Below are 230,686 nucleotides of genomic sequence, written 5' to 3' on the forward strand. Positions count from 1 at the left end.
TCGTGAGGGGCGCGCATTATAGCGAACCGCCTCTCCGCAGCAAGCCTTTTTTGCAGGCTTTTTTCAGTGCCGAAACCACTGCCCGAAGGCACCCAGTTCCGAACTGAAGGACTCGCGGGAGCCCTGTGCGGAGCCGCTTGTGGCTCCGTCGAAGTGGCGCGCATTATAGCGAGCCCCTCCCCCTCCGCAAGCGCTTTTTGTAAATTTTTTACCAAGCGTTTTCAGAGGGCTGGCCAACCGGATATCACCGGTTTCAGGCCAAAAAAAACACCCTCTCATCGAGAGGGTGTTTCTATATGGCGGTGAGAGAGGGATTCGAACCCTCGATGAGTGTTAACCCATACGCCCTTAGCAGGGGCGCGCCTTCAGCCACTCGGCCATCTCACCTTGTAAACTTTTCAGGCTTCTTTGGGAGCCCGAACCTTTCTGAAAGAAGCCAGATGGCTGCCCTCCGAAAGAGAGCGGCATCATACCAACGGCGAGGCAAAAATCAATGGGGAATCAATAACTTTTTGCGTTTTCATGGGCGGCCGATCAAATCTTGAACGACCCGGTTTGGCGCCCCTTTCATCCGCGGTAAGGGAAAGCCAGAAACAGAAAAGGCCGGATTGACCGGCCTTTTCATCCACTGCAGAACCCAGGGGCAATTACTCGCCGTCTCCGCCCTCCGCAGACTGCTTTTCACGCTGGATGCGCTGGTAGATCTCCTCCCGGTGCACCGCAACTTCCTTGGGCGCGTTTACGCCGATCCGTACCTGATTCCCCTTGACGCCGAGAACGGTCACGGTGACGTTGTCACCTACCATCAGCGTCTCGCCAATTCGGCGGGTCAAAATCAACATTGGCTACTTCTCCTTGGTCATCCTGTGAGAGCGCAGCGGAACAATCCCATGGCTGCGCTATTGGTCATCATAACCGGATGGCGGCGCGAAAAGGTCGAAACTGCCCATCTCCTATTCATTATTGACCAGCGGATCAAAATCTCAATAGGTCGGACTCTACGCCAAATGACCAAATCGCTATGGTCAGGACACGCTCGCCTTCGTTCTGGTTATAGGGTTTTCCTGCGCCTATTGTGCTTTCCTGGGCTCAGAGAGCTCGAATTCGCTGTGCAGGGCCCGCACCGCAAGCTCCAGGTAGCGCTCATCGATGATCACCGAGATCTTGATTTCAGAGGTGGTGATCATCTGAATGTTGATGTTGTCCTCACCCAGCGCACTGAACATACGGCTCGCCACATTGGCGTGAGAGCGCATGCCAACACCGACGATTGAGACCTTGGCGATCTTGTCATCAGTCACCACCTCCCTGGCACCCAGCTCGGCGGCCACCCGCTCCAGCACCTCCCGCGCCTTCTTCAGGTCGTTGCGGTGCACCGTGAAGGTGAAGTCGGTGGTGCCATCGACAGCACTGATATTCTGGACGATCACGTCCACTTCGATATTTTCGGCACCAATCGGCGCGAGAATGCGACAGGCCACCCCCGGGTTGTCCGGCACACCACGAATCGTCAGCTTTGCCTCGTCGCGGTTGAACGCGATTCCGGAAACGACTGGTTGCTCCATCTCGTTATCTTCCTCATCCAGACTGATCAGCGTGCCCTCACCTTCCTCAAAGGTGGAGAGCACCCGCAGGGGTACTTTGTACTTGCCGGCAAATTCAACCGCGCGAATCTGCAGCACCTTGGAACCGAGGCTGGCCATCTCCAGCATCTCTTCGAACGTAATGCGATCCAGGCGGCGCGCACTGTCCACTACCCTCGGATCGGTGGTGTAGACACCATCAACGTCGGTATAGATCTGGCACTCGGTCGCATCGAGAGCGGCAGCCAGGGCCACCCCGGTAGTGTCGGAGCCACCACGACCGAGCGTGGTGATGTTGCCGTCGCCATCCACCCCCTGGAAACCAGCCACGACCACCACCCGTCCGGCATCGAGGTCACGGCGCATGCGCTCCACGTCGATTTGCTGGATACGGGCCTTGGTATGGGCGTTGTCGGTAAGAATCTTGACCTGGCCGCCGGTGTAGGAACAGGCATCATAACCGCGCTTTTTCAGCGCCATGCTGAGGAGGGCGATGGTGACCTGCTCGCCAGTAGACACCAGCACATCCAGCTCCCGCGGATCGGGCCGCTCCTGGATCTGGTAGGCGAGATCGATCAGGCGGTTGGTCTCGCCGCTCATCGCGGAGAGCACGACCACCATCTCATGTCCCTGGGCGCGAAAAGCTGCGACCTTGTCAGCGACTGCCTCAATACGCTCAATGGAGCCAACCGAGGTACCGCCGTATTTCTGGACAAACAAACTCATGGATTTTTGTGTTTCCTTACTACCAACACGGCCAGGTGCCGCGTCGCTTGAGGTCCCGATCGGGATCCGAAGGAGACAATCGGATCCTGACGCCCGCCTGGGCTTCGCTATTTCAGGCCACCGACCGAAACCGGGACCTTGCGGGCGCAGGGGTCCGCCGTAATGGCAGCTCCTGCAACACCCAATCAGCGCAAGTCGCGCACTAAATCACCAAAACATGGGGAAATCAACTTGGCAAATAGCATTATTTGCCAAGTTGGCCCAATTTAACTAGTTGAGCTGCCCTTCGAGCCAGGCCGGCACCTCCTGGAGCATTCCCGGCAGGGCCGCCACATCGGTGCCTCCTCCCTGGGCCATGTCCGCACGGCCGCCGCCCTTGCCGCCAAGCTTGCCGGCAGCGAAACGCATCAGATCTCCCGCCGCCACCCGATCGGTAAGATCCTTGGTGACTGCAGCGACCAGCGCCACCTTCTCATCCGCCGGAGCCGCCAGCAGCACCACGCCGGAACCCAACTTGTTCTTCATCTGATCGGCGAGATCCCGCAGTGACTTGGGATCGGCCCCTTCCACGGACACCGCCAGCAGCTTCACGCCGGTCACGTCCACCGCCTGGGAAGAAAGGTCACCACCAGCACCGCTGGCCAGCTTGGTCTTGAGCTGGGCAATCTCCTTTTCCAGCTTGCGGTTGTTGGCAAGCAGCTGCTCGACTTTGTCCGCCAGGGTATCCGGGCGGGTCTTCAGTAGCGTTGCCGCGTGCTCGAGGCGCTGCTGTGCTTCGTCAAACAGAGCCAATGCATGCGCACCGGTAACAGCCTCGATTCGGCGCTGGCCGGAAGCAATGCCGCTCTCTGATACGATGCGAAGCAGTCCGATATCACCGGTGCGTGCAACGTGGGTCCCACCGCAGAGCTCAACCGAGAAGGCATCGCCGCCCTCTTCACGACCCATGGACAGCACCCGGACCGTGTCGCCGTATTTCTCACCGAACAGCGCCATGGCGCCCTTGCGCTTGGCGGTCTCGATATCGGTTTCCTCGGTTTGCACCGGGGTGTTGGCACGGATCTGGGCGTTGACCAGCGCTTCGATCGCGTGCAGTTGCTTCGCGGTCACCGCTTCGGGGTTGGAAAAGTCGAAACGCAGACGCTCGGAATCCACCAGTGAGCCTTTCTGGGTCACATGCTCGCCCAGCACCTTGCGCAGCGCCGCGTGCAGCAGGTGGGTAGCCGAGTGGTTCAGCGCTGTGGATTGACGGACATCCGCGGAGACCTCCGCCTCCACCGCATCGCCCACTGACAGCGCCCCCTGCAGCATCCTGCCGGTATGCAGGTGGTGCCCTGCCTGCTTGGTGCAATCCGCCACTTCGAAACGACCGATCTCCTGCTTCAGGTAGCCGCAGTCACCGACCTGGCCACCGGACTCAGCATAAAAGGGGGTCCGGTCCAGCACGATCGCGCCTTCTTCACCCTCTTCGAGTCGCTCCACCTGCTCTCCGTCTTTGACGATCGCCAGGACTTTGCCGCTGCCTCGGGTGGCTTCATAGCCCAGGAATTCGGTGCTTCCTTCCAGCTCGAGAGCACCGGTGTAATCCTGTTTGAACTTGCCGGCTGCCCGGGCACGCTCGCGCTGGGCCTCCATGGCTTCCTCGTACCCGGCCATGTCCAGGGAAAGGCCCCGCTCGCGGGCAATGTCCTGAGTCAGGTCGGTGGGAAACCCGTAGGTGTCATGCAGGGTGAATACCAGCTCACCGGGAATCTCACTGCCTTCCAGGCTCTCGAGCGCCTCCTCGAGCAAGGCCATGCCTTTGTCCAGGGTCTTGGCAAACTGCTCCTCCTCCTTGCGCAGGGCATTCTCGATAATGGACTGCTTCTCCCGCAGCTCCGGGTAAGCGTCACCCATCTGCTGTGCCAGCGCATTGACGAGACGGAAGAAGAAGATCTCCTTGTGGCCAAGCTTGTGGCCGTGGCGAACCGCGCGGCGAATGATCCGGCGCAGCACGAAACCGCGGCCCTCATTGGAAGGCATCACGCCGTCGGCGATCAGGAAAGAGCAGGAACGGATATGGTCCGCGATTACCCGCAGGGATTTGTTCTCCAGGTCATCGCAGCCGACGATCTCACCGGCAGCTTTCAGCAGGGCCTGGAACAGGTCGATCTCATAATTGGAGTGGACCCCCTGCATCACTGCAGCAATACGCTCGAGGCCCATGCCGGTATCGACTGACGGCTTCGGCAGCGGGTGCAGTTCACCATCAGCAGAGCGCTCGAACTGCATGAACACCAGGTTCCAGATCTCGATGTAGCGATCGAGATCGTCGTTGTCGGAGCCGGGCGGGCCACCGGGTACATCTTCCCCGTGATCGTAGAAAATCTCGGAGCTGGGACCACAGGGGCCGGTGTCGCCCATCTGCCAGAAGTTGTCTTCATCCAGACGGGAGAAACGCTCGGCACTTACGCCCACTTCCTTGAGCCAGATGTCCGCGGCTTCATCATCGCTGATATGCACCGTTACCCAGAGGCGCTCCTCGGGTAGCTGCAGTACTTTGGTCAGGAAGTTCCAGGCAAACTGAATGGCCTCGCGTTTGAAATAGTCCCCGAAGCTGAAGTTGCCCAGCATTTCAAAGAAAGTGTGATGACGCGCGGTATAGCCAACGTTCTCGAGATCGTTGTGCTTGCCACCGGCCCGCACACAGCGCTGGGAGCTGGCGGCGCGGCTGTAGGGGCGCTGCTCCTGGCCGAGGAAAACATCCTTGAACTGCACCATACCCGCGTTGGTAAACAGCAGGGTCGGATCATTGCCGGGCACCAGTGAGCTTGAAGGCACGACGGTGTGACCCTGCTCGGCAAAGTATTTCAGAAAGGCTTCGCGTATCTCTGCGCTTTTCATCCAGCGTAATTCCAGCTCGTTAATAGAAAAATTTGAATGGGAATGGCCACCAGAATGGATCCTAGTCAGCCAGGTCCTGCTCACGCATCTTGCGGTTGGCGAGCAGGTGAATATGCATGTGGAAAACTGTCTGCCCGGCATCACGACCGTTGTTCATGACCAGGCGGTAACCCTCCAGCCCCAGCCTGCGCCCCATTTCCGAGGCTACCCAGAGCAGGTGCCCCAGCAGCGGCCTGTCGTCGGCACTGGCATCGATCAGGCTGACCAGGGGCTTGCGGGGAATGATCAGCAGGTGTGTCGGGGCCTTGGGGGCCCGGTCCCGGATCACGATGCAATGCTCGTCCTCGAAGACCCGGTCAGCCTCTATCTCTCCGGCGATGATACGGCTGAAGACACTGGGCTCGGACACGGACTATTTCTCCAGTTTTTCCTCGGTAGTCAGCGGACGGGCCTCGGACTCCAGCATGACGGGAATCCCGTCCCGGATCGGGTAGGCGAGCCCGCTGGCTTTGCAGACCAGCTCCTGGGTCTCTTCCTTATATTCCAACGGCGCCTTGCTGACCGGACAGACCAGCAGGCTGAGCAGTTTCTTGTCCATCTACCCCAACTCCACAAAGCGGCCACAGCGGCCGAAAATGACCGCGTATAGTACAACGGATATGCGCCGGTTTCACGACGGCCGGCTGTGGCTGGGCTTCAGGCTTCCCGGACAGTCTCCGAGACCGGTGCATGCGCGCGCAGGTGCTCCAGGATCCGGGTCATGGCCTCCCGGCCCTCAGCGGGCTCGTTCAGGAGCTCGTGGTAGGCATCGGCATAGCGCAGAAGTTGCTTATCAGAACTGCCAAGATCGGTGAAAAATTGCTCGGAAGCGGCGCTATCCACGATCCGGTCCGCCAGCGGCAACAACATCAGACAGGGAAGCTCGATCTGGCCCGCCGACGCCAGCACTGCCGTCCGCTCACGCCGGAAAGCTAGGAACCAGCCCGGGGTTATTCGCCGATGCACCAGGGGATCCCGCAGATACTCGTCGATGACTGACGGATCATGGCTCAGCCAGCGGGGATTCACGCGGTTGGGCAGAGGGAGCGAGGGCAACCAGCGCCCCAACAACCGGGTTGCCGCCAACTCGACCCCAGCCGGCTCTGCACCGCCACGAAAAGCCGGTGCCGACAAGAGCAGACTTTCCACCCCGCCAAACCGCTGTACACAGCCACAGGCAATAAGCCCGCCCATGCTGTGACCGAGGAGGTGGATGGGGCGACCGGGGTTGTCCCGACGCACCAGGCGGATAAAGTCGTGAAGATGGGTGCTGTAACGGGCGAAGTCATCGATATGCCCTCGCCTGCCCGGTGACAGGCCGTGGCCGATATGGTCCAGCGCGTAAACACTGAAGCCGTTGCGATTGAGTTCTGACGCAAACTGCCGATAACGGCCGCTGTGCTCACCCAGGCCATGAGCGACAACCACGACCCCCAGGGCACCCTCCACCCACCAGCGGCGGAAGTGCAACTGATCTCCTCGGGAAAGAAACTGCATCCCTACCCCCTCTCTTTTCGCTGTTGTAATTCCTGGGGTGACGGCGCTCTCTCTGAACCGCGTCACCCCATCGACCGCTGGTTACCAGGGCCTTTCGTTATTGTTCTTTTATCCGGCTGCGGCGGACTCCAACCCCTCACTGTAATCCCCCTGCATCGCCAGGTGATTCAGGCGCGCCCGCTTCAGGAGCGCCTCCTGCGCCTGATGGCGCTGCCCTGTATCCCCGGACCAGGCATGTAGCGCGGGCTCCTGCAGCGCGCGACCATAGGAGAAACTGAGCTGCCATGGGGCCTGCCACATCTGGTTGAGGGCATTGAGGTTGGCTGTTGCCTCCTCCGGGCCCTGCCCTCCCGAGAGGAAGTTGATACTGGGTACCGCCGCTGGAACGGCCCGGCGTAGGGCCCGCATGGTGTACTCGGCCACCTGCTGTGGGGGCGCCTTGGCGCACTCGCTGCCGGGCGTGACCATGCTCGGCTTGAGGAGCATCAATTCCAGCACCACCCCGTGGTGATGGAGCGCATGGAAGACGGTTTCCCAGACCTGCTCATTGACCTCCGCACTGCGTTCGATGCTGTGGTCACCGTCCATCAAAACCTCGGGTTCCACGATTGGCACCACCCCGCAGGACTGGCAAACCGCAGCGTAGCGCGCCAGCATTTCCGCATTGGCGGTCACCCCTAGCGGTGTGGGGTTGGCGGGGCTGATGGGGTAGACCTCGCGCCATTTGGCAAACCGGGCGCCCTGCTCTTTATAACCCCGGAGTCGCTCCGCCAGGCCGTCCAGCCCGTATGTGATCATATCCCCGGGGGCGCCGGGGAGCGGCCCCTTCCCCTTGTCCACCTTGATACCGGGAACGATACCCGCGTTTGCCGCCACCTCGGGCAGCGGTGTGCCGCTGTCATCCTTCTGGCCCAGGGTCTCTTCGAACAGGATCACGCCACTGACGTACTGGCCCAAACCCTCCGCAGACAGCAACAGGCTGCGGTAGAAACGCCGGTGTTCCTCGGTGGACTCGACGCCGACCGACTGGAAACGCTTGGCAATGGTGCCGCTGCTCTCATCCGCCGCCAGTACCCCGCGTCGGCCATCGACCATGTCCGCGATCGTCGCCTGCAATTCTTCATTTACCGACATCTTCGTCCCTCCTGTTCAAGCCTGAACAGAGGATAGGCCTTCCAGTTCAAAAGGTGCGGCAGGCCCTGACAGCGCGCTGCCAGCCGCTGACCAGCGTCTCCCTGCGTCCGGCGCTCATCTGTGGCACGAAATCCCGCTCGATCTCCTGCAGCGACGGGGGCCTCTTCCCCGGCCCCCAGAGTCCGGCACCGATTCCGGCCAGCAGGGCCGCACCCACGGCCGTCGATTCGACCTGCTGCGGGCGCTCGACGCGGACGTCAGAGATATCGGACTGGAACTGCATCAGGAAGTTATTGGCGCTGGCGCCGCCATCCACACGGAGACAGGCGATGGGCACGCCAAGGGCCTGGGACATCAATCCCGCCAGCTCATTACTCTGGTAGGCAATAGACTCCAGCGTGGCGCGCACCAGCTCCGCCTTGCCCGAGCCGCGACTGAGTCCGCAAATGGTCCCCCGCGCGGCCGAATCCCAGTGGGGCGCACCGAGCCCGCTGAACGCGGGCACCAGATAGACGCCGCCGGTATCTGCCACGCGCTGGGCGATGGCTTCCGTCTCCTCCGCAGAGCGGATCAGCCCCAGCTCGTCCCGCAGCCACTGTACCGCCGACCCGGCGTTGAAGACCGCGCCCTCAAGGGCATAGGCCGGTGATCCATCGGGGCTGCAGGCCACCGTGGTGAGCAGGCCCGCCGGGGCCTCCGGACGCTCATCACCGGCATAGGCCAGCATGAAGCAACCAGTGCCATAGGTGTTCTTGAGCAGCCCCGGCCGGGTACACCCCTGCCCGAACAAGGCCGCCTGCTGATCGCCGGCCACCCCCGTGATCGGGGCCGAACAGCCAAGGAAGGCCTCCGGGTCTGCATCGGCAAAGAAGCCAGCGGAAGGCCGGATTCCGGGCAGGATCTCCGCCGGACAGCCAAAAAGCTTCAGCAGTTCACTGTCCCAGTCACGGCGGTCTAGATCGTACAGGAGGGTACGGCTGGCATTAGTGTGGTCGGTGAGATGGGCCCGCCCGCCGCTGATCTTCCAGATCAGCCAGCTGTCGATGGTACCGAAGCAAAGCTCCCCCGCCCGGGCTCTGGCCGCGAGTTCGGGGGCTTGTTCGAACAGCCACTGGAGCTTGCTGGCTGAAAAGTAGGCATCGAGGACCAGGCCGGACTTCTGTCGCAGCCAGTCGGACCGGCCAGTGCGTTCATGGGCCTTGCAGACTTCCGCGGATCGCCGGCACTGCCAGACAATGGCCCGGTGCACCGGCTCACCGGTCTGGCGATCCCAGAGCACCGTCGTTTCACGCTGGTTGGTAATGCCGATGGCGGAGAGCTCTCCGGCCGACACGCCGGCACGCTCCAGCGCTGCGCCGCATACCCGCTGGGTTACCGCCCAGATTTCCTCGGCGTCATGCTCGACCCATCCGGGCTGGGGATAGTACTGGGGAAATTCGGAGTAACTGCGACCCAGCAGGTTGCCCTCACGATCGAAGACAAAGGCCGTGGTACCAGTAGTGCCCTGGTCGATAGACAGGATCATAGGGGGCCTCGCGCTGCTCGTGCTTGCTGTTATTACGCTGCGCCGCCAGCGCACCCCACATCCCGCATGGCGGCACTTCCGCTCCAAGGGCGGAAAGCGTCAGAACCCAGAGTATAAGTCGGAGGCAGCGGCGTCCAGCGCCCAGTGAATGGCATCAGAGGGGAAGCCGCGATAGGCGAGATAGCGCTGACGGCGGGCACGCTCCTTCAGTTGCTGATCCCTTGGCAGGACCTCACTGACCGGGCTGCGGAACTTGCGCTGCAGAACCTCCGCGGCAAGCTGATACCAGTCTGCTTCGAGGCTTTCCAGGGCGCCCTCGCCCAGCTGGCTGCTGACACCACGCTGCTGTAGCTCGCGGCGAATGCGAATTGGCCCCTGCCCACGCTGGACACGGGAGCGCGCGAACACTTCCGCAAAACGCTGGTCGGACTGGTAGTTGAGTTCCTGCAGGCGCAGGAACAACGCATCGAAGTCGGCGCCGGGGAATTTGCCGGCAAGCTTGTCCTTCAGCTCCCGCTGGGAATGCTCGCGGCGGGAGAGCAGCTCAAGCGCCGCGCTGAAAAGCGCCTGAGCCGCATCCTGCGGTGAATCCACTTATTCTTCCGGGGATTCAGCCACTTCTTCGAGCGGGGCCGCCGGGACGACATCGCCCAGCAGCTGGGCGCGCAGCTGGCCCTCGATCTCGTCGCGGATATCCTGGTTCTCTTTCAGGAACTTCACCGCGTTGGCCTTGCCCTGGCCGATCTTGTCGCCCTTGTAGCTGTACCAGGCACCGGCCTTGTCGATCAGGCCCAGCTTGACACCGTAATCGATGATCTCGCCCAGCAGGTTGATGCCCTGGCCGTACATGATCTGGAACTCGGTCTGCTTGAATGGCGGCGCCACCTTGTTCTTGACCACCTTTACGCGGGTCTCGTTGCCCACCACTTCATCGCCCTCTTTTACGGAGCCGATGCGGCGGATATCCAGGCGCACGGAAGAGTAGAACTTGAGCGCGTTACCGCCAGTGGTGGTTTCGGGAGAACCGAACATCACACCGATCTTCATACGGATCTGATTAATAAACACACACAGGGTGTTGGTGTTCTTGATGTTACCGGTCAGCTTGCGCAGCGCCTGGGACATCAGGCGGGCCTGCAAACCCACATGGGAGTCTCCCATCTCGCCCTCGATCTCGGCACGGGGCGTCAGGGCAGCCACGGAGTCCACGATCAGGACGTCCACCGCTCCGGAGCGGACCAGCATGTCCGCCACTTCGAGCGCCTGCTCACCGGTATCCGGCTGGGAAACGATCAGCTCGTCCACGTTCACCCCGAGCTTTTCGGCGTAAATCGGGTCGAGCGCGTGCTCGGCATCGACGAAGGCGCAGGTGCCGCCCTTGCGCTGGGCTTCGGCAATGACCTGCAGGGTCAGGGTGGTCTTACCGGAAGATTCCGGACCGTAGATCTCCACGATCCGGCCGCGGGGCAGGCCGCCAATACCCAGGGCCACATCGAGACCCAGGGAACCGGTGGAGATGGCGGGGATACGCTCGCGCCCCTTTTCCCCCATGCGCATCACAGTGCCTTTGCCGAACTGGCGCTCGATCTGTGACAGCGCCGCTTGCAGTGCCTTGTCTTTATTGGAATCCATGACCCTTCCCGTGTACTTGATCGTTGTTGGTTGCGGGCAAGCTTAACGAAGGATTACTGTATAAGCAACCAGTAACCGGGTAGTCATCCCGCGAGCTACGGGCTGCCAGGTCGGCATGCACTCAGGCCGGATGCTCCCGCACCAGCGCCAGCATCATATCCAGCGCCTCGGCAATGGTCTGCCCCTGGATTTGCGCCCGGTCACCCTCAAAGTGAAACAGGCGGGCATCGATATCCACGGGTTCCTGCCCTTCTGAATGTGCCAGCGCAATCCAGACAGTCCCCACCGGCTTCTCGTCGCTGCCGCCATCCGGCCCGGCGATACCGCTCACGGCCACAGCGACATTGGCATCCATCAGGCCGAGCACCCCACTGGCCATCTGCCGGACAACCTCCTCACTGACTGCGCCCAGTTCGTCCAGGTCTTCCCTGGACACGGACAGCAGGTTGCGCTTGATGCGGTTGGCATAGCTGACCACTGAACCATCGAACCACTGCGAGGCCCCCGCCACTGCCGTGATTGCGGCCGCAATACCGCCACCGGTACAGGATTCTGCGGCCGTGACCTTCCAACGCCGCTTCTCGAGCTCCTCTCCCAAAGCCCGCGCCCGCCCCTCGATCTGCGCTGCCAGGTTCGCGTCTGTGCTCATCGCCTTAATCTCTCCCTTAAGAGTCGCTAGAATAGCGCCTTCACGGAGACCGCAGCAAAGCTCCTCTCTACCGACAACAAGAAGTAACTCCATGCCGCAGACCGCGACACCCAGTGCCAACGCCCAACACACCCCCATGATGCAGCAGTACCTGCGCATCAAGGCCCAGCACCCGCAGGAGCTGGTCTTCTACCGCATGGGGGACTTCTATGAGCTGTTCTACGACGATGCCAAGCGCGCGGCCGAGCTGCTGGACGTGACGCTGACGGCGCGGGGCAAGTCCGGCGGAGAGCCGATCCCCATGGCGGGCATCCCCTACCATGCCGCCGAGGGCTACCTGGCCCGCCTGATCCGGGCCGGCGTCTCGGTGGCCATCTGCGAACAGATCGGCGATCCGGCCACCAGCAAAGGCCCGGTGGAGCGCAAGGTCGTCCGCATCGTGACCCCTGGCACGGTCACCGATGAGGCGCTTCTCAACGAGCGCCGCGACAACCTGCTGGCTGCCACCGCCCGGCTCGCGGATCACTTTGGCCTGGCGTTGCTGGACCTGGCCACCGGCCGCTTTGTAGTTCAGGAAGTCGCCACCATCGAGGCTCTGGCCGAGCAGATCCAGCGCCACGCGCCCACCGAGCTGCTGGTAGCCGAGGACCTTGAACTGCCGGCCGAGATCAACAGGCACCCGGGACTACGCCGCCGCGCGCCCTGGGAGTTCGACTTCGAATCCGCCAACAGCCTGCTCAACCGCCAGTTCGGCACACTCAATCTGGAGGCCTTCGGCTGCAGCCACATGCACTCGGCCATCATCGCCGCCGGCTGCCTGCTGCAATACGCCCGTGACACCCAGCGCACGGAACTGCCTCATATCCGCAGCCTGCAGGCAGAGAGCGGTGAGGAAACGGTGGCCCTGGATGGTGCCAGCCGACGCAACCTCGAGATCGACACCAATCTGGGCGGCGGGGATGACAACACCCTGCTGTCGGTCCTCGACAGCTGCAAGACCGCCATGGGTAGCCGACTGCTGCGCCGCTGGCTCAACAATCCCCTGCGCAAGCTCTCTACCCTGCAGAAACGCCAAGATGCCATCTCCGCCCTGATCGAGGGTTACCAGTTCGAGCCCCTGCGCGAGAGTCTCAAACCGGTGGGTGATATGGAGCGGATTCTGGGCCGACTGGCTCTGCGCTCCGCCCGCCCCCGTGACCTGGCCCGGCTGGGCCAGTCGCTGGCACAGTTTCCGCAGATTCAACAGCAGCTGCACGCCTGCGATGCGGTACTGCTGGGCGAACTGGGTGAGCTGATCGGGGAGTGGCCGGAAACCGTCGAACTGCTGGAGCGCGCCCTGGTGGACAACCCGCCTGTCGTCATTCGCGATGGAGGAGTCATCGCCGAGGGCTACGACAGCGAGTTGGACGAGCTACGCTCCATCAGCGAAAACGCCGGCGATTTTCTCGTGCAGCTGGAACTGCGGGAGAAAGAGCGCACCGGCATCCCCACTCTGAAGGTCGGCTACAACCGCGTACACGGTTATTTCATCGAGATCAGCCGCGGCCAGAGTGACAAGGCGCCGGCCGAATATATCCGCCGACAGACCCTGAAGAACGCCGAGCGCTTCATCACACCGGAACTGAAGGAATTTGAGGACAAGGCACTGTCGGCAAAAAGCCGCGCCCTCGCCCGGGAGAAGGCGCTGTACGAGGATCTGATCGACCGCCTGAATGAATCCCTGGCCCAGCTGCAAGGCGCCGCTGTCGGCATCTCCGAACTGGATGTGCTGGCCTGCCTGGCGGAACGTGCCGACAACCTGCGCCTGTGCCGCCCGATCCTCAGTAAAGAACCGGGCCTCGATATCAATGCGGGGCGCCATCCGGTCGTCGAGCAGGTACTGGATGAACCTTTCGTGGCGAATGATGTGGCATTGCGGGACGACCGCCGCATGCTGGTGATCACCGGCCCAAACATGGGCGGTAAATCTACCTATATGCGCCAGACGGCGCTGATCGCACTCCTTGCCCACGTAGGCAGCTATGTCCCCGCCGACAGCGCACGCATCGGCCTGCTGGATCGAATCTTTACCCGTATTGGCAGTGCCGATGACCTGGCCGGTGGCCGCTCCACCTTTATGGTGGAAATGACCGAAACCGCGAATATTCTCCGCAACGCCAGCGCCCACAGCCTGGTGCTGATGGACGAGATCGGGCGCGGTACCAGCACCTACGACGGCCTCTCCCTGGCCTGGGCCTGTGCCCATTACCTCGCGGAACAGGTGCGGGCATTTACCCTGTTTGCCACCCACTATTTCGAGCTCACCGACCTGCCGAATCGCTGCCCGGAAGCCGCCAATATCCACCTCAACGCCACCGAGCACGGCGACGACATCGTCTTCCTGCACCGCATCGAAGAGGGGCCCGCTTCCAAGAGCTACGGTCTGCAGGTGGCGAAACTCGCCGGCATCCCCCGGGAAGTGCTGGACGAAGCCCGCCAGCGGCTGCAGGCCCTGGAATCCGGTGCGCGGGACTCCGCTGAGGCGAAGCTGGAGATGAGCGAGCCCGTGTCGTCAACGCCTGCGAACGTGGCCAGACCTCACAGAGAGCCACCGGTGCCGGCCCCGGCGGCCGTGGGCAATGGGGGATCGCCAATGCAGGTAGACCTGTTTGGCAGCGGCCCCCACCCTGCCGTCGAGGCACTGACGGAACTGGATCCGGACGACCTGACACCGCGGCAGGCCCTGGAACAGTTATACGCTCTGCGCAAATTGTTATAACAACCGGGCCGAATTCCCCCAAAAGCCACTACAATTCGCGCCAGTAGTTGCTAAAATCCGCAGCTTGGTAAATTGGGCCGGCGCACGGTGCGCCGCTCTGTAGAGCAGCACTGAGGGATAGTCATGACATTCGTAATTGGGGAAAACTGCATCAAGTGCAAGTACACCGACTGTGTGGAAGTCTGCCCGGTGGACTGCTTCTACGAGGGCCCCAACTTCCTGGTGATCCACCCGGACGAATGCATCGACTGCGCCCTGTGTGAGCCCGAGTGCCCTGCCAATGCCATTTTCTCTGAAGACGAAGTGCCGGAAGACCAGCAGGAGTTCATCGAGCTGAACGCCGAGCTGGCAGAGATCTGGCCGAACATCACCGAGAAAAAGGACCCGCTCCCGGACGCCGAAGAATGGGACGGCAAAAAAGGCAAGCTGGACCAACTGGAACGCTGAACCCCGCTCCCCTCATCATCACCCCACAGGCCGTCAATGACGGCCTGTTTCGTTTCCGCCTAGAAAAACGGCTTCGCCTGATCCGCAAAAGTGGTAAACGGTATTCTCCCAGACTACAAATAGGCGCATGGAGTTCCCGCAATCCCTCAGATTTCCAGCGGGACAGTTCGGGACGAACCACGCCCTTCACCAACAAGCGGAGGTGTTTCTATGTTGCGCTGGGCAATCATATTTCTCGTCGTCGCCCTGGTGGCCGCCTTCTTTGGATTCGGCGGTATTGCCGGAGCCGCAGCGGATATCGCCAAGATCCTGTTCTTCGTGTTCCTGGTGCTGTTCGTACTGGCACTGATCTTTGGTCGCAAGCGACCGTGACGCTTTACAGCAACTGGAACAGCTAGAACATCCTAAATGAAGAAAGCCGGCCACGCTTCAGTGGCTGGCTTTTGTGTGACGACGGTGAAAAATAAATCGTCGCAGCCGTAAGAACGAGGGAAGCGACCAACATCGCAAAGGTCAAAACTTTGCCACTCACTTCCAAATCATTTGAAATTGATGTTCTTCCCCACCAACCTGCACCAGGATTATTGTTTTATCATTTGAAGAGAATCCTGCATGATTCGCATCAAGCACCATTACCCCCTTTTGCCCCTCTCCGGGCTGAAGATTCCTCTCTGCGAATAAATTCTCCAAGATTGAGATTTCAGCAACTTGCGACAATAGCTGAGCAGTCATAATCTGCCCATCAGCAGTATCCCTTTTAGGCTGATTCATTTGGAAATCCAGATACTGATACAACCTGTTATTCAGTCTCACAAAATTTTTTCTTTCCTCTGCATCTTTAAAGTTGATATTCAGGAGCGCATCCACGGTTAAAGGGGTTAAGGGGTGACGGGAATCGCCGGAGTCAAGAAAAAATCGAACGTCAGATGGACCAACGACCAGCGGCAAACCTGTAGTATTTTTAACCACCAAAAGATAAGTCGTGTAGGGATAACCTACCCCTTCACTACCATATGGGGAAACTGCAACCAGGTTATTTTTTTGCGATATTACTACGGGTCTACCATCAAGGTACCCACCATACTGATCGCTAGTTAGAAGAGGTTTCTCTACATGTACCGAAGGCTGTGCACAGCCCAGCACCAATAGCAAATTACTCACTATTGGGAATAAAAATTTTTTCATAATCAAAAGCTTACTCTGCACCTGTAAACAAACCAGTCTCGACCTGCTGCCTGCTGCCTGCTGCAAACTTCACCTCAACACGCCTGATAGCGCCAACTCGCACCACAGCCCATGATCAAAAACCAGCTTTCAAGGCTAACCCAGCATTAAGCAGGAAAGCACCGCTATTAGCAACCAGGTAGAGCCAATCCTGCAGCCTCTTCACCACATGAGGCAAACCTAAAGCTGACAAAAGGGGAAATCAAAGCCATGGATTACCAAAATCATGCGTCGCACTCCAGTCCAGTCCTCTAGCAATTCACTGGGGAGTCCAAGCTACCAAATAAGTGCTAGTGGCAGGGAAACTGCAGTTTTTTGATGCTCAATCAACCAATAACAATGAATATATGAGATGCATCAAAATAAATCAGAACACAAAACGCTCACGATACACGTGCGAAGACCCCTTATCCTTGAGGTAATCGCGAGCAAGCAATTTCACGCATCTCTTCATTGTTATAAGCGATTATCAATAGAGGAGAATACTGACAACCCAGTAAAATTCAAAATGACTTCATCCCAGGCTGAAAAAATCAGTGCTCATAGTACGCAACAAAGCTCAAAGAATTAACAAGCGCACAGAAGCACCTCTCATATAGGCACTGGGCAACCGATATTATCCGATACTCCTAGCTGTACTCGATAACGCGAGTACTATCTTGGGGAAGCTTTCGTTCAGATCTTAAAGGCTGGCAACCTGATTGAATCCTCGAGTCTTGCAGCTTTTTTTGAGGACTATTTCGAGCCAGGAATTCTGATTAATGGCAACTGGTATCCGCTTAGATTTTTCTGGATGCCAGATCGAGTCAATACATCTCTGTCCTGGAAATCCAACCCCCTTTTTAATCGAGGATTCGACATGCTACTGCCAAAATCCTCTGGTTAGCGATGGAGAACAGAACCAGCTCTGTTAGACTACCGCGGCAAGATCTGCATGAGTATTGAGGACGTATGTCCTGTTGGGCACCGCAGTAAAGTAGAGCGCTTAACCCCGATTGCACTTCACTACTGTGGGTACCAATGGAAAGACTGGTATCAGTCCTGCGGTACCGCCATCACTTCGATGAACTTATTGAAGCCCGTGATCATCTCCATCACACCGATCGCTTCCAGCATTTCATCGTCTTTAACCCCCTGCTCCCTGGCCGCGGCTACCAGGCGCTCCGCGTGGTTATAAGGATCCAGGTTGGCATGGCGGGCGAGTTCCAGGATCGCATGTTCCTTTGGACCAAAATGGGCGTGATCCGGGTTTGTGCGTATCAGCAACACCTCCTTTGGATCCACGCCCATCTCCTGCAACAACGTGCTATGTCGGGCGATACTGTAGTCACAGTGGTTGTCGGCGGCGACCATCAGAGCAATCGCCTGCTTCAGGCGCGGTGAGAGGCATCCGTGCACCATCAGGGCCTTGTACTTCTCCCAGTTTGCCCTGAGCAATCCTGGATGATTGGCGTAGGCACGGAAGAAATTGGGCACATCGCCCAGCTCCTGCTCTATCTCTGCAAAGACCGCCTCGGACATGTCGTCGGTGGGGCTCTCCACCAGTGAGATCCGGCTCATAAGTCACCTGTCTTTCCCTGTGGTGCCCAGGAGGCGGGTAAAAGCGGTTCCCGCACCACCAGACACTGTATATAATCCCAGCATGAGGAAGATCATCCACTGCGATTGCGACTGTTTCTACGCATCGGTCGAAATGCGTGACGACCCGAATTTGCGCGGTCGGCCGCTGGCAGTGGGAGGCAGCAGTGACCGGCGTGGCGTCATCTCTACCTGTAACTATGAAGCGCGTAGCTACGGTGTACGCTCCGCCATGCCGACAGCACATGCGAAGAGACTCTGCCCTGACCTGATTGTAGTACCCGGTAACATGAAGAAATACCGGGAGGTCAGCACAGAGATACGCCAGATCTTCCTCGAGTACAGCGACAGGATAGAACCCCTGTCACTGGACGAGGCCTATCTCGATGTCACTGACAGCGGCCATTGCCACGGCAGTGCCACTCTGATCGCCGAAGAGATCCGTGCAAAGGTTCGGGAAAGGCTCGGCATCACCATTTCCGCCGGCGTGGCACCCAACAAGTTCCTGGCCAAGATCGCCAGCGACTGGCGCAAGCCAGACGGCCTGACGGTCATCACTCCCGAAGCGGTAGAGGAATTCGTCCTGCGACTGCCGGTCGCCAAAATCCATGGCGTGGGCCGGGTGACGGCGGAAAAGATGCACCGGGAGGGCATCCGCACCTGCGCCGACCTGCGCAACTTTTCTCAGATCGAGCTGATCCGGCGCTATGGCAAGTTCGGCAGCCGGCTGTACCAGTTGTGCCGCGGCGAAGATGAACGACCGGTCAATGGCGATGGCTCCCGCAAGAGTGTCAGCGTCGAGCGGACATTCAGTGAGGACCTCGTGGATATTGCCGACTGGGAAGAACAGCTACCCTTGCTCTACAGCCGCTTGCAGGAACGGCTGGAAGGTCTCAGTGACCGCTACCTGATCAGCGGTGCTTCAATAAAGGTCAAGTACGCGGACTTCTCCACCAGTACCCAAGAACGAGCGAGCCAGTCCAGCCGTATTTCGGAGTTCAAGCAGCTGCTCCGCCAGAGTTGGGAGCGACGTCAGGGGCCTATCCGCCTGCTGGGGTTGGGTGTCAGACTCAGGGATCTGCGCGCCGAAGAGGGACCGGAGCAGCTGCCCTTACCCCTCGAGCTGAAACGCCCGCAAGCCGCCACCCAGCGCAATGACGACTGCGACCGGAAACAAGAAATACGTACCGGTCAGTAAATCTGGCGTCGGCGCGCACTTGCTGTCCCGGGGCAACGCCGAGCCGCAACTATACTCCTCAAACCAGAGAAAAGAGCCATTCGATGAAAAGAGTGCTACCCAGTGCACTGGTTGGCTGGTTCCTCAGCTACGCAGAAAAACTGGAAAGGCCACGTCTCTTCAGGTGGATTTGTGCGCTGTTTCTCATCAATCTGTTCATTATTGACCCGGTACCTTTCGTCGACGAAATTCTCCTGGGCCTGTTCACAGTTTATCTGGCTCGCCAAAAGGCCAATCCGGAAAACGCAGAAGAGAAGGTGGTCAGGGGTGAGACGGTCAAGGATGGCCGTGACGACGAATCAGAACGCTGAACATTCGGGGTCAGTAGCGCGTGACTGGATCATCACCCTCCACGGGTGATCTATCCGACTCTGGTAGAGGTAGAGGTAAAGAAAGCACTGTGAAGTGAGAGGACCATTGGAGGTGGGTCCGGTTGCAACGCAGTTCGAGCCGTAAACCTTTGCGCACGGAGGCGCGATAGTTTGACCAGAAATGCCTTTCAGAATCTCTCTGACGAAGCTCTGCTCGATTATTACCATTCGACACGTAACCTTCGTGCTTTCCGGCAGCTCTACAGCCGCCACAAGGACAGCCTGTACCGTTACTGTGCACAGATGCACTTCCCGTCGGCAGCTTCAGTAGTGGAACAGCTCTGGGACAGCCTGCTGGAGCGTCCACCGGAACTCTGTGGCCGCCTGTTGAGGAATTGGTTGTTTATCCGCGCCAGCCAGATGCTGGGGATCAGCGAGACCGCGACAGACGGCGAGGAAAACTCTGCGCCGCGAGAGTCGACCTACGCAGAACCGGCGGCTGCAGCCGAATCGGACCGCCTGCTCTCGGCCGTGCAAAAACTGCCACGGATAGAGCGCAATATCCTCCTGCTGCACATGGAGTGCCGGCTGCCGCTCGCGACCGTTGCCGATATCGAGCGAATCTCGCTCAGTAAATGCAGGGCGCTATACCAGAACGGAAAGGAAAGGTTACGGGAGATTTTACATGGGCCAGAGCGTCAGCCCTGGCAGGTCAAAGAGGTGACGCTATGAGTGTCTGCGAGCGAGACTATCAGCTGGCAGCGGCGGTCATTCAATCACCAGCCGCCCTGGATGAAAAAATCCTGAAGCGGGCGCGATCCTTCAAACCCACCCGCAGGAATCGGCCGTGGGTATCCAGGGCGGCCAGTGGTTTCGCGGCAGTGGCAATCGCCGTGCTGTTAATCCATCCGGCCCAATACCTTGGAGCATTGACACCGCCAGGCCATGCGACAACACCGTCGGCGGCTGTCGAGGAGACGTCACTGGCCAACTGGCAGGAGTATGCCGAAGAAGCCTTGGCCAAAGCTGATCCCTGGTATGAACTTCGACAAACCGTCGAATCTGGCGATCACGTGGCACTCTGCTCCCAGTGGCGGGAACAACAACGGGATATCAGCGCGGAGAAACTGCCACGGGATCTGGTGCGGGAGGCCCGTAGCCACTGCCGCCTCCTCAAAGCCCAGTAGCGATGATCGCACTGCTTCAGCCGCAATCTGCTCCCGCCACGGGTTCAGACAAACTGCATGATCAACCACTCTGCGATCAGGGCGGGCTTATGACCGCCCTCGATTTCCATGGTCATCTGTAAGGTGACCAGGTACTGATCGGGGCTTTTTTCCAATATATCCAGCACCCTTGCCACCACCCGAACACGGCTATTGACCTTGACCGGCGAAACAAAGCGGACCCGGTCGAGGCCGTAATTCATGGCCATGTGGGTCCCCTCAATAGCAATCCCCAGTTGCTCCGCGAAATGAGAAAGCAGCGACAGGGTCAGAAACCCGTGTGCCACCGTGCTGCCCAGGGGAGTCTGGCTCGCCGCCCTCGGATCCACGTGAATGAATTGATGGTCGAGCGTGCAATCCGCAAAAGCATCAATGCGCGCCTGGTCGATTTCGAACCATTCGGTCGGTTCCAACTCGGCACCGATATAGTCCGCCACTTTATCCCGTGGAATCAGCATCGACATATTCCATCCTCTTTCCGTGGATTCTCCTGATCGTTCCTGTTTATAGCCCTTTTTCCGGCTATACGAGTCTCGGACCAATGAGATCAGGCGAGACTGTCAATAAGCGGACACGCCGCCATCTACCGCCAGGGCCTGACCGGTGACATAGGTCATCGCTGGCGACAGCAACATCAGCATCGCAGCAACCACCTCGTTCGGTTCAGCCAGCCGTTTCATGGGACAGCCCGCCGCCAGAAAAGCCTGAAATTCCCTGGCACTCACCCCCTCCGGGGTTTCAATACCGGTCACCATCGGGGTCAGGGTAAAGAAGGGGCAGATGGCATTGACCCGGACCCCATATCCCGCCGACTCGATGGCTGCCGTCTTCGTCAGCCCGATGACCGCATGCTTGGCAGCCGCATAGGAGGCAATTTTGGGAGCACCACCAAGACCGGCCATGGAGGACACATTGAGGATGACGCCGCTCCTGGCCGCCTTCATGACTGGCAACTGGTGACGGAGACCGAAGAAGACGCCTTTCTGGTTGATGCTGTATTGCCGGTCCAGTTCCGCTTCGTCGGTTTCCTCCAGCGACATCATCGGCGGAGCGACACCGGCATTGTTGACCGCGATATCGAGGTGGCCAAACTGCTTCCGGGCCAGCTCCACCAGCTCGCGGCTATCCTTCTCCGAGGCAACGTCACAGTACCGCGTTACCACCTCGACACCTTCTCCCCCCAGCTCGTCTGCCAGCTGGTCCAGTGCCGTCGTATTCACATCCCCGAGCACCAGCCGCGCGCCGCGCTTGCCGAGTTCCCGTGCCAGTGCGGCGCCAAGTCCGCTGGCGGCACCGGTGAGCAGGGCCACCCTGCCGCTGAAGTCGAGCATCGGATCCATGGTCATCTCAGATTCCTCCGCAGGCCGTCATGCCACCATCCACCACCACGCACTCACCGGTGGTGTAGCTGGAGGCATCCGACACCAGGTAAAGCACGGTTCCGGCCATTTCTTCCGGCTCGGCGTGACGATGCATGGGAATATGATCGATCGCCGTCTTGTAAATCCCTTCGTCCGCAAACAGTGCTCCGGCAAAGTTGGTGCGGGTCAATCCCGGCAACAACGCGTTGACGCGAATATTGAACGGCGCACACTCCTTGGCAAACGCCTTGGTCATATTGACCACGGCGGCTTTGGTAATGGAGTAGATACCCTGTCCCACGCCCGGCTGCAGTGCGTTGATAGACGCGGTATTAACGATGCAGCCACCGCCCTGCTCGCGCATCAGTTTGCCGGCCTCCACGGACATGTAAAAGTAACCACGGATATTCACATCCACGGTTTTTTCGAAAGCGCCGAGATCGGTATCGAGGATGTGGCCGAAATAGGGGTTGGTGGCCGCGTTGTTGACGAGGATATCGAGACGACCGTAGTGCTCACGGATATGGCCGAACGCTTTACCGATATCCTCCATGTTGCCAATATGGCAGGCCAGTGGCTCGGCCTTGCCCCCGGCGTCCACGATGGTATCGGCTACCGCCTTGCATCCCTCGAGCTTGCGGCTGGACACGATGACCTGTGCCCCCTGCTCGGCCAGCAATCGCGCGATGCCTGCACCAATGCCGCGGCTGGCACCGGTAACCAGTGCCACCTTTCCTGTCAGGTTAAAAAGTTCTGTCGCCATGAATTCCTCTCATTATTTCAATTATTTTTGCAGCGTGGATATGAACAGCGCCGTCAGTATTCTTTTTCAATCACATCCAGGGCGAAACGGGCCACCGGGTCCACCAGCGCACCCAGCTTGGCCGCACTGCGGCTGGAGGCATTGCCATCCCGCGCCCGCTTGGCCACGCCCTGGATAATGGCCGCAAGCCGGAAGAAACTGAAAGCCAGGTAAAAGGCCCAGTTATCGATTCTTTCAATTCCGGACCGGGCACAGTAGCGGGCGATGTATTCCCTCTCAGACGGAATACACAGGCTCTTCCTGTCCACCCCCATCAGGCCCGCCATCTTGTCGCCACTCTTCGGCATCCGCAGTTGCATACACTGATAGGCGAGATCCGCAAACGGGTGCCCCAGCGTCGACAACTCCCAGTCCAGCAGGGCAATGGCCCGTGGTTCTTCAGGATGGAATACCATGTTATCGAGTCGGTAATCGCCATGGACCAGGGCGACGCGACCGTCGTCCTCCGGCAGGTGCTGGCCGAGCCAGTGGATCAGCTCGTCCATCGGTGCGATCGTCTCCAGCTCGCTGGCCCGGTACTGTCCGCTCCAGCGCTCATACTGACGCTCGAAATAGTTGCCCGGCTTGCCGTAATCAGAGAGCCCAATACGATCCACATCGACACTGTGTAGCGCGGCCAGCACCCGGTTCATCTCATCGTAGATGGCGGCGCGCTGCTGGTTGCCCACCTCCGGCAGCGAGGCATCCCAGAAAATACGTCCTTCGCAGTACTCCATCACATAGAACAGGGATCCAAGCACGTCGCGGTCTTCACACAGGTGTATTACTCCCGGTACCGGGACCTCGGAATCGGCGAGCGCACGCATTACACGGAATTCCCGGTCAACCGCATGCGCAGACTTGAGCAATTTACCCGGTGGTTGCCGACGCAACACATAAATACCGGAAGCAGTCTCCAGCCTGAAAGTGGGATTGGACTGGCCACCGGAAAACTTGCTGACATTAAGCGGACCACGGAACCCGGGTATCGCCTGTTCCAAATAGGGCACCAGTCTGTCCAGGGGCAACTGTTCCACCGTTTCACCCTGAGCCCTGATCACGTCAGTCGTCATTGCTCCTCCTTGGCCTGTGCGCTATAGCGGGCCGCCAGGTTGCGACCCAGCTGCATCATATGTACCTGGTCCGGACCATCGGCCAGGCGGATCGTGCGGGCATAAGCATATTGCTGGGCGAGACCGAAATCCTGTCCCAGCCCCGCCGCACCGTGGATCTGGATCGCCCGGTCGATCACGTTACAGGCCATCTGCGGAGCGACGATCTTGATCATGCCGATCAGATCTTTGGCTGCCTTGTTACCCAGGCGATCCATCTGGTCAGCGGCTTTCAGCGTCAGCAGGCGGGCCTGTTCGATCTCGCAGGCAGATTTCGCAATATCCTCACGCACGGAGCCCTGCTTACTCAACGGACGCCCGAACGCAATTCGTTCCTCTGAACGGCATGCCATCATTTCCAGTGCGCGCTGGGCCTGGCCAATCAGGCGCATGCAGTGATGGATGCGGCCCGGTCCGAGGCGGCCCTGGGCAATTTCAAATCCACGGCCTTCACCAAGGATCAGGTTCGCTGCCGGCACGCGGACATTGTCGAAAATAATTTCCGCATGGCCCTCCGGCGCATCGTCGTAACCGAACACGGTCATGGGCCGGATGATTTTTACCCCGGGAGTGTCGGTAGGAACGAGTATCTGTGACTGCTGGCGATAGCGGTCCGGGTTGTCTGCATCCGTCTTGCCCATCACGATCAGAACCTTGCAGCGACGGTTCAGGGCACCACTGATATAGAACTTGTGCCCGTTGATGACATAGTCATCCCCATCCCGCGTGATAGAGGTTTCAATGTTGGTGGCGTCCGAGGAGGCCACTCTGGGTTCGGTCATGGCAAAGGCGGAGCGGATCTCGCCGGCAAGCAGCGGCTTCAACCACCGCGCCTGCTGCTCGGGGCTTCCATACTGCACGAGCACTTCCATATTGCCGGTATCCGGCGCACTGCAATTGAATATCTCGGAGGCAAACAGCACACGCCCCATCTCTTCCGCCAGCGGTGCATATTCCAGGTTGGTCAGGCCGGCGCCATAGCGGGCATCCGGCAGGAACAGATTCCAGAGTTCGGCCTCCCGTGCCTTTTCTTTCAACTCCCGCATGATTGTTGGCTCGCCCCAGCGATCCTCCTGCAACTGCTGATGAAAGGTTGCCTCCGCGGGATACACGTGCTCTGCCATAAAGACGCGCAGCTGTTCCAGCAGCTGCCTGACCCTATCTGAGTATTCGAAATCCACTCCAGTCTCCCTCTCTGACGGTTATACAGCCATGCCAACTCAAACGGGCAATCTGTTCCTGGGCAGCTTGTCGGCTAGCTGTAGGTAATAAATTCCCGCCGCTCTGCGGTATCGAGATGCGGCAGGTGATTGAAGCTGTGCAGGCTGAACTCGCCAGCACTGCCGAAGAAATGGCTCACCGCTGTGTTGCGGATCTGCATATTGAGCCTGGTGACCGTTTCCGCCTCGGCACCCAGAATCTGGCGGATCATCATGGCGATGGCGCCCCCGGAACTCACCACCAAGGTCTTGCTGCCCCGGTTCGTATCAGACATGACGGACAGGGCTTCAGCGATACGCTGCTCGAAAGCCTGCCAGCTCTCCTCCGGGGCAATTTCCCCCCGCGACCAGGCCAGCATGGCGCCCTTCAGAAAGCGGTAGTAATGGGCCCGGGGGCTGCCGGCGGCGGGCACCGACTGCGGTTTGTACTGGCCAAACAGGCGGGTCAGGCCACGGAAATCAAATTCATTCAGCTGCGGGACCAGTTGCGGCGAGACTCCATCGAGTCCCATGCCCTCGCAGATCCCTTGTGCGGTCTCCCGGTGGCGGCGCAGGTCGCCGCACAGGATGCGGTCAAACTGGATTCCCTCAGCCTGCCAGTGCTCTCCCAGCCAGCGGGCCTGGCACCAGCCCACTTCCGAGAGCCGATCGTAGTCGTCCGCCCCGAACGAGGCCTGACCGTGGCGGACGGTAAAGAATTGCGTCACGCTGATTCCTCCATTGCTGACCTCAACCCTACCGATCGGCGATAGATCATCAAAGTTTATTGTGCGAATATCCAATCATTCACAGCAGTGATGTACAGCGAACTGGAAGAAGCGGTCCCGGGGCGATACCGGAGCCCCCAGAGAGCTGGTCTTTCGAGCCGGTTTCCGGGGAAATTTTTACAGCGGGGGAGGCAGCCGTTTGGCCGCGACACTACTGCAGCAGATAGACATGAACCTGTTCCTGGTGATTGATGCCATCTATCGCCAGCGCAACCTGACCCGTGCCGCCGAACAACTGCATATCACCCAGCCCGCCGTAAGTAATGCCCTCGCCAGGTTGCGGCGCACGCTCGATGACCCGCTGTTCATCCGCACCCCGACGGGGATGAGCCCCACTCCCCTGACCGAAAGCATCATGCCCCGCATCCAGCAGGCGCTGGCTCTGCTCGATGGCAGCCTGAGCACGCAGGCGTCCTTCGATCCGCTCACTGCCACCAGGACCCTGCGGCTGTCCATGAACGATATGGCGGAAACCTTGCTGTTGCCGCGCCTGCTGGAAGCACTGGAGCAGCGGGCGCCCGGCATCAGTGTTGAATCCTATTACGTGCCCCGGGATCAGCTGGCGCGGGAGCTGGCCGCAAATACGCTGGACTTCGGCCTCGACGTTCCCCTGACCACCGCCACTCAGCTGCAGCAGCAGCGGCTGCTCAACGACCGCTACCTGTGCATGGTGCGCGCCGATCACCCGCTGGCGGAGCAAGAGCGACTGACCCTCGAGCAGTACCTCGCCCTCGGCCATGTCCATGTTTCCAGCCGCCGCACCGGCCCGGGCATTGTCGATATCGCCCTCAATAAACTGGGCCGGCGCCGTTCAATCAGGCTGCGGGTGCAGCACTACCGGGTGGCGCCTCTGGTCGTCCTGCGCACCGACCTGGCCCTGACTGTGCCGGCGAGCCTCGCAAGCCAGTACTCCGCGCGCCTGTTTGAACTCCCCTTCCAGATTCCGCAGATGGACTGGCACCTGCTCTGGCACCGCAATCAGGACGGGGATCCGGCCAACCGGTGGCTTCGCGAGCTGCTACTGGAGTTGTTTGCCCGCTGAAGAGACGCGAATCGAGGCCAAAGAATTCGACCGGTATGGTCACTGCCTGCCCTTTGCGGCCCCTGCTATTCTGCGGGGCTATCGATTGCCGTTGGCCGTATAGGCCGCGGCAGGTGAACAGCGAGCAGAAGAAGAGAGACAGCCGCCATGTCCCAGCCCTACCCGAACCTCCTGGCCCCCCTGGACCTGGGTTTCACCCAGCTCAAGAACCGCGTCCTGATGGGCTCGATGCACACCAACCTGGAAGAGCATCCCGGCGGTTTCACCCGGCTGGCAGCTTTCTATGCCGAGCGCGCCCGCGGTGGGGTCGGCCTGATCGTCACCGGTGGTATCGGTCCGAATGAGGAGGGTGGTGTCTTCATGGGCTCCGCCAAAATGACGACGCCGGAGGAGGCACAGCAGCACCGGGAAATCACCGATGCCGTACACGCCGAGGGCGGCAAGATCTGTATGCAGATCCTGCATGCCGGCCGTTACGCCTACAACCCCAACCTGGTTGCACCCTCCCCCATCCAGGCGCCCATCAACCCGTTTACCCCCCGTGAACTGACCGGTGAGGAAATCGAGGGTCAGATCGACGACTACGTCCGTTGCGCAACCCTGGCCCGCGAGGCCGGCTACGACGGCGTCGAGATCATGGGTTCCGAGGGCTACTTCATCAACCAGTTCATCGTATCGCGCACCAACAAGCGCACCGATGAGTGGGGCGGCAGCTACGAGAACCGCATCCGTCTGCCTATCGAGATCGTGCGCCGTGTGCGCGAAGCTGTGGGGCCGGATTTCATCATCATCTACCGGCTGTCCATGCTCGATCTGGTCGAGGACGGCAGTACTTTTGAAGAGGTGGTTACGCTGGGCAAGGCCATCGAGAGTGCCGGCGCCAGCATCATCAATACCGGTATCGGCTGGCACGAGGCCAGAGTTCCGACCATTGCCACCAGTGTTCCGCGGGCCGCGTTCACCGCCATCACCGCAAAAGTCAGGAAACATCTCCGTGTGCCCGTTGTGACCAGTAACCGCATCAACATGCCGGAGGTGGGCGAGGAAGTGCTGGCTGCGGGACACGCGGATATGGTGTCCATGGCGCGCCCCTTCCTCGCCGATGCGGAATTCGTCAACAAGGCAGCGGAAAACCGTGCCGATGAAATCAACACCTGCATCGGCTGCAACCAGGCCTGCCTCGATCACACCTTCGAGATGAAGCTGACCTCCTGCCTGGTAAATCCACGCGCCTGTCACGAGACAGAACTGAATTACACGCCGGCTGAGGTGAAGAAGACCATTGCCGTCGTCGGCGCCGGCCCGGCGGGCCTGGCCGCCGCTACCGTCGCTGCAGAACGCGGCCACAAGGTGACCCTGTTCGAGGGTGCAGACCGGGTCGGAGGGCAGTTCAACATCGCCAAGCAAATCCCCGGCAAAGCAGAGTTCGAGGAAACCCTGCGCTACTTCCAGCGCAGACTGGAGCTCACTGCAGTCACCGTCAAGCTGAACCACCGTGTCTCGGCTGAAGAGCTGCAGGGCTTCGATGAAGTGATCCTCGCCACCGGCATCACGCCCCGTGTTCCCCCTATTCCCGGAATCGAGAATGAAAAAGTGCTGGGTTACCTGGATGTCCTGAAACACAAAAAAACGGTGGGTCAGCGCGTCGCGATCATTGGCGCCGGTGGTATCGGCTTCGATGTGGCCGAGTACCTGACCCATCACCATGAGCACCGCGGCCAGCTGCTCGCCAGTGACCGGGATGAATTTTTCCGTGAATGGGGCGTGGATATTGCACTGGAGCAACGGGCGGGGCTGCAAAAACCAGAGACAGTTTCTTCACCGCGTCAGGTCTACCTGTTGCAGCGTAAGAACAGCAAGGTGGGCGCCAGGCTCGGCAAGACCACCGGCTGGATCCACCGCACCAGCCTCAAGCACCGCCAGGTAGAGATGATCGCCGGCGTCCAGTACCAGAAGATCGACGATCGCGGCCTGCACCTGCAGGATGGTGAGGAGTCACGCCTGCTGGAAGTGGACAACATCATCATCTGTGCCGGGCAGGAGCCCGAACGCACTCTGCATGCCGAGCTGGAGAAACTCGGCATCCACTCCCACCTGATCGGTGGTGCCGACGAGGCAGCAGAACTCGACGCCAAGCGCGCCATCGACCAGGGTTCACGGCTGGCTGCCGGCCTGTAACCGGTTATCTTTCAAGACTGCCCGGGATTATCCCGGGCAGAATTTTCAGTTCCTCTCCCGTCACTCCCCTCACGTTTATCCAGGTTCCATAGGTCAAATCCCTGGGGTCTGTGCCCACTGAACTCTGGGACTTCCGCGAGGAAGAACCCGCTTTTACGCCCGGCTATACTGGTTCGGCTGCTGAAAAGCGGTTTTGCCGTTCCCACAGGCGAGATCGAGATCTTTGGCACGAGGTTCAAAGGAATAACGTGACGGAGCGAGAAAACATTACAAGCGCTCAGCACCCCGTAGGAAATTGAGGCCGGAGCCTCCCACAGGAAGTGGGCCCTGTGACAGGGCCTCTGAAAATATTTCAGTCCTGTATGCTGACAGTCTCGTGCCGGCGGAAGATCTCAACCTGGCTGTCACGGGTAGTGAAGGCCCAGACTACACAGGAAAATCGCCATGCCCCGTATTCTGTTGATTCGCCACGGCGAAGCGCTGAAGAAGCCCTCGATCAGCGATCCGGTACTGACTCCACTCGGGGAGGAACAGTCGCGCCAGTTGGCAGCGGACATGGCTGACGAAGCACCACTATCCCTGGTCAGCAGCCCCATGCAACGCGCACGGCAGACGGCAAAACCCCTGGCCGAGAGCTGGCAGCAGCAGGTGATCATCGAACCGCTGGTGACCGAGATCCCCTCGCCCCTGGACCTGCCGCTGTCCGAGCGTGGACCGTGGATCCGCGGGTTGCTGGAAAAAGAGTGGCATGAACTGGCCCCGCACCAGTTGGAGTGGCGTGCGGGGATCATGGATTTTCTCCATGAGTTGGAGGCGGACACAGCCATCTTCTGTCACTTCATGGTGATCAACTCGGTGGTTGCGTCGATCCGCCGGGACAGCCGTATCCGCCAGTTCCGGCCGGACTATACCTCGGTCACCGAACTCTCCCTCGAGGACAGTGAATTACGGCTGGTTCAGCTGGGGCGCTGCCGGGACAGCATACTCCGATAGTCCCGACCGCAAGAGCAAGCGCAATCCGCCTGCCCGCCTACTCAGTCCGTTTTGAGGCTCTTGCTGACCACCTCGTAGAGATCGGCAGATAGCTGACCGGCATCCATCACCGACTGCAGTGCGGCATGCATTTTCTCACGCGGTCCCTCGGTGTATTTCTTCCAGCGGGTAATCGGAGTGACCAGGCGTGCGGCAATCTGCGGGTTCAGCTTGTCCAGAGCAATCACCTGCTCCGCCAGGAAACGGAAGCCACTGCCATCCGCCTGGTGGAATTGTTCAAAGTTGCGATTGGCAAAAGCGCCGATCACCGAACGCACGCGGTTGGGATTGGTCAGCTCGAATGCCGGGTGCGCCATCAATGCGCGAACCGCTTCCAGTGTGCCGCGCCTCGGGCTGCTGCTCTGAACGGAGAGCCACAGCTCCACCACCTGGTCGTCCTCTTTCCAGCGCTCATAGAAATCGTGCAGGACAGTTGATGCACGCTGGTCATCACCACGGTTGACCAGCGCTGCCAGGGCAGCCGCGCTATCGGTCATGTTGGTCGCTGAGGCGAACTGGCTATCCGCGAGCTGCAGCGCCTCTTCCCGCTCGGTAATACAGAGATAGGCCAATGCCGTGTTCTTGAGGCGGCGCTCGGCAATATCGTCGGCAACCGGGCGGTAGGGCTTGTCATGATCCAGTCTCTGGTACGTTTGCAACAGCTCCTCATACAGTGCTTCGGCCAATGCACGCTCTGTAAACTTGCGCGCTGCGATGATGGCTTCCGCGTCGATGATGTCGGCCTCCTCTGCCAGCGTCTGGGCACTCGGCAATGTGAGCATCTCGGCCACCAGTGCCGGATCCAGATCTTCCTGTTGCAGAACGCTCCGATACGCTTCCAGCAGTTCCGGCTGCAACTGCAGCTCTGTTCCCGCGCGATAATCCCGCTGCAGTTGCGCCAGTGCGCCAAATGCCAGCCGCTGGCCGGCATCCCAGCGGTTAAAGGCATCGGTGTCTGCGCGCATTAGCAGCCGGAGCTGGGCCGGTGTGTAGCCGTAACGCACCTTCACAGGCGCGGAGAATCCGCGCAACAGGGACGGCAGTGGCCGCTCGGGAATATTTTCGAAGACGAATACCTGTTCTGCCGCCGTCACTTCCAGCACGGTTTCCTTCGTTCCCTCACTGTCCAGTGCCAGTTCGCTGCCATCCGCCGCCAGAAGGCCGAGCTTTAAAGGAATGTGGAACGGCAGCTTTTCTGATTGGCCTGGTGTTGCCGGGCAGGACTGGCGCACGGTGAGGGTATAGCGCTTGCCAGCGGAGTCGTAGTCGTCGTCGATCTCCAGCACCGGGGTACCCGCCTGGCTGTACCAGCGGCGGAACTGTTTCAGGTCCACGCCATTGGCGTCCTCCATGGCGGCGACGAAATCCTCACAGGTCACCGCACAGCCATCGTGGCGTTCGAAATACAGGTCACTGCCGCGCCGGAAACCCTCGCTCCCCAGCAGGGTGTGAATCATGCGCACCACCTCTGCGCCCTTTTCATAGACCGTCAGGGTATAGAAGTTGGAAATCTCCATGTAAGAATCCGGGCGCACCGGATGGGACATTGGCCCGGCATCTTCGGCGAACTGTGAAGTGCGCAGCATGGAGACATCTTCGATACGCTTCACCGCGCGGGAATTCATATCTGCGGAGAACTCCGCATCGCGGAACACGGTAAAGCCCTCTTTCAGGCTCAGCTGAAACCAGTCCCGGCAGGTCACGCGGTTACCGGACCAGTTGTGGAAATACTCGTGGGCGACGATGGACTCGATACGCTGGAATGCCGCATCGGTAGCCGTTTCCGGGCTGGCCAGCACACAGGCGGAATTGAAGATATTCAGCCCTTTGTTTTCCATTGCCCCCATATTGAAGTGGTCGACGGCAACGATCATGAAAATATCCAGGTCGTATTCCCGACCATATACCTCCTCGTCCCAGCGCATGGCGGCTTTCAGGGAGCGCATGGCATGGGCGCATTTGCCGATGTTCTTGGCTTCGGTGAAGATCTGCAGCGTCACCTCGCGCCCGCTCATGGTGGTGAAGTGATCCTCGACTTTTTCCAGCTTCCCCGCCACCAGGGCAAACAGGTAGGCGGGCTTGGCGAATGGATCCTCCCAGGTGACGAAGTGTCGATCGGCATCGACCTCACCGCGTTCGATCTCATTGCCATTGGAGAGCAGTACCGGGTAATCCTTCGACGCGACGATAGTCGTGGTAAACCGGGACATGACATCAGGCCTGTCCGGGTAGTAGGTGATCTTGCGGAATCCCTCGGCCTCGCACTGGGTGCAGTACATACCATTGGACAGGTACAGGCCTTCCAGGGAAGTGTTGCGCTCCGGATCGATCCGGTTGTGAATCTCCAGGGTGAACTCCGCGCGGTGCACAGGGATGATCAATCCCTCGGCGTGGCAGGTGTACTCTTCCTTGGAGAGGGGAACGCCGTCCATCGCCACTGAGATCAGTTCCAGATCGACTCCATCGAGCCGCAGGGGTGGCAGCCCCTCACCGGCAGCGGGATTGCGGCGAACCGCCAGGCGGGACTCCACCAGCGTGCTATTGGGTTCCAGCTCAAAGCGCAGCCGGGTGCTGTCCACCAGGTAATCGGGTTGGCGATAGTCCTTCAGGTAGACCGTACTGGGCTGGGCATCTCTCATGATTCTGACTCGCTTGCTGCAATGAACACTGCCCCGCCGGTCAGGCGGGGCCACCACTATAACGATCTGGCCGGCGCTGCCAAGGGGACTCAATAACCGGCGGCGTGTCCATCCTTGCGACTCTCGGAAGCCCCGTGATAAACACCATCGTCGGTCCGCAGGATTCCCTGGTAACCGCCGTAAGGCCCACTTTCAAACCGCACCTGGTGCCCCATCTGCACCAGTTTGCGGCGGGTTTCCATGGGAAAGCCGTCTTCCAGGCTGAGGTAACCACCCTCTGCCATGACCTCATCCGTGGGCTGGCTGGAACCGCTGTGGAGAATCCGCGGGGCATCGCCCGCCTCCTGCACATTCATGCCGAAGTCCACCATGTTGATCACGATCTGTGCATGCATCTGCGGCTGCGTAGCGCCGCCCATGACGCCGAAGCTCATGTAAGGCTGGTCATTGCGGGTGATGAACGCGGGAATGATCGTATGGAATGGTCGCTTGCCGGGCTGGTACTGGTTGAAGTGCCCTTCCCTGAGACTGAACATCTCGCCGCGATCCTGCAGGATGAAGCCAAGATCACCCGGCGTCATACCGGAGCCCATACCGCGGTAATTGCTCTGGATCAGGGAGACCATGTTGCCTTCGGCATCGGCCACGGTCAGGTAGATGGTATCGCCATGGCGCAGCGCCGGGTTGCCGGCGTCATAGCGCTTGCTGGCCCGGTCCGGGTTGATCAGTTTGCGCCGCTCGGCGGCATACTGTTTGGAAATCAGCTTCTGGACAGGAATCTCGTTGAAAGCAGGGTCGGCGTACCATTTTGCCCGGTCCTCAAAGGCCAGCTTTTTGGCCTCGGCAAACAGGTGCACATATTCGGGACTGGTACGCCCCATCGCAGCCAGATCATAACTCTCGAGGATATTGAGAATCTGCAGCGCGGCGATTCCCTGACCGTTTGGCGGCAGCTCCCACACATCATAACCCCGGTAATTGGTCGACACCGGCTCCACCCATTCGGATTGGTGGGATGCCATGTCTTCATAGGAGAGGAATCCGCCATTGGCTTTCATATAGTTGGCGATTTCCCGAGCGATATCGCCCTTGTAGAAAGCCTCCCGGCCTCCTTCGGCAATACGCTGGTAGGTTTTAGCCAGTCGCGGATTACGGAATAGTTCGCCCTCTCGCGGTGCGCGCCCCCCGGGCATGAAGGTCTCCGTAAAGCCTGGAAACTCCTGCAACCGCGGTACGGAGCGGTTCCAGTAATAGGCCACAAGCTGGGTGACCGGAAACCCAGTCTCCGCGTAGTCGATGGCGGGCTGGAGGATTTCCGACATGGGCAGCCGGCCGAATTCGCCGTGCAACTCAAACCACCCGTCGACAGCCCCGGGCACTGATACCGGCAGGGGTCCGTGGGAGGGAATGCGCTCCAGGCCATTGTCGGCAAAATAAGAGAACGGGAGCGACTTGGGTGAGCGGCCACTGGCGTTCAAGCCAAAAAGCTTCTTCTCCCTGGCATCCCAGACGATGGCAAACAGGTCGCCACCGATGCCGCAACCGGTTGGCTCCATCAGCCCCTGTGCTGCGTTGGCAGCAATTGCCGCATCCACCGCCGAGCCACCCCGCTTCAGGATATCCAGCGCGATCTGCGTCGCCAGGGGCTGACTGGTGGCGGCCATGCCATTGGTGGCAAGGACCGGTGAGCGACTGGCAAAGCCTTCGCCCACCACCCGATCGTATGCCTCGGTACCGGTAGCGAACAGCGCCAGCGGGAAAACCAGTGCCGCAACCAGTCGATTCAGGCTTCTTTTCCCATCAAAGCTTCTTATCAAGCACTCCATTAAGATTTCCTCTGTGGCCGGTTACACTGAACCGGTAACTATCACGCTGCCGGACTGCCAGGTAAATGATCGGAAGTCGGCAGGAAAAGCATTCCAGTCTCCACATATCGATGCTGGCCGCAAGCCTGACCGGAGAACTCTATGCCGAAACCGCCCCGCGCCACCATTGTCATTTTGCTGCTCATACTCGTAGCAGCATGGTGGCTGTGGCGTGACCGGGACAGGGCCGCACTGGCCCTGCTCAATGCAGCCCAGGATGCAGTCCGTGTTAAAGCATTGAGCGGTCTCAGCTTGTACGGCGGGGATATCCACATAGATCGAATCAGTCTCGTCACGCCTTCCGGCACACCTGCAGAGCTGCAGCGTCTCGTGCTGTCCCATCCACTGGGGTTCTTTGGTGCTACGAATGACAGTGAGTTGACGATCGGGGAGGCAAAACTGGAATTAGCGGAGCAGCCATCCGACACCGCTCCCGTTGCAACCCCCGACACCGGAGAAAAATCCAGCAGGACAACACCAGACAGCGACAGACGTACCCGGGATGGGGAAAGCAAGTCTGCCGAGACCGCTGATTCCCGAAGACTGCTTCTGAGTGAACTGGGTGATCAACTGGTCCGGTTGCCCGCCCGCATCGAGATTCGACAGTTGGCGTGGACCGTTGGCTCAGGCAACCGTCACGGAGCAGCGGCAAAGCTCTCAATCGAGCGAATCCCGGACACCTCCACCATCCACGGCACCTACGAGTCCATTGCATTGCGCGCTGAGGTCACAGCCATCCCGTCAACCGAACAGTGGCAGTTGCGTGGCAAGCTGAACCTGGGAGATGCACCCGCCTCGCAGGTGCTCGTAGCCTCTGCTGAAAGGAAATCCGACGACCGCTGGGAAATGGCCATTGCCACCACCGCCCAGCTGAAATGGCTGCAACGGGAAGAAACACTGCTGCCGGTCAAAGGTGCAGAGGGCGAACTGCTGTTGAAAGCCCGTGGACTCCTGCCTGACAACCTGCTGGCTTTGCCGGACTATGAGAACCTGTGGCTCGAGGTGTCCAGCCAACAGGCGATGATCGTACTCGATGACAGCTTCCTGCCACTGGCTATCAATCTGCAGACAGACACTCCGTTGGAGATGCAGGTGGCTTCACTGCGCCCGTTGCAGCTGGCACAGCTATCCGGGCAGGCTACCATCCAAGCGTCCACCACCGGCAATGGCGGCGGGCCACTGCTTTCATCCGAAATGCGCGCACAGGACACCGACGGGGAGCCGATACTGAACGCCACCGGTACCCTGCTCCCGCAACAACTCCTGCCCCTGCTGAAAGAAAAGCTGCCGGCCGCCGGTGCATTGCTCACCTCGTTCGAGAAAGCCGGAGGGGCACTCCTGTTTGAATTGAACGCGACGTTACCCTCCCCCACGCAAAAGCGGGATTCGGTCGGGACCGACACGCGGTTGATCCAGAAGGGCAACCTGACCATCAAGCCCGGCAGCATAATGACTTTCAGTATCCTGCCCGAGAAACCGGATCAGTCCTTTCTGAAAAGACTCGGCTGGCAACGGCTTGAGAGCGAGATGAAAGTGGAAGCACCGATCACTCTCTCTACCGATGGCTGGCCGCGAGACCTGAGCGTGTCTGCAAAAAAGCTAAAGGGCAGACTGCGCGACGGAAAAAAGGAAACAGAGGTCAGTTTTCATTTGATGAACAGCTCCTGCAGCCTTGCAAAGACTACCAGCTGCAGTGGATCAATCAGTGCGGTATCTCCCGCCCTGTCTGTCCGCGAACCGGCCTTCGAGGCTAAAGGACTAGAATTTTCGACCTCTCTGCAGTTGACCAGCGGAGAAGACCGGCTCCAGGCCATTGTCTCGGAGTTCGAGGCGGCAGTGCAGGAATTGAGCAGTGACACTGTCAGTGCCAGCGGGCTGCAGATCGCAGCACCAACGATACAGTGCCAGCAGATATTTACCCGGACCCACTGTGAGGCCTCACCAGAATTGACGGCCGACTCAGCAAGAATCGCTGAACCCGACATTGAAATTCACGGCAGCCTGTCCCTGGAATCTCTGAAAACTGTGATTCAGGACGGCAGGCTGGATATGCATACTCCCTATCGGGTTTCCGGAGCGCGGTTACGCTGGCAGGAGGATACTGTTGTGGAGTTCGATGGGCTGGGGACCCTGTCCATCGAGGACAGACGACTTCATGGGAAAAGCGAGCTTTCTGTCGGGGATATGCAGCTGCAGGCAGAGTGGTCTCACGACCTTGAAGCTGAGGCTGGTAGCGCTGCGCTGAAAACCGCCTCTGTCAACTTCAGTAAGGAAAAGCCCCTGAGCCACTCTGTAACCGGGCTACCCTTCGACCTGGTTGCCGGCACCCTTGCTGGCACCGCTCGACTGTCCTGGCCGACGGCCAGTAAAGATCGCATCCAGGTCACTCTCGATGGTATCGCCGGCGTTTACGACAAGAGTTTCGCAACAGGCATCGATACGACCCTGAGCCTCCGCCGCACGGACACTTTCTGGGCCACCTCTTCACCCCAACCGGTATCTGTGGCGGCTTTGGACGTTGGCATGGGCATTGCGGATCTCCGCTTCGATCTCTCTGTGACCGAGCAGCGGGATATCATCCTCTCCTCCCTGTCCGCCAGGCTACTGGGAGGCGAGGTCAGCTCGGACTCGCTGGCCTGGAACCTGGACAGCGAACCGAGACGCAGCTTGCTGACTGCCTCGGGCATTTCCCTGCGTGCCCTGGAAAAGGAAATGGAGGCAGAAAACTTTGCCGCCTCCGGTACGCTCGACCTGCAGATACCGCTTGTCACCGGCCCTGACGGAGTCACTGTGGAGGCGGGCACGGTAGAGGCGCGACCGCCGGGCGGACGGCTGCGCTACTACGGTGCCTTCTCACCACAGATGCTGGCAGGCAATCCGCAGCTCAAGATGTTATCCGGGGCACTGGAGGACTATAGTTTCCGTACGCTGGGCGGCACCCTGAACTATCCCCCGAGCGGGGACATGCGGCTGCAGTTGAAGCTGGTGGGGCGTAGCGACTCTGTGGCAAAAGATCGGGATCTCATCATCAACCTGAACCTGGAAAACAACATCCCCTCCATGCTCCGCTCACTGCAAGCGAGCAGGGACCTGAGCGAAGCACTGCAGAAAAAGCTCGAGTGACGATACGAACGCATCGGGTTCAGTTTGGGTTAAGCTAGGCCCGATAATATTGCATGACGCTGACATCCAGGAGTGACTCATGACCGGCACCAGACTGCTTATCCCTCTGCTGATGGCCGCACTGTTTACCGCGGCCTGTACGCCGACGGTGGCAGTACAGGCCCCAAGCGAGCCAATCACTGTGAACCTCAACGTAAAGATTGAACACGAGATCCGCGTCAAGGTAGACCGGGAGCTGGACAATCTGTTCGAGGATAAAGAGGGAATTTTCTAAGGAGCCATGATGAAAATGCTGACCAAACAATTACTGCTGATTATCGGCCTGGTCATTGCCTTCCCCGCCCTGGCCATTTCTCTGGACGAGGCCCGGTCACAGGGACTTGTCGGCGAGGCCAACAGCGGTTATATCGCGGTTGTAGACCAGTCCTCCCCGGAACTGGAGCGCCTGGTCACGGAGGTCAACAGCAAGCGCAAGCGCGAATATGCCGCGATCGCCAAACGCAATGGCATCGACATTGCCCAGGTAGCGGCCCGTGCGGCGGAAAAACTGGAAGCCCGGCTCAGGCCCGGCGAGTTCTACCAGGACAACCTCGGCAGGTGGGTACAGAAATAGTTGCTACGTTACCGGGCACGGGCATCGACCCAACAAAAAAGGCCGTGGGAGTTATCCCACGGCCCTTTGTTTTCTGTTCGCTGAATCAGGCCAGGCTGGTATCGGATTTGCTGTTACAGGTTGGCAAACAGTGAGAGCCCATCCAGCCCCTGCTTCTCCATGACTTCGCGCAGGCGCTTGAGAGCATCCACCTGTATCTGGCGCACCCGTTCCCGGGTCAATCCAATTTCCCTGCCAACCTCCTCCAGAGTACTGGCTTCATAGCCGCGCAACCCAAATCGGCGTGACACTACCTCGCACTGCTTGTCCGGCAGCTCGCCCAGCCAGCGGTTGATACTTTCAAACAGGTCCGAGTCCTGCAGCAGCTCAGCTGGATCCGACTCCTGCTGGTCCGGGATCGTGTCCACCAGGGTCTTCTCTGAAGAGGGGCCGATCGGTGTATCCACCGAAGTTACCCGCTCGTTCAGCCCCAGCATGCGCTCCACGTCCTCAACGGGCTTTTCCAGCAGGTTCGCGATTTCCTCGGCCGAGGGCTCATGGTCGAGCTTCTGCGCAAGTTCGCGGGATGCCCGCAGGTAGACATTGAGTTCCTTCACTACATGGATTGGCAGGCGAATCGTGCGGGTCTGGTTCATGATCGCCCGCTCGATGGTCTGGCGGATCCACCAGGTGGCGTAGGTAGAGAAGCGGAAGCCACGTTCCGGGTCAAATTTCTCCACAGCGCGAATCAGGCCGAGGTTTCCCTCCTCGATCAGGTCCAGCAGAGCCAGGCCACGGCTGACATAACGCCGCGCAATTTTGACCACCAGACGGAGGTTGCTCTCGATCATCCGCTTGCGGGCCGCCGCGTCACCACGGAGGGCCTTACGGGCGTAATAGACCTCTTCCTCGGCGGTAAGGAGCGGGGAGAAACCGATTTCGTTCAGGTAAAGCTGTGTGGCATCGAGGTTCTTCTGCAGGTAGTTTTCACCATCTGACCTGCGTGCCCGAGCCTTGAGCGGGGTAGGTTCCGAGTTTTTCTTGGCTGCGGTCTTTCGGGATCGACCGCTGGGTTTTTCCTGTGTCTGTGATTTTGCTGATTTCTTTCCGCGAGTAGTGCCTTCGTTGGCTGCTAGCTCTGGAGGAAGGTCTGCCTGTCCAGCTGCCAGCTGGTCGCGACGATGTGCTTCCATTTCCCCAACTCCTTGTAAGTTTGCCAGTCTCAGTCGCACCACAGCAATACCGCTGCGTGGGCCGCTGTGAGCGCGACAGTCGCCGGTTTCGGGGACAGCAAGGAGCGGCGGAGAAAAGGACAAACTGCTGGGGCAATTTGTTACAGGGAGGGGACATCGAGCCAGTCGCAATGCGCCTGGCTGGAGGCTCTAGCCCTGCTCTGCCGACCTTGGGCAGGTCACGAATCCGGTGACTACCTCAAGTGGTACAAAATAAAAATCCATTTTTATTTACAGGGCCGTCGGCGCCTCACGGATTGCGCGGCAGATAGGCTAACGGGTCAACTGGCTGACCGTTTCTACGAATTTCGAAGTGGAGCTTGTTGCGGTCTGTACCACTTGAACCCAGTTCCGCGATCCTCTGCCCCGCCTTCACTTCGCTGCCCTCTTCCACAAGCAACTTGTGGTTGTGGGCGTAAGCACTGAGGAACTCCTCATTGTGCTTAACGATCAGCAGCTTCCCGTAACCTCTCAGCGCACTTCCCGCGTAGATCACGGTGCCATTGGCTGCTGCGAGTACAGAGTCCCCCTTTTGCCCGGCGATATCAACTCCCTTCCTGAGCGGGTCTCTGGGGCGGAAAGTGCTGATCAGCGGACCCCGTGCAGGCCAGCGCCAGGCGACTTGACCAGCGGGAGCCGGTTTTACAGGCTTCCGGGCCGCCGTCGATGGTGAAGATCTTTCTATTTTCGGGGGGGCTTTCTGCGTAACCGGCTTGGGGGCCGGTGCTGCTTTCCGCACCGGGACGGGAGCTGGCTTGGGCGCGGATACCAGTGCCTGCCCCTCGAGCCGCAACTGCTGGCCCGGAAAGATATTGTATGGCGGCGCGATGCCATTGATGGCTGCCAGATACTTGAAATCCTGGCCATAACGCCACGCAATGGAATACAGCGTCTCCCCGCGGCTTACGGTGTGATGACTGATCCGGTCACTCGGCGGCTGTCCGAGCGAGTGGGTCGGCGCTGGGTGGCTGGCGCAGGATGCCACCAGAAGGCTTAGCAGTGCTATGGTTAAAATTTTTAACACAGAGTGAAAAACCTGACCCGACAAGGGACTAAAGTCCCGCCAGTGGAAACCGCACAAATGTTGAATGACACGACATTTCATTATTCTCTTTTTACATCAAGGGGGCGCATTTATGGAAAAAGTGTCTAAAAAAATTCGCTTAGCCTCGGGCGATTCACGACCACTGATATCCCGGATCCGAACTTCTGCAGCCAGAAATGTGGCGAGAATGTTTTAGGCGCCCCTTATTGGTGCGCATCGTGCTTCTGTCCCCAGAGATCCACCACCAGAACGATCGCACCGGCCACCAGCGCCGCGATCCCGGCTGATAACAGGTAACTGCTCTCGCCGGTGACATCCGCATAGGTCCATGGCGTGGTGTTGGACATCAGCGGAGTCATTTTGTCTCCAAGCGCCGCCACCTCTTCACTGGGCAATTTCCACGGCCAGATGATCTTCAAGCTGCCCAGAAGGATGCCACCCAGGAAAGCCAGAGTCCTGGCCACATAATGGTGCATCAACCAGGAGAGCAGTCGGCTGAACAGCATCAGACCGGTCACCGCCCCCCCGGCAAAGGACAGCAGTTTCACCAGCTGGAATTCGTGGACAGCTGTCAGCACATGGGGATAGATGCCGATCATTAGCAGAATGAAGGAGCCGGAAATGCCGGGCAGGATCATGGCGCAGATCGCCAGGGCACCCGAGAGAAACAGGGTCAGGGGCGTTGCCGGAATCTGGGCGGGTCGCAGCTCACTGACACCGACCGCTACGAGCACCCCCAGGATCAGATAGACCAGGGCACCGGTATTCCAGCGGGGCACCCGTCGCAGGATGGGGATCACGGAGGCGAGTACCAGGCCGAAGAAGAAACCCCAGACCGCAATGGGGTAGGTATCCAGCAGGTAGCCGATCAGGCGCGCGAGGCTCACCACACTGATCAGGATTCCGGAAAACAGCGCCAGCAGGAAGCTGCCGTTGATGTACTGCCAGGCGACCAGCGGGCCGTGGCGACGCAACACGGTCAACGCATGGGGGCCAACCCGGCTGATGGAATCCAACAGTTCCTGGTAGATGCCGGTAATAAAGGCGATGGTGCCACCGGAGACGCCAGGGACGACGTCAGCTGCGCCCATGGCCATCCCCCGCGCGGCCACCCCCCAAAGGCGACTCTTGCCCCCGCTCATCGGACCACACCGCCAAGCAAAGGCACGAAACGAACCGGCTCCAGCCGTTCGACATCAAACTGCTCGCTGTCACCTCGCCTTGAAACAATGGTAAGGAACTGGCGCTCGTTGCCGACCGGCATCACCAGTACACCGTCCGGACCGAGCTGCTCCTTGAGCTCGGCGGGGATGGAGGCGGGAGCGGCAGCAGCCAGGATCGCGTCGAACGGTCCCTCCTCGGCCCATCCGAAGCCACCGTTGCTGAGACTTGTCTCCACATTGTAGAGCCCGAGCTCCCGGAAACGGCGCCGGGCCTTTTCCAGTAGTGGCCCGATACGCTCAACCGAATACAGCTTGTCCACAAGCCGCGCGAGAATTGCCGTCTGGTAGCCGGAGCCCGTCCCCACTTCCAGCACCCGGTGCAGGGACTTCGCCCGGCTGAGCAACAGCTCTGTCATCCGGGCGACGATGTAAGGCTGAGAGATGGTCTGGCCGTAGCCTATGGGCAGGGAAGTATCTTCATAGGCGCGAATGGCCAAGGCTTCATCCAGGAACAAATGTCGCGGGGTCGAGGCCATCACATCAAGTACGGCCTCATTGCTGATTCCCTCTTCCCGCAGCCGCTGAATGAGCCGATTGCGGGTTCGCTGGGAGGTCATCCCCAGCCCCTCACGTTTCAAGCGATCCATAATACCCCTATCAAGTCCCGATAGCCGCCCATGGCTAACGCAGTGCCGGCGCAACGGCCGGTTATTTTTGTTGCTCTATTTTATGTTGGCGCCGCTCTCATTGACCAGCGCCGACAGCTCCCTCAATACTGCGGTCGCAAAGGCACCCGGCGGGAGCGCAAAAGCCAGCTGCAGGTTATCAGCCTGCCACTCGAAGCTGTAGCCCTCGGGCTGGAGTAACAGGCCGCGCCGCTCCTGCTGCAGGCCGCAGTGCTCCAGCCAGTCACATAGGCCCGACCACCTCTCGAGTACGGACGCCTCGAGCTTTTCGAGTTCGGCTGTTGCCGGGTTGCGGCCCCGCCCCCACAGCGGCCCGGTCGGCTCCTCCCCGGGCTCGCCGGCCATGCTTTCCCGCCAGGTGCCTTCGGTGACGCGCTTTGCCAGAACCTGGTTGAACAGCCAGCTGCGCGCTGCCGACATGGCGAAAGCACGATCACTGCGCTTGACCCGGGCACCGTCGGCAATCCGCAACGCCAGGTCCAGATTGCCACCCTCGCGCCCGAATCGCTGCTCGCCAAAGTAGTTGGGGACTCCGTCGGCGAGGCGCTCCAGTATTATCCCGGCACGCTCGCGGTCACCGCGCACATCGCGCAGGGTGATGACGAAACGGTTGCCCGCGTGTTCTCCTCGACGCAGCTTGCGCGAGCCGCGGAATACGTCGAGGATAGTCAGCTCATCAGAATTCAGTTGCGCCCAGTCCGGCGCGCTTTTCTGGCCCAGCCAGACGCTGAACCACTGGGTGGTGACCGCGTGGCGGTCCTTCAACCCGTAAAAGCCGATATCACCGACACGAACACTGGCTGCCCTGGCCAGTTGCTGCGCGACCCAATTGGTGTTGGCACCGCGCTTGCGGATCTTCAGGTAAACGTGCTCGCCACCATCCTGTGCCGGAGGCGCCGCCAGTTCATCGACAATGAAATCCTCGGGCGTACGGCGAAAATCTGCCTCAATCGCCACGCCGCCCAGTCCCCGGGGCCAGTCGAGATCCCACTGTCGGGAATCAGATGAGGTCACGAGTCCTGTTTCCCATGCCGGGCCAGCAGTATGGCCGCCTGTGCCGCGATGCCCTCACCGCGGCCGGTGAAACCGAGCCGCTCGGTGGTGGTGGCTTTGACACTGACGGCTGCGACATCGACATCGCAGTCAGCGGCAATGTTGCTGCGCATATTTTCGATATGCGGGGCCATCTTTGGCGTCTGTGCGATCAGCGTGCAATCGGCATTGACCAGGGAGTAACCGTGCTCGCGGATCAGTCCGATGACATGGCGCAGCAGCTGGCGACTGTCCGCACCGGAATAAGCCGGGTCGGTATCCGGGAAGTGATGGCCGATATCCCCCAGCGCCAGTGCACCGAGGAGCGCATCGGCCAGGGCGTGCAATAGAACATCACCATCAGAGTGGGCCCTGAGGCCGCGATCGTGGGGGATGCGTACCCCACCGAGCATGACATGGTCACCCTCACAAAATGCATGGACATCAAAACCCTGCCCAATTCGCATGGTCATCAGCGAGTGCCCTCTACAGCTGCAAACCTGAGACGCAGAACCGCCTCCGCCAACGGAATATCCTCGGGGTGGGTCACCTTGAGGTTGTCACTGCGCCCGGCGACCAACCGCGGCGACTCTCCCGCAAACTCGAGCGCGCTCGCCTCATCGGTGACCGGGTCACCGCGCTCCAGCGCTTCGCGCAGGGCACTGTGCAACTGGCCGAGCGGCGCCCGCTGGGGAGTCTGCGCGAGCCAGATGCGTGAGCGGTCCAGTGTCCTCTCCACAGTAGTACCATTGTCACCGAGGGGCCGCCCCAGCTTGACCGTGTCGCTGGCCGGGCGAGCCAGCAGCGCCGACGGCGCGCCAGAGGCTAACAGGGCCTCGATGTCCTCCACGGCAACACATGGGCGCGCGGCGTCGTGTACCAGAACCTGGGTGTCAGGGGAAACTTTCGGCGCGAGGAAGTTGAGTGCTGCCAGTACAGAATCAGCGCGCTCACTGCCCCCGTGCACCTGATACACGCGACTGTCCCGGGACTCGGGAAGATATTCGAAATCATTGTCGTCCGGCGCGATGGCCACCACCACACCAGCGACCCCGGGCCAGGTAAGCACATTGCGCAGGGTCAGGGAGAGTATCGGGCGACCGAGGAGCGGCAGGTATTGTTTGGGGCGATCGGCGCCCATACGACTGCCGGCCCCGGCGGCGGGAACGATCACCCAGTAGCCGGCAATCACTCGGATTTTTCCTCTTCCGGTTGCATGAAAATGAACAGCGTTTCTCCCTCGCGGATCAGCCCGAGGTCGTAGCGTGCCTTGGCCTCCACACCGTCGGTACCTTCCTTGAGGCTGCGCACTTCCCGCAACAGTTGCCGGTTGGCCCTGGTCAGCACCGCATTCTTTTCACGCTGCTCGGAAAGTTCGCGCTTCAGCCGGGAGACTTCCGCCAGACTGCCTTCCCCCACCCACAGACGGTATTGGAATATCACAAACAGGACAGTCAGTATTGCCAGCAGCCATCTCATTGGCGTAATCCGCTTAGCGTGCAGCGCGGGAAATCCGGCGGAGTGGATAGACCCGCGCTACGCAGGCCTTCCCACTCCGCCCCGCACTTACTTGAATTCAGCGCGGCCGCGGTACGGCGCAGCGCCGTCCAGCTCCGCTTCGATACGCAGCAGGCGGTTGTATTTGGCTACACGGTCGGAGCGACACAGGGAGCCGGTCTTGATCTGGCCTGCGGCAGTGGCCACAGCGAGGTCGGCAATGGTGGTGTCTTCGGTTTCACCGGAACGGTGGGAGATCACCGCGGTGTAGCCGGCGTCCTTGGCCATCTTGATGGCTTCCAGCGTCTCGGTCAGGGAACCGATCTGGTTGAACTTGATCAGGATGGAGTTGCCAACGCCCTTTTCGATGCCCTCTTTCAGGATCTTGGTGTTGGTCACGAACAGGTCATCACCCACCAGCTGCACCTTGTCACCAATCTTGTCGGTCAGAATTTTCCAGCCGTCCCAGTCGCTCTCGTCCATACCGTCCTCGATGGACAGGATCGGGTAATTGGCGGACAGCTCGGCCAGGTAATCCGCGAAACCTTCGCTATCGAATTGCTTGCCCTCACCGGACAGGTCGTACTTGCCACCTTTGTAGAACTCTGAAGACGCACAGTCCAGCGCCAGAGTGATGTCCTCACCCAGCTTGTAACCGGCTTTTTCCACAGCCTCGGCAATGACCTGCAGGGCAGCTTCATTGGACGGCAGGTTGGGAGCGAAACCACCTTCATCACCAACGGCGGTATTCAGGCCCTGGGAAGACAGCACTTTTTTCAGGGCGTGAAAAATCTCGGCACCCTGGCGCAGCGCTTCCGCGAAAGTTGCCGCTTTCACCGGCTGAACCATGAACTCCTGAATATCCACGTTGTTGTCGGCGTGCTCGCCACCATTCAGGATATTCATCATGGGCACCGGCATGGTGTATTCACCGGCAGTGCCGTTCACCTCAGCAATGTGCTGGTATAACGGGATTTTTTTCGAAACCGCAGCTGCCTTGGCCGCAGCCAGGGAGACCGCCAGGATCGCATTCGCACCCAGCTTGGATTTGTTTTCAGTGCCATCGGCATCGATCATCGCCTTGTCGAGCGCGCGCTGGTCGGTAGCATCCATCCCCTTGAGCAGGTCGGCGATGGTGGTATTGATGTTCTCAACAGCCTTCAGGACACCCTTGCCCAGGTAACGGCTCTTGTCACCGTCGCGAAGTTCCAGCGCCTCGCGGGAGCCGGTGGAAGCACCAGACGGTGCACAGGCGGAGCCAACCGCACCACACTCGAGAATCACATCGGCCTCTACCGTAGGGTTTCCGCGGGAATCCAGCACTTCGTAAGCTTTTACGGCAACAATCTTGCTCATTAACGGGGCTCCATGTTGATCATTTTTGTAAGTTGGCTAATTGAAATCTTTATTTAAATGAGAAACCGGTTCCGGCGATGCTGCCGCCGGTGACAATCTTCGCATCAGGCCGCGGGGCCTGATGCGCAGCCGGTTTTACTCGGTGTCCAGCGGTTCCAGGCCCTTGACCAGGTCATCCACCGCCTTCATCTGTGCCAGGAAAGGCTCCAGCTTTTCCAGTGGCAATGCGCTGGGGCCATCGCAGAGGGCCTTGTCCGGGTTCGGGTGGGCCTCGAGGAACAGGCCGGCGAGGCCAATGGCGAGACCTGAGCGGCCCAGCTCGGTAACCTGGCCACGGCGGCCCCCGGAGGCGGCACCGGAAGGATCGCGCATCTGCAGGGAATGGGTCACATCGAAAATCACCGGTGCGCCACCGGAGGCGTTGATCATGGTGCGAAAGCCCAGCATATCGACCACCAGGTTGTCGTAACCGAAGCAGCTGCCGCGCTCACACAGGATGATCTTGTCATTGCCGCCCTCGGCAAATTTTTCCACCACATTTTTTACCTGCGGCGGACTCATGAACTGGGGCTTTTTGACGTTGATCACGGCATTGGTGGCTGCCATGGCCTTGACCAGGTCGGTCTGGCGAGCGAGGAAAGCCGGCAGCTGGATAACATCCACCACCTCGGCGACCGGAGCGGCCTGGTGGGACTCGTGCACGTCGGTAATCAGCGGCACGCCAAAGGTCTTCTTGACCTCCTCGAAGATCCTCAATCCCTCTTCCATACCGGGGCCACGGTATGAATGGATCGAGGAGCGATTGGCCTTGTCGAAGGAGGCCTTGAATACGTAGGGGATTCCGAGCTTTTCCGTCACTTTCACGTAATGCTCGGCCACCTGCATGGCCAGGTCGCGGGACTCCAGCACATTCATGCCACCAAACAGCACAAACGGCTTGTCGTTGGCGACCTGGAGTTTTCCGACTTCAATGGTTTTCATCATTCGCTTTCCCTTAACCCGGCCCACTCCACCAGAGGAGGCCGGGTATGAATTCACCTGTTGGCAGGCTCCTGTAATCGGGTTGCCCTGCTCTTACTTTTTATTCTGCTTATTCTGCTCGTGCTGCTTCATGGCCGCTGAGATAAAGCTTTCAAACAGCGGGTGGCCGTCACGTGGAGTGGATGTGAACTCCGGGTGGAACTGACAGGCCACAAACCAGGGGTGTTCCGGCAGCTCTACCATTTCCACCAGCGTGTCGTCCGCAGACCAGCCACCGATCTTGAGACCGGCCTTCTGCAGCCGGTCGACGTAGTTGTTGTTCACTTCGTAGCGGTGACGGTGACGCTCGACAATCACATCGGCACCGTATATGTCGCGTGCCTTGCTGTCCTTGGCCAGGCGACACTCCTGGCCGCCAAGGCGCATGGTACCGCCGAGATCAGAGTGCTCGTCACGGGTCTCGACCTTGCCCTCACTGTCGATCCACTCGGTAATGAGTCCGATCACCGGGTTGGAGGTGTTGATATCGAACTCGGTGCTGTTCGCATCCTTGAGGCCCAGTACATTGCGCGCGTACTCGATCACCACGGACTGCAGGCCGAGGCAGATGCCGAGGAACGGGATATTGTTTTCGCGGGCGTAGCGAACCGATTCCAGTTTGCCCTCCAGGCCCCGCTCGCCAAATCCGCCGGGTACCAGTATCGCGTCGGCATTCTTGATCAGCTCCAGCCCACCTTCGCCCTCGACATCTTCGGCGTTGATAAAGTTGATATCCACTCTGCAGCGGTGCTTGATACCGGCGTGGGTCAGGGACTCGATCAGGGATTTGTAGGCATCGAGCAGTTCCATGTACTTGCCGACCATGGCAATTTTCACTTCGTGCTCGGGGTTGAGCTTGCCGTCCACAACCGCATCCCACTCGGACAGGTCCGGTGCCGGGCAGTCCAGCTGCAGCTTTTCCACCACGATGTCGTCGAGGCCGTAGGTGTGCAGAAGGCGCGGTACGCTGTAGATGGTCTTGGCATCCGGCAGCGGCACCACCGCACGCTCTTCCACGTTGGTGAACAGGGCGATCTTGCGGCGGGAATCCTCGTCGATCTCGCGCTCGGAGCGGCACAGCAGGATATCCGGCTGCAGACCGATGGACCGCAGCTCCTTGACGGAGTGCTGGGTCGGCTTGGTCTTGGTTTCACCGGCAGTGGCCAGGTACGGCACATAGCTCAGGTGAATCAGCAGGGCGCGGTTCAGACCCAGATCCACACGCAACTGGCGCACGGATTCCAGGAACGGCTGGGACTCGATATCGCCCACGGTACCGCCGATCTCGACGATGGCCACATCCATATCGCGGCCGCCCTCGATGACACGGCGTTTGATCTCATCGGTGATGTGCGGAATGACCTGCACGGTACCACCCAGGTAGTCCCCGCGGCGCTCCTTGCGCAACACGGTTTCGTACACCCGGCCGGTGGTGAAGTTGTTGCGCTTGGACATGCGCGTGCGGATGAAGCGCTCATAGTGGCCCAGATCCAGATCCGTCTCGGCGCCATCTTCGGTCACATAGACCTCGCCGTGCTGGAAGGGGCTCATGGTGCCCGGATCCACGTTGATATACGGATCCAGTTTCAGGATGGTGACCTTGAGGCCACGGGCCTCCAGGATGGCGGCCAGGGAAGCGGAGGCGATACCTTTCCCCAACGAGGAAACCACGCCACCAGTGACAAAAATATAGCGCGTCATGCAAAACCTTGGTCAGTTGAATGCCCGATGAGATCGGGTTTGCGGGGCCGGCGCGGCCAGACGCTGGAGGCGTCTCCCGCTGCCTTGAGATGGGACGCCAGACTACCAGAACCGGGCTTTTGCCTCAATCGAAAAAGGCCAGTGGCCGCCAATCCGGAAGCGCCTCTGGAGCCTCGCTGCCCCAACCCTCACAGAGGAACAGGTCGCCCACCGCGAGCAGCCGTTCCCCCTCAAAGATTAGCGGAACCCGCTCCCGCAGCCATGGCTCCAGCCCGTATTCCTGCAGAAGCTTCTTGAGCGTCTGGGAGTGCTGGCGCTCCAGGGGGCGGGCACGCTCCCCGCCACGACGAAACCTGACCGAGTATTCCGTGGCGGGCCAGCCGGGGAGAGGCCCCAGGCATCCTTCACCGGGCAACAGAAGCGGATGGCGGCCATCCCAAGAGACAGAGAAGTCCTCTGGTACCTCCGGCAGGACGGGCGTCAGAAAAAGCCGGTCGCGGAACCTTCTCGCCACAAGGCGACCCAACGGTACCGCCGGCAGGCGGTCGGCCTCGGCGCTGGCCAGCTGCTGTTCCAGCTCCGCCAGCTGCTGGGCATTCGGCCAGGCACCCCCAAGAGATTCAGTCCAGCCGCGCAGCACGTTGCGCCGGCGCCCGGCGCTGAAGGTATGGAACGGGTCGAGGGCGATGGATTCGCCGAGCCGTTCAGCCCGGTGGCGACAGGCCTGCAGGTCCGAGTCCGCCAGCTCACGCAACAGAGACGCACTCTCATTGAGGTTTTGCGTGGCCCTCCGGATCCGCTGGCGCAGCGGCCAGCGCTCGTGCAGCAGGGGCAGCACCCTTGCGCGCAGGTAATTGCGGTCGAATCGGACGTCGAGGTTGCTCTCGTCTTCGATCCAGGTGAGCTCGTGTTCGCGAGCGTAGCTTTCCAGGTCACGGCGCGCGACGTCGAGCAGGGGCCGGAGCAATTGCCCCTGCCCCAGCGGCCGGTTGCTCCGCATCCCGCTCAGCCCCTGGGGACCGGCGCCACGCAGCAGGCGCAGAAAGAAGGTCTCCACCTGGTCATCGCCGTGGTGGGCCAGCAACAACTGGTCACCGGGCTGCAGCAGCTGTTCGAAAACCCGGTAGCGGGCATCCCGGGCACCTGCTTCCACTCCGCCACTGGCGTCCACTGCCACCGGCTTTGTCAGCAGGGGAACACCGAGGGAGTCGGTCAGTTCGGCGCAGTGTTCGGCCCAGTCATCCGCGTTGGGCGAAAGCCCGTGGTGCACGTGCACCGCTGAGACCGGCTCGCCGTCCGCAGAAAGCAGGTGTAACAGCACCGTGGAATCGAGGCCACCGCTCAACGCCACCCAGCGGCGCCCGCGACAGGGATAGCGGGCGAGAAATGCCCGCAGCGATTCCTGGAGAGTGAGGGTGTCGTCGCCCAAAGTTGCCATGCCCCGCCCGAACGTGGAGGTTGGAAAAGCCGGCGCGGGAGACCACTCCGGCAAGGAGGCACAGTGTACCGCAGAGTGCCGGCTCGACCATGAGCCGGCACACGCGCATAAAAGAGGGAAGCCAGAAAGCGCAGGGAATCAGAGCCCTCTCACTGGCCCTTGACCGCCTCTGCCACCGCCTTGCCGAGGGCCCTGGCGGAGGCCGGGTTCTGACCGGTGATCAGGCGGCCATCCACCACCACATTGCTCTCCCAGTCCGGAGCACCCTGGAAGCGCGCACCGGCCTTGCCGAGGGCGTCTTCCAGCATGAAGGGCACCACGTCCTCGAGGCCAACCGCCCGCTCCTCACTGTTGGTGAATCCGGTCACCCGGCGCCCGGCTATCAATTTTGTGCCGTCGCCGAGGGTCACCCCCACCAGTGCCGCCGGGCCGTGGCAGACCGCTGCCACCACACCATTGGCCTGATAGATGCCGGCGGCAACCCGGTTTACATCCGCATGATCGGGGAAATCCCACATGGTGCCGTGGCCGCCGACAAAGATGACCGCAGCGTAGTTGGCCGGGTCAACATCACTCAGGGGGCGGGTATCCTCGATCAGGCCGCGGGTCTGGGGGTCACGGAGGAAACGCTGGTTGTCCTCGTCATCTTCCTTCAGGCTGCGGGGATCTACCGGTGCTTTACCGCCGCTGATACTGACGATTTCCACCGGAATTCCCGCTTTGCGGAGGGCGAAATAGGGATGGGTCAATTCCGCCATCCAGAAACCGGTCTTTTCGCCGGAATCGCCCAACTCGCTGTGGCTGGTCAACACCATCAGCACCCGGGGACCCTCCTCCCGAGCAAAGGAGGGAACTGCCGACAGCAGTGCCGCCAGCATCAGTATCGCGCCCAAAATCTTTTTCATGTTCAACTCATCCTCTTGCAAAAGTGGCAAAGAGCGTATCCCGGCACCTGCGACAAAAGAATTGCGGAGCTTGGATCCACGCAATCGAATTTCTCCATAACACCCGAGCTACCGCAAAATTGGGCCGCCGTGGCGCGAGCAAACCTGCCAGGAGCGTTCGGCCCGGAAAAGAATGCGACAATCCCGCAAAACAATAACGAGAGATTAGCGTGATGGAAGCAACCCATGACCGCCTGCTAAGCGAGACGGACCACCCACGGCTCCTCGTCGTACTGATCTGCAGCATCGCCACTATCGGCGGCTTTCTGTTCGGCTTCGACAGCGGCGTGATCAACGGCACGGTCGATGGCCTGCAACAGGCCTTCAACTCCAATAGTGCCGGCACCGGATTCAACGTAGCTTCCATGCTGCTGGGCTGTGCTGTCGGTGCGTTCTTCGCCGGCCGCGTCGCCGACTTCTGGGGCCGCAAGCCCATCCTGCTGCTTACCGCGGCCTGTTTCCTGGTCAGCGCCTGGGGTTCTGGTATTGCCACCACCTCAATGGAGTTCGTCAGCTACCGGATTCTGGGTGGCCTTGCCGTGGGCGCCGCCAGCGTGCTGTCTCCAGCCTACATCAGCGAAGTGGCGCCGGCAGCCTGGCGGGGACGACTGGCAACCATCCAGCAGATTGCCATCATCTCCGGTCTCTTTGCGGCTTTCGTGAGCAACTACCTGCTGGCCAAGACCGCCGGCTCGGCGACCAGTGTATGGTGGCTGGGGCTCAGCGCCTGGCGCTGGATGTTCTGGATGGAGATGATCCCTGCGGGTCTGTTTCTCCTGACCCTTTTGTGGATCCCCGAGAGTCCCCGCTATCTCGCACTCTCCGGGCAACTCGAGAAATCCCGCGCGGTGCTGTCGCGCCTGCTCCGGGACCAGCAGGAGGTTGCCAACAAGCTGGCTGAACTCGAGTCCACCACATTGCGGGATCGGCGCCCCCACCTGGGGGATCTGCTCGATGGCGCAGGCAAGATCCGTCGCATCGTCTGGATCGGCCTGGGGCTGGCCGTGCTGCAGCAGCTTGTCGGTATCAACGTGGTCTTCTACTACGGGGCCGTTCTCTGGCAATCCGTCGGTTTTTCCGAGTCGGACGCCCTGATGATCAACATCATCTCCGGCGGCATCAGTATCGCCGCCTGCCTGATCACCATTGGCCTGATCGACAGGATCGGTCGCAAACCCCTGCTATTGGCAGGTTCGATCGGCATGGCGGCAGCCCTGGCAATGGTTTCCCTGTCATTCACCACAGCCCAGCTCGACGCCAGCGGCCGCCTGGTGCTCTCCGACACCATGGGCCTGGTTGCCCTGGTTTCAGCCAACATCTACGTTTTCTTCTTCAATGCCTCATGGGGCCCGGTAATGTGGGTCATGCTCGGCGAGATGTTCCCCAACCGCATGCGCGGCTCCGGCCTCGCTGTCGCGGGCCTTGCCCAGTGGGGGGCCAACTTCGCCATCACCATGAGCTTCCCGCTGATGCTGCACGCCATCGGTCTCGCCGCGGCCTACGGCATCTACATGCTGTTTGCCTGCCTGTCGGTGATCTTTGTAATCCGGATGGTGCATGAGACCAACGGCCGGGAGCTGGAACAGATGCACGGCTGATCCCGTTTAAACACGTTGTGCCGGTGACCCGCGCTTGTTTCACGGGTTGCCACGCACTGCTGAAAACAATCCGCGATCGTGCGCACAGGGTGCGACTGCACAAGCCGCACTACGGTACCACCTTATCTATCACTCCCTGTCCGCAAGTGATAAATTGTGCGCCAAATCTCAAAATAATAGTTGTACAGAGTTACCCATGGTCCAGCTCGTTGTGGATTCCGGATGCGATCTTCCGGATGAATTCCTGCGCAAATTCTCCATCCCCGTATTGCCCCACACCGTCAGCGTTGGCAAGGACACCTTCGGTGACCAGCGCAACCCGGCCCAGATGGCCCATTTCTACACACTGTCGCTGGTTGACCGCTCCCACCAGATCGTGACCGGGCCGGCGCCCACGGGAGAGATCGAGAGCATCCTCAAGAATCTGGTCAGGAAAGGACGCAAGGACATCATCGTCCAGACCATCAATGGCACCAACAGCCCCACATTTGCCAATACCGAGATCGCCCTGAAGAATCTCACCGTAACCAGCGCCAACGACGAGGTGAACATCCACGCAGTGGACTCCTACACCCTGTTCAGCGGCCAGGGGCTACTGGCACTGTATACGCTTTCACTGATTCAGCGGGGGCTCGAGGCTGCCGAGATCAGAAAGCGGGCCGAGGAATTCCGCCGCAATATCCATGGTTATGCGGCGATCAAGGACGTGTACTACGTGCGCGAGCGGGCGCGCAACAAGAATGAGAACAGCATCAGCTGGTTCAAGGCCATGGCGGCAAGACTGCTGAAGCTTCATCCTATTCTCTCCATCCACCATTCCGGCTCCACGGTAACGGACACGGTGCGGGGCTTCGAGAACTGCACCCAGTCGCTGTTCCAGCTGGCGGTCGACAAAATTCGCGCGGGAGAACTACTGATGCCTTCCATCGTGGTCAGCATCGCCGGCAAGCTGCAGGACCTGGACGGGGTTCCGGGCTTTGCGACGCTGGAAAAGGTGGCCCGTGAGCACAATGTCAGGATCTACAAGACCGTGATGAGCCTGTCCGGCGGTATCAACCTCGGGCCCGACACGGTTGCCCTGGCACTGGCCTCCGAGAAATCCTGATCGCCTTTACCCAACCCGGATTCAGGACACAAAAAAGGCCGCAACACCATGAGTTGCGACCTTTTTGCTTTTACGGCGTTCTGCTGCGGTAATCAGGAGGTGATGTTGCCGTAGCTCATCAGGCGCTGGTAGCGCTTCTCCAGCAGTTCGTCGATCGGTACGCGGCGCAGCTGGTCCAGCTGCTCGCCGAGGCGCTCCTGCAGGCGCGCAGCCATTGCCTCCGGATCCCGGTGGGCGCCGCCGAGCGGCTCTTCGATGGTCTCATCCACAATGCCCAGCTCCTCGAGTACCGTGGAGGTCACGCCCATGGCCTCGGCCGCCAGCGGCGCTTTCTCCACGGTCTTCCAGATGATGTTGGCACAACCTTCCGGGGAGATCACAAAGTAGGTGGAATACTGCAGCATATTGAGCTGGTCGCCGACACCGATGGCCAGTGCACCGCCAGAAGAGCCCTCACCGATCACGGTACAGATGATGGGCGTGCGCAGGCGCGACATCACTGCCAAATTCTGGGCGATGGCCTCACTGATGCCGCGCTCCTCACTGTCGATACCGGGATAGGCTCCGGGGGTATCGATCAGGGTCAGTACCGGCAGACCGAAACGCTCGGCCATCTCCATGATCCGCAGGGCCTTGCGGTAGCCCTCCGGTTTCGGCATCCCGAAGTTGCGCGCCACCTTGTCGTTGACACTGCGCCCCTTCTCCTCACCGATCACAGCCACCGGCTTGCCGTCCAGGCGGGCGATACCCGAGATAATGGCCTTATCGTCACCGAAGTGGCGATCTCCATGGAGCTCGTCCCAGTCGGTGAACATGCGCTGGATATAGTCCCTGGCATAGGGGCGCTGCGGGTGGCGCGCCACCTGCACCACCTGCCAGGGCGTCAGGTCGCTGTAGATGGACTGGGTGAGGTTCTTGCTCTTTTCCCGCAGCCGGGCAACTTCATCCGCGATATTCAGCTCGTTGTCATCACCGACATGCTGAAGCTCTTTGATCTTGCTCTCCAGCTCGGCGATCGGCTGTTCAAATTCGAGAAAATTGAAATTCATGCAATACGCGCCTTTTCACCCTGTTAACTCTGGTCACGGTCATCCCGGAGGCCATCAATGGCGGCATAGCTTACTCTTCGAGAACCAGCCAGTCGACCCTGGGGGTAATTATCGCCGCTCCTTGTAGTCCAAAATGACCCGGTCGCGACCGATCAGCTCGCGCAGGGACTGCACCAACTGGTCATTTGGCTCCACCTGCCAGTCCGCCGGCAGGCGGTAGAGGCCGCGGGCATCGCTGCGTGCCACTTCCATGCACACGCCACAATTGCTCGCCGGACCATTAGTGTAGGGCTTGAGGCAGGCGGCCAGCCGCTTGCCAAGGCCGGCGGGGGCGCTGGCACTGTCGAGCCGCAGACGAACACCCGCCACACTGCCCTGACGCAGTTCATCCAGCGTCGAGACTCCGTTGACGGTCATCTTCAAGCCACCACTGTAATCGTCGTGGGAGATGGGCCCGTCCAGCACTAGCAGGGCATCCTTGACCAGCTTCTCGCGATGTTCACCAAACGCCTCACTGAAGACCGCCGCCTCGATACGGCCGCTGCGGTCGTCCAGGGTCACGATGGCCATGGAATCGCCTCGTTTGGTCTTCATCACCCGCATGGCGACTACCAGCCCGGCTACTTTCTGGCCCTCGCGACCGGGCTTCAGGTCAGCGATGCGCGCCTTGACCAGGTGCTGCAGCTCGTCCTCGTACTCGTCGATCGGGTGCCCGGTGAGATACAGGCCCAGGGTGTTTTTCTCTCCCTCGAGACGCTCGCGGATACTCCAGGGGCGTGCGCGGCGGAAATCCGCGTAGACATCGCCATCGGAAGCCGAGGGCACCACCTCGCCGAACAGATCCATCATCCCGGCACTGGCGTTGCGGGATTGCTGCTCGGCGGCCTTCACCGCCTCGTCCAGCGCGTTGAACATCACTGCCCGCGAATAGTTGAGGCCGTCCATGCCCTCCGCTGAAGGACCGATGCTGTCCAGGGCGCCGGAGCGCACCAGGGCTTCCAGGGCGCGCTTGTTGACCTTGCGCGGATCCACACGGGAGCAGAAGTCGAACAGATCAGTGAACGGCCCGCCTTCGCTGCGCACCGCAATGATGTTCTCGATCGGGCCCTCGCCCAGGCCCTTGATGGCGCCCAGGCCGTAGATGATGCGGTTGTCCTTGTCGACCGAGAACTGGTAGGTGCCGAGATTCACATCCGGTGGCACCAGCACCAGATCCATGGCCCGGCACTCCTCAATGAATGTCACCACCTTGTCGGTCTTGTCCATGTCCGAGGACATGGTGGCGGCCATGAACTGTGCCGGATAGTGCGCCTTCAGCCACGCGGTCTGGTAGGAAACCAGGGCATAGGCGGCGGAGTGGGACTTGTTGAAGCCGTAGCCGGCAAACTTTTCCACCAGGTCAAAGATCTTCATCGCCAGGTCGGGGTCGACGCCCTGCTCTTTCGCACCGCTGGCGAAGATCTCCCGCTGCTTGGCCATCTCCTCGGGCTTTTTCTTACCCATGGCCCGGCGCAGCATGTCGGCGCCGCCGAGGGTGTAGCCGGCGAGTTCCTGGGCGATCTGCATCACCTGCTCCTGGTAGACGATCACCCCGTAGGTGGGCTCCAGGATCGGCTTGAGCTTCTCGTGCTGGTACTTGGCGTCCGGGTAGGCCACCTGGGCGCGACCGTGCTTCCGGTTGATGAAGTCGTCCACCATGCCCGACTGCAGCGGACCCGGGCGGAACAGGGCCACCAGGGCGATCATATCCTCGAGGTTATCCGGCTGCAGGCGCTTGATCAGGTCCTTCATACCGCGGGATTCCAGCTGGAACACCGCCGTGGTCTCGGCCCGCTTGATCATCTGGTAGGTTTCGGGGTCATCCAGTGGCAAGGCCTCGATGACCAGCGGCTCCTTGCCTTCGCGGGCACGCTGTTCGTCCACCATCACCTTGGCCCAGTCGATGATGGTCAGGGTGCGCAGGCCGAGGAAGTCGAACTTCACCAGGCCCGCGTCTTCCACGTCGTTCTTGTCGAACTGGGTGACCAGACCCGCGCCAGTCTCGTCACAGTAGAGCGGCGCAAAATCTGTCAGCTTGGTGGGGGCGATGACCACGCCACCGGCATGCTTGCCCACGTTCCGGGCCACACCCTCCAGCTGCTGGGCCATCTCCCAGATTTCCTGCCCTTCCTCGTCGGTCTCGAGGAATTCCCGCAGGACCTCCTCCTGTTCGAAGGCCTTCTGCAGGGTCATGCCCGGGTCCGGCGGGATCATTTTGGACAGCTTGTCGGCCAGGCCGTAAGACTTGCCCTGTACCCGCGCCACATCCCGCACCACCGCCTTGGCGGCCATGGTGCCGAAGGTGATGATCTGGCTCACCGCGTTGCGGCCATAGTGATCCGCCACATAGCCGATCACCCGGTCGCGCTTCTCCATACAGAAGTCGACGTCGAAATCGGGCATGGAGACCCGCTCCGGGTTCAGGAACCGCTCGAACAGCAGGTCGTACTGCAGCGGGTCCAGATCGGTAATATCCAGCGAGTAGGCCACCAGGGAGCCGGCACCGGAACCCCGCCCCGGCCCCACCGGGATGTCGTGGTCCTTAGCCCACTGGATAAAGTCCATCACGATCAGGAAGTAACCCGGGAAACCCATCTGGATGATGATATCCAGCTCGAAGCGCAGCCGGTCTTCATACACTTTGCGCTGCTGGGCATAATCGGGCGCCGACGGGTCAAGGATCTTTTCCAGGCGCCGGTCCAGCCCTTCGAACGAAACCTTCTCGAAGAACTGGTTCTCGGTCATACCGTCGGGGATCGGGAACTCCGGCAGGAAGTATTTGCCCAGCTGTATCGGTGCAGTGCAGCGGCGGGCAATCTCAACCGTATTCTGCAATGCCTCGGGAATATCACTGAACAGCTCCTGCATTTCCTCAGGGCTGCGCAGGAACTGCTCCGGGGAGTACCGGCGCTCACGGCGGGGATCGTCCAGGGTGCGGCCATCGTGGATACAGACCCGCACCTCGTGAGCCTCAAACTCGCTCTCTTCGAGGAAGCGTACATCATTGGTAGCCACGACCGGCAGCTGCAGCTGTTCCGCCAGCGCCACCGCTGCATGCAGGTAGTCCTCGTCGCCCGGGCGGCCGGTGCGCTGCAGCTCCAGGTAGTAGCGGCCGGGGAAGATCCGCGCCCACTCGGCGGCCAACTCCTGTGCCTGGGCCTTGCGGCCAGCGACCAGTGCCCTGCCCACATCGCCGTACTTGGCACCGGACAGCGCCAGCACCCCCTCCGCATACTCGGGCAGCCACTCACGGCGGATATACGCATTGCCGTGGTACTGGCCGTCCATCCAGGCGCGGGAAATCAGCTCGGTGACGTTGCGGTACCCCTCCTTGTTCATGGCATAGAGGGTGATGAGCGTGGGGTTCTCCTCGCCTCCCTCACTGAGCCAGAAATCCGCACCGGTGATGGGCTTGATACCAGCGCCGAGACACGCCTTGTAGAACTTCACCTGGCCGTAGAAGTTGGTCTGGTCGGTGATTGCCAAGGCCGGCATTTCCAGCTCGGCTGCACGGGCCACCAGCGGCTTGATGCGTACCAGGCCGTCGATCAGGGAATATTCGGAATGGACTCTTAAATGAACAAACGGTTGGGTCATAGTTCTTATTACGTTGATGTCACCCGTGCTGTTGCGGGTGCGCTGCGCGGGGCGTAGCCCGCGCAGCCTGAATGCAGTGGGTTTTCTGGGTTTGCCAGCAGCCGGGCTACCAGAGCCGGCCCATGGCGCGGGCCCGCTCGGTGCAAGTCTTCAATATCTGCCGGCGCTCATCGTTGCTCATGGTGCCCCAGCGGCTGATTTCCATCCCGGAGCGGAAACAGCCCTCGCAGATATCCTGCTCGTTCAGGGCACAGACGGAAATACAGGGGGAGCGCACCGGCCGCTCGGCCGTCACAACTTCGGGCAAAACTTTCTCGGCCATCAGGATTCCGCAATCGCCACCAGTTCTTCGGCAAAGCGCTTGCCATTGCCGGCGTAGTGATCGCTGCTCGCCTTGAGCAGCTCGAACATGGATTCGTCCAGGGTCTTCACCACTTTACCCGGGCTGCCCAGTACCATCGAGTAATCGGGTATCTCGGCGTTTTCCGTCACCAAAGCATTGGCACCGATTACGCAGCACTTGCCGATCTTCGCTCCATTGAGCACTACGGCATTAATACCGATCAGGCTGTAATCGCCAATGGTGCAGCCGTGCAACATCACCTTGTGGCCGATGGTCACACCGGTGCCGATCGTCAGCGGCACGCCGGGGTCAGTATGCAGGACGGCACCGTCCTGAACATTGCTGTACTCGCCGATGGTGATCTCATCGCAATCTCCCCGCACCACGGCGTTAAACCAGACGGAGCTGTGACTGAGCATCCGCACATTGCCGATCACGTGGGCCCCGGGTGCAATGTAGTGCCCCTCACCCTCCAGCTTTGGCTCTTCTTTCCCCAGTCTGTACAGCATCTGACCTCCGGATCCGTTGCGCGGCACAAGCGCCCTATTATCCCGGTCGCGGGCAGTGATGACCAGCGCCACCCGGGCTGCTGTTGCCAACGGCGATCAGACCAGGCGGGGCTGGTCCACGAACCGTGCGCCCTCCAGGGTCAGCAGGCGCGCTTTCATGTCCAGCCCACCGGCATAGCCGGTCAGGGAGCCGTCAGCGCCGATGACCCGGTGGCAGGGAATCACGATGGCGATGGGGTTGGCCCCGTTAGCCCGGGCCACCGCGCGGATGGCTTTCACATTGCCCAGTGCCTCCGCCTGCTCGCGGTAGCTGCGGGTCTCACCGTAGGGGATGGCCTGTAACAGAGCCCACACACGGCGCTGGAACTCCGTGCCCCGGGGATTCAGGGGCAGGTCAAATTGGCGGCGGTCACCGGCCAGGTATTCGGCCAGTTCCCTCGCGGCACGATCCGTGAGGGCAGATGCGGAGTTTGCCCATTCGGCCGGCGCCTCCCAACGGGAGGCGCCGGCAAGGAGCTGCACCGCGACGATCCCCGCCTCATCCGCTGCGATGGCAACCGGTCCCACAGCCGTCTCATAAACCTTGTAGTGCGTCATGCCTGATTCTCCGGGCTCAGTGATTGCCATAACAACAGGGCGGCGTAAGCCCGCCAGGGCCGCCAGGCTTCGGCGCGGGCTTCTGCCTCTTTTGGTCGCGCCTTCTCCTGCCCCTTCCCGAGCGCCTTCAGGATGCCGAGGTCCGACGCGGGAAAGGCATCGGGCATCGACAGACCGCGCATGGCGATGTAGTGGGCCGTCCAGTCACCGATGCCGGGCAGTGCGGTGACCTGAGCACACCATTGTTCCAGATCCGGTGTGTCGAAATCGACATGGCCAGCCAGCGTCGCCTCCACGAAACCGCGCAGGGTTTCCGCCCGCTTACGGGTCAGCCCGAGACCGCTGAAATCCGCTCCCGCCAGCTGGGCGGCGGAGGGAAACAGCCTGTGCACATTGCCGGCGTCATCGTGGAAGGCACTCCCGTACCGGTCCACCACGCGACCGGCGATGGTCGTGGCCGCAGCCACGGAAATCTGCTGGCCGAGAATCGCTCGCAGGGCGTACTCGAACGGATCCCAGGCGCCCGGCAAGCGGGTACCCGGGCACCGGCGCACCTGCTGCGCCAGCAGGGGATCCCGGCTCAGCACCCGGTCGATCTCGTCCGTGTCCGCGTCGAGGTCGAACAGGCGACGCAATTTCTGGCTGATCGGGTACAGGGCGGTGCCCACCTGCCCCTGTATCTCGACCGCCAGTCGACGGCTTGCCGGCTCATGCCGGACGCGCACAAGCCCGCAGCTGCCCTCGAGTGTGAAGCTTCGCTGGTAGATACCGTCAACCACCTGTTCCACCCCCGGCAGGGCCCGCTGGCGGAAGAATGCCAGAAGCTGCTCCCAGTGGAACGGCGGTCGGTAATGCAGATACAGTCGCACCGACGACCTGCCACCCTCCGGTGCTGGCATTTCTGCCTCCCGGCGCACCTCGGTCGGTGTGCGTCGATAAACCTGTTTAAACACGGCATTGAAACGACGCAGGCTGCCGAACCCCGCCGCGAACGCGATATCCCCCACGGGCAGGCCGGTATCCCGCAGCAGCCCGTAAGCGAACAGTGCCCGCTCCGCCTGCCAGATGGCCAGCGGGCTGGTTCCCAGGTGCTCGGAGAACAGGCGGCGCAGGTAGCGGCTGCTCACACCAAGGCGCTCTGCGAGCCGCTCGACGGACACGGCTTCCCGTTCACTGCGCATCAATTGCAGTGCCCGGCGCACCGTGGTGGACACGAGTCCCCAGGCGGGACTGCCGGGTGCCGCATCGGGCCGACAACGCAGGCAGGGACGGTAACCGGCCCGGGTGGCCTCGGCCGCGGTCCGGTAATAGGTCACATTCTTTTCCAGCGGCGGCCTGGCAGGGCAGATGGGGCGGCAGAAAATTCCGGTAGTGCGCACGGCAACGAAAAAACGCCCGTCAAAGCGACTGTCCCGGGCCAGGCGCGCCCGCGCACATGTTTCAGGGTCCAGTCTCATGCTCCCCTCCTCCTGACACCCAGTCTAACGGTGCCAGGGGGTGCCAACTAGCCATATCCGGAACTGACTCCCGATGGGCCGCAGAGAGTGCTTACGAACCGATTTTCATCGCGAGAAAGGAAATCGCCGTCAAAGTCGAGCAGTTGCACGCCAAACCTTAGACTTGGTTCTAAATTTGGATTAGAAACGCTTCACGGATAGATAAAAGCTTTAAAACGTTCGGCTATATCGACTGATTATAAGGAAGGGGGTCGCCAGCGAATCGGCGACACCCCGGGGTTACAGGGAAGTAACGTTGTAGGCACTGTCAACAGGTGGCTACCGGCGATGGGATTCAGGAAGAAACCCCATGCCGGCACTGCGGCCATTGTTGTCCCTATCTCCGATACCTCTCCAACCTCAGGAAGATAACAAAAAGGACTTTGTTCTCCGGAGATTCTCCATGAAGCGTTTGTTTCTCGCTGCAATCGTGCTCCTGTTCGCGCACCTGACAGCCTGTAGTGCCGACGTCAACACGGCCAGGCAGACTTCACCCACCGACACACAACCCCAGACTGTCGTCGATACCGACGGCGACGGCATCCAGGACACCAGTGATAACTGCCCGGAGACAGTGAACACCAACCAGGCCGACCTGGATGGTGATGGCACCGGGGATGCCTGTGACACGGACAAAGACGGGGACAGCGTTGCCGACGAAGCGGACAACTGCCCTGCCGTCGCCAACCCGGGGCAGGGAGATCTGGATGGCGACGGAGCGGGCGATGCCTGTGACGCCGATGACGACAACGACGGCATCGACGACGGCAGCGACAACTGTCCGGCCGTGCCCAACGAAGATCAGCCGGATGCAGACGGGGATGGCATCGGCGATGCCTGCGACGATGACCTGGACGGTGACGGCATCGACAACGAAGCCGACAACTGCCCGGCAGTGCCGAACAATGACCAGAGCGACCTGGACAGCGACGGTATTGGTGATGCCTGCGATAACGACCGCGATGGCGACGACATTACCGACAGCAACGACAACTGCCCTGGAATCGTCAACCCGGAACAGGATGACCAGGACAACGATGGCATCGGCGACGCCTGTGATGCGGACAGCGACACCGACGATGACGGCCTCGACGATGGCTCGGACAACTGCCCCACCGTAGAGAACCCGGACCAGACTGACACCGACAACGACGGCATCGGCGACGCATGCGACAGCGACGATGACGGTGACAGCGTTGAGGACAGCGTGGACAACTGCCCCACCGACGCCAATACCGGGCAGGAGGACCTGGATGATGATGGCATCGGCGATGCCTGCGATAGCGACCGCGATGGCGACGGTGTGGACAACAATCCCGATGACAACAACCCGGGAGACAATTGCCCCGACATTGCCAACCCCGGGCAGGAAGATGCCGACAACGACGGCATCGGCGATGCCTGTGATCCACTGACGGACTCCGATGGCGACGGCCTCGGCGATGACGAGGACAACTGCCCTGCGGTTGCCAACCCGGACCAAGCAGACCTGGACGGTGACGGCATTGGCGATGCCTGTGATACGGATACCGACGGAGATGGTATTGGCAACAGTGCTGACAATTGTCCGGTAGATGCCAATTCAGACCAGCTCGATACGGACGGTGACACCACAGGCAATGCCTGTGACGATGATGATGACGGCGACGATGTCGGCGATATCGATGACAATTGCCCACAGACAGCCAATGCGGACCAGGCCGACCAGGACGGCGACGGCATCGGCGATGCCTGCGACAGCGATCGCGATGGCGATGGCGTCGATAACAGCACGGATAACTGCCCACTGACGGCCAATAGCGACCAGACCGACACCGATAATGATGGTTTCGGTGATGCCTGCGATGACAATACCGACAGTGACGGCGACACCATCCCGGACGAGGCCGATAACTGCCCCAATACCGCCAACAGCGATCAGGCAGACCTGGACGCTGATGGCATCGGCGATGCCTGTGATGATGACGTCGATGGCGACGGCGACAATAACGACGCTGACAACTGCCCAACCACGGCCAATCCCTCCCAGCTTGATACCGATGGCGATGGCCTCGGCAATGCCTGTGACGCCGATGATGATAACGATGGCGTCGATGACACAGTCGACAACTGCCCCACGATCGAGAATAGCGACCAGGCCAACCTGGATGGCGATGCGTTCGGCGATGCCTGCGACACTGACGAGGATGGCGACGGCCTCGAGGATGATGTGGACAACTGCCCGTCAGTCGCCAACCCCCGGCAGGAAGACCTGGATGGCGACAGCATTGGTGATGCCTGTGATACTGATGATGACAATGACGGTGTGGAAGACGGCGCCGATAACTGTCCGCTAGCCGCCAATCAAGGGCAGACAGACACCGATGGCGATGGTATCGGCGATGCCTGTGATCCGGATCGCGACGGTGACGGCACCTCGAATAGTGAGGACAACTGTCCAGCAGTCAGCAATGAGGATCAGGCAGACCTCGATGGCGACGGGCTCGGAGACGCCTGTGACAGTGATGAGGATGGTGACGGTGTAGACAATCTCGTCGATAACTGTCCATCAGTCGCCAATACCAGCCAGGAAGACCGTGACGATGACAGCCTGGGGGATGCCTGCGACTCCGATGACGATAACGACGGCACTCCAGATGAGAGCGACAACTGTCCCCTCCTCGCCAACAACGCGCAGGAAGACGCTGACGGCGATGGTATCGGGGATGCCTGTGACGACGATCGCGATGGTGATGGCGTTGTCAACGACGAGGACAACTGCCCCGCCATCTCCAATCCAAACCAGGAAAACGCTGACGGGGATGAATTTGGAGACGCCTGTGACAGTAATACCGACAGCGATGGGGACAGCGTTCCCGATGAGTCTGACAACTGCCCCACCATCCCCAACCCTGAGCAGGCTGACCAGGATGGCGACGGTTTAGGAGATGTTTGTGACAGCGATGTGGATGGAGACGGCACTGATAACGATGCAGACAACTGTCAGAACATTGCCAACGATCAGGCAGATAGCGATGGCGACGGGATCGGGGACGCATGTGACGATGACATCGATGGAGATGGAGTCAGCAACGAAAGCGACAACTGCCCCACTGACGCCAACGGCGACCAGGCAGACCTGGATGGTGACGGGAACGGGAATGCCTGTGACACCGACCTCGATGGCGACGGCGTAGACAACGGCTCGGACAACTGCCCCGTCACGGCGAATCCGGACCAACTGGATCTGGATGGCGACGGTCTGGGGGATGCCTGTGACCCGGATACAGACGGTGATGGCATCAACGACGACATCGACAACTGTCCAATGACCGCCAATGATGACCAGGCCGACACAGACGGTGACGGCATCGGCGATGCCTGCGACGAGGATCTGGATGGTGACGGTGTCAATGATGACGTCGACAACTGTCCGCTCGATCCGAATGCCGGTCAGCAAGACAGCGATGGTGATGGCACCGGCGATGCCTGCGACCTCGATCGGGATGGCGACGGTATCGAAAACGACGGGGACAACTGTCCATCCATTCCGAACCCTGCGCAGCTCGATGCGGATGGCGATGGTAACGGTGATGTCTGCGATACCGATTCTGATGGGGACGGTATCGAAAATAATGCCGATAACTGCCCGCAGACCCCCAACCCGGATCAGACCGACACTGACGGGGATGGCATCGGTGATGTCTGTGATGACGAGCAGGCCGCAAGCTGTGCGTCTTTCGGCGACTTCCAGCCGATTACCACCAGCGACTCCCGGCTCGCCAGCGGCAAAGTCGAGCCCTGTGTGGGCTGTTCGGTGACCAGCCCGGGGCGGGTCACCAACAGCGTGCTCACGGATGCGGCACGTATCGAAGTCACTGCCGATGCCGGGGGCTACGCCTATATCGACGTCACCAAGGCATCCGTGCTTTCGGGCCGCCATATGATCGGTTTCCTGGTGGAGAAACCCACCAGCCTGCTGGATACGGTGCTGCTGAATACCATCACCATCAGTACCTGGCTCAACGGCACAGCCACCGGTGACAGCTCCTCGGGCAGCTCACTGGTGGCCTTCAAAGTGGACGGCGCCGTCAATCAGCGGGTGATCGTGATTGCCACGGACAAGGACTTCAACAAGGTACGACTGCGTCTCGGCAGCCTGCCCGGGGAGCTGAACCAGCTGGATGTCTACATGGCCTGTATGGCACCACTCCAATAAACCAACTACGTCACCTGCCCATAGCCCCGGCATCGCCGGGGCTTTTTTTTGCTCTGAATGCGGGCGCCCCGAGTGAAAGGTTTCCAACTTTTGGTCTGAATATATCTTTCAGAGAGCACAAAAAAACCCGGCCGGAGCCGGGTTTCTTGTAATCACGCTGTATTGCCCGATATCCGGGCCGGGCTACCAGACAAATTGCAAACCGGCGCTGGCGAAATACAGCAGATCCGTTTCGGCCACACCCGGGTAGGCGTCTACATTCAGGCCCACTCTTAAATGTCCCTTGCCCAGCTCGGCACCAAAGCCAGCCATTGGTGTTATGCCGCTTGAGCTGTTGCCCCCAACAAGAAAAGCACCACCGGATTGGTTTTCCTCCCAATATCCGAGGCCGCCTTTCACGTGCCACTGGACCAATTCATTGATGGGTTTTCGCCATAAGAATGAAGCATCAGTAATACTCGAGCTTACACTGGGGGCGTTAAAAATCGGGTCGACGTCCCCCGTCAAGCGAACGTCAAAAAATGTGCTTCCCAACCGGAGTTCGAATTGTTCCGAAAGCCTCAGGCCATAAAAAAGACGGAACGCCTGATCGCTGTCGTCACAATCAGAAATCGTTGAAAAATTCGCACACGGACTTCCTGAGACGCCTGCGGGGCCGATCTCGATACCAAGGGCATGGTCAACTGCATAGGAAGATGCCGGAAGAGCTAAAGCGAAGCCGAATAACAGAACCCCAAATTTCATGACAAATCTCCTTGATCGATAATCGAATCAGTCCCTGGAGCAATCAATTTATGCGTCATGCGGTTGAACCCGTTTCTCCGGGCCACCAGACAAACAACAACCGTAAAGTCTGACGGGGTGTTAACCCAATCCAGATCGTATCCCCTGGCAAATGGCTTGACCAGCGCAATCTTGTGTGGGGTACATTTTCCTGATGCAGGGAGGCAGGCCAAAATTGGCTCAATGGCGCCATATCGTGGGTCGCCTGCAGCGGGTGATGCCGCTGTCCTGCAGGTAGTGACTGGGTCCCGGCTTTCGCCGGGATGACGGGAATGACGGGGGTACACCGGGGTAGCGATAGCCGAGAAACAAAAAGCCCCGCTGCTGCGGGGCTTCTGAAACGTGAGGAGAGGAGGGCTTACTGCAACCCGAGCACTTCCTTGCCCTGCACGAAAGTCACATCCACCGGAATACTCGCTTCTGCGAGCCGGTCCAGATCGGCCTGGAGCTCTGCACCAACTACGCCCTTGCCTTCCAGCAGCTCTTTGGACTTCTCGTAATCGCCGTCTCCCTGGATTGTCAGGATCAGGTTGGAGAGGCTGGTCATGGCCTCCTGCATCTTGTCGAAGTCGACGCTGTACTGACCGGACTCAGGATCACGGGTAAACGCGCCCTGCTCCTTGAAGTAGTTGAAGCGCATCATGTTGGCCTTACCGTGGGCGCTGGCTGCACCAAAGCGCACACTGCGGAAGATACTGGCGAGGAAGGTCACGTAGTTGTCCATCAGCTCGCCCTCTTCCAGCTCCCCTTTCTCGTGCAGGCGGGTCACCATGTACAGGCCGAGGATGTCTGCCTTGCCCTCTTCCAGCGCAGAGGAAGTCTCCTTCAGGGCCTGGCGCACGTTGGCACCGTCGGTCACGGTCTTCTTGATACCCAGCCCGTGCGCCACTTCATGGAACATGGTGTTGGAGAAGAAGGCCGGGAAGGTGATGTGCTTGCGCTGGTCCTCAGCGATCAGCACCTCACTGATCGGCACCAGGATCTTGTCGAATTTGGCGCGCATGGCGTTCTTCAACTGCAGGCGCCGGGTGCCCTTGGCCAACTGCACTTCCTCGTCATTGGGAAGGTTGATGGCAATGGTCTTGGAGCCGGCATTGCTGTGACCTGCGTAATACAGAACATCATACGCGTTCAGGTCAGAGTCGGTCCCGGGCACTTCGGACTTGTACTTTTCATCCACCGGCAGCCCCTTCTGCAACTCAGGCAGGAAGGCGGCGAACTTGGCCAGCTTCTCGCTCCATTCCATGTCCTTCAGCAGTACGTAGGACTCATAAGCGGTACGGTAGGCGAAGAGCTGGTCTTCATAGTTTTCGATGGGACCGATCACCACGTCGATCTCGTTGTTCTTCATGTCCATCCAGGCCATATCACTTGGACGGAAATCATCGGTTATCAGCGCCTCGGCACGCATGTTCAGGTAGTTGGCGAACTGCTCATCCTCTGCCAGCCCGGCGGCCTCACGCAGGATGCCGGCAGCCTTCTCCAGGTCGGCCTTGTAGGCCTCGTGATAGGGCACAAGCGTCAGGTTGCCCTGATCATCGCGACGCACCAGCGAATACAGTCCGTCCTTGCCGGGCTGTTCCCAGGCCTCAAACTCGGCCTTGGTCATATCTTCCGGATAGAACCGGGCCCCGAGAGGCTTGGGCCCGTAACCCTCTACGAATGGCTCATTGTTGGCGAGCCGGTCCCAGGGGCCGTAGTTGATGTCGGCAAACTTGCGCTTGGCCGGGTCATCGATCTCTGGCAGCAGCTGATCCGCCGGGCCAAAGGACTGCAGCCAGAACAGCCGGTCCATGATTTCACTGGCATCGATCAGCCTGGCAATCATCTGCCGCTGGTCGTCAGAGAGGTCGGAGAGATCGGCATTCAACTCTACCGGTACATAGATATCGAACCGGGAGCTGCTCTCCGCTTGCTCGGAAGCGGTTTCGCTCTGGGACTCAACCTGAGCTGCCGGGGCTTCTCCGGCGTTGCGGGGCTGCTGCTCATCGCGGGGCGAGCAGGCGCTCACCAGTGCCAGCGCCATCAGGGCGGCGGTGATCTTAGCGGTTTTCATAGAAATCCTGCCTGTTATCTGTAATGGTCCGGCGCCACATTACGGCGGCACCAGATTTTTATCAAGACAGTGGCAAGCCCGGAGGACAGGACTCAGGCGTCCGGCATGTCGTTGTCGACCCGGCTTTGTCGTTCCTGTTGCTGCAGCCGCCACAGCGACGCGTAGAGACCATCCTCTGACAGCAGCTGCGAGTGGGATCCCCGCTCTACCACCCGGCCCTGGTCCAGCACCAGGATCACATCCGCATCCACGACCGTGGACAAGCGGTGGGCGATCACCAGGGTGGTCTGCTCCGACGCCACCTGCCGCAGGGCGCCGAGGATGCCCTGCTCCGAGCGGCTGTCCAGGGACGAAGTGGCCTCATCAAAGACCATGATAGGTGGGTGCTTGAGCAGCGCGCGGGCAATGGCCACCCGCTGTTTCTCGCCACCCGAGAGCTTCAGCCCCCGCTCCCCTACCAGCGTATTCACGCCCTCTGGCAGCTGCCGGATAAAGCTCTCCAGCTGGGCGTGACGAATGGCCTCCATTACTTCGTCGTCACTGGCCCCGACCCGACCATAGCGCACGTTTTCAAGGATCGACTGGTTGAACAGCACCGCATCCTGGGGCACGACACCGATGGCGGCACGCAGGGACGACTGGCTTACAGCAGCGATATCCTGGCCGTCGATGGTAATACGCCCGGATGTCGGGTCGTAAAACCGGAACAGCAGCTTGAACAGGGTCGACTTTCCGGCACCGCTGGCCCCGACGATGGCCACCTTCTGCCGCGGCTCTACCGTGAAACTGACTCCCTTGAGAATTTCACGATCTTTCCGATAAGCAAAATGCACGTCGTCAAAGATGATCCGCCCCTGCCCCACCTGCAGGTCCGGTGCATCCGCCGGATCTCCGATCGCGGGCTTAACCCGCAATAGAGCAAACATCTTCTCGATATTGGCGAGGGAACCTTTCATCTCCCGGTAAACGAAACCGAGGAAGTTCAGCGGGATAAAGATCTGCATCATGAAGGCGTTGATGAGAACGAAGTCGCCGATGGTCATATCACCGGAAACCACGCTCATGGCCGCGAGGATCATCGCTGTGGCCATGGCGCTGGCGATGATCAGGGCCTGGCCAGCGTTCAGGCCGAACAGCGACAGGCGGTTCTTGCGCCGTGCCTGCTCCCAGAAAGCCAGCTCCCGATCGTAGTGCCCGGCCTCGTAGTCTTCATTGCCGAAATACTTGACTGTTTCGTAATTGAGCAGGCTGTCCACAGCGCGGCTGCTGCTCTGACTCTCGGCCTGGTTGAGCTCGCGGACAAAACGGGTACGCCATTCCGTGGCTACCACGGAAAAACCGATGTAAATTACCACCGCACCCAGCACCAGCAGGGCAAAGACACCACTGTAGTTCCACCAGAGCAACCCCGCCACCATGCCGATTTCCAACAGTGTCGGCACGATGTTGAAGACCATGAAGCGCATCAGGAACCCGATACCGGCATTGCCGCGCTCTATGTCCCGGGATAGCCCGCCAGTGCGGCGGTTGAGATGAAAATCGAGGTCGAGTTTGTGCAGATGCTCAAATACCTCGAGTCCGATGCGACGCTGTGCCCGCTCTGTCACACGCCCAAAGATCGTGTCCCGAAGCTCTCCGAACAGGACACTGGAGAAACGCACGGCACCGTAGGCGAGCAACAACCCCAGGGGAAGTGCCACGGCGGCACCAATACCGCCGGCCGCATCCAGGTCGTCGACGATATGCTTGAGTAAAAACGGCAGCGCCACGCTTGCCAGCTTGGCGCCTACCAGGCATAACAGTGCCAGAATCACCGCGCGGCGGAATTCCAGCAGGTAGGGAAACAGGGTCTTGAGTGCGCCCCAGTGCACCTCGCTCAGGGGAACATCGGACTTGGGTCTCGGCATGGCAGAACTCGGTGAAAACCGGTCCACAGTATACGGCCCGGGTTCGCTCACTGCAGCCGCTGCGTCACCGCCCCAATGAACCGACCCCGGTCTGCAAACCCGCTTCCCCTTACGGTGGGCTTCTTCTACCCGGGGCGGGTTGCATCAGTTCAATGCGCGCAACGGCACATCCTTACGGTGGGTAATATCAGCGTCGAGGATCTTCACCAGGAATTCGGTCAGGATGCCCGCCGTAAAACCCCAGATCTCGTAGTCCTGGAACTGGTAGGCGGGAAGGTAGATGGCATGCTCGTCGATGGTGATGCGATCGGTGCGGATCCGCGGATCCTCCAGGAAAAACGATAGCGGTACACGAAAGATCGCGTCCAGCTCTCCCGGATTGGGGTACAGCTCCACGTCCGCCGACACCACACCCAGCCACGGCGTGACGCGGACATTCCAGCGGGTGGAGCGCGGCCAGAGCGGGCCCAGGATTCGTACCTCCTCGGGTGGCAGCCCAATTTCCTCTTCGGTCTCCCGCAGGGCTGTGTATTTCAATGACCGGTCGCCGGGCTCCCAGCGGCCACCGGGAAAAGACACTTCACCGGAATGGGTGGAAAGATGTTGTGAGCGCAGGGTCAGAATGACCTCCGGATCCGGCTCGTCGGTCAGGGCCAGCAATACTGCTGCGTGCCCCTCCAGATCGGGCCCCCTGGCAACCCTGCCCTCAAGCTTTGCCCGCAGGGTAGAAAATTTTGCCTCAATTTCAGCCAACATAAGATTTTTAGCATGCCGCCAAGCCTGCAAGCATATTGGCAGCACCATACTCCGGAAAACCAGCTCTCTGCCATTCTATCCTGTGCCCGGCTTTTTCCGCCATTGACTCGTCTGCGCACAAACTGCACAGGAACCTGTTCCAATCGTCGGCGGCCAACACAAGGCTGGTCAGGATTCCAGGGTCCGCTCTATGTCGGTCGTTCCTGTTCCGCGCCCACGCTTCGCCCATTCGCGCACACGCTGCACCAGGGCGAAGTAGACGGGCACGAGGAAGGTGGAAAAGATACTGGCAGCCAGCATACCGCCCAACACCACCAGACCCAGGGAAACCCGACTGGCGGCACCGGCTCCGGTAGCGATGACCAGGGGGAAAATGCCGAGGACAAAGGAGAGTGCCGTCATCAGCACCGCGCGCAAACGCAGGCGGGTCGCTTCAAGGGCCGAATCCCTGATCGACAACCCCTTTTCCTGCCGTTGCACCACGGCAAATTCAGTCATCAGGATCGCGGTCTTGGCAGACATCGCGATGAGCAGCACCACCCCGATCTGCGTGTAGAGGTTATTTTCCCGGCCCATGATCCAAACGGCAAACATGCCACCGGCGATGGCAATGGGAACAGCCAGTAGTACGGCAATCGGTATTGCCCAGCTCTCGTACTGCGCCACCAGAAACAGGTAGGCGAATATCAGGGCGAGCGTGAACAGGATCGGTGCCATATTTCCGGCCTCGATTTCCTCGAGGCTCGAGCCGGTCCACTCGAAGCTGTAGCCTTGGGGCATCTGCCCCGCGACCTCTTCCATCGCTTTCATTGCGTCGCCACTGGAATATCCCGGGGCCTGGCTACCGTTGATGATGATACTGTTGTAGAGGTTGTAGCGGTTGATGCTGAGCGGCCCCACCATGGGCTCGAATTCTGCCAACGCATTCATGGGGACCAGGTCACCGGCGCGATTGCGGGCAAAAAAACCACTTAACACCGTCTCATCACTGCGAAACTGTGCATCCGCCTGTACCAGTACACGGAATACCTTGCCAAACCGGTTGAAATCATTCACATAAATACCGCCGAGATAGGCCTGCAGTGTGGTGTACACATTCTCCAGCGGCAGATCGAGGGTATGAGTGCGGTCCTTGTCGATGATCAGCCGCAGCTGGGGTGTCGCCGACTGATAGGTAGTGTAGGCAGAGCCAATTTCCGGCCGCTGGTTAGCCGATGCAAGTAATTCCTTCATGACCTCAGCCAACTCTGTAATGCTGCCGCCCTGAAGGTCCTCGAGCACAAAGGAAAACCCACCGACCGCGCCCAGCCCGGGTAATGCCGGCACTGGAAATGCCCCTACAGACGCCGAGGTAATGCCACCCATCAGCTGTTGAACACGATTCATGATCGCGAACTGGAACAACTCTGGATCGGTGCGCTCCTCCCAGGGATGCAGCATTACAATCATCATGGCCGCGTTCGAGGCGAGTGTGTTGGACAGCAGGTTGTAGCCGGGCACCGCGATCACATGGGCCACGCCTTCCTGCTCCAGCACCGTCTCGGTGATCTGTTGCACCACCGGCTCGGTGCGCTCGATCGAGGCGGCATCGGGCAACTGCACGTGCATCATGAAAAAACCCTTGTCCTCATCCGGGACAAACCCGGTGGGAACGGCCGAGAACAGGTACCAGCACAGAGCAACCACACCAGCGACCGTTGCCAACCCAAGCAGAGGTATGCCGACAAAGAACCCCACTATGCCCGTATAGATCCGGGACAACACTTCCAGTATCCGGTTAAAAAAACCGAAAATACCACCGGTCTTTTGCCCCTCCCCACTGGTGCCCTCCTGTTTCCTGAGCAAGAGTGAGCAGAGCGCAGGGCTGAGCGTCAGGGCATTGATACTGGAAATCAGTACAGACACCGCAATGGTAATGGCAAACTGCTGGTACATCTTGCCGGTCAGGCCCGGCATTAGCATCACGGGAACGAAAACCGCGAGCAGCACTGCGGTAGTGGCGATCACGGGACCCGTGACCTCTTTCATGGACTGAAGGGCTGCCTCTCTGGGCTTCATGCCCTCCTGCAACAACCGCTGGGTATTTTCAACCACGATGACGGCATCATCGACGACAATACCGATGGCCAGGATCAGCGCAAACAGTGTCACGGTGTTGATCGTCATCCCGATCGCAAACATCACGGCAAAAGTGCCGATCAGGGAGACCGGGATGGCGACGGCGGGAATCAGGGTGGCGCGCCAGTCCTGCAGAAACACAAATACCACAATGATCACCAGCACCAGGGCAATTAGCAGTGTCTCCACCACTTCCTCGATGGAAGCCTCAACAAATTTTGTGGTGTCGTAAATGATTTCCGCCCGCAGCCCCTCGGGAAATCGCTGGCGCAGCTCCTCAAGACGCGCATGAACATCTTCAGAGACGTTGACGGCGTTGGCATCCGGCAGCTGGAAGATACCCATGACGGTAGAGGGCTTGCCATCCAGCAGGCCGAAAGCGCCGTAATAGCGGCTGCCCAGTTCCACTCGTGCCACATCGCCGAGACGCAGGATGCTGCCATCGACGCGCGAGCGGATACTGATCTTGGCAAACTCTTCCTCCTTGGCCAATCGTCCTTGCACGATGACGGCATATTCAAACTTCTGGTCTTCTTTCGCCGGGGCCGCCCCGATCTTGCCCGCGGCTACCTGGACATTCTGCGCCCGGATCGCCTGGATGACATCCTGCGCGGTCACATTCAGGGCGGCCATTCGGTCGGGATTCAACCAGATCCGCATGGCGTAGTCCTGGGCTCCGAGGATATTTACCTCGCTGACGCCGTTGATACGCGCCAGTTCATCCTTGATAAAGATTTCGCCATAGTTGGCCAGGAAAAGTGGATCCAGCGCCTCGCTGGCCCCCTCTTCGGCATAGATATTGACGATCAACAGCATGTCGGTGGACTTCTTCCGCACCTTGACGCCATTGCGCTTCACTTCCTCCGGCAGTTGCGGCAGCGCTTCCTGCACACGGTTCTGCACATTCACCTGCGCAATATCACCGTCGTAGCCGCTCTCAAATACGACCCGCAGCGCATAGGCGCCGTCGTTGCTGCTGACGGAAGACATGTATTTCATGCCCTCGACACCGTTCACCGCGGACTCCAATGGAACGGCCACACTGTCGCGCATCACTTCAGCGCTAGCGCCGGGGTAAACTGTCTGCACCTGTACCGTGGGCGGGGTGATATCGGGAAACTGGGCCACAGGCAGAAGTGGCAGGGTCAGCAACCCTGCCAGGGTAATCAGAATCGAAATGACGAATGCGAATCGGGGGCGCCGGATGCTGAATGCACTGATCATTCATGCCCCCATGCCACAAGCCGTATGGTCGAGATCTTACTTCCAGCCATCATCCACTCCGGGTGGAGGCTGCGGCAATCCATCATATGGCTCCGCCTCATCCGGTTTGATGCGTCGTTCGAGGCGAGGCGGAGGGGTGCGCGTCTTCAGATCCTCGTAGGGATCCATCGAAGGCTTTTGCGGATCCACGGGCTTCCCTATCGCCACCCGCTGCAAGCCACTGACCACCACCCGCTCACCCGCGCTCAACCCTTTTTTCACAGCCCATAGCACGCCCTCCCGCTGCCCGAGCTCGATGTAGCGCTTTTCGACCTTGTCTTCCTGGCCAATGACATAGCAGAAGTACCCCTGCATATCCTCCTGCACCGCAACCTGCGGGATCAGGGGCTTCACCGACTCGGCCCCCCGGAACACCAATACCGTCACCCGCGCAAACTGGCCCTGCACCAGTAACTGATTTGGATTTGGGAAACTGACCCGCACGGTGACCGTGCCCGTGGAGGAATCGATGGTGTTGTCGACGAACTCGATCACCCCGGGATGCGGGTAGTACTCGCCATCCGGTTGCTTGATGCGGATATCACGGCGGATGGGTTCCAGCCCCTGTGCGCGCCGCTCTGCCTCCTCGGAGCGAACGGAAAACAGCTCAGACTCGGGCACCTCGAAGCGCACAAAGATGGGATCCATTCGCACGATCGTCGTCAGCGGAGTCTCGATATCAGGCCCCACCAGTGAACCCTCGGGAAACTCACTGCGACCGATGGGCCCGGACAGCGGCGCACGGATTTCGGTGTATGACAGGTCCAATTCGGCACTGCGGACGTCAGCAGCGATCGCCTGAACCCGTGACTGGGCCTGCTCGAAAGTGCCCTCCAGCTCGTCCATCTGAACCTTGCTGATGGCTCCGGTCTCAACCAGCTGCCGGCCCCGGCGATAATTCCGCTCTGCGACCTGCAGAGCCGACTGCGCCTGGGCAAAGTTGGCGCGTTGGTTTTCTACCCTGGCCATAAAAGGCTGGGGGTCGATCACATAGAGCAGCTCTCCCTCACGGACCTGCTGCCCCTCGACAAAGTGCCGGCTCTCGATATGGCCGGAGACCCGTGAGCGCACCTCATATTCATCCGTGGCCTCCACCTTGCCCACATACTCGTAGCGCGGCACCACCTGATGCTCGCGGATGGTCACGACCTCGACGGAGGGGGGCGAAACAGTTTTCTCAGCCTGTTCCTTATCCCCACAGGCGATAAGGCCGATCGCGAGTGAAATGAATAAAAAAAGACGTGCCACGATTACCAACCATGCCCTGTGTACTACCAACGGGCCGATGAAGAGCATTTTTTCATCAACCAGTTCATCACTTTCAACTATAGGACCTCAGAACCCTGTCGCTGCGCACAAAGCGGGGAAAGCAAAAACTGGCGGGATATTTCACGCAGTGATGGCTTCGCCCGAGACTGAAAGCTAGCGCACCTAAACCTGTACTCAGGTGACGCCAGCGCAGATCAGGCAGTGATCAGCGCTTACTTTCCACCTAGGAAGCCCGCTAAGCCAGCAGGTGTAATGGGACGTCTAGACTGTTTTCAGAACCCCAAGAGTAAGTAAGTCCCTATGTCAGCAGCGACGGAGCACAACCTGACGCGCACCACCATGATGGGCATGGTTGTCGGCTCAATGGTGGGCGCCGGGATTTTTTCCTTGCCGGCTACCTTCGGTAATGCTACCGGCCCTTTCGGCGCCCTGATTGCCTGGACGATCGCCGGTACCGGCATGCTGATGCTGGCGTTTGTTTTCCAGTTTCTGGCGGTACGAAAGCCAGACCTGGAAGCCGGCATTTTTACCTACGCGAGAGAGGGATTTGGTAATTACATCGGCTTTATGGCGGCCTTTGGTTTCTGGGCTGGCAGTTGCCTGGGTAACACGACCTATTTCATCCTCATCAAATCGACGCTCGGCGCAGCGATACCCGCTTTTGGGGAAGGCAACACCATTACCGCGGTCGCTGTATCATCCGTCATTCTGTGGTCGATCCATTTCATGATCCTGCGCGGCATCAAGCAGGCCGCGTTTATCAACAAGATCGTCACTGTCGCCAAGATCATCCCCATTATCATCTTCATCATCATCGTGGCATCTGCGTTCCAGAAAGACCTGTTTGCGGTCAACTTCTGGGGTGGCAGCGAATACAGCTTCAGCGATGTGATGGGCCAGGTTCGCAAGACCATGCTGGTGACGGTGTTCGTGTTTATCGGTGTGGAGGGTGCGAGTGTCTTTTCCCGCTACGCCAAAAACCGGGCAGATGTAGGCTGGGCGACTGTAATGGGATTTCTTGGCGTTCTGTGCCTGATGATCCTCGTCACTTTGCTGCCCTACGGAGTCATGTTACGCCCCGAAATCGCTGAGCTACGCCAGCCATCCATGGCCGGTGTATTGCAGGCAGTTGTCGGCACCTGGGGGGCGGTGTTTGTCAGTGCCGGGTTGATCATCTCGGTACTCGGTGCTTACCTGGCGTGGACGCTGCTCTGTGCAGAAGCGCTGTTCACCGCCTCCAAGTACGACCTGGTACCCAAGGTCTTCGGGCACGAGAACAAAAACGGCGTCCCATCATCAGCGCTATGGCTGACCAATGCCCTGGTACAGATCTTCCTGATCCTGACCATCTTTGCCCAGTATGCTTTCGACCTGACCCTGGAAATGACCAGTTCCATGACATTGATCCCCTATCTGCTGGTGGCAGGCTATGGACTGAAGTTGGCGCTGAGCAACGAAACCTACGAGTCCGATCCCCGGCGACTGCGTCAGCGAGAGCTGGTCTTCGCGCTGATCGCAACCATCTATGCCGTCTTCATGATTATCGCGGGCGGTCTCGAGTATGTGCTGCTGGCCTGTATTCTGTTCGCCCCCGGCACCCTTCTTTTCATCCTTGCAAGAAGGGAGCTGAAACTAACCACGTTCAGGACACCAGAGCTTTTACTGTTCGGGATGGTCATCCTCGGTGCGCTCGTCGGAATTTACGGCCTCGCCACCGGCACCATCACTCTCTGACGGAGACCTGCTCACATGGCCAAAGCCAAGCCAAACTCTCAAGCCACACTCGGTGTGCACTCGGAGGTCGGGCAGTTGCGGACCGTCATGGTCTGCGCCCCGAGCCTCGCCCATATGCGCCTGACGCCAACCAACTGTGACGACCTCCTGTTTGACGATGTGCTCTGGGTGCAGAATGCCAAGCGAGACCACTTCGACTTCATGACCAAGATGCGGGACTTCGATGTGGAAGTGCTGGAAATGCACAACATGCTGGAGGAAACCGTCGCCATCCCGGAAGCCAGGAAGTGGCTGCTCGACCGCAAGGTGACAGCCAACAATGTGGGCCTGAGCCTGATGGAAGATACCCGGGCCTATCTGGAGAGCCTGGAGCCGCGCAAACTGGCAGAATTCCTGATCGGCGGTGTCTCGGTCATGGACCTGCCGGATGAATATGCAAAGTCCGAATTCGTGGAACTGGCCCGGGAGGCTCACGGGGCCACTGAATACCTACTGCCCCCGCTGCCCAACACCCTCTACACGAGGGATACCACCTGCTGGATCTATGGTGGTGTGTCCCTGAACCCGCTCTACTGGCCGGCCAGAAAGGAAGAAACCTTCCTCACCACCGCCATCTACAAGTTTCACCCGCGCTTCACCCAGGAGAAATTCAATGTCTGGTGGGGCGACCCGGACACGAACTACGGCCTCGCCACCGTGGAAGGGGGCGACGTCATGCCGGTGGGCAATGGCGTGGTTCTGATCGGCATGAGCGAGCGCACTTCTCGGCAGGGTATTTCGCAACTGGCGACCGCCCTGTTCGAGCAAGAGGCGGCCCAGCAAGTGATCGTCGCCGCCATGCCCAAGCTCCGCTCGGCCATGCACCTGGATACGGTATTTACCTTCGCCGACCGGGACCTGGTCACGCTCTATCCGGAAATCATGAATCAGGTGCACCCGGTGGTGATGCGCCCCGGCAATGGCAAGGGCGGCCTTCATGTCACGCTGGAAAGCAAATCCTTCGTCGATGTCGTGGCCAGGGCGCTCAACCTGAGGAAGCTGCGCGTGGTGGAAACCGGTGGCGATGCCTACACGGCCGAGCGCCAGCAGTGGGATAGCGGCAACAACCTCGTGGCTGCCAAGCCCGGAGTCGTTTTCGCCTACGACCGCAACACCACCACCAACACCGCCCTGCGCAAGGAGGGGGTGGAAGTGGTCACCATCGTCGGCGCCGAGCTGGGCCGCGGCCGCGGCGGCGGCCACTGCATGACCTGCCCGATCAAGCGGGATCCCATCGACTTCTAGCCCGCGCGCGATGCTGTCACCCGCTGACGACAGCGGGTGGCGGGGGTATACTGCCGCCATGAAATTTTGTTGTCATTGCGGCAGTGCGTCCGTTTCCTTCGCCATCCCCGAGGGGGATGACCGCCCGCGCCATCTGTGCGGCGGCTGTGGCGCCATTCACTATATCAACCCCAGGGTCATCGTCGGCTCGGTGCCCTATCTCGGCGACCAGGTGTTGCTGTGCAAACGTGCCATTGAGCCGCGCCTCGGCCTGTGGACGCTGCCCGCCGGCTTCATGGAAAACGGCGAGACCAGTGAAGAGGGAGCGCTGCGGGAATCCTGGGAGGAAGCCCGGGCCAGTATCCGCGTGGATGATCTCTATACCGTCTACGATATCCCGCACATCAACCAGGTCTACCTGATGTACCGCGGGGAGCTGACCGACACGAATTTTGGCCCGGGGCCGGAATCACTGGAGGTGGAACTGTTTCGGGAAGACGAAATTCCCTGGGACCAGATGGCCTTCCCTATCATGGAGCAGACGCTGAAACATTATTTCAGCGACCGGCGTGCCGGGCACTATCGCCTCCACCGCGGGGTGATTGCCCGCAAGCTCTAGGGACGGAAAAAGCCCGGTGAGAAGCCGGGCAGGCCCATCAATCGTCCCCGAGGCTGTGCTGCAATAGCCAGTGGTATAAATCCTGTCCCTCGTAGACGCGGCGCCAGACGTCGTGGGACATGTCCTCATGGACGGTGAAGCGCACTTCGCCCCCGAGCTCTTCCAGGCGGTTGACCCCGGCATAGAAATAGGATTTTTCCACCGTCCGGTCCCGTCCGCCGGCGAACACCCACACCGGCACCTTGCTTTCAGCGATGGGGGCCATCAGTTCCGGATGCCCCCAGCCGACCACGGGCGCCACAGCGGCAAACCTGTCCGGATGGCGGCTCGCCATGTACCAGCTGCCAAACCCACCATAACTGAGGCCTGTCAGGTAGACGCGGCGCTCATCAGCACGGTAGCGCTGTTTGACCTGCTCCAGCATGGCAAGCAAATCGCTCTCGACCATTTCCCAGCCCCGGGGAAGGCCGTGGGGGATTTCGTCCCAGCCCGATACCGGCTCGCCAATCCCCATCCGGCCGCGGGGCTGAATGGTCTTACGCGCCGGCACGCCCTCTTTCAGGCGTTCGGGGATACTGGCACGCGAGCGGTTGGCGATATAGCTGACAGTTTTGTCCATGCCGAACATATGCAACTGGGGGACAACAATGATGAACGGCAGGTCGCGCTTCTGGATCCAGGCCTCGTAGAGCGGGCCGTGAATCAGGGTGAAATCCAGTTCATCGAGACCGTTGCCACGCTCGCCATTGCCGTGCAGGTGCAGCAGCACCGGCCATTCCTTGCGCGGCTGGTCCTCATATCCTTTCGGCAGGTACACGAAATATTCGCGAACGGTCCCGTCGACGTCACTGGTATAGGGCAGTCTCAGTAATCGCGCTTCGCTGACGGGATCTGCCAGGCTTTGGCAAGCGATAAACATCAGCGCAAGGGACAGGGTCCTCAGCGAGGACACAGCTCGGGAGAAGAAAGTACGCAAGCCATACTCCTTGGTTCTTTTATCGTTTTTTTTGCGGGGCACGGCGCTGTTGCCAATGCCATGCCGCGAGCGAGCATGACACGGCAACATCAGCGCCGATCAGTTACAACGATCATCCAGCTTCCAGAGGTCGAACGCCGGCTCCTCATAGGGGTGTGCTTCACGCATTGCCGCCAGTGCCCCATCCACCAGCGCGTCAGCACAAACCATCTCGACCCGGTACTCGGCCACCTGCTCTACCTTGCCGGTCTGGCCGATAAACGGCTGGCTGCCCTCGAGGGGGCGGAACTGGCCGGTACCTGCCACTTGAAAGCAGCAACTGTCATAGTCGCCGATGCGGCCGGCACCGGCGGCGAACAATGCCTGCTTGACCTCTTCCAGATGGCTTTGCGGAATATACACACAGAGTTTGTACACGAGTGGCTCCGCTACAGTCTTTGTTTCCGGACGGTCTCAGTACAGCAGGGTCATCAGCTTACGCTGATACCTGGCTGCCAGCGGATCGCCCGCACCGAGACTCTTCACCACGTCCAGATAGGCCTGTTTGGCCGCCCCATCGGAGTAATTCAGGTCACTGCGCAGGATATCCAGCAGCAGTTCCAGGGCCTCTTCGTGACGATGATTCTGGCTGTACTGCACCGCCAGCTTGTAGGCGGATTCCCGGTCTTCCGGGTTGCTCGCCAGCGCCTGCTCCAGCGCCTTGATCTCCGGGGATTCGGCCGCCTGCTGCTTCAACTCCAGTTGCGACATCAACTGCTGGTAGTCGGCGTCCTGGTCCGCCAGCAGGATCTTACCCAGCACCGTCTCCGCTTCTGGTACGCGGTTCAGTTCCAGTAACACTGCTGCCAGCTGCTTGGCGATATCCGCCCGCTCACCGGACTCACCATAGACCTGGCGCAATACCGGCAACGCCTCGTCCAGCTTGCCCTCGCCCACCAGCCTCTGCGCCTGCTGGAACTGGAGCTCCCAGGCCTTGGGCAGGTATTTGTCCAGCATCTCACGGATCTGCTTTTCGGGCTGGGCACCGGCAAAGCCGTCCACCGGCTGGCCATCTTTCAGCACCATCACCGTGGGCAGGCTGCGCACACCCAGCTGACCGGCCAGCATCTGCTCGGTATCTGCATTGACCTTGGCCAGCAGGAATTGACCCTGGTATTCGTTGGCAAGCTTTTCCAGCACCGGCATCAGCTGCTTGCACGGCTCGCACCAGTCGGCCCAGAAATCCACCAGCACCGGGCGCTTCATGGACTCGTCTATCAGCACCTGCTGTGCGTTTTCTGCCGTCACATCGACAATGTATTCGTTCACAACCTCTCCCACTCTGTTCTGTCTGTCAGCGGTCGACGAGCTGGAAACCATGACGCGATCCCATTGCCTCCCGCTCGGCCTTGCGCAATTGACGGCCCAACAAACCGTAGGACCGCCCGTTCATGCGCAGCTTTCCCTCATCCGGAACACGGCCATCCAGTAGCGCAGTGTTCCAGGGCAGTCAGTTCCTATGATAACCCGGCAGCAGGCCAGTAAAGATGCCGCACTGTCTGGGTTTTTCCCCGAGCCGCCCTTGAGATTGGTCCTCAGCACGGTATTTTCAACTGCCAATGTGGCAAACATCTTCCCGGCGCCCCTGAACACCACCACATCCGGACCAATCAGACAGAAGCACCCCGGTTACCCCGGGATGGTTCAGTGAACAAGCAGGGATCGCCACACGGTCTCTGGGACTCACCAGTTCAGGGAGGAAGGCAGTCGCGGTGACGACAGTAGCCTGGCAAACCGCTGCCAGCGCTCCTCCTGGCTGTCCGCCCCCTGCTCCACATAGTCGGCGACCAGCTGCTTGCCCCAGTTGTAATTGATTACATAGGCACCGTAGGTATCCACGAAGCGCTTGCGCTGGCGGGCTTTTTCCGGGCTCATCAGGGTGTACTTCTCGAACAGTTCCACCGCTCGGTCGCCGTCGATTTCCCCATTGATATATTTCCGCGCGATGGTGTTGCCGGCAAAGCTCACGGTATCGATCAGCTCCAGCACCCGCTGGTATTTCTCTGCCCGTGAGGGATCAAGGCCCGCCAGCGGATACAGGGTTTTCCGCTCAAATGCGGTCTTCTCGTCCCCCGGGAAAGCCAGGTCGATACCATAGTTGGCGGTGCCCTCCGCGATCAGTGACTGCGGACTGAAAAGGGGGTAAACACTGAACTCGATCCAGCCGCGGTCCTTGACCAGCTGCTGCTCCAGCAGTGCGTTGTAGGTGTGATGCCCGGGATAACCCTCATGGCAGCCCAGGTCGATAGCCCGGTCGATCATGACCGGTAGCTCGGTATTCATCTGGATCAGGCTGTGGGCATTGCCCTGGTACCAGTTGTAGCCGCTCCAGGGCTTGTCGGTTACGTATTCGAGCGTGAATTCTTCATTCTCGGGAAGTTCGATGTGCTGTCGGGTCCGCTCCCGGCAGGCATCAATCGCCGCTTCGAAAACGGCCGACAGTTTGTCGGTGGGAATCTCAAACTGTTTCCGGAAGGCCTGCACACGCTGGTGCAGCGGCCCATCTCCGGGCAGTAATTCTTCCAGCTCCGCCAGGGCCGGCTCGAATTCCTCAAATTCCTGCTTCGGCGGCCGGGTATCGTACAGAAGCTCTGCCTCGCGGTCGAAATCGCGGGGACCATTGCCGGCGAGGTTGCTGGCGTGGGCGGCGATCGCACGCAGCTGGGTTTTCAGGTAGTGCCGACGCAGCCTGTCCATCTCTTCCGCTGGTTCAGGCAGAGCCTCGAGCTTGTCGGACAACGCCGCCGCGCGCTCTGCGAGCGCTGCCGGTGAGTCCTCATCCTGCTGTGCTTTTTCCCGCAACTCCTCAGGGCCGTAATAGGCATCGACGTAATTTTTGTCGTGGTTACCGAGTGACAGCACCAGCAAAACGTAATCCTGTGCCAGCTGGTCCATGGCATTCTCCGGTTTACCCTGGGTTCTATCCTCCGCGGGAGCCGCCTGCTGTTGTGCAGGGCCCTTACCATCTGCCGAACCGGTCTCGGGCCCGGTATCGGCATCCCGCTGGCCGCAGCCAGTCATCAGTGCAAGTGTCATGGCCACGATGGAAAAACCAGCCAGAATTCTGGTTGAAGTCATCAGCTTCCCTCTGTCACGGATTGTTTGGAATTGTGTCGGGTGTTCATCGAACCCGCTTCTGCCCGGTGCGGCCAGGAGAAGAGATCGCTGGCGTGGTGCTGCGCAAGCCCTTCCGCCCGGCTCAGGTCTCCCGCCTCGATGGCAGCAAATATTTTCTCTTCGGCGGCGTTGATCTTCGCCAGCATGCCGGTGCTGCTCCCGCGCTCGATGGTGTCGGCCATGGCAACACGGTGCAGCTCCCAGAGATCCGGCTCGCACACCTTCCAGGTACCGGTGAAGTCTACCGGACGAAACAGGCTGCCGCAGGTAGCGGCGGTACCGGTGAAGGCGACCCTTGGCCCCGCTGCCCCCAGCTGCACAATCATGGCATTGGTGGTCTGGGACGGCCGCAGGAACGCCAGAGGCGAATGCGACGGCGCTGCGTGCATACACAGGTCGGCGTTGCCGCTGGGGCCGGCCTTGCGATGCTGGCGCAGGATGGCGGCAAAGTGCCGGAAGCCGGTGCCACTCATGGGCAAGGCGCCGAGCGCGCTCAGGCTGGCCGCCCTGCGACGCCTGCTGGCTCCGAAGAAAGGCCGCAGCCAGGTATCAAACTGCTGCCGGAAACTGCCCTGTCTCCCCCCCTCCGTTGCGAGATCCGGGTGAACCCGTTCGGCATCCCGCTCGATGGTGAGACCGTTGGAAATGCTGTCACAAGTGTCTACCCGGGTAACGGCCCAGAGTTGCCCTGCGGTTTCCAGCTTCCAGGCGCTGCGGGCATCGGCGATCAGAAAACTGTTGTCATAGCGAAACTCCCGCTGGCTGAACCCCGCGGGTCCACCCTGGCCATGGGCCCCCAGCAGCGCGACGATCACCTCCAGTGCCTCGTCTGCAGTGGCCGCCCGCTCCAGGCCGAGACGGACCAGGTCCATACCCAGCAGTGCCGCCCCACGCCTGCGCAGCCGTCGGGAGAAGATCGCCTCATTGCCGATCGCCACCCCGCATTCATTCACCCCCATTTCCGCGCCCCACATCCAGGCGGGTCGGCCGATGATGCAAGCATGGCGATCCGGGACCTGGGGGATTTCGATCCAGGTACAGCGCAGCAAACGGCTGCGGTCACCGCGAACGGCCGGAATGACCTCTACCCGCTGCGCCTCGTAGGGATCCCGGTCACTGTTCTTGGCCAGCCAGGTTTCACCCGGACCCCGCCATACCAGGGTGTCACACACGGGGAACCTCCCGTGTCCGGCGCTGCATGAGCGATGTGCTGTCGACAGAGTACCGCAGGGCCTCGCGGATCTCGCCGGCAGCGCGCTCCGCGGCCTGCAGGGCGCCCTCCATATAGCCGTACCATTCGGTTGCAGACTCGGTGCCGGCATAGTGGATCGGGGCGTCGTCGCCGCGCAGCGTTTCGCCGTAGTGCGTCCAGACACCCGGTGGCATCAGGGCGGCATAGCAGCCCCGGCTCCAGGGCTCGCTGCTCCAGTCCCGGTCGACGTATTCCAGCGGTCTGCGGGCCTGTTCACCAAAGTAGCGGGCGAAGCAGTCGAGGACGTCCCGCCGGCGTTCTTCGGGGTCGACGCCACTGTAGTGCCGGGCGGTTTCACCCTCGAGAAACCCCATCAACAGACCGGAATCTCTGCCGGCCTCCGAGTTGTCGAACATCACCCTCACCGGGCCTTCGGCACTGGTGACCTGGCCTGACAGGCCCTGATCGCGCCAGAAAGGGCGCTCGTAGCGAGCGACACACTTGATGCAGCTGCCGGCAGGCATCCGCTGCCACAGCTGGTCACGGCTGGCCGGTAATGCCGGCGAAAAGCGGATGCGCAATGCCTGGTTGGGGGGCAGCGCCAGAATCAGTCGCCGGCAGCGGAGAACCCCGCCCTCGAAATGCACCTGCAGGTTGCCCTCCGGCTCGCGCTCGACGGAATGAACCGGGGCATTCAGATGCAGGTCATCGCCGAGCTCCATAGCCATGCGGGTGCAGAGTCCGGCCGTGCCCCCATGAATACGATCCTGCTGAGCGCCTCCAGTGACCGAAAGCAGCCTCTCCAGCGAATGGCCGGAACGGGCATAGAACAGCGCATGGAGCAGGGAGAGTTCCTCCGGCTCGGCGGCGAACACGGCACCGATGCCAATAGCAAACAGCTCGCGCGCGCGACGCGTCTTGCAATTGCGCTGCAGCCAGGTGGCCAGTGTCTGTCGATCCCACTCCTGGGCCCGGGGATGGGTCCAGGGGGTTGCCGGGTCTATGCTCTTTGCCATCCGCTCGAAACGCGCCATGGCCTGGCCAAGATCCAGCAGTGCCAGTGGCCCGATCCGCGGAATGGTGCCCCGGTAGCGCCGGCCCCGGGTGCCATCCCAGAGCAGGTTGTCGCCGCTGTCATACAGCGGCCAGGTCTCGAAACCGAGCTCCCCGATCAGGCGATACATCCTGTCCTGTCCCGGCCCCACCCACTGGCCACCGATATCCACGGTCTCGCCATTGGCAAAACGGTGGTTACAGAGACGGCCGCCAACCCGCTCACGGGCCTCGAGCACCGCGATGCGGAAATCCGGGCGGAGCAGCCGCGCCGCGTGCAGCCCGGAAATGCCCGCCCCCACGATCACCACATCCAGCAGGTCCGGCGGTACAGCGTTGGTATTCTGGTTGTTCACTGGAGAGACACTCCCTGTTGGTGCGGCTCGAGCCACAAGCTGGAAACCATGGCGGTATCCCGACGCTGGCCGAGAATCAGTTCACCCTGCAGCACGGCCATGGTCTGGCCGTCATCACCCAGGTCCCAGAGATCCCCACGCAGGAAGGTATTGATGCCGGCGCGCAGCTGCCGGCCACGTCCGCCCAGTGCGTATTTGCGCCAGGCCTCGGCCTCGGTCAGGCGCCCCACGTCATCGGCAGCCACATCCGCCGGAGCAACCGCGCCGTTATAGCCACCCCAGGGCGTCTGCCAGATACCGTCCGGGGACGAGAAAGACGGTACCGCCACGAGTTCGGCTTGTTCCACCTGGGCCCAGGTATCCGGATACCAGCTGTCAGCACAGATCAATACCGCCAGAGGCCCCGCGGGGGTCTCGAAAACCGGCAGGCTGTCTGCAACCGGCGCCGGCTCGGTAAAAGGCAGTTCGCTATCGATGGGATACACCTTGCGCACGGGCCCCGAAACCCGGCCATCCGCGTAAAACACAAAACTGCTGTTGTACAACGGCCCCCCGTGCACCCGGATCTGGCCATCCAGCACAGTCGGGGCGGGTAACAGAATCGAACCGGCAACAACGGTCACGCCGTATTCAATGGCGAGAGTGGAGAACAGCTGCTGGTATTGGCTGGCCATGTTTGCGGACTTGGTGCGGAACAGGGCTGCAGCAAAGGGATCCGCTTCATTCGCCTGCACAAGCCGGGAGAGAAAGCCCGGCAGGTTGCCGAGCGCTGCCCAGGTCAGCGCGTCGGTGGTGGTGCCGGAGCTGAATACGAGAGCGCTCTCGCCCTCCGCAACCAGCCAGGTACCGATATGCTCGGGAAAGACCACGATGGATTCGGCGCTCAACCAACCAGCAGTGCGGGCTTGCGCCAGATAGGTGGAAAGTTTGTACCGCAGTTTGCCGACATGGGCATAGTCCGTCACATCCAGGTGTGGCTGAACAGAGACCAGGTTCGCCGCGCCGGGAAGCGGGCGGTTCAGGGGTTCCAGCAGGGCCGGAGTAACCCTGGTGATCCCTGCGGGTGGCGGACGCAATGCCAGGAAAATGGTAACCGCACAAACCAGCAGCAACAGGAGCACAGTGAGGACAGAGCGACCGGGGAGCGCAGGTTTGTCGGGCAATTCTTTCATCATCATGAGCGCCGTTTTTATCGTTATTCATCACGCCGTTTACTTTTCGGCCACTATTATCCAGTGCAGGGCCGGATTATCGCAACGCCACAACCCGCCTGAGGACAATGATCACAGGGAGGACAGCGACTGGTGACAGATCCAGGCGCAGGTATCACCGTCACTTTCCGTTTTTACCGCGAGCTGAATGACTTCCTGCCCAGAAGCGAGCGCCAGCGCGACATCGTGCGCCACTACCCGGGGGCCGGCTCGATCAAGGATGCCATTGAAAACCTGGGCGTGCCCCATACGGAAATAGACCTCATCCTGGTGAATGGCGATTCCGTGAGCTTCGAATACCAGCTACTGGATGGCGATCGTGTCAGTGTCTACCCCCTGTTCGAGGCCCTCGACATCTCCACAGTGACGCGCCTGCGCCCGCATCCGCTGCGGGAACCCCGCTTCGTTCTCGACTGCCACCTGGGTCGCCTGTCCCGCTACCTGCGACTGCTGGGATTCGATACATTGCTGCCGGAAGATTCAGACGATGGTGCGCTGGTCCGGGTCTCAGTCGAACAGCAGCGCATCCTGCTGAGCCGGGATCGCGCCCTGTTCCGGCGCCGGGCACTGCAGCGAGGCTATTGGGTCCGGGCCACCAATCCGCGCCAGCAGCTGGCAGAGGTCATCGAGCGCTTCCAGCTGCAGAATGTCCTGCAGCCGTTTTCCCGCTGCACCCGCTGCAACGGCTCCCTCAGGCCTGTGCAGAAAGATGCCGTGCAATCCCGCCTCAGGGCAAACACCCGCCGGCTTTTTGATCAGTTCTGGCAGTGCACTCAGTGCGGCCGGGTGTACTGGAAGGGCAGCCACTACGATCGCATGTGCGCACTGATCAGTAACCTGGTCGGGCGCCAGAGCCAGTGAATCCGCCAAAGCGTTTGCCAGAGATAAAAAAGGCCGGGCTGCAAGCCCGGCCTCTCGGTCGACCCGGGGGAAACCCGGTTCTACCTGTTACTTAACCCTGCCGATCGCTGCTGCCGGCAGCAGCGGGGGTACCTTCTCCGGCTTCCTTCCCCTGGGCTTCTGTGTCCTCGTCCTCCTCTTCATCGGAGTCAGGCACAGCATACTCATCGGAAATCGGCGCCTTGCGCAGGATCAGAAAGCCACTGAAACCGGCAATCAGGGAAGCCAGCAAGACACCTGCCTTGGCCTGGATCAGCAGTTCCTCACTGCCAGCGAAAGCCAGCTCGGAGATAAAGATCGACATGGTGAAGCCGATACCACCCAATAACGCCACACCCACAATATGGTGGAAGGTGGCGCCTTTTGGCAAGCTGCCCAGGCCGAGGCGCCAGCCAATCCAGGTGGCACCGACAATACCAATCAGCTTGCCGAACACCAGGCCCAGGATCACGCCTAGAGTCACAGGATTCAGCACGGCGGTGCCAGTGGTAAAGCTGTCGATGGGAATGCCCGCATTCGCCAGCGCAAATATCGGGATGACCAGGAAAGCCACTGGCGTGTGCAAACGGGTCTCCATACGCTGCAGCGGCGACTGCGCCAGTTTCACGCCATTGCCCAGCGCCATCACCCGCGCGCGCAGGGCGTCGTTGGCAATGATCCTGTCACCGGGCCGGAAACTGCGATCGAAACTGCGGATAATGTCCTTGACGAAGGTGCTGAAGGCCACCGGGTCATACTTGGGCCGGGCCGGCAGCGCCATGGCCGTGATCACGCCCGCCAGCGTGGCGTGGATACCACTCAGGTAAAACTCGTACCAGAGCAGCACACCAACGAACATGTAGGCCGGAGAACTGCGCACGCCCGCAGCTTTCAGCAACCACAGGATGACCACCAGCACACCGGCGGCTGCCAGTGCAACCATGTTCACACTCTCGGTGTACCAGATGGCAATCACCAGGATGGCGCCCAGGTCATCGACGATCGCCAGCGCCACCAGGAACATCACCACCGCCCGTGGTACCCGGTTGCCAAGCAGGGCAATACAGCCCACCGCAAACGCGATATCCGTAGCCATGGGGATACCCCAGCCACGTGCCGCATCGCCGTCGCCGTTGAGTCCGGCATAGATCAGTGCGGGTATCACCATGCCGCCGATGGCCGCCATGATCGGCAGGACCGCCTGCTTCAGCTCGGAGAGCTCACCGACGAGAAACTCCCGCTTGAGTTCCAGGCCGACGAGGAAGAAGAAGATCGCCATCAGCGCATCGTTGATCCAGTGATGCACCGTGAGGGACAGCTTCCACTCCCCGGCACCAATACTGATGGGCATATGCAGCAGGTGCTTATAGGCCTCCTGCAGCGGTGAATTGGCTATCACAAGGGCCGCAATTGCCGAAATCATGAGCAGGATGCCACTGCTGCTCTGACGGTGAATAAACTCTTCAAAAGGCGTCACCAGACGCCCGAAAGCGCTCTCCAGGGGAGCCTCGAACACCCTGCCCTTGCGAATCCTGAACTTGCCCAGAACGCTTTTCGCCACCGCTGCCAACCTCCTATCCAGCTCACTGCTTCTAACAAGTGGGCCCAGAGGTTAGCATGTCAGCATCGAATTCCACCATATTTTTAGGATCGCCCTCCGCCGATGCGCCTGGATATCCTCCTCGTCGAACGCCAGTTGGCCAACTCCCGCACCCATGCCAAAAAACTGATTGAGGCGGGTCGGGTATGGCTGGATAACGGGGCTGGCTGGCAGCTGGCGCAGAAACCGGGCCAGTCGGTAACTCAGGATCAGCCATTGCGCGTCGAGCCCCTGCCGGAGGATCGCTATGTCTCCAGGGCCGGGCTGAAACTGGAAGCCATTCTCGACCATACCGGTCTCCAGCCCGAAGGCTGGCGGGCCCTGGATGTGGGCTGCTCCACTGGTGGTTTCAGCGACTGCCTGTTACAGCGGGGCGCGTCCCTGGTGGTCGGAGTCGATGTGGGCCACGACCAGCTGGCGCCCGAGCTGCGGGAGCACCCCCGCATGCAGCTGTTCGAGGGCCTGAACGCGCGCTACCTGGCTCCGACGCAGTTAATCCCCTACAGCGAGGAGGGATTTGATGCGGTGGTCATGGACGTATCCTTTATCTCCCAGACTCTGATCCTGCCGCGCCTGCCAGCACTGATGCGGCCCGGCGCACAGCTGCTCAGCCTCGTCAAACCCCAGTTCGAAGTGGGCCCGGAAAATATCGGCAAGGGCGGGCTGGTGCGTGACACGAAACTCTACAGGCAGGTGCAGGAGAAAATCGAAGCCCTGTGTGGAGAGCTCGGTTTGTCGGTGCGGGCCTATATCGACAGCCCGATTCTCGGTGGGGATGGCAACCGCGAATTCCTGCTCTGGGCACAGAAAACCTGACCCGGAAGCTCAGGAGCGATTGAGGATCTCCTCCAGCTTGGCCTTGAAGCCCTGGCTCGGAACCTCGGTGGGAGAAGTGGTGCGTGGCGGGCGGTGCACAAGGCTCCCCTGACAGTTGGGGCAACTGCGGGAGAGTGCTTCCGCGCAGCTCGGGCAAAAAGTGCACTCAAAAGAACAGATATACGCCCGGTCGCCCAGGCCCAGGGCTGCGCTGCAGCGCTCGCAGCTTGGCTTCATTTTCAGCATGACAGCTAAACCCAACTCCTGCTTCAGGTCACGCCCGGCTTGAGACCGCCGGGCGCGACGGCGAGAGGCGGCTGCCAATGCGCTCGGCTATTCCGCCTCGACTTGCTTGTCAGTGCGCGCCGCCATGATGAAGTCATTCTTGTGCAGGCCGCCGGCTTCGTGGCTCCACCAGGTAACCGTCACCTTGCCCCACTCGGTCAGCAGAGCCGGGTGGTGGCCGACTTCTTCCGCTATTTCACCAACCCGGTTGGTGAAGGCCAGAGCCTGCTTGAAATTGCGGAACTTGAAGACACGCTCAAGCTGCATCACGCCGTCACGGGCTATCGGAGTCCAGTCAGGGATTTCCCGCAACAGCTCTGCCAGCTCTTCATCAGAAACCAGCGGGGCATCGGCGCGACAGGCTTCACATTTTTGTTCGGCAAGTTCGGTCATGAATCAGTCCTCGAAGTGTTTCAATTATTATGGACTCGAGTGAGCAGCGGATGACTCTAACCGCGCCCCGGGACTGAAACAAGCGCACTGTGTAAAAGGCTATTTTATGTGGTTGTGCTGCACTTTAATGGGACAGAGTGCTAAAAAACACCAATGACCCTGCCCGCAATCCGGCCCTATCGGCGGGAAAATGGACGGCAGCATCCGCCACAGCAAGCGTTAAAGATCGAGGAAACCAATGAAAGCCACACTTCCGACACTATTGATTTCCGCCCTCGCGCTGGGTCTGGTGGCCTGCGACCGCGAGCAGAGCAGCGACACCGACATGCAGACTTCCCCTGGGGATAGTGCCGCGGAGCTTGCCACCGCGGCTGTAAATAAAGCCGAAAGCGACAGCCAGGATCAGCACTTCGATACACTGTCAGAGAAAATGATCGAAGAACTCTGGCAGCTGTTTCCCTCCTGGGCCGTCAGCAAGGGCTACTATGCCGTCGCCGATCAGCTCCAGGTGCCGAATGACGCCTACCGGGATCGGGTGCTGGCTTTCGCCCGTCAGTATCGCGAGCAGTTCTCACAGCTCGATGCGGAATCCCTCGATGCCAATGACCGCAGCGACCTGGCCCTGATCCTGAACTTCCTCGACCGCACGGAGTGGGAGCTGACCGAATTCCAGCCACACCTCTGGAACCCGGCCGAATACAATGTCTCCCACTCATTTGCCCTCATCCTTAACACCGAATACGCCCCGCTGGAGGAACGCCTGCGCACTTTCAGTGAGCGCCTGGAAAACGTGCCCGTCTACTACGACGCAGCGGAGAAAACCCTGGAGAAGCCGGCCTCGCCCCAGCTGGTACTGGCAATCCAGCAAAATCAAGGCGCGCTCAAGGTATTTGAGGGCGAAGTGGAGGAAAAACTGGCAGGGAGCGGACTCAGCGAAGAGGAAAAGCGGCTTTTCCGCGAGCGCCTGGAAAATGCACGCAAGGCAATCCGGGAGTACATCACCTTCCTGCAAACCCGCCACTCCGAGCTGGAGGAGAGCCAGGACTACAGGAATTTCCGCATCGGCGAGGAGCTGTATGAGCAGAAATTCGCGTACGAAATCCAGATCGGCATGACCGGCCGTGAACTTTACGAACGCGCATTGACGGAGAAGGAAAAGCTCCATGACAAAATGGAAGAGCTGGCAACCGAGCTGTGGCCGAAATACTTCCCGGATCAGCAGCCACCGGAAGGCCGGCTGGAAAAAATAGGCATGGTGCTGGAAAAACTCTCCGAGCATCACGCCACCAAGGAGACCTTCAAGGCCGAAGTGGAAAAGCAGATCCCGGAGCTGGTGGCTTTCGTCAAAGAAAAGGACCTGCTGACCCTGGACGAGGATAAGCCACTGGTGGTCCGCACCACTCCGCCCTACATGCGCGGCTTCTCGGTAGCCTCCATCAACGCGCCCGGCCCCTATGACAAGGGAGCCAACACCTACTACAACGTCATGCCGATCGAGGAATTCAGCGACGATCGCGCCGATAGCCTGCTCAGGGAGTACAACAAGTACATGATGCAGATCCTCAATATTCACGAGGCGATCCCCGGGCATTACACCCAGCTTATCTACGCCAATCAATCACCGAGCCTGATCAAGAGCATTCTTGGCAACGGCGCCATGATCGAGGGCTGGGCCGTTTACACCGAGCAGATGATGCTGGAGGCGGGCTACGGCGACTTCTCACCCGAACTGTGGCTGATGTATTACAAGTGGAGGCTGCGCGTCGTGATCAACACCATCCTCGACTATGAGATTCAGGTAAAAGGCATCGATGAGGAGCGGGCGCTGGACCTGATGGTGCGCCAGGGCTTCCAGCAAAAGGCCGAAGCCATGGGCAAATGGCGCCGCGCCACCCTGAGCCAGGTTCAGCTCACCAGTTACTACGCTGGTTATGCAGATATTCTCGCACTGCGCGAGGAAATGAAGGAGAAGCTCGGAGACAACTTCGACCTGAAGGCCTTCCATGAAAAGTTCCTGAGCTACGGCAATGCGCCGGTACCGGTGATCCGGGAGTTGATGCTGGGGGAACTGCAATAGCTCATCCCGGTAAGCACCGGTAAAAGTGCCTGGTGGCGGTGCTGTCTGCTGACGCACCACCGCCACACCTCCTGACTGCATCATTTACAGGCGATAAAACTTGACCGGAACTTTCATCGCCTTCATACAGCGCTGACTGAACTTGTCCGCCCCCAGAAAACCCGGCACATCCTCGGTGAGACAAAAACCGAACTTTTCTGGTAACTGGGAGTACAGTGAGCGTGGCGGCAGTCGGTACCTGATTCCCTTCAGCGCAGCTCCCGACTCGTATGAGTGGTAGTAGATGTCCATCTCACCCAGCTCGTTCCGGATAAACTCGATCGCGGCTGTCAGCGAGGCTTCTGACCAGATCTGCCGATACGGCCGCAGGTAATCACGGGCGTATTCCACAAACTGGTCATAGTGTCCACGAAACTGAGGCCATGCTTTGCGCAGGCGCTGGAGCCCTTTCCCGTCAGCCAGCACTCTCTGGAACCCACTTGCCAGTGCCTGACAGTTACGCAACCAGTCGGTCTGCAATTCCTCGATCAGAACCTCACCCCGGTCCAGGTCGATGTCGAGTCGCGCCCAGGACATGGTGTAGCCGCGATCCCGGTTGACAGGATGAGCGCTTCGACCGCGAATCGATACCTTGCTGCTACAGTTACGCCACCGTGGCTCATCGGGGAATGGCGAAACCAACCTTTCATACTCGCGGTTATGACGCCGATCAAAATTGAGCTGTAATACTAGGCTTGAACCTTTACGGGACGTCTGCTGCCAGTACCTTTTTTTCTGACTCCAGTGATCCACCGTCAAGTTGAAGGCCAATGGGTCTTGTGGCCATGCCAAGGGCAACTGGTGCCGGTGCAACTGGCCATCACCACAGCCTGCAAGTACAGGTTTCAAGAGTGGCCGGGACAGGAATTTAGCCCAGCGCCCCTGCCGAAGGACACGCAACGGTATTGACTCACACGGCCGGCCTGCCAGTTCCCGATCGAGCAGGTCCAGGCAGAACTTGTCGCGAAAATAGTAAAACGTTCGCCGGTGGCTACCCAGGCATTCCACCAGCAGATCCAGTTCGTATCTGTTCATCATTCACCGCGGATGCTATCCGCCGCCTATGTCGATTCCGCCTCCAACGAGCAGCCGCAAGCCTCGCAGTGCCCAGAAGGACGCGTGAAAAATTGGAGATTCATTTCCCTGCATCCAGGAAAATGAAAGAGTTTTGTGAAAATTGCTTTATGGAGTGCCGGGCCGGGCCCGAACAACACCCCGGAATCTATCGACAGAGCGACTAGCGGGGGGCAGTACCGGGGAGGCCCTGCACGGCAGCAATATCAAATTGACTGAACATTTGAGCCTCCTGTGGTCTGAGGGGGAATTGAATTGGGTGCGAACTATACGAGCTGGAAAAATAATAACAAGCGGCAAGAAAAGATTCGGGTAAATTCACGCGTCATTTTTTCGGCCCCGTGCGAGACTGCTTACGTAAGGCTTCCATCAAGCATAAAAAAACCGGGGCGGTGCCCCGGTTTTTTATTCTCTGGCCTGTGCGGTAATCAGCCCTGCACCTCGCCTTCCTCGATTTTGTGCTTCCAGATCAGTGGCCCGGTGTTGTGTACCGACTCGCCTTTGCTGTCGACGGCCACCGTGACCGGCATATCCTGGACATCGAACTCATAGATGGCTTCCATTCCCAGCTCGGGGAAGGCAACCACTTTGGCGTCCTTGATGGCCTGGGCCACCAGGTAAGCCGCACCGCCGACAGCCATCAGGTAAACCGCCTGGTTATCGCGGATGGCATCGATTGCCGCAGGGCCGCGCTCGGCCTTGCCGATCATGCCCAGCAGGCCGGTTTCTTCCAGCATGGTGCGGGTGAACTTGTCCATGCGGGTTGCAGTTGTCGGGCCAGCCGGACCAACCACCTCCTCGCGCACCGGGTCCACCGGGCCCACGTAGTAAATAAAGCGGCCCTGCAGGTCCACCGGCAGCTTCTCGCCCCTGGCCAGGATATCCACCATCTTCTTGTGGGCGGCATCACGGCCGGTCAGCATTTTGCCGTTCAGCAGCAGGGTCTCGCCGGGCTGCCAGCCGAGCACGTCTTCCCGGGTCACTTCATCCAGATTCACACGGCGGGTGTTGGCGCCGGCTTCGCGGGTAATCTCCGGCCAGTCTTCCAGCTTCGGCGGCGTCTGGCGCGCTGCGCCGCTGCCGTCGAGAGTGAAGTGGGTGTGACGGGTGGCGGCGCAGTTGGGGATGATGGCCACCGCCTTGTTGGCGGCGTGGGTCGGGTAATCCCTGACCTTCACGTCCAGCACGGTGGTCAGGCCGCCCAGGCCCTGGGCGCCGATACCGAGCTTGTTGACCTTGTCGTACAGTTCCAGGCGCAGCTCTTCGGCGCGATTGGAAGCACCACGCTCCTGCAGCTCCTGAATATCGATGGGGTCCAGCAGGGACTCCTTCGCCAGCAGCATCGCTTTCTCGGCGGTACCACCGATACCGATGCCGAGCATGCCGGGCGGGCACCAGCCTGCACCCATCTTCGGCACCATCTCCAGCACCCAGTCCACCACGGAGTCAGACGGGTTCAGCATGGCGAATTTGCTCTTCGCCTCGCTGCCGCCGCCCTTGGCCGCCACATAGACATCGACGGTGTCACCGGGCACGATCTCGTAGTGAATCACCGCCGGGGTGTTGTCACCGGTGTTCTTGCGGGCACCATCAGGGTCCTCGAGGATGGAGGCCCGCAGTACGTTGTCCGGGTTGTTGTAGGCGCGACGCACACCCTCGTTGACCATATCGGTCACGCTCATGTCCGCGTCCCACTGCACATTCATGCCCACTTTCAGCTTCACGGTCACGATACCCGTGTCCTGGCAGATCGGGCGATGTCCCTGGGCGCACATGCGCGAGTTGATCAGGATCTGGGCCATGGCGTCTTTCGCCGCCGGGTTGGCTTCCTTCTCGTAGGCCTTGTTCAGGGCCTGGATGAAATCCTGCGGGTGGTAGTAGGAAATGAATTGCAGCGCGTCGGCGACGCTGTCGATCAGATCATCCTGGCGGATAGTGGTCATAGCCGGCTCCGGTTAACGTCTCGAGGCGGGCGATTTTACACGAATCGGCGGCAAGTTGGGGCCTGTGCCCTGACGGATCAGCCGGGCCGATAACCTGGGGCAGTCAGCGCAGGGAGGGGTGGGGAGAGGATGAGAGCCGGGCGGTGTGACCGCCCGGCCCCGGATAGGATCCTGAATGGCTCCTTAGAGGGAGGATGCCGTGTTGCTGCCGCCGGACTGCAGGGAGCGCACTGCATCCCGCAGCTGGACCAGGTCCTTGTTGACGGAGCGGCGATAGGCGTCGATCGACTGTACCGCTTCCTCGTTCGCGCCAACACGGGCGGTCAGGTCGCTGCGCACGGAAGACAGCTGACGCTCCAGTCGGGCCAGTTTATCGGTCATCTCTCGCTGGCTGGAGGTGTTGCTTTTCTTCAGTTCGGCCAGGGCGCTTTCCACCGCGGCGATCTTGTTCACGCTGGAGCTCAGCCCACTGACCTTGCTGGCCAGGGCCGCAACCTCTTTCTTGGCCTGGGCAGCCGCCGCCTTGTTGGCCTCGATGCTCTTACGATTGGTGTCGTAGGACACACCCCACAACTTGCGGATCTCGGAGGCATTCTCCTTGACCCTGGCGTTCAGCACTTCAACGGAAGCGGTAGACTCCTCGTCGGACATTTCAAAGCGCTTCTCCAGCTCGGCGATGCGGTTCTCGGCATCGGACAATGCTGCGCGGCTCAGCTGCCACTGGTTATACAGGAAGCCGGAAGCACCTAGGCCGGCGAGGGCCAGAATTAGGGCGAACACACCGACCATCGAGACACCACCGCGGCTTTCCTCCGGCTCCAGCGGTGCCGGGGCCGGGCGCTGCGGGGCGGCGCCAATGGGCTTGTTGTCCAGTTGCGGCTCGATGGACGGCGCACCGCCACCTATAGTCGGCTCTTTGCGTTGCATACAGACTCGTACCTGCTAGTCACGCCACGGGAATCTATTCTTTCTCCGCAGGCGTAGATTGGTGGAATTCAGCGGCAAGTTATACCAAAAATTGACGAAAAAGTAACCGCCCAGACGATAAGATTCCCCCCTACTCTTGCCTTTGGGAAATCTGCCCCAAATAGAGGGGGCAAGCGCGCAGTTTGTGCGCCGGGTTAATTCTGCCACAGCCGGTGTGTAGAATGACCAGACTCACAAATCCAGACAATTCATACAGAAGAAGGAATACAGCATGGCTCACGTTCTTCCCGAACTCCCCTACGCGATGGACGCCCTGGAACCGCACATCTCCAAGGAAACCCTGGAGTACCATTACGGCAAGCACCACAAGACCTATGTCGACAAGCTGAACGGCCTGCTGGAAGGCACCGCTGACGCCGACAAGACCCTGGAGGAAGTGATCAAGTCCTCTTCCGGTGGTGTGTTCAACAACGCGGCCCAGGTCTGGAACCACACCTTCTACTGGAACTGTCTGAGCCCCAATGGCGGCGGTGAACCCACTGGCGCAGTGGCGGAAGCGATCACCAAGGCGTTCGGCTCTTTCGAGAAGTTCAAGGAAGAGTTTACCAACAGCGCCGTCAACAACTTCGGCTCCGGCTGGACCTGGCTGGTCAAGAAGAGCGACGGCTCAGTGGCCATCGTCAACACCTCCAACGCCGGCACTCCGGTAACCGAGAGCGACCAGACTCCGCTGCTGACCTGTGATGTCTGGGAGCATGCCTATTACATCGACTACCGCAACGCACGTCCGAAGTACATGGAAGCGTTCTGGAAGCTGGTGAACTGGGACTTCGTAAACCAGAATTTCTCCTGATCCCTGAGATCTGAAAGCGGGCACCATGCCCGCTTTTTGCTTTTGAGCCACCGCCCTCCGCGGTGGTGCTTCCCCAACCCATAACGATTTCAACCAGACGGGAATGCCAAACATGCAGTTCAACAAGACCCTGATTGCCGCGGCCATAAGCGCGCTGGTGATGACAGGCTGTGACCGGGCCGAAGAAAAGCCGGCTCCGGGCCAGGACACCGAAATCAGTGCAGAGGCCTCGACGGGCAGTGTGACCGCCGACCAGTCCGCATCCACAGAAGAAAGCTCCGTCAACCCGGAGGTGGTGGCCAAGGCCAACCAGCTGTTCGAGGATCATTTCGAGGAGCTTCTGCAGCGGACCCCGGAATTCAAGACCTTCCTCGGCATGAAGGAAGACTATGACAAGTGGAATAACCTCTCGCCCGAGTTCGAGAAGGAAACCCATGAAATCGTTCAGCGCCAACTCGCAGAACTGAAAAAAATCGACGCGAGCCAGCTGGACGAAGCCACGGCACTGAGCCTCAAGCTGGCCATCCGCAACAAAGAGCAGGATATCGAAGGTTTCAAGTGGCGCTTGCATACCTACCCTGTCAACCAGATGTACGCCGTGCACACCGGCGTTGCGTCATTGCTGATCAACCAGCACCGCATCGATAGTGTCGATGATGCCGAGGCCTATATCGCCCGATTGAACGCCCTGCCGGCGCATTTCGACCAACTGACTGCCAACCTCAAAGACCGGGCTGAAGCCGGCATCATCCCACCGAAGTTTGCCTTCCCCTATGTCATCAGCGACGGCAAGAACCTGATTACCGGTGCGCCCTATACCGATGGCAAGGACAGTACGTTGCTGGCGGACTTCAAGGGCAAGGTGGACAAGCTGGAAATCAGCGATGAACAGAAGCAGGCGCTGGTGGAGAAAGCCAAGGCCGCCATGCTGGATAGTGTCAAACCCGCCTACGAAAACCTGATCGCTTACCTCGGCGAACTGGAGAAAAAGGCCAGTACTGATGACGGCGCCTGGAAATTTCCCGATGGTGACGACTATTACGCCCATCGCCTGAATGTTTATACCACCACCGACATGACCGCCGACGAGATTCACCAGAAGGGTCTCGAGGAAGTGGAGCGTATTCACGGTGAGATGCGCGAGATCATGGAACAGGTGGGCTTCGAGGGTTCCCTGCAGGAATTCTTCGAATTCATGCGCACCGACGATCAGTTCTACTATCCCAATACCGAAGAGGGCAAGCAGCGCTACCTGAAAGAAGCCACGGCCATCATCGACAATATGAAGGAGCGCCTGGACGAGCTGTTTATCACCAAGCCGAAAGCCGACCTGATCGTGAAGGCCGTAGAACCCTTCCGCGAGAAATCCGCCGGCAAGGCGTTCTACCAGCGCCCTGCACCGGACGGCTCCCGCCCCGGCATCTATTACGCCAACCTGTACAACACCAAAGATATGCCCACCTACCAGATGGAGGCGCTGGCCTATCATGAGGGCGTGCCGGGCCACCACATGCAGCTGTCGATCGCCCAGGAGCTGGAAGGTATTCCCAAGTTCCGCAAGTTTGGCGGCTATACCGCCTACACCGAGGGCTGGGGCCTCTACTCCGAGCTGGTGCCGAAGGAAATCGGCCTGTACAAGGATCCCTACTCCGACTTTGGTCGCCTGGCCATGGAGCTGTGGCGCGCCGCACGCCTGGTGGTCGACACCGGCATCCACAGCAAAAAGTGGACTCGAGAGGAAGCGATCAACTACCTGGGTGAAAACACTCCTAACCCGAAGGGGGACCAGGTCAAGGCCATCGAGCGCTATATCGTCATGCCCGGCCAGGCCACGGCCTACAAGATCGGCATGCTGAAGATTGTCGAACTGCGCGAGAATGCCCGGGAAGCACTGGGCGACCAGTTCGACATCCGCGCGTTCCACGATGTGGTCCTCGCCAACGGCGCCGTGCCGCTGGACGTGCTCGAGGAGCTGGTCGACGAGTGGGTTGCAGAAGTGAAGGCCCAGCAGTAATTGCTGCCGTACACTGCCGTGGGAGTCCGGTCGCATCGGACTCCAACCTCATAGAAAACGGGCCCCATCGGGGCCCGTTTTTTTTGTGCCGCGAGCCCCGCATACCGGACAGCCGCGCACTATCGCCAGCTATCCCAGCCCTTACACCTTCACCGGTGACTTGTAGTCACTGGGCTTCAGTGCCAGCAGTGAGCAGCTGATGTGCTGAAGTATATTTTCTGCTGTATTGCCCATGATGAAACCCGGTATGCCAGTGCGGCCCACCGTTCCCATCACCAGGATATCCAGCTGTTTTTCCTCGATCAGCAGCGGGATAAACGAGTCCGGACGGGCAATGGCGTGGTGCACTTCCATCGGGCCCTCGATGCCGGCGGCATGGATCAGCGCGTCCAGCTTGCCCCGATGTTTGGAACCCGCCTTCTCCAGCGCCCGGTCGAGCTCCTCATCGGAGATATTGATGGGATAGTTGTGGCGCAGATATTCGTCCACGTCGTAGTCCCAGCACGACACCACGTGCAGCGTCCCACTGCAACTGTCGGCCAACGCCCTGGACAACCGCAGGAGACGAATGCTGAGGTCATAGGCACTGGGTTGCTCGTGCTCGGGATCCACCGCCACAACCACCCGGACCTCTTCACGGGGGTGTTCGATCCGCCGGCTCAGCCACACCGGGCAGGGGCACTTGCGCAGCAGCTCCATATCCATGGCCTTGAAGCCCTTGCGGTGATTGCGCCCCTCGACATTTTTTACCACCAGGTCAAAGTCTTCTTTCAGCACCCGCTGGATGATGCGCTCTGCGGGCGTATCGCCGGCATCCACATCGATCTCCGCCGGCACCTGCCCCTCATCGATCTTGAGCAGTTCCCGTGACTTCTTCAGCGACTGGCCGGCCCGTGCAATCAGTCCATCCGTATAGGCGCCCTCGTACTCCGTAAACCCATCCGGCAGGTCCGGGCAAACAACCACAATCGTCAGGGGGGCACCGCTGACCCGCGCCACACTCAGCGCCTGCATCAATCCGTCGCTTTCATCAACGGTACCGTGGCTGACAAACAGTATTTTGCGGAAGTTCTGCATATGCTGTTTAAACTCCTATCCCTGAGGCACATTCGGCTGATCATGTTACGCTCAAACCGGTACTGGTTGCGTATCGACAGCTTCTCATTATGGCGCTGTCGAAGCATCAAGGTCACGTGGCTGGCATGTATTTCATCCTCATGTAAGGAGCGCTGTAGCTTTTAGGCGATCGATGCGACATATCCCCCCGCTCACTGCGCACCTGATGGGTGTCGACACCCATGAAGAGCCCATTGTCTTCATGCGTAGTGACTGTGCCATCTGTCGCGCGGAGGGCTTCAGCGCCAACACCCGTCTGCAGGTACAGGCAGAAGAGCACAGTCTCATTGCCACACTCAATATCGTGAGCGACGAGCTTCTGGCTGAAGGCAGCATTGGGTTTTCCGACAGTGCCTGGGAGTTCCTGCAGCTGACTGAAGAACAACCGGTTCATGTCCGGCATGCGCCGCTGGTGCGCTCCCTCAGTGCCCTGCGTAAAAAAATCTATGGCCATGAACTGAACCCACTCGAAATCAAATCGATTGTTCACGACATCAGTCGACGCTTGTATTCGGATATCGAAATCGCCAGTTTCCTGACTGCCAGCGCTGCCGGCCACCTCTCTTCTGCTGAAGTCACCGCCCTGACCCGGGCCATGGTGAGCAGCGGCAACCAGTTGCACTGGTCCGGAGCCGAACGGATATTCGATAAACACTGCATCGGCGGCCTGCCCGGCAACCGGACAACGCCAATTGTCATCTCCATCGCCAGCGCCGCGGGGCTGATGATTCCGAAGACTTCCTCCCGCGCAATTACCTCACCTGCGGGCACGGCAGACACCATGGAGGAACTCACCGAGGTCGACCTGTCTCTCAAGCAGTTACAGGATGTGGTGGAACAAACGGGCGCCTGCCTGGCTGCTGGCGGCGAAGTAGGACTGAGCCCTGTCGATGACCTGCTGATCCGCATCGAACGGGCACTGGATCTGGACAGCCCCGGACAGCTGGTGGCCTCTGTATTGTCAAAGAAAGTCGCTGCCGGCTCTAACCACATACTGATCGATATGCCCGTAGGCCCCACCGCGAAACTGCGTTCCGTGGAAGAAGCCAACGAACTGGCCGCCCTGTTCCGTCAGGTTGCAAAAGCCATGAACCTGCAACTCCGGTGTGTGATCACCGACGGCACACAAGCCATCGGCTACGGTATCGGCCCCAACCAGGAGGCTCGCGACGTGCTCTCCGTGCTCCGCAACAGCCCCGAGGCGCCACCAGACCTCGCTGAGCGCTCCCTGTTTCTGGCCGCAAACATGCTGTCAATGGCATCCGGTGAAACCCTGGACGCCGTCCTGCCCAGAGCCAGGGAAATACTCCTCTCCGGACAGGCGTGGCAACAGTTTCAAAGAATCTGTACTGCCCAGGGGGGGCTCAAGACGCTACAAGAGGCACCCCATCACTGCCGCCTTCGGGCCCAGCGCACCGGCAAGCTGTTGGGCATGGACAACCGGCGACTCGCTCAGCTGGCGAAACTGGCAGGGGCCCCCAGCTCACCCCTCGCCGGACTGCGTTTACATGTCAAAGTCGGCGACAGCGTCATACCCGGCCAGCCACTGGCCACACTTTATGCCGACACACCGGGAGAGCTGGCCTACGCACGGGACTACTACCATCAGAACCGCGACCTGTTCGATATCGGGGTCACACCGTGAAACCACTCCTGATACCCATGGAGGCCGACCTTCCCCTTTCAACGCCACTCTGTGGGGCATTGGGGGCAGAAGCCATGGAGCTGGAGCGACGTCGTTTCCCCGACGGCGAGACTTACCTGCGTGTCATGGGCACGCTTGAGCAAAGGCACTGCATCGTCCTCGCGAACCTCACCAATCCCGACCCGGAAGTACCTGCCCTGTTGTTCCTGGCAGATACACTGCGGGAAATGGGGGCTGCCAAGGTTGGCCTGATCGCCCCCTATCTGTGCTACATGCGCCAGGACCGCCGTTTCCACCCGGGAGAGGCGGTGACCGCGCCCAGCTTTGCGCGCTTGATCTCCGCCTATTTCGACTGGCTTGTCTGTGTCGACCCGCATCTGCACCGCATTCACCATCTGGATGAGGTTTATTCCATCCCCGCTACGGCAGTCAGTGCAGCTCCGGTACTCGCTGACTGGCTTGCTAAACGGGACGAGCCCTGCCTTCTGGTCGGACCAGATGCGGAGAGCCGCCAGTGGGTCAGCACGGTAGCCGGGCACACGGGCAGCCCGATCGCGGTAGGGGAGAAACAACGCCTGGGAGATCGAACGGTTGAAATTACTTTTAAAGGACTCGCCGACTTTGCCGGGTATACCGCAGTACTGCTCGACGATGTGATCTCCAGCGGACACACGATTCTGGAGTCGGTGGAGAAACTGAAGGCTGCAGGCTTCTCCAGAATCGACTGCCTGACGGTGCACGGGCTTTACGCCGAAGGGGCACAGGGGAAACTCAAAGACGCCGGCATTCGGCATCTGCTGGCAAGCAATAGTATCCCGGGATCCGGGAACACCCTGGACCTGAGCCCCGTCCTGGCCCCGGCCATCAAAGCGCTGCTGAAGAACTTCGCCGAAACATCGCAGGGAATAGCCAAATCATGAATATCCTTTTTCTGGGCGCCACCGAAACCGTCACCGGCTCCAAATTTCTGGTCGAACACAAGGACACCCGCCTGCTGGTGGACTGCGGCCTCTACCAGGGCTACAAATGGCTGCGGGAGCGCAACTGGCAAGCGCCGGATTTCGATATCAATACCATTGACGGCATCCTGCTGACCCACGCCCATCTGGATCATTCCGGCTACATCCCGCGGTTGTACAAACTGGGCTACAGGGGGCCGGTCTTCTGTCACCCGGCGACCCGCGACCTCTGTTCCATCCTGCTGCCAGACGCCGGGCATATACAGGAGGAAGACGCCCGCTTCTACGCCCGTCACCGCCTCAGCAAGCACGCCCACCCCGAACCTCTGTATGACGGCGAAACCGCGGAACGCAGCCTGGAGCTGTTCCAGCCCATCGAATTTGGCGAGGAAGCCCAGGTCGGGGATATCACCTTCCACCTGCAGGGGGCCGGCCATATCCTCGGCGCCGGCAGCGCCATCCTGAAAGCCGATGGTAAACAGGTTGGATTCTCTGGCGACGTGGGCCGGCCGGACGATATCGTGATGTATCCCCCCGAGCCACTGCCCCCTCTCGACCTGTTGATGCTCGAATCCACCTACGGTGACCGCCGTCACCCGGACCTGGATGTCTGTGGCGAACTCAACCGGGTCGTCAACGAAGCCGTGTCACGGGGCGGGGTACTGCTGATCCCGAGCTTTGCGGTGGGCCGCGCCCAGATGCTCCAGCATATGCTGGTATCCGCCATGAAGGCCGGTGAAATTCCCAAGCTGCCGGTTTTTCTCGATAGTCCCATGGCGATCGACGCATCGCATATTTACCAGCGCTATCCAGAACTCCACCGACTCACTGAGTCACAATGCCGGGAAATGGGCCGGCTGGTCACTTACACCCGGGACGTCGAGGAATCGAAAGCACTGGAACAGATCACCTACCCCCACATCATCATCGCTGGCAGCGGCATGGCCACCGGGGGCCGGATACTCCATCACATGAAGCGGTTGCTGCCCAACCATCGCACGACAGTGCTGTTTGTCGGTTTTCAGGCAGGGGGCACGCGCGGAGCCCGGATGGTCGCCGGGGCGGACTCGGTGAAAATCCACGGGGAATATGTGCCCTGCAAGGCGCAGGTGGAGATGCTGGACGGGCTCTCTGCCCACGGGGACTTCGAGGACCTGACCCAATGGCTGCTGCAGTCGCGGCTCGAGAAGGGTACGAGAATCCAGCTGGTCCACGGGGAGCCCGATGCCGCCGATTGCATGCGGCTGCACCTCAATGATCACACCCCGTTCCGGGTGAAGGTGGCGCAGTACCGACAGATACTGCGCCTCTGAAAGGCCCCGGGCCGGTCGGCACTCAGATACCGAGCACCTCTTTGACAAAGGGAATGGTGATCTTGCGCTTGGCCATCAGTGAGGCCCGGTCGAGGGTTTCCAGGCACTGGAACAGCGCCCGGGTATCGCGCGGCGCCCGGTGCAGGATGTACTGGGCCACATCCTCCGGCAGGTCAAAGCCACGCAGGCGGCTGCGCTGGCGCAGAGCCGCCAGCTTGTCGCTGTCCGACAGCGGCTGTAACTGGAAGGTGAGCCCCCACTGCAGGCGGGAATGGAGGTCTGCGAGCGTCAGTTCGAGCCCCCGCGGCGACTTGCGCGCCCCCAGCAGCAACTGGCCGCCGCCGTCCCGCACCCGGTTGTAGAGGTGGAACAACGCCTCCTGCCACGCCGGCTGCCCCTCCACAAGGTGCAGGTCATCGATACACACCAGCTCCAGCTGCTCGAGACCATCCAGCATCACGGCGGGATCCATGGCCATCAGCTCTGACAGAGGCAGGTACTGGAAGCTCCGGGCTGCCTCCTCTGCAGCCTGGCAGGCGGACTGCAGCAGATGGCTGACGCCACTACCCGGCTCCCCCCAGAGATAGAGCACCTGCTCGGGTGAGTGGCCGGAAGCGAAAGCCTGCAGCGCCACGACCACCTGGCGGTTGGTGTCCTCTCCGGAGAGGTAAAAATTATCGAAGGTGGCATCGTCGCGCAGGGAAACCCCCAACGGCAGCTGCTGCGGCGCGCCTTGCTTGTTGCTCATCTCAGTGCCAGCGATAGCGCAGGGGATTCTCCGCACTGCCGATCGGCGCCCGGTAACCAGTGAGATCGATCGGGTCCTCTTCCGCCCCGGCACTCAGCCGGCGGTTCAGGGCCAGAGCATCGCGCAGGCGATCCAGACTCACGGTCGGGGTCACGGAAAAGCGCAACCGGTCGTTATCGGCCGCCAGCAGTTCGGCACCGCGAACCTGGGCCAGCCCCTGCAGGTAGGCGATGGCACCGGTGTAATCGGCGAACTCGTTGATACCGGAAAGCTCCAGCACCAGCGCATTCTGCGGGCCGGTTTCGCCATTGGTGTGCACCGCATAGCGCTGGGCCAGCATGTTCGCGGCCCCATCGATGCCCTGCTGCGCAACTTCCTCGAGGGAGTTACCAGTGGCATCAAACGCATGGGCCCGACCGCCGTGAATCAGCAGCCAGTTGGCCTGCCAGCGGTCCGTGGACAGTTCCAGTGCACGCCCCATCAGGGTGGCATCCGGCCGGTAACGCACACCGGCCCGCTCCGCCGCGCGCTCGTCCTGGGCCCAGAGGTTGCCCAGCGGCATGGCACTGCGATCAACGGCATCCATGGCCGGGAAGTCCACCGGCAGGCCGCGGTCGATGGCCATGGCCTCCAGTGCCGCAAAGAGCTCCGGCGAATCCTGCTCACCCAGTGCCGCGCGCCCGCCCTGCAGGGTGTCTGCCGCCAGCCAGACCAGAGTGCCCGGGCGATTGTTCGGCCACAGCGGCAACTTCAGGGCGTGGACCCGCTCAGACACCGCCTGGGGGTCGTAGGACAGGTGCAGATAGAGCTGGTTTTCCTCTACTTCGTAGCGATAGCTCTGCAGAAAGCGCTGTGCCCGCTGCAGTTCGGCGCGCAACTGCGGGTCACTGCCGATGGCGGCATCCCCAGTAACGCGCACGAACACCCGCTCCAGGCCCCGGCGCGCCGCATCTGCGCGGTCCGTAGCGCCACGGCTGGGCACGGCCTCAACCACCTCGTACAGGTCCGCCACCACCCGCGCCTGGGCAGGCATCACCAGGGCGCACAGCAACAGCGCTATCAAATGAGCCGCCAGTCCGTGCCGGAGCAGCTTGTGCATCGGATCTCTCCCAACATCGTGTTTCTTGACGGGCCAATCCGCCCGACAGTGGTCTGGGGCGGGAGATTGGCCGCGGAGCAGGACCTCAGCCTGCCTCCGAGCGGCTATTGTATCAGTGTCGGCTTTTTCTCCCAGCCCCGAGTTCGCACAATGGCACACCAGCCGCGTCGACGGCCCATCCTCGGGGCTCAGGGAGACAAATCCCGTCCGACAGACGGCAGATCGGCACAGGGCGTGGCTACGCGGGCGACTCCGGGCTAGAATACGCGCCCTCTCGAATCCCCCCATTTGCAGGAAGAATCATGAGCGATTCCAAACCCCAGTCCCTCAGTTATAAAGATGCAGGTGTCGACATCGACGCGGGCAATGCGTTGGTCGACCGCATCAAGCACGTGGCCAAGCGCACCCAGCGCCCCGAAGTCATGGGCGGACTGGGTGGGTTTGGCGCCCTCTGCGAGCTGCCTTCCGGCTACCGCGAGCCGGTACTGGTATCGGGTACCGACGGTGTCGGCACCAAGCTGCGCCTCGCCATGGACCTTGGGGTTCACGACACCATCGGTATCGACCTGGTCGCAATGTGTGTCAACGACCTGGTCGTCGCTGGTGCCGAGCCCCTGTTCTTCCTCGATTATTACGCCACTGGCAAGCTGAATGTGGATGTGGCTGCCCAGGTGGTGACCGGTATCGGCCGCGGCTGTGAGCTGGCAGGCTGTGCCCTTGTGGGCGGAGAGACCGCCGAGATGCCCGGCATGTACGAGGGTGACGACTACGACCTGGCCGGCTTCTGTGTCGGCGTGGTGGAAAAATCCGAAATCATCGACGGCAGCAAGGTCAAGACCGGCGACAAGCTGATCGGCCTCGCTTCCAGCGGCCCCCACTCCAACGGTTACTCCCTGATCCGCAAGGTGCTGGAGATCAGCGGTGCAGACCTGCAGCAGGACATGGGCGGCAAGACCCTGGCCGAAGCGCTGATGGCGCCGACCCGTATTTATGTGAAGAACCTGCTCGAACTGATGAAGTCCGTCCAGGTCAATGCGCTCAGCCACATCACCGGCGGCGGCCTGCTGGAGAACCTGCCACGGGTTCTTCCCGAGGGCGCCAAGGCGAAGATTGATGTCAGTAGCTGGGAGCTGCCGCCGGCTTTCCGCTGGCTGCAGCAGGCCGGCAATATCGATGGTCGCGAAATGTACCGCACCTTCAACTGCGGCGTTGGCATGGTGATCTGTGTGCCCGAAGCCCAGGCAGACAAGGCGCTGGAAACCCTGCGCCAGTTGGGCGAGGAAGCCTTTATCATCGGCAGCATCGAGTCTGCAGGCGATGGTGAAGAGGCCGTGGAACTGGCGGGGCTCTGATGTCAGAGAGCACTGGGAACGACCGCTGCCGCGTGGTGGTCTTGATCTCGGGCAGCGGCACCAACCTGCAGGCCATCATTGATAGCGCAGCCGACGCGGAGTGCCCCTACCAAGTCTGTGCCGTCATCAGTAACAAGCCGGAAGCCTATGGACTGACGCGCGCCAGCGACGGGGGCATCGAGACCGCGGTGGTCAACCACCGCGACTACCTGGATCGGGAAGGGTTCGATACCGCGCTGATCGAGGCCATCGATCGGTACGCCCCTGATCTGGTGGTGCTTGCCGGTTTCATGCGCATCCTGACACCGGGCTTCGTGCGCCATTACAGTGGCCGGCTGCTCAACATCCACCCATCACTGCTGCCAAAGTACCAGGGCCTGCACACTCACCGGCGGGCCCTTGAAGCCGGCGACCGGGAGCACGGTGCCACGGTGCATTTTGTCACCGAAGAACTGGATGGCGGCCCGCCTATCGTCCAGGCCATTGTGCCCGTGGAAGATGGTGACACCGCAGACACACTCGCACAGCGGGTCCAGATGCAGGAACACCTCATTTACCCCCTGGCGGTGCAGTGGTTCGCCGAGGGCCGGCTGCGCATGAGTACCGACAGGGCTGAGCTGGACGGCCACCCCCTCCCCCCTTCCGGCCACCGCATCGACAGCCGCAGAACGTAATCGCACTAAACTTCCACGCCGGTGTCAGAGTTTCTACAAGCTTTGGCACCGGCGTACCCGAGACCTCAACAGGAGCGGCCGCCGGATGCTACAGTATCCCGGGCCCGGACAACTGGAGGTCAAAGTGCCATTTCATCGACTTGCCACACTGGTCTCGATTTTTGCCGCATTACTGGTGGCGCCGCTGGCCAGCGCAACAGAACTCAAGCCATTCCAGGCCGTCTACGAGGCCCGCTACGGCGCGCTGGAAGTCACGGCCACCCGCTCTCTGTCAGGCAAAGCCGGTAACTGGCGCCTGGATTTTCAGGCAGACTCCTTCTTTGCCGACATCAACGAGTATTCCCGCTTCCTGAACCGGGATGGCCAGCTCTCACCGATGCACTATGAATATCGCCGCACCGGACTGGGGCGAGACCGGCATACGTCCCTCAATTTCGAGCCTGCCGAAAAGCGTGTCGTCAATCTCACCAATGCAAAACGCACGCTGGAAAATGCCCCTGAAAAAATACAGGACAAGATCAGTTATCAACTGCAGCTGGCGCTGGATGTTGCCGCAGGAAAAGAAGATCTCGAGTACGTCGTCACAGACGGCAAGAAACTGCGCGAGTACCGCTTCAGGATTGCCGGGGAGGAAACCCTCAAGACCCCTCTCGGTGCCGTGAAAGCCATCAAGGTACAGCGGGTCAGGGAAGAAGACGACGACCGGGAAACCAATATCTGGTTTGCCCCGGCCTGGGACTATGCGCTGGTAAAACTGGAGCAGGAGGAAGATGGCGAAACCTATCAGATCTCTTTGACCGAATTGATCATCGACGGAAAAAACATCGACACTCCCTGAAACACTTCAAAATTCCCGCCAAAAAGCTGAAAAAACCATGCCACCGGATGGATTTACGGTGGCTGTTTCTTTATAAAGTCGCCGCTTTCCTCAGGTACGCATCCGCGACAGTGTCGTGCTGCTAGTATTTTTTTTGTACCAAGGAATACATTGCGAGAATTGAGAGCTTTGTAAAAAAGCTTTCCTGCCCGGCCCGCTGCCATCCGGTCGCGACCGGGCAGTCAGTCATCAGCAATACAGAGTGGGACCTCATGAAAAAGAATTTACTGCGCCGCGCGGCGCTTGCCGTGGCAATCAGCACCGTTTCCAGCGGTTCCATGGCCGCCGGTTTCTTCCTCCAGGAATCCAGCACCTCCGGTCTCGGCCGGGCCTTCGCCGCAGAAAATACCATCGGTGACAACGCTGCAATCTTGGCGCGCAACCCGGCCGGCTCGGCATTGTTCGACAGCATCAGCCTCTCTGGCGGCCTGACCTACATCAACCCGGAAATCGATGCCGCAGGTGACATCACCTTTTTCTTCGACACGCCGGCAGGCCCCTCCAGCGCGACCTTTTTCGACACCGCGAATGATTATGCCAGTGACGCCTTCGTCCCCAATGCCTACCTGGCAGTGCCCCTGGACCCATGCTGGTCTCTGGGCCTGGCCATGTATACCACCTATGGCCTCGAGACGGACTTCGATCCGGACTGGCTACTGACCCACGTCAATGATCAGACTGAATTGCTGACACTGAATATCGCGCCGTCGGTAGCCTATGATTTCAACGACCAGTTCAGCGTTGGTCTGGCAGTTAACTTTGTTTACGCAGACGCCACGCTCAACACCAAGGTGCCTGGCAACTTCCCATTGAACCCGGACGTATCCAATTTATCGATTCTCGATGCGGATGATGCTGACGACTGGGATGTTTCCTGGACTTTGGGCGCACTCTGGCACATCGACGACCGCACCCGCCTCGGAATTTCGTACCACGCAGAGATCGAGCTCGATCTCGAAGGTGATGTCAGCTCCGACATCCTGCCGACCGTGGCACTGCCTCCGGTTCTGCAGCCCGCGTTCCCCCCGTTTGACAATGCCAGCGTCACAGTCCCTCTGGACCTGCCTGACACACTGGAGCTGGGCTTTTACCACCGCTTCAGCGATGAATGGGGTATCGCAGCCGGCCTGATGTGGACCGACTGGGATGACTTCGAGCGCCTGGAGGGCTTCTTCCCGGGCGCCCGCCTGGACATCGAGGACGAGCCATTCAATCCGCTGGTACTGCGCGAAGAGAACTTCGAAAGTGGCATGCGCTACAGCATTGCCGGTGAATACTATCCCTGTGAAGAGGTCACCTGGCGTATTGGCTACGCCTATGATGAGGGCGCAGCGCGTGACGGCCTGAACAGGTTTGAGACCGAAGAGAACGGAGGCTTCCCGGTAACCTGGCGCAACCTCGCCATCCCGGATACCGACCGTCAGTGGATCACCTTTGGTGGTACCTACAAGTTTGACGAGCACCTCAGCGTGGATGGTGGCTTTGCCTACCTGTGGGGTGACGACGAAACCATCCAGGATTTCACCACGGTGCCCCTGCCCACCTTCTTTGATGGCGAAAGCACTAATATCGAAGCCTGGCTGTTCGGTGCTTCGGTGAACTACACCTTCTGATTAAAACCCCTCGGGTTAGCAATAAAAAGGCCGGGCAGCTTTCGCTGTCCGGCCTTTTTGCTTTGTCTAATTTTTGCATCACCGCAATACGCCTGACTGCAACGAGAAGGGCCTGGTGGCGAGTATCCCCTTGCGGGACTGTCTGCGAGAGGGACCTCGCAGACAAGCCTACAGGGATGTATTCACGGGGGGGGCGCCTAGCTCGTGTCCCGAAGGGGACACTCGACATCAGGACCGCCACTGCACCAGACCAAAGCGCTCCACTCCAATGAGCGGCAAGAAACCATCGCCGGAGTTTTTTCGTAAACAATGCTCGCCAAACGCGCGGGAAAGGTCATCGCTAGTAGCCATCCATGGGGCTAATTCCGGCCCGGCTTCTGACCGCCAGGTATGGCGGAAATGCAGGTTTTGCAGGGAGCAAAAACCTGCCCTGGCCGGGCGATCTTTTTCCTTGAGGATAGCGGCGCGGCGAGCATGCTCTCGACGGTGCCATAGTTAGTCATTGCCCCGCCATCCATGGCGCGACCCCGGAGTGTTTGATCCGGGTCCGGCCCGGCATCTGACCGCCAGGGATGGCGGAAATGCAGGTTTTGCATGGAGCAAAAACCTGCCCTGGCCGGGTGAATAATCACGCGGCGAGCATGCTCTCGACGGTGCCATAGTTAGTCATTGCCCCGCCATCCATGGCGCGACCCCGGAGAGTTTGATCCGGGTCCGGCCCGGCCATCCATGGCCAGTCGAGTAACTGCGCGGCGAGCAATGCTCGCCACACGCGCAGTTACTCCCAGCCGCACTGGCGGTCTTTGTTTTGTTCTTCCAGGTAGCCCATCAGGGGCTGGAAGTAGTCGATGATGGCTGACGCATCCAGCTCGCGCTGGCCGGTGATGGCCTGCATGGCGTCCGGCCACGGCTTGCTGGCGCCCATGGCCAGCATGTTGCGCAATTTCTCACCGGCTGCTTCGTTGTTATAGATAGAGCAGCGGTGCAGCGGCCCCTCTTCACCTGCCGCTTCACACAGGGCGCGGTGGAACTGGAACTGCTGGATGCGGGCCAGGAAGTAGCGGGCGTAAGGCGTATTGCCCGGAATATGGTATTTCGCACCCGGATCGAAATTTGCCTCACTGCGCTCAACCGGCGCCTGGATGCCCTGGTAATCCTCGCGCAGCTGCCACCAGGCCTTGTTGTAGTCGCCCGGCTGTACCTCACCATCGAATACCTGCCAGCGCCATTTGTCGACCAGCAGACCAAACGGCAGGAAGGCGATCTTGTCCAGTGCCTGTCGCATCAGGAAGCCGATATCCTTCTCACTGCCCGGCACCTCATCCATCAGACCGATTTCCTTCAGGTATTTCGGTGTAATGGAAAGCGCGATGACATCGCCCACTGCCTCGTGGAAGCCATCGTTGGCACCTTCACGATAGAGGAACGGCTGGTCCTTGTAGATACGCTGGTAGAAGTTGTGGCCCAGCTCGTGATGCACGGTGATGAAATCATCGGCGGTCTTCTGGATGCACATCTTGATGCGGATATCGTCCTGACCATCCATGTTCCAGGCACTCGCATGACAGACCACGTCACGATCGCGGGGCTTGGTGAACTGGGAGCGCTCCCAGAAAGTTTCCGGCAGCGGCTTGAAACCGAGGGAGGTGAAGAACCGCTCACCCACCTTGACCATGTCCTTCTCGCTCATGCCGGAGTCCTGGATCAGGGCATCGAGGTCGTAGGGCGCTTCCATCCCCTCATCTTTGACCACGTCATAAATATTGCCCCACTCCTGGGCCCACATGTTGCCGAGCAGGTGCGCCGGGATCTTGCCGTTGGGCGGCACCACGTCATCCCCATAGCGCTCGTTGAGCTTGGCCCGCACATGGCAGTGCAATGCCTCATACAGCGGCTTCACCTTGTTCCACTGGTTGTCCATGTCCGCGGCAAACTCATCGGCGCCCATGTCGTACTTGGAACGCCACATGACGCTGAGATTGTCATAACCGAGCTCCTGCGCACCGGCATTGGCGATTTCCACCTGACGCTTGTAGAGCGGCTTCATCGGCGGCGAGACCTTGCGCCAGCCCACCCAAAGCTCCTTCAACTGCTCCGGGTCGCGACTCTCGGCCATCAGGCGACCCATCTCGGTCAGGCTGTAACATTTCTCCTCGCCGCCCGCTTCGGTGCAATATTTGCCGGCGCCGTACATGCCCTGCAGCTTGGACTGGATCTGGGCCAGCTCAGCAGTCAGTTTCGGATCCTTCGGGGCCGGCAGGACCAGCGCCTGCTTCAGCATGGTCAGCTGACGGCGGGTCTCATCATCCAGCTGCAGGTCGTCGAACCTGGCCGCCTCATTGGCCAGCTCCACGGCCAGGGAGGTGAAGCGCTCGGAGGCAAGGGACTCCACGTACTGGGAATCGGTATTGATGTAGGTGGATGCCAGCCAGCTGGCATGGCTCAACTCTTCCGACATCTCGGCCAGGCGAGACTGGGCCTCTTCGAGGAAGGCCGTGGCATCCGCGACGCTCAGCTCGCCGCCGTTCTGGGCACCCTGGGCAGCATCACTGCTTGCCTGGACCGCCTCACTGCCTAATTGGGATTGGGCCGCAGCATTGGTCTCTTGCGCGGTCTGTTTGCTGCTTTCGCCGCCGTCACAACCGGCAAAAACCACCGTGGCTGCAATCGCCAGTGCAAGTTTCTTCATCGGTTCCCTCGTTGTCTTTATCGGAATCGGATACAAGTGACGCCGTTTATAGCATAGGGAGGAGATGACGCGGGGTCCTGGGGCGATTCGGCCGAAAACATCGGCACATTATTCCCTGCGGGAGGGGTTCTGCGGACAAAAATACCAGGGAAACCGTGAAACGGGAGCGCATGGGGAAAAGGGGATTTTCGCAGGGCGGAAATGGAGGCAGCCCAACCAGCACACCCTCGGCACATGACGTCACTGCTACCGTTGCTCCCTTCCGGGCCTGGCGGGGTTCACAGCTGTTCATTGCGAGGGGACCGGAAGGGCCGCCACTACACTGCTTAAGATTGCCTTAAGACTTCGACCGATATCGACAGGCGATCAGCATCGAAGAGGGCGCGATTATAGAGACTCACAGGCGCGAGTTCTACCCCTGTTAACGGTTATACTATGGCCGCCATTTTCACCTGACCCTGACTCCAAACCCTAAGGCAGTTCATGCACCTGTTCGTCGACAACCTCACCAACGTAGATTTCAGCTACCTGGACCACTCCCGCGGCCTGGTGGGCGAAACCTGGCTCGCCAGTGCAGCCCTCGACGGTGCACTGGACGAACAGGGCATGGTGTGTGACTTCGGCATCGTCAAGAAAACCCTGCGCAGCTGGCTCGACGACGAGCTCGACCACCGGCTGCTAGTGCCCGTGCAGTCACCACACCTGGTCCTGCGGCGCAGCGGCGACGCCCTGTCGCTGACCTGGAAGCTTGAAGACGGCACAGAGATAACCGTCGGCGGTCCGGAGCAGGCTTTCGCGCTGGTGGACGCCGAGGTTATTCACGAGGAAAGCGTCGCCGCCTGGTGCGTATCCCGCCTGCGTGATGCCTTCCCCACCAGCGTCGCCCGGCTGCAGCTGCGCTTCCGCTGTGAGCCCATTGACGATGCCTTCTACCACTACAGCCACGGCCTGAAAAAGCACGACGGCAACTGCCAGCGCATCGCCCATGGCCACCGTTCGCGGATACAGATATTCGTCGACGGCACGCGGAATCCCGAGTGGGAGGAACGCTGGGCGAAGCGCTGGCAGGACATCTACCTGGGCACCAGCGAAGACCTGGTCAGTGGCCAGGACAGCGACCGCTTCGCCTTCGCCTACCGGGCCCGGCAGGGGGAGTTCACCCTAAGCCTGCCGGCCAGCCGCTGCGAGCTGGTAACCTGTGATACCACCGTGGAGCAGCTGGCGCAGTATATTGCCGACACCATTGCCGACCAGGAGAAGGGACGGATCATCCGGGTCCGCGCCTATGAGGGGCTCGGTAAGGGCGCAGAAGCCAGCGCTTCACGCTGAGCACAGAACCTTGAACCTGATCATCCTGTTCCCGGACGATTTCACCGACGCGACCCGGGTCACGCTCAGCGGCCGCCGTCTCGAACACATTCGCCAGATACACCGCGCTGCACCAGGTGACTCACTAAAAGTCGGGCTGCTCAATGGCGCCATCGGTCGCGGCCAGGTTTTAACCATTGATGACAGGCAGCTGGAACTCGAGGTGACTCTGCAGGCACCGGCACCGCCGGCGCTGCCGCTGACGGTCATTTTGGCGTTGCCCCGCCCCAAAATGCTCAAGCGCATCGTCCAGCATGTCACCACCCTCGGCGCCAAGAAAATCTATCTGGTCAACGCCTACAGGGTGGAAAAGTCCTACTGGCAGTCGCCGTGGCTGGAACCCGGGAAACTGCGGGAGCTGTGCCTGCTCGGCCTCGAACAGGCCGTGGATACACAGATGCCGGACATTGAGCTGCGCAAGCGTTTCAAACCGTTTGTTGAGGACGAACTCGGTGAGATCGCGGCGGGCACTCGCCGCCTGGTGGCGCACCCTGTGACCAACCAACCCTGCCCGGTGGATATCGAAGGACCCGTGACCCTAGCCGTGGGGCCGGAGGGCGGGTTTATTCCCTATGAGGTCGAGAAACTGCAGGAACTGGGTTTCGAGGGCGTGCACCTGGGGCCACGTATCCTGCGGGTCGAGACGGCGCTGCCGGTGCTCCTGGGGCGCCTGTTCCCCGGCCGTTGAGCCTCACTGCATCCAAACACACCCTGTCGCGCATCTATTGATGAAACAACGCCGGTTTTCGGCATCGACATCAATCAGGAGCACGACAACATGACTGAAGGCACCCTCGCCCTGCTGATCCCGTTCGCATTCTTTGCATTGGTAGGCCTGCTGGCCTGGATGGTTCTCTACTTTCGCCAGAGAAAGAACCTGGAAGTGCAGCAGACCATCCGTATGGCACTGGAAAGAGGCCATGAACTGGCACCAGGGCTAATCGAGCAACTCGGCAACGGCGCGGCACAGCCGAAACGCGACACCCGCATCGGTATCATCTGGATCGCGGTCGCCCTGGGCATGGCAATGATGGGATTCTTTGCCCCCGACCCGACTGGCAATGCCTTCAAAGGCATGCTGGCCATGGGCTCCATACCGCTGATGATCGGGATCGCCTATCTGCTGATGTCGAGAATGGCCAGGGCTCCCCGGCCGGCCTGAGCGGACAGGCTGTCGACTTCTTCCCCGCCCCAAGCTCAAAACCCGCAAAATAAAAAAGCCGCGTAAACACGCGGCTCAAAAATGGTGGCTCCCGCCACCGGGTCTCACAGAGCGGGACGCGCAATCGCGCCCCCGGGGAGAAAATCTGCTCAAACAAGAATAAGCACGTTACTCCATCAAACGTGGTAAAGCGGCCGATCAGGCCACTTCACCCTGTTGCACTGCAGATTTCTGCAGGGCCAGTTTCGGATCGACAAACTCGTAGCCCAGTACATCGGCCACTGCCTGATAGGTCACCATACCGGCGTGAACGTTCAGGCCTTCCAGCAGGTTGGCGTCGTCCAGCAGCGCCTGCTTGGCGCCTTTGTTGGCCAGCGCGACTGCAAACGGCAGGGTGGCGTTGTTCAGGGCCATGGTGGAGGTACGGGCAACGCCGCCCGGCATGTTGGCAACACAGTAGTGCACCACGCCGTCGACAACGTAAGTCGGCTCCTGGTGGGTAGTGGCCTTGGAGGTTTCGAAACAACCGCCCTGGTCGATGGCCACGTCCACGACTACGGCACCTTTCTTCATGCGGCTGATGATGTCGCGGGTCAGCAGCTTCGGTGCAGCGGCACCCGGAATCAGGACCGCACCGATCACCAGGTCTGCTTCCAGAGCGTGGGACTCGATCGCGTCGTTGGTGGAGTACTCGGTGCGCACAGCGCCACCGAAGATGTCGTCCAGCTGGCGCAGGCGCGGCAGGGAACGGTCCAGGATGGTCACGTCGGCACCCATACCCAGGGCCATCTTGGCCGCGTTGGTACCCACAACACCACCACCGATAATCAGCACCTTGGCCGGAGCAACACCGGGCACACCGCCCAGCAGCACGCCGAGGCCACCCTGGGCTTTCTCCAGGTGGTGGGCGCCGCACTGAACGGACATACGGCCAGCGACTTCAGACATCGGCGCCAGCAGCGGCAGTGCACCGAAGCGGTCGGTTACGGTTTCGTAAGCGATACAGGTTGCACCGGACTTCACCAGCAGCTCGGTCTGCTTGGGATCGGGCGCCAGGTGCAGGTAGGTGTAAAGAATCTGGCCCGGGCGCAGCATCTCGCACTCATGGGGCTGCGGCTCCTTCACCTTGACGATCATGTCAGCACTGGCGAAGATCTCTTCCGGCGTATCGATGATGCGGGCACCCGCATCGACGTACATTTCGTCGGTGAAGCCGATGGCGGAACCACCGTCTTTCTGCACGATTACCTCGTGGCCATGGCTGATCAGCTCGCGCACGCTGGCCGGGGTCAGGCCGATGCGGTACTCGTGGTTTTTGATCTCTTTTGGTACACCAATCAACATTTCTCTCTACTCCTCAAAAATGAAGGACGCCCGTGCTTCACTGGCCGGTTTTTCGTCCTGCCTCTGTGATTTCGGCTAGTATAGGGCCGACCTGCAAGTGAATTTATGCTAGATTTTCGCCTTAACCAGTGGATTCCACTGGTTAAGGCGTCCGAAAGATGCTTTTTTGTCCGAATCGACCATTTTGGAGCCCGCCATGCGCAAACGCGCCAATGAACTCAGTACCATCGACCGCAATATCCTGCGCGTGCTGCAGAAGAACGGCCGCACCAGCTATGCCGAGCTGGCGCGCCAGGTAGGGCTCACCGCCACGCCCTGCGTGGAGCGGGTCCGGCGCCTGGAGGGCGACGGCGTCATCCAGGGCTACACCGCCCTGATCAACCCGGAATTCCTCGACGCCGCCCTGGTGGTCTTCGTCCAGATCCGTCTCAACCGCTCCGCCCAGGATGCCTTCGAGGAGTTCCGCAATGCGGTGGCGGCACTGCCGGAGGTGCAGGAGTGTTATCTGGTATCAGGCAACTTTGACTACCTGATCAAGGCGCGGGTGGCGGACATGAGCGCTTACCGCCGCTTCTACGGAGAAACCCTGCTCACCCTGCCCGAGGTGCAGGAGTGCACCAGCTATGTGGTGATGGAGCAGGTGAAGGAAACCCTGGAGGTACCGGTGCACTACAACCGGTGAGGTGGGAGCTGGGCCCGCAGGCGACCTTCAGGCCGCTGACGCAGTCTCGCGGCCTGAACTAAAGACAGGGAGGTAGGGCCGACATTTCGAAACCGTCGGGTACAGGGATGTATTTGTGCGTTTTCGAAATGTCGGTCCTGGCGCTCTGTCGCCACCGAGCGATTTAGAAGCATTGGCGGGGTTGATCAACACTCTGGCGTCCGGCGGAAACCACCGCGATCAGTAGCGAATACCCAGCTTGCGATAAAGAAAACCGATCACCCAGGCCGGGCCGATCAGCAGGAACTGCACGTCCTTGAAGAAGGACGGCTTCTTGCCCTCCACGTGGTGGCCGATGAACTGGAAAATCCACATCACCACGAACAGCACCAGCGACACCAGCCAGACGCTGTAACCAAGCCGGTCGACAACAGACCAGCCCCACAGGCAGATCACGCTCAGGGCAACCATGCCCAGGGCCAGCGGGAAGGACATGACGGCGTAAAACATCAGCGCCGGCACCAGTGCTACCACCGCCCAGTTCAGCCACGGAATGGCGGCCATGAATGCCGGCTGGGGAATGGACCAGACCAGACCGATGACCGTGGCATAGATCACCGGTACCGCAATCCAGTGAATCGCCTTGTTGGTCGTGTTCTGGTGGCTCTCGCCGTATTCGGCAAACCACTGCTCCGCGCTGCGCATATACTCATCCTCGCGTTTATTATTGTGCGACTAACGCGCCAATAATGTTGGACGGGAGGGCAAGAATCAACCGCGCATCAGCGACGCACCACGGCCTCCAGCTGCAGGCGATACAGGTCCGCCATTGCTTCGTCGAAACAACAGAAAATGATTTCGAACGGCGGGCTGTCCCGGTCCAGGTGATCCTGTACCTGGTCCACCGCGATCTCCACCGCGAGCTCCGGCGGGTAGTCATAGACACCGCAACTGATCGCGGGGAAAGCGATGGAGCGCATACCCTCACGCCGCGCCAGAGACAGGCAGTGCCGGTAACAGCTGGACAGCAGCTCGGGTTCACCGAGATTGCCGCCGCGCCATACCGGGCCCACGGTGTGGTAGATGCGCTTGGTGGGAAGGGAAAATGCCGGCGTGGCCCTGACTTCGCCGACCGGGCAACCGCCCAGGGCACGACAGGCTTGTGAAAGCTCGGGCCCCGCCGCGCGGTGAATGGCCCCATCGACACCACCGCCACCAGACAGGTGACGGTTGGCCGCATTGACGATTACATCGACGTGTAATCGAGTGATATCACCGAGATGAACTTCTATCACTCAGTATCTCCAACCGCGTTGGGTTAATGCATGCGGATGGAAATCCATTTCTCCCCCGACGGACACGGTGCGCCATCAGGGAAACCGCCGGCCGGCAACCAGCCGGCCCGGTCAGTGGCGATGCATCCCGCACAGCCCCGGGGAGGCGGCTCAGCCCACGATTTCACGGTGCCGCTTTGCCACCTCGGCAGGACATTTCGTCACTGCGCTCACTATCACGATAGCAGCTGCGGAGAAAACAAAGCCCGGTAACAATTCATAGACGTCGAAGATCCCCCCGGACAGCTGTTTCCAGATCACCACGGTCAGGCCGCCCACCAGCACCCCGGCGATGGCGCCGGCGCCGGTCATGCGCGACCAGAACAGGCTGATGAGCGTCGCGGGGCCAAACGCCGCACCCAGCCCCGCCCACGCATAGGCCACCACGTCCAGCACCTTCGAATCCGGCTCCAGGGCCACCCAGACCGCCACCAGGGACAGCGCGATCACCGCCCAACGGCCCACTTTCACCATCGCTTCGGGGCTGGTCGTGCGCCCGAACCACACGTGATAGATGTCTTCCGCCAGTGCTGCCGAGGAGACCAGCAGTTGGGAATCCGCCGTGCTCATGATGGCTGACAGGATCGCCGCCAGCAGCACGCCGGCCACCACCGGGTGGAACAGGGCATCCACCAGCGCCATAAACACCCGCTCGCCATCTGCCAGCACCTGGGTCAGCTCCAGATGTCCGAACAGGCCCACCGCCATGGCGCCGAGGAAACCGGCCAGCGACCAGATGGCAGCCACTGAGGCGGCTACCGGCACGTCATCGGCACTGCGGACCGCCTGGAAGCGGGCCAGGATATGGGGCTGGCCGAAGTATCCCAACCCCCAGGCCAGAGAGCTCAGAATGGCCACGATTCCTAGCGTCTGGCCATTGCTGTCGCGCATCCAGTGCATCAATTCCGGCACCTGCTGTTGCAGCTTGCCCCAGCTGGCGGACAGACCGCCCTGGTCCATGATCACAATCGCGGGCACGATCACCAGCGCCAGGCTCATCAGCAGGCCCTGAAATACGTCCGTCCAGGACACCGCCAGGAAACCGCCGAACAGGGTGTAGGAAATCACCGCCGCCGCGCCGATCACCACCGCCCAGCGGTAGTCCCAGCCAAACACGGTTTCGAACAGCTTGCCGCCGGCGATCAGGCCCGAGGCCACGTAGAAGAGAAAGAACAACAGGATGAAAAACGCACAGAGGGTGCGCAGGTACGGATGGCCCATATTGAAGCGCCGGTGCAGGTAGGCAGGCACCGTCAGGGCGTCGTCCAGTTCGTAGGTGTAGATGCGCAGGCGCCGCGCCATCACCGTCCAGCTCAACACGATGCCGCTGAACAGGCCGATGGCGATCCAGCCCGACGACAGGCCACTGGCGTAGGCCGCGCCGGGCAACCCCAGCAGCAGCCAGCCGCTCATGTCCGAGGCGCCGGCACTCAGTGCCGCCACTGCCGGCGGCAGTGAGCGGCCACCGAGGAAGTAGTCACTGGCATTCTTGGTGCGCAGATAGGCGTAAATGCCGATCAGCAGGATCAACGCCAGGTAAGCGACAAACGTAAGTGCGACGAGCCACTGTCCAGACATGGGAACTTCCTTTCAGGTTGAAGGCGCCCGGCCCTGCCCCGAACCCGGTTAGCGAGTCCTTGCACAGATGGCCATGAGAATAGGCACTGGAGTCAATTTTTGTGTTTATTGCGCGTAAATCTACCCATTAGCTGGCGCCGGCTCAATCCACAAACTACATATTGGGAAGAAACATGGAGAACAAGACAACACTATGGGCATCTGTCTGGACGAGTTACGACTGCTGGTCATTCGTCCGACCCTCAAGCACTTGAGAGCCTGGTCTGCGGGAATGGAAAACCTGCTGCTGGGCACAGCCGCGCAGGAATCGCAGCTCGGCTTCCATCTCAAGCAGGGCCGGCGCCACGGACTTGGCATCTATCAGATTCAACCGCACACCCATCGCGAGATCTGGGACGAGTACCTGATCGGGCATCCGGCACTCGCCTCCAAGGTGCGTGGGCTGGCGAGCCAGAGGGACTTCCTGGATCACCCGCACAGCGAGTTGACCACGAATCTCCGCTACGCGACTGCCATCGCCTGGCTCATCTACCGGGCCGCAGATGCGGACAAGGTCGTAGAGGATGATGTGCCGGCCATGGCCAGGCTCTGGCACCAGCACTTCCATCACGGGCCCGCCGCTTCACAGCGGGACTTCGAGCAAAGTTATGCCCAGCTGGTGAGCGGCGCCGACCCTACAGATTCAGCGCCTCGATATACAGGGGAGCCTCCTCCCGCTCGTCCCCATCCGGCACCCAGGAGTTCACCCGGCGCTCGATTGCCTGATCGTCACGCACAGCAGCCGCTGGCTTAGCGCGATCCAGCTCCAGGTTCACGAAGTCATACAGATCCCCGTCCGCCAGCTGTGACGGGGAGACTCTCGTGAGTGCCGCAAAGATATTCTCGCTACGCCCGGGGAACTGCCGATCCCACTCCTGCAACATCTTCTTGATGGCCTGGCGCTGCAGGTTTTCCTGGCTGCCGCACAGGTTGCAGGGAATGATTGGGAAGTCTTTGTGTTCGGCAAACTTCATCAGGTCCGACTCGCGGCAGTAGGCCAGCGGGCGGATCACGATGTTGCGGCCGTCATCGGCGCGCAGCTTCGGCGGCATCGCCTTCAGGCGGCCCCCGTAAAACATGTTCAGGAACAGGGTCTCGACGATGTCGTCCTTGTGGTGGCCGAGCGCCACCTTGGTGGCCCCAATCTCTTCGGCGAACCCGTACAGGGTGCCGCGGCGCAGGCGCGAACAGAGACCACAGGTGGTCTTGCCCTCAGGCACCACTTCCTTCACCACCGAGTAGGTGTCCTTCTCCACGATGTGGTAGGGCACCCCCAGTGACTGCAGGTATTCCGGCAGCACGTGCTCGGGGAAGCCCGGCTGCTTCTGGTCCATATTCACCGCTACCAGCTCGAAACTGACCGGCGCCGTCTTCTGCAGGTTCAGCAGGATATCCAGCATTGCGTAACTGTCCTTGCCGCCGGACAGGCACACCATGATCTTGTCGCCCTCTTCGATCATATTGAAGTCGGCGATGGCGCGGCCCACATTGCGGCGCAGGCGCTTCTGCAGCTTGTTGAATTCCAGCCGCTCGCGGCGATTTTCCAGTTCGGACATGGTGCTTCTCTAACTCTCTGAGCCGAACCCGCACACCAATCCTTCGATGCGAAGGTACTGGTGTCGGTGGCGATTTGCGGGACCTTACGCGGCCGGGGATGGCCGCGTAGAGCGTGCGAGGACGCATCCACAGCGTGTCCCGCCAATCGCCACCGGAGGCAGGACCGCCACCGGACTCGACTGGCAGGTCAACGCCTGCCCCTATCAACAGGCGGCGATTGTACGCATTTCGATCACGGAGTACACGACTCAGTATTCACGCCCTCCTCCAGCAACTGCTGCACACAGGGCCAGACATGTTCCAGCAACGCGGGCTGCGCTTCCGCAGTGGGGTGGATACCGTCGGTCTGCATGGCGCCTTCCACCAGGGCAATGGGCTCGAGGAAGAAAGGCACCAGCGGCACCTCCTCTGCCTTTGCCACCTTCGGGTAGACGCCGGCAAAGGCCTCCGTATAGGCACGACCGTAGTTCGGCGGCATGCGCATGCCCAGCAACAGCACTTCCACATCCTCGTTCCGTGCCAGGCGGATCATCTGCTGCAGGTTGCGCTGCAGCGCCTGTGGCGGGTAACCGCGCAGGCCGTCATTGCCCCCCAGTTCCAGGATCATCCAGCGGGGTTCATGTTCCTGCAGCAGCCGCGGCAGTCGCGCCAGGCCTCCGGAGGTAGTCTCGCCACTGACACTGGCATTCACCACCTTTACCGGCTCACCGTTCTCCTGCAGCCGCGACTGCAGCAATTCCACCCAGCCCTCGGCCTGATCGAGCCCGTAAGCCGCACTGATGCTGTCTCCCAGCACCAGCAGCGTCCCCGCGCGGGCATCAGCCGGCGGGGTGAGCAGCAGCAAACACAGGCCAAAATGAAGACCTAGGCGCCGGAAAAATTCTGTCGTCATGTCATACTCTCCACTGCTTTATGCGTATAACCGCTTATACGCACAGCTTTGCGCAATTGCCGACAATAAGGAAGAGTTTCGATGACCGCCATGCTCCGGGCCGAGAACCTGATCCACCGGGTGACCACCAACGAGGGTCCCCTCACCCTACTGAATGATATCTCCCTGCAACTGGCCCGCGGCGAGAGCCTCGCCATCACCGGCGCCTCCGGCTCCGGCAAATCCACCCTGCTGGGCCTGCTGGCCGGACTCGACAAACCCACCGAGGGCCGTATCTGGCTGGCCGGGGAGGAAATCACCTCCATGGACGAGGAGCAGCGGGCCGCGGTGCGCGCCCGTTGTGTCGGCTTTGTGTTCCAGACCTTCCAGCTGCTGCCGGGCCTGACTGCCCTTGAGAACGTGATGCTGCCCAGCGAATTGCGTGGCGAACGCAACGCCGCCGGGCGCGCCGAAGAGTTCCTAAAGCGCGTCGGCCTCGAGCACCGCCTGCACCACTACCCGCGCCAGCTCTCCGGTGGCGAGCAACAGCGGGTCGCCATCGCCCGCGCCTTCTGCAGCATCAGTGGTGGCGCTGACAGCACCGGCAGCACTGACGGCATTCTGTTTGCCGACGAGCCCACCGGCAGTCTCGACGCCGGCAATGGCGAGAAGATCATCGACCTGCTGTTCCAGCTGAATGCGGAATCCGGCACCACCCTGGTACTGGTCACACACGAGCAGCGGCTTGCGCAGCGCTGCCAGGCGCATCTGCGCATGGCCGCCGGCGAAGTGGCCGTGGCCGCCGGCCGAGGTGACGGCAGCCTGTCGGAGGTGTCCGCCTGATGCAGTCCGCCAACCCCCTCTTGCCCCTGAAGCTGCTCGTTCGCGACTGGCGCGGCGGCGAGCTGGCCCTGATCGCCACCGCCCTGGTGCTGGCGGTGACCTGCGTGACCGCCATCGCCCATTTCAGCGATCGCCTGACCCGCGCCATGTATATCCAGTCCCAGACCTTCCTCGCCGCCGAACGGGTGGTGAGCAGCAGCCGCCCGGTGGAACAGGGATGGATGGCGGAAGCGGGCGACCGCGGCCTGGAACAGGCCGAGACCGTCCAGTTTGCCTCCATGCTGTCCGCCGGCGACCAGTTCCAGTTCGCCTCCATCAAGGCGGTCAGCGACGGCTACCCGCTGGTGGGCCACCTGGAAATGCGGCCCTCTGAAGAAGCTGAAGCCCGGGTCGTGCAACAGGGCCCGCCCCCCGGTGAAGTGTGGATGGAACCCCGCCTGCTGCCGTTGCTGGGACTCTCCATTGGCGACAGCCTGCAGATCGGCGAGTCCGACTTCACCGTCACCGGCCTCCTCGACCACGAGCCGGATCGCAGCGACAACCTTTTCTCCATGGGCGCACGGGTGATGATGCACCGGGACGATCTGGAAGCCACCAATGTGGTCCAGCCCGGCAGCCGCGTCAGTTACCGCTACCTGTTTGCCGGCGACGACGCCGCCCTCAACGATTACTTCAAATGGCTGGAGCCCCGGCTGACCGAGCACCAGCGGGTGATCGACCTGCGCGAAGGACAGCCGCGGGTGGCCTCCGCCCTGGACCGGGCAGAGCGTTTCCTGTTCCTTGCCGGTAGTCTCGCCGTATTGCTCGCCAGTGTCGCCGTGGGTCTCGCCGCACGGCGCTATAGCCTGCGCCACACCAGTTACGTGGCGGTGATGAAGAGCCTTGGCGCCGGTCGCGGTAAGGTGCTGGGCATCTATCTTGGCCAACTGGCCGCGCTGGCATTGATTGCTACCGCCGCCGGCCTGTTGCTGGGCAGCCTGATCCAGGCCCAGGCCGTGGCCCTGATGGCAGACTTCTTCCCGGTGGATCCGCCGCCGAGCGGCTGGAATCCGCTGCTGGTAGGCCTGGTGACAGGCCTTGCCTGCGCACTAGGTTTTGCCCTGCCGCCGCTGTTCCGCCTCGCCCGCACCGACCCCATGCAGACCCTGCGCCGGGACTGGAGCAACCCGGACCGGCGCGAGTGGCTGGGTCTGGTGCTCGGCCCGACCTCCATGCTGCTGTTGATCTGGTGGTTGTCCGGCAGCCTGCCCATCACCCTGGCCCTGTTTGCCGGCATGGCCCTGCTGGTGGGCGGCAGTGCGCTGGTCAACCGGCTGCTGGTGCGCGGCCGCCTGGCGACACTTGGGGGCGCCTGGCGTATTGCCCTGGGCAGCCTGCAGCGCCGGGCGGCGTTCAACACCCTGCTGATCGCCGCCTTCGGCACCGGTCTGCTTGCCATGCTGGCCATGGTATTTGCCCGCACCGCGCTGATCGACGAGTGGCGCATGCAGTTGCCGGACGATGCTCCCAACCACTTCCTGATCAACATCGCCCCCTATGAAAAGGACAACGTCCAGGCACTGCTGGACGACAACGGGGTGACCGCCACCGAGCTCTACCCGATGGTGCGCGGCCGCCTGATTGCCATCAATGACGTACCCGCAAAGGAACGCAAGGAGCAGGCCGGGGCCCTTCGCCGGGAGCTGAACCTGAGCTGGACGGAAAATCTCGCCCCGGACAATCGCATTGTCGCCGGTGACTGGTGGGATGGCGTCGATACGGGCAACGGCGTATCGGTGGAAGCGGAGCTGGCAGAGCGGCTCAACCTGAAACTGGGCGATCAGCTCAAGTTTTCCATCGGCGGGCTGGAAGTGGAATCCACCATCACCAGCCTGCGCACGCTGGACTGGAACAGCATGCGCCCCAACTTCTACATGCTGTTCGCCCCCGGCAGCCTGGAGAATTTCCCAGCGACCTACATCACCAGCTTTCACCTCCCGCCGGAGGAGAAGCTGTTCGTGAACGACCTGGTGCGGGCTTTCCCCAGTGTGACAGTGATCGAGCTGGACAAGATCATCGAGCGTATCCGCGACACCATCAGCCAGGTCTCCGTGGCCATCGAATCGGTGATGGCGCTGATGCTGGTGGCCGGCGTGCTGGTACTGATCGCCGGGGTGCGCGCGAGTATCGCCGAGCGTTTGCAGGAGGCGGCAATTATCCGCACACTGGGCGGCCGCCGACGGTTGCTGCTGCAGAGCCTGGTCATTGAATTCGGTCTGCTGGGTGTCGCCGCCGGCCTGCTGGCTGCCGCCGGTGCCGAGACCACACTGGCAGTGCTGTCGCAGCGGGTATTCGAGTTGCCCTTCACTCTGCACCCGCTGTTGTGGATCGCGGGGCCGGTTGCAGGCGCACTGCTGGTGGGCACCGCCGGCACTTTGGCCTGCCGCAGCTCGGTAAGCCAGCCGCCGCTCAAGGTGCTGCGCGAACTGGCCTGAGCAATATTCCAATCGTCGTTCCGGCGAAGGCCGGAATCCAGAGATAGAAAAACCTCTGGACCCCGGCCCGTGCCGGGGTGACGACAATAAGTTCTGACTGTATTCCCGACCTATGGACCTGGATTTTGACCGCCAGCATATCTGGCACCCCTACTCTTCCCTCATCGATCCGCCGCCGGTCTACCCGGTCGCCCGGGCCGAGGGTGTGCGCCTGTTTCTCGAGGACGGCCGCGGCCTGATCGACGGCATGTCTTCCTGGTGGTGCGCCCTGCATGGCTACAACGTACCGGAGCTGAACCGCGCTGCACAGGAACAGATGGAAAAGATGTCCCACGTGATGTTCGGCGGCCTCACTCACGAGCCGGCCATTGAACTCAGCAAGAAACTGGTGGAAATCACCCCCGCGCCATTGCAGCGGGTATTTCTGGCGGACTCCGGGTCGGTGTCGGTGGAAGTCTCCATCAAAATGGCATTGCAGTACTGGCAATCCCAGGGGCACCCGGAGAAAAACCGCCTGCTGGCCCTGCGCAACGGCTATCACGGCGACACCTTCGGCGCCATGGCCACCTGCGACCCGGTCACCGGCATGCACAATCTGTTTGCCAGTCACCTGACCCAGCACCTGTTCGCGCCTGCGCCAAAGCCGAAATTCGATGAACCCTGCACCGACGAGGACATGGCCGAACTGCGCCAGTTGATGGAACAAAACCGGGAGCAGCTGGCCGCGGTGATCCTGGAACCCATCGTGCAGGGTGCCGGCGGTATGCGCTTCTATTCCCCGCAATACCTGAAACGCGTGCGCGAACTCTGCGACGAATACGACCTGCTGCTGATCGCCGACGAGATCGCCACCGGCTTCGGTCGCAGCGGCAAACTGTTTGCCTGCGAGCACGCCGGTATCAGCCCCGACATCCTCACCCTCGGCAAGGCCCTGACCGGTGGCACCATGACCATGGCCGCGACCCTGTGCACCGACCGGGTAGCCGGTGGCATCTGCCGCGGCGAGGCGGGTGTGTTCATGCACGGCCCCACCTTTATGGGTAATCCGCTGGCCTGCGCTGTCTCCAATGCCAGCATCGAACTGCTGCTGTCCGGGCCCTGGCAGGACCGCGTGGCCCGGATCGAGAAGCAGCTGCGCGACGAGCTATCCCCGCTCAATGACGCAGACGGCGTGGCTGACGTGCGCGCCCTTGGCGCCATCGGCGTGGTGGAAATGAAGCAGCCAGTCAACATGATGCAGGTACAGGAAGCTCTGATCGATCGCGGCGTCTGGCTGCGCCCGTTCGGCAGGCTGGTCTATGCCATGCCGCCCTATGTCATGGATGAGGCAGACCTGCGCCAGCTGACCGGCGCCGTGGTGGACGTGCTCGGCAAGCTGTGAAAACAGGCCCGGCCCCGGATCCAGGGTCGGGCTTTTCACAGCCTTGAGACTTTGCCCGCTCGCCCCCAGCGGCGATAATCCCCAACCCAGCAATCATCAGGGCCCATCGTGCAGCCGCTTCTCCAAGTCACCGATGCCGAATGCCGCTACGGCGAAAAGCTGATCCTCGAATCGGTTTCCTTTGTCCTGCAGTCCGGCGAGATCGCCTGCCTGCTCGGGCCCAGTGGTTGCGGCAAGACGACTCTCCTGCACGCCATCGCCGGGTTCCAGCCCCTGGCTCGCGGCACCATCGCCCTCAGCAGCGACACGCTGACCGACAATGGCCGCATGGTGCCGCCGGAAAAACGCCAGATCGGTGTAGTGTTCCAGGATTACGCGCTCTTCCCCCACCTGAGCGTGGAGCAGAATATCGGCTTCGGGCTGCGCGGCCTGCCCCAGCAGGAGCGCAGCGCCAGGGTCGCTGAATTGATGGCGCTGGTGAGGCTGACCCAGCATGCCGAGCAGTATCCACATCAGCTTTCCGGCGGCCAGCAACAACGGGTCGCCCTGGCCCGCGCCCTGGCGCCTAGGCCACGACTGCTGTTGATGGACGAACCCTTCTCCAACCTCGATACCGAGTTGCGCCGCAGCCTGGCCACCGAAGTACGGCACATCCTGCGCGAAGAGGGGATCGCCGCACTGATCGTGACCCACGACCGCAGCGAAGCGTTCGCAGCCGGCGACAAGCTCGGTATCCTGGCCAATGGGCTCCTGCAGCAATGGGACACCCCCCAGAACCTGTACCGCCACCCCGCCAACACTGCAGTCGCCCGCATCGTTGCCGAAGGCAACCTGCTGCGCGGTAAATGGATCGGTGCGGGCCTGGTGGAAACCGCGCTGGGCCGGGTCGCGGTCAGTGAAGGCTTTGCAGGGGACGAGGGCGGAATCGGCAGCGCAGTGGAGATATTCGCCCGCAGCGAGGACCTGTTACCCGGTGAGCACGACAATGCCGTTACGGTACAGGTGATCTCCAGGAGTTTTCTCGGCAACAGCGCGCTCTACACATTCCGCCTGCCCAACGGGCGCACCATCGAGGCGACACTCAGCGCAGAATACCGTTTCGAGCCCGGCAATGAGATCCCCCTGCGGCTGCAAGCGCCACTGGTTTTCCCCGGCTGAGACGAGGCTTCAGCTCATGGCGCCGGTAGTCGGCAACTCCGCGACTTCCGCGGGTTGCTGCCGCCTCTCATCCCGCCGCCCACGCATAGCGCGGCTCAACAGGATGACCGGCAACAGTCCTACCAGCACGATCATCAGCGCCCCCAGTGCTGAACGTTCCAGCATTTCATCGGAAGCGAACTGATACACATAAGTGGCCAGCGTGTCGAAACCGAAAGGCCGCAAAAGTAGTGTTGCCGGCAATTCCTTCATGCAGTCGACGAACACCACGATGGTGCCGCTGAGGATGCCGGCGCGCACGAGTGGCAGGTGTACCGCCCACAGTGTCTGCCAGCTGTTCCGTCCCAGTGAACGCGAGGCGCGATCCATCGATGGCGTCACCTTGTCCAGGCTCGACTCGATCGCCCCGGTAGAGACCGCGAGAAAACGTGCGGTATAGGCAAACAGGATCGCAAATACACTGCCGGACAGCAGCAGGCCGGTGGAGGTATCCAGATAGCGACGGGCGAACGCATCCAGGGTATTGTCGAACGCCGCCAGTGGAATGATCACGCCAATGGCCATGACTGCGCCCGGCATGGCATAGCCCAGCTTGGAAAAGCCCACCAGTGCCCGCACCGTGCTGCCCGACGCCAGGCGCTTGCCATAGGCGAGCAGTAATCCGAGCAAGGCCGTCGCCAGCGCCGCCACCGCGGACAGCAGAAAGCTGTTGCGCGCAATCGTGAGGAAGTCGTCGGTCCAATAGCTGGTGAAGTTACCCAGTGCATACTGCAGCAGCACCAGCACTGGCACCCCGAACCCACACAGCAGGACAAGGCTGCAGAACAGCGTCGCCGCCAGTGCCCGCCCACCGCCAAGAACGTAATAATCCCGGCTCGAACCCGGGGATTGCACGAAGTGGCGCTGCCGGCGCCGGGCTATGCGCTCGAGGGTCACCAGCAGCACCACGAACACCAGTGTGCTGCAGGCGATCTGCGCGGCGCCACCGAGATTGCCCCTGCTGAGCCAGGTATCGTAGATACCCACGCTCAGCGTGCGCACCGCAAAGAAATCCACCGTACCGAAATCGTTCAGGGTTTCCATCAGTACCAGTGACAGCCCGACGGCGATGGCCGGCCGTGCCATCGGCAACGAGACGCGCAGGAAGCTCTGCCACGGGCTACAGCCCAATGAACGACTGGCAGCGCGGATACTGCCACACTGTTCCAGAAACGCCGCGCGGGCGAGCATGTAGACGTAGGGGTAAAGCACCAGCGACAGCATGGCAATGGCCCCGCCCATACTGCGGATCTCCGGGAACCAGTAATCCCGCGAGGTCTGCCAGCCAAAAGCTTCACGCAGGAATTGCTGCACCGGTCCCGCGTATTCCAGCAGATCCGTATACACATAGGCGATCACATAGGCGGGGACGGCGAACGGCAGCAGCAGGGCCCACTCGAAGAAGCGGCGCCCGGGGAAGCGGCACATGCTCACCAGCCAGGCCGCGGCGACACCGATGAGCAGGGTGCACAGGGCCACACCAAAGGAGAGCGTCAGGGTCGCGCCGATATAGTGAAACAGCACTGTGTTCCACAGGTGTGGCCAGATGTTCTCCTCGGGGAAAAATGCCAGTGCAAATACGGACAATACCGGCAGCGCCACCAGCAGGGCGACGGCCAGCACCAACCAGAACCAGCGACGACCGGACGCCGACCACCCCATGGCAGATTCCTGCTTGCTCATAAAACACGGAAGGCGCGGCACCTTTCGGGGTGCCGCGCCATCGTACCGCAACCACTGCGGACGGGCTCAATGCCCACGCGCAGTAATCTGTTCAGCCTGATCAAATCGATCAGAAATCGAAAGCCACCTCGTCCACCAGCTTCGATGCCGCCGGCACGTAAGAGGCGATTTCAGTGAGGCTCAGGTCGTCCTCCTTGAAATCCCCCATGTATTCCTGGATCAGCTCGGAGCGCTCGACACCCGGGCGCACCGGGAATTCAAAGTTCTTCTCAGCATACAGGTACTGGGCCTGCTCGCCGCTCAGGAACTCCAGCAGCTTGACCGCATTGTCACGGTTGGGAGCATGCTTGGTCACCGCGGCTCCGGAGATGAACATATGGGTGCCGCGGTCTTCCTGGTTCGGGAATACCAGGTTCACGGACTTGGCCCACTCGATCTGCTCGGGCTCTTCCTCATTGGTGATCATGTTGCCAAAGTAGTAGCTGTTGCCGAGGGACAGGTCGCAGACGCCCTCACTGATGGCCTTCACCTGCGCGCGGTCATTGCCCTGTGGCTTGCGCGCCAGGTTGGCCTTGACGCCTTCCAGCCACTCCCTGGTCTTCTCCTCGCCGTGGTGGGCAATCATGGACGCGATCAGCGACAGGCTGTACGGGTGCTTGCCGCTACGGGTGCAGATGCGCCCCTTCCACTTCGGATCCGCCAGCTCTTCGTAGGTCTTGATCTCGCCGGGCTTGACCCGGTCCTTGGAGGCATAGATCAAGCGTGCGCGGGTGGTGAGGCCGAACCACTGCCCGTCTTCAGCGCGGAACTGGGCGGGGATATTTTCCTGCAGCACTTTGCTGTCGACCGACTGGGTCAGCCCCTGATCCACCAGCTGCATCAGGTTGCTGGTATTGGAAGTCAGCACCAGGTCCGCGGGGCTGTTGCGGCCCTCGCGCTCCAGCCTTTCCACCAGCCCCTTGCTGGCATAAACCACCCGGGTCTCGATACCGGTTTCCTCCGTGAATGCGTCGAGCACGGGCTCAATGAGGAACGGCTGGCGGTAGGAGTAGATGTTCACCTGCTCGGCAGCCGCGCTGGTCATCACGACACCGAGTGCAGCGGTGGCGACGGCGATACGGGTGAAACTTTTGAATAGAGATCTGGAGAGCATCGAAAATCCCTGATTGCCTGATTAATTTGAGAAGGATTCTCATTTCTATCACTGCCAAAGTCAACTGCGCGGCGCCTCCACGCCTCGCGACCCTATCATCCCCAAAGTCGCGAAATTCCTCCTATGCTTAAGGGCAACTGTCGCGCCTCGGCCCCGGGTCGGGGCCCACACCCCACCCAGTACGAGAGGTGCCCCATGTACCGCCAACTGAGCCTGATCGCCCTGCTGACACCCCTGTGGCTTGTCGGCTGCGGCCAGAAAACCGAAACCGTGGATCCCACGAACACCGAGATCATGGAGGAGGACGTCGACGTCGAAGTCTCTGATCCTGCCGAGGAGCGCACCGCCCCCGGGGAAGCCGCTGACGAAGCCATGTCCGATGACGGCTATGGCCAGGAACAGTCGACGGAGCCTGATATTGGTTCCGCCACCGAGCTGGAAACCTGTTCCCCCCAATGGTTCCAGTGGGTGCATGAGAAAGTGGTCGCCATGCCCGGCGTAGATGCCAAGGTCAGCGAAATGTATGGCGACGGCCTGCCCGAAATCGGCAGTGACGAGTGGTATGTCGCCATGGATCGCCTTACCGGAGGGGATGGCGCCCACGGCCCTGATGGCGGCAGTGCGGAATGGTGCAGCATGATGGAGCAGCGTCTCGACAGCCAGACTCCGTAGTCAGGAACACCGTATTCAACCAGCTCAACCGGGGACCAGACCGCTCTGGCCCCGGCACCACCCTAGTCAGGTGAATACCCATGAAATGCACTCTTGTCCTGGCGCTGGCCATTGCCGGTGCAACCCTGTCTCCACTGGCCGCAGCCGATGACAAACCCCCGCCCGGTGCCATGGCCCTGTCCACGGTGCTGACCAAGCTGGAACAGCAGGGCTATACACCGATCATCGAAGTCTCCCTCGAAAACGGACGCTGGGAAGTCGAGGCCTACAAGGAGGGGAAGCCGGTCAAAGTCGAGGTCGACCCAAATACCAGCGACATTCTCTCGGAAGAACCGAACGACAGCTGAACCAGCCTCTCATCACGGCCAGTGGGCGCTCGCCCTGACGGTTCCATTTTCCAGCCGATGGAAATCCGCAACCCGTCGGATTGGCATAACGTCCGGCCTTTTGTCCGGCCGCGCTGGCGGTCAGCAGAGCGACTCAGAGTGCGTCGGACTCCGCACAGAAATGCGTGAGCAGACGGCTGAAGCCGGCATTGGCCTCGAGACTCGCAGACTCCTCCATGGTGTGGTATCCGGTGGTGGGAATCTGGACCGTAGTCCCCTGCACGAACCCAACGGACGAAGCGGCGATACGTCCCATTTCCGTACTGCCCAGGGACTGGGGCTCTCCACCAGTTTCCTCCGCCCGGCGGTTCTGCTCCTCGATGTAGGTATCCTTGTAGCCGAAGCTGATGCCTTCCCTTCGGCACAACTCTTCCAGCTGTTGCGTTGTGGCGGGATGGAACTCTGCGTTGACATCGCGACGACGCAGGACCACCTGCTGACGATCCGCGGTCTCCCGATCCGGGTAGGGGCTGGTATCAACCACCACCAGCCGGTCGGTGGCCCCATTGAAGCGACGAAACCATTCCAGCAGGTAGCGCCAGCTGCTGCCCGCTTCCTCCTGTGCGGTGAAGAACGCGGTGCCCTGAAAGCCAAGCGCAAACAGGTGCACCAGGTGGGCAGCGGTCAGTACATTGTCCAGCTGGGCGCTGAGGATACCGTCTTCAATACTCAGGCGGTCGGTGAAAGCTACCGGCGTGCCCGCCACCAGGTGCTCCAGTCCGTCCACTTCAAAAATCAGGTTGTTGCGGTACTCGCACACGTAGGCCCTGTCGATCTCTCCGGCACCGCGGTAAGAGCCGGACCAGGGCTCGTAGGCCATGACCGGCACACCGTGGAAGCGGTCGACGATCTTCTTCATCAGCTTTTCCGACACGGAGTTGCCCAGCAGGTCTGATCGACGACCGGCTACGAAAGCCGCGTACTGGAATTCGTTGGGGCCGGTACAGATCAATCCGTGGCGATCGATGTGGGCAGAAAACATCGCAGAGTTCGGGCGGCTGCCATGGGCCACCAGTACACCCTCGTACCAGACAACCTGCGCCCCCCGCTCTTCCAGCTCGCGCTGCAGCACCCGGAAGAACGAATGCTCCGCGCCCACCACACTGGGGCTACGGACGAGCACCTTCAGCAGGTCAATAAAGTCCTCCAGTTTTTCCATCCGTATACCCTCCCCTTCCGAAAATTCAGATGCGACCGCGAGCCTCCGCCGCCTGCGCCGTTTATAACGCCTTTAACCGTTAGCGCAAACAGAAAACTGCTATTCGCCCTTACTGCGCCGTAGCCAGAGTGGCCTGATCACTGCGGCAGCAATGACCAGTGCGGTAAAGAACAGCAATGCGACGAGGTCTTCGGAAACAAGGCGAATCACCAGGGCAATGGCAGAAGCCGTGGCAGCCAGGGCGCCAAAACCGGTGATCCATCGCCGGCCTGTCTTTTTATGGAATGCCAGCGCGCAGACAACAGCGAAGGTGACCAGGAAAGAGAGGCTCGCTGCCTCAACCAAGGTATTGAGCGTGCCTATGGCTGCGAAAGTCGCCGCTGCAAAGCCAAGCAGCAATACCGCCCTGTCCGGTATGCCCCCGGAGTTTTGGTGTGTCAGTGCCTTGGGCAATTCTTCGGCCCTGGCCACGGTATGGGCCAGGCGAGCGGTCGCGAACAACGTCGAGTTGATGGCCGAGCCGGTGGAAAACGCCGCGGCAATGGTAACGATCACCACACCGGTGGTACCCAGGACTTCCCGGCCGGCAACTGCCAGCGCCACCTCCTCATGCTCGACGATGCCATCGGCGCCAATCAGCATGGCGGTCCCCAGTGCCACCAGGATATAAACCACGATCACCACCACGATCGCCGACAAAACCGATCTCGGTAAGGTTTTATCCGGCTCGTGGATATCATCGTAGTCGTAGGCCAGTAGTTGGAACCCCTCGTAGGCCATGAATACTGATGCAGCACCGAACAGCGCCGCAGCCAGACTCGCATCGGGCACTCCGCGGGTGAGCATTTCCGGCTGCCATTCGCTGAGCCCCCAGCTGGCGAGCCCCACAAGTACGATCAGCTTGACCCAGACCAGGAAAATTTCAACGCCACCGGCCTCCGCCACACCCCGCAGGTTCAGACCGATGAACAGTACCATGATCGCAAATGCAGAGGCACGGGGGACCCAGGCACCCATATCCAGTACGTAACCCAGGTACTGGCCAAAAGTGAAGGCATACACCGAGTTGGTGAGGACATAACCGACCAGTAAAATCCAGGACAGTGTCCCGGCGATGTTCTTTGCCCCCACTTCCCGCAGAAAGGTAAAAGCACCGCCCCCTTTGTGGTAATGCGAGGCCAGCTTCACATAGCTGTAGCCTGTTGCCAGGGCGATCAGGCCTGCCGCCAGGAAGCTCAACCAGGTCAGCGAGCCTGAGATGGTGACGACCACTCCGAGCGTGGCAAAGATACCCCCGCCGATCATGCCACCCACCGCCATGGACCAGGCGCCGTTGAATCCAAGCTTGGAGGAAGAATCACTCATACTGAAACCATCGTCCCTGAGCACTCCTGTTGGCCACTACCCGGCAGCAGGTTTCCTATCGTCTTTCGCGGGCGGAAAGCTCCGCATACCAATCTCCATAAGGCGTGTTCATCACCAGATGGCGGTTATAGTCCGGGGCACCGTCGTCCCACCATACCGGGCCACGCTCCCCCAGCGCCACCTTGGCTGCGTGAACGCCGCGGTGAGCAGCTTTTTCCGCTTCGACATCGCCACTGCGCTTTGCGCGCCCCACCGCCGAGCGGTGGCGCATCAACTCACGCACCAGACGCTCGCGCTCACCCTCGTTCAGGGCAGGATTGGATCTTCGCCACAGACGACCGCGCACGACAAAATAGCGCTGATCCGGTGTCACCGGATATTGCGTATCAGCCATACAGGACAGAGTGCTCGGGAAATGGTAAAAACCATGATCGGGCTGGGCTCCATGACCCTCTCATCGAGACCGGTAAAAACCGAACGACGCCTGACCTCTGTGTGGCGCTCTCGAATATCTGGCAACAATGGGGACAAACATGAAACATTTCTTAGGCTTCCTTCTCGCCGCCCTGACCAGCCTGCCGCTGGCCGCCCTGGAAGTTGGCGACCCGGCACCCGACTTCAGCCTGCAGGGTTCCGACGGCAAGACCCATAAACTGGCCGACTACCGGGGCGACAAGGCCGTCGTAATTGCCTGGTATCCCAAGGCCTTCACCAAGGGTTGCACCATCGAATGTAAGTCGCTGGCAGAGAACGGACACCTGATTCGCGAATATAACGTGGCCTACTTCATGGCCAGTACCGACGAGCTTGAGACCAACAAGAAATTCGCAGAGGAGCAAAAAGCAGACTTTCCGCTGCTCAGCGATCCGGACGGTGAGGTTGCCAAAGCCTACGACGTGCTGATGCCGGTCATGAACATGGCAAAGCGTGTCACCATTTACATTGGCGAAGATGGCCGCATCCTCAAGATCGACCGGGACATCAAGCCCGCCACCAGCGCCGAGGATATCGCCCGCACGCTGGGCGAGCTGGGCGTCGGCCGCAAGGGCTGAGATAACGGCCCGATCGGAGGCCGCGGGCTACAGCTTCCGCCCCGGCCTCGTTAAGTGATAGCCCAGCTGGCGTCGCTGCAAATCCTGCCTCAGCTGCCATTCACTGCCTGCTCGATGCGATCTCCCACATCCTGGTCGATCTTGCGCCAGTAGTCGAACACGCGCTGCAGGACTTCATCTGAAACACCGGCCTTGAGATGGCCTACCACGTTGGACACCAACCGCGCCCGCGCCGCGTCATCCATGACCTTCCGTACCAGGGTACCGGCCTGCACGAAATCATCATCCTCTTTGTGCGGCGCATAGGGTGCATGCACGAACTCTCCACTCGCCGACCACTTTTCCGTGTATTGGTGGTCGGCACTCGGGCCGCCCTTTGAGTTGGGTGCGTACACAGGATCGGCGACATTCTGTACACGCATGGCGCCATCCTTGCTGTAACTGTGCACCGGACACCTGGGCGCGTTGACGGGAATCTGCTTGTAGTTGACGCCCATCCGGGCCCGGTGGGCGTCCGCATAGGCAAACACCCGCGCCAGTAGCATTTTGTCCGGGCTGAAGCCGATACCCGGTACAGTATTGTTGGGTTCGAAAGCGGCCTGCTCGATCTCGGTGTGGAAGTCAGTGGGGTTGCGGTCCAGCGTCAGCCTCCCCACGTCCTTCAGGGGATAATCGTCGTGAGGCCATACCTTGGTGAGATCGAAGGGGTGGAAGCGATAATGTTCCGCCTCATCGAAGGGCATGATCTGCACCTTGAGTGCCCAGCTTGGATAATCACCGTGCGCAATGGCATCGAACAGGTCGCGCCGGTGGGCGTCCGCATCCTCGCCGGCAATCCTGTCTGCCTCTTCCTGAGTCAGGCACTCGATGCCCTGGTCGGTCTTGAAGTGGTATTTGACCCAGAAGCGTTCACCCGATTTATTGACCCACATATACGTATGGCTGGAGTAGCCATTCATATGGCGATAGGTCCGCGGGATTCCGCGATCGCCCATGAGCCAGGTTACCTGGTGCGCAGATTCCGGCGAGAGTGTCCAGAAATCCCACTGCATGTCGTGATCCCGCAGGCCACTGTCGGCGCGGCGCTTCTGTGAGCGGATAAAGTGCTGAAATTTCATCGGGTCACGGATAAAGAACACCGGCGTGTTATTACCCACCATGTCGTAATTGCCCTCGCTGGTGTAAAACTTGAGGGCAAAGCCACGTGGGTCGCGCCAGGTATCGGGACTGCCCCGCTCCCCCGCGACGGTAGAGAATCGGATCAACGTATCGGTCTTGGTACCCGGCTGGAACACCGCCGCCTTGGTATACGCACTGACATCCCCGGTCACTTCGAAATGACCGAAGGCACCGGAGCCCTTCGCATGGGGCTGGCGCTCGGCAATGCGCTCGCGGTTGAAATTTGCCATCTGCTCGATCAGGTAGTGATCGTGCAGCACGATCGGCCCCTCAGGCCCGACCGTCAGGGAATACTCATCGCTGGCAACGGGGCTACCTGCATCAGTGGTCGTGGGCTTTCGGTCGTCTTTTTTCACTGTGCTCTGTCCTTGCCAGTCTGCGAATCGGCACCGCAATGGCGGGCCGGCAAAAAGAGGGGAAACCAGAGGCTACGATAGCGTACAGAAGCATGCCGGGCGGGGCATTGAGCGCCCCGGGGCCAGAAGTGGGCAATCCCACCGGCCAATCTGACAAATCACCCACAAGTGAAGCAGTGCGGTGTTCATTCCGCGGAGGCCGATACTGCCTCCACCTGCCGCCACTCTGCCTCGGACAGCGGGCGATAACCCCGCGGGAACGGCCACCCATACCCCCAGCGAAACCGGGTTGGCAGGTAGGGAGTACCACCAACCCGCACGCCTGCGAGCATCAGCGCAGCGATTTCCGGTTCACCCACTTCGGCGACACACTGCTGCAGAGCCCGGTCAGCCTGCAGCCGCTCTTCATCTGTTCCGCCCTTCCAGTAGGCATAATCATGTGACGTACAGCAATCCAGCCAAAGTGCCTGTTGAGCCAGCGTGCCATCCGGAAAGGCACTGCAGCCATCTGAGGTAAACGGGGCAATCGCCTCGGCAAATATTGGACTGGCCAGCAGCAAAACGGGAAGTACGGCATATCTCACGGCTTGGGTTCCTTACAGGGGCCGCAACGGAGCGGCGGGCCAGCCACCGGCAAATTTGATGATGGTACCGGTATGGAAAGAGCCTTTCATATTGGCCAGATACCGCACCAGTTCACCTACCTCCTGCGGCTCACCCAACCGGCCAGCCGGCACCACCTCGCGAATGAACGCGCTACCGACCGGATCATCAATGAACTTGGCTTTGGGAAAGTAGGCCTCGCTATACAGATAGTTCGGGGCAATGGCATTGACCGGGATACCCAGCGGCGCCAGTTCGATACTCAGTGACTTGACCAGGGCATTGGCTCCAGCCCGCGCCATATCCGGAATGGCACCACCGGGCAGAGGTAACTCGGTACGGCAGGATGTCACCAGAATGACATTACCGGAACCCTGGGCCTTCAAACGGGGAACTGCCGCCTGCATGAGCCGAAACGGTGCCACCATTACATTTTCGATAGTCGCGTACAGGTCATCGATACTTGCGTCCTCCACCGGCGTGTGGATTGCGGGGAATGTATCATTACTGATCAGAACATCCAGCTTGCCATAGGTCCCCCACACATACTCCATGAACTCCTCAGGTTCAGTGATTGCCACAGGGTCTGTACCGGGGCACTGCCGAGAATAAGCCTGAAGTTGGCCGAGATCAGAGAAAGTCGGATCCTGAGCGATGACCCGATAGCTGTCTTCCAACAGTACCTGCACTGCGGGAGGCCCGACAAAATCCAGGGCATTGGTTACCAGTGCGACTTTTTCATCCATCAAAAAAACTCCCCACCCCGGAGCAGTTTCCGCAATTGCATGCGTGTTTCATAAATCATCAGCTTGCCACATGTTACAGAAGACCGCGCTTGTGAGTGTTTCGCGCCTGACTGTACGCATGCCGCCCGACCAGGATTGCTGACGACATCATCGGCCGTCGAATACCAGCAGTTGACCGCAGCAACGCCAAGAAGAGCATGGATATGCTGGCTTCCTCGACAGGGGCTCTGATTAATCCACAACCAGCAGATTACCGTAGTTACTTTGGTGAAATAAGGCCTGAAGAGTGGTCCATCACCTCCCGCTCCAACTCGATGTAGCCACCAATGCGGTAAACCTGATATTCCTTGCCAGGGTTATCACTCCATTGTCGGATCCAGGATTCCGGACAGAGCGGATAGGGGAGCGTGCAAAAACCAGTATTCGACTTGTACACTCACTACATAATTTATAAAGGCGGCCGTCTGAAGCGGCGTATTCAAGATACACGGAATATGGCATGGCAATACGACTGAACACCCATCAGCTGGCCGCGACCTGCTTACTGGCAACCTTGCTGCTGTCACCGGGAGCTGCTGCTCAACCAGGCACTTCAGCCCCCGTCTATGCTCCGGTCTCTGCCCAGCCCACCTACAGCGAGGCCACCGCGCTGGCCTATCAGCACTTTGATCATAAAATCAGCTACGGCAATGGCCCGAGCCAGTATGGTCTCCTTTGGCTCCCCAAAAACGAACCGACCGGAAAGAAACCGATGGTGGTGATGATACACGGGGGCTGCTGGCTCGAAGCCTACGACATCAGCCATACTTACCCTCTGGCAACAGCGCTCGCACATGAGGGCTACCCGGTGTGGAACCTGGAGTACCGCCGCACGGGCGCCGGTGGCGGAAGCTGGCCGGACAGCTACGAGGACATCCAGGCCGGGCTACAGAAAATTTCCAGCCTTTCAGAGTTCGGCCTTGTGCCCCGGGAAGTGGTATTGGTCGGACATTCCGCCGGAGGCCACCTGGCACTGCTCGCAGCTGCCGACTGGCCGAAACTTTTCCCCGAGGGCATCCCCCACGCCTCTGCCATCGGCATGGCGGCGATCACCGATGTCGAGCACTATGCTCGGGGTGAGAATAGTTGCCAGCAGGCAACCACGCGTTTCATGGGCGGCACGCCCGACACAAGACCGGACGCCTACGCGGCGGCCAACCCGAATAGTCATACCATTTCCATCCCCGTGACTCTGCTTCATGGTGATCAGGATCCCATCGTTCCCTTGAGCCAACTGGAGCTTTTCAATGGAACATACATTCAGAAGCAGGTAGTGCGTGGCGCGGCTCACTTCGACTGGATTCACCCCGGTACGCCGGCCTTCCAAACCCTGCTGCGGCAACTGGAAACAGGAACTTCAGGCAAGGGTTGAATAACAGCCCGACCGACGGAACCACTTATGCGCTTGATCGATGTATTGATGCAACACGATGCTACCGGCCACTCTCCTCGGGTATCCGTGGATATGCTCCCCGATGCGGAAACACTGGATGCGGGAGATCCGCTGCGGGGCAAACGCACTGAATTCCAGTTACCTGCGGGAAGCATCTACCTGGACGGTAACTCCCTCGGCCCCATGCCGCTTGCCGCAGCCGAACGTGCCAAAGCAGTGGTTGGGCAGCAATGGGGTCAGGACCTGATTACCAGCTGGAACAAGCACGCCTGGATCGACCTGCCAGAATCCGTAGGCGAGAAGATCGCCCCCTTACTGGGTGCAGCACCGGGACAGGTGATCTGCTGTGACTCGATCTCCGTCAACCTGTTCAAGCTGCTGTGCGCCGCGCTGGCAATGAATCCGGGCCGCCACAAGGTACTGTCCCAGCAGGACAACTTTCCCACAGATCTCTACGTTTCCCAGGGTCTCCAGCAACTTCTGGGTGGGGAGCACTGTGAACTGGTCTCCGTAGAGGAAGATGAAATCGAGGCCGCGCTCTCAGAGGAGATAGCCGTCCTTCTGCTTACCCAGGTGAACTTCCGCAGCGGCTATGCCCACGATATTGAGCGGCTGACCAGGTTGGCCCACAAAAAAGGGATACTGGTCATCTGGGACCTGGCACACAGCACGGGAGTGATGCCACTGGAGCTGGATCACTGGCAAGTCGACTTCGCCGTTGGCTGTGGCTACAAATACCTGAACGGTGGGCCCGGGGCCCCGGCTTTCGTTTATGCCGCCAGACGCCACCATGAGAAATTGCAGCAGCCCCTGGCCGGCTGGATGGGCCATCACAACCCTTTCACATTCCTTCCCGAATACCAGCCTGCCAGTGGCATCAAACGATTTCTCGTGGGAACACCCCCTATTCTCTCCATGAGTGTGCTCGATGCAGCGATGTCGGTCTTCGCAGATACAGATATTGCACAAATCCGGGCCAAAGCACTTGGACTGGCCGACTTCTTTGCCGTACGCGTCCTCACAAACCCGGCCCTGAGTTCGCTCGAACTGGTCACCCCGAAAGAGCACAAGCAACGAGGATGCCAACTGGCGTTCACCCATGAACATGCCTATGCAATCTGCCAGGCACTCATCTCCGACGGCGTGATCGCCGACTTCCGCGCACCAAGCATCCTGCGCTTTGGGTTTTCGCCACTTTACCTCAGTTATAGGGATATTGAGATCGCCCTCGAGCGCTTGGCCAAAATCATGGAGTCAAAGCGCTACCTGGATGAGCGATTCAGTCAAAAAAATAAGGTCACATGAATTTGGGCTGCAATACTGATCAAAAATCATTCCGCGCACAGGCGGCAAATCACTGAATATCATAAAATTGGCTACCCACATACAACCCTCAGGCGCTGATCATTGACCTTTGGAGTCAATAGTTAGTTGTTAATCGCGCCAAACTGTCGCCTGTCATTAATTACCTGACTCTCTTCACCCGTTTACAAATAACGCTCATTGACTAATAAAGCCGGTGAACGTTAATTTCATCTCTCCAAATAAAAACCTATAGAGAGCACAAGATGATCTGGGAACCATTTGACCCATTCAGCTATTTCATCCATGTAGTGCTGGGATTTATTGCCTTTGCAGCAGGCATTGTTGCCCTTTCCACCAAGAAGGGGACAACGATTCATATCCAGGCAGGGAAAATCTTTTCCTACTTGATTCTCATAGTGGCAATATCGACCATTGTCTTTTTATTTCATGAGTTTTTGCCACTTGTATTGGTGATGATAGTCGCCACGTTCTATCTGGTTCCTAGTGGTATCAACGCGATCGGAAATAATGCAAAGCACGCACTATTGTGGGACAAGCTGCTGACCCTGATCCCCCTGCTCCTGTTTATATTTACCGCTATGCAATTTGTCCGATTCCTATCGATCGAGGGAGCACCCATCGCAGGGCCGTTCCTTTTAGCATCCACGTTTGGATTCATCCTGTACCAGGATCTTGCTCTGTGGAAAACCCGGGACCGCGAAAGGTTCTACTGGGTTCGCCGACATATGATCCGCATGATTCTGGCATTTACCTTTGCAGCGATGGCTGTAGTCAGGCTGGGGATTGATTTTGGTCTGACATTGGAGCAGACGGTGATCTATCCCCTGCTGATCGCCTGGGTATGTATTGCCTACTGTTATAAAAAGTACTCGCCAGCAAACATGGAAGTCGCAAGCGCCTGATATCACAGCCTTTTGGACGTAACTGGATAGCGCTCTGTGCTTGTGCCCTGCAGAGTCGCTCTCCAGAATCATCTGGATACTCCGGTTACTTTCCAGTCATCAATGGGGAAATGGCATGGCTGTAGCGCAGGATATCAGCCATTTACTGGTAGCCCATAAAGGCATCTGAGGCCTGGCGTGATTTTTTCCATCGGGCTGCCCTGACAACTTACGGCCAGTCCCCAACATCTATACTCCGCATTTATCACATTTCCCATTCGCGAGGGCGATACCATCATGGAAGGAATCCTCGGCGTCCTGATTTTCATTGCGGACATCTACGCCATCATCAAGATCCTGCAAAGCTCCGCTTCCGGACTCAAGAAGCTGATCTGGGTTCTGATCGTACTGCTACTTCCGGTTATTGGCCTGATTGCCTGGTTCTTTGCAGGCCCTGGAAGAGAGGGCCGCTGAACGCAGCAACGTGCTCACTGCGCGACCAATGGAAAGTGAATTACGCGTCTGTTCATAGGCATCTATGAAGCAGACGCCACCATCTGAAAGACAATTGGGGGAAAGCCGCAAGCGCCAGATTCTGGCCTGGGAGCTGATCGGCGCCCTATGGATTCTGGTCGCGGGAGGGCTGCTGCACTTCGCATTTGACTGGGGAGGACGATGGAGAGCGATTGCTGCGTTCGTTCCCGTCAATGAGAGTGTTTGGGAACACCTGAAAATGCTGTTCTGGCCGGGTCTCCTGTTTGCCATGTGGCAGTTGCGGTTTACCCCGGTCGACCTGCGTCAATTCCTTACCGCAAAGTGCCTCAGCCTGAGTGCCATGCCCCTGATATTAATCACGCTGTTTTATACTTATACAGCAATCCTGAATGATAATTATCTGGCGCTCGATATCCTCTGTTTCATGATTGCAACTGCCATCGGGCAATGGATGAGTTACTCGCTGCTCATACGCCATTCTGAAGCGCGCGTCTGGCGCGTGCCGGGGCTTGTAGGCATGGTATTCTTCCTGTTCGCTTTCTCCCTTTTCACCTTTTTCCCTCCCCACCTCCCGCTGTTTGAACATCAACAAACCGGGCAATACGGCATCATTCCTGAATAAACGCCCCCTGAACGGCACTTACCTTACCCCAGGCTCCGGGCCCGCGATCAGTCGCTATGACGTATAGCGGCCAGCCCTATTCTGTCCGGATCTCTGTCGCGCCAACCATGAACTGCTTCCTGGCTGTTCAGTAAATATTCAGGTAAACATTGTACTGTGGTTCCAATTTTCTACAGGACTGGTGGCCATCACACGCTGCGATGAGGCCCTGTGATCCCATCATTCCACTATTTCGCCGAACAGGCCGGTAACTGCAGTTCTGCCGAGCCACCTGTGGCCAGCCGGACATCCCGGAGGGAAGTTCATATGGATAAAAAACTGTTGCCCACCTTCCTTCTGACGGCCATGGCCACCGGCTGTAGCCTTGCACCCTACCAGGGAGCCCCCGTCGAGGAGATTTCCCCGCAGTCGCCGGCCAAAGGGGGAGCGCTGCATCTGATGCCACCCGATGGTCAACAACTGAAACAGAAGCTCTATTCACAGCACCGGGAGTGGAAGGGCATCCCTTATCGGCTGGGCGGCCTCAGCAAGCGCGGGATCGATTGCTCCGGCCTGGTATATACCACCTACCGCGACCAACTCGGCATTGAGCTGCCCCGCACCACTGAATACCAGGCCCAGGTTGGCACGGCCATCCGGCGCACCGACCTCCGCCCCGGTGACCTTGTGTTCTTCAAGACAGGTCATAAAGTCCGACATGTGGGCATCTACCTGGAGGGCGGCAAATTCTTCCATGCTTCCACCTCGAGGGGCGTCACCATTTCAAGGCTCGATGGCTATTACTGGCGCGATCGCTACTGGCAGGCACGTCGCGTCGATCTGGATACCGAAGGTCTTGCCATGGGCAAATAGGGCTGCCATACAGGAACCGATGGGGTAAGCTTGAACAGTCAGAACCGGGGATCCCCGAGCTTATCGCTGCAGCCAATGAAAGAATCACACATGGATAAAGAAGAACTTGAGGCAATCCTGGGCCTCAGTTGCGAAGACCGATACGACTACTTCCTCGATCTGGTCGGGGAAGAAAGAGAAGTCTGGATCCTGATCAACAGTGAAGAGCACTTCCTGAAGCTTCACTCCGATGAAAAGGGTGCCCCCGACTATCTTCCTGTCTGGCCCTCGTCCGAGTTTGCCACCACCTATGCCAGCGATGACGCCGACCTCACTCCGAAGAGCATTGCCCTGCCCCAGTTCCTGAAGAAATGGCTTCCGGGCCTGGATCAGGACGGTATCGATGTCGGCGTATTCCCCGGCTCGGATGACAGTGTCTGGATCATGGAAGCACGGGAGCTGGAGAAGGATCTGCGGGAGGAGCTCTCCCGCTTTTGACAGCTTAGCAGTTAAAGTAACCTGCCTAATGGACCTGCTTAACGCAGGTCCCTGGCAATCTCCTTCAGGGATTCGGTAAATGCCCTGGTCATTTCCTCCACTTCATCATTCTCGTTGTTCACGTTAGCCAGTGAAGCGAGTATGACCAGCCTTCCGGCCACCTTCTCGTCCTTGGCGCGCTGGGCCAGCAGTGAACCCGAGCTATCCAGCGCCTGATACATCTCCGCCGCCATGGGCTCGGGTATCGCCCCCCGGCGTGTCAGTTGATCCAGATAGGCTTTGGCCACTACCGGCTTTGACGGCCAACTGACGCGAAACTGTTGCTGCGGGTTAAAGACATCGCCCATATCCGCCACTTCTGCCGCGCCCACCTCATTGGCGGTCAGGTACTGGCTCGGCTGAAGAGTAAAGACATCAATGCCACGAGCGATCTCGGTGCCGTAGATCTTGCCGTTGTACCAGTAGACTGACCAGTAACCGCCTAATGTCATGTGTTCTTCGTCGATTGGGCCCCGGTCGAAGTAACCGATCTCCACCGGGTTGGCGGAATCAGTGAAATCTATCAGCGACAGGCCGCCCTGATACCAGGCCTGTACAAAAACATCACGGCCAGGTACCGGCACGATGGAGCCGTTGTGCGCCACACAGTTTTCCTGGTCGCTCTGGGGTGCCGACAGTTTGTAGTGACTCTTGAACTCGAGCTTGCCATCAACGATGTCATAAATGGCATTAGCGCCCCAGTTCAGGGGGTCCTGAGCCCGACAACGGGGACGACCACCACCGCCCCACTCATCTGTAAAGATCACCTTGGTGCCATCATTATTGAACGTAGCAGAGTGCCAGTAGGCGAATCCGCTGTCCTTCACCGCGTCAATGCGTTTAGGTTTGAGGGGATCGGAGATATCGAACAGGATGCCATTGCCCGAGCAGGCTCCGGCTGCAATCTTGCGCTCAGGAAATACGGTAATATCGTGACAGTGATCAGTACGGTAGGTTTCCTGAGTATCATCACCATGGTCTCCGCCACGCCAGAGCCCTGCCATAGCTCCACTCTCTGTATCTGCGAAGACTGCGGGACTATCGACTATGCGCGACTTTGAGGGATCACCCACCGGAATTTCAATGACGTCGATACGAAATAGCGCAGTACGGCTATCACCCGGTGTGTTGTCCACACAGGAAGGCATTTCCTCTTCTTCGCGAATGGAGCCGATACCCGAGTTATAGACAATGATCTTCCCATCCTTGCCAGGTCCAGAAACCACAGAGTGGGTGTGGGATCCACGGCATGTCTGCACTGCCCCTACCTGCACAGGTCGCTGCAAGTCACTGATGTCGAATATCCGCAAGCCCCTGAAACGTTCAGGGCTGGCATCCTCGCTCACACCCTGCAAGCCGCAATCAAGTCGAGCCCGTGTTTGCTCGACGGACATGATCAACAAGTCACCGACTATAGATACATCACCTTGTCCACCCGGGCAAACCACCGAACTGATATGCTTTGGCATGCTCGCATTCTGGAGTTTGTAGATATTGAAGCCGTGGTAGCTACCGGCAACCATCACGTCATCAAAGAAAGCAATATCTGTATTGGCAAAATCCATAAATGGATAGCGCGTCCACTCCTCTTTCTTTTTTTCTTTTTCCTCTTCGGACTCACCTTCAACTTTCTTTTCTTCGCCCTTTTCCGGCATTTCAGGCGGTAACCCGGCTATATTCTCTGGATCGTAGAAGCCCGCTGGCTTTGGCAGCAACCCTTCATGATTCAGGTTGAATATTGCCTCTCCTGCATCATGGTAGCCGGCGGCCAGTCCCGCACGAGGATCATCTGACAACCCTGCGAGCAATTTGCTCATCCGCTCTACTTCGGCCGTCTGATCGTTGGTAATATCTGAGGTAAACTCGAATAAAACAGGATCATAAGCAGAACCAGGTTTTTCCTGAAGATCCTCGACCATCTTAACTGCGCCCTCGTGATGGGCGATCATCAGCTCCAAAAACATACGATCAAAGTCCTTGGCTTTGGAGCCTGCCAGGGCTTTCATCTGTTCCGGCGTCGCCATTCCGGCCATCTTGTGGTCAGTCTGCATGTGGTGATGATGTTTCGGATCGGGAACTGTTTCACCCCGCTCCTCCAACCACTCCTGCATGAACTGGATTTCATCTTCCTGTGATGCGTCAATTCGACCGGCCAGATCAACGATCTCAGGGTTATTTGTCCGCTCCCGGACAAGCTCTGCCATCTGCAGGGCCTGATGATGGTGGGGGATCATATCCTGCATGAACCGAACGTCGTATGGCGAATAGCTGGAAACCGCTATCTTGATCGCATCCTCCGCGCTCAGCTCCTTTACAGGCTCCCCCGGAGAACCGGGGTGTATTATTTTCACTTCATCAGCTCGGGCAGAGACAGGCCCGGTTACAAGGCAGGTGACAATGGCCGTTTTGGCGATAAAGAGACAGGTAAATCCCCGAGACTCGATCATTTAAATCCCTCCAAAGAGTTTTACCCTGCACCAGCTACAGCTGTCCCAAGTCAAAACTTACATATAAACATCCAATGCTTGGAGTCGTATGGGAGGGCGGTTAGTGAAGTCGTATATTTTTATCCGGTAAATTTATACAAATTCACATTGGCATTATCAACAAATACATCAAAACAATAACAACTGATACCCAGCTCCACGGCTTATCTGGACAACATAATTAACATTTGGCGACACAAAGTCAGATCCCGAAACTCTCTTTTACCTATCTGGGTTTACAAGTGCCTGAAACAGGATACTTCTATTGAAGGCGGTGTCTGAAAAAATCAGGCGCAGGGAGTGCCCCTCTGCAAGCCAATTTCTGCCTGCCTTTTTTGCATTTAATTCCTATACCTGACTACCAGCGGAATCGCGTCGACTTTGCGACATAAGTTAAATGGCTTAGGCTGCCATCGAAATACGCGACCATATCCAGAAGCTGATTTGGCAAAAAAGCAAATTGATTTAATTTGAGCCAGCTGCACTGGATAGAGAAAGTCAGATATATCGGCCGTCCCTAACTGAAGAAAAGCAGAGATATCTGCTGAGCTTTTTGAAACGGGCGATATGCTTATCTATCGCCCACAGTCGGCACCGATATTGCTCTGCAATTTACTATCGCCTGGCCTCACGAGCCATAACCAACTGATTTCCTGTAAAAAAATTGTGCCGGCGCAGAGGCGTCGGCTACTGGACCAATTCAGAAAATCGGCAACTGGGACTATTCAAGCACACTTCTGCTCTGGCCACTTGTTCTACTCAAACAAGATTTCGCTCAAACAGCACCAGCAATTCCCGCCAGGCGCGCTCCGCCTGCTTCGGGTTATGAGCCATGGAATCTGGAGGACACCAGCCGTGCAGGGTGTCTTCATAGACTTCAACTTCAGCGGGCACGCCGGCCTTATCAAATGCTTTGCGCAGTTCGACTTTCGCCTCGGGATCACGCTCGTCATCGTTTGCGGCAATCGCCACCAGGAATCCGGCCCGTATCTCGGGGATTAAACGGTGTGGACTATCGGGTTTATCGGTCACCAATCTGCCACCATGGAAGGAGGCGCCGGCGCCAATGCGCTCGGGCATATCCGCTGCCAGGCGGAAGGCATAGGAACCGGTCATGCAGTAGCCCATCACGCCGGCCGGCTTTGAGGAATCCACGGCAGGTTGCTGGTCGAGGAATTGGATAAACGCGCGACCGTCGGTGATGCACGTCTCAGGAGAGAGGGAGCCCGCCTGCTCGCGAGCCCTGGGCCAGATTGACTTGCGCAACTCCGGGCTTATCAGCTGAGCATCATCCGGCACCAACTGGTCCTTCATGGTGCGGTAATAGGGATTGACCACCAGCACTGCGTAACCGGATTCTGCCAGCCGCTTGCCCATTTGCCGGTAGGCCGGACGCAGACCAAAGATATCCGGCCACAGGATTACGGCGGGATGCCGGCCGCTCTGCGGATGGACGAAATAGCCATTGGCCTCACCATCCAGGGTCGGCACTGAGACAGTTGACTCCCTGACCGCCAGCGCCTGCGCTGGTGCCGGCAGCATGCTGGCCAGTGCCGCACCCAGGCCGAGCCTGCCGAAATCGCGGCGACTGATGCCGCGACTGAAAAAATATGCCTCGGCGTCCCTGCCGGTCAGTTCATCACACATGCTCACAGCCCTCTCTGGCGGATATGTTATCTTCCTCTTTAGTACGCAAAGGTGCCGGCCCCGGTTTAGTACCGTATTTGGTCGCACCACCAGCGGGTCGGCCAATAGCACAAAGGCACCCCCTTAATGTGTCAGCAAAACGCGAGAACCACAAATAACATAAAGACAGGAACTGCCATGATCCGAACCACTCTCGTCTCACTGGCCTCTGTGGCCCTGGCCGGGGTCATTTCCTCGGTCCACGCCTACGACAAATCCACCCTCAGTTCCGATGCCGACTGGGTCAGTGCCCAGTCCGAGCGTATCGCGCCGCAGGCCACGGGCCTCGCCGACAACCTGTGGAACTGGGCCGAAGTCGGCTACCAGGAAACTCGCAGCAGCGCGGCGATCCAGGATCACCTGAGGGAAGCGGGTTTCGAAATCGAGACTCGGGTCGCCGACATCCCCACCGCCTTTGTCGCCACCTACCGCCAGGGTCGTGGCGGCCCGGTGATCGGCTTGCTGGCGGAAATGGATGCCCTGCCGGGCGTCTCCCAGGAGGCAATCCCTGAACACAGTCCGATCGAAGGTCAGGTGGCCGGCCATGCCTGTGGTCATCACCTGTTCGGTGCCGGCTCCACCGCCGCGGCCATCATGTTGAGCCGCTGGCTCGAGGAAAGCGGCACCCCCGGTGAGATCCGCCTGTACGGCACCCCGGCGGAAGAGGGCGGCTCAGGCAAGGTGTATATGGTTCGCGAAGGTGCTTTCGAAGGCACTGACGTGGTGCTGCAGTGGCATCCGAGTGATCGCAACGCCGCCCTGCCCCGCTCCAGCCTGGCCAACCGCTCGGCCAAATTCCGCTTCAAGGGCGTGGCCAGCCATGCAGCGGCTGCCCCCGAGCGCGGCCGCTCGGCCCTCGATGGTGTCGAGGCCATGAACTTTATGGTGAATATGCTGCGTGAACACGTGCCGGACAGCACCCGCATCCACTACGTGATCACCAATGGCGGCGGCGCACCCAATGTGGTGCCGGCGGATGCCGAGGTGTTCTACTACGTGCGCGACAACACTGCCGCAGACCTGGAACCCATCTGGGAGCGCGTGGAACAGATTGCCAGAGCCGCAGCCCAGGGCACCGGCACCGGCGTTGAGTGGGAAGTGATCCATGGCAATCACAGCCTGCTGCCAAACCAGGTTCTGAACCGCCTGCTGGATGCCAGCATGCGCGAGTTTGGCGGTATCGAATACTCCCCTGCCGAACAGAAATTCGCCGAGAGTCTCGGAGGGCTGGCGCACCGCCCCAACCATGAACTCGGTGACCAGGCCAGGATCGCGGACTACAACCCGTCCGAGAAGCCCAGTTCCGGCTCTACCGATGTCGGTGATGTCAGCTGGAATGTGCCGACCGGGGGCTTCCGCGCCGCCACCTGGGTGCCCGGCACCTCGGCCCATACCTGGCAGGCAGTAGCCGCCGGCGGCACCAGCATCGGCCACAAAGGCATGCTGCTGGCGGCGGAAACATTGACTCTCGCTGGAATCCAGCTGTTGAGGGATCCGGCACTGGTGGCAAAGGCGCAGCAGGAGTTCGAGCAGAAGCGCGGTGATGACTTCAACTATGTGCCGCTGCTGGGTGACCGCGAGCCGCCACTGGATTACCGCAAATAAACCGAGGAACACCATGAAAGCTGTATTAAGCGTCTTTTTATTAAGCTTGCTCACCGCGTGCACCTCTACGGCACCAGTGGATGCCATCAAGCCCGATGACTCGCTTGCAACCACAGAACGCCGAAACAAAATGATCGGCACCTGGTTCGGAGACACTGTAACCAAAGACGGCGGCCGTAAAATGCACATTGTGCAGCGGCATCCCGATGGCACCCAACGCATTGACTTCAAACTGATCGGTGCTGATGGAACAGTGACCGAGCAATCGGAAATTGGTGTATGGGGAATTTCGGGCCCTATTTACTTTGTCGCCATTCGCGGCTTTATCGAGGGACAGCAGGTCTATCCGGCGGATACATCAAGCCCCTACCTTTATGATGCCTACGAGATTCTCGAGCTAACCCCGCAAGTCTTTCGCTACCGGCATATGGATAACGACAACGAATACATGATCAGCCGAGTAGAGGACGGGTTTTCCTTCCCCGAGTGACGGTGGAGGCTCAATGAGAACATAAGCCCTTCATCCCAAACCGGTTTGGCGTGACGCCAAACCGGCCTCACCTTCCCTTACCAGTACCACCTCATTAATCCAGCGCACCTATACTCGGCGTAACAATGGCGAAGCTGGAGCGCTAAAGTTATGCGATTTGCAATTGGGTTATTGTTATCACTGTTTGCGGGTTTTGCTATGGCGATTGAGGAGCCGGAATACACACTGATCGAGCAAGCCAAGCCATTCGAGCTGCGCAAATACAAGCCGAGGATTGTCGCCGAGGTTGTGGTAGGCGGCTCCATGGAGGAAGCCTCAGGTACAGGATTCCGGCTACTCGCCAACTATATCTTCGGTAACAACACCGCGCGATCCGGAGGCAGCGAGAAGATCGAGATGACGGCACCGGTGGCCATGGAACCCCGGTCAGAAAAGATCAGCATGACCGCTCCGGTCAGCATGGAGCAATCTTCAGGCAAGTGGCGGGTCACCTTTGTCATGCCCAGCCAGTACACCATGGATACGCTACCGCGGCCCAACAACCAGGCCGTGACTCTGCGTCAGATTCCCGAGAAAAGCTATGCGGTCATTCGTTTCTCGGGTTTCGCCGGAGAGAAAAAGGTGGCAGAAAAAACCGCCGAGTTAATGGACTGGATGGGCAGGCAAGGGCTCAACCCCACCGGGAACGCCGAGCTGGCCCGTTACAATCCCCCCTGGACCCTGCCCTTTCTGCGCAGGAACGAAATCATGGTCGAGTACAAATAGCACTGGCGCATCGAGGCCCAGGTGATAGGGCCCGCACACAAACCGGGCTGCTCTTGCTCAGCGGCTTTTATTCAGACCAGTGCGGCCGCACTTCACTGAATCATCCTGACAGGCGTATTCCTGCATCGCCAGCGCCAGGGCATCGAACAACGGCCCCGCCCATTGCCGGCCGGCATCGATCGAGCCGGCCTTTTCGACGATGTCGATGGCCCGGGAGACCTCCATGATGGTCACGGTAGGACCAAACTCCGCTGCCCGTTCGATCAGAGGGTGCCAGGCTGCGGACGAACCCTCCTCATCGGAGTGACCGCCACGGACCCGCGCCCCCCGGTTACCCAACTGTATCTGCTCATAAAATGGCGCGATACGGCGCTGGATGAGCGCCTCCCAGGCCTTGTTGCGGGGATTGGTCCCGGTGACCAGCATCTGCGCACCGGGCAGTGGGTTCTGGAGATTCGGGTTATGGGCATCTGCCGTGAGCAGGACGGTCTGGATATTGCGGTTGCCCTTGTGCAGACCGGCGATGAAGTGTTCAAAGGCCTGGTAGCCATCCAGGTTTTCGCCGTAGGCACTGATGGACGGCGTAAATACAACAAAACCCAACTGACACAGCCGCCTGGCCAGCTCTGCCTGCGTGATCAGGTTCCACTGTTGCCCGATCAACTGGCCATCCACCTGCGCCCCCGGCATCATCCCACCCGGCCTTGTGTACTGCATGGGCAGTACGGCAATCGGTCGGTCAGTCTCCACCCTGATGGCAGCGACATCGGCATGTGTCCAGTTGTCGCCGGTGTAATTGAACTGGACCCGATACGGACCTTTCCCCTTGGTATAGGTGAAACTTCTCTGCTCATCCACGATGCGGGTTGGCGGCAAGGGATCCCCACAGGCACTGTGATCGGAAAAAGCCATTGCGGAGAGAGAAGGGAGGAGACTGCACAGCAGCACGGGTAGGCAGTGTGACTTTTTCATAGAATCCCTGTCAGCTACGGGGTTGGGTGGGTACAGCTCAGGGGAAACAGAAAGTCTACCAGCAGTTGTGTCCCCGCCGGTAGATGGAATTGATCGCAGTGGCCGATGGGCAAGCTGGACCTTTTCGCTGGCAGCCCCGGCGCATTGGCTGTAGCGTGAGCACGATTCTGTCCACTGCCCTCTCTTTGCCGATTACCTTCAGGGACCCAACCGCCTGTTCCTTGAGTGGGCATTGGTTTGAAGGCCGGGCGACCTGCGGTAGTGATGGGAAAAGAAATTTCCGGCCGGTTCTCATCGCCGACCGGGGCCATCAGCCGACGGAATAGGCGAGGATCTGGCTGATTTCACTGAGGCTTCGGCCGGACTCCTGTCGCCACTGGTTCAGCGCCGACTGAACCGCAGCCAGGTCCCTCTGCGACGACGGTGACTTGAGCACGACACCCTCCCGCACCAGCGCCTGCACCATATCCGGCGAGAAGATCGGGGTATCCACCCCCATGCGCCGCAGGAACACCTGCGCCGTGCGGCCACCGAGGCGGGAGCCGCCTTTCTGCAGGGCGCGGAGGTTATCGACGTAGCTGGCCGCATCCCAGCCGGCGAAATAATGGCCCAGCCCATTGTGAGCCCGGGACAGCTCCAGGAAGAAGGTCGCGTTGTCCCGGATTGCCTTTGTCTTGGCCCAGTGGCGGATCATGCCGTCCTGCTTCATCACGTCTTCCAGCGCCTCATCCGGCATGAAGGCACAGTGATGCAGGTCGAAGCCGTGGAAGATCTCTTCGATACGCGGCCATTTATTCCGCACCACGGTCCAGTTGAACCCCGCCTGCATCACAGCACGGGATGCCTCGGACAGCCAGCGGCTGTCGGCGATTTTACGCAGGGCTGCGGCCGGCTCTGGTCTGGCCAGCTGGCTGTTCAAGGCCCTGCGGCTGCCAAAACGTTCGATTACCGGGGCCTCTATGTCATCGAATACGCGCATTTGTGATCCCTCTTCCCGTAACAAATCAAAGTCGATTATGCCGCAAAGTGGAGCCTGGGCACTGACCGCCTCCCCCTGAGCGAATCAGCCAGCCGCCCTGTCTCACTTTAACCTGCCCTGCGGCGCCCGCAGCCGATAACCTACGCTGAAACCAATCACAGCCAGACAAGGGACGCCCCATGCAGATCGGAGAACCCCGCCGCGTCGCGATCGTCGCCGCCAACCGCATTCCGTTTGCCCGCTCAAACACTGCGTATGCTGAGCTCAGCAACCAGACGATGCTGACCGATACCCTGCGCGGGCTCGTTGACCAGTGCGGCCTGAGGGGACAGAAGCTCGGCGAGGTGGCCGGCGGTGCGGTGCAGAAGCATGCCAGCGACTGGAATCTGGTGCGGGAATCGGTGCTGGGCTGCGGCCTGGATCCGCATACGCCGGCCTACGACATCCAGCAGGCCTGTGGCACCAGCCTGGAAGCCACCATCCTGGTGGCGAACAAGATCGCCCTGGGGCAGATCGACAGCGGCATTGCCTGTGGCACCGATACCACCTCGGACATCCCCATGGGTGCCAACCACGACCTGCGCCGCGCGCTGGTGAAGGTGAACGCCGCCCGCACCACCGGGGACCGGATCAAGGCCGCCCTCAAGCTGCTGAACCCCAAGCACCTGCTGCCGGAGATGCCCACCGGCGCTGAGCCCCGCACCGGCAAAACCATGGGCCAGCACGCCCAGATCACGGCGAAGAAATTCGGCATCAGCCGGGAAGCCCAGGATGCGCTGGCCCTGGCCAGCCACCAGAACCTGGCCCGGGCCTATGACGAGGGCTTCTTCGATGACCTGGTAATGCCCTACCACGGGCTGAAACGGGACAACAACCTGCGTGCAGATGCCACGCTAGAGAAAATGGCCAAACTGAAACCCGCGTTTGACCGCGACAGTGGCACCATTACCGCCGCCAATGCCACCCCGTTTACCGATGGCGCTTCCGCCGTGCTGCTGGCCAGTGAAGAATGGGCGAGGGAGCGCGGACTCCCCATCCTTGCCTATATCACTGCCGGTGAAGTGGCAGCGGTCGACTACGTGAACGGCAATGAGGGCCTGCTGATGGGCGGTGCCTACGCCATCCCGCGCATGCTGGCCAAGCGCGGGCTGACGCTGCAGGATTTCGATTACTACGAGATTCACGAGGCCTTCGCGGCAGTGGTGCTGTGCACGCTCGCCGCGCTGGAATCCGATGAATTCTGCCGCGACAGGCTCGGCCTCGAACAGGCCTTGGGCAACATCGATCGCAGCAAGCTGAATGTGAAAGGCAGCTCCATCGCCACCGGCCACCCGTTTGCCGCTACCGGGGGGCGTATCGTCGGCACCCTGGCAAAAATCCTCAATGAAAAGGGCTCCGGCCGCGGGCTGATTTCCGTCTGCGCTGCCGGCGGCCAGGCCGTGACGGCCATCCTGGAAAAATAACGACAGAAGATCAAAGAACTCCATGTCTGACCTGCTGCAAAACCTGAACAAAAATCCGCTGACTGGCTGGCTGACAAAAGCCCTGGGTCTGCCGAATCCGGTCATCCTTGCGCGTGAAAGCGGTCCATACCGGGCCCAGCCTTTCAAGGGCAAACGCGTGCTGCTGTTAGGTGCTGCCAGCGGTAACCTGGAAACTGTCCTGCGGCAGATACTCGAGGCTGCCGGTGCGGAGATCCACGATGCCGAACCGCAGTCCGGCGACGAACGTTTCGATATCCTGATACTGGACGCAACCGGGCTAGAGACCACTGCCGATTACAACAGCCTCTACGAGCGCCTGCATCCGGTAGCGCGTCGCATCGGCACCAATGGCCGCGTCTTGCTGCTCGCCCCTGTACCTTCAGAAGCAAAGAGTGTGGAAGCGGCCGGTGTGGCGCGTGGGCTGGAGGGCTTCAGCCGCTCCCTCGGCAAGGAGCTGGGCCCCAGGGGTACCACTGTCAACCTGGCCTACGTGGCGCACGATGCCGGCGAGCGCCTTGATATGGTGCTGCGCTTTTTCTGTGGACCGCAGACCGCCTATGTGTCTGGCCAGGCCATCACGGTAACCGCCCAGACCCGCGCCCCGGAGGTGCTGCCGCGGGAGCAACTGCTGGCTGGCAAGGTCGCCCTCGTCACCGGCGCCGCCCGTGGCATCGGCCTGGCGACCGCACAACGGCTGCGCCAGGAAGGCGCGGAGGTGATCTGCCTGGATATTACCGCCGCCTCGGAAGAGCTCGGGAGAGTAGCTCGGGAAATGGGAGCAACCCCACTGACACTGGATATCTCGGCCGGGGATGCGCCGCAAAAGCTGGTGCAGCTTGTCCGCGAACAGTTCGGCGGGCTGGATATTCTCGTGCACAATGCCGGCATTACCCGCGACAAGACGCTGGGCAAAATGCCGGAGCATTTCTGGCAGCAGGTCATGCAGGTCAACCTTGCGGCCATTATCGCCGCCGACGCGGCACTGCTGGAGGCGCAACTGATCCGCGATAGCGGGCGGCTGGTCTACTTATCATCGATGAGCGGCGTGGCGGGCAACTTCGGCCAGACGAACTACGCCACCACCAAGGCGGCCCTGATCGGCTATGTGGCGGCACTGGGGCCGAAGCTGGCCGAGCGCGGCATCTGCGCCAACGCCGTGGCACCCGGGTTTATCGAAACCGCCATGACCGATGCCATGCCCTTCTTTACCCGGGAGGCGGGCCGGCGGCTCAATTCCCTCAAGCAGGGCGGCCAGCCACGGGATGTGGCAGAACTGATCTGCTTCCTCGCCTCACCGGGCGCCAGCGGCATCAATGGCAACACCATCCGGGTCTGCGGCCAGGGGCTGATCGGCGCCTGACGACATATGACTTCAGGAGGCGTTGATGCAGATGATGCCCAGCGCTTCCCCCGGATCGCCGCGGTAGGTATCAAGGAAGTGGCAGCGGCCCGCCCGGATGGGCACCGGCACATAGGTATGTCCCATGCAGACACCAGCGACGCCCTCGATATCGAACGGCGCCAACTGGCTGACCGTCCCCTGCGCCACCCACTCGTCACTGCCCGGGGATTGCCAGTGCGCAACTATGCGCCGCTTGTTGGCTTCAGATTCCAGAAACTCACTGTAAAGGCGCAGCACCAGCGTCCGGTTCCAGAGCAGGTTCTGCGCGGCGTATTCGATGGCGTGACTGGTGAGCGGGGCACCGGCCTGCCAGTCGGCCGCCATCGCCTGTAGCTGTTTCGAAACCTCGTGCCAGCTGCTCTGCGGGACATTGGCGTGTACCAGGCCAACCGGCCCCCGGGACGTTTCGATCTCGATGGCCCAGGGCCAGGTTCGGGCCTGCTCGGCATAACGTTGCTGTCGTGTACGCGGCAGTCGATAAAACCACTCACCGCCATTGGACAGGTGCAGGCCCGCATCCTCAGGCTTTTCAAACCCGGCGATCATCATCGCTTCATGGTTGCCCAGCACACTGAAACAGCGCCGCTGGTCCACCAGTTCGAGCATGGCCTCACTCTCTTCCCCACGGTCTACCACATCACCGACACAGAAGAGCCGGTCACTGTTGCCGTCAAATTGCAGTAATTTCAGCTGATGCTGTAACTGGGAAAAATGGCCGTGGACATCACCGACGACAAAATCCCTGCCTGTGGTGTTGAGGCCTACCTTCAGAAGTGTGGACACCGGGCTGCCCCGCAATACCGCCAATACTTATGGCAAGCCTAGTTGCGGACAGAACCCGGCAGGAGGAAGCCAGCGCCCATACCGGATCCTCCCCCGAGAAACCCCGGCCGGGCGCCACTGTTGTTTTACTGCGGAATCTCCACCAGCAACCGCTCTTCCGGATGCTGCTGGCATAAAAACAGATAGCTCCCGGGTGTGTAATTCGCATCGAAATAGCCACTTTTTCCGGCACTGAGATGCCCCACACCACCGAGCATCGTCACAGGTGCCGGGGCCTGGACAGCGTCCATCCACGCAACAGCCTTTGCCTGGCTGTCGTTCTCATCCAACCTCGCCAGGTGTATATCGTGTAACGGGTCGGGGCTATCGGCATAGTGCACTTCCACCAGCTGCTCACCCCGGCTGATTTCTCCCTGCAACTCCAGCCCGTCCCGGCTGACGGTAAGCCGGACATCCGTTTCAGGTTCCTGCATACCAGAAGCCTGCGGCGTAACGCGGATATGGGCGCGCATCCCCATGATGAAATGCGATTTACCGTCCGCTGTCTTGATGTGACAGGTCAATTCGTAAAGGCCCGGCTGCAGGTAAACCGTGGTCTCCCCCACCTGTCCGGGAGAGATAAAGCCAACACCGCCGTGCATTTCAATCCGAGGCCACCATGCCGGCTCCATCGCTTCCCAGAGTTCCAGGGCTTTTTCTGATATGATTTCTCCACGGTGCATCCGCCGCTGGTCACTTGCGTAGGCATTATTGAGTTTGCGAATTTCAGCGAGGCTCACGGTTTCAGGGAGACGAGCCAGTGACATAACGTGGACCTCACTGCCCACGTTTTTCATGCGGAAGGTAGTCCAGCCAGAAGGGATCTCTGTCGGAGCGCCGAAGGCATAATCCACAGCCATCACATCGATGACATTTTCTGCCCGAGCCGCAGTCGGGTTGGCAAATACAACACCAGCAATGAAAAAGCTGGTGAGGCCCGCGATGACGCGAAGGCACATTTTCATAACCACTCCCTGGCAGTGTTTCGTTGTGAAAGGCGATCTCCACGCTACCGAAACATTACCGGGGCTACAAGGGCGCCCTACACGAGCAACAGCCAGCTCATCCCGGCAATAATCAGCGAAGCCAGCACGCTCAAGACAGCCCCCTCCCGCACCATATCCTGCATCCTGATCACACCGGTGCCATAGGCAATGGCATTGGGCGCGGTGGCCACTGGCAGCATGAAGGCGCAGCTGGCACACATAGCGGCGGGGATCATCAGCACCATGGGATCGAAACCGGCGGATTGCGCGGCAACCGCGAGGATTGGCATCAGTAATGTCGCAGTCGCGGTATTGCTGGTGATCTCGGTCAGGAAGGTCACCGAGAGGCACAGCAAGACCAGCATCAGCCACAGGGGCATGGCGGTGAGGAACGACAGCCCGTTGCCAAGCATGTCGCTGAGGCCGGAAGCGGCGAACCCCTTGGCGATGGCAATACCGCCGGCGAACAGCAGCAGCATGCCCCAGGGAATGTTTTCTGCGGTCTGCCAGTCCATCAGGCGACCGCCCTTGCCGTCGGGCACCAGGAACAGCAGCACCACCGCCCCGAGGGCCACGGTGCTGTCACCGGCACCGTCGATCCCCAGCCACCCGCTCCAGCCACCGAAGGGCTCTCCGCGGGTGACCCAGGCCAGGATGGCTATACCGAACACCGCCAGCGTTCGAACCTCTTCCGGGCGCCATTCGCCAACGGACGGCGGGACAATAGTCTTGTCGAGATGGACATTGCGGGTGAGCCAGAGGGCCATGATCGGCAGGGTCACCAGCACCACCGGCACGCCGATGAACAGCCACTGCAGGAAGCTGAAGCCGCGCCCGGTGACCTCCTCGTAAATGCCCATAAAGATGACGTTCGGCGGTGTGCCGATGGGGCTCCCTACCCCACCGAGGCTGGCGGCGTAGGCGATGCCCAGTACCAGGGCGACAGTGAGCTTGCGGTTTTCCACCCTCGACAGTATCGCCAGTGCAATGGGCAGCATCATCAGGGTAGTGGCGGTATTGGAAATCCACATACTGAGCAGGCCAGCCGCCAGCATAAAACCCAGCACCAGCCTCCGCCCACTGGACACCCCAACGAGGCGCAGCATGTAGAGTGCCAGCCGCTCATGGGCACCGCTCTTTTCCAGCGCCTTGGACAGCATAAAAGCGCCCATCAACAGCAGGATGACATGGCTGCCCAGCGAAGAAGCCACCAGTTTGTGATCGGCAACCCCGAACAGCGGCAGCAGCACAAACGGCACCAGTGAGGTCGCCGGAATCGGCAGGGCCTCGGTAATCCACCAGGTCACGGTCAGCAGGGTAATTGCGGCCGTCACTGCCGGCAGGTAGGGCATGCCTGTCCCGGTGAGCAGCCAGAAAAAAGCGGCAGCGAGCAGTGGTCCGATAACAATGAAGTGGTGCCGCGACAATGCCATTGATGATTCCCTTGTAGCCGTGTCACCGGCCTTCTTTTGGTTCTTTTTTTACCTGCCAGGTGCTGCAGATAGGATCGGTGCCCCGCACTGGCGCCGATGCCCGTGACAGGGGATCCCGGCCATGAAGAGCCCGATGGTGCCCAGCGCAACGCACATCATAAACAGATTTGCCGGGGACTGAAGAGCCACTGCTGTAAACCCCGGCGGCATTGGTGCAGCTATCCTGATCATAAGGAAGTCAGTGAGAGACCCGAATCCATGAGGACCAGCCCCACCCATCACCGCCTGCGCTGCCTGGCCGCATTGGCTGGCTTTATTGCCGCTGCGGGCGCCCTGGCCACCTCCGGAGCCGATCCGGCCTTCGACTGCAGCAAGGTGAAAGCAGGCGGTATCGAGGCCCTCATATGCCAGGACGAGCAATTGGCCCGCCTCGACCGAAAGATGGCAACGGTCTACGCCGCAGCCGGCAAAAAGGCTGCGAACGAGCGTCCTCCAGTGCTCAAGGCCGAGCAACGCGGCTGGATCAAGGGGCGCAACGAGTGCTGGAAGAGCGACGACAAGCGTGCCTGTATCGAGGAGAGCTATCGCCAGCGCATCGCCGAACTGCAGGCACGCTACCGCCTGGTGCCCTCGAGCGCGCCGATGGTATTCGCTTGTGATGGCAACCCGGCCAATGAACTGGTGGTGACCTATTTCGAGACAGATCCGCCCACCCTGATCGCCGAACGCGGGGATCGGGTCTCGCTGATGTATCGCCAGCCGGGGAACAACGGCATCAGGTACCAGGGCCGCAATGAGAGCCTGTGGAAAGAATCCGGTGGTGTGCGGTTGACCTGGGGCTTTGGTGCGGAAGAGGTCCGCTGCGAGCCGGCACCCGGACGGTAAAAGCACTCCGCACTTATAACCAGAATGCCGGCATCCCGACCGGAGAATTATTGGTCAATTTCCGGGCCGTCTTTATAATCGCCGGCCTTTTCTGCCCGCTGTTTGTCGAAGCTGTACCCATGACCAAACCTTCCGCGCTGGCCCTGCTGCCCCTCGCTGTATTCCTTACCCTGTTCGTCGGTAGTGGCCCCTGGTTCCAGGCCCAGGGTGTCGAGTTCGCTTTCTACCAGGTGTCCGCACCGGTCGCGATCCTGCCGGCCATCGCCCTGGCCATCTGGCTGGCCCGGGGATCATTGAACGAGCGCATCGAGACCTTTGTGCGCGGAGTTGGTAATCACACCATCGTCACCATGGTCCTGATCTACCTGCTCGCGGGTGGCTTTGCCAGCGTGGCCAAGGCGGTCGGCGGTGTGGATGCAACGGTAAACTCCGGCCTCAGCGTGATTCCGCCGGCGCTGGTGCTGCCGGGGCTGTTTGCCATTACCGCGTTTGTGGCCACCGCCATGGGCACTTCAATGGGCACCGTCGCCGCCATCGCACCGATCGCCGTGGGCGTGGCGGACGCCACCGACCTGCCACTGCTGTTGACCGTGGGCACTGTGGTGGGTGGGGCCATGTTCGGCGACAACCTGTCGATCATCTCAGACACCACCATTGCCGCCACCCGCACCCAGAACGTCGAGATGCGTGACAAGTTCCGCATGAACTTCCGCATCGCCCTGCCCGCGGCCCTGATGACAATGACCTGGCTCTATTTCCAGGGCACTACGGTGGCGGTGCCGACACCCGGCGATTACGAACTGTTGCGGGTCCTGCCCTACGTCGCCGTGTTGGCGATGGCGATCCTCGGCGTCAATGTGCTACTGGTGCTGTTCGCCGGCATCCTGCTGGCCGGCGCTGTCGGCCTGGGCCTCGAGCCCGGTTATACACTCGTGAACCTGTCGAAGGACATCTATGCCGGCTACACCAACATGCAGGAGATCCTCATCCTGTCCCTGCTGATCGGCGGCCTGGGCGCAATGATGAAATCCGGCGGCGGACTGGCCTGGCTCGCCCGGGCCATTGACTGGCTCAGCTGCCTCGGCGGCGACAGGAATCGCGGCCCACGCACCGGCGAGCTGAGCATCGGCCTCGCCGTATCCGCCACCAACGTGTGTGTGGCCAACAACACCGTCGCCATCCTGCTGAACGGTGAGCTGGCCAGGGACATCGCTGCCCGCTACGGTGTCGACCCGCGCCGCACTGCCAGCCTGCTGGATATCTTCTCCTGCGCCGTGCAGGGCCTGCTGCCGTGGGGTGCGCAAATACTTCTGGCTTCCTCGCTGGCCAAAGTCTCACCACTGGCGCTGGTGGGCAGCATCCAGTACTGCTGGCTGCTGGGGCTCGCGGCGCTGGTGTCGATTTTCCTGGGCTTGCCACGCCCAGGCGTTGCAAGGCAGCCGGAGAGCCTCACAGAGCTCACCTGACAAAATCGTCAGGAGCCAGGCCCATCCAATTCCAGCTGAAAAACCGCCATCGAGCAGGCACAATAGGCGCTTCCGCCTGTTACCAACGGACCCGGTCGAACGATGGCGATTTCTCGAACTGATCCCGCAAACATCGCAACCGCCCCAGTCGGAGGTATTATCCCCAACACGGTGGAAGTGCTGGACAAACTGCGCTGGAATGCGCATCTGTGCAAGCACAGCCACTTCCGGGCTTCCATGCGTGGCCGCAACCTGCATGTACTCTGCGGTGTGCCGATCGTGGTGATCAACCTCTTCCTGGGCTCCCTGTTTTTCTCCCTGATCAATACCGAACTGCCCGACTGGACCAAATGGGCGGGTGCCGCGCTGGCACTGCTCACCGCCCTGCTTGGTGGTATCCAGACCTTTTTCAATTTCAAGAGAAACTACGAGGGTCACCGCGAGGTGGGCAACGAGTACCTGGCGATTGCGCGGGAATGTGAGCGCCTGATCGCCCTCTACTTCGATGGCATTCTGGACCTGGAACACCTGTCGATGAAGATCGCCGAGCTGAACACCCGCTACAGTGAGATCAACCAGCAGGCCGAGGAATATATTGTATCGGACAGGGTATACCGCGAAGCCCTACGAGTGCAGAATCAGAAAGCGGAACGGGAGCCTTCCCTGGTACAACTTGCCAGGCGCGGGACATTGAACTCCAGCCCTGACTTAGGCTCCATAGCACTGGAATCGAGAACCACTGATACAATGCCCTAGCTCTTCATTTATCGGCCCATTACGGCTGGTGAACCGAAGAGGCGCCAACAAAAAGGTAGAGGGTACCTCTCCATATAAAGTAACAGTGAGACTCAAAGCTCATGCCGCATAAAGCAAGAAACGCTATCAGAATTGGGACTGGACCAGTACTACTGATCAGCCTCATATGCCTGATACACTTCTTCTCAAGAGAGCTGGAACCGTTACTGCGCTATGATCGTTTTCAGATTCTTTCCGGACAATATTGGCGGATTCTCACTGCACATTTCGCTCATATAAATCTTCATCACCTGCTGCTAAACCTCTCCGGCTTCCTCATCTACTGGGCCCTCTTCCCCGCCCAGCAGACGATTCATCGCCTGCTGTTGGAAAGCGTTGCTTTAGCCTCAATGTGCGGAATAGCGCTCCTGCTATTTGAGCCACAAATCGATTGGTATGTAGGATTTTCTGGTGTGCTTCACGCCCTTGTCGCCCTGGGAGCAACGCGAGATCTCACGGAGCGGAGTGAGCGATGGCGGGGAGCTTTCATTTTGGCCCTGATTTCCCTCAAGGTTTATTCGGAAACATTCGGCACTAAAGATTCACTGACAGAAAGCTGGGTTGGCGCAGAAGTCATCACTGAGGCCCACTTTTGGGGGCTCATTTGCGGTGGCCTTGCCGGAGCATTTATGTCATCTGGTGCAAAACTGGGGATTCTGCTCCTGCGAGCGATGCGCCCCATTAATCGCCGGGTCAAAAATCAGTAAAAATGCCAACTGCAGTAACAAAGGGTCAAGGTTAATCAACAGTGATTAACCGTCAACATAGCGCCCTTGGCGCATCGGCCTTCCCTAAAACCTGGTGAGTAAACTTTCCACCGAATAGCAACAAGCAGCAATAAGAAAAGCCATCCGGCCGCACCGCCGCCACCGGAGGACGAAGACCCAGTGCCTTTCCCACCTCCAGAGGACGAGGATCCAGTGCCCACCCCACCACTCCCGGAAGCATCAGATTCATCATTATCATTTATGATTATTTTGATGGTATCTGATTCAAGAACTTTGAAATCAGGCTGAGCTCCTGCCAAACCGACAACAACCTCCTCTTTCCCCTCCTGTAACGTATCTTCTAGAATTTCAATTGTCATCACAGCAGAGATTTCACCAGGTGGAAAAGTGAGTAGCGATGACTTGAATAGATAGTCACTTTCTGCACTGGCATTCCCACCGAGAGAGATCGGAACGGCTTCGAAATACTCAAACTCACTCCCCAGCCTGTAAACGACAAGGTCAAATTGGCCCACGCCCTCAGAAATGGTTAGAGACGACTTTGCAATTTTAAAACTGGCAGTCGGGTTAACCGTGGCAAGAAACCAATAGTCATCCTCCCCCTCGACGTCTCCGTTCTGGCTGTCATCAGCAGAGAAATACAGGGGAGCCCCATTGTAGGTTACTTGCAGGTCACCATTTTCACGTGTCGCTGAACCAAGACCAGGAAGACCCGATTCCGCGACAAAGCCACTTATTTCGGCAAGGTCCTCAACCAGAAGCGGCCAACGATCCCCAAGACAATCGAAGTTACAACCGGGACTTCCCCGGCCAAAATCCCCATTCCAGACATACAGGCTCTGGCCCGGTAAAAATGAAGACTCGCCACCAGCCAGATACTGGCCATGGCTAGCAATGTGGCGCGTACTGACCGGAAAACCATAGCAGGCATCCCCCCGGCCATCGCCATTGGCATCGGCCTGCTCTGGGTTGTACTTGGCCGGACAATTATCCAGATCGTTATCTACACCATCATGATCAACATCAGGTATTAGGTGAGCACGTGCAGGGGTGAGAATGGCCGAAAGGTGCGTATGCTCACTGCTCGCCAGGCTTTTATTGCCAACACCTCGCTCGGAAAAGTCGCTCCATAGTGCAAATGCAAGAGTATCGATCCCCGGCTGCCTAGTGTCCTGTAACTTTTCAATTTCGGCCGCCGGGATGGCTATATCCACATACAACTTCGTAAAACCATCCGGTATATAGTTCACGTGATCAAAAATATTGATGGAGGCCACTGAACGGTTTCCTACCCAAGTATTCATAATGGGAAACTTTGAGGCCATTTCCATGTTCACCTCAATTTCCATCCTGGCAATATAACTGCCGCCAGAAGGCACCAGAATTTCGTCACCCTGCAGAATATCAATCAGCCTGGTGTCGAGATTCGGCAGCGGATAACCACCTCGATCACCTCCTGGAAGCGCTGGAATCACCAAGGGGTAAAAGGCGTAATTGGCACGGCCGGAATCGTCATTGAAGAAGAAAACAACATTGGCAGCATACTCCTGCTCCTTCTGGAAACTAAATAGTTGCGCTCCTTCGATGTAAAGCCCATTGGATTCTCCCCAGGGTGGGAAGGATTCAGCCCAACGCCCTCGACCCAGAACGGACGCCCCCAAGTGAGGAATTACCTGGGCCTTTTCCGAACTAAATCGTGACTCATCAATCCATATCTCCCCAAAATCATCCATGACGACAACGGCACCGAGTGAAGCCTCCAGCTCATGGCCAGGCAAAAGCTCTGAGGGAGTAATCTTGAACTTGCGCACATCCAACGCCATCTCAGGCAGTGCTGTGTCACCGTTGGGTGCCGGATTGAAATTGAAAGTCTCAACTTTGACATAGGAAACACTGAATTGAGCCCGATAAGGTTGATCAGGCATATTCATCGGGTGAACATGAACGCTAATGAGATTCTCACCATCAAAGAATCCTGTGGTGTCCACCACGAAATTTCTCTGCCATATTTCCTCATCAACCATATGCCCATGCTCCTCGGTGTGGAGCACACGAAAATTCTGATAAAACTGGGCATGCTGGCCGACTTTATCCAGCACGGTGACCCGCCCGCGGATCTGACCCGAAACCACTGAACCAGATTCCAGCGGTTTGCCCTCCTGATCGAAAAGCTCAAGGAGGATGCTCGGATCAGAATAGTAGATGGTGAAACTATCCTCGATTACCTGCCCGGCAGAATTTCCCCTGACGGTCAACTGTGCTTCGCCGGGAAAATCCGGCACTTTTATCGTCAGTTTGCCACCCTCTGCGCTCGCCTTCAGGCGACCATCATTGCGGTTGTACTCCAGCGCAAAACGTATCTCTGTGTCGTCATCGTCGGGATCTGTAAAGTATTCCAGCAGGTCAATGACCACCTCCTGACCCTGGTCAAGATATAGGTCTGAAAGAGGTTTGATGAGAACGGGCTGTTGATCATTTACTCTTTGCCGGGGAGCCAGCGACCAGGCAGTTACCTCACCCTCGGTTGCGGTATACAGAACCCCATCTGCGATCGCGATATGCCCGCCGGCATCGAGACTGTGGGTATGGGACAGGGTAAAACGGTCAAACAGCTCGACCTGGGTGGCAGAGGCAACAGCCAGCATATTGTCAGTAAGGGCCACCCATAAAGCGGTGTGATCAGTCTCCAGGCTGGCCAGTTGCCGGCCAGAATGCGCCTCCAAGACCAATACGTTGCCGGCCTCCACCACATAGAGCAGCCCATCAGATACCACCGGCAACCCGGCATTGCTGACAGGCAGGCTCCATCTCTGCGTAAAATCGTCCAGGCCCACTGCGACCAACTGGCGGTAGTCCTGCATAAACGCAAGACCCTGGTCGATAACAGGAATAGCAAACTGCCTTCCGTGAGTACGGAATCCGAGTTCCAGTTCCCGTAACATCGTGCCATCGACCGGCTCATACTCCCTGAACCGATTGCCAATCAGTGCGAAGAGCCGGCCCTCAAAGAATGAGGGTGCCCAGTTGTCATTGTCGATCTCCGGCCCCGGATCAGCGAACAACTGCTCACCAGTGACCTGGTCATAGCCCCAGACACCGTGACTTCGGGTACTACCGGCCATGGTCCACAAGTGATTGCCTGCGATCGCAGGTGCCCGAAAAGTGTGATTTCCCGCCGGCAGATCATTACTCCAGATTGTTTCACCGGTCTTACTGTCTAGCGCCCATAGTTGAGAATCAGATTCATAGTCCGATACGTAGCCATCGCGGGAAGCGAAAAGCCGGCCATTACTGTAACTGCCCTGGCTAACAGAGTACGAATCATCGAAACGCTTCTTCCAGATCTGATTGCCACTTCGCGCAGCCAGGGAAATAATGAAATGCTCCGGATAACCTGATCTTCCTGAACTTGCAAACACCTGTCCATCCGCCACGACCGGCTGCTCCAACCAGGTAGCGCCAATGGAAACACGACTGCGCCAGAGGAGTGCTGGTGGCTCATCACTGACAAAACCCGGCATGTACCCGGTACGTGCGCTATTTGCGCCGAGAGTAAACCAGTCCCCCGGTACTCCCGGCGCCAGCTGTGGTTGAACTTGAAGGAACACCAACGCTTCGGCAGATTCCTCCCCTGCGGCTATAACGGTGTAACGAAAGCTGTCATTGCCATGGTATCCAGGAACAGGCTGGTAACGCAGGGATCCATCTGCGGCCAGCTCGATGGTGCCGTGGGCCGGATTACTGGTGATTCTGGAGACACGAAGACTATCCCCATCGGCATCCCGGTCATTGGCCAGCAGGCCCTCATCCGAAAGTACTGTCAGGACGGAATCCTGGGAGAGGCGATAGGCATCAAACCCGGCCTCAGGTATGTCGGCTTGACTGGGCCCAGAGAACAACAAGAAAGAAAGCCCCAGAAAGAGTAAGAGTGAAAGGCTAAACCCCTCCCGTGCGCACCGCGGGTACAGTTCTATAGGCATAATAATTATTGTTGCTTTTGAAAGGGTGTTTTCTGACAGGCAATCCTGCTGACGACTGGCCTAGCTTGGAGGAGCCTCACAAAGGCAAACCAGGCAGGCAAGACTTCAAATAATCATATTTTTTTTACTTTCACAACGATCAAAAGACCAATCAGTCGAATACAGCGCCATTCCTTGCAGTTCCCAGACGAGAGGAAGGCAACACTGTGACAAAAGAGCGTCCCGAGGCGAGGCGCTCAATCCGGTACTTGTATTTTAATATTTGAATCGTGGGCAGTATCCGGATCGGCGCCAAAGCGGTGGTCGCGGTTCAGGGCGTTGATCGACTGGATCTCCTCATCGGTCAGCTCGAAATCCCACAGGGAGAAATTGGCGGTGATATGTTGCAGTTTTTCCGCTTTGGGAATGACTATCCGGCCCTGCTGCACATCCCACTTGAGAATGACCTGACCGGCACTCACTCCGTATTTGTCTGCCAGTGCAACGATCACCGGATCGACGATGGGCTTGTCTTTCTTCTCCACACCACTCCAGCTGCCGGACCCCAGGGGAGACCAGCAGGAAACTGCAATCTTGTGAAACTGGCAGTAATCCTTCAGTGCCTGCTGGATCAGGTAAGGGTGTAGTTCCAGCTGGTTATAGGCAGGTTTGATGCGGGCAAAGGTGGCCAGTTGCTCGATATCGGATTTGCGGAAGTTTGACAGGCCCAGTGCCCGGACTTTCTTTTCATCACAGAGAGACTCCATCGCCTCCCAGGTTTCTCGCGTATAGGCCGGAACCGGCCAGTGAACGAGATAGAGATCCAGGTATTCCAGTTGCAACCGTTCCAGGCTGCGTGCAAAAGCATCTCTGGTACCAGGCCCCTGCTCGGTGTCCCACACCTTGCTGACAATGAACAGTTCATGGCGCGGAATACCGGACTGCAGGATCGCCCGCCCCAGGGCGCGCTCATTGCCATAGACGGACGCCGTATCGAAGTGTCGGTAGCCAACGGCCATGGCCTTGAGGATGGTGTCAGTGACAAAGCTGTCATCCTGCTGCCACTCGCCGATGGCGGCCGTACCGAAACCAATCTGGGGAATTTCAACGCCGTTATTCAATGTCAGGGTGGTCATGACTACGTCCGTCTTCCTATTGCCCAAAAAGGTTAGTAGGGGTTGAGCTGTCTCACAGTGTAGTGGCCAGTACCTGGCCCAGGGACCATCAGCCCTTGATACAGACCAGGGGTTCCACCCGTGCCACTTTACGCGCCAGCCCCGCGGACTCAGCCGCGTCCACCACGGCGCGGACATCCTTGTAGGCTCCAGGTGCTTCCTCCGCTATGCCACGCATCGATGGACTGCGGATGACGATACCCCGCGCGCCCAGCTCATCCACCACCGAGCGCCCTCTCCACAGTTTGGTGGCCCGGTGCCGGCTCATGGCGCGACCGGCACCGTGGCAGGCGGAGTTGAAGGACAGCGCCTCGCCGCTACTGGCGCCTGCCAGGATGTGGGATTCTGTCCCCATGGAGCCACCGATCAGCACCGGCTGCCCTACCGACCGCAGGGACTCGGGGATATCCGGGTGACCGGGCCCAAATGCGCGGGTAGCCCCCTTGCGATGCACGTACAGTTTTCGTTTGCGGCCTGCGACAGTGTGGGTCTCCAGTTTGCAGGTGTTGTGGGACACATCGAACAGCAGCGTCAGGTCCGCAGCGGGCAGCACGTCAGCAAAGACCTGCCGGGTCAGGTGGGTGATGATCTGCCGGTTGGCGAGGGCACAGTTGATTGCGGCGCGCATGGCCCCGAGGTAGGCCTGCCCCAGTTCAGAATGGATTGGTGCGCAGGCGAGCTCGCGATCCGGCAGCTCAATGTGATGACTGCTGGCGGCGAGCACCATGTATTTCAGGAACTCGGTGCCGATCTGGTGACCCAGACCACGGGAACCACAGTGGATAAACACCACCGCGTCGTTTTCCTTCAGGCCGAAGGCGGTGGCGATCTTTGGATCGTAGATTTCCGCTACGCGCTGTACTTCCAGGTAATGATTGCCGGAGCCCAGGGTGCCCATTTCATCCTGTTGACGCCGGCGGGCCTGCGCGGAGATCTCCTCCGGGTCCGCACCGCGCATACAACCGCGCTCCTCGATATGGTCCAGGTCAGCGGGTTCACCGTAGCCCTGCTCCACAGCCCAGCGGGCTCCACCCAGCAGCATGGCGTTCATGCCTTTATCGTTAAGGTGAATGCGCCCGGTGCTGCCGACGCCCACGGGCACCTGCTGGTACAGGGCATTGGCAAGCTCCGTCTTGCGGGACTCGATGTCGTCGGCAGTCAGGCCGGTGCGCAGGGCGCGAACGCCGCAGGAAATATCAAAGCCCACGCCACCCGCGGAAACCACCCCGCCCTCATCGGCATCGAAGGCTGCCACACCGCCGATGGGGAAGCCATAGCCCCAGTGTGCGTCCGGCATGGCATACGCTGCCTGCACGATGCCCGGCAACGTCGCTACGTTACAGAGCTGCTCGAACACCTTGTCGTCCATAGCCCCGATCAGCTGTTCATCGGCGTAAACGATGCCGGGCACGCGCATCTTTCCGAACGGATCGATACGCCAGCTGAACTCTGACTGTCGCTGCAGGGGATAATTTCTCGCCATCGCACTTCACACATCGACGACACACTGGGCGAGCCAACTGCCGTCGTCCCTCTGATTGACCCGCAGTGCGGTATAGGTGGCACCTTTCACTTCCACGGTGGGCCGGTGCCGCACACGATCCACCGCCTCGCCCCAGGCAGTGGCCGACAAGCTGTCATTGTCGATCGTTACCTCGAAGCGGGAGAACAGCATATTGTGACAGGCCATTTCATAGACCAGGGCATTCAGCCAGTCCGCCAGCAGGAGCTCCCTGTCGGGGCATTCACAGCGAATGGATACCGGCTTTGCCGGCTGCACTCTGGCGGGATCGGCGATAATGGCGGTCATGGCCAACGCGGCCTGCTCGAATGCCTGCGCCAGAGAATCACCAACACCGCGCACCCCCATGTCGGCCTCATGGCTGAAATGCTCCCAGTGGGCCTGCAACCTGCAGCTCCTCGTCTCGGTTTGGGTAAGCATAGCCAAGGGGTACATAAGCCCAGGCGGGCATGTGATGGCGATAAATGAAGCTCTGGCTAGCAGAGCTTTGTCGTGTGCAGCAAGCTACGGGCGACGATGGTGATCGTCCCGGGGTCTATTGGTTGGCCGATGCTAGCGGGAGGGATTACTTGGGAGGCAGGGAACCGGCGAAGTCGACCCCGCGACTGACCCATTCATCCAGATCTGCAGCGATGGCATCTTCCTCCACATAGACCATGCCTTTCAGTGGGCGGCCGGTGTAATCCATCGGACGGGTGTAACGCTCGCCCAGGGCGTCCTGGTAGTTGTCGGGCCCCACGCGGACCATGAGCTCTTCGCCCACGACACCGCAGGCCATATTGCCATTCAACATGAAAGCGAGACCGCCGAACATCTGCTTTTCCGTGAGTCCGTCGTTTTCCTGTAGCAGCTCACGTACCTTTTCTACCAGTTCTTCGTTGTAAGCCATAGCAACCTCCTTTGATTGGTTCTTGCTAGTGGTCCTTGCTGAAAGCGGAAAGCAGCACTGGCTCCAGCGCTGCCCAGTCAATGTCATCACCATCACGGAAATTCAGGCAACCCTTGCCGCATTTCACATCGGGATGGCGATCGATATAGGGTTGGATATGGTGCCGGTCACAGGTATACAGGGAGACATGGTGCCTCTGGCTGGCGACGGACACCCAACCTTTACCGTGGTGGTAAGTGGGCATCCGGTACTGCAGCGAGACCTGCGCGTCGGGATACTGCGTGAGAATAAAGTGATGCAAGGCCTCCACACGCTCACGGCGCAGCGGCGCCAGGGAGCAGGTGTAATCGTCGATGAGTTCTTTGACTTGCACCATGCGCTAAATTTTATTGTCAGCCCATCTTTTAGTGTAGCAGGAAATCCGGGATTTGCAGCTCTGAATAGAACACTGTTGCGTCGAGCAGTCAGGGAAAGCAGGCCTGGGCAATCCGGATCACTCCGGCATTGCCCTTGAGCTCATATGAAGCGAATCTGAGGCCGTTGTGGGCCAGCTCAGCGGTAGAGAAAAAACGCGCGGCAGGTGCCGCGCCAATGCCCGAAAAATTTCAGTGCGGCGTTTCAGGCCAGCATTTCGAGGCGACCGTCATTGAGGTGATAGAGCGAACCGACGATCTTGATCTTGCCCTCTTTCTCGAGTCCGGACAGTACCTGGCTGCGGCGGCGAATCTCGTCCATGGTACGCCGTACATTGGTCACCACGACCCGGTCCACAAACTCGGGATTCTCACTGCTCCGCTCGCCCTCGTACTCCGTCGCCTTGATGGCAGGCTCAATGTGATCGAGCAGTCCCGTCAGGTTGCCCATTTCAACGCCGTCGATGGCCCCTTTCACCGCTCCACAGGCGGTATGCCCCATCACCAGAACCACCTTGGAGCCGGCCGCAGCGCAGGCAAATTCCAGGCTGCCGAGAATGTCGTCACTGCAGATATTGCCGGCGACGCGGGCATTGAATACATCACCAATCCCCTGATCCAGCAGGATCTCCGCCGGTGTGCGCGAATCGATACAACTCAGGATTGCCGCCGCCGGATACTGCCCTGAAACACTGGAACGTTTCTGTGCCAGGTAATCCTGCTCTTCCATCTTGCCGGTACGAAAGCGCTTGTTGCCCTCCTGCAGCATCCGGATGACCTCGTCCGGGGTCAGCTTGTCGCGCTCCTCCTTGCTCAGGGCCTGCGCAAAGCTGATCCCGGGCACACCGGCCAGCCCTGCCCCCCCGATAATGCCAAGTGCACTAGCACCGAGGGCCCCCTTTAGCCATTGCCGGCGGGAGCAGCATGTATCAGCGTTTTCCGTCACCGCACTGACCGGTTTCACTTTGTTGTCGCTCATCATTGCCTCACAGTCCTGATCAATACCTCCATCAAGATACGTGTAAGCAGTTCAGACAGCTTCGCGGTGCTGGATATTTTGTCGGCAAAACCAACGCGACGTTGATTGGCAAGGCATGAACAAAGGAGAAAACAGAAATCCTGACGAGCGCAGGTGTACCGCAGAAAGGAGTCCAGTAATTTGTCGCTGCAACGCTGCGGCAAGTGGCCACAAAAAATCGCAAAGGTGCGGACTCAAGCTAGTGACATAGCCCCGCAGGCAGGATTTAAGACAGAGTGCCAGGGCCCATATTTCGAAACCGTCGGGTACAGGACGTACCCGACGGAGCTACAGGGATGTATTCATGCGTTTTCGAAATATGGGTCCTGGTGCTCTGTTACCCACGGATCCTCTTGGAAGGGACCATGGTGTTTATGAATACTCTGAGCCCGCACGACTGCAGGCTCTTTGAGTAGCGGCAGGATGACAATCAGTCGACGAACACACGCGCATTGCGGAACAGGCGCATCCAGCCGGAATCTTCCTGCCAGTCATCCGGGTGCCAGCTGTTGCTGACGGCACGGGCGACCCGCTCCGGGTGCGGCATCATGATGGTCACGCGGCCGTCCTCGGAACAGAGGGAAGTAATGCCGTTCACCGAGCCATTCGGGTTGGCCGGATAGGTCTCGGTAATCTGCTGGTGATTGTTCAGGTAGCGCATGGCAATGGTGCCGGACTGCTCACAGGTTTCCAGCGCCTTCTGGTCGGGGAATTCCACCCGGCCTTCACCGTGGGCGACCGCCACCGGCATCCAGGAGCCGGCCATGCCCTTGAACAGCACGGACGGGGAGTCCTCGATACCCACCAGCGCGAAACGCGCCTCGTACTGCTCGCTCAGGTTGCGCACGAAGCGCGGCCAGTGGCCGGCACCCGGGATCAGTTCCTTGATCACGGAGAACATCTGGCAGCCGTTGCACACGCCCAGACCGAAGGTTTCCTTGCGGTTGAAGAAGGCCTCGAACTGGTCGCGGGCACGGTCGTTGAACAGGATGGTCTTGGCCCAGCCCTCACCGGCACCCAGCACGTCACCGTAAGAGAAGCCACCGCAGCCCACCAGGCCCTGAAAATCGTCGAGGGTGACACGGCCGGCGAGAATGTCGCTCATGTGCACATCGACGGCGTTGAAGCCGGCGCGGTGGAAAGAATGCGCCATTTCTACCTGGCTGTTGACCCCCTGCTCCCGCAGGATCGCCACCTTCGGGCGCACACCCTTCTTGATGTAAGGGGCGGCGATATCCTCGTTGATGTCGTAGGTCAGGTTCACGGACAGGCCCGGATCGGCCTTGGCGATGGCGGCAAATTCCTGTGCCGCGCAATCAGCGTTGTCGCGCTGGGCCTGAATGCGATAGCTGGTCTCGGACCAGATCTGCTCCAGCTCGGCGCGTGAGCGACTGAAAATCTCATTGCCCTCACGGGTAATACGCAGGGTCTCTTCCCGGTTCAGGTAACCGATCCGGTGCGCCGGCACACCCAGCTCGCCCAGGCGCCGCACCAGCTTGCCAGCCTCATTGGCCGGCACCTGCATCACGGCACCCAGTTCCTCACTGAACAGCGCGGCAATCACGTCCTCGCCAAGCTCATAGATGTCCACGTCCACACCCACGCGACCGGCGAAGCACATTTCCGCCAGGGTCACGAACAGGCCGCCGTCGGAGCGGTCGTGGTAAGCGAGGATGATGTCATCTTCCAGCGCGTTCTGGATCACCTCGAAGAAACCGCGCAGGCGACCGGCGTCGTCCAGGTCGGCCGGCTTGTCACCCAGCTGGTTGTAAACCTGCGCCAGGCAGGAGCCACCCAGGCGGTTCTTGCCGGCACCCAGGTCCACCAGGATCAGCTCGCTGTCCATGCCCGGCTTCAGTTGCGGCGTCGCCGTCTTGCGGACGTCGGTCACGGGCGAGAAGGCAGAGATGATCAGCGACAGCGGCGCCGTGACCGACTTCTCCAGCCCCTTGTCGTCCCAGGCGGTGCGCATGGACATGGAATCCTTGCCCACCGGGATGGTGATGCCCAGCTCCGGGCACAGCTCCATACCAACGGCTTCCACAGTGCGATAGAGCTTTTCCTCTTCGCCCGGGTGGCCGGCGGCACACATCCAGTTGGCGGACAGTTTGATGTCGGACAGCTGGCGGATACGGGTACTGGCAATATTGGTGATCGCCTCACCCACGGCCAGGCGACCGGAAGCGGGCGCATCCAGCAGTGCCACCGGCGTGCGCTCACCCATGGCCATGGCTTCGCCAGCGTAGCTGTCGTAGGCCACCGTGGTCACCGCACAGTCCGCCACCGGCACCTGCCAGGGCCCCACCATCTGGTCGCGGGCAACCATACCGGTCACGGTGCGGTCGCCGATGGTGATCAGGAAGTTCTTGCTGGCGACGGTCGGCAGGCGCAGCACGCGTTCAACCGCCTCGTTGAGGTCGATGCCTGCAGTCTTGAAGGGCGTGGTTTTGACGTCACGCTTTTCCGCCTCGCGGTGCATTTTCGGCGGCTTGCCGAACAGCACGGACATGGGCAGGTCAACCGGCTTGCTGTCGAACTTCTTGTCGTTCAGCAGCAGGTGCTTGTCTTCGGTGGCCTCGCCCACCACCGCGAAGGGACAGCGCTCTCGGGCACAGATCTTCTCGAAGCGCTCCAGGTCATCCGGCATCACTGCCATCACGTAGCGCTCCTGGGATTCGTTACACCAGATTTCCAGCGGGCTCATACCCGGCTCGTCCGAGGGCACATTGCGCAGCTCGAATTTGCCACCGGTGCCGCCGTCTTTCACCAGCTCCGGGAAAGCGTTGGACAGGCCGCCGGCGCCCACATCGTGAATAAAGGCGATGGGGTTCTTGTCGCCGAGCTGCCAGCACTGGTCGATGACCTCCTGACAACGGCGCTCGATTTCCGGGTTCTGGCGCTGCACGGAGGCGAAATCCAGGTCCTCGGAGCTGGTGCCGCTGGCCATACTGGAGGCAGCGCCGCCACCGAGGCCGATCAGCATCGCCGGGCCGCCGAGCACCACCAGTTTCGCGCCTGGCTGGAACTCGGGCTTGTCGATATGTTCTTCGCGGATATTGCCGTAGCCGCCGGCAATCATGATCGGCTTGTGGTAGCCGCGGCGCTCGCCGTCGAAATCCTCTTCGAAGGTACGGAAGTAACCGCAGATATTCGGGCGGCCGAATTCGTTATTGAACGCGGCGCCACCGATCGGGCCCTCGATCATGATGTCGAGCGCGGTCACGATGCGCTCGGGCTTGCCGTAGTTCACTTCCCACGGCTGCAAGAAGTCCGGGATCTGCAGGTTGGAAACGGTAAAGCCGGTCAGGCCCACCTTGGGCTTGGAGCCGCGGCCTACGGCGCCCTCGTCGCGGATCTCACCGCCGGCCCCGGTGCCCGCACCCGGGAAGGGCGCGATAGCGGTCGGGTGGTTGTGGGTCTCCACCTTCATCAGCATATGGATCGGCTCGACACTGAAGCCGTATGCCTTGGTTTCCGGGTCCGGGTAGAAGCGGCCGGCTTTGGAACCCACCACCACCGCGGCGTTGTCCGAGTAGGCGGACAACACATTGTCGCCGCCCTTCTGGTAGGTATTGCGGATCATGCCGAACAGGGAGTGCGGCATGTCCTCGCCGTCGATGGTCCAGCTGGCGTTGAAGATCTTGTGACGGCAGTGCTCGGAGTTCGCCTGGGCGAACATCATCAGTTCTACGTCGGTGGGATTGCGCTCCAGCTCCCCGAAGCTGGTCAGCAGGTAGTCGATCTCGTCATCTGCCAGCGCCAGGCCGAGACTCACGTTGGCTTCTTCGAGGGCCATGCGACCGCCGTCGAGCACGTCAACCGAGGTCATCTGGCGGGCTTTTTCTTCCGCGAACAGCTGCTCGGCGTCGTTCAGGTCAAAAAAGACACTCTCCACCATGCGGTCGTGCAGCTGCGATGCCAGGTCGTGCCGTTCAGCTTCGGTTAACTCAATGCCGGTAAGGTAGTAGGCAACACCCCGCTCCAGGCGGTGGATCTGTGTGAGGCCGGCGTTGTGGGCAATGTCGGTCGCCTTGGAGGACCAGGGGGAGATGGTGCCCGGGCGTGGCACGATCAGCAGCAGCTCGCCCTGCGGCTCGTGCTTCTCCTCGGTGGGGCCGTACTGCAGCAGTCGCTCCAACAGCGCATGCTCCTTCTTGCTGAGCTTGTCGGTGTCAGAGAAATGCACGTACTCGGCGTAGACATCTTCGATGGCAGGCTGCAGGGCGCGCAGCTGGCTGAGTAACTTTTGGTGGCGAAATTTCGACAGTGCGGGAGCACCACGCAGAACTAGCATCGCGGGAGTTTGCCTCTTGTCTGAATGTGGGGAGAATGCGCCGCAGAACGATCGCGCAGACCCCGGGGATTGGAGAGGGCGCAATTGTACCCGAAGCCACGCCGCTCCAACACTGCCCAGCACCCAGCGGGGCACGGACATTTTTTGCTCGATCCGGCGAGCGAGGAAACAGGCGAAACTGGCGCGCATTTCATGTTGCCGCCCTTTCAGTCTAGCGGGCCCTACTAAACTTGACCTAGGGACAAGTGCCCTCACATCACACAGTATCGGTCCGGTTCACCCCGGTAGCCCCGCCATTAGGCAGGGCTGGCACCTTGGGGTAGAATTGGCCACCTTTTGACCGGCGCACCCCCATGAACCCGGGGGACACCTTGCTCAGGATGAGCCCCGTGCCGGTCCCCGCCGCGCTAGACCGCAGGCATAAAAGTAACAACTAAGGGACTAGAGGGGACGCGTATGATCATGAAAAGCCGCATGCTGCGCTATAGCCGCCGCCTCGCCAAAGGCCTGGCACTGGCTTGCTGTGCGTCGCTGCTGGTGGCCAGCAAGGCGCCCACGACCCTGGAGCGCATCAAGGCCTCCGGCAAGCTGGTGGTATTGTCCCAGAACGGCCCCACCACCTATTACGAGGACGCCAGCGGCAATCACACCGGCTTCGAGTACGGCATGCTGAAGGCCTTTGCCGACGAACTGGGCGTGCAACTGAAGATCCGCGACGTCCACGACCTCGACCAGATGTTCAGCCGACTGACCGACCCGGGGGAAGGGGCCCATCTGGCGGCAGCGGGCCTGACCGTCACCGAGGCGCGGCGTGAGCAGGTGCGTTTTACCCCCTCCTACTTCGAGATCCGCCAGCAGGTGATCTACCGCCTGGGCGAAGAGCGCCCGCGGGATATCAGTGACCTGGAAGGCAAAACGGTGGCAGTCGTGGCCGGCAGCGCCCATGCCGAGGAGCTCAAGCGCCTGGCCAGGCGGCATCCCGGCCTGCGCTGGGAGGAAATCAGCGACGTAGACGCCGTGGAGCTGATGGAAAAGGTGGACCAGGGGGAATATGACTACGCGATAGTGGATTCCAATGCCTATGCAGTCCACCGCGGCCTGTTCGCCAACACCCACGTGGCCTTCGACCTGACCCGTTTCCAGCCCGTCGCCTGGGCGTTCCCCCAGGGGGACGATGACACCCTGTACCTGGCTGCCCGACGCTTTATGGTGCGCGCCAATACCAGCGGCCTGGTGGCGGAGCTGCGGGAGAAGTTCTTCGGTCATGTCAGCAAGCTGAATCCCGGTGGCGCCAAGGCCTTCGCCAAGAGCACCCGCGAGCGTTTGCCCCAGTGGCGTGATGTGATGCAGGAAGTGGCCGAGCAGTATGAACTGGACTGGCACCTGCTGGCCGCGCTCAGCTACCAGGAATCCCACTGGAACCCCCGCGCCAAGTCGCGTACCGGCGTGCGCGGCCTGATGATGCTGACCCGCAGCACCGCAAAAGAACTCGGGGTCAATCGCCTCGATCCCAAAGAGAGTATCGAGGGCGGCGCCCGTTATATTGTCCAGATCCGCGACAAACTCCCCGAGCGAATCCGCGAGCCCGACCGCACCTGGATGGCACTGGCCGCCTACAACGTGGGTTACGGCCACCTGGAGGATGCCCGCGTGCTGACCGAAAAAACCGGCGGCAACCCGGACCGCTGGACTGACGTCCGCGAGCGCCTGCCGCTACTGGCCAAGCGCCAGTACTACAAGCAGACCAGGCACGGCTACGCCCGCGGCTGGGAACCGGTCACCTATGTGCAGAATATCCGTCACTACCAGACGCTGTTGAGCTGGAGCAGCCGCATTGAGGAACAGCGGCTCGCCGAAGCGGAGGCCGAACGCCGGGCCGAGGAAGCGCTGGCGGAAAACAATTCTGCCGTCGAGGCCGCAGCCGCCTCAGCGCTCTGACCGATCCGGAGGGGGCCCTTCTGCGGCTCCCGCCTCCAGCCAATAGCAACAGCAATCACTCACACCCTCGCTTTTCAGCGCCCCCATTCGCTCAGCCCCGGCGCCAGCGGTGGAAGTGCGCCAGCAGCTTGAGCGCTGCTTCTGGTGCATGGGCCCGTTTCCAGTCGCCGGCGGCAGAGCGATTCGCCTCCATCATCGTCGGGTAGATGTGGATGGTGCCCAGCAGCTTGTTGAGCCCCAGGCCGTGCTTCATGGCCATGACAAACTCGGCAATAAGCTCTGCGGCATTTTCACCCACGATCGCCGCCCCCAGAATCCGGTCTTTGCCCTTCGCCGTCAGCACCCGCACAAAACCGCGGCGACTGCCCTCGACGATGGCCCGGTCCAGCCCTTCCAGATCGTAGCGGGTGACCTCGTAGGCAATCCCCTGCTCCTGAGCCTGGCTCTCCGTCAGGCCGACACTGGCCACCTCGGGATCCACGAACACCGCCCGGGGCACGACGGAATAGTCGACCCGGAACTTCTTCAGGTCACCAAACAGGCCGTTCACTGCCGCATACCAGGCCTGGTGCGAAGCCATATGGGTAAACTGATACGGCCCCACCAGGTCTCCGGCTGCCAGGATATGTGGCTGCACTGAGCGCAGGTATCCATCGGTTTTCAGTCGGCCGTCCTCGACCAGCCCCAGCTCCTCCAGGCCAAAACCCTCTACCCGCGGACGGCGCCCCAGCGCCAGCAACAGCTGGTCAAATGCGAGTGACCGCTCATCCCCGGCACTACTTACGAAAGCTTGTCCCCCGCCCTGCTGCACCGGTTCAAAGCGCTCCGCCTCGGTGCCGGTCAGCACGGTGACACCATCCATGGCCAGAGCTTCGGCAACCGCGACAGAGACCTCTTCGTCCTCGGCCGGCAACAGACGTGGAGCCTTTTCCACTAGCGTGACTTCGGAGCCGAGCCGGGCAAATGCCTGGGCCAGTTCACAACCGATGGCACCGCCGCCGAGAACCAGCAGCCGCTCCGGCGCTCGCTCGAGCTCAGCGAACCGCTCCCACAGGGTTTCACTGGTGACGTACCCGACCTGATCCAGTCCCGGCAGTGGCGGCACTATGGGTGAAGCACCAGTGGCGAGAACAATGGCGCGGCCGGTCAGTGTCTGCTCACTGCCATCATCGAGGCTGACGCGAACAGTCCAGGGATCCTGTAATCTTGCATAGCCCTTGAGCACCTCGACACCGAGGCCGGTGTATCGCTCGACACTGTCGTGGGGCTCGATGGTCTCGATGGACTGGCGCACATGGGCCATCACCGCGGGGAAATCGATTTCCGGCTCCGGCAACCGCACGCCGAACTGACCGGACTCCCGCGCCAGCTGTGCCACACGCGCACACTTGATCAACGCCTTGCTCGGCACACAGCCGGTATTGAGGCAGTCGCCCCCCATCTCCCCCGCCTCGATCAGGGTCACTTTCGCCTTCACCGCCGCGGCGATATAGGCACTCACCAGCCCGGCGGCACCGGCACCGATCACGATCAGGTTGCGGTCAAACTGCTTCGGCTTCTGCATGTTTCAGTGCTCCCGTGCGGATTTGAACCGCTTGATGGCCCGCAGCGCCCATTTGGCCAGCAGGGGGAAGGCACCCAGCAGGGCAAAGGAAAGAATCAGGGGAGGAGAGAGGATATCGCCAAGACTCTCGATATGGGCGAGCTGGGTGCCCGCATTCACATAGACCACCGTGGCCGGCAGCATGCCCAGCTGGCTGACCCAGTAAAAAGTCCAGGTTCGAATCCGGGTCAGGCCCATCAGGATATTGATGATGAAAAACGGAAAGACCGGCACCAGCCGCAGGGCAAACAGATAGAAGGTGCCCTCCCGTTCGACACCGCGGTTGATCGCCTGCAGCCGCTCACCAAAGCGTGCCTGAACCCAGTCGTGCAGCAGGTAGCGCGCAGCCAGGAACGCCAGGGTGGCACCGATACTCGACGCAAAGGAGACGATGACGGTGCCCCACAGCAGCCCGAACAGCGCGCCGGCAGCCAGCGATAGGATCGCAGCCCCGGGCAGGGACAGCCCGGTGACCGCGATGTAGAGCAGCGTAAACAGCAAGCCGACAATCAGCGGCGACTCTTTCTGCCAGGCCGCGAACTGCGCCTGCCCCTCTTTCAACCGCTCCAGTGTCAGCCACTCGTTGAGATCAAATACAAAGAAAGCCGTGGCGAGAGCCAGCAGCACGGCGATAAGAATAACTTTCTTGGCCACGATTGGTTTCCGCTTATCCAGATCTATACGAGTCATTGCCGGTGAGATTCAAAGATACACTGTGGGACTGCTTACGGGCGAACCGCCGTAGCGGACCTGCCGCCACAACACCCCGGATACCACACCGGTGCAGTGCATTGGCTCAGTGGACGTTGGTCGCCGGCCTGGCGGAATTGTTACACCCGGCTGACCGGTGGGAAGCGCCGGGTTTGCTTGCCCCGGCTGATGGAGCTATGGTGCGCTCCCTGCCCCTACTAAAGCATCTCAAGACATTCCACTGACTCTGCGGGAGCCCCATGCTCAACGGTATCCATCACGTCGCCATTATCTGTTCCGATTACGCCAGGTCGAAAAAATTCTATACACAGATTCTGAAGCTTGAGGTCATAGCGGAGAACTACCGGGCTGAAAGAAATTCCTGGAAACTCGACCTCGCGCTTCCCGATGGCAGCCAGCTGGAACTGTTCTCCTTCCCCGACGCACCCGAGCGACCCAGCTATCCCGAAGCCCGGGGCCTGCGGCATCTCGCGTTCCGTGTGACAAGCCTGGAACCGGTGATCGAACATCTGCAGCACTGTGGCATTGAGGTGGAACCCGTGCGCATCGATGAGTACACCGGCAAGCGCTTCACCTTCTTCAGCGATCCGGATGGACTGCCGCTGGAGCTTTATGAAAGCTAATCCCACTTTGTTAAAGCTCTCCTTTTCCAAGCGTCTTTCTTTCACCAATAAAAAAGGCTGCCCGAAGGCAGCCTTTTTTGCGAAGTAAAACAGACCGCTGATTACCAGCCGGCTGCTTCCTTCAGTGCGTCGCCGATATCGGCCAGGGAGCGCACGGTTTTGACACCGGCGTCTTCCAGTGCAGCGAATTTCTCGTCCGCGGTGCCCTTGCCACCGGAGATGATCGCACCGGCGTGGCCCATGCGCTTGCCGGGAGGAGCGGTCACACCAGCAATGTAGGAAACCACCGGCTTGGTGACGTTTTCCTTGATGTAGGCCGCCGCCTCTTCTTCCGCAGTACCGCCGATCTCACCGATCATGACGATCGCTTCGGTCTGCGGATCCTTCTCGAACATCTCCAGGATGTCGATGAAGTTGGAACCCGGGATGGGGTCGCCACCGATACCCACGCAGGTGGACTGGCCGAAACCGTGGTCAGTAGTCTGCTTGACCGCTTCGTAGGTCAGGGTACCGGAACGGGAAACGATGCCCACTTTGCCCGGCTTGTGGATGTGACCCGGCATGATGCCGATCTTGCACTCACCGGGAGTGATCACGCCCGGGCAGTTCGGGCCGATCAGGCGCACGCCCAGCTCGTCGCACTTGACCTTGGCGTCCAGCATATCCAGGGTAGGGATGCCTTCGGTGATGCAGACGATCAGCTTGATGCCGCCATTGGCCGCTTCCAGGATGGAATCCTTACAGAACGGAGCCGGAACATAGATCACGGATGCTTCCGCACCGGTAGCCTCAACCGCTTCTTTCACGGTGTTGAAGACCGGCAGGCCCAGGTGCTCCTGGCCGCCCTTGCCCGGGGTAACACCACCGACCATCTTGGTGCCGTAAGCAATGGCCTGCTCGGAGTGGAAGGTGCCCTGGGAGCCGGTGAAGCCCTGACAGATGACCTTGGTATCTTTGTTAATCAGTACGGACATGATTATTTACCCTCCGCCGCTTTAACCACTTGCTGAGCCGCGTCGGTCAGGCTGGTGGCCGCGATAATGTTCAGACCGCTCTCGCTCAGTACCTTGGCACCCAGGTCTGCGTTGTTGCCTTCCAGGCGCACCACAACGGGAATTTTCACGCCCACTTCTTTCACAGCGCCGATCACGCCCTCTGCGATCATGTCGCAACGCACGATGCCGCCGAAGATGTTGATCAGTACGGCCTTCACGTTTTCATCAGAGAGAATGATCTTGAACGCCTCGACCACGCGCTCCTTGGTTGCGCCGCCGCCGACGTCCAGGAAGTTGGCCGGCTTGCCGCCGTGCAGGTTGACAATGTCCATGGTACCCATGGCCAGGCCGGCACCGTTCACCATGCAGCCGATGTTGCCATCGAGAGCCACGTAGTTGAGGTCCCACTTGGCTGCGTGGGCTTCACGGGCGTCTTCCTGGCTCGGGTCATGCATTTCGCGCAGGTCGGCGTGACGGTACAGCGCATTGCTGTCGATCACGACCTTGGCGTCCAGGCAGTGCAGGTTGCCCTCATCGGTAATCACCAGCGGGTTGATTTCCAGCAGCGCCAGGTCTTTCTCTTCGAACATCTTGGCGAGGCCGAGGAAGATCTTGGTGAACTGCTTCACCTGGGTCGGGTTCAGACCCAGCTGGAAAGCCAGCTCGCGCGCCTGGTAAGGCTGTGCGCCCACCAGAGGATCGATGGTGGCCTTAAGGATTTTTTCCGGAGTCTCTTCCGCAACTTTCTCGATCTCGACACCGCCTTCGGTGGAGGCCATGAACACGATGCGACGGGTGGAGCGGTCGACAACCGCACCCAGGTAGAGCTCCTGGTCGATGTCGGTGCAGCTCTCAACCAGAATTCGGGAGACCGGCTGACCGTTTTCGTCTGTCTGATAGGTAACCAGGCGCTCACCCAGCCACTTCTTGGCGAATTCTTCAATTTCCGCCTTGGAATCCACCAGCTTTACACCGCCGGCCTTGCCGCGGCCACCGGCGTGTACCTGGGCCTTTACCACCCACTTGTCGCCACCGATTTCATCTGCCGCTGCTGCTGCCGCTGCCGGGGTTTCCGCTGCAATGCCTTTGGAAACCGGCAATCCGTATGCTGCAAACAGTTGTTTGCCCTGATACTCATGCAAGTTCATAGTTGATACCAATTCACTTTTAAAAAATTAGAGGTCGGGGATCCCTCTCCCGCATCCATAATGGGCAAACGGTCGCCGCGAATGGCGTAAAGGCAGGCCCACCGGAATGGATCCTGCCTTTTCGTTGGCCCGAACGAGACGGGGCGAACACAAGGCCCGCCCCTACTTCCTGATTGTTACTTGCGCTTCTTGCGGTTCGCGATGTGGATCGCGTGCCCGTTCACTGCCAGCGCCGCTTCCTTCACCGCTTCGGACAGGGTCGGGTGGCCGAACACGGTCATACCGATGTCTTCCGCACTGGAACCGAATTCCATCGCAATCGCCACCTGCTGGACCAGGTCCGCCGCAGACGGGCCGATCACGTGGGCACCCAGTACACGGTCGCTCTCGGCGTGGGCGATGATCTTCACCATGCCGCCGGTGTCGTTCGCTGCCATGGCACGGCCGGAGGCGGCAAACGGGAAGACGCCTACATTGTAGGGCTCACCGTCGGCTTTCACCTGTTCTTCGGTGCGGCCTACGGAAGCGATTTCCGGGTGGGTGTAGATCACGTTGGGGATGACGTCATAGTTCATCATCGGCTTCTGGCCGGCGATGCGCTCGGCAACCACCACACCCTCTTCAGAGGCCTTGTGAGCCAGCATCGGGCCGCGCACCACGTCACCCACAGCCCAGACGCCCGGAGCGGAAGTCATGCACAGGTCGTTGACGTAGATAAAGCCGCGCTCGTCCAGCTTCACGCCGGCATCTTCGGACAGCAGGCCTTCGGTGTACGGACGACGGCCGACACACACGATCAGGCGATCGAAGGTTTCCTGCTGCTCTTTGCCATCCTTGTCTTCGTAGGTCACGACCACTTCGTCTTTCTTGACTTCGGAGCCGGTCACTCGACAGGACAGGCGCACGTCCAGACCCTGCTTCTTGAAGGTCTTCTGGGCTTCCTTGGCGATCTGCTTGTCCCAGATGGCGAGGAAGTCGTCCAGGGCTTCCAGTACCACCACGTCGGAACCCAGGCGGCTCCAGACGGAACCCAGTTCCAGACCGATGACACCGGCACCGATCACGCCCAGGCGCTTCGGCACCTTGTCGAATTCCAGTGCGCCGGTAGAGTCGACGATCACCTTGTTGTCCACCGGGGCCGGCGGAATGTTTACCGGCACGGAACCGGAAGCCAGGATGATGTTCTCGGCCTCGTAGACGGTGGTCTTGCCCTCGTCGTCAGTCACTTCCACTTTCTTGTTGGCCAGCAGCTTGCCGCTGCCCCAGATGGAAGTCACTTTGTTGGCGGTGAACAGGCCGGATACGCCGCCGGTGAGCTTCTTGACGATGTCGTCCTTGCGCTCGAGCATTTTCGGTACATCGATCTTGACGCTCTTGGTCTCGATGCCGTGAATGTCGAAGTCGTCCTTTGCTTCGTGGTACTTCCAGGAGCTGTCCAGCAGCGCCTTGGAGGGAATACAACCGACGTTCAGGCAGGTGCCGCCGTTAACGCCCTTGCCTTCCTTGTTCTTCCACTTTTCCACACAGGCGGTTTTCAGGCCGAGCTGGGCCGCGCGAATGGCCGCTACGTATCCCCCCGGACCGGAGCCAATAACGATTACGTCAAATTTTTCCGACATGGTCAGTTCCAGATATTCGTGTGTTCAGAATTTCCGCGGGGGCTGCGCCCCCGCAGGATGAGTGCTTGGCGCGCTTAGACTTCCAGCAGGATGCGCGCGGGATCCTCAATCATTTCCTTGATGGCCACCAGGAAGCCAACGGCCTCTTTACCGTCGATCAGGCGGTGGTCGTAGGACAGGGCCAGGTACATCATCGGCAGGATTTCCACCTTGCCGTCGACCGCCATCGGGCGCTCCTGGATTTTGTGCATGCCCAGAATCGCAGTCTGCGGCGGGTTCAGGATCGGGGTGGACAGCAGGGAACCGAACACACCGCCGTTGGTGATGGTGAAGGTACCACCGGTCATTTCCTCGATGGACAGCTTGCCGTCGCGGGCGCGCAGACCCAGGTCACGGATATTGTTTTCCATATCCGCCAGGCCCATGTTCTCGGCGTTGCGCAGGATCGGTACCACCAGACCCTTCGGGGAAGAGACTGCTACACCGATATCCTGATAGCCGTGATAGACGATATCGTCACCGTCGATAGAGGCGTTCACCGCCGGGTAGCGCTTCAGCGCTTCCACCGCCGCCTTGACGAAGAAGCCCATGAAGCCGAGACGGGTGCCGTTGTGCACCTTCTCGAACAGGTCCTTGTAGTTCTTGCGCAGGTCCATGATCGGCTTCATGTTCACCTCGTTGAAGGTGGTGAGCATGGCAGTGGACTGGGAGGCATCCAGCAGGCGCTCGGCGATACGCTTGCGCATACGGGTCATCGGCACGCGCTTCTCGACGCGCTCACCGGCGGCAACCGGCACTTCCGCGGCTGCAGCTGCAGGAGCTGCGGCCGGGGCCTTCTCGGCTTTCTGTACGTCTTCCTTGGTGATGCGGCCGCCCTTGCCGGAGCCCTGGACCTTGCTCAGGTCGACGCCCTTCTCTTCGGCCAGCTTGCGTGCAGCCGGATTTACCAGCTGGTCTTCACCGCCCTTGGAAGTTTCGGCTTCCTCTTTCTTGGGCTCTTCCTTTGCCTCTTCCTTCGCACCTTCGTCCTTGGATGCGCCGCCGCCGGCGGCGCCTTCTTCAAACTTGGCGATCACCTCGTTGGAGAGGACGGTATCGCCCTCGTCCTTGATGATTTCACTGATGGCGCCATCGGCCGGGGCCACCACTTCCAGGACCACCTTGTCGGTTTCGATATCCACGATCAGTTCATCGCGGGAGACAGCCTCACCGGGCTTCTTGTGCCAGGTGGCAACGGTGCCATCCTGAACGGATTCCGGGAAAGTTGGCGCTTTAATCTCGATCGTCATTGTTCCTGTTCCTGAGATTGACTCTTCACTAATTACTGCCGCCGATTTACTTGACGGTCAGCGCCTCGTTGATGAACTTGTTCTGTTCTTCCAGGTGCGTGGACATATAGCCCGCAGCCGGGGCTGCGGAGGCCGGACGGCCCACATATTCCAGTTCCAGCTTCGGATGCGATTCTGCCAGCAGGCGACGCATATGATGCTGGCTGTGGTACCAGGCACCCTGGTTCATGGGCTCTTCCTGACACCAGGCCACACTCTTTATGTTCTTGAATGCGGACACGGCATCCACGAACTCTTCGTCCGGGAAGGGGTAGAGCTGCTCGATACGCACGAAGGCGACATCTTCCTGCTCGCGCTCGATGCGCGCTTCCAGCAAATGGTAGTAGACCTTGCCGGAGCACAGGATGAGGCGCTTCACCTTGGCCGGGTCGACACCCTCGTCCTGGATCACGTTGTGGAAGTGGCCATTGGCCAGCTCGTCCAGGCTGGAGGTAGCCAGCTTGTGGCGCAGGATCCACTTCGGGCTCATGATCACCAGCGGGCGGCGCATCGGGCGGATGGCCTGGCGACGCAGCAGGTGGAAAATCTGAGCCGGCGTGGTGGCGTTGCACACCTGGATATTGTGCTCGGCACACAGCTGCATGAAGCGCTCCAGGCGCGCGGAGGAATGCTCCGGGCCCTGGCCCTCATAGCCGTGCGGCAACAGCATCACCAGGCCGCACATACGGCCCCACTTGTGCTCACCAGAAGTGATGAACTGGTCGATCACCACCTGGGCACCGTTGGCGAAGTCGCCGAACTGGGCTTCCCAGATCACCAGGGACTTGGGCGTGGTGGTGGCGTAGCCATATTCGAATGCCAGCACACCCTCTTCCGACAGCAGGGAGTCATAGATGTAGAACGGCGGCTGGCCGTCGTACATGTTCTGCAGCGGCACGTAGGACTGTCCGTCCTTCTGGCTGTGGATCACCGCGTGGCGGTGGGAGAAGGTACCGCGACCCACGTCCTCACCGGTCAGGCGCACCAGGTAACCCTGCTCCAGCAGCGTGCCGTAGGCCAGGGTCTCGGCCATGCCCCAGTTCAGCGGCAGGGCGCCACCGGCCATCTTGCGGCGGTCTTCATAGATCTTGGAAACCTGGCGCTGCAGTACCACGCCGTCCGGCACCGTGGTCATACGGTTGGCCACGTCTTTCAGCTTGGCCATCGGGAAGCTGGTGTCACCGGGCACGGTCCACTCATGGTTCAGGAACGGGCTCCAGTCCACGAACATGGATTCGTCCGGCTGTTTCACCAGGCCGGTGGCCACGTCTTCGCCTTTATCCAGCTTGTCGCGGTAGTCGGAGGCGAGCTTGTCTGCCTCGTCCTTGGACAGTACCTTCTCTTCCACCAGTTTTTCGGCGTAGAGGGTGCGGGTGGTCTTCTGCTTGCGAATCGCCTGGTACATCAGCGGCTGGGTACCGGACGGATCGTCGGTCTCGTTGTGGCCGCGGCGGCGGTAGCACACCAGGTCGATGACGATGTCTTTCTTGAACTCGTAGCGGTAATCCACGGCCAGCAGGCCCGCCAGTACGACCATCTCCGGATCGTCACCGTTCACGTGCAGCACCGGGGCGTCGATCATCTTGGCGACGTCGGTACAGTACTCGGTGGAGCGGGCGTCCTCGCGCTTGCTGGTGGTGAAGCCCACCTGGTTGTTCAGCACGATGTGCACGGAGCCGCCGGTGTAGTAACCGCGGGTCTGGGACATCTGCAGGGTTTCCTGCACCACACCCTGGCCGGCGAAGGCCGCGTCGCCGTGGATGTTGATCGGCATCACCTTCTCGCCGGTGTTGTCGCTGCGGCGATCCTGGCGCGCACGCACAGAGCCCACCACTACCGGTGCACAGATCTCCAGGTGCGAGGGGTTGAAGGCCAGGGCCAGGTGCACTTCGCCACCGGGGGTCATCACGTTGGAGGAGAAGCCCTGGTGGTATTTCACGTCACCGGAGGTATCCAGGGTCTTCTTGCCCTCGAACTCCTCGAACAGGTCCGACGGGTTCTTGCCGAGGATATTGACCAGGGTGTTGAGGCGGCCGCGGTGGGCCATGCCCATTACCACTTCCTTCACCCCGTAGGTGCCGGAGCGGCGGATCAGCGCGTCCATCAGCGGGATCAGGCTCTCGCCACCCTCGACGCCAAAGCGCTTGGTGCCCGGGTACTTGGAATCCAGATGGCGCTCCAGGCCCTCGGCCGCGGACAGGCGCTGCAGGATTTCCTTGCGGATATCGGCACCGAAGTTCGGACGCGCCTGGCTGCGCTCGAGGCGCTGCTGAAACCACTGCTGCTCTTCCAGATTCGAAAGATGCATGATTTCCGCGCCGAGATTGCCGCAGTAGGTGCGCTCCAGCCCCTCTACAATTTCCCGCAGGGTGGCTTCACCCTTGCCGAAGAACAGGTCACCGGTCTGGAAGGTGGTGTCGAAATCACCCTCGGTGAGACCGTGGTAATTCAGCTGCAGATCCGGCACCTGTTCGCGGGCCATCAGCCCGAGCGGATCCAGGGTGGCCTTCTTGTGGCCACGGTGACGGTAGGAGTTGATCAGCTGCAGGACGCGAACCTGCTTGCGCTCGTGTTCGACATTGATGGCGCCGGCACCGGGTGCGGCCAGCGGGCGGGTGCGGTTCTTGGCCAGCAGCTCGAAGTGGGTGCGGATGGCCTCGTGGGAGACGTCACCACCCGCCACGCGCGGGAGGCTGTCAAAGTAATTGCGCCACTCCTCCGGCACGCCACTGGGGTCGTGCAGATAGGTTTCGTAGAGGTCCTCCACGTAGGCGGCGTTGCCCCCGGAGATATGGGAGCTACGCCACAGCTGCTCCATGGTGCTTTCGTGCATGTTGGTGCCTACCTCGTTGCAGTGTCCATCGGCGACACTGCGCTTTTCTAAGTTCCTGCCTGCCGCGGCGGTCCGATCGCCCGCGGCACCAGCGCCCTCTCTGCCGGCGCCAAAGCCTGGTTGCAACAAAACGCCTGCCACTGCCCGTGAGCCAGCCCGGTGGCTAACCCACAAAAGGGGAGGCGCCGTCAGTCACCTCCCCTTTTTATTGTGGCAGCGGCTCAGGCGCCGTCGCTTGATGCTGTAACCCCCGCCCGGCCTGGGCCGGTGGGGATCCGCCCCTGAGACACCGGCGCCGGATCAGACGGCGCGGGTCAGCAGCATATTGCGGATATGGCCGATGGCCCGGGTCGGATTGAGACCCTTCGGGCACACGTTCACACAGTTCTGGATGCCGTGGCAGCGGAAAACGCTGAAGGGGTCATCCAGGTTGGACAGACGCTCGTCGGTAGCGGTGTCGCGGGTATCCGCCAGGAAGCGGTAGGCCTGCAGCAGGCCCGCCGGACCGATGAACTTGTCCGGGTTCCACCAGAAAGACGGACAGGCGGTGGAACAGCACGCGCAGAGAATGCATTCGTACAGGCCGTCCAGCTTCTCGCGGTCTTCCGGGCTCTGCAGGCGCTCGATGGCCGGAGCCGGGGTGTCGTTCTGCAGGTAAGGTTCGATCTTCTTGTACTGCTCGTAGAACTGCTCCATGTCCACGACCAGGTCGCGGATCACAGGCAGGCCCGGCAGCGGGCGCAGGACCAGCTTGCCCTTGGGCGCCGCCTCGGACAGCGGCGTGGTGCAGGCAAGGCCGTTGCGGCCGGAAATGTTCATACCGTCGGAACCGCACACACCCTCACGGCAGGAGCGACGGAAAGACAGGGTGGAGTCCTCGGCCTTCAGCATCTCGAGTACGTCCAGCACCATCAGGTCCTTGCCCTGGGTGTCCAGCTCGTAGTCCTGCATGTAGGGAGCCTTGTCGGTCTCCGGGTTGTAACGGTAAATGCTTACTTTCAACATATGTCTGCTTCCGAATGAAGGGCGCCAGGCGCCCTGCAATCTCTTAGTAGGTGCGGGCCTTGGGCTCGAACGCCTCCATGGTGGTCGGTGCGAAGTTCACCGCGCGCTTGCCGACGCGTTTCTCCGCTGGGAAGAACATGGAGTGGCACAGCCAGTTCTCGTCGTCGCGCTCCTGGAAGTCCTCACGCGCGTGGGCGCCGCGGCTCTCGACGCGGGTCTCGGCAGCGATGGCCGTGGCTTCGGCCACTTCCAGCAGGTTCTGCAGTTCCAGCGCCTCAATACGGGCGGTGTTGAAGGCGCGGCTCTTGTCGTCCAGGCGCACGTTCTCGATGCGACTGCGCAGGTCTTCCAGCTTCTTGACGCCCTCGGCCATGTAGTCGCCGCGGCGGAATACACCGAAGTGGTTCTGCATGACGTTCTGCAGTTCACGGCGCAGGTCGGAGGCCTTCTCACCGTTGTTCTTGTTCTCGAGGTTGTTCAGGCGCGCCATGGCGGCCTCGATATCCGACTCGGAAGCCTCGCGGTGCTCGATACCCTCGCGCAGGGACTGCTCGATGAACAGGCCGGAGGCGCGACCGAAGACCACCAGGTCCAGCAGCGAGTTACCACCCAGGCGGTTGGCGCCATGTACGGACACACAGGCAACCTCACCGCAGGCGTAGAAGCCGTCGATGACCTGGTCGTTGCCGGAGGCATCCTGGGTCAGGGCCTGGCCGTGCACGTTGGTGGGGATACCACCCATCATGTAGTGACAGGTCGGCACCACCGGGATCGGATCCTTGACCGGATCCACGTGGGCAAAGGTCTTGGCCAGCTCGCAGATACCCGGCAGGCGGCTGTTCAGCACTTCCTCGCCCAGGTGGTCGAGCTTCAGGAATACATGGTCGCCATCCGGGCCGGCACCGCGGCCGTCGAGGATCTCCAGCACCATGGAGCGGGCCACCACATCGCGGGAGGCCAGGTCTTTGGCGTTGGGGGCGTAGCGCTCCATGAAACGCTCGCCGTCCTTGTTGACCAGGTAACCACCCTCACCGCGGCAGCCCTCGGTGACCAGCACGCCGGCACCGTGGATACCGGTCGGGTGGAACTGCCACATCTCCATGTCCTGCACCGGGAAACCGGCGCGCAGGGCCATGCCGACACCGTCACCGGTGTTGATGTGGGCGTTGGTGGTGGAGGCGTAAATACGGCCGGCACCGCCAGTGGCCAGCACGGTGGCCTTGGATTTGATGAAGACCACTTCACCGTCTTCGATGGAGAGCGCAATCACACCCACCACGGCGCCATCCTGGTTCTTCACCACGTCCACGGCGAACCACTCGTTCAGGAAGACAGTGTTGTTCTTGACGTTGTTCTGGTACAGCGTGTGCAGCAGGGCGTGACCGGTCCGGTCTGCCGCGGCACAGGTACGCGCCGCCTGGCCGCCGCGGCCGAAGTCCTTGGACTGGCCACCGAACGGACGCTGGTAGATGCGGCCATTCTCGGTACGGGAGAACGGCAGGCCCATGTGCTCAAGCTCGAACACGGCTTCCGGGCCAACGGAACACATGTACTCGATCGCGTCCTGGTCACCGATGTAGTCGGAACCTTTGACGGTGTCATACATGTGCCAGCGCCAGTCGTCCTGCGGATCGGCACTGGCAATTGCACAGGTGATCCCCCCCTGGGCGGACACAGTGTGCGAACGGGTGGGAAATACCTTGGTGATGACCGCGGTCTTGAAGCCGGATTGGGCCATCTGCAGCGCGGCACGCATACCAGCACCGCCGCCGCCAATCACAATCCCATCAAAGGAAATGGTTCGCATGTTCGCCATAAATTACACACCCCACAGAATTTGAATGCCCCACACCGTGTAGATCACGGCAACCGCACCCAGCACGCTCTGCGCCAGGACCCGCAGAACGGTCGCCTTGGGACCCATCATGCGATTGGTGAGGTAATCGGTAACCACAGACCAGAGACCGATCCATGCATGCACCACTACCGACAGCAGCGCCACCAGGCTGAAGATGCGCATCCAGAAGTTCTGGAACAGCGCCGACCAGGCCTGGTAACCGAAGTCATCAGTCAGAAAAATGAAACCCACAATAAAGAGGGTGTAAGCAGCCAGGACAACCGCTGTGACACGCTGATACAGCCAGTCAAATACGCCGCTGCGGCCGAAACTCGTGACGGTCGTTACCATAACCATACTCCCACTGCCAGAATCAGGATGACGCTCAGGACCAGCACCAGCACGGCACCACGCCGGCCACCTTCCAGGGACTCACCGATCCCAAGGTCCATGAACAAATGACGTACGCCAGCCACCAGGTGATAGATGAGGGCGGCCAGAGAGGCCCACAGGATGAGCTTGGCGGGAACGCTGTTGAATGTCTCGGCTACACTTGCGAAGCCCTGTTCGGACTCGAGACTGGTTCCCAGCATCCACAGCAACAATGCCATCACGGCGAAGAGCACAACGCCGGAGATACGATGCAGAATGGAAACCAGTGCGGCAGCGGGGAGCTTGATAGTGGAAATGTCTAGATTGACAGGTCTGTTTTTGTTCACAGGAAAAACACCTTGTTGCCCTGAACGACCGGGCGCCCGTTAGCTTTCAATGGAGGGGCGATTTGCCTGCAGTGCTCACTTTGCACACGACCTGACGAAGCCTTGTACAAAATGGCCGTACCTTGGCGCAGGCCGCGCGGATTATAGGCATTTGGCATTCAAAAGACAATGAAACTGCGGCCGTACCCCGGCGGCCCGCCCGGGGCGACCTGGCGCGAAAACGCTTCCCGGGCGGGAGGTCGACGCCGAAGATACTTGGATACTCGACGGGGTTATTCAGGCAATTCCGCTCCCACTCACAAGTGTGACCGCATATTCTGCCGTTTCCCACCAGTGCAGCCCGCCCGTTTCCGTTTGACAATTGGGGGCGCGACACTTAAGTTTGGCCCCGCTCAAAAGCCCGCTACTGCCCACAGTGACAGGGAATCAGGCGGCATAAGAACAGTTTTAGGAGTCCGCAATGTCCGATAAAAAAGCGCAACTTACGGTCGACGGTATCGACGGCACCATCGAGATGCCTGTGCTCTCCGGCACTCTCGGCCCCGACGTTGTCGACGTCGGCAAGCTGACCGGCAAGGGCTTGTTTACCTACGACCCGGGCTTTGTGTCCACCGCCGCCTGCGAATCCAAGATCACCTATATCGATGGCGCCAAGGGCCAACTGCTGCACCGCGGCTACCCCATCGAGCAGCTGGCGGAGCAGTCCGACTACCTGGAAACCTGCTACCTGCTGATGAACGGCGAGCTGCCGAGCGCAGAAGAGAAGAGAGAGTACGTCGAGACCATCATGAACCACACCATGGTCCATGAGTCCATCGTCAACTTCTTCAAGGGCTTCCGCTACGACGCCCACCCCATGGCCATGATGTGTGGTGTGGTCGGCGCCCTCGCCTCCTTCTACCACGACTCCCTGGACATCAACGACCCCGAACACCGCAGAATCTCTGCCCACCGCCTGATCGCCAAGATGCCGACCCTGGCTGCCATGTGCTACAAGCACTCCAAGGGCCAGCCGTTCATGTACCCGGACAACAACCTGGGCTACGCAGAGAATTTCCTGCACATGATGTTCGGCAACCCCTGTGAGCCCAGCACGATCGACCCGATCGTGGCCAAGGCCATGGACGTGATCTTCCTGCTGCACGCCGACCACGAGCAGAACGCTTCCACCTCTACCGTGCGTCTCGCCGGCTCCTCCGGCGCCAACCCGTTTGCCTGCATCTCCTCCGGCATCGCCGCCCTGTGGGGACCGGCCCACGGTGGTGCCAACGAGGCAGTACTGAACATGCTGCAGGAGATCGGCGATGAGAGCCGTATCGACGAGTACGTTGCCAAGGCCAAGGACAAGAACGACCCGTTCCGCCTGATGGGCTTCGGTCACCGCGTTTACAAGAACTTCGACCCGCGCTCCCGTGTCATGCAGGGCATCTGCGACGAAGTTCTGGGTGCCATGGGTGCCGAGAACGACCCGCTGCTGCGCATCGCCAAGAAGCTGGAGAAGATCGCGCTGGAAGACGAATATTTCGTCGAGAAGAAGCTGTACCCGAACGTGGACTTCTACTCCGGCATCATCATGAAAGCCATCGGTATCCCCACCGACATGTTCACCGTGATCTTCGCCACCGGCCGTACCGCCGGCTGGATCGCGCACTGGAACGAGATGATCTCCAACCCCTACAAGATCGGCCGTCCGCGCCAGCTGTACACCGGCTACACCCAGCGCGACTACATGCCGCTGGACAAGCGCAAGTAAGACGCTTACCCAACCCAAATAAAAACCCGGCCTCCGCGCCGGGTTTTTTGTGCCTGGGTAATCTTCAGCAAATGCATCTTCAGCAAATACAAAGGGCGCCGAAGCGCCCCTTGTATTGGTCACACCCTGTGAGAGTGAATAACGGTGACTGCAATGCCCACCCAGAACTACCTCGGACTCGCCAAGGGCAGCCAGGCTGCAGGGAGGGTGAGCCCAGCCCAAATGACAGCGATGTCATTCAGTTTTAAATTAGCATGAAAATTTACGTGCGCAATTTCCAGATCTAAAAACATGAAGGAAATCACACCTCTGGCGCGTAGTATTGCCGGGATGGGCACCCTCGACTGACCGGGTGTGAGAGGCAGAATAAAAAACTTTCAGCTGGCTTGAACAACCTGCCCGGTATCCATAAAAAGCAGGTAGCCAGAAAAGAGAATAGCGGCCGAATTCATTTCGACCGCTCCCTCTCTTTAAGCTGTCCGAACGTTAGAACCGCATGTTCACTCGCTGAAGTCGTCTCAGACCAGTGGTCACCCGCTGTGGGTCTATTTACGGTCTTGTCCGGGCTCCATTGCGGACCGCTTCTTCTTGCCGCCCCGCACTACAAACAGTGTCGGAGCTTCTTACCTAGGCAATATGTATTTTAGTGTTGGGCGCACCTGTCACAAGTTTTCTGATCCCCCGTCTACACTCGGGAAAACTGCATTTGGAGCCGTTGCCATGCCCTATAAAAACCGCGAGGAACTGCCAGACAACGTCAGGAACGTCCTTCCGCCACACGCCCAGTCCATCTACAAAGAAGCATTCAACAGTGCCTGGGACCAGTATGCGAAACCGGAGGACCGGCGGGGAGACTCCAGCCGGGAAGAAACCGCACACGCAGTGGCCTGGTCTGCGGTGAAAGAAAAATATGAAAAGGGGGATGACGATCGCTGGCATCCCAAGTCCTGAAGCACTTTACCAGGCGTCCAGCTTGATTCGCCGCACAGTCGAGCCTGGGCTCGAACACCTGAGCTGGCCTAGCGGCTGCTCCCAGCTCGCGGCCCGGGCCTTTTCAGCGGGCGAATCAATCCCTCCAGCCCCTCGATCTTGATCTCCAGGGTCAATGCCAGCAGGTGGCCGAGCCGCCCCTTGGGGAATTCCTTTTTCTGGAACCAGAGCAGGTACTCCTCGGGCAGGTCGATCAACATGCGCCCGGCATACTTGCCAAACGGCATAGGCGTGCGGGCGATATCCAACAGGTCTTCTTTCTCAAACATCGGCTTTCCCAGCCTCCCCTGATTGCTCCCCAGCCAGCAACACAACAGCACGACTGGGGACCGTCATCACACGACAATAAACTCGTTGCTCGTGGGTCCTGCGACTCTGCACCTCGCGTGTTCCCGAGGCAAAACAGGCCCAACTTTATCTCTCCCTTATCGCTATCCACCATCGGGAGCCACAACATGCTGAATCACATACTCAAACGTGCGGGACTCGCCTCACTGGTATCCGCCACCGTGCTCGCCGGCAGCCTCTCCAGCGGCTGCGCCAACATGAATGATACCGACCGCCGCATCGGCACCGGCGTCGGCATTGGTGCCGTCACCGGCGCCCTGATCTCTGGCGGACGCCCCGGGGGCACCGCAGCAGGTGCGGTACTGGGTGCGGGAGCCGGCTGGCTCTACGACCGCGAGAGAAAACGGCACTACTACTACGATCGCCACGGCCGCCGCATCTACCGCTAAGCAACATCCGGGCGCAGACCGCTGACTGAGGCCGTCACGATATCAGGGCGCACCGTTGCCGAGCGTGGGCAACCTTACACTGAAACTGTTTTTTGCTGGAAGAATTCGAGGTACTTATGCGCATTCGTGTCATACAAAACTGTGGCCTGGCCGCCATCCTGACGGCGGGCCTGGCCAGCGTCGGCTGTGCCAACATGAGTGATTCGCAGCGTCGCGTCACCACCGGGGCCGGCATCGGTGCCGCTTCAGGTGCATTGATCCGCGGTGACACCCGCGGCGTCGCTACCGGTGCAGCCATTGGGGCCGCAGGAGGCTGGATCTACGACCGCAACCAGCGCCGCTGGAAGCGACGTCGCTAGCCCAGATCGACTGGCTTCACTGGAGCCGGCGCCTTGAACGGGCTGCCGGCTCCTTAATTTCCCTCAACCGCCAATGATGGGATTATGCCCTTCCTGTGGTCGCTGTTTGCCACCCCATTGTGGTGCGGCTTCAAAAACCGCCTCCGAACATTTCGCCCTAAATTCAGGGGATGCCCCGTCATGACAAAGTGCTATTAGCATGGCCTGCGACCAGGTGTGGGATTCAATGACCATCGTCATCCCGGCCCAGGCCGGGATCCAGAAAACCTGCAAAGTACGGGGAGGACGGATACGAGCCTGTACCGGCATAACGACTGCAGAAAATCCTCTACCCCGTCATCCCGGCGCAGGCCGGGATCCAGAAAACCTGCCAAGTACGGGGAGGACAGATACCAGCCTGTACCGGCATAATGACTGCAGAAAATCCTCTACCCCGTCATCCCGGCGCAGGCCGGGATCCAGGTAACATGTGCAGCGCGAGGGAGATGGATACCGGCCTACGCCGGTATGACGACTGCAGAAAATCCCCTACCCCGTCATCCCGGCGCAGGCCGGGATCCAGAAAACCTGCCAAGTACGGGGAGGACAGATACCAGCCTGTACCGGTATAACGACTGCAGAAAATCCCCCACCCCCGTCATCCCGGCGCAGGCCGGGACCCAGGTAACATGTGCAGCACGAGGAAGATGGATACCGGCCTTCGCCGGTATGACGACTCGAATAAATCTCCTCCTTCGCCACCCTGGCAAGGGCCGAGATCTAGCAAACCCGAGGAATACCAGGGCGGTTGATACCGGCCTGCGCCGACATGATGCGCCCAATAAACATCCCTGTCGTCATCCCGGCGCAGGCCGGGATCCAGAAAGCGTGAAAAGTACGAGGGGGGTGATGGATGCCGGCCTACGCCGGCATGACGACAGTAGAAAATCCCCCACCCCCGTCATCCCGGCGCAGGCCGGGATCCAGGTAACCTGTGAAGAACGAGGACGTTGGATACCGGCCTGCGCCGGTATGACGATAATGGAGGAGTGAGGCTTAGGGAGACTTGGGGAGGCTTAACCGCAAATTAAACCGTAAGCAGCCACCTACAACAATTTAGTTTTGGTCTTGCCACACCGCTCGCAGCGGTACTCGGTCACCAGCTTGCCCTGCTTGACGTCGAACTTGCGCTCGGTGACTACCTGCCACTTGTGGAAGCCGTCGCGGCACAGGCTGCTGCCCTTGTGCTTCTGCCATGCGGTTTTGCGCTTGAAGGGAATCACATCGCCCATGGATGCTCGACTCCTGCCCGGTTTACGCCGGTGCTGTTGGAAGAGGTGGGGTTATATTAAACCACTTCCCCGGCGGCGTGGGCGGAAGACCAGGCCCACTGAAAGTTGTAGCCCCCAAGCCAGCCGGTTACATCCAGCACCTCGCCAATAAAATACAGACCCGGCTGGGACTTGCACTCCATGGTGCGGGAAGAGATCGCATCCGTATCCACCCCGCCGAGAGTGACTTCCGCCGTGCGGTAGCCCTCGGTGCCCGCTGGCACCAGCTCCCAGGTCTGCAGCCTGCTGCCAATTTCCGACAGTTCAGCCGGGCTGAACTGCTTGAGGGGGCGGCTCTCTATGCCCTTTTCGGCGAGAAAGTGCTGGACCAGCTTCCTGCTCCACAGGCCGGCGAGCACCGTATGCAGGTGAGCTTCCGGTTTCTCCGCCCGCTGCTGGGCGAGCCACTCGGCCAGATCCCTGTCCGGAGCCAGGTCGAAAGAAACCCGCTCGCCTTCACGCCAGTGACTGGAAATCTGCAGCACCGCCGGACCACTCAGGCCGCGATGGGTAAACAGCATCTGCTCGTGGAAACTGCCGGGCCCGCAGCTGGCAGTCACCGGCAGTGCACTGCCGGGCAGCTCCTGCTGTCGTTCCAGCTGGCGCTTGTGCTGGGTGAAAGGCACCAGCGCGGCACGGGTCGGCACAACGCGCAGGCCAAATTGCTGCGCGATCTCATAACCAAACCCGGTGGCGCCCATGGTAGGGATCGACAGGCCGCCGGTGGCAATCACCAGCGACTCACACTGCACCGGTCCCAGGCTGGTCTCCACCCGGTAACCCGATTCCAGCGGCTGCACTGACTCGATACTGCAGCGGGTGCGGATCTGCGCCCTGGCCGCACGACACTCCGCCAGCAGCAGGTCGACAATGTCTTTGGACTTGTTGTCGCAGAACAGCTGGCCGAGGGTTTTCTCGTGATACGGGATGCCGTGCTTCTCCACCAGCGCAATGAAGTCCCACTGGGTGTAGCGGGCCAGTGCCGATTTGCAGAAGTGCGGATTCTCGCTGTAGAAATTTTCTGGCGACGTGTACAGGTTGGTGAAATTACAGCGCCCGCCACCGGACATCAGGATCTTCTTGCCCACCTTGTTGGCATGATCCAGTACCAGCGCACTGCGACCCCGCTGACCGGCCACGGCCGCACACATCAGGCCCGCAGCGCCGGCACCGATGATGAGGACATCGATCTGTTGGGGGAGATCATTCATGGCAGCGAAGTAACAGAGGCAACTGAAGTTCAGAGGGAAGTCAAAGTGGTGGGGAGCCAGATTCCGAAACCTTCCGTACCAGGGACGGTACGGAAGGAGCTACAGGGAAGTATTCATGCGTTTTCGGAATCTGGCTCCCCGGCAGTTTGACGCCTGCGGACGACCCACAAGCGTCGAAATGTCATCAGGCCCGCGGCAGGGTCACACCGCGCTGGCCCTGGTACTTGCCGCCGCGGTCCTTGTAGGACACGTCGCAGACTTCATCGGACTCAAAGAACAGCATCTGCGCCACGCCTTCGTTGGCGTAGATCTTGGCCGGCAGGTTGGTGGTGTTGGAGAACTCAAGGGTCACGTGCCCTTCCCACTCAGGCTCCAGCGGTGTCACGTTGACGATGATGCCGCAGCGGGCATAGGTGGACTTGCCCAGGCAGATGGTCAGCACGGAGCGCGGGATGCGGAAGTATTCCACCGTGCGCGCCAGGGCAAAGGAGTTCGGCGGGATAATGCAGGAATCACCCTCCACATCCACAAAGCTGTTCTCGTCGAAGGTCTTCGGGTCCACCGTGGCGGAGTGCACGTTGGTGAAGATCTTGAACTCACCGGCGCAGCGCACATCGTAGCCGTAGCTGGAGGTCCCGTAGGAGATCAACCGGTCACCATTGCCGTTCTTGCGTACCTGGCCCGGCTCGAAGGGCTCGATCATGCCCTGCTGCTCGGCCATCCGGCGAATCCACTTATCGGATTTGATACTCACTCCGCCCCCCGTCGCTGTGCGTGTTCTGGTCTGTGAAAGAGGCGGAATCATAGCCGGTTTGAACTGTGCAAAAAAGTGCCAGCTGTGCCGGGAACCCGCGGGCCACATTCCGTCAGCTAATGTTTAGGAAGAGTGCCCAGCCCCACGGCTCCTCCGGGCATGACCGGATGTAACCATGAGCAAGACCGGTACCGATCGCTCCATTCGAGAACCCTCCCTGGCGGACGCACTTGTCCCCTTGGTCACATTGGCCATTCTGATCGCGGCCGCCCTCGCCCTGTTCGGGCTCGATGCCCTGGATGGCCCGATCCAGACCGCCCTGATTATCTGTTGCATGGTTGCGGCATTGATTGCCCTCAAGAATGGCTATGCCTGGGAGGCCGTGCAGAAAGCCGGTCAGGGCGCACTGGCCTCGGTCACCAGTGCGATCTTCATTCTGCTGGCGGTCGGCGCCCTGATCGGCACCTGGAACCTGTCCGGGACCATTCCCACACTCGTCTATTACGGCATCCAGGTTCTGGCACCGGGCTGGTATTACGTGGCCACGGCCCTGATCTGTGGCGTGATCGCCCTGTCCATCGGCAGCTCCTGGACCACCGCCGGCACCATCGGTGTGGGTCTGGTGGGCATTGCGAACATGCTCGAGGTGTCTCCCGCCATCACGGCGGGCGCCGTGATCTCGGGTGCCTATCTGGGTGACAAATTGTCCCCGCTATCCGAAACCACCATTCTTGCGGCACAGATGGCACGGGTGGACCTGCCGACCCATATCCGCACCATGGCGTGGACTTCAGTCCCGGCCTTCCTGATTGCCGCCGTAGTCTTCGGTCTGCTGGGGCTGGGCCGGGTCGATGTCCAGGGGCAATCCGAGCTGCAGACCGTGGTTGAACTGGATGCCCTGAACGGGATCTACCACATTACTGCCTGGAACCTGCTACCACTGGCGTTGCTCGCCTTCCTGTCGATCCGCAAGGTACCTGCCTCCCTGGCACTGATGACCTCGGCCATGTTCGCCGGAGCGCTCGGCGCCTTCCTGCAGCCGGATGTGTACAGGAATTTTGTCGAAAGCGGGCAGATGGGTTTCCTGCCGGCCATCAAGAGCATCTGGCAGGCCATGGCCACGGGCTTCACCATGAGCTCGGGTATTGCCGATGTCGACAGCCTCCTCTCCCGCGGGGGCATGGACAGTATGCTGCTGACGGTGTGGCTGATCATCGGCGCCGTCACCTTCGGCGCCCTGCTGGACGAGTTCGGCCTGATCAATCGCCTGGTCAGCCCGGCGATCGGCCTAGCCAGATCCACTGGCCAGCTGTTTCTGCTGGTCTGCGCCAGCTGTATCGGCCTCAACGTCGTGGCGGGAGACCAGTACATCGCCCTGGTACTGCCGACGCGTATTTACCGGGCCGAGTTTGCCAGGCGCGGGCTTGCGCCACAGAACCTGTCCCGACTAGCCGCTGACTCGGGCACCGTAACCTCGCCACTCGTACCCTGGAATTCCTGCGGTGCCTTCATGTCAGCGGTACTTGGCGTATCAACCCTGCTCTACCTGCCGTTCTGTTTATTCAATATCGTCAGCCCCCTGCTCAGCGTCCTGTATGGCTTTACCGGTTTCCGGATCGTCCGTACAGCACCCCACGCAGACACCCACCAGTAAACTGGCGGAAAGCCGCGCCAGCGATTCACCCTCCCCTTGTTAGCCCGAACCAACTACTGTATAAATTGCCAGTATTTACTGTATACCCATACAGCACGCTTGTTCAGAGTGCTGAACACGAGGGCAGCGGACATGAGCAATGCAGAAAACCTTTTCCAAAACAAGCAGTTAGATCAACAGGCCAGGCAGCAGCGATTGAGCCAGGTGCTGCGGCGGCCAGACATCTGGCAGGCCGCCAATGAGCAACAGCGCACGCGGCACGGCATTGCCAGTGGCTATCCAGGCCTGGATGCATTGCTGACCGGGCACGGCTGGCCCCGCGGCGCCACCACCGAACTGCTGGTGGACCAGTCTGGTATCGGCGAGCTGTCCCTTTTGTTACCAGCCCTGGCCGACATGACCCAACGCGAGCAGATGGTGGTGCTGATCAACCCGCCGTTCATTCCCTATGCCCCGGCCCTGGCGGCCGCCGGTGTCCGGCTGGAAAAGCTGCTGATACTGCACCCCCGCGGCCAGCGGGACCAGTTGTGGGCTATGGAGCAGACCCTGCAATCGGGCTGCTGCGGTGCCCTGCTCAGCTGGCAGGCCGGCCCGCCGCCAGCCGACAAGGATCTGCGCCGCCTGCAGGTGGCAGCCCGCGACGGCAATGCCGTGCACTTCCATTTCCGTCCCAGTTCCTCCGCCGCCAGCCCGTCACCGGCGGCACTGCGGCTGCAACTGGCCAGTGACGGCGAACAACTGGTGCTGCAGCTGCACAAACAACTGGGTGGGTCGGCCGGGCAGCGGCTGCACCTGGCGCGCAACAGCGACCTGACCCGCCGTGACCGGCCGCTGCACTGAGGACTGGCTGGCGGCCAATCGCCGGTGCATCAGCCACAGGGCAATCCAGCCCACCGGATCAAGACAACAGACAAAACAGAAAACCAAAACAGGAAGTGGTATCCCCCTGACGAAGACACGCACTGACAAGTGCAGGAGTGCCCCATGCTCTGGCTCTGTATCCAGTTCCCCCGCCTGCCCCTGCAGGCCCTCACCCGCGCCCAGGCCGGCCCTGATGATGGCAGGCCCCGCGCCGTGGCCGAACAGCAACTGATCGTCGACGCCAACCCCGCCGCCGGCCGGCGCGGCATCGACTGCGCCCTCACCATCGCCACTGCCTGTGCGCTCTGCGCGGATCTGGAACTGTTGACCCGGGATACCGAGCGGGAATCCCAACTGCTGCAGGAACTGGCCCAGTGGGGCTACAGCTTTACCCCGGTAGTCTCGCCCATGGCTGCGGGCCCGGTGGAAAATGGCGAGAGCCGCGCCGCCTGCCTGTACCTGGAACTCAGCGGCTGCCTGCGCGCCAGCGGCGGACTGCAGCCGCTACTGCAACAGCTGCAACGGGAACTGGAGCAGATGCAGATCACAGCAGAGATGGGCCTCGGCCACAGCCCCAGCGCAGCCCATATGCTCAGCCAGCTGTCGGAGCACCGCCAGTGGCTACAGGAAGCCAAATCTCCCCCTACTGGCCAGCAATGGCGCCAGTGGATCAGCTTTACCCCCAGCAAGCTGCTGGACTGCGACCACAAGACCATCGCCAAACTCTATGCCTGCGGCATCAAGCGGGTCAGCCAGCTGCTCGCCATTCCCCTGTCGGAAGTGGGCAGCCGCTTCGGTCGCGGCTTTGTGGATTACCTGGCGCGGCTGAATGGCAGCCGCCATGACCCGGTCGCCAGCTACCAGCCGCCACCCCAGTTTCACAGCGAGCTGTTTTTCCCCAGCCCGCTGGATAACAGCGAGCAGTTGCTGTTTCCCGCCGGACGGCTGGTGCGGGAACTCTGCCAGCAACTGCAGCGCCGCCAGCTGTATGCCCAGCAATTGCGCTGGAAACTCGACTTCGGCCAGAAAGGCTGCAAGGTGGTGAGCGTGGAAGTTTCCCGCCCTTTATTAGACCCGCAGCGCCTGATCGCGCTCACCAAGTTACAGCTGGAGCGCATCAAACTGGAGCAGGAAGTGCAGGCCCTGCACCTCACCTGCGACCAGTTGCAGCCACTGGAAGCCAGTGCACTGGATGACGACCTGTTCGGCGAGAGCACCAACCTGCAGCGCAGCCACCAGCTGCTGGACAAGCTCAAGGCCCGCCTCGGCCACGAGGCCATGTCCGGCGTTACCCTGCGAGAGAGCCATCTGCCGGAACAGGCCTGGCAGAGCGCCGATACGCTGATCCTCCACAGCGGCCGCCGCCAGAACGGCCACCAGGTAAAACCCGTCAACGCCCCCCGCCCCAGCTGGCTGCTGCAACGCCCCGATCCCATCAAGGCCCGCAACAACAAGCTCTATTACCGCGGCGAGATAAACCTGCTGCAGGGCCCCGAGCGCATCGACGGCTACTGGTGGCAACACCACCGCCACGCCCGCGACTACTACATCGCCCGCGGCGAAGAAGGCAGCCTCTACTGGGTCTACCAGGACCTGACTTCAGAGGAGTGGTATCTGCAGGGCATTTACGCATGAACAAACCAACCCAACTATCGTCATGCCGGCGCAGGCCGGGATCCACAAGCCTAGAGCAACAGAAAAACCTCCACTTTCGTCATCCCGGTACAGCCTGGAGTCCAACGCACCGAGCAACAAAGACCCCCACCGTCGTCATCCCAGTACAGCCCGAGGTCCAACGAACCGAACAACAAAGCCCCCACTATCGTCATCCCGGCGTAGGCCGGGATCCACAAGCCTGGAGCAATGAACAAATCACAGTAGCAACCCCCTACACAAGTTTGGGGCCTGGGCCCTTGCGAAATAAAGCCCCCCCACTGTCGTCATCCCGGCGTATGCCGGGATCCAGAAACCACCGGAGCTTAAGGCAATGAAAAGACAACCAGCCGTCTACATCCTTGCCAGCAAACGCAACGGCACCCTCTACACCGGCGTCACCTCAGACCTGACAAAACGAATCTGGGAACACCGCGAGGAACTTGCAGACGGCTTTACCAAAAAATACAGCGTAAAGAACCTGGTTTGGTTCGAGCAGCACAACACGATGGAAACAGCGATTGCGAGAGAGAAGGCGATCAAGGAATGGAAAAGAGCCTGGAAGGTACGCTTGATTGAAGAGTCCAATCCAGAGTGGCTGGATCTCTACCGAGATATTCTCTGAGCCGCGACCATGTATCTGGATGCCGGCCTTCGCCGGCATGACGAGAATGGGGTAACCGTCAATGAATCTACTGAGCGTTCTAGAACCGCCGCGTCATCCCGGCGACTCTTAAGTGCAGCGCTGCTCACGCAGGGATCCAACGCCCCGGGCAAAAAGCTCCCACCTGTCGTCATCCCGACGCAGGCCGGGATCCAGAGCCCCACGAGCCAACCAAGCGACACGAAGCCCCCCCTGTCGTCATCCCGGCGCAGGCCGGGATCCAGAAACCTACGAACCAACCAAGCGACACAACCCCCAAATCACCCCAAGTAACAAAACAATCCCACCATGCAGTACGCCGAACTCTTCTGCCAGAGCAACTTCTCCTTCCTGCAAGGTGCCTCGCACCCGCAGGAACTGATACGCACCGCCCACGATCTGGGATATACCGCACTGGCACTAACCGACGAATGCTCCCTATCCGGAGTAGTGCGTGCCTATGCCGAACTCCAACAGCTCAACGAAAACATCTCGCATCATGATGGTGCTGGGGTGTACCCCGAGAACCAAAACACCAACCACTCCCATAGTCATCATCCCAGCGATCATCAGGCCCAAGAATCGCAGCGGCACTACGAACCCAACAACCCACCACACAACCAACCCCACCATCGCCAAGCCGGCGGTTGGCAGGCTCGAGAATCAGAGTCCCACAACCAACCCCATTGTCGTCATCCCGGCGATCATCAGGCCCAAGAATCACAGCCGCACTACGAACCCAACAATCTACCTCAAAACCAATCCCACCATCGTCAAGCCCGCGGTTGGCAGGCTCGAGAACCAGAGCCCCACAACCAACCCCACAGTCGTCATCCCGGCGCAGGCCGGGATCCAGAAATACCATTGAAGCTCATCTGCGGCAGTTATTTCCGTTTAGAGGATGATTGCGAAGAAGATGAAAACGGGGCCAGTAAAAAAACCAAAGCCGGGAAAAAAGAAACGAAAAGCAGGCAAAAGATTGTATTTCTCGCCCCCACCCGCAGCGCCTACAGCGAACTCTGCCAACTGATATCCACCTCGCGCCTGCGAGCAGAAAAAGGCCAATACCGCACCTACCTGCAAGACCTTCTGGAAAAATGTCACGAGTGCATCGCCATCTGGATACCCGGAAGTGACCTGGAACTCCCCGTGGCGATCAAGCATCACTTCCGCGGACGCCTGTACCTGGCCTTCAGCAACCAGCTGCTAGGCCAGCAGAACCTACAGGGCCAAAACCTTCTAGATTTCGCCCGCAAAGAAAACCTCCCCCTGGTAGCTACCAATGCCGTACTAATGCACTCCACCAGTCGCAAGCCATTGCAGGACGTCCTCAATGCCAACTACCACCACTGCACCCTGGACGAACTGGGCTACCGCCTGGAACAGAATGCCGAACGCTACCTGCGGACGCTGGATGACATCGGCCAGCTATTCCCGCGCGAGGCCATCGACAACACCATGAAGATTGCCGAACAGTGCCATTTCTGCCTGAGCGAACTACGCTACCAATACCCCTCGGAAGTCATCCCCAAAGGGAAGAAAGCCAGCGAATATCTGCGCGAGCTAGTAGAAACCGGCCAAAAGGTGCGCTGGCCACAGGGCCCGGCGTCCCATATTGCCCAGCAGATCGAAAAGGAGCTCAGCCTTATCGCCGAACTGGAATACGAGCACTACTTCCTCACCATCTACGACATCGTCCAGTACGCCCGCAGCCAGCATATCCTTTACCAGGGCCGCGGCTCTGCGGCCAATTCGGTGGTCTGCTACTGCCTGTTTATCACCGAGATAGACCCGCACCGGATCGGCCTGCTGTTCGAGCGCTTTATTTCCCGCGAACGCAACGAGCCACCGGATATAGATGTGGACTTCGAGCACGAGCGGCGTGAAGAAATCATCCAGTACATCTACCGGAAGTACGGCCGCCAGCGCGCTGGCCTCGCCGCCAGCAAAACCACCTACCGCTTCAAGAGCGCCCTGCGAGATATCGGCAAGGCTCTGGGGGTTGGCAGCGCCACCATCGAGCAACTCATCGCCGAGCGCGCCTGGTGGGACACCATGGACGACTTTCCCAAGCAGATGCAGAAAGTGGGTATCGATCCGCACAGTGCTACCGGCCGCATGCTGCCCCGCCTGATGGAGCAGATCTATGGCTTCCCACGCCACCTGTCCCAACATGTGGGTGGCTTCGTGATCACGGAAAAGCCCCTGCACACCCTTGTGCCGATCGAAAACGCCGCCATGGACGACCGCACTATCGTGCAATGGGATAAGGAAGATATCGAAGACCTGAAGCTGATGAAGGTGGATATCCTGGCACTGGGCATGCTCACCGCCCTGCGCAAGTCACTGACCTATATCGGGCTCTATGGGCCCAAATTGCGCCTCCAGGACATCCCGCCGGAGGACCCGGCTGTCTATGAAATGATGTGCCGCGCCGATACCGTTGGGGTATTCCAGATCGAGTCCCGCGCCCAGATGAGCATGCTTCCGCGCCTGCAGCCACGAAATTTCTACGAACTCACCATCGAGATCGCTATCGTCCGCCCCGGCCCCATCCAGGGTGGCATGGTGCACCCGTACCTGAAGCGCAAGCAGGGCCTGGAGCCGGTCACCTACCCCCACGAAAACCTGCGACCGGTACTGGAGCGCACCCTTGGTGTGCCCATCTTTCAGGAGCAGGTGATCAAACTCTCCATGGTCGCCGCCGGCTTCAACGGGGGCGAGGCCGACCAACTCCGCCGCGCCATGGCCAGCTGGGGCAAGAACGGCAATCTCAACACTTTCAAGGACAAACTGGTCCGGGGCATGCAGGCCAACGGCTACCGCACTGATTTCGCCGAACAACTATTCCAGCAGATGAAAGGCTTCGGCGCCTACGGCTTCCCCGAGTCCCACTCAGCGAGCTTCGCATTGCTCGCCTACTTCTCCGCCTGGATCAAACACCACCACCCAGCCGCGTTCTACTGCGGCATTCTGAACAGCCAGCCGATGGGATTCTATGCCCCCGCCCAGCTGGTCTACGACGCCCAGCGGCATAATGTGAAAGTGCTACCGATTGATGTGCATTACAGCCACTGGGACCACAGACTGGAATTACCGGACCCCACCGTAACCAATAAGCAAACCTCTCAGGCCCGGATCTCGTCATCCCGGCGCAGGGCGGGATCCATAACTACCAAGGATGATAAGGCTGCTGGCCTGCGCCTCGGGATGCGCCTGATCAAAGGCCTCACCCAGCAAAGCGCGGAAGCCATCACAATCACACGCAGGAAAACCACTTTTAATTCTCTGGCCCACTTTCGCCAGACAACTAACCTTGAAAGAGAACAGATCGCCCTAATAGCCAGCGCAAACGCCTTCCAAAGCTTGCAAGAAAACCGCTACATCAACGCTTGGCAAGCATTCAATTTAGAATCAGAGAGACCAATTTCAGAGCACTTCAACCCCACCAATTCCGTTGACAATAACACCTATGGCGACTATGCCAGCACCGGCCTGAGCTTGCGCGAGCATCCAATCGCGATACTACGAAAAAGGAAGGAGTTCCATCATTGCACCAAGGCCAGTGAACTAACAAACTGCCAGAATGGCCAAGAAGTAACCGTCATTGGGCTTATCACCTGCAGGCAACGCCCTGGAAGTGCTGCAGGAGTGATGTTTATGACCTTGGAGGATGAGACAGGTACGGTCAATTTGGTGCTTTGGGAACAAATACAACAACAATACCTTCAAGAAGTACAGCGTGCCGAAATATTGGAGTTACAGGGGAGGATACAGAGAGGAAGCAAGGTTGCAGGTAGGTCAGTCATTGACGTCAAAGTATTGAAGCTCAAGTCGATCACATACTGTGTAGCCAAGACCTGAGGAGCTTCCTCTACTAACAATAAAAAGCCCCGCTGTGCGGGGCTTTGAAAAGGTCGAGACTGGTATTGCAAATATTGCAAATCACGACCCATATAAAGCTACTTTATTAGCGGCAAGCAGCTGGCATATATTTGGTATCCAAACCACCACAAGTCCAACTGTCAATTTGACCACCCGCAGCACTCTCGTTTGCTGTAAGGGTCATTGTATCACCGGTGTGAACTCCAGAAGTGAAGGCGACAGTCAACACCCCTGGGCCGGTCAAAGTTACGCTGCCCGCGCCAAAGTATTTACCCTCCAACGCAGCGATATTCGCAACCAAAGTAGCTGCCTCAGTGGCAGTGGCTACGGGAAGAGTACCCTGCTCTGACAGATACACAGCTATATCAGAACGAAGACCAGCGGTAGCTGTGAGAGCCTCAGATGCTTGAGCACGACCAGTGTAGTCCTGATACGCCGGCAGTGCTACCGCCGCCAGAATACCAATGATCGCGACTACGATCATCAATTCAATAAGAGTAAAACCCTGTTGTTTTTTCATTGTTACCGTCTCCATACAGACATTGTTGTTCGAGTGAAATCCCGTGAGGAAGTCCGGGTAAACGATACAAGGTTTGTGCCAATTCGCGCAACCGCGCTTTGGTCATAAATTTCAACCCAGGTCGCCGAATTTTTGATCAAAAATTCTTTAGGCTGACATGAAACAAAACAAACTGACAAAAAGCGTCACCGCAATGTGCTGAAGAACACCGGAGGCACACCTCCCGCTCAATTTTTAGACAGCAACTTAAAGCAAAGTCACGCTCATTCGCTGATCTCCTAATTTTCAGCTTCAAACCCCTCTTCTGTTTGCTGGATACCGGCCTCCGCCGGTATGACGAAAGGGATTCTCGCCCCAGCCTGAACTGTCCTCGCAATCAGCAGTATCCCCCGATTCAGCTGGCTGGCACATCTCCAACCCGCCACCTCGAGTCATTGGCCTAGGGCACTGAATTCGCTATATTGAGACACTTAACGGACCCGACGTTGATAGCGCTTGGTTATAGACAGCGGATTACATTAAACAAGCACCCGGCGAACAATAAATATACAGCAACTGCTAGTTAGCATTGCTCCACCGAGTTTCAGCACGGTAAATCATGAGTAGTATTCCCCTTAGCGGTCTAGCCAAGCGGCTGGTTGCCGACCAGAAACTGGACGAGGCCACTGCAGCCACGGCGACCAAGGCCGCGAAGCGCGAGAACCAGACCTTTGCCCAACACGCAGTGGAAGCCAAGCTGATAAAGAGCCGAGAGCTCGCCAGTATCGCTGCCAATGCTTTTGGCTCCCCCCTGTTTGATCTCAGTGGTTACAACTTCGATCTGATTCCCAAGGGACTGATTGATGAAAAATTAATCAGTAAGCATTTCGCTTTACCGCTCTACAAACGCGGTAACCGCCTGTTTGTGGCCGTGGCTGACCCTACTAATTTGGCCGCCCTGGACGAGATTAACTTCAATACCGGCCTAAATACCGATTCTGTGCTCGTTGAAGCTGACAAGCTTGCCAAGGCTATTGAGAGCTATCTATCTAACAGCGGAGATGTCGGCGCCGGCCTTGAGGGCATGGATAATGAAGAGCTTGACGCGCTGGATGTTGAGGGTGGCGAGCCTGACCGTTCGCAGGACGACGAGCCCGGTGGTGATGAAGCCCCTGTTGTACGCTTTGTGAACAAAGTGTTGCTCGACGCCATCCGCACCGGGGCATCGGATATCCATTTTGAGCCTTATGAAAAGGCCTATCGGGTGCGCTTCCGCACCGATGGCGTTCTGCATGAAATCGCCAAACCACCGATCCAGTTGGCCCCCCGTATCTCTGCGCGCTTGAAGGTGATGTCCAAGATGGACATCTCGGAACGTCGGGTACCCCAGGACGGCCGCATCAAGATGAAGCTATCCAAGACCAAGGCCATCGACTTCCGGGTCAACAGCCTGCCTACTCTCTGGGGGGAGAAGATCGTATTGCGAATTCTCGACCCATCTTCTGCCAAAATGGGCATTGATGCCCTGGGCTATGAAGAAGACCAGAAGAAGATGTATCTGGATGCCCTGGCGCAGCCCCAGGGTATGATCCTGGTGACCGGCCCAACCGGCTCCGGTAAGACCGTATCCCTATATACCGGCCTCAACATCCTCAATACCTCAGAACGGAATATCTCCACCGCCGAAGACCCGGTAGAAATCAACCTGGAGGGCATCAACCAAGTCAACGTCAATGCCAAGGTAGGACTTAACTTCGCCGATGCCCTGCGCTCCTTCTTACGTCAGGATCCGGATATCGTCATGGTGGGGGAAATCCGGGACCTTGAGACTGCGGAGATCGCCATCAAGGCCGCCCAGACCGGTCACCTGGTGCTATCTACGCTGCATACCAACTCCGCCCCAGAGACCTTGACACGCCTGATGAACATGGGGGTACCCACGTTCAATATTGCCACCTCTGTGAGCCTGATTATCGCCCAGCGACTGGCTCGCCGGCTTTGTGGCGAGTGCAAGAAGCCGGCAAACCTCCCTGAGGAAGTCCTGAAGGAAGAGGGCTTTGACTCAGTGACCATTCCCAAGAACGAGTGGAAGATCTACCAACCCGTAGGCTGTGAGCATTGTTCCAAGGGCTATAAAGGCCGAGTCGGTGTGTATGAAGTAGTTCGCATCACTGACGGGATTTCCCGAATTATCATGGAGGGGGGTAACTCCATCCAGATCGCAGACCAGGCCCGCAAAGAAGGCTTCAATAACCTGCGCACCTCGGCATTGCGTAAGGTAGTAATGGGTGTGACAAGCCTGGAAGAAGCTAACCGGGTGACTAACGATTAAACCAGTCTTCAGTACTGGATTCCGGCCTGCGCCGGAATGACGATATGAAGCTACTAAGCGCGGCAGTACCGCGGCAGAATAACAACAGGAACCGAACCATGGCCAATGCCACCGCAGTCGCTTATGTCTACAAAGGTGTAGACAGTAAAGGCAACAAGGTCGAGGGAGAGATCAACGGCACCAACCCCGCGCTAATCAAGGCGCAGTTGCGCAAGCAGGGGATCATTGCCAACAGAGTCCAGAAGAAGCCAAAGCCACTTTTTGGCGGCAAGAAGAAAGTCAAGCCTGCTGATATCGCTCTCTTCACTCGCCAGATGGCCACCATGATGAAAGCGGGTGTGCCACTGGTTCAGAGTTTTGAGATTGTGGCCGACGGTCTCGACAATGACGGGGTTAAGTCTTTGGTCTACAAGATCCGGGATGATGTAGCCTCCGGCACCTCCTTTGCAGAGTCTTTGCGCAAGCACCCTTACTATTTCGATGACCTGTTTTGTAATCTGGTTGCTTCTGGCGAGCAATCGGGTGCACTTGAGACGATGCTCGACCGGATCGCCACCTACAAGGAAAAGACCGAGCAGCTCAAGGCCAAGATCAAGAAGGCGATGACCTACCCAATTGCGGTCATCGTTGTGGCAATCATCGTGACCTCCATTCTGTTGATCAAAGTAGTCCCACAGTTTGCCGAGACATTCTCCAGCTTCGGTGCCGATCTTCCAGCCTTCACGCAACTGGTTGTCGGGATGTCGGAGTGGATGCAAGCAAACTGGTTTATGGCCTTGATCGCCGTGGTAGTCGTGATTGGCGGCACGATCGAGGCAAAGAAACGCAACAGAAAAGTGGCTCAGTTCTTTGATCGACTGGTCTTGAAGCTACCTATACTCGGCACCATCACATACAACTCAATTTCAGCTCGCTTTGCTCGCACCCTGTCCACCACTTTTGCTGCGGGCGTGCCACTGATCGACGCACTCAAGTCTGTTGCTGGCGCCACTGGCAACAGTGTCTATGAGCAAGCCACCCTCAAGATCCGGGACTCTGTTGCCACTGGTATCCCCCTCAATGCCGCGCTCCGTAGCTCTGGCCTGTACCCTACGATGCTGGTACAAATGGCGGCGATTGGTGAAGAGTCCGGTGCACTGGACGACATGCTGGCTAAAGCAGCGGACTTCTACGAAGAAGCTGTAGATAACATGGTCGACAACCTGACCACCCTTCTTGAGCCGATGATTATGGCGGTACTCGGCATTCTGGTCGGCGGTCTGATGATCGCCATGTACCTGCCGATCTTCCAGCTGGGACAGGTAGTGTAAAAAGAATTTCACAATGTTAGATACTTTTGTTTCTTATCCAGCGCTGCTCTTGGGCAGCGCTTTTGTTTTGGGGCTGCTGATCGGCAGCTTCCTTAATGTTGTCATCTACCGCCTCCCGATCATGATGGAGAGGGAGTACAAGCGGGACTTCTACAGTTACTTTGATCAGACACCAGATCCTGCCGAAAAGAAGGACCTCGATGAGACCTTCAACCTGATCCTGCCCCACTCCCACTGTCCTAACTGCGATGCCGAGATCAAGCCCTGGCACAACATCCCGGTGGTGAGCTACCTGCTGCTGGGCGGCAAGTGTGGTTTCTGCGGGACGAAGATTTCCAAGCGCTATCCGCTGGTCGAGCTGGCCACCGGCCTGCTGACCGCAATTGTGGTTTGGCAGCTGGGCTTTACCTGGCAGGCGCTGGCCGGTTGTGTATTTACCTGGGCACTGGTTGCACTGACCGGAATCGACTTCGACAAGCAGCTGCTGCCGGACCAGATCACGTTGCCGCTGCTTTGGGCGGGGCTGGTGATCAATATCTGGGGTGTGTTTGTTCCGCTGCAGGATGCGGTGATCGGTGCGGTGGCCGGTTATCTGTCGCTGTGGGCGGTCTACCACATCTTCAAGCTGGTGACCGGCAAGGAAGGCATGGGGGCCGGGGACTTCAAGATTCTGGCGGCTATTGGTGCCTGGTTTGGCTGGCAGATGTTGCCGCTGGTGATTCTGCTGTCTGCTGCGGTGGGTGCTGTCGCAGGCCTGACCTGGACGACCATTGCCGGGCGCGACAAGAACCTGCCGATTGCCTTTGGGCCCTATCTGGCGGGGGCTGGCTGGATTGCCATGCTTTGGGGTGAGCAGATCGTGGGGTGGTATCTGGCTTATTCTGGTCTCGGGTCTTAGGTCCACGCTAAAGCTCTGCGCGGTGGTCTCTGGATCCCGGCCTGCGCCGGGATGACGACGGGAGTGGGGATTGGCCCAAGTCGCGATTTGTGGCCCGATTGGGGATCCATTGGCCTAGGAGTTGGGATGCCAGCCCTGTCCTTGAACACACTTCACTGGTTTTCTGGATCCCGGCCTGCGCCGGGATGACGATGGAAGTGGGGATTGGGCTAAGTCGCGATTTGTTGCCCGATTCGGGATTCATTGGGCTCGGGGTTGGGATGCTAGCCTGGTGCCTGAGCACACTTCAGTGGTTTTTGGATACCGGCCTGCGCCGGTATGACGACGGGAGCAAGCGGCAAAGGCTAATGCGATGGCTCGCTATATTGTTGGTCTGACTGGAGGTATCGGCAGTGGCAAGTCCGCTGCGGCGGATGCCTTTCAGGCGCTGGGGATCACGGTCGTCGATGCGGACTGGGCAGCGCGGGTTGTGGTGCAGCGGGGGCGGCCGGCGCTGGAGCAGATTGCCGAGCACTTCGGGGCCGATGTATTGCTAAAGAGCGGTGAGTTGGACCGGGCGCGGTTGCGGCAGCTGGTATTCGAGAATGAGGACGAGCGCCGCTGGCTGGAGGGCTTGCTGCACCCGCTGATCCGCGAGGAGATCGTTCAGGCCCTGGCGGCCGCCAGCAGCCCCTATGCGATTCTGGAGAGCCCCCTGCTAATCGAGTCCGGACAGGATACACTGGTACAGCGCGTGTGCGTGGTGGACCTGCCGGAGGAGATGCAGATCGAGCGGGCCAGTGCCCGTGACCGCAATGACCCGGAGCAGATTCGCAAGATCATGGCAGCGCAGTTGCCGCGCGTGGAGCGGCTGCAGAAAGCGGACGATGTGCTGGACAACTCCGGCGACCTGGCCAGCCTCACGGCCCAGGTGCATGCGCTGCATGCGCATTATTTGGAGCTGGCAGCGGCTGGCCAATGAATTCGATTGAAGAGTTATGAGTAGTAAGAAGACCTCCCCCTCTGACAAGCCTTCCCTGACTTGCCCGACGTGTAAGAAGCCGATCGAGTGGAGTGCGAAGTATCCCTTCAGGCCCTTCTGCAGTGAGCGCTGCAAGCTGATTGACCTGGGGGAATGGGCCAGTGAGGGGCACAAGATTCCCGGTCAGCCGGTTTATGATGATGTGCTGAGTGACGATCTGGATCCGAGTAAGACGCGGCATTGAGGGCTAGGCCCCTGCCCCCTGATTGAACTGCGTGTTCTGCAGTTATTCTGAAATTTCGACCTCTCTAGACGACTTCCTGCTCCGTGGTCTCCTGGATACCGGCCTGCGCCGGTATGACGACGGGTTGAGTCTGCTCTCGCCTGATTCCAGACTCGCTCCCATGTCCATCCACTGTCGTCATGCCGGGCTTGATCCGGCATCCAGCTTTAGGGGTTAGCAAGGCACCGTGGTTCATGGATACCGGCCTGCGCCGGTATGACGGCGGCGGGTTAAGCCTGCTCTTGCCTGATCGCGGGCTCTGGCCCAGGTCCACCCACTGTCGTCATGCCGGGCTTGATCCGGCATCCAGCTTCGGGGGTTAGCAAAGCTCCGTGATCCTGGATACCGGCCTGCGCCGGTATGACGAGGGAGAGTAAGTCTGTTCTCGCTTGATTCCGGGTTTGGCCCTTTGTCCACCCAATGTCGCCATGCCGGACTTGATCCGGCATCCAGCTTCGGGGGTTAGCAAAGCTCCATGGTTCATGGATACCGGCCTACGCCGGTATGACGACGGGGGTTAAACATGCTCTTGTCTGATCCCGGGCTCTGGCCCAGCTCCACCCACTGTCGTCATCCCGGACTTGATCCGGGATCCAGTTTCAACGGGTTGGCGAAATCCGGTGGGAAATGGATACCGGCCTGCGCCGGTATGACGACAGTGCTTCTGTCGTGCGCGGTAGGGGGTGCCCTTACCTAGATGGTGGCTTCGCTCTTCCGGATCGCTTCGATAATCGCCTGGTTGGCATCCGGGAACTGGTAGTGGTCCAGCTCATCGCGTGCTACCCAGCGGATTTCCTGGCCTTCCAGGCCGCGGGGCTCACCGTTGAATTTGGTTACCCACCAGGTATCCAGCAGGACCGTCTTCTCGGGGTAGTCGTGGCGTATTTCAGTGAGGGGGCGGAGGGCTTTTACCTCGATGGCGATTTCCTCACGCAACTCCCGCTCCAGTGCCTGCTGCACGCTCTCGCTCTCTTCCACTTTCCCACCGGGAAATTCCCAGCGCCCGCCCATATGCAGATGGTCGGGGCGGCGGGCGATCAGGATGCGGCCATCCGGCCCGAGGATGACGCCGACGGCGACATGGATGACTTTGCTCACGGGAACCTCTGTGCCTCAAGCGAAAGCGCCTGTTATACGGCGCTGGCAAGGATTTCTCAAGGCAGGGGAACCCGCCTTGCCGATGATGGCATCCCGGGTCAGGGAAAGATTGCGGTGAAGACCGACGTTGGAGGCTCGGGGACAGGATCTGGTAGCCGGAGCTTACGGCGCGTCAGCGTCGATAAACGCTGACCCGTTGCTCAGGGCCCCTGATCTTCCTCAGGTGGGAGTGTCTCGATCGGTTCGTCGTGGGTTGTGACCGTATCGACCATAAAGCGGCCGAACATCAGGATGGCGAGCACGATCAGGATCGCCCAGACAAATTTCATCATCAGTTTGGCTCCTGCCTGTGAATGGAGACCTTACTGATAGGTATAGCATTGTTATATCAGGGGCCCGGCCGGTGACGGCTGCAGGCCCCATAACTTATGAGTCGTCAGGTGCGGTATTCGGCGTTGATGGTCACGTAGTCATGGGAGAAGTCGCATGTCCAGATATGCTCCTGGCAATCGCCCCTGCCGAGATCGACGCGGATCGTGAATTCAGGCCGGGTGAACACCTGCTCCCCCTGCTCCTCGGTGTAGCAGGCCGCGCGGCCGCCAGACTCCACTACCTGCACGTCATCCAGGTAGATGTTCACCTTGGCCGGATCCAGCCCTTCAATACCGGCGTTACCCACCGCCATTACCAGCCGGCCCCAGTTGGGGTCTGAGGCATAGAGGGCGGTCTTTACCAGGGGGGACTCGCCCACTTCGAAGGCGACTCTCAGCGCTTCTATGCTGCTGGCGGCGCCGGTGACCTGCACGGTGACGAACTTGGTCGCACCCTCGCCGTCTTTGACGATTGCCTGCGCCAGTTCGACATGGACATCCGTGATCGCCTTTTTAAGGGAGGCATATTCCTCGCTGTGGGCATCCGTCACCGCCGGGCCGGTTTTGCCGCTGGCGATCAAGACGCAGGCATCGTTGGTGGAGGTATCGCCGTCGATGCTGATGCGGTTGAACGAGGCCGAGACTGCTTCCCGGACCAACTCATCCAGCAAAGGCTGGGCAATGGCGGCATCGGTGGCGACGTAGGCCAGCATGGTGGCCATGTTTGGCTGGATCATGCCGGCGCCCTTGGCGATACCGACCATGCGGACCTGCTCGCCAGCAATCTCGACGGTGCGGCTGGCGGTCTTGGGCCGGGTGTCGGTGGTCATGATGGCTTTCGCCGCCGCATCCCAGCCGTCGGCATGCAGCTGCTGTGCAGCCTGGGGGACCCCGGCCAGGATCCGTTGGACCGGCAGGTGCTCACCGATAACGCCGGTACTGAATGGCAGTACCTGCTCGGGACGGATGTCCAGCGCGGCTGCCACTGCCTCACAGCAGGCCCTCGCATCGGCAATACCGCGCTCGCCAGTGGCGGCGTTGGCGTTGCCCGCATTGACCAGCAATGCCCGGGTCGACCCGCCGCGGATGTGCTCCTTCGCTACCGTCACCGGTGCAGCGCAGAAGGCATTCTGGGTGAAGGTGGCGGAGACGCTGGCGCCCTCATCGATGGCGATCAGCAGAAGGTCATCGCGGGACCAGTTCTTGATCTTGGCAGGCACACAGGCAAGGCGAATTCCCGGGATTTGCGGCAGTAGGTTTACGGACATGGCTTCTTGGCCGGCAGGCCTCCCTCAAGGCCACTTCTGTGCAGTGGCAGGATTGTAAAGGCGACATTATCGAAGGGGGGAGGATGGGAGACAAGCGAGAATCGGGGATTTCTGCGGTTTGTGGATGCCAAACAGCAGAATATTTTTAGGCGCTGCATGAAGCTGCCCCGGCTTAACGGTGCATCGGTGAGCTGGGTACTGGATCCCGGCCTTCGCCGGGATGACGACGCATAAATGGGCTTAGCAATAGATACCGGCCTGCGCCGGCATGACGATGGAGGGGATTGTTGGCCCGTGTCGTCATCCCGGACTTGATCCGGGATCCAGTTAGCCCTGGATCGCGATTAAGGGCCCCAGGCGTTGGGTATTGCGGTAGTGGCTGGATACCGGCCTGCGCCGGCATGACGACGGTGGAGAGGTTTTGGTCTTCCCCGTTTGGTAACCCGAGGGTTCACCGGGCCACCCACGTGGCCCGGTTCGGAGTGCGCTGGATCAGCCCTGCTGGGTCGAGGACGCCAGTTTGCCGTGGCACTGTTTGTACTTCTTGCCGGAGCCACAGGGGCACGGGTCGTTGCGGCCGACGCGGGGGCCGCGGCGGGCTGGTTCCGGGGTGGCCTCGGGGGCCTGTTCGGCGCCGGGCATGGCGGATGCCTGGGCGTGCTGGAGTTCCAGCTGCTGTTTGCGCTGTGCCTCGATGCGGCGCATTTCCATTTCTTCCATCTGTTCGCGGGTCATGGGCTCTACGTGGGCCAGGACACGGATCACCTCGTGCTTGAGGTTGTCGAGCAGGCTCTGGAACAGGTGGAAGGACTCGCGCTTGAACTCCTGCTTGGGGTTCTTGTTGGCGTATGCGCGCAGGCCGATACCCGCACGCAGGTGGTCCATGCTGGCCAGGTGCTCTTTCCACAGCTGGTCCAGCACCTGCAGCATGATCTGGCGCTCGATGGTGGGCATCAGGTTGGTGTCACCGGTGGACTCGCCGATACGGGCTACCTTCGCATCGTAGGCTTCCTGGGCGGTGGCGATGATCTTCTCGCGCAGGCTCTCCTCGTGGAGGGTGCGGTCCTCGTCCAGCCACTGCTGAATCGGCAACTCCAGGCCCAGCTCGCCGGCCAGCTGTTTTTCCAGGCCGGGGATATCCCACTGCTCTTCCACGCTCTGCGGCGGCACGAAGCCGGAAATCAGCTCGTCGACCACATCCGCCCGGATGGCGGTGATGGTGTCGCTGATGTTCTCTGCTTCCAGCAGTTCGTTACGCTGGCCGTAGATGACCTGGCGCTGGTCGTTGGCGACGTCGTCGTATTCCAGCAGCTGTTTGCGGATATCGAAGTTGCGGCCTTCCACGCGGCGCTGGGCCTTCTCGATGGCATTGGACACCATGCGGTGCTCGATGGCCTCGCCCTTCTCCATGCCCAGCATCTGCATGAAGTTCTTCACCCGGTCGGAGGCGAAGATGCGCATCAGGCTGTCTTCCAGTGACAGGTAGAAACGGGTCACACCCGGATCGCCCTGACGGCCGGCACGGCCGCGCAGCTGGTTGTCGATTCGGCGGGATTCGTGGCGCTCGGTGCCGATGATGTGCAGGCCACCGGCCTCGATCACGGTGTCGTGGCGCTTCTTCCACTCGGCCTTGATCTTGTCGATCTCCGCTTCGGTGGGCTCGCGGCCCTCCTTCTCGCGCAGTTCCTCGACTTCCGCCTCCCAGTTACCACCGAGCACGATGTCGGTACCACGACCGGCCATGTTGGTGGCGATGGTGACGGTGCCGGGACGGCCCGCCTGGGCGATGATCTGCGCTTCCTTCTCGTGGTACTTGGCGTTCAGTACCTGATGCTTGATCTTGGCCTTGGTCAGGCGGCGGGACATTTCCTCGGAGGTCTCGATGGAGGCTGTGCCCACGAGGATCGGCGCCTGCTTGTCACGGCAGTACTTGATGTCCTCGATGATGGCATCCATCTTCTCTTCTTTGGTCAGGTAGACCAGGTCGTTCAGGTCTTCCCGCTGCTTGGGCTTGTTGGTGGGGATCACCACCACGTCGAGGCCGTAGATCTGGCGGAACTCGAACGCCTCGGTATCTGCGGTACCGGTCATGCCGGCCAGCTTGGGGTAGAAGCGGAACAAATTCTGGAAAGTGGTGGAGGCCAGGGTCTGGCTCTCGCTCTGGATCTGCACGCTCTCTTTCGCTTCCAGTGCCTGGTGCAGGCCCTCGGACAGACGGCGGCCGGGCATGGTGCGGCCGGTGTGCTCGTCGATCAGCACCACCTGGCCGTTCTGCACGATGTAGTCGACATCGCGGTTGAACAGTACGTGCGCGCGCAGTGCCGCATGCACATGATGCAGCAGGCCCAGGTTGCCCGGGGAATAGAGGGAGTCGTCCGGCTTGATAAAGCCGCCGCGGGCCAGCAGGTCTTCCACCAGCTGGTGACCGTCTTCAGTCAGCTCGACCTGACGGGTCTTTTCGTCCACCGAATAGTGGCCCTCACCGCCCTCGACGGCGCGCTCGAGCTGAGGTACCAGGCGGTTCATGGCCAGGTAGAGCTCTGAGGAGTTTTCCGCGGCACCGGAGATGATCAGCGGAGTCCGGGCTTCGTCAATCAGGATGGAGTCCACTTCATCGACGATGGCGAAGTTCTGCGGGCGCTGTACCCGGTCTTCCTTGCGCAGGACCATGTTGTCGCGCAGGTAGTCGAAGCCGAATTCGTTGTTGGTGCCGTAGGTGATGTCGGCCTGGTAGGCGGCCTTCTTGTCGTCGGGGTGCTGCCCGGAGACGACCACACCGACTTTCATGCCCAGGAACTCGTACACCGGGCGCATCCAGTTGGCGTCACGGCCGGCCAGATAGTCGTTCACGGTCACGATATGCACGCCCTTGCCTTCGAGGGCATTGAGGTAGGCGGGCAGCGTGGCCACCAGGGTCTTGCCCTCACCGGTACGCATCTCGGCGATGTGGCCCTCGTGCAGGGTCATGCCACCAATCATCTGTACGTCGAAATGGCGCAGGCCGAGGGTGCGGCGGCTGGCCTCGCGCACGGCGGCAAAAGCCTCCGGCAGCAGCTGGTCGAGGGACTCGCCATCGGCGAGGCGCTGCTTGAATTCGTCAGTTTTGGCTTTCAGCGCGGCGTCGTCGAGTTGCTGGTACTCGTCCTCGAAGGCGTTGATCTTCGCCACGACCTTCCGCATGCGCTTGATCTCGCGGTCATTTTTTGAGCCGAAGACCGTTTTTATCAGTGTGCCAATCATTATGTAGAAACCACTTAATTCAGATTGCGGGTCCGGCCCTCTGCGGGGCCGGCGTCTCACGGCAATGGGGCCGGAGACCGACAAGGGGTGCAAGTAAACAGGAAGGCGCCAAGACTCGCAACTCCCCGGGAGAGCGGCCCTGGCGCATAGGAAGGATAGTTGTTACCGGCCGGTGCGGCGGATGTAGGTCGCCGGGTCAACCGGGCGGTTGTTCTTGTACACCTCGAAGTGTACGTGTGGGCCGGTGGAGCGGCCGCTGGAGCCCATCAGGGCGATGACCTGGCCCTTCTTGACCACGTCACCCAGCTTGACCTTGATCTCACTGTTGTGGCCGTAGCGGGTCTTGTAACCGTTGCCGTGATTGATTTCCACCAGCTGGCCGTAGCCGTGGCGGTCCTCGGCCCAGGTCACCACGCCGGAGGCCACTGCCACCACGTCGGAACCGTTCTTGCCGGCGAAGTCCACACCCTTGTGCCAGGAGCGGCGGCCGCTGAAGGGATCGGTACGATAGCCGTAGCGGGAGGACATCCAGCCACGGGAGATGGGGCGACCGGCGATGAACTGCTCGTCCTGCAGCTGGCGGCGGGCCAGCAGGGATTCGAGGGTGCTCATCTGCATCTGGCGGTCTTCGATCTGGTCCGACAGATCACCCAGCGCCTCGACGAATTCCGGCGGCTGGTACGGCAGCTCGGCGGCACCGGCGATGCCGGGATCCTCGGGGCCACCCAGCGCCGGGGCGGAACCAAACTGGAATTCCCCCTCGTCGAGCTTGGCCACGGTGGTGAGGCGTTCGCCGAGGGCATCAATTCGGGTCAGGCGGGCCTGCATCTCCGCCATCTTGACGGTCAGGGCAGTGAGCTGTTCGCGGGCGTGGCGGTCGGCCGCGTCGATCTGTTCCTGCTGCTTGCGCAGGGCCTTGTTCCAGGCCTTGGCAGTGCGGGAATCGAAGACATCGCTTTCCACCATGGGCAGGTTGGTCCCGACCAGGAAAGCGCCCACGGGCAGGCCGAGCAGGCACAGCCCCAGCAGGGCTTTGCTCAGGCCGCCGAAGCGGAAGGTGCGCGACATGCCGCCGCGCTCATTGACCAGGATAATTTTCATAACAGGGCGTGTTCGGGTTTGGCAGTCTGTTGTTGTCTTCTCTTTCTGCTGCTCTGCAGGGCGTAACCTCTCCCTGATACACCAGGGAACCTCTGACCGAATCCGTAATATCTCTGCGGGTCCTGAAGGCTGCAGATGCAAGACGCAGCTTGCCCCGAATGGCTCAAGCCCTTTGCAAGAGCTGCAACGAAGCAGCTGGGGCCTTCAGGGCCCGCCCGGAGGGGCTTTCAGAGCGGTTCACACTCTGCGTTGCAGCTTCTTGGAAGGTCTGGACATTCCTGCAAAGCTGCGCCTTGATTGTGAACCGCTCTGAAAGCCAGAGGCATCACGGATTTGGTCAGAGATTCCCTCTTTCACGCCTGTCCATTGGCATGCGAGCCGACGATTCCCTTCACTGTAACACTGGTCGGCTGCTCGAAAATGTCGGGGCGGGCACAATTCCGACCCGGTCCCCAAACAAAAAAACCGGCAATTTCCGTGCCGGTTTTTTTCAACTCCCGGCTCAGACCGCCAGGATGGGTTTGACGTAGGAGATTGGGGACTCTTCTTCATCTTCGAAGGTCACCATTTCCCAGGCGTCTTCCTGCGCCATCAGGGTGCGCAGGGACTTGTTGTTCAGTGCATGCCCGGACTTGAACGCCTTGTACTCGCCGATCAGGCTGGTGCCCAGCAGGTACAGGTCGCCGATGGCGTCCAGGATCTTGTGCTTCACGAATTCGTCTTCGTAACGCAGGCCGCCCTCGTTGAGGATGCGGTACTGGTCGATGACGATAGCGTTGTCCACGCTGCCGCCCTGTACCAGGCCCTTGGAGCGCAGGTACTCGATTTCATGCATGAAACCGAAGGTGCGCGCGCGGCTGACTTCCTTCACAAACGAGGTGCTGGAGAAGTCTACGGAAGAGGACAGATTGCGGCCCTGGAACACCGGGTGATCGAAATCGATGGTGAACGAGACCTTGAAGCCGTTGAACGGCAGGAAGCTGGCGACCTTATCGCCCTCTTCCACGGTGACCGGCTTCTTGATGCGCAGGAATTTCTTCGGCGCGGACTGCTCCTGGATGCCAGCGGACTGGATCAGGAATACAAACGGACCGGCGCTGCCGTCCATGATCGGTACTTCCTGGGCGGACAGCTCGACCACGGCATTATCGATACCCAGGCCCGCCATGGCGGACAGCAGGTGCTCGACGGTCGCCACGCGGACATCGTCTTTCACCAGGGTGGTGGACAGCAGGGTGTCACCCACGTTCTCGGCGCGGGCTTCAATTTCTACCACCGGATCCAGATCGGTGCGACGGAAAATAATGCCAGTGTCCACCGGCGCCGGCTTGAGGGTCAGGACGACCTTCTTGCCAGTGTGGAGGCCCACGCCTGTGGCGCGGATAGCATTTTTCAGTGTGCGCTGTTTGATCATGTATTCGTGTTTTCCCAGTCGGTAAGCGGCTCGAGCCGCAGCAAGCCGGCAATCCTAGCAGAATTGACACGCCAAGACCACCAATAAGATGACAGTCATCCTGACTACCCTGTCACAACGCCCCGCCTGTCATACAGACAATGCTGACAAAGGTTTCAATCCTTCCCTTTCAGCTTAGTCCAGTGCGAAGACTGCTGCGCCATGGCCCTATTGTAATGCGCTTCCCTGGGCACACGCTGTCAATAAAAGTAAACCCGGGTTAACCCGGGCTACTGCTCCGACCGCATGGTCAATCGTGCCGATGTGCATTCTGATCCGATCAGGCACCGAACCACTCGCCGCCGAGGCGGTTGCCCGGCCCGAGGGCCGGGCGGACATGAGCGGTGTATTTGCCTCGCCTGCGCGGCGGTTCGGTCCCTGGCGCATCATTCACACACCGGAGTCACGACTGTCCGGATCAGTCCGCCTGGCGACGCAGGAATGCCGGAATATCCAGGTATTCCATGTCGTCGGGCGAGCCGAGAGGGGCAGTAGCCGGGCGCCGCGGGCGCTCGACCTCGACCTCGGCACGCGGACGGCTCGCCGGAGCCTGACCAGTTTGACCAACGCGGGGCTCAGCAGGTTCCGAACGACGGGGGGCAGTGTTGTCCACCACCTTGGTCGGGCGCGCCGCCTGCTGGGTGGCTTCGCCCAGGCCGGCGGCGACCACGGTCACCCGCATCTCGTCACCCAGCTTGTCGTCAACGGCGGTGCCGATCACGACTGTGGCCTCGTCGGAGGCGATTTCCTGCACGATTTCCGCCACTTCGGAGTATTCACCCAGGGTCAGCTCCGCGCAGCCGGCTTCCTCGCTACCGGTGATGATGTTGACCAGGATACCGCGGGCGCCCTGCAGGTTGACGTTGTCCAGCAACGGGCTGCGGACGGCTTTCTCGGCCGCTTCGCGGGCGCGGTTCTCACCCACGGCAGCACCGGAGCCCATCATCGCCATGCCCATCTCGGACATGACCGTGCGTACGTCGGCGAAGTCCACGTTCATGATGCCCGGGCGGATCATCAGGTCGGCAATGCCCTGCACTGCACCCAGCAGCACGTTGTCGGCCTCCTTGTAGGCAGACTTCATGGTGACCTTGGCACCGAGGACTTCCATCAGGCGGTCATTCGGAATGGTGATCAGGGAGTCGACCTTGTCGCGCAGCTCGAGGATGCCCTCTTCCGCCACCAGGGTGCGCTTCTTGCCCTCCAGCTTGAACGGGCGGGTGACCACTGCGACCGTCAGGATGCCCAGGTCTTTGGCGACCTCGGCCACGATCGGTGCACCACCGGTACCGGTACCACCACCCATACCGGCAGTGATGAAGACCATGTCTGCGCCCTGCAGCACCTCGGCAATGCGGTCCCGATCTTCCATCGCCGACTCGCGACCCACGTTGGGGTCGGCACCGGCACCCAGGCCGCGGGTGATGTTGTTGCCCAGTTGCAGGATGGTGCGGGCCTCGATGTCCTTGAGTGCCTGGGCATCTGTGTTTGCACAGATAAAGTCCACGCCCTCCACTTCGCTGGCGATCATGTGCTTCACGGCATTGCCGCCACCGCCGCCGACACCGATTACTTTGATGACAGGCTTGTCCTGTACGCTATCGACTAGTTCGAACATTGCTGTTCCCCTTTTTTGCTCATGTCAAAATTGTTATTCGTTCCTGAATTTCCAGAAGGGCCTGTCGAACCGCTACCCCTCTGGAGTGGCGGCTGTTAACCGCCCTTTTTCTTCTCTGCCCTTACAGGTTTCCCCGGAACCAGTGCTTCACCTTGTCCCACCACAGGTTTTCTTCCCGCAGCGGCCGCTGGCGATTTTCCGAATTATCTTCCCGCTGCATGGCATACATCAGCAGGCCAACACCGGTCGAATAGATCGGGTTGCTGACGATGTCAGTCAGCCCGGCAATACCCTGTGGTACTGCGAGGCGGACCGGCATATGGAAAATTTCCTCGGCCAGCTCCACCGCACCTTCCATCTTTGAGGAGCCGCCAGTCAGTACAACGCCGGCCGCACACAGGTCTTCAAAGCCACTGCGGCGGAGTTCCGCCTGCACGAGGGTGAAGAGCTCGTCGTAGCGGGGTTCGACCACTTCCGCCAATGCCTGGCGGGACAGGTCCCGCGGTGCGCGATCGCCGACACTCGGTACCTTGATGGTCTCGCCCTCGCGGGCCAGTTTGGCCAGCGCACAGGCGTACTTGATTTTCAGCTCCTCGGCGTGCGGCGTCGGTGTGCGCAGCGCCATGGCAATGTCATTGGTCACCTGGTCGCCGGCAATCGGGATCACCCCGGTGTGGCGAATGGAGCCACCGGTAAAGACGGCGATATCCGTGGTACCGCCACCGATATCCACCATGCACACGCCCAGTTCTTTTTCATCGTCGGTCAGCACTGCGTAGCTGGAGGCCAGTTGCTCGAGGATGATGTCTTCCACCTCCAGGCCGCAGCGACGGATACACTTCTCGATATTCTGTGCCGCGTTCACCGCACCGCTGACCAGGTGCACTTTCGCTTCGAGGCGCACACCGGACATGCCCAGCGGCTCCTTCACACCTTCCTGGTTGTCGATCAGGTATTCCTGCGGCAAGGTGTGCAGGATTTTCTGGTCGGCCGGGATGGCCACTGCGCGGGCAGCGTCGATCACCCGGTCCAGGTCCTGCTGGGTCACTTCGCGGTCCTTGATCGCCACGATGCCGTGGGAATTGAGGCTGCGGATATGGCTACCCGCAATACCGGCATAGACCGAGTGGATTTCACAGCCGGCCATCAGCTCCGCTTCTTCCACCGCACGCTGAATGGATTGCACCGTGGACTCGATATTGACCACCACGCCTTTTTTCATTCCGGTAGAGCGGTGGGAACCGATACCGACGATGTTCAGCTCTCCCGCACCAGTGACCTCGCCAACGATGGCCACCACTTTGGAAGTGCCGATATCCAGCCCCACGATCATGCGGTTATCGGATGCTTGCGTCATTCTTCTACCAACCTCGCTGAACCTCTCCGTCCGTTATTGGTAATAATCGGTCAGGGACGGGTTCTCGCTTTTATTGCTGTTTGTATTGTGCCGGCTTTTGGCCGCGTTTATTGCTGTAATTGACTCAGTTTGTTTTATCGATTTCTCGCCACTGCACTGCCAGGGCGTTACTGTAACGCGTATCCACACGCGCTACTTTTTCCAGGTGTGGCGCCAGCACTCCGCGGCTGAGTTTCATAAAGCGGTTCACCCGCTCCAGCAACTCGTCGTGCCCGAGGTACAGCTCCACACCGGAAACCAGTTCCAGGTGCCATCCTGCCAGGTCATCAAACGTCAGCCGTTTGACTTCCATATCCCGTGTTGTCAGCAGCCCGGCCAGCGCCTGGTATTGCAACAGAATTCGCGCCACCAGTTCCTCGTCGCCCGCCAGTTCCGGCAAGCGGCCGGTCTCTAGGCCCTCGGGCCGCGGCAGCAGTGCGCCACTGGCCACGAGCAGTTTGTCCTTGCCCCACACGGCCAGAGGGCTCGCTTCCTTGACCGCCACCTCGACCCCGCGGGGCCAGCGGCGGCTGACCGAGGCCTCGGTGATCCAGGAGTGCTGCAACAGCGCCTCCTGCATACCGCGGATATCCACCGTCAGGAACCCCCGCTGCAGATAGGGCAACAGGATTTCCTCGACCTGCCGCTGCGACACCGCCTTGAACGGCCCCTGTACCCGCACCTGTTGCAGCGCATCCACGCGGCTCAACTCGTTGACCGGCACCTGACGCCACAGCCACAGGCCGCCGTAGGCGACGGATAGCACCGCCGTGGTTGCAAACAATACCAGCAGCAACTTTCCCAGGCCGCCACTGCCCTGGACGGAAGTCTCCGCCCGCGGACTGGCACCGCGCGGTTTGCGCTGGGCTTTTTCGCTGTTGCCGCTGGCTCTCTTCACGCTCTGTTTACGCTCCCTCACTGGTATCGCCGAGGCGCCACTGAGCCAGCTGTTGTGCCAGCGCACCCACATTACCGGCACCCTGGGTCAGCACGATATCACCCGGCTCCAGCAGATCCGCCAGGATCGGCGGCACCTGCTCGATGGTTTCCACAAAGATCGGGTCCACCTGCCCACGGTTGCGCAGGCTGCGCGCCAGGGTGCGACCATCGGCACCCGGTATCGGTGCCTCACCGGCGCTGTACACATCCAGCAGCACCAGTTTGTCCACCTGCGACAACACCTGCACGAAGTCCTCGAACAGATCCCGTGTACGGGTGTAGCGGTGAGGCTGATAGATCATCACCAGGCGGCGCTCCGGCCAGCCGTCCCGCACGGTCTTGATGGTGGCGGCAACCTCACGCGGGTGATGGCCGTAATCGTCCACCAGCATGACTTTCTCGGCACTGGCATCATCGCTGACCGCGTAATGGCCGTAAATCTGGAAGCGCCGGCCGACACCCTGGAAGCCCAGCAGGCCCTGCCGGATCGCCTCATCGCCGATGCCTTCATCCGTTGCCACAGCGATGGCCGCGGTCGCATTGAGCACATTGTGAATGCCCGGGGTGTTGACACACACCTCCAGCACATCGCCTTCCGGGCGCTGCACCTTGAAGTGGCTGCGTAACGGCTCCTGATTCACTTCGACGATGCGGAAGTCATTGTCCTCACCAAACCCGTAAGTGG

The 230,686-nt window shown here is 60.1% G+C and carries 193 protein-coding genes, 1 tRNA gene and 1 other RNA gene (1 of these 195 cut by a window edge); 75 read left to right on the top strand and 120 right to left on the bottom strand.

Annotated elements, in window-relative coordinates:
* Window positions 1-297: 297 nt before the first annotated feature.
* From LVD12_RS04220 to LVD12_RS04275, 12 genes are all read right to left on the bottom strand, one after another.
* Window positions 298-387, bottom strand: a tRNA-Ser gene (locus tag LVD12_RS04220).
* Window positions 388-647: 260 nt separating this feature from the next.
* The gene (csrA, locus tag LVD12_RS04225) at window positions 648-842 is read right to left on the bottom strand and encodes a carbon storage regulator CsrA (RefSeq protein ID WP_237065906.1); all 195 of its coding nucleotides are present in this window, start codon (window positions 840-842) and stop codon (window positions 648-650) included.
* A 228-nt stretch (window positions 843-1,070) separates the two neighbouring features.
* Window positions 1,071-2,309 (bottom strand): aspartate kinase, encoded by a 1,239-nt coding sequence (locus LVD12_RS04230; RefSeq protein ID WP_237065908.1) that lies wholly within the window; start codon window positions 2,307-2,309, stop codon window positions 1,071-1,073.
* A gap of 270 nt (window positions 2,310-2,579) precedes the next feature.
* The gene (alaS, locus tag LVD12_RS04235) at window positions 2,580-5,192 is read right to left on the bottom strand and encodes an alanine--tRNA ligase (RefSeq protein WP_237065910.1); all 2,613 of its coding nucleotides are present in this window, start codon (window positions 5,190-5,192) and stop codon (window positions 2,580-2,582) included.
* Between the two features lie 61 nt (window positions 5,193-5,253).
* Entirely contained in the window at window positions 5,254-5,601 is a 348-nt protein-coding gene (locus tag LVD12_RS04240; RefSeq protein WP_237065912.1) for a histidine triad nucleotide-binding protein, read from the bottom strand.
* 3 nt (window positions 5,602-5,604) lie between these two features.
* On the bottom strand, window positions 5,605-5,790 hold the full coding sequence (locus LVD12_RS04245) for a Trm112 family protein (protein ID WP_237065914.1): 186 nt from the start codon (window positions 5,788-5,790) through the stop codon (window positions 5,605-5,607).
* A 98-nt stretch (window positions 5,791-5,888) separates the two neighbouring features.
* Window positions 5,889-6,728, bottom strand: a complete 840-nt coding sequence (locus LVD12_RS04250) for an alpha/beta hydrolase (RefSeq protein WP_237065916.1) — start codon at window positions 6,726-6,728, stop codon at window positions 5,889-5,891.
* Between the two features lie 108 nt (window positions 6,729-6,836).
* Window positions 6,837-7,862, bottom strand: coding sequence for a class I fructose-bisphosphate aldolase (locus LVD12_RS04255; protein WP_237065918.1), 1,026 nt, complete (start codon window positions 7,860-7,862; stop codon window positions 6,837-6,839).
* 46 nt (window positions 7,863-7,908) lie between these two features.
* Window positions 7,909-9,387: a glycerol kinase GlpK gene (gene glpK / locus LVD12_RS04260; protein WP_237065920.1), complete on the bottom strand. Its 1,479-nt coding sequence runs from the start codon at window positions 9,385-9,387 to the stop codon at window positions 7,909-7,911.
* Between the two features lie 99 nt (window positions 9,388-9,486).
* On the bottom strand, window positions 9,487-9,981 hold the full coding sequence (locus LVD12_RS04265) for a regulatory protein RecX (RefSeq protein ID WP_237065923.1): 495 nt from the start codon (window positions 9,979-9,981) through the stop codon (window positions 9,487-9,489).
* Window positions 9,982-11,019, bottom strand: a complete 1,038-nt coding sequence (gene recA / locus LVD12_RS04270) for a recombinase RecA (protein ID WP_237065924.1) — start codon at window positions 11,017-11,019, stop codon at window positions 9,982-9,984.
* Window positions 11,020-11,140: 121 nt separating this feature from the next.
* Entirely contained in the window at window positions 11,141-11,668 is a 528-nt protein-coding gene (locus LVD12_RS04275; protein ID WP_237065926.1) for a CinA family protein, read from the bottom strand.
* Window positions 11,669-11,759: 91 nt separating this feature from the next.
* Here LVD12_RS04275 and mutS point away from each other — a divergent pair, with 91 nt between their 5' ends.
* The 3 genes from mutS to LVD12_RS04290 all read left to right on the top strand — a co-directional run bounded on the left by mutS (window position 11,760) and on the right by LVD12_RS04290 (window position 15,245).
* Complete coding sequence (mutS, locus tag LVD12_RS04280; protein ID WP_237065929.1) at window positions 11,760-14,426, top strand: DNA mismatch repair protein MutS; 2,667 nt, start codon at window positions 11,760-11,762, stop codon at window positions 14,424-14,426.
* A gap of 123 nt (window positions 14,427-14,549) precedes the next feature.
* Complete coding sequence (gene fdxA, locus LVD12_RS04285; protein WP_237065930.1) at window positions 14,550-14,873, top strand: ferredoxin FdxA; 324 nt, start codon at window positions 14,550-14,552, stop codon at window positions 14,871-14,873.
* A 210-nt stretch (window positions 14,874-15,083) separates the two neighbouring features.
* Window positions 15,084-15,245, top strand: coding sequence for a DUF1328 family protein (locus LVD12_RS04290; protein ID WP_082679624.1), 162 nt, complete (start codon window positions 15,084-15,086; stop codon window positions 15,243-15,245).
* Window positions 15,246-15,401: 156 nt separating this feature from the next.
* Here the strand turns inward: LVD12_RS04290 and LVD12_RS04295 are convergent, their stop codons facing one another.
* Complete coding sequence (locus tag LVD12_RS04295) at window positions 15,402-16,064, bottom strand: hypothetical protein (RefSeq protein ID WP_237065932.1); 663 nt, start codon at window positions 16,062-16,064, stop codon at window positions 15,402-15,404.
* Between the two features lie 1,068 nt (window positions 16,065-17,132).
* Window positions 17,133-17,657, bottom strand: coding sequence for a carboxymuconolactone decarboxylase family protein (locus tag LVD12_RS04300; RefSeq protein WP_237065933.1), 525 nt, complete (start codon window positions 17,655-17,657; stop codon window positions 17,133-17,135).
* 82 nt (window positions 17,658-17,739) lie between these two features.
* Between LVD12_RS04300 and dinB the strand changes: the two genes are divergently transcribed.
* The 4 genes from dinB (at window position 17,740) to LVD12_RS04320 (ending at window position 20,410) form a co-directional block, all read left to right on the top strand.
* A complete protein-coding gene (dinB, locus tag LVD12_RS04305; RefSeq protein ID WP_255771427.1) occupies window positions 17,740-18,873 on the top strand; it encodes a DNA polymerase IV in 1,134 nt (377 codons plus the stop codon).
* Between the two features lie 83 nt (window positions 18,874-18,956).
* On the top strand, window positions 18,957-19,223 hold the full coding sequence (locus LVD12_RS04310) for a DUF6116 family protein (protein WP_237065935.1): 267 nt from the start codon (window positions 18,957-18,959) through the stop codon (window positions 19,221-19,223).
* 171 nt (window positions 19,224-19,394) lie between these two features.
* The gene (locus LVD12_RS04315; protein ID WP_237065936.1) at window positions 19,395-19,955 is read left to right on the top strand and encodes a sigma-70 family RNA polymerase sigma factor; all 561 of its coding nucleotides are present in this window, start codon (window positions 19,395-19,397) and stop codon (window positions 19,953-19,955) included.
* Window positions 19,952-20,410 carry a hypothetical protein gene (locus LVD12_RS04320; RefSeq protein WP_237065937.1) on the top strand — a complete coding sequence of 153 codons (459 nt, stop codon included), beginning with the start codon at window positions 19,952-19,954 and terminating at the stop codon, window positions 20,408-20,410. The genes LVD12_RS04315 and LVD12_RS04320 overlap by 4 nt, the downstream gene beginning before the upstream one ends.
* Window positions 20,411-20,454: 44 nt before the next feature.
* Here the strand turns inward: LVD12_RS04320 and LVD12_RS04325 are convergent, their stop codons facing one another.
* The 6 genes from LVD12_RS04325 to LVD12_RS04350 all read right to left on the bottom strand — a co-directional run bounded on the left by LVD12_RS04325 (window position 20,455) and on the right by LVD12_RS04350 (window position 25,651).
* The gene (locus tag LVD12_RS04325; RefSeq protein ID WP_237065938.1) at window positions 20,455-20,913 is read right to left on the bottom strand and encodes a MaoC family dehydratase; all 459 of its coding nucleotides are present in this window, start codon (window positions 20,911-20,913) and stop codon (window positions 20,455-20,457) included.
* A 96-nt stretch (window positions 20,914-21,009) separates the two neighbouring features.
* Complete coding sequence (locus LVD12_RS04330) at window positions 21,010-21,795, bottom strand: SDR family NAD(P)-dependent oxidoreductase (protein ID WP_237065940.1); 786 nt, start codon at window positions 21,793-21,795, stop codon at window positions 21,010-21,012.
* A 1-nt stretch (window position 21,796) separates the two neighbouring features.
* Window positions 21,797-22,573: an SDR family oxidoreductase gene (locus LVD12_RS04335; RefSeq protein WP_237065942.1), complete on the bottom strand. Its 777-nt coding sequence runs from the start codon at window positions 22,571-22,573 to the stop codon at window positions 21,797-21,799.
* Window positions 22,574-22,626: 53 nt separating this feature from the next.
* Window positions 22,627-23,685 (bottom strand): phosphotransferase, encoded by a 1,059-nt coding sequence (locus tag LVD12_RS04340; RefSeq protein ID WP_237065944.1) that lies wholly within the window; start codon window positions 23,683-23,685, stop codon window positions 22,627-22,629.
* Complete coding sequence (locus LVD12_RS04345; RefSeq protein ID WP_237065946.1) at window positions 23,682-24,905, bottom strand: acyl-CoA dehydrogenase family protein; 1,224 nt, start codon at window positions 24,903-24,905, stop codon at window positions 23,682-23,684. Before LVD12_RS04345 ends, LVD12_RS04340 begins: the two co-directional genes overlap by 4 nt.
* Window positions 24,906-24,979: 74 nt before the next feature.
* Complete coding sequence (locus LVD12_RS04350) at window positions 24,980-25,651, bottom strand: histidine phosphatase family protein (protein ID WP_237065948.1); 672 nt, start codon at window positions 25,649-25,651, stop codon at window positions 24,980-24,982.
* Between the two features lie 199 nt (window positions 25,652-25,850).
* Here LVD12_RS04350 and LVD12_RS04355 point away from each other — a divergent pair, with 199 nt between their 5' ends.
* The 3 genes from LVD12_RS04355 to LVD12_RS04365 all read left to right on the top strand — a co-directional run bounded on the left by LVD12_RS04355 (window position 25,851) and on the right by LVD12_RS04365 (window position 29,924).
* Window positions 25,851-26,753 carry a LysR family transcriptional regulator gene (locus LVD12_RS04355; RefSeq protein WP_237065950.1) on the top strand — a complete coding sequence of 301 codons (903 nt, stop codon included), beginning with the start codon at window positions 25,851-25,853 and terminating at the stop codon, window positions 26,751-26,753.
* A 147-nt stretch (window positions 26,754-26,900) separates the two neighbouring features.
* Window positions 26,901-28,931, top strand: coding sequence for an NADPH-dependent 2,4-dienoyl-CoA reductase (locus tag LVD12_RS04360; protein WP_237065952.1), 2,031 nt, complete (start codon window positions 26,901-26,903; stop codon window positions 28,929-28,931).
* A 444-nt stretch (window positions 28,932-29,375) separates the two neighbouring features.
* Entirely contained in the window at window positions 29,376-29,924 is a 549-nt protein-coding gene (locus LVD12_RS04365) for a histidine phosphatase family protein (RefSeq protein ID WP_237065954.1), read from the top strand.
* 41 nt (window positions 29,925-29,965) lie between these two features.
* On the opposite strand, the gene pepN is transcribed toward LVD12_RS04365, so the two are convergent.
* Together pepN and ggt are read right to left on the bottom strand one after the other, a co-directional pair.
* Complete coding sequence (pepN, locus tag LVD12_RS04370) at window positions 29,966-32,602, bottom strand: aminopeptidase N (protein WP_237065955.1); 2,637 nt, start codon at window positions 32,600-32,602, stop codon at window positions 29,966-29,968.
* Window positions 32,603-32,691: 89 nt separating this feature from the next.
* The gene (gene ggt / locus LVD12_RS04375; RefSeq protein WP_237065956.1) at window positions 32,692-34,428 is read right to left on the bottom strand and encodes a gamma-glutamyltransferase; all 1,737 of its coding nucleotides are present in this window, start codon (window positions 34,426-34,428) and stop codon (window positions 32,692-32,694) included.
* Window positions 34,429-34,569: 141 nt separating this feature from the next.
* Here ggt and LVD12_RS04380 point away from each other — a divergent pair, with 141 nt between their 5' ends.
* The 3 genes from LVD12_RS04380 to LVD12_RS04390 all read left to right on the top strand — a co-directional run bounded on the left by LVD12_RS04380 (window position 34,570) and on the right by LVD12_RS04390 (window position 38,203).
* A complete protein-coding gene (locus LVD12_RS04380) occupies window positions 34,570-37,590 on the top strand; it encodes an intermembrane phospholipid transport protein YdbH family protein (RefSeq protein WP_237065957.1) in 3,021 nt (1,006 codons plus the stop codon).
* 79 nt (window positions 37,591-37,669) lie between these two features.
* A complete protein-coding gene (locus LVD12_RS04385) occupies window positions 37,670-37,864 on the top strand; it encodes a YnbE family lipoprotein (protein ID WP_237065958.1) in 195 nt (64 codons plus the stop codon).
* Between the two features lie 9 nt (window positions 37,865-37,873).
* A complete protein-coding gene (locus LVD12_RS04390; protein ID WP_237065959.1) occupies window positions 37,874-38,203 on the top strand; it encodes a YdbL family probable chaperone protein in 330 nt (109 codons plus the stop codon).
* 113 nt (window positions 38,204-38,316) lie between these two features.
* Here LVD12_RS04390 and rpoS read toward each other — a convergent pair whose 3' ends face one another.
* The 13 genes from rpoS to LVD12_RS04455 form a co-directional block, all read right to left on the bottom strand.
* The gene (rpoS, locus tag LVD12_RS04395) at window positions 38,317-39,375 is read right to left on the bottom strand and encodes an RNA polymerase sigma factor RpoS (RefSeq protein WP_237065961.1); all 1,059 of its coding nucleotides are present in this window, start codon (window positions 39,373-39,375) and stop codon (window positions 38,317-38,319) included.
* 289 nt (window positions 39,376-39,664) lie between these two features.
* Window positions 39,665-40,519, bottom strand: coding sequence for a peptidoglycan DD-metalloendopeptidase family protein (locus LVD12_RS04400; RefSeq protein ID WP_237065963.1), 855 nt, complete (start codon window positions 40,517-40,519; stop codon window positions 39,665-39,667).
* Between the two features lie 143 nt (window positions 40,520-40,662).
* Window positions 40,663-41,550 (bottom strand): DUF368 domain-containing protein, encoded by an 888-nt coding sequence (locus LVD12_RS04405; RefSeq protein WP_237065965.1) that lies wholly within the window; start codon window positions 41,548-41,550, stop codon window positions 40,663-40,665.
* Between the two features lie 47 nt (window positions 41,551-41,597).
* The gene (locus LVD12_RS04410) at window positions 41,598-42,269 is read right to left on the bottom strand and encodes a protein-L-isoaspartate(D-aspartate) O-methyltransferase (RefSeq protein ID WP_237065967.1); all 672 of its coding nucleotides are present in this window, start codon (window positions 42,267-42,269) and stop codon (window positions 41,598-41,600) included.
* 75 nt (window positions 42,270-42,344) lie between these two features.
* Window positions 42,345-43,322 carry a tRNA pseudouridine(13) synthase TruD gene (gene truD / locus LVD12_RS04415; RefSeq protein WP_237065969.1) on the bottom strand — a complete coding sequence of 326 codons (978 nt, stop codon included), beginning with the start codon at window positions 43,320-43,322 and terminating at the stop codon, window positions 42,345-42,347.
* Window positions 43,319-43,807: a 2-C-methyl-D-erythritol 2,4-cyclodiphosphate synthase gene (ispF, locus tag LVD12_RS04420; protein WP_237066814.1), complete on the bottom strand. Its 489-nt coding sequence runs from the start codon at window positions 43,805-43,807 to the stop codon at window positions 43,319-43,321. The genes truD and ispF overlap by 4 nt, the downstream gene beginning before the upstream one ends.
* 5 nt (window positions 43,808-43,812) lie before the next feature.
* Window positions 43,813-44,532, bottom strand: coding sequence for a 2-C-methyl-D-erythritol 4-phosphate cytidylyltransferase (ispD, locus tag LVD12_RS04425; protein ID WP_237065971.1), 720 nt, complete (start codon window positions 44,530-44,532; stop codon window positions 43,813-43,815).
* Window positions 44,529-44,819, bottom strand: coding sequence for a septum formation initiator family protein (locus LVD12_RS04430; RefSeq protein ID WP_237065973.1), 291 nt, complete (start codon window positions 44,817-44,819; stop codon window positions 44,529-44,531). The genes ispD and LVD12_RS04430 overlap by 4 nt, the downstream gene beginning before the upstream one ends.
* An 87-nt stretch (window positions 44,820-44,906) precedes the next feature.
* Entirely contained in the window at window positions 44,907-46,193 is a 1,287-nt protein-coding gene (gene eno / locus LVD12_RS04435) for a phosphopyruvate hydratase (RefSeq protein WP_237065975.1), read from the bottom strand.
* Window positions 46,194-46,328: 135 nt separating this feature from the next.
* Window positions 46,329-47,174 (bottom strand): 3-deoxy-8-phosphooctulonate synthase, encoded by an 846-nt coding sequence (gene kdsA / locus LVD12_RS04440; protein ID WP_237066816.1) that lies wholly within the window; start codon window positions 47,172-47,174, stop codon window positions 46,329-46,331.
* A 93-nt stretch (window positions 47,175-47,267) separates the two neighbouring features.
* Window positions 47,268-48,914, bottom strand: coding sequence for a CTP synthase (pyrG, locus tag LVD12_RS04445; RefSeq protein WP_237065976.1), 1,647 nt, complete (start codon window positions 48,912-48,914; stop codon window positions 47,268-47,270).
* A 124-nt stretch (window positions 48,915-49,038) separates the two neighbouring features.
* The gene (tilS, locus tag LVD12_RS04450; protein ID WP_237065977.1) at window positions 49,039-50,352 is read right to left on the bottom strand and encodes a tRNA lysidine(34) synthetase TilS; all 1,314 of its coding nucleotides are present in this window, start codon (window positions 50,350-50,352) and stop codon (window positions 49,039-49,041) included.
* Window positions 50,353-50,501: 149 nt separating this feature from the next.
* Window positions 50,502-51,257: a type 1 glutamine amidotransferase domain-containing protein gene (locus LVD12_RS04455; RefSeq protein ID WP_237065978.1), complete on the bottom strand. Its 756-nt coding sequence runs from the start codon at window positions 51,255-51,257 to the stop codon at window positions 50,502-50,504.
* A gap of 212 nt (window positions 51,258-51,469) precedes the next feature.
* Between LVD12_RS04455 and LVD12_RS04460 the strand changes: the two genes are divergently transcribed.
* Together LVD12_RS04460 and LVD12_RS04465 are read left to right on the top strand one after the other, a co-directional pair.
* Window positions 51,470-52,894 (top strand): sugar porter family MFS transporter, encoded by a 1,425-nt coding sequence (locus LVD12_RS04460; RefSeq protein ID WP_237066818.1) that lies wholly within the window; start codon window positions 51,470-51,472, stop codon window positions 52,892-52,894.
* A 196-nt stretch (window positions 52,895-53,090) separates the two neighbouring features.
* Window positions 53,091-53,999 (top strand): DegV family protein, encoded by a 909-nt coding sequence (locus LVD12_RS04465; protein ID WP_237065979.1) that lies wholly within the window; start codon window positions 53,091-53,093, stop codon window positions 53,997-53,999.
* A 92-nt stretch (window positions 54,000-54,091) separates the two neighbouring features.
* On the opposite strand, the gene LVD12_RS04470 is transcribed toward LVD12_RS04465, so the two are convergent.
* The 6 genes from LVD12_RS04470 to LVD12_RS04495 form a co-directional block, all read right to left on the bottom strand.
* Window positions 54,092-55,048: an acetyl-CoA carboxylase carboxyltransferase subunit alpha gene (locus LVD12_RS04470; protein ID WP_237065980.1), complete on the bottom strand. Its 957-nt coding sequence runs from the start codon at window positions 55,046-55,048 to the stop codon at window positions 54,092-54,094.
* A 108-nt stretch (window positions 55,049-55,156) separates the two neighbouring features.
* A complete protein-coding gene (gene dnaE / locus LVD12_RS04475; protein ID WP_237065982.1) occupies window positions 55,157-58,684 on the bottom strand; it encodes a DNA polymerase III subunit alpha in 3,528 nt (1,175 codons plus the stop codon).
* Window positions 58,685-58,790: 106 nt separating this feature from the next.
* The gene (locus LVD12_RS04480; RefSeq protein ID WP_237065983.1) at window positions 58,791-59,006 is read right to left on the bottom strand and encodes a DUF1289 domain-containing protein; all 216 of its coding nucleotides are present in this window, start codon (window positions 59,004-59,006) and stop codon (window positions 58,791-58,793) included.
* On the bottom strand, window positions 59,006-59,536 hold the full coding sequence (locus tag LVD12_RS04485; RefSeq protein WP_237065984.1) for a gamma carbonic anhydrase family protein: 531 nt from the start codon (window positions 59,534-59,536) through the stop codon (window positions 59,006-59,008). Before LVD12_RS04485 ends, LVD12_RS04480 begins: the two co-directional genes overlap by 1 nt.
* 96 nt (window positions 59,537-59,632) lie before the next feature.
* Entirely contained in the window at window positions 59,633-60,133 is a 501-nt protein-coding gene (locus tag LVD12_RS04490) for a methylated-DNA--[protein]-cysteine S-methyltransferase (RefSeq protein WP_237065985.1), read from the bottom strand.
* Window positions 60,130-61,590 carry a DNA-3-methyladenine glycosylase 2 gene (locus LVD12_RS04495; RefSeq protein ID WP_237065986.1) on the bottom strand — a complete coding sequence of 487 codons (1,461 nt, stop codon included), beginning with the start codon at window positions 61,588-61,590 and terminating at the stop codon, window positions 60,130-60,132. Before LVD12_RS04495 ends, LVD12_RS04490 begins: the two co-directional genes overlap by 4 nt.
* Window positions 61,591-62,032: 442 nt before the next feature.
* Here LVD12_RS04495 and LVD12_RS16310 point away from each other — a divergent pair, with 442 nt between their 5' ends.
* A complete protein-coding gene (locus tag LVD12_RS16310; RefSeq protein ID WP_237065987.1) occupies window positions 62,033-65,827 on the top strand; it encodes a thrombospondin type 3 repeat-containing protein in 3,795 nt (1,264 codons plus the stop codon).
* A gap of 183 nt (window positions 65,828-66,010) precedes the next feature.
* Here the strand turns inward: LVD12_RS16310 and LVD12_RS04505 are convergent, their stop codons facing one another.
* The 6 genes from LVD12_RS04505 to LVD12_RS04530 all read right to left on the bottom strand — a co-directional run bounded on the left by LVD12_RS04505 (window position 66,011) and on the right by LVD12_RS04530 (window position 75,958).
* Window positions 66,011-66,571, bottom strand: a complete 561-nt coding sequence (locus LVD12_RS04505; protein WP_237065988.1) for a hypothetical protein — start codon at window positions 66,569-66,571, stop codon at window positions 66,011-66,013.
* 397 nt (window positions 66,572-66,968) lie between these two features.
* The gene (locus tag LVD12_RS04510; protein ID WP_237065990.1) at window positions 66,969-68,666 is read right to left on the bottom strand and encodes a DUF8614 domain-containing protein; all 1,698 of its coding nucleotides are present in this window, start codon (window positions 68,664-68,666) and stop codon (window positions 66,969-66,971) included.
* A 92-nt stretch (window positions 68,667-68,758) separates the two neighbouring features.
* Window positions 68,759-70,573, bottom strand: coding sequence for an ABCB family ABC transporter ATP-binding protein/permease (locus LVD12_RS04515; protein WP_237065992.1), 1,815 nt, complete (start codon window positions 70,571-70,573; stop codon window positions 68,759-68,761).
* Window positions 70,574-70,717: 144 nt separating this feature from the next.
* Window positions 70,718-71,329, bottom strand: coding sequence for an NUDIX hydrolase (locus LVD12_RS04520; RefSeq protein ID WP_237065994.1), 612 nt, complete (start codon window positions 71,327-71,329; stop codon window positions 70,718-70,720).
* Window positions 71,330-71,497: 168 nt separating this feature from the next.
* Complete coding sequence (locus LVD12_RS04525) at window positions 71,498-74,671, bottom strand: efflux RND transporter permease subunit (RefSeq protein ID WP_237065995.1); 3,174 nt, start codon at window positions 74,669-74,671, stop codon at window positions 71,498-71,500.
* 36 nt (window positions 74,672-74,707) lie between these two features.
* Window positions 74,708-75,958 carry an efflux RND transporter periplasmic adaptor subunit gene (locus tag LVD12_RS04530; RefSeq protein ID WP_237065996.1) on the bottom strand — a complete coding sequence of 417 codons (1,251 nt, stop codon included), beginning with the start codon at window positions 75,956-75,958 and terminating at the stop codon, window positions 74,708-74,710.
* Window positions 75,959-76,279: 321 nt separating this feature from the next.
* Here LVD12_RS04530 and LVD12_RS04535 point away from each other — a divergent pair, with 321 nt between their 5' ends.
* Genes LVD12_RS04535 through LVD12_RS04545 form a run of 3 tightly spaced genes read left to right on the top strand, consistent with a single transcriptional unit; the run spans window position 76,280 to window position 79,595 of the window.
* Complete coding sequence (locus LVD12_RS04535; RefSeq protein WP_237065997.1) at window positions 76,280-77,713, top strand: basic amino acid/polyamine antiporter; 1,434 nt, start codon at window positions 76,280-76,282, stop codon at window positions 77,711-77,713.
* Window positions 77,714-77,728: 15 nt separating this feature from the next.
* On the top strand, window positions 77,729-78,997 hold the full coding sequence (gene arcA / locus LVD12_RS04540; protein WP_237065998.1) for an arginine deiminase: 1,269 nt from the start codon (window positions 77,729-77,731) through the stop codon (window positions 78,995-78,997).
* 58 nt (window positions 78,998-79,055) lie between these two features.
* Window positions 79,056-79,595 carry an NUDIX hydrolase gene (locus tag LVD12_RS04545; RefSeq protein WP_237065999.1) on the top strand — a complete coding sequence of 180 codons (540 nt, stop codon included), beginning with the start codon at window positions 79,056-79,058 and terminating at the stop codon, window positions 79,593-79,595.
* A 37-nt stretch (window positions 79,596-79,632) separates the two neighbouring features.
* Here LVD12_RS04545 and LVD12_RS04550 read toward each other — a convergent pair whose 3' ends face one another.
* The 7 genes from LVD12_RS04550 to LVD12_RS04580 all read right to left on the bottom strand — a co-directional run bounded on the left by LVD12_RS04550 (window position 79,633) and on the right by LVD12_RS04580 (window position 87,503).
* Window positions 79,633-80,571 carry a carboxylesterase family protein gene (locus tag LVD12_RS04550; protein ID WP_237066000.1) on the bottom strand — a complete coding sequence of 313 codons (939 nt, stop codon included), beginning with the start codon at window positions 80,569-80,571 and terminating at the stop codon, window positions 79,633-79,635.
* Window positions 80,572-80,670: 99 nt separating this feature from the next.
* Window positions 80,671-80,988 (bottom strand): YqfO family protein, encoded by a 318-nt coding sequence (locus LVD12_RS04555; protein WP_237066002.1) that lies wholly within the window; start codon window positions 80,986-80,988, stop codon window positions 80,671-80,673.
* Window positions 80,989-81,024: 36 nt separating this feature from the next.
* Window positions 81,025-81,879 carry a thioredoxin gene (gene trxA / locus LVD12_RS04560; RefSeq protein WP_237066004.1) on the bottom strand — a complete coding sequence of 285 codons (855 nt, stop codon included), beginning with the start codon at window positions 81,877-81,879 and terminating at the stop codon, window positions 81,025-81,027.
* Between the two features lie 414 nt (window positions 81,880-82,293).
* Window positions 82,294-83,688, bottom strand: a complete 1,395-nt coding sequence (locus tag LVD12_RS04565; RefSeq protein ID WP_237066006.1) for a hypothetical protein — start codon at window positions 83,686-83,688, stop codon at window positions 82,294-82,296.
* Entirely contained in the window at window positions 83,688-84,899 is a 1,212-nt protein-coding gene (locus tag LVD12_RS04570) for a peptidase C69 family protein (RefSeq protein ID WP_237066008.1), read from the bottom strand. Before LVD12_RS04570 ends, LVD12_RS04565 begins: the two co-directional genes overlap by 1 nt.
* Complete coding sequence (locus LVD12_RS04575; protein WP_237066010.1) at window positions 84,892-86,328, bottom strand: flavin monoamine oxidase family protein; 1,437 nt, start codon at window positions 86,326-86,328, stop codon at window positions 84,892-84,894. Before LVD12_RS04575 ends, LVD12_RS04570 begins: the two co-directional genes overlap by 8 nt.
* Window positions 86,325-87,503: a carbon-nitrogen hydrolase family protein gene (locus LVD12_RS04580; RefSeq protein ID WP_237066012.1), complete on the bottom strand. Its 1,179-nt coding sequence runs from the start codon at window positions 87,501-87,503 to the stop codon at window positions 86,325-86,327. Before LVD12_RS04580 ends, LVD12_RS04575 begins: the two co-directional genes overlap by 4 nt.
* 129 nt (window positions 87,504-87,632) lie before the next feature.
* On the opposite strand from LVD12_RS04580, the gene LVD12_RS04585 reads away from it, so the two are divergent.
* A complete protein-coding gene (locus LVD12_RS04585) occupies window positions 87,633-88,400 on the top strand; it encodes a Mut7-C RNAse domain-containing protein (RefSeq protein WP_237066013.1) in 768 nt (255 codons plus the stop codon).
* 91 nt (window positions 88,401-88,491) lie between these two features.
* On the opposite strand, the gene nhaA is transcribed toward LVD12_RS04585, so the two are convergent.
* A complete protein-coding gene (nhaA, locus tag LVD12_RS04590) occupies window positions 88,492-89,979 on the bottom strand; it encodes a Na+/H+ antiporter NhaA (protein ID WP_237066022.1) in 1,488 nt (495 codons plus the stop codon).
* A gap of 102 nt (window positions 89,980-90,081) precedes the next feature.
* Between nhaA and LVD12_RS04595 the strand changes: the two genes are divergently transcribed.
* Window positions 90,082-90,834, top strand: a complete 753-nt coding sequence (locus LVD12_RS04595; RefSeq protein ID WP_237066023.1) for a TlyA family RNA methyltransferase — start codon at window positions 90,082-90,084, stop codon at window positions 90,832-90,834.
* 9 nt (window positions 90,835-90,843) lie between these two features.
* Here LVD12_RS04595 and LVD12_RS16060 read toward each other — a convergent pair whose 3' ends face one another.
* A complete protein-coding gene (locus LVD12_RS16060) occupies window positions 90,844-91,080 on the bottom strand; it encodes a DUF1272 domain-containing protein (RefSeq protein WP_369413362.1) in 237 nt (78 codons plus the stop codon).
* Between the two features lie 87 nt (window positions 91,081-91,167).
* On the bottom strand, window positions 91,168-91,512 hold the full coding sequence (locus LVD12_RS04605) for a 4a-hydroxytetrahydrobiopterin dehydratase (RefSeq protein ID WP_237066024.1): 345 nt from the start codon (window positions 91,510-91,512) through the stop codon (window positions 91,168-91,170).
* Between the two features lie 238 nt (window positions 91,513-91,750).
* Between LVD12_RS04605 and LVD12_RS04610 the strand changes: the two genes are divergently transcribed.
* Window positions 91,751-93,589: a DUF885 domain-containing protein gene (locus LVD12_RS04610; RefSeq protein ID WP_237066025.1), complete on the top strand. Its 1,839-nt coding sequence runs from the start codon at window positions 91,751-91,753 to the stop codon at window positions 93,587-93,589.
* A gap of 84 nt (window positions 93,590-93,673) precedes the next feature.
* Here the strand turns inward: LVD12_RS04610 and LVD12_RS04615 are convergent, their stop codons facing one another.
* The 3 genes from LVD12_RS04615 to LVD12_RS04625 all read right to left on the bottom strand — a co-directional run bounded on the left by LVD12_RS04615 (window position 93,674) and on the right by LVD12_RS04625 (window position 97,572).
* A complete protein-coding gene (locus LVD12_RS04615; RefSeq protein WP_237066027.1) occupies window positions 93,674-94,663 on the bottom strand; it encodes a hypothetical protein in 990 nt (329 codons plus the stop codon).
* A gap of 467 nt (window positions 94,664-95,130) precedes the next feature.
* Window positions 95,131-96,645: a fumarate hydratase gene (locus LVD12_RS04620; protein ID WP_237066028.1), complete on the bottom strand. Its 1,515-nt coding sequence runs from the start codon at window positions 96,643-96,645 to the stop codon at window positions 95,131-95,133.
* 183 nt (window positions 96,646-96,828) lie between these two features.
* Window positions 96,829-97,572: a hypothetical protein gene (locus tag LVD12_RS04625; RefSeq protein ID WP_237066029.1), complete on the bottom strand. Its 744-nt coding sequence runs from the start codon at window positions 97,570-97,572 to the stop codon at window positions 96,829-96,831.
* Between the two features lie 271 nt (window positions 97,573-97,843).
* Between LVD12_RS04625 and sodB the strand changes: the two genes are divergently transcribed.
* Both sodB and LVD12_RS04635 read left to right on the top strand, forming a co-directional pair.
* The gene (gene sodB, locus LVD12_RS04630; protein WP_237066030.1) at window positions 97,844-98,425 is read left to right on the top strand and encodes a superoxide dismutase [Fe]; all 582 of its coding nucleotides are present in this window, start codon (window positions 97,844-97,846) and stop codon (window positions 98,423-98,425) included.
* A gap of 112 nt (window positions 98,426-98,537) precedes the next feature.
* On the top strand, window positions 98,538-100,439 hold the full coding sequence (locus LVD12_RS04635; protein ID WP_237066031.1) for a DUF885 domain-containing protein: 1,902 nt from the start codon (window positions 98,538-98,540) through the stop codon (window positions 100,437-100,439).
* A gap of 141 nt (window positions 100,440-100,580) precedes the next feature.
* On the opposite strand, the gene LVD12_RS04640 is transcribed toward LVD12_RS04635, so the two are convergent.
* Window positions 100,581-101,516, bottom strand: a complete 936-nt coding sequence (locus tag LVD12_RS04640) for a universal stress protein (RefSeq protein ID WP_237066032.1) — start codon at window positions 101,514-101,516, stop codon at window positions 100,581-100,583.
* A 172-nt stretch (window positions 101,517-101,688) separates the two neighbouring features.
* Here LVD12_RS04640 and LVD12_RS04645 point away from each other — a divergent pair, with 172 nt between their 5' ends.
* The 3 genes from LVD12_RS04645 to LVD12_RS04655 are packed head-to-tail and all read left to right on the top strand — an operon-like array spanning window position 101,689 to window position 105,472.
* Window positions 101,689-103,200, top strand: a complete 1,512-nt coding sequence (locus LVD12_RS04645) for a thymidine phosphorylase family protein (protein ID WP_237066033.1) — start codon at window positions 101,689-101,691, stop codon at window positions 103,198-103,200.
* On the top strand, window positions 103,197-104,120 hold the full coding sequence (locus LVD12_RS04650) for a ribose-phosphate diphosphokinase (protein ID WP_237066035.1): 924 nt from the start codon (window positions 103,197-103,199) through the stop codon (window positions 104,118-104,120). Before LVD12_RS04645 ends, LVD12_RS04650 begins: the two co-directional genes overlap by 4 nt.
* Window positions 104,117-105,472: an MBL fold metallo-hydrolase RNA specificity domain-containing protein gene (locus LVD12_RS04655; protein WP_237066037.1), complete on the top strand. Its 1,356-nt coding sequence runs from the start codon at window positions 104,117-104,119 to the stop codon at window positions 105,470-105,472. Before LVD12_RS04650 ends, LVD12_RS04655 begins: the two co-directional genes overlap by 4 nt.
* A 22-nt stretch (window positions 105,473-105,494) precedes the next feature.
* Here the strand turns inward: LVD12_RS04655 and hda are convergent, their stop codons facing one another.
* Together hda and LVD12_RS04665 are read right to left on the bottom strand one after the other, a co-directional pair.
* Complete coding sequence (gene hda, locus LVD12_RS04660) at window positions 105,495-106,220, bottom strand: DnaA regulatory inactivator Hda (protein WP_237066039.1); 726 nt, start codon at window positions 106,218-106,220, stop codon at window positions 105,495-105,497.
* A gap of 1 nt (window position 106,221) precedes the next feature.
* Complete coding sequence (locus LVD12_RS04665; protein WP_237066040.1) at window positions 106,222-107,319, bottom strand: DUF2066 domain-containing protein; 1,098 nt, start codon at window positions 107,317-107,319, stop codon at window positions 106,222-106,224.
* A 302-nt stretch (window positions 107,320-107,621) separates the two neighbouring features.
* Here LVD12_RS04665 and purM point away from each other — a divergent pair, with 302 nt between their 5' ends.
* The 4 genes from purM (at window position 107,622) to LVD12_RS04685 (ending at window position 111,835) form a co-directional block, all read left to right on the top strand.
* Window positions 107,622-108,671 (top strand): phosphoribosylformylglycinamidine cyclo-ligase, encoded by a 1,050-nt coding sequence (purM, locus tag LVD12_RS04670; RefSeq protein ID WP_237066041.1) that lies wholly within the window; start codon window positions 107,622-107,624, stop codon window positions 108,669-108,671.
* Window positions 108,671-109,345, top strand: a complete 675-nt coding sequence (purN, locus tag LVD12_RS04675) for a phosphoribosylglycinamide formyltransferase (RefSeq protein WP_237066042.1) — start codon at window positions 108,671-108,673, stop codon at window positions 109,343-109,345. The genes purM and purN overlap by 1 nt, the downstream gene beginning before the upstream one ends.
* 124 nt (window positions 109,346-109,469) lie before the next feature.
* The gene (locus tag LVD12_RS04680) at window positions 109,470-110,183 is read left to right on the top strand and encodes a DUF3108 domain-containing protein (RefSeq protein WP_237066043.1); all 714 of its coding nucleotides are present in this window, start codon (window positions 109,470-109,472) and stop codon (window positions 110,181-110,183) included.
* Between the two features lie 251 nt (window positions 110,184-110,434).
* Window positions 110,435-111,835 (top strand): OmpP1/FadL family transporter, encoded by a 1,401-nt coding sequence (locus LVD12_RS04685; RefSeq protein WP_237066044.1) that lies wholly within the window; start codon window positions 110,435-110,437, stop codon window positions 111,833-111,835.
* Between the two features lie 778 nt (window positions 111,836-112,613).
* Here the strand turns inward: LVD12_RS04685 and LVD12_RS04690 are convergent.
* Both LVD12_RS04690 and ffs read right to left on the bottom strand, forming a co-directional pair.
* On the bottom strand, window positions 112,614-114,524 hold the full coding sequence (locus LVD12_RS04690; RefSeq protein WP_237066045.1) for a M2 family metallopeptidase: 1,911 nt from the start codon (window positions 114,522-114,524) through the stop codon (window positions 112,614-112,616).
* 211 nt (window positions 114,525-114,735) lie between these two features.
* An RNA gene (gene ffs, locus LVD12_RS04695) (signal recognition particle sRNA small type) lies at window positions 114,736-114,832 on the bottom strand.
* Between the two features lie 175 nt (window positions 114,833-115,007).
* On the opposite strand from ffs, the gene LVD12_RS04700 reads away from it, so the two are divergent.
* The 3 genes from LVD12_RS04700 (at window position 115,008) to LVD12_RS04710 (ending at window position 117,054) form a co-directional block, all read left to right on the top strand.
* Window positions 115,008-115,853, top strand: coding sequence for a 6-carboxytetrahydropterin synthase (locus LVD12_RS04700; RefSeq protein WP_237066046.1), 846 nt, complete (start codon window positions 115,008-115,010; stop codon window positions 115,851-115,853).
* A gap of 10 nt (window positions 115,854-115,863) precedes the next feature.
* Window positions 115,864-116,580: a 16S rRNA (uracil(1498)-N(3))-methyltransferase gene (locus LVD12_RS04705; RefSeq protein WP_237066047.1), complete on the top strand. Its 717-nt coding sequence runs from the start codon at window positions 115,864-115,866 to the stop codon at window positions 116,578-116,580.
* Window positions 116,581-116,670: 90 nt separating this feature from the next.
* The gene (locus LVD12_RS04710) at window positions 116,671-117,054 is read left to right on the top strand and encodes a DUF6249 domain-containing protein (protein WP_237066049.1); all 384 of its coding nucleotides are present in this window, start codon (window positions 116,671-116,673) and stop codon (window positions 117,052-117,054) included.
* Between the two features lie 198 nt (window positions 117,055-117,252).
* Here LVD12_RS04710 and ald read toward each other — a convergent pair whose 3' ends face one another.
* Entirely contained in the window at window positions 117,253-118,398 is a 1,146-nt protein-coding gene (ald, locus tag LVD12_RS04715; RefSeq protein ID WP_237066050.1) for an alanine dehydrogenase, read from the bottom strand.
* Window positions 118,399-118,594: 196 nt separating this feature from the next.
* Here ald and LVD12_RS04720 point away from each other — a divergent pair, with 196 nt between their 5' ends.
* On the top strand, window positions 118,595-119,080 hold the full coding sequence (locus tag LVD12_RS04720; RefSeq protein ID WP_237066051.1) for an Lrp/AsnC ligand binding domain-containing protein: 486 nt from the start codon (window positions 118,595-118,597) through the stop codon (window positions 119,078-119,080).
* Between the two features lie 219 nt (window positions 119,081-119,299).
* Here the strand turns inward: LVD12_RS04720 and LVD12_RS04725 are convergent, their stop codons facing one another.
* The 3 genes from LVD12_RS04725 to putP all read right to left on the bottom strand — a co-directional run bounded on the left by LVD12_RS04725 (window position 119,300) and on the right by putP (window position 121,971).
* The gene (locus LVD12_RS04725; RefSeq protein WP_237066052.1) at window positions 119,300-119,764 is read right to left on the bottom strand and encodes an Mpo1 family 2-hydroxy fatty acid dioxygenase; all 465 of its coding nucleotides are present in this window, start codon (window positions 119,762-119,764) and stop codon (window positions 119,300-119,302) included.
* A gap of 77 nt (window positions 119,765-119,841) precedes the next feature.
* Window positions 119,842-120,354 carry an O-acetyl-ADP-ribose deacetylase gene (locus LVD12_RS04730; protein WP_237066053.1) on the bottom strand — a complete coding sequence of 171 codons (513 nt, stop codon included), beginning with the start codon at window positions 120,352-120,354 and terminating at the stop codon, window positions 119,842-119,844.
* A gap of 150 nt (window positions 120,355-120,504) precedes the next feature.
* On the bottom strand, window positions 120,505-121,971 hold the full coding sequence (putP, locus tag LVD12_RS04735; protein WP_237066054.1) for a sodium/proline symporter PutP: 1,467 nt from the start codon (window positions 121,969-121,971) through the stop codon (window positions 120,505-120,507).
* A 193-nt stretch (window positions 121,972-122,164) separates the two neighbouring features.
* Between putP and LVD12_RS04740 the strand changes: the two genes are divergently transcribed.
* Entirely contained in the window at window positions 122,165-122,764 is a 600-nt protein-coding gene (locus tag LVD12_RS04740) for a hypothetical protein (protein WP_237066055.1), read from the top strand.
* Here the strand turns inward: LVD12_RS04740 and ttcA are convergent.
* On the bottom strand, window positions 122,646-123,566 hold the full coding sequence (ttcA, locus tag LVD12_RS04745) for a tRNA 2-thiocytidine(32) synthetase TtcA (protein ID WP_237066056.1): 921 nt from the start codon (window positions 123,564-123,566) through the stop codon (window positions 122,646-122,648). The two genes, LVD12_RS04740 and ttcA, sit on opposite strands and share 119 nt — an antisense overlap.
* Before the next feature lie 233 nt (window positions 123,567-123,799).
* A complete protein-coding gene (locus LVD12_RS04750; RefSeq protein WP_237066057.1) occupies window positions 123,800-124,459 on the bottom strand; it encodes an arylesterase in 660 nt (219 codons plus the stop codon).
* An 81-nt stretch (window positions 124,460-124,540) separates the two neighbouring features.
* On the opposite strand from LVD12_RS04750, the gene LVD12_RS04755 reads away from it, so the two are divergent.
* The 4 genes from LVD12_RS04755 (at window position 124,541) to LVD12_RS04770 (ending at window position 130,294) form a co-directional block, all read left to right on the top strand.
* Window positions 124,541-125,281, top strand: coding sequence for an ABC transporter ATP-binding protein (locus LVD12_RS04755; RefSeq protein ID WP_237066058.1), 741 nt, complete (start codon window positions 124,541-124,543; stop codon window positions 125,279-125,281).
* Window positions 125,281-127,755 (top strand): ABC transporter permease, encoded by a 2,475-nt coding sequence (locus tag LVD12_RS04760; RefSeq protein WP_237066059.1) that lies wholly within the window; start codon window positions 125,281-125,283, stop codon window positions 127,753-127,755. The genes LVD12_RS04755 and LVD12_RS04760 overlap by 1 nt, the downstream gene beginning before the upstream one ends.
* Before the next feature lie 112 nt (window positions 127,756-127,867).
* Window positions 127,868-129,136: an adenosylmethionine--8-amino-7-oxononanoate transaminase gene (gene bioA / locus LVD12_RS04765; protein WP_237066060.1), complete on the top strand. Its 1,269-nt coding sequence runs from the start codon at window positions 127,868-127,870 to the stop codon at window positions 129,134-129,136.
* A 108-nt stretch (window positions 129,137-129,244) separates the two neighbouring features.
* Window positions 129,245-130,294, top strand: a complete 1,050-nt coding sequence (locus tag LVD12_RS04770; RefSeq protein WP_237066061.1) for an ABC transporter ATP-binding protein — start codon at window positions 129,245-129,247, stop codon at window positions 130,292-130,294.
* Window positions 130,295-130,303: 9 nt separating this feature from the next.
* Here LVD12_RS04770 and LVD12_RS04775 read toward each other — a convergent pair whose 3' ends face one another.
* On the bottom strand, window positions 130,304-131,995 hold the full coding sequence (locus LVD12_RS04775) for an ABC transporter permease (RefSeq protein WP_237066062.1): 1,692 nt from the start codon (window positions 131,993-131,995) through the stop codon (window positions 130,304-130,306).
* Between the two features lie 130 nt (window positions 131,996-132,125).
* Window positions 132,126-133,169 carry a Fe(3+) ABC transporter substrate-binding protein gene (locus tag LVD12_RS04780; RefSeq protein ID WP_237066064.1) on the bottom strand — a complete coding sequence of 348 codons (1,044 nt, stop codon included), beginning with the start codon at window positions 133,167-133,169 and terminating at the stop codon, window positions 132,126-132,128.
* Window positions 133,170-133,364: 195 nt separating this feature from the next.
* On the opposite strand from LVD12_RS04780, the gene LVD12_RS04785 reads away from it, so the two are divergent.
* Together LVD12_RS04785 and LVD12_RS04790 are read left to right on the top strand one after the other, a co-directional pair.
* Window positions 133,365-133,841 (top strand): hypothetical protein, encoded by a 477-nt coding sequence (locus LVD12_RS04785; RefSeq protein WP_237066066.1) that lies wholly within the window; start codon window positions 133,365-133,367, stop codon window positions 133,839-133,841.
* Window positions 133,842-133,921: 80 nt separating this feature from the next.
* Entirely contained in the window at window positions 133,922-134,188 is a 267-nt protein-coding gene (locus LVD12_RS04790) for a PepSY domain-containing protein (protein WP_237066067.1), read from the top strand.
* Between the two features lie 133 nt (window positions 134,189-134,321).
* On the opposite strand, the gene LVD12_RS04795 is transcribed toward LVD12_RS04790, so the two are convergent.
* The 3 genes from LVD12_RS04795 to LVD12_RS04805 form a co-directional block, all read right to left on the bottom strand.
* Window positions 134,322-135,386 carry a peptidase M42 gene (locus tag LVD12_RS04795; RefSeq protein ID WP_237066068.1) on the bottom strand — a complete coding sequence of 355 codons (1,065 nt, stop codon included), beginning with the start codon at window positions 135,384-135,386 and terminating at the stop codon, window positions 134,322-134,324.
* A 99-nt stretch (window positions 135,387-135,485) separates the two neighbouring features.
* Window positions 135,486-136,751: an APC family permease gene (locus LVD12_RS04800; RefSeq protein WP_237066069.1), complete on the bottom strand. Its 1,266-nt coding sequence runs from the start codon at window positions 136,749-136,751 to the stop codon at window positions 135,486-135,488.
* A gap of 55 nt (window positions 136,752-136,806) precedes the next feature.
* Window positions 136,807-137,145: a hypothetical protein gene (locus LVD12_RS04805; RefSeq protein WP_237066070.1), complete on the bottom strand. Its 339-nt coding sequence runs from the start codon at window positions 137,143-137,145 to the stop codon at window positions 136,807-136,809.
* Between the two features lie 139 nt (window positions 137,146-137,284).
* Here LVD12_RS04805 and LVD12_RS04810 point away from each other — a divergent pair, with 139 nt between their 5' ends.
* On the top strand, window positions 137,285-137,803 hold the full coding sequence (locus LVD12_RS04810) for a peroxiredoxin (protein WP_237066071.1): 519 nt from the start codon (window positions 137,285-137,287) through the stop codon (window positions 137,801-137,803).
* Between the two features lie 89 nt (window positions 137,804-137,892).
* On the opposite strand, the gene LVD12_RS04815 is transcribed toward LVD12_RS04810, so the two are convergent.
* From LVD12_RS04815 to LVD12_RS04825, 3 genes are all read right to left on the bottom strand, one after another.
* Window positions 137,893-139,338, bottom strand: coding sequence for a catalase (locus tag LVD12_RS04815; RefSeq protein ID WP_237066072.1), 1,446 nt, complete (start codon window positions 139,336-139,338; stop codon window positions 137,893-137,895).
* A 185-nt stretch (window positions 139,339-139,523) separates the two neighbouring features.
* On the bottom strand, window positions 139,524-139,922 hold the full coding sequence (locus LVD12_RS04820; RefSeq protein WP_237066073.1) for an FAD-binding oxidoreductase: 399 nt from the start codon (window positions 139,920-139,922) through the stop codon (window positions 139,524-139,526).
* Between the two features lie 12 nt (window positions 139,923-139,934).
* Complete coding sequence (locus tag LVD12_RS04825; protein ID WP_237066074.1) at window positions 139,935-140,687, bottom strand: SDR family oxidoreductase; 753 nt, start codon at window positions 140,685-140,687, stop codon at window positions 139,935-139,937.
* Window positions 140,688-141,186: 499 nt separating this feature from the next.
* Here LVD12_RS04825 and LVD12_RS04830 point away from each other — a divergent pair, with 499 nt between their 5' ends.
* The 7 genes from LVD12_RS04830 to LVD12_RS04860 all read left to right on the top strand — a co-directional run bounded on the left by LVD12_RS04830 (window position 141,187) and on the right by LVD12_RS04860 (window position 146,772).
* Entirely contained in the window at window positions 141,187-142,098 is a 912-nt protein-coding gene (locus LVD12_RS04830) for an alpha/beta hydrolase family protein (RefSeq protein ID WP_237066075.1), read from the top strand.
* A 27-nt stretch (window positions 142,099-142,125) separates the two neighbouring features.
* Complete coding sequence (gene kynU, locus LVD12_RS04835) at window positions 142,126-143,424, top strand: kynureninase (RefSeq protein ID WP_237066076.1); 1,299 nt, start codon at window positions 142,126-142,128, stop codon at window positions 143,422-143,424.
* A gap of 263 nt (window positions 143,425-143,687) precedes the next feature.
* Window positions 143,688-144,347 (top strand): DUF2306 domain-containing protein, encoded by a 660-nt coding sequence (locus LVD12_RS04840; protein WP_237066077.1) that lies wholly within the window; start codon window positions 143,688-143,690, stop codon window positions 144,345-144,347.
* Window positions 144,348-144,623: 276 nt separating this feature from the next.
* Window positions 144,624-144,800 (top strand): PLDc N-terminal domain-containing protein, encoded by a 177-nt coding sequence (locus LVD12_RS04845; RefSeq protein WP_237066078.1) that lies wholly within the window; start codon window positions 144,624-144,626, stop codon window positions 144,798-144,800.
* A gap of 64 nt (window positions 144,801-144,864) precedes the next feature.
* Window positions 144,865-145,443 carry a DUF6512 family protein gene (locus LVD12_RS04850; RefSeq protein ID WP_237066079.1) on the top strand — a complete coding sequence of 193 codons (579 nt, stop codon included), beginning with the start codon at window positions 144,865-144,867 and terminating at the stop codon, window positions 145,441-145,443.
* A 306-nt stretch (window positions 145,444-145,749) separates the two neighbouring features.
* On the top strand, window positions 145,750-146,295 hold the full coding sequence (locus LVD12_RS04855; RefSeq protein ID WP_237066081.1) for an NlpC/P60 family protein: 546 nt from the start codon (window positions 145,750-145,752) through the stop codon (window positions 146,293-146,295).
* Between the two features lie 90 nt (window positions 146,296-146,385).
* The gene (locus LVD12_RS04860; RefSeq protein WP_237066083.1) at window positions 146,386-146,772 is read left to right on the top strand and encodes a DUF2750 domain-containing protein; all 387 of its coding nucleotides are present in this window, start codon (window positions 146,386-146,388) and stop codon (window positions 146,770-146,772) included.
* A 38-nt stretch (window positions 146,773-146,810) separates the two neighbouring features.
* Here LVD12_RS04860 and LVD12_RS04865 read toward each other — a convergent pair whose 3' ends face one another.
* Window positions 146,811-149,258, bottom strand: coding sequence for a DUF305 domain-containing protein (locus LVD12_RS04865; RefSeq protein ID WP_237066085.1), 2,448 nt, complete (start codon window positions 149,256-149,258; stop codon window positions 146,811-146,813).
* A 798-nt stretch (window positions 149,259-150,056) separates the two neighbouring features.
* Complete coding sequence (locus LVD12_RS04870; protein ID WP_237066820.1) at window positions 150,057-150,944, bottom strand: dienelactone hydrolase family protein; 888 nt, start codon at window positions 150,942-150,944, stop codon at window positions 150,057-150,059.
* Between the two features lie 177 nt (window positions 150,945-151,121).
* Here LVD12_RS04870 and LVD12_RS04875 point away from each other — a divergent pair, with 177 nt between their 5' ends.
* From LVD12_RS04875 to LVD12_RS04885, 3 genes are all read left to right on the top strand, one after another.
* Window positions 151,122-152,588: an amidohydrolase gene (locus LVD12_RS04875; protein WP_237066086.1), complete on the top strand. Its 1,467-nt coding sequence runs from the start codon at window positions 151,122-151,124 to the stop codon at window positions 152,586-152,588.
* A gap of 13 nt (window positions 152,589-152,601) precedes the next feature.
* The gene (locus LVD12_RS04880; protein WP_237066087.1) at window positions 152,602-153,078 is read left to right on the top strand and encodes a hypothetical protein; all 477 of its coding nucleotides are present in this window, start codon (window positions 152,602-152,604) and stop codon (window positions 153,076-153,078) included.
* A gap of 150 nt (window positions 153,079-153,228) precedes the next feature.
* The gene (locus tag LVD12_RS04885) at window positions 153,229-153,843 is read left to right on the top strand and encodes an SOUL family heme-binding protein (RefSeq protein ID WP_237066088.1); all 615 of its coding nucleotides are present in this window, start codon (window positions 153,229-153,231) and stop codon (window positions 153,841-153,843) included.
* Window positions 153,844-153,900: 57 nt separating this feature from the next.
* On the opposite strand, the gene LVD12_RS04890 is transcribed toward LVD12_RS04885, so the two are convergent.
* Both LVD12_RS04890 and LVD12_RS04895 read right to left on the bottom strand, forming a co-directional pair.
* Window positions 153,901-154,815, bottom strand: a complete 915-nt coding sequence (locus tag LVD12_RS04890; protein ID WP_237066089.1) for a hypothetical protein — start codon at window positions 154,813-154,815, stop codon at window positions 153,901-153,903.
* Window positions 154,816-155,125: 310 nt separating this feature from the next.
* Window positions 155,126-155,794 (bottom strand): DNA-3-methyladenine glycosylase I, encoded by a 669-nt coding sequence (locus tag LVD12_RS04895; protein ID WP_237066090.1) that lies wholly within the window; start codon window positions 155,792-155,794, stop codon window positions 155,126-155,128.
* Between the two features lie 179 nt (window positions 155,795-155,973).
* Here LVD12_RS04895 and LVD12_RS04900 point away from each other — a divergent pair, with 179 nt between their 5' ends.
* Window positions 155,974-157,257: an acetyl-CoA C-acetyltransferase gene (locus LVD12_RS04900; RefSeq protein ID WP_237066091.1), complete on the top strand. Its 1,284-nt coding sequence runs from the start codon at window positions 155,974-155,976 to the stop codon at window positions 157,255-157,257.
* Window positions 157,258-157,279: 22 nt separating this feature from the next.
* The gene (locus LVD12_RS04905) at window positions 157,280-158,638 is read left to right on the top strand and encodes a 3-oxoacyl-ACP reductase (RefSeq protein WP_237066092.1); all 1,359 of its coding nucleotides are present in this window, start codon (window positions 157,280-157,282) and stop codon (window positions 158,636-158,638) included.
* Between the two features lie 12 nt (window positions 158,639-158,650).
* On the opposite strand, the gene LVD12_RS04910 is transcribed toward LVD12_RS04905, so the two are convergent.
* The 3 genes from LVD12_RS04910 to LVD12_RS04920 form a co-directional block, all read right to left on the bottom strand.
* Window positions 158,651-159,463, bottom strand: a complete 813-nt coding sequence (locus tag LVD12_RS04910) for a metallophosphoesterase (RefSeq protein WP_237066093.1) — start codon at window positions 159,461-159,463, stop codon at window positions 158,651-158,653.
* A gap of 125 nt (window positions 159,464-159,588) precedes the next feature.
* Window positions 159,589-160,467 (bottom strand): hypothetical protein, encoded by an 879-nt coding sequence (locus LVD12_RS04915; RefSeq protein WP_237066094.1) that lies wholly within the window; start codon window positions 160,465-160,467, stop codon window positions 159,589-159,591.
* 77 nt (window positions 160,468-160,544) lie between these two features.
* A complete protein-coding gene (locus tag LVD12_RS04920; RefSeq protein ID WP_237066095.1) occupies window positions 160,545-161,921 on the bottom strand; it encodes an SLC13 family permease in 1,377 nt (458 codons plus the stop codon).
* A gap of 258 nt (window positions 161,922-162,179) precedes the next feature.
* Between LVD12_RS04920 and LVD12_RS04925 the strand changes: the two genes are divergently transcribed.
* The 4 genes from LVD12_RS04925 (at window position 162,180) to rrtA (ending at window position 165,774) form a co-directional block, all read left to right on the top strand.
* On the top strand, window positions 162,180-162,806 hold the full coding sequence (locus LVD12_RS04925) for an MliC family protein (protein WP_237066096.1): 627 nt from the start codon (window positions 162,180-162,182) through the stop codon (window positions 162,804-162,806).
* A gap of 119 nt (window positions 162,807-162,925) precedes the next feature.
* A complete protein-coding gene (locus LVD12_RS04930) occupies window positions 162,926-164,272 on the top strand; it encodes a Na+/H+ antiporter NhaC family protein (RefSeq protein ID WP_237066097.1) in 1,347 nt (448 codons plus the stop codon).
* A 102-nt stretch (window positions 164,273-164,374) separates the two neighbouring features.
* Window positions 164,375-165,028 (top strand): SLATT domain-containing protein, encoded by a 654-nt coding sequence (locus LVD12_RS04935; protein ID WP_237066098.1) that lies wholly within the window; start codon window positions 164,375-164,377, stop codon window positions 165,026-165,028.
* 101 nt (window positions 165,029-165,129) lie between these two features.
* Complete coding sequence (gene rrtA, locus LVD12_RS04940; RefSeq protein WP_237066100.1) at window positions 165,130-165,774, top strand: rhombosortase; 645 nt, start codon at window positions 165,130-165,132, stop codon at window positions 165,772-165,774.
* Between the two features lie 35 nt (window positions 165,775-165,809).
* On the opposite strand, the gene LVD12_RS04945 is transcribed toward rrtA, so the two are convergent.
* The 8 genes from LVD12_RS04945 to purL all read right to left on the bottom strand — a co-directional run bounded on the left by LVD12_RS04945 (window position 165,810) and on the right by purL (window position 179,065).
* On the bottom strand, window positions 165,810-169,775 hold the full coding sequence (locus LVD12_RS04945) for a cadherin-like domain-containing protein (protein ID WP_237066102.1): 3,966 nt from the start codon (window positions 169,773-169,775) through the stop codon (window positions 165,810-165,812).
* Window positions 169,776-170,011: 236 nt separating this feature from the next.
* A complete protein-coding gene (locus LVD12_RS04950) occupies window positions 170,012-170,890 on the bottom strand; it encodes an aldo/keto reductase (RefSeq protein ID WP_237066104.1) in 879 nt (292 codons plus the stop codon).
* An 88-nt stretch (window positions 170,891-170,978) separates the two neighbouring features.
* A complete protein-coding gene (locus LVD12_RS04955; RefSeq protein WP_237066106.1) occupies window positions 170,979-172,412 on the bottom strand; it encodes an RtcB family protein in 1,434 nt (477 codons plus the stop codon).
* A 6-nt stretch (window positions 172,413-172,418) separates the two neighbouring features.
* Window positions 172,419-172,838 (bottom strand): archease, encoded by a 420-nt coding sequence (locus tag LVD12_RS04960; RefSeq protein WP_237066108.1) that lies wholly within the window; start codon window positions 172,836-172,838, stop codon window positions 172,419-172,421.
* Window positions 172,839-173,016: 178 nt separating this feature from the next.
* On the bottom strand, window positions 173,017-173,340 hold the full coding sequence (locus tag LVD12_RS04965; RefSeq protein ID WP_237066110.1) for a TfoX/Sxy family protein: 324 nt from the start codon (window positions 173,338-173,340) through the stop codon (window positions 173,017-173,019).
* Window positions 173,341-173,365: 25 nt separating this feature from the next.
* Window positions 173,366-173,716 (bottom strand): iron chaperone, encoded by a 351-nt coding sequence (locus LVD12_RS04970; protein WP_237066112.1) that lies wholly within the window; start codon window positions 173,714-173,716, stop codon window positions 173,366-173,368.
* Window positions 173,717-173,958: 242 nt separating this feature from the next.
* Window positions 173,959-174,732, bottom strand: a complete 774-nt coding sequence (locus LVD12_RS04975; protein WP_237066114.1) for a carbonic anhydrase family protein — start codon at window positions 174,730-174,732, stop codon at window positions 173,959-173,961.
* Between the two features lie 469 nt (window positions 174,733-175,201).
* Window positions 175,202-179,065, bottom strand: a complete 3,864-nt coding sequence (gene purL / locus LVD12_RS04980) for a phosphoribosylformylglycinamidine synthase (RefSeq protein WP_237066116.1) — start codon at window positions 179,063-179,065, stop codon at window positions 175,202-175,204.
* 456 nt (window positions 179,066-179,521) lie between these two features.
* Between purL and mltF the strand changes: the two genes are divergently transcribed.
* Window positions 179,522-181,003 (top strand): membrane-bound lytic murein transglycosylase MltF, encoded by a 1,482-nt coding sequence (gene mltF / locus LVD12_RS04985; RefSeq protein WP_237066119.1) that lies wholly within the window; start codon window positions 179,522-179,524, stop codon window positions 181,001-181,003.
* 91 nt (window positions 181,004-181,094) lie between these two features.
* Here the strand turns inward: mltF and LVD12_RS04990 are convergent, their stop codons facing one another.
* Together LVD12_RS04990 and LVD12_RS16065 are read right to left on the bottom strand one after the other, a co-directional pair.
* On the bottom strand, window positions 181,095-182,567 hold the full coding sequence (locus LVD12_RS04990; RefSeq protein ID WP_255771447.1) for a dihydrolipoyl dehydrogenase family protein: 1,473 nt from the start codon (window positions 182,565-182,567) through the stop codon (window positions 181,095-181,097).
* A 3-nt stretch (window positions 182,568-182,570) separates the two neighbouring features.
* Complete coding sequence (locus tag LVD12_RS16065) at window positions 182,571-183,260, bottom strand: TVP38/TMEM64 family protein (protein ID WP_369413363.1); 690 nt, start codon at window positions 183,258-183,260, stop codon at window positions 182,571-182,573.
* A 296-nt stretch (window positions 183,261-183,556) separates the two neighbouring features.
* Between LVD12_RS16065 and gloA2 the strand changes: the two genes are divergently transcribed.
* Window positions 183,557-183,940: an SMU1112c/YaeR family gloxylase I-like metalloprotein gene (gene gloA2 / locus LVD12_RS04995; protein ID WP_237066121.1), complete on the top strand. Its 384-nt coding sequence runs from the start codon at window positions 183,557-183,559 to the stop codon at window positions 183,938-183,940.
* A gap of 101 nt (window positions 183,941-184,041) precedes the next feature.
* Here gloA2 and sucD read toward each other — a convergent pair whose 3' ends face one another.
* From sucD to sdhC, 9 genes are all read right to left on the bottom strand, one after another.
* The gene (gene sucD / locus LVD12_RS05000) at window positions 184,042-184,914 is read right to left on the bottom strand and encodes a succinate--CoA ligase subunit alpha (protein WP_237066123.1); all 873 of its coding nucleotides are present in this window, start codon (window positions 184,912-184,914) and stop codon (window positions 184,042-184,044) included.
* A gap of 2 nt (window positions 184,915-184,916) precedes the next feature.
* On the bottom strand, window positions 184,917-186,083 hold the full coding sequence (sucC, locus tag LVD12_RS05005) for an ADP-forming succinate--CoA ligase subunit beta (RefSeq protein ID WP_237066125.1): 1,167 nt from the start codon (window positions 186,081-186,083) through the stop codon (window positions 184,917-184,919).
* A 176-nt stretch (window positions 186,084-186,259) separates the two neighbouring features.
* On the bottom strand, window positions 186,260-187,702 hold the full coding sequence (gene lpdA, locus LVD12_RS05010) for a dihydrolipoyl dehydrogenase (RefSeq protein WP_237066127.1): 1,443 nt from the start codon (window positions 187,700-187,702) through the stop codon (window positions 186,260-186,262).
* Window positions 187,703-187,776: 74 nt separating this feature from the next.
* Window positions 187,777-188,991: a 2-oxoglutarate dehydrogenase complex dihydrolipoyllysine-residue succinyltransferase gene (gene odhB / locus LVD12_RS05015; protein ID WP_237066129.1), complete on the bottom strand. Its 1,215-nt coding sequence runs from the start codon at window positions 188,989-188,991 to the stop codon at window positions 187,777-187,779.
* Window positions 188,992-189,037: 46 nt separating this feature from the next.
* The gene (locus tag LVD12_RS05020; RefSeq protein ID WP_237066131.1) at window positions 189,038-191,863 is read right to left on the bottom strand and encodes a 2-oxoglutarate dehydrogenase E1 component; all 2,826 of its coding nucleotides are present in this window, start codon (window positions 191,861-191,863) and stop codon (window positions 189,038-189,040) included.
* 300 nt (window positions 191,864-192,163) lie between these two features.
* Window positions 192,164-192,868, bottom strand: a complete 705-nt coding sequence (locus LVD12_RS05025; protein ID WP_237066133.1) for a succinate dehydrogenase iron-sulfur subunit — start codon at window positions 192,866-192,868, stop codon at window positions 192,164-192,166.
* A gap of 43 nt (window positions 192,869-192,911) precedes the next feature.
* Window positions 192,912-194,684 carry a succinate dehydrogenase flavoprotein subunit gene (gene sdhA / locus LVD12_RS05030; protein ID WP_237066135.1) on the bottom strand — a complete coding sequence of 591 codons (1,773 nt, stop codon included), beginning with the start codon at window positions 194,682-194,684 and terminating at the stop codon, window positions 192,912-192,914.
* 3 nt (window positions 194,685-194,687) lie between these two features.
* Complete coding sequence (gene sdhD, locus LVD12_RS05035) at window positions 194,688-195,056, bottom strand: succinate dehydrogenase, hydrophobic membrane anchor protein (RefSeq protein WP_237066137.1); 369 nt, start codon at window positions 195,054-195,056, stop codon at window positions 194,688-194,690.
* On the bottom strand, window positions 195,050-195,424 hold the full coding sequence (gene sdhC / locus LVD12_RS05040) for a succinate dehydrogenase, cytochrome b556 subunit (protein ID WP_237066139.1): 375 nt from the start codon (window positions 195,422-195,424) through the stop codon (window positions 195,050-195,052). Before sdhC ends, sdhD begins: the two co-directional genes overlap by 7 nt.
* Before the next feature lie 460 nt (window positions 195,425-195,884).
* Here sdhC and gltA point away from each other — a divergent pair, with 460 nt between their 5' ends.
* Together gltA and chaB are read left to right on the top strand one after the other, a co-directional pair.
* Complete coding sequence (gltA, locus tag LVD12_RS05045) at window positions 195,885-197,177, top strand: citrate synthase (RefSeq protein ID WP_237066140.1); 1,293 nt, start codon at window positions 195,885-195,887, stop codon at window positions 197,175-197,177.
* Between the two features lie 720 nt (window positions 197,178-197,897).
* Window positions 197,898-198,128: a putative cation transport regulator ChaB gene (chaB, locus tag LVD12_RS05050; RefSeq protein ID WP_237066142.1), complete on the top strand. Its 231-nt coding sequence runs from the start codon at window positions 197,898-197,900 to the stop codon at window positions 198,126-198,128.
* 68 nt (window positions 198,129-198,196) lie between these two features.
* Here the strand turns inward: chaB and LVD12_RS05055 are convergent, their stop codons facing one another.
* Complete coding sequence (locus LVD12_RS05055; RefSeq protein ID WP_237066144.1) at window positions 198,197-198,436, bottom strand: DUF3820 family protein; 240 nt, start codon at window positions 198,434-198,436, stop codon at window positions 198,197-198,199.
* Between the two features lie 186 nt (window positions 198,437-198,622).
* Between LVD12_RS05055 and LVD12_RS05060 the strand changes: the two genes are divergently transcribed.
* Window positions 198,623-198,904 carry a YMGG-like glycine zipper-containing protein gene (locus tag LVD12_RS05060; RefSeq protein ID WP_237066146.1) on the top strand — a complete coding sequence of 94 codons (282 nt, stop codon included), beginning with the start codon at window positions 198,623-198,625 and terminating at the stop codon, window positions 198,902-198,904.
* A gap of 116 nt (window positions 198,905-199,020) precedes the next feature.
* Entirely contained in the window at window positions 199,021-199,263 is a 243-nt protein-coding gene (locus tag LVD12_RS05065; RefSeq protein WP_237066148.1) for a YMGG-like glycine zipper-containing protein, read from the top strand.
* 1,085 nt (window positions 199,264-200,348) lie between these two features.
* Here the strand turns inward: LVD12_RS05065 and LVD12_RS05070 are convergent.
* The 3 genes from LVD12_RS05070 to dcd all read right to left on the bottom strand — a co-directional run bounded on the left by LVD12_RS05070 (window position 200,349) and on the right by dcd (window position 202,538).
* On the bottom strand, window positions 200,349-200,534 hold the full coding sequence (locus LVD12_RS05070) for a hypothetical protein (RefSeq protein WP_069948540.1): 186 nt from the start codon (window positions 200,532-200,534) through the stop codon (window positions 200,349-200,351).
* A gap of 56 nt (window positions 200,535-200,590) precedes the next feature.
* On the bottom strand, window positions 200,591-201,784 hold the full coding sequence (locus tag LVD12_RS05075) for a BaiN/RdsA family NAD(P)/FAD-dependent oxidoreductase (RefSeq protein ID WP_237066150.1): 1,194 nt from the start codon (window positions 201,782-201,784) through the stop codon (window positions 200,591-200,593).
* Between the two features lie 184 nt (window positions 201,785-201,968).
* Window positions 201,969-202,538 (bottom strand): dCTP deaminase, encoded by a 570-nt coding sequence (gene dcd / locus LVD12_RS05080; protein WP_237066151.1) that lies wholly within the window; start codon window positions 202,536-202,538, stop codon window positions 201,969-201,971.
* Window positions 202,539-202,713: 175 nt separating this feature from the next.
* Between dcd and nhaC the strand changes: the two genes are divergently transcribed.
* The 5 genes from nhaC to LVD12_RS05105 all read left to right on the top strand — a co-directional run bounded on the left by nhaC (window position 202,714) and on the right by LVD12_RS05105 (window position 211,213).
* Window positions 202,714-204,192 (top strand): Na+/H+ antiporter NhaC, encoded by a 1,479-nt coding sequence (nhaC, locus tag LVD12_RS05085; protein WP_237066152.1) that lies wholly within the window; start codon window positions 202,714-202,716, stop codon window positions 204,190-204,192.
* Between the two features lie 132 nt (window positions 204,193-204,324).
* Window positions 204,325-205,032 (top strand): translesion DNA synthesis-associated protein ImuA, encoded by a 708-nt coding sequence (gene imuA, locus LVD12_RS05090; protein ID WP_237066153.1) that lies wholly within the window; start codon window positions 204,325-204,327, stop codon window positions 205,030-205,032.
* Between the two features lie 144 nt (window positions 205,033-205,176).
* Complete coding sequence (locus LVD12_RS05095; RefSeq protein ID WP_237066154.1) at window positions 205,177-206,688, top strand: Y-family DNA polymerase; 1,512 nt, start codon at window positions 205,177-205,179, stop codon at window positions 206,686-206,688.
* Between the two features lie 352 nt (window positions 206,689-207,040).
* Complete coding sequence (locus LVD12_RS05100; protein WP_237066155.1) at window positions 207,041-207,331, top strand: GIY-YIG nuclease family protein; 291 nt, start codon at window positions 207,041-207,043, stop codon at window positions 207,329-207,331.
* A gap of 327 nt (window positions 207,332-207,658) precedes the next feature.
* A complete protein-coding gene (locus tag LVD12_RS05105; RefSeq protein WP_237066156.1) occupies window positions 207,659-211,213 on the top strand; it encodes an error-prone DNA polymerase in 3,555 nt (1,184 codons plus the stop codon).
* A 106-nt stretch (window positions 211,214-211,319) separates the two neighbouring features.
* On the opposite strand, the gene LVD12_RS05110 is transcribed toward LVD12_RS05105, so the two are convergent.
* Window positions 211,320-211,754: a pilin gene (locus LVD12_RS05110; protein WP_305080506.1), complete on the bottom strand. Its 435-nt coding sequence runs from the start codon at window positions 211,752-211,754 to the stop codon at window positions 211,320-211,322.
* Window positions 211,755-212,352: 598 nt separating this feature from the next.
* Between LVD12_RS05110 and pilB the strand changes: the two genes are divergently transcribed.
* The 5 genes from pilB to yacG all read left to right on the top strand — a co-directional run bounded on the left by pilB (window position 212,353) and on the right by yacG (window position 217,478).
* Window positions 212,353-214,065 (top strand): type IV-A pilus assembly ATPase PilB, encoded by a 1,713-nt coding sequence (gene pilB, locus LVD12_RS05120; protein WP_237066158.1) that lies wholly within the window; start codon window positions 212,353-212,355, stop codon window positions 214,063-214,065.
* Window positions 214,066-214,163: 98 nt separating this feature from the next.
* Window positions 214,164-215,375: a type II secretion system F family protein gene (locus tag LVD12_RS05125; protein WP_237066161.1), complete on the top strand. Its 1,212-nt coding sequence runs from the start codon at window positions 214,164-214,166 to the stop codon at window positions 215,373-215,375.
* 13 nt (window positions 215,376-215,388) lie between these two features.
* A complete protein-coding gene (locus LVD12_RS05130; RefSeq protein WP_237066163.1) occupies window positions 215,389-216,273 on the top strand; it encodes a prepilin peptidase in 885 nt (294 codons plus the stop codon).
* Between the two features lie 352 nt (window positions 216,274-216,625).
* Window positions 216,626-217,234, top strand: coding sequence for a dephospho-CoA kinase (gene coaE / locus LVD12_RS05135; RefSeq protein ID WP_237066165.1), 609 nt, complete (start codon window positions 216,626-216,628; stop codon window positions 217,232-217,234).
* A gap of 16 nt (window positions 217,235-217,250) precedes the next feature.
* Window positions 217,251-217,478, top strand: coding sequence for a DNA gyrase inhibitor YacG (gene yacG, locus LVD12_RS05140; RefSeq protein WP_237066167.1), 228 nt, complete (start codon window positions 217,251-217,253; stop codon window positions 217,476-217,478).
* A gap of 732 nt (window positions 217,479-218,210) precedes the next feature.
* On the opposite strand, the gene mutT is transcribed toward yacG, so the two are convergent.
* The 10 genes from mutT to murC all read right to left on the bottom strand — a co-directional run.
* A complete protein-coding gene (gene mutT, locus LVD12_RS05145; RefSeq protein ID WP_237066169.1) occupies window positions 218,211-218,615 on the bottom strand; it encodes an 8-oxo-dGTP diphosphatase MutT in 405 nt (134 codons plus the stop codon).
* A gap of 200 nt (window positions 218,616-218,815) precedes the next feature.
* Window positions 218,816-218,947, bottom strand: a complete 132-nt coding sequence (locus LVD12_RS16070; protein WP_255771450.1) for a hypothetical protein — start codon at window positions 218,945-218,947, stop codon at window positions 218,816-218,818.
* A gap of 104 nt (window positions 218,948-219,051) precedes the next feature.
* Entirely contained in the window at window positions 219,052-220,254 is a 1,203-nt protein-coding gene (gene argJ / locus LVD12_RS05150) for a bifunctional glutamate N-acetyltransferase/amino-acid acetyltransferase ArgJ (protein ID WP_237066171.1), read from the bottom strand.
* 492 nt (window positions 220,255-220,746) lie between these two features.
* Window positions 220,747-223,494 (bottom strand): preprotein translocase subunit SecA, encoded by a 2,748-nt coding sequence (gene secA, locus LVD12_RS05155; RefSeq protein WP_237066173.1) that lies wholly within the window; start codon window positions 223,492-223,494, stop codon window positions 220,747-220,749.
* 162 nt (window positions 223,495-223,656) lie between these two features.
* Window positions 223,657-224,595 (bottom strand): M23 family metallopeptidase, encoded by a 939-nt coding sequence (locus LVD12_RS05160; RefSeq protein WP_237066175.1) that lies wholly within the window; start codon window positions 224,593-224,595, stop codon window positions 223,657-223,659.
* Window positions 224,596-225,097: 502 nt separating this feature from the next.
* Window positions 225,098-226,009, bottom strand: coding sequence for a UDP-3-O-acyl-N-acetylglucosamine deacetylase (gene lpxC / locus LVD12_RS05165; protein WP_237066177.1), 912 nt, complete (start codon window positions 226,007-226,009; stop codon window positions 225,098-225,100).
* Window positions 226,010-226,466: 457 nt separating this feature from the next.
* Complete coding sequence (gene ftsZ / locus LVD12_RS05170) at window positions 226,467-227,666, bottom strand: cell division protein FtsZ (RefSeq protein WP_237066179.1); 1,200 nt, start codon at window positions 227,664-227,666, stop codon at window positions 226,467-226,469.
* A gap of 121 nt (window positions 227,667-227,787) precedes the next feature.
* Complete coding sequence (ftsA, locus tag LVD12_RS05175) at window positions 227,788-229,023, bottom strand: cell division protein FtsA (RefSeq protein WP_237066180.1); 1,236 nt, start codon at window positions 229,021-229,023, stop codon at window positions 227,788-227,790.
* Window positions 229,024-229,147: 124 nt separating this feature from the next.
* On the bottom strand, window positions 229,148-229,960 hold the full coding sequence (locus LVD12_RS05180) for a cell division protein FtsQ/DivIB (RefSeq protein WP_237066182.1): 813 nt from the start codon (window positions 229,958-229,960) through the stop codon (window positions 229,148-229,150).
* Window positions 229,961-229,967: 7 nt separating this feature from the next.
* Window positions 229,968-230,686, bottom strand: the end of a protein-coding gene (gene murC / locus LVD12_RS05185; protein ID WP_237066184.1) for a UDP-N-acetylmuramate--L-alanine ligase. It continues 745 nt past the right edge of the window; 719 of the gene's 1,464 nt are visible here — the last part of the coding sequence; its start codon lies beyond the right edge, outside the window; the stop codon is at window positions 229,968-229,970.

Origin of the sequence: Microbulbifer guangxiensis, from assembly GCF_021729075.1 — a bacterium.
Classification (GTDB): Bacteria; Pseudomonadota; Gammaproteobacteria; order Pseudomonadales; family Cellvibrionaceae; genus Microbulbifer; species Microbulbifer guangxiensis.

Bases quoted from the DNA above. Each gene is read 5' to 3' on its own strand.
- argJ (WP_237066171.1), bottom strand. From the start codon at position 220,254: ATGTCCGTAAACCTACTGCCGCAAATCCCGGGAATTCGCCTTGCCTGT.
- rpoS (WP_237065961.1), bottom strand. From the start codon at position 39,375: ATGGAAGCACATCGTCGCGACCAGCTGGCAGCTGGACAGGCAGACCTT.
- tilS (WP_237065977.1), bottom strand. From the start codon at position 50,352: ATGGCAACTTTGGGCGACGACACCCTCACTCTCCAGGAATCGCTGCGG.
- LVD12_RS04610 (WP_237066025.1), top strand. From the start codon at position 91,751: ATGAAAGCCACACTTCCGACACTATTGATTTCCGCCCTCGCGCTGGGT.
- LVD12_RS04275 (WP_237065926.1), bottom strand. From the start codon at position 11,668: ATGAGCACAGACGCGAACCTGGCAGCGCAGATCGAGGGGCGGGCGCGG.
- LVD12_RS04335 (WP_237065942.1), bottom strand. From the start codon at position 22,573: ATGGCGACAGAACTTTTTAACCTGACAGGAAAGGTGGCACTGGTTACC.
- LVD12_RS04365 (WP_237065954.1), top strand. From the start codon at position 29,376: ATGCCCCGTATTCTGTTGATTCGCCACGGCGAAGCGCTGAAGAAGCCC.
- gltA (WP_237066140.1), top strand. From the start codon at position 195,885: ATGTCCGATAAAAAAGCGCAACTTACGGTCGACGGTATCGACGGCACC.
- LVD12_RS04430 (WP_237065973.1), bottom strand. From the start codon at position 44,819: ATGAGATGGCTGCTGGCAATACTGACTGTCCTGTTTGTGATATTCCAA.
- nhaC (WP_237066152.1), top strand. From the start codon at position 202,714: ATGAGCAAGACCGGTACCGATCGCTCCATTCGAGAACCCTCCCTGGCG.
- LVD12_RS04795 (WP_237066068.1), bottom strand. From the start codon at position 135,386: ATGGAAAAACTGGAGGACTTTATTGACCTGCTGAAGGTGCTCGTCCGT.
- LVD12_RS04405 (WP_237065965.1), bottom strand. From the start codon at position 41,550: ATGGGCGCAGCTGACGTCGTCCCTGGCGTCTCCGGTGGCACCATCGCC.
- LVD12_RS04245 (WP_237065914.1), bottom strand. From the start codon at position 5,790: ATGGACAAGAAACTGCTCAGCCTGCTGGTCTGTCCGGTCAGCAAGGCG.
- bioA (WP_237066060.1), top strand. From the start codon at position 127,868: ATGGACCTGGATTTTGACCGCCAGCATATCTGGCACCCCTACTCTTCC.
- LVD12_RS04880 (WP_237066087.1), top strand. From the start codon at position 152,602: ATGAAAGCTGTATTAAGCGTCTTTTTATTAAGCTTGCTCACCGCGTGC.
- LVD12_RS04595 (WP_237066023.1), top strand. From the start codon at position 90,082: ATGCGCCTGGATATCCTCCTCGTCGAACGCCAGTTGGCCAACTCCCGC.
- LVD12_RS04320 (WP_237065937.1), top strand. From the start codon at position 19,952: ATGAGTGTCTGCGAGCGAGACTATCAGCTGGCAGCGGCGGTCATTCAA.
- LVD12_RS05055 (WP_237066144.1), bottom strand. From the start codon at position 198,436: ATGTTTGAGAAAGAAGACCTGTTGGATATCGCCCGCACGCCTATGCCG.
- sucC (WP_237066125.1), bottom strand. From the start codon at position 186,083: ATGAACTTGCATGAGTATCAGGGCAAACAACTGTTTGCAGCATACGGA.
- hda (WP_237066039.1), bottom strand. From the start codon at position 106,220: ATGAGCAACAAGCAAGGCGCGCCGCAGCAGCTGCCGTTGGGGGTTTCC.
- coaE (WP_237066165.1), top strand. From the start codon at position 216,626: ATGGCTCGCTATATTGTTGGTCTGACTGGAGGTATCGGCAGTGGCAAG.
- secA (WP_237066173.1), bottom strand. From the start codon at position 223,494: ATGATTGGCACACTGATAAAAACGGTCTTCGGCTCAAAAAATGACCGC.
- LVD12_RS04605 (WP_237066024.1), bottom strand. From the start codon at position 91,512: ATGACCGAACTTGCCGAACAAAAATGTGAAGCCTGTCGCGCCGATGCC.
- LVD12_RS04400 (WP_237065963.1), bottom strand. From the start codon at position 40,519: ATGAAATGTCGTGTCATTCAACATTTGTGCGGTTTCCACTGGCGGGAC.
- LVD12_RS04850 (WP_237066079.1), top strand. From the start codon at position 144,865: ATGAAGCAGACGCCACCATCTGAAAGACAATTGGGGGAAAGCCGCAAG.
- pilB (WP_237066158.1), top strand. From the start codon at position 212,353: ATGAGTAGTATTCCCCTTAGCGGTCTAGCCAAGCGGCTGGTTGCCGAC.
- arcA (WP_237065998.1), top strand. From the start codon at position 77,729: ATGGCCAAAGCCAAGCCAAACTCTCAAGCCACACTCGGTGTGCACTCG.
- LVD12_RS04950 (WP_237066104.1), bottom strand. From the start codon at position 170,890: ATGACCACCCTGACATTGAATAACGGCGTTGAAATTCCCCAGATTGGT.
- LVD12_RS04865 (WP_237066085.1), bottom strand. From the start codon at position 149,258: ATGATCGAGTCTCGGGGATTTACCTGTCTCTTTATCGCCAAAACGGCC.
- pepN (WP_237065955.1), bottom strand. From the start codon at position 32,602: ATGAGAGATGCCCAGCCCAGTACGGTCTACCTGAAGGACTATCGCCAA.
- LVD12_RS04230 (WP_237065908.1), bottom strand. From the start codon at position 2,309: ATGAGTTTGTTTGTCCAGAAATACGGCGGTACCTCGGTTGGCTCCATT.
- LVD12_RS04860 (WP_237066083.1), top strand. From the start codon at position 146,386: ATGGATAAAGAAGAACTTGAGGCAATCCTGGGCCTCAGTTGCGAAGAC.
- LVD12_RS04545 (WP_237065999.1), top strand. From the start codon at position 79,056: ATGAAATTTTGTTGTCATTGCGGCAGTGCGTCCGTTTCCTTCGCCATC.
- LVD12_RS04690 (WP_237066045.1), bottom strand. From the start codon at position 114,524: ATGAAGAAACTTGCACTGGCGATTGCAGCCACGGTGGTTTTTGCCGGT.
- LVD12_RS04725 (WP_237066052.1), bottom strand. From the start codon at position 119,764: ATGCGCAGCGCGGAGCAGTGGTTTGCCGAATACGGCGAGAGCCACCAG.
- mltF (WP_237066119.1), top strand. From the start codon at position 179,522: ATGATCATGAAAAGCCGCATGCTGCGCTATAGCCGCCGCCTCGCCAAA.
- imuA (WP_237066153.1), top strand. From the start codon at position 204,325: ATGAGCAATGCAGAAAACCTTTTCCAAAACAAGCAGTTAGATCAACAG.
- LVD12_RS04620 (WP_237066028.1), bottom strand. From the start codon at position 96,645: ATGACCACTATCCGCCAGGATGATCTGATCGACAGCGTCGCCGACGCG.
- dinB (WP_255771427.1), top strand. From the start codon at position 17,740: ATGAGGAAGATCATCCACTGCGATTGCGACTGTTTCTACGCATCGGTC.
- LVD12_RS04510 (WP_237065990.1), bottom strand. From the start codon at position 68,666: ATGAAAACCGCTAAGATCACCGCCGCCCTGATGGCGCTGGCACTGGTG.
- LVD12_RS04515 (WP_237065992.1), bottom strand. From the start codon at position 70,573: ATGCCGAGACCCAAGTCCGATGTTCCCCTGAGCGAGGTGCACTGGGGC.
- LVD12_RS04495 (WP_237065986.1), bottom strand. From the start codon at position 61,590: ATGAGACTGGACCCTGAAACATGTGCGCGGGCGCGCCTGGCCCGGGAC.
- LVD12_RS04700 (WP_237066046.1), top strand. From the start codon at position 115,008: ATGCACCTGTTCGTCGACAACCTCACCAACGTAGATTTCAGCTACCTG.
- sucD (WP_237066123.1), bottom strand. From the start codon at position 184,914: ATGTCCGTACTGATTAACAAAGATACCAAGGTCATCTGTCAGGGCTTC.
- LVD12_RS04900 (WP_237066091.1), top strand. From the start codon at position 155,974: ATGCAGATCGGAGAACCCCGCCGCGTCGCGATCGTCGCCGCCAACCGC.
- dnaE (WP_237065982.1), bottom strand. From the start codon at position 58,684: ATGACCCAACCGTTTGTTCATTTAAGAGTCCATTCCGAATATTCCCTG.
- LVD12_RS04645 (WP_237066033.1), top strand. From the start codon at position 101,689: ATGCGACATATCCCCCCGCTCACTGCGCACCTGATGGGTGTCGACACC.
- LVD12_RS04755 (WP_237066058.1), top strand. From the start codon at position 124,541: ATGACCGCCATGCTCCGGGCCGAGAACCTGATCCACCGGGTGACCACC.
- LVD12_RS04845 (WP_237066078.1), top strand. From the start codon at position 144,624: ATGGAAGGAATCCTCGGCGTCCTGATTTTCATTGCGGACATCTACGCC.
- LVD12_RS16070 (WP_255771450.1), bottom strand. From the start codon at position 218,947: ATGATGAAATTTGTCTGGGCGATCCTGATCGTGCTCGCCATCCTGATG.
- LVD12_RS04775 (WP_237066062.1), bottom strand. From the start codon at position 131,995: ATGGGGTGGTCGGCGTCCGGTCGTCGCTGGTTCTGGTTGGTGCTGGCC.
- LVD12_RS04830 (WP_237066075.1), top strand. From the start codon at position 141,187: ATGGCAATACGACTGAACACCCATCAGCTGGCCGCGACCTGCTTACTG.
- LVD12_RS05075 (WP_237066150.1), bottom strand. From the start codon at position 201,784: ATGAATGATCTCCCCCAACAGATCGATGTCCTCATCATCGGTGCCGGC.
- LVD12_RS04635 (WP_237066031.1), top strand. From the start codon at position 98,538: ATGCAGTTCAACAAGACCCTGATTGCCGCGGCCATAAGCGCGCTGGTG.
- LVD12_RS04780 (WP_237066064.1), bottom strand. From the start codon at position 133,169: ATGCTCTCCAGATCTCTATTCAAAAGTTTCACCCGTATCGCCGTCGCC.
- LVD12_RS04740 (WP_237066055.1), top strand. From the start codon at position 122,165: ATGGGCATCTGTCTGGACGAGTTACGACTGCTGGTCATTCGTCCGACC.
- LVD12_RS04760 (WP_237066059.1), top strand. From the start codon at position 125,281: ATGCAGTCCGCCAACCCCCTCTTGCCCCTGAAGCTGCTCGTTCGCGAC.
- LVD12_RS04390 (WP_237065959.1), top strand. From the start codon at position 37,874: ATGAAAATGCTGACCAAACAATTACTGCTGATTATCGGCCTGGTCATT.
- fdxA (WP_237065930.1), top strand. From the start codon at position 14,550: ATGACATTCGTAATTGGGGAAAACTGCATCAAGTGCAAGTACACCGAC.
- ggt (WP_237065956.1), bottom strand. From the start codon at position 34,428: ATGGAGTGCTTGATAAGAAGCTTTGATGGGAAAAGAAGCCTGAATCGA.
- ald (WP_237066050.1), bottom strand. From the start codon at position 118,398: ATGTTGATTGGTGTACCAAAAGAGATCAAAAACCACGAGTACCGCATC.
- LVD12_RS04665 (WP_237066040.1), bottom strand. From the start codon at position 107,319: ATGCACAAGCTGCTCCGGCACGGACTGGCGGCTCATTTGATAGCGCTG.
- LVD12_RS04975 (WP_237066114.1), bottom strand. From the start codon at position 174,732: ATGAGCGACAACAAAGTGAAACCGGTCAGTGCGGTGACGGAAAACGCT.
- LVD12_RS04480 (WP_237065983.1), bottom strand. From the start codon at position 59,006: ATGGCCGAGAAAGTTTTGCCCGAAGTTGTGACGGCCGAGCGGCCGGTG.
- purL (WP_237066116.1), bottom strand. From the start codon at position 179,065: ATGCTAGTTCTGCGTGGTGCTCCCGCACTGTCGAAATTTCGCCACCAA.
- sdhA (WP_237066135.1), bottom strand. From the start codon at position 194,684: ATGGCGAACATGCGAACCATTTCCTTTGATGGGATTGTGATTGGCGGC.
- LVD12_RS04380 (WP_237065957.1), top strand. From the start codon at position 34,570: ATGCCGAAACCGCCCCGCGCCACCATTGTCATTTTGCTGCTCATACTC.
- LVD12_RS04535 (WP_237065997.1), top strand. From the start codon at position 76,280: ATGTCAGCAGCGACGGAGCACAACCTGACGCGCACCACCATGATGGGC.
- LVD12_RS04870 (WP_237066820.1), bottom strand. From the start codon at position 150,944: ATGTGTGATGAACTGACCGGCAGGGACGCCGAGGCATATTTTTTCAGT.
- LVD12_RS05130 (WP_237066163.1), top strand. From the start codon at position 215,389: ATGTTAGATACTTTTGTTTCTTATCCAGCGCTGCTCTTGGGCAGCGCT.
- LVD12_RS04565 (WP_237066006.1), bottom strand. From the start codon at position 83,688: ATGACTTCAACCAGAATTCTGGCTGGTTTTTCCATCGTGGCCATGACA.
- LVD12_RS16060 (WP_369413362.1), bottom strand. From the start codon at position 91,080: ATGCTGAAAATGAAGCCAAGCTGCGAGCGCTGCAGCGCAGCCCTGGGC.
- LVD12_RS04890 (WP_237066089.1), bottom strand. From the start codon at position 154,815: ATGAAAAAGTCACACTGCCTACCCGTGCTGCTGTGCAGTCTCCTCCCT.
- LVD12_RS04930 (WP_237066097.1), top strand. From the start codon at position 162,926: ATGACCAAACCTTCCGCGCTGGCCCTGCTGCCCCTCGCTGTATTCCTT.
- lpdA (WP_237066127.1), bottom strand. From the start codon at position 187,702: ATGTCGGAAAAATTTGACGTAATCGTTATTGGCTCCGGTCCGGGGGGA.
- ttcA (WP_237066056.1), bottom strand. From the start codon at position 123,566: ATGTCCGAACTGGAAAATCGCCGCGAGCGGCTGGAATTCAACAAGCTG.
- LVD12_RS05105 (WP_237066156.1), top strand. From the start codon at position 207,659: ATGCAGTACGCCGAACTCTTCTGCCAGAGCAACTTCTCCTTCCTGCAA.
- LVD12_RS04935 (WP_237066098.1), top strand. From the start codon at position 164,375: ATGGCGATTTCTCGAACTGATCCCGCAAACATCGCAACCGCCCCAGTC.
- LVD12_RS05100 (WP_237066155.1), top strand. From the start codon at position 207,041: ATGAAAAGACAACCAGCCGTCTACATCCTTGCCAGCAAACGCAACGGC.
- LVD12_RS04955 (WP_237066106.1), bottom strand. From the start codon at position 172,412: ATGGCGAGAAATTATCCCCTGCAGCGACAGTCAGAGTTCAGCTGGCGT.
- LVD12_RS04800 (WP_237066069.1), bottom strand. From the start codon at position 136,751: ATGAGTGATTCTTCCTCCAAGCTTGGATTCAACGGCGCCTGGTCCATG.
- yacG (WP_237066167.1), top strand. From the start codon at position 217,251: ATGAGTAGTAAGAAGACCTCCCCCTCTGACAAGCCTTCCCTGACTTGC.
- LVD12_RS04655 (WP_237066037.1), top strand. From the start codon at position 104,117: ATGAATATCCTTTTTCTGGGCGCCACCGAAACCGTCACCGGCTCCAAA.
- LVD12_RS04895 (WP_237066090.1), bottom strand. From the start codon at position 155,794: ATGCGCGTATTCGATGACATAGAGGCCCCGGTAATCGAACGTTTTGGC.
- LVD12_RS04855 (WP_237066081.1), top strand. From the start codon at position 145,750: ATGGATAAAAAACTGTTGCCCACCTTCCTTCTGACGGCCATGGCCACC.
- LVD12_RS04710 (WP_237066049.1), top strand. From the start codon at position 116,671: ATGACTGAAGGCACCCTCGCCCTGCTGATCCCGTTCGCATTCTTTGCA.
- LVD12_RS05110 (WP_305080506.1), bottom strand. From the start codon at position 211,754: ATGAAAAAACAACAGGGTTTTACTCTTATTGAATTGATGATCGTAGTC.
- LVD12_RS04330 (WP_237065940.1), bottom strand. From the start codon at position 21,795: ATGACCATGGATCCGATGCTCGACTTCAGCGGCAGGGTGGCCCTGCTC.
- LVD12_RS04340 (WP_237065944.1), bottom strand. From the start codon at position 23,685: ATGACGACTGACGTGATCAGGGCTCAGGGTGAAACGGTGGAACAGTTG.
- LVD12_RS04250 (WP_237065916.1), bottom strand. From the start codon at position 6,728: ATGCAGTTTCTTTCCCGAGGAGATCAGTTGCACTTCCGCCGCTGGTGG.
- purN (WP_237066042.1), top strand. From the start codon at position 108,671: ATGTCAGAGAGCACTGGGAACGACCGCTGCCGCGTGGTGGTCTTGATC.
- lpxC (WP_237066177.1), bottom strand. From the start codon at position 226,009: ATGATCAAACAGCGCACACTGAAAAATGCTATCCGCGCCACAGGCGTG.
- rrtA (WP_237066100.1), top strand. From the start codon at position 165,130: ATGCCGCATAAAGCAAGAAACGCTATCAGAATTGGGACTGGACCAGTA.
- LVD12_RS04685 (WP_237066044.1), top strand. From the start codon at position 110,435: ATGAAAAAGAATTTACTGCGCCGCGCGGCGCTTGCCGTGGCAATCAGC.
- sdhD (WP_237066137.1), bottom strand. From the start codon at position 195,056: ATGGTAACGACCGTCACGAGTTTCGGCCGCAGCGGCGTATTTGACTGG.
- LVD12_RS04485 (WP_237065984.1), bottom strand. From the start codon at position 59,536: ATGCTGTACAGACTGGGGAAAGAAGAGCCAAAGCTGGAGGGTGAGGGG.
- gloA2 (WP_237066121.1), top strand. From the start codon at position 183,557: ATGCTCAACGGTATCCATCACGTCGCCATTATCTGTTCCGATTACGCC.
- pyrG (WP_237065976.1), bottom strand. From the start codon at position 48,914: ATGACGCGCTATATTTTTGTCACTGGTGGCGTGGTTTCCTCGTTGGGG.
- LVD12_RS04875 (WP_237066086.1), top strand. From the start codon at position 151,122: ATGATCCGAACCACTCTCGTCTCACTGGCCTCTGTGGCCCTGGCCGGG.
- LVD12_RS04615 (WP_237066027.1), bottom strand. From the start codon at position 94,663: ATGAACAGATACGAACTGGATCTGCTGGTGGAATGCCTGGGTAGCCAC.
- LVD12_RS04385 (WP_237065958.1), top strand. From the start codon at position 37,670: ATGACCGGCACCAGACTGCTTATCCCTCTGCTGATGGCCGCACTGTTT.
- putP (WP_237066054.1), bottom strand. From the start codon at position 121,971: ATGTCTGGACAGTGGCTCGTCGCACTTACGTTTGTCGCTTACCTGGCG.
- purM (WP_237066041.1), top strand. From the start codon at position 107,622: ATGAGCGATTCCAAACCCCAGTCCCTCAGTTATAAAGATGCAGGTGTC.
- ftsZ (WP_237066179.1), bottom strand. From the start codon at position 227,666: ATGTTCGAACTAGTCGATAGCGTACAGGACAAGCCTGTCATCAAAGTA.
- LVD12_RS04840 (WP_237066077.1), top strand. From the start codon at position 143,688: ATGATCTGGGAACCATTTGACCCATTCAGCTATTTCATCCATGTAGTG.
- sodB (WP_237066030.1), top strand. From the start codon at position 97,844: ATGGCTCACGTTCTTCCCGAACTCCCCTACGCGATGGACGCCCTGGAA.
- mutS (WP_237065929.1), top strand. From the start codon at position 11,760: ATGCCGCAGACCGCGACACCCAGTGCCAACGCCCAACACACCCCCATG.
- LVD12_RS05020 (WP_237066131.1), bottom strand. From the start codon at position 191,863: ATGCACGAAAGCACCATGGAGCAGCTGTGGCGTAGCTCCCATATCTCC.
- odhB (WP_237066129.1), bottom strand. From the start codon at position 188,991: ATGACGATCGAGATTAAAGCGCCAACTTTCCCGGAATCCGTTCAGGAT.
- kynU (WP_237066076.1), top strand. From the start codon at position 142,126: ATGCGCTTGATCGATGTATTGATGCAACACGATGCTACCGGCCACTCT.
- LVD12_RS05125 (WP_237066161.1), top strand. From the start codon at position 214,164: ATGGCCAATGCCACCGCAGTCGCTTATGTCTACAAAGGTGTAGACAGT.
- LVD12_RS04465 (WP_237065979.1), top strand. From the start codon at position 53,091: ATGGTCCAGCTCGTTGTGGATTCCGGATGCGATCTTCCGGATGAATTC.
- LVD12_RS04325 (WP_237065938.1), bottom strand. From the start codon at position 20,913: ATGTCGATGCTGATTCCACGGGATAAAGTGGCGGACTATATCGGTGCC.
- LVD12_RS04790 (WP_237066067.1), top strand. From the start codon at position 133,922: ATGAAATGCACTCTTGTCCTGGCGCTGGCCATTGCCGGTGCAACCCTG.
- LVD12_RS04885 (WP_237066088.1), top strand. From the start codon at position 153,229: ATGCGATTTGCAATTGGGTTATTGTTATCACTGTTTGCGGGTTTTGCT.
- LVD12_RS04720 (WP_237066051.1), top strand. From the start codon at position 118,595: ATGCGCAAACGCGCCAATGAACTCAGTACCATCGACCGCAATATCCTG.
- LVD12_RS05160 (WP_237066175.1), bottom strand. From the start codon at position 224,595: ATGAAAATTATCCTGGTCAATGAGCGCGGCGGCATGTCGCGCACCTTC.
- LVD12_RS04460 (WP_237066818.1), top strand. From the start codon at position 51,470: ATGGAAGCAACCCATGACCGCCTGCTAAGCGAGACGGACCACCCACGG.
- LVD12_RS16310 (WP_237065987.1), top strand. From the start codon at position 62,033: ATGAAGCGTTTGTTTCTCGCTGCAATCGTGCTCCTGTTCGCGCACCTG.
- LVD12_RS04990 (WP_255771447.1), bottom strand. From the start codon at position 182,567: ATGCAGAAGCCGAAGCAGTTTGACCGCAACCTGATCGTGATCGGTGCC.
- LVD12_RS04965 (WP_237066110.1), bottom strand. From the start codon at position 173,340: ATGGCTTACAACGAAGAACTGGTAGAAAAGGTACGTGAGCTGCTACAG.
- LVD12_RS04490 (WP_237065985.1), bottom strand. From the start codon at position 60,133: ATGACGCACTACAAGGTTTATGAGACGGCTGTGGGACCGGTTGCCATC.
- LVD12_RS04970 (WP_237066112.1), bottom strand. From the start codon at position 173,716: ATGGTGCAAGTCAAAGAACTCATCGACGATTACACCTGCTCCCTGGCG.
- eno (WP_237065975.1), bottom strand. From the start codon at position 46,193: ATGAGCAAGATTGTTGCCGTAAAAGCTTACGAAGTGCTGGATTCCCGC.
- LVD12_RS04625 (WP_237066029.1), bottom strand. From the start codon at position 97,572: ATGCAACGCAAAGAGCCGACTATAGGTGGCGGTGCGCCGTCCATCGAG.
- LVD12_RS05025 (WP_237066133.1), bottom strand. From the start codon at position 192,868: ATGTTGAAAGTAAGCATTTACCGTTACAACCCGGAGACCGACAAGGCT.
- LVD12_RS05095 (WP_237066154.1), top strand. From the start codon at position 205,177: ATGCTCTGGCTCTGTATCCAGTTCCCCCGCCTGCCCCTGCAGGCCCTC.
- chaB (WP_237066142.1), top strand. From the start codon at position 197,898: ATGCCCTATAAAAACCGCGAGGAACTGCCAGACAACGTCAGGAACGTC.
- LVD12_RS04785 (WP_237066066.1), top strand. From the start codon at position 133,365: ATGTACCGCCAACTGAGCCTGATCGCCCTGCTGACACCCCTGTGGCTT.
- LVD12_RS04470 (WP_237065980.1), bottom strand. From the start codon at position 55,048: ATGAATTTCAATTTTCTCGAATTTGAACAGCCGATCGCCGAGCTGGAG.
- LVD12_RS04905 (WP_237066092.1), top strand. From the start codon at position 157,280: ATGTCTGACCTGCTGCAAAACCTGAACAAAAATCCGCTGACTGGCTGG.
- LVD12_RS04310 (WP_237065935.1), top strand. From the start codon at position 18,957: ATGAAAAGAGTGCTACCCAGTGCACTGGTTGGCTGGTTCCTCAGCTAC.
- LVD12_RS04505 (WP_237065988.1), bottom strand. From the start codon at position 66,571: ATGAAATTTGGGGTTCTGTTATTCGGCTTCGCTTTAGCTCTTCCGGCA.
- LVD12_RS04825 (WP_237066074.1), bottom strand. From the start codon at position 140,687: ATGGATGAAAAAGTCGCACTGGTAACCAATGCCCTGGATTTTGTCGGG.
- LVD12_RS04810 (WP_237066071.1), top strand. From the start codon at position 137,285: ATGAAACATTTCTTAGGCTTCCTTCTCGCCGCCCTGACCAGCCTGCCG.
- LVD12_RS04410 (WP_237065967.1), bottom strand. From the start codon at position 42,269: ATGGATCGCTTGAAACGTGAGGGGCTGGGGATGACCTCCCAGCGAACC.
- LVD12_RS04805 (WP_237066070.1), bottom strand. From the start codon at position 137,145: ATGGCTGATACGCAATATCCGGTGACACCGGATCAGCGCTATTTTGTC.
- csrA (WP_237065906.1), bottom strand. From the start codon at position 842: ATGTTGATTTTGACCCGCCGAATTGGCGAGACGCTGATGGTAGGTGAC.
- glpK (WP_237065920.1), bottom strand. From the start codon at position 9,387: ATGATCCTGTCTATCGACCAGGGCACTACTGGTACCACGGCCTTTGTC.
- LVD12_RS05065 (WP_237066148.1), top strand. From the start codon at position 199,021: ATGCGCATTCGTGTCATACAAAACTGTGGCCTGGCCGCCATCCTGACG.
- LVD12_RS04525 (WP_237065995.1), bottom strand. From the start codon at position 74,671: ATGATCAGTGCATTCAGCATCCGGCGCCCCCGATTCGCATTCGTCATT.
- ftsA (WP_237066180.1), bottom strand. From the start codon at position 229,023: ATGACGCAAGCATCCGATAACCGCATGATCGTGGGGCTGGATATCGGC.
- LVD12_RS05070 (WP_069948540.1), bottom strand. From the start codon at position 200,534: ATGGGCGATGTGATTCCCTTCAAGCGCAAAACCGCATGGCAGAAGCAC.
- LVD12_RS04360 (WP_237065952.1), top strand. From the start codon at position 26,901: ATGTCCCAGCCCTACCCGAACCTCCTGGCCCCCCTGGACCTGGGTTTC.
- LVD12_RS04945 (WP_237066102.1), bottom strand. From the start codon at position 169,775: ATGCCTATAGAACTGTACCCGCGGTGCGCACGGGAGGGGTTTAGCCTT.
- recA (WP_237065924.1), bottom strand. From the start codon at position 11,019: ATGGATTCCAATAAAGACAAGGCACTGCAAGCGGCGCTGTCACAGATC.
- LVD12_RS04640 (WP_237066032.1), bottom strand. From the start codon at position 101,516: ATGCAGAACTTCCGCAAAATACTGTTTGTCAGCCACGGTACCGTTGAT.
- LVD12_RS04925 (WP_237066096.1), top strand. From the start codon at position 162,180: ATGAGGACCAGCCCCACCCATCACCGCCTGCGCTGCCTGGCCGCATTG.
- LVD12_RS04455 (WP_237065978.1), bottom strand. From the start codon at position 51,257: ATGAAAAAGATTTTGGGCGCGATACTGATGCTGGCGGCACTGCTGTCG.
- alaS (WP_237065910.1), bottom strand. From the start codon at position 5,192: ATGAAAAGCGCAGAGATACGCGAAGCCTTTCTGAAATACTTTGCCGAG.
- kdsA (WP_237066816.1), bottom strand. From the start codon at position 47,174: ATGAAAACCATTGAAGTCGGAAAACTCCAGGTCGCCAACGACAAGCCG.
- LVD12_RS05060 (WP_237066146.1), top strand. From the start codon at position 198,623: ATGCTGAATCACATACTCAAACGTGCGGGACTCGCCTCACTGGTATCC.
- LVD12_RS04580 (WP_237066012.1), bottom strand. From the start codon at position 87,503: ATGATGAAAGAATTGCCCGACAAACCTGCGCTCCCCGGTCGCTCTGTC.
- ispF (WP_237066814.1), bottom strand. From the start codon at position 43,807: ATGCGAATTGGGCAGGGTTTTGATGTCCATGCATTTTGTGAGGGTGAC.
- LVD12_RS04300 (WP_237065933.1), bottom strand. From the start codon at position 17,657: ATGAGCCGGATCTCACTGGTGGAGAGCCCCACCGACGACATGTCCGAG.
- LVD12_RS04920 (WP_237066095.1), bottom strand. From the start codon at position 161,921: ATGGCATTGTCGCGGCACCACTTCATTGTTATCGGACCACTGCTCGCT.
- LVD12_RS04750 (WP_237066057.1), bottom strand. From the start codon at position 124,459: ATGACGACAGAATTTTTCCGGCGCCTAGGTCTTCATTTTGGCCTGTGT.
- LVD12_RS04255 (WP_237065918.1), bottom strand. From the start codon at position 7,862: ATGTCGGTAAATGAAGAATTGCAGGCGACGATCGCGGACATGGTCGAT.
- LVD12_RS04290 (WP_082679624.1), top strand. From the start codon at position 15,084: ATGTTGCGCTGGGCAATCATATTTCTCGTCGTCGCCCTGGTGGCCGCC.
- LVD12_RS04520 (WP_237065994.1), bottom strand. From the start codon at position 71,329: ATGTTGGCTGAAATTGAGGCAAAATTTTCTACCCTGCGGGCAAAGCTT.
- LVD12_RS04915 (WP_237066094.1), bottom strand. From the start codon at position 160,467: ATGAAAATGTGCCTTCGCGTCATCGCGGGCCTCACCAGCTTTTTCATT.